This window comes from Actinoallomurus vinaceus, assembly GCF_039542055.1.
Lineage (GTDB): Bacteria > Actinomycetota > Actinomycetes > Streptosporangiales > Streptosporangiaceae > Actinoallomurus > Actinoallomurus vinaceus.
Genome location: NZ_BAABHK010000007.1, coordinates 287,301 through 490,846, shown reverse-complemented (window position 1 = coordinate 490,846; position 203,546 = coordinate 287,301). Strand labels below are relative to the sequence as shown.

The 203,546-nt window shown below is 70.2% G+C and carries 178 protein-coding genes and 5 pseudogenes (1 of these 183 only partly in view); 93 read left to right on the top strand and 90 right to left on the bottom strand.

Annotation, left to right across the window (positions count from 1 at the left end):
- Positions 1-219 precede the first annotated feature (219 nt).
- Both ABEA24_RS26480 and ABEA24_RS26475 read left to right on the top strand, forming a co-directional pair.
- A complete protein-coding gene (locus tag ABEA24_RS26480; protein ID WP_345433761.1) occupies positions 220-891 on the top strand; it encodes a GntR family transcriptional regulator in 672 nt (223 codons plus the stop codon).
- Between the two features lie 47 nt (positions 892-938).
- Positions 939-1,976, top strand: a complete 1,038-nt coding sequence (locus ABEA24_RS26475) for a hypothetical protein (protein ID WP_345433760.1) — start codon at positions 939-941, stop codon at positions 1,974-1,976.
- 7 nt (positions 1,977-1,983) lie between these two features.
- Here ABEA24_RS26475 and ABEA24_RS26470 read toward each other — a convergent pair whose 3' ends face one another.
- A complete protein-coding gene (locus ABEA24_RS26470; protein ID WP_345433759.1) occupies positions 1,984-2,814 on the bottom strand; it encodes an AraC family transcriptional regulator in 831 nt (276 codons plus the stop codon).
- A gap of 93 nt (positions 2,815-2,907) precedes the next feature.
- Between ABEA24_RS26470 and ABEA24_RS26465 the strand changes: the two genes are divergently transcribed.
- The 3 genes from ABEA24_RS26465 (at position 2,908) to ABEA24_RS26455 (ending at position 6,099) form a co-directional block, all read left to right on the top strand.
- Positions 2,908-4,323, top strand: coding sequence for a pyridoxal phosphate-dependent decarboxylase family protein (locus ABEA24_RS26465; RefSeq protein WP_345433758.1), 1,416 nt, complete (start codon positions 2,908-2,910; stop codon positions 4,321-4,323).
- Positions 4,324-4,433: 110 nt separating this feature from the next.
- Positions 4,434-5,291 carry a hypothetical protein gene (locus ABEA24_RS26460; RefSeq protein ID WP_345433757.1) on the top strand — a complete coding sequence of 286 codons (858 nt, stop codon included), beginning with the start codon at positions 4,434-4,436 and terminating at the stop codon, positions 5,289-5,291.
- A 49-nt stretch (positions 5,292-5,340) separates the two neighbouring features.
- Positions 5,341-6,099, top strand: coding sequence for a methyltransferase domain-containing protein (locus ABEA24_RS26455; RefSeq protein WP_345433756.1), 759 nt, complete (start codon positions 5,341-5,343; stop codon positions 6,097-6,099).
- A gap of 45 nt (positions 6,100-6,144) precedes the next feature.
- Here the strand turns inward: ABEA24_RS26455 and ABEA24_RS26450 are convergent.
- The 3 genes and pseudogenes from ABEA24_RS26450 to ABEA24_RS26440 form a co-directional block, all read right to left on the bottom strand.
- Positions 6,145-6,860 (bottom strand): annotated as a pseudogene (locus ABEA24_RS26450) (SAM-dependent methyltransferase).
- Positions 6,861-6,968: 108 nt separating this feature from the next.
- Positions 6,969-8,195, bottom strand: coding sequence for a site-specific integrase (locus tag ABEA24_RS26445; protein ID WP_345433755.1), 1,227 nt, complete (start codon positions 8,193-8,195; stop codon positions 6,969-6,971).
- Between the two features lie 699 nt (positions 8,196-8,894).
- A complete protein-coding gene (locus ABEA24_RS26440; protein WP_345433754.1) occupies positions 8,895-9,302 on the bottom strand; it encodes an ATP-binding protein in 408 nt (135 codons plus the stop codon).
- Positions 9,303-9,419: 117 nt separating this feature from the next.
- Here ABEA24_RS26440 and ABEA24_RS26435 point away from each other — a divergent pair, with 117 nt between their 5' ends.
- Both ABEA24_RS26435 and ABEA24_RS26430 read left to right on the top strand, forming a co-directional pair.
- Positions 9,420-10,232 (top strand): helix-turn-helix domain-containing protein, encoded by an 813-nt coding sequence (locus ABEA24_RS26435; RefSeq protein WP_345433753.1) that lies wholly within the window; start codon positions 9,420-9,422, stop codon positions 10,230-10,232.
- Positions 10,229-10,330, top strand: a complete 102-nt coding sequence (locus tag ABEA24_RS26430) for a DUF397 domain-containing protein (protein ID WP_345433752.1) — start codon at positions 10,229-10,231, stop codon at positions 10,328-10,330. Before ABEA24_RS26435 ends, ABEA24_RS26430 begins: the two co-directional genes overlap by 4 nt.
- A 410-nt stretch (positions 10,331-10,740) precedes the next feature.
- Here the strand turns inward: ABEA24_RS26430 and ABEA24_RS26425 are convergent, their stop codons facing one another.
- The 4 genes and pseudogenes from ABEA24_RS26425 to ABEA24_RS26410 all read right to left on the bottom strand — a co-directional run bounded on the left by ABEA24_RS26425 (position 10,741) and on the right by ABEA24_RS26410 (position 14,597).
- Positions 10,741-11,574, bottom strand: coding sequence for an alpha/beta hydrolase fold domain-containing protein (locus tag ABEA24_RS26425; protein ID WP_345433751.1), 834 nt, complete (start codon positions 11,572-11,574; stop codon positions 10,741-10,743).
- 744 nt (positions 11,575-12,318) lie between these two features.
- Positions 12,319-12,420 (bottom strand): annotated as a pseudogene (locus ABEA24_RS26420) (SAM-dependent methyltransferase); the annotation flags it as partial.
- Positions 12,421-12,627: 207 nt separating this feature from the next.
- Entirely contained in the window at positions 12,628-13,194 is a 567-nt protein-coding gene (locus ABEA24_RS26415) for a phospholipid scramblase-related protein (RefSeq protein ID WP_345433749.1), read from the bottom strand.
- A 131-nt stretch (positions 13,195-13,325) separates the two neighbouring features.
- The gene (locus tag ABEA24_RS26410) at positions 13,326-14,597 is read right to left on the bottom strand and encodes an ATP-grasp domain-containing protein (protein WP_345433748.1); all 1,272 of its coding nucleotides are present in this window, start codon (positions 14,595-14,597) and stop codon (positions 13,326-13,328) included.
- A 141-nt stretch (positions 14,598-14,738) separates the two neighbouring features.
- Between ABEA24_RS26410 and ABEA24_RS26405 the strand changes: the two genes are divergently transcribed.
- Both ABEA24_RS26405 and ABEA24_RS26400 read left to right on the top strand, forming a co-directional pair.
- On the top strand, positions 14,739-16,256 hold the full coding sequence (locus ABEA24_RS26405; RefSeq protein WP_345433747.1) for an amino acid adenylation domain-containing protein: 1,518 nt from the start codon (positions 14,739-14,741) through the stop codon (positions 16,254-16,256).
- A 33-nt stretch (positions 16,257-16,289) separates the two neighbouring features.
- Positions 16,290-17,369, top strand: coding sequence for a thioesterase domain-containing protein (locus tag ABEA24_RS26400; RefSeq protein ID WP_345433746.1), 1,080 nt, complete (start codon positions 16,290-16,292; stop codon positions 17,367-17,369).
- Here the strand turns inward: ABEA24_RS26400 and ABEA24_RS26395 are convergent.
- Positions 17,358-18,632 carry an MFS transporter gene (locus tag ABEA24_RS26395; RefSeq protein ID WP_345433745.1) on the bottom strand — a complete coding sequence of 425 codons (1,275 nt, stop codon included), beginning with the start codon at positions 18,630-18,632 and terminating at the stop codon, positions 17,358-17,360. The genes ABEA24_RS26400 and ABEA24_RS26395 overlap by 12 nt on opposite strands.
- Before the next feature lie 25 nt (positions 18,633-18,657).
- The gene (locus ABEA24_RS26390; RefSeq protein WP_345433744.1) at positions 18,658-21,387 is read right to left on the bottom strand and encodes an L-tyrosine/L-tryptophan isonitrile synthase family protein; all 2,730 of its coding nucleotides are present in this window, start codon (positions 21,385-21,387) and stop codon (positions 18,658-18,660) included.
- 83 nt (positions 21,388-21,470) lie between these two features.
- On the opposite strand from ABEA24_RS26390, the gene ABEA24_RS26385 reads away from it, so the two are divergent.
- The gene (locus ABEA24_RS26385; RefSeq protein ID WP_345433743.1) at positions 21,471-22,313 is read left to right on the top strand and encodes a thioesterase domain-containing protein; all 843 of its coding nucleotides are present in this window, start codon (positions 21,471-21,473) and stop codon (positions 22,311-22,313) included.
- A 52-nt stretch (positions 22,314-22,365) separates the two neighbouring features.
- Here the strand turns inward: ABEA24_RS26385 and ABEA24_RS26380 are convergent, their stop codons facing one another.
- Positions 22,366-23,166 (bottom strand): DUF72 domain-containing protein, encoded by an 801-nt coding sequence (locus ABEA24_RS26380; RefSeq protein WP_345433742.1) that lies wholly within the window; start codon positions 23,164-23,166, stop codon positions 22,366-22,368.
- Between the two features lie 192 nt (positions 23,167-23,358).
- On the opposite strand from ABEA24_RS26380, the gene ABEA24_RS26375 reads away from it, so the two are divergent.
- Positions 23,359-24,321, top strand: coding sequence for a MerR family transcriptional regulator (locus ABEA24_RS26375; protein ID WP_345433741.1), 963 nt, complete (start codon positions 23,359-23,361; stop codon positions 24,319-24,321).
- A gap of 18 nt (positions 24,322-24,339) precedes the next feature.
- Here the strand turns inward: ABEA24_RS26375 and ABEA24_RS26370 are convergent, their stop codons facing one another.
- The 3 genes from ABEA24_RS26370 to ABEA24_RS26360 form a co-directional block, all read right to left on the bottom strand.
- Entirely contained in the window at positions 24,340-25,671 is a 1,332-nt protein-coding gene (locus tag ABEA24_RS26370) for an NAD(P)/FAD-dependent oxidoreductase (protein WP_345433740.1), read from the bottom strand.
- A 100-nt stretch (positions 25,672-25,771) separates the two neighbouring features.
- The gene (locus ABEA24_RS26365) at positions 25,772-27,223 is read right to left on the bottom strand and encodes an MFS transporter (protein ID WP_345433739.1); all 1,452 of its coding nucleotides are present in this window, start codon (positions 27,221-27,223) and stop codon (positions 25,772-25,774) included.
- 63 nt (positions 27,224-27,286) lie between these two features.
- Positions 27,287-27,721 (bottom strand): hypothetical protein, encoded by a 435-nt coding sequence (locus ABEA24_RS26360; protein WP_345433738.1) that lies wholly within the window; start codon positions 27,719-27,721, stop codon positions 27,287-27,289.
- Positions 27,722-27,893: 172 nt separating this feature from the next.
- On the opposite strand from ABEA24_RS26360, the gene ABEA24_RS26355 reads away from it, so the two are divergent.
- Entirely contained in the window at positions 27,894-30,908 is a 3,015-nt protein-coding gene (locus tag ABEA24_RS26355; RefSeq protein ID WP_345433737.1) for an AfsR/SARP family transcriptional regulator, read from the top strand.
- A gap of 294 nt (positions 30,909-31,202) precedes the next feature.
- On the opposite strand, the gene ABEA24_RS26350 is transcribed toward ABEA24_RS26355, so the two are convergent.
- A complete protein-coding gene (locus ABEA24_RS26350; protein ID WP_345433736.1) occupies positions 31,203-32,459 on the bottom strand; it encodes an SGNH/GDSL hydrolase family protein in 1,257 nt (418 codons plus the stop codon).
- A 415-nt stretch (positions 32,460-32,874) separates the two neighbouring features.
- Between ABEA24_RS26350 and ABEA24_RS26345 the strand changes: the two are divergent.
- The 4 genes and pseudogenes from ABEA24_RS26345 to ABEA24_RS26330 all read left to right on the top strand — a co-directional run.
- A pseudogene (locus ABEA24_RS26345) lies at positions 32,875-33,024 on the top strand (LysR family transcriptional regulator); the annotation flags it as partial.
- 186 nt (positions 33,025-33,210) lie between these two features.
- Entirely contained in the window at positions 33,211-34,011 is an 801-nt protein-coding gene (locus ABEA24_RS26340) for a class I SAM-dependent methyltransferase (RefSeq protein ID WP_345433735.1), read from the top strand.
- A gap of 80 nt (positions 34,012-34,091) precedes the next feature.
- On the top strand, positions 34,092-34,619 hold the full coding sequence (locus tag ABEA24_RS26335) for a GNAT family N-acetyltransferase (protein ID WP_345433734.1): 528 nt from the start codon (positions 34,092-34,094) through the stop codon (positions 34,617-34,619).
- A gap of 83 nt (positions 34,620-34,702) precedes the next feature.
- Positions 34,703-35,122 (top strand): VOC family protein, encoded by a 420-nt coding sequence (locus ABEA24_RS26330; protein ID WP_345433733.1) that lies wholly within the window; start codon positions 34,703-34,705, stop codon positions 35,120-35,122.
- Between the two features lie 54 nt (positions 35,123-35,176).
- On the opposite strand, the gene ABEA24_RS26325 is transcribed toward ABEA24_RS26330, so the two are convergent.
- Complete coding sequence (locus ABEA24_RS26325; protein ID WP_345433732.1) at positions 35,177-35,779, bottom strand: TetR/AcrR family transcriptional regulator; 603 nt, start codon at positions 35,777-35,779, stop codon at positions 35,177-35,179.
- Positions 35,780-35,939: 160 nt separating this feature from the next.
- Here ABEA24_RS26325 and ABEA24_RS26320 point away from each other — a divergent pair, with 160 nt between their 5' ends.
- The 3 genes from ABEA24_RS26320 to ABEA24_RS26310 all read left to right on the top strand — a co-directional run bounded on the left by ABEA24_RS26320 (position 35,940) and on the right by ABEA24_RS26310 (position 38,034).
- Positions 35,940-36,626, top strand: a complete 687-nt coding sequence (locus ABEA24_RS26320; RefSeq protein ID WP_345433731.1) for an alpha/beta fold hydrolase — start codon at positions 35,940-35,942, stop codon at positions 36,624-36,626.
- A gap of 68 nt (positions 36,627-36,694) precedes the next feature.
- Complete coding sequence (locus ABEA24_RS26315; protein WP_345433730.1) at positions 36,695-37,489, top strand: ArsR/SmtB family transcription factor; 795 nt, start codon at positions 36,695-36,697, stop codon at positions 37,487-37,489.
- 32 nt (positions 37,490-37,521) lie between these two features.
- Entirely contained in the window at positions 37,522-38,034 is a 513-nt protein-coding gene (locus ABEA24_RS26310; protein WP_345433729.1) for a hypothetical protein, read from the top strand.
- Between the two features lie 104 nt (positions 38,035-38,138).
- Here the strand turns inward: ABEA24_RS26310 and ABEA24_RS26305 are convergent, their stop codons facing one another.
- Both ABEA24_RS26305 and ABEA24_RS26300 read right to left on the bottom strand, forming a co-directional pair.
- Entirely contained in the window at positions 38,139-38,345 is a 207-nt protein-coding gene (locus ABEA24_RS26305) for a hypothetical protein (RefSeq protein WP_345433728.1), read from the bottom strand.
- A gap of 14 nt (positions 38,346-38,359) precedes the next feature.
- Positions 38,360-38,593, bottom strand: coding sequence for a hypothetical protein (locus tag ABEA24_RS26300; RefSeq protein ID WP_345433727.1), 234 nt, complete (start codon positions 38,591-38,593; stop codon positions 38,360-38,362).
- A gap of 202 nt (positions 38,594-38,795) precedes the next feature.
- On the opposite strand from ABEA24_RS26300, the gene ABEA24_RS26295 reads away from it, so the two are divergent.
- Positions 38,796-39,596 (top strand): helix-turn-helix domain-containing protein, encoded by an 801-nt coding sequence (locus tag ABEA24_RS26295; RefSeq protein WP_345433726.1) that lies wholly within the window; start codon positions 38,796-38,798, stop codon positions 39,594-39,596.
- Positions 39,584-39,682: a DUF397 domain-containing protein gene (locus ABEA24_RS53705; RefSeq protein WP_425551234.1), complete on the top strand. Its 99-nt coding sequence runs from the start codon at positions 39,584-39,586 to the stop codon at positions 39,680-39,682. The genes ABEA24_RS26295 and ABEA24_RS53705 overlap by 13 nt, the downstream gene beginning before the upstream one ends.
- 22 nt (positions 39,683-39,704) lie before the next feature.
- Here ABEA24_RS53705 and ABEA24_RS26290 read toward each other — a convergent pair whose 3' ends face one another.
- On the bottom strand, positions 39,705-40,535 hold the full coding sequence (locus ABEA24_RS26290; RefSeq protein WP_345433725.1) for a MerR family transcriptional regulator: 831 nt from the start codon (positions 40,533-40,535) through the stop codon (positions 39,705-39,707).
- A gap of 134 nt (positions 40,536-40,669) precedes the next feature.
- Between ABEA24_RS26290 and ABEA24_RS26285 the strand changes: the two genes are divergently transcribed.
- Positions 40,670-41,068, top strand: coding sequence for a Cif family virulence factor (locus ABEA24_RS26285; RefSeq protein WP_345433724.1), 399 nt, complete (start codon positions 40,670-40,672; stop codon positions 41,066-41,068).
- 151 nt (positions 41,069-41,219) lie between these two features.
- On the opposite strand, the gene ABEA24_RS26280 is transcribed toward ABEA24_RS26285, so the two are convergent.
- Positions 41,220-41,372 carry a hypothetical protein gene (locus ABEA24_RS26280; protein WP_345433723.1) on the bottom strand — a complete coding sequence of 51 codons (153 nt, stop codon included), beginning with the start codon at positions 41,370-41,372 and terminating at the stop codon, positions 41,220-41,222.
- Positions 41,373-41,382: 10 nt separating this feature from the next.
- On the opposite strand from ABEA24_RS26280, the gene mdlC reads away from it, so the two are divergent.
- From mdlC to ABEA24_RS26265, 3 genes are all read left to right on the top strand, one after another.
- Complete coding sequence (gene mdlC / locus ABEA24_RS26275) at positions 41,383-42,966, top strand: benzoylformate decarboxylase (protein ID WP_345433722.1); 1,584 nt, start codon at positions 41,383-41,385, stop codon at positions 42,964-42,966.
- Positions 42,967-43,004: 38 nt separating this feature from the next.
- Positions 43,005-43,766: an SDR family oxidoreductase gene (locus tag ABEA24_RS26270; protein WP_345433721.1), complete on the top strand. Its 762-nt coding sequence runs from the start codon at positions 43,005-43,007 to the stop codon at positions 43,764-43,766.
- A gap of 99 nt (positions 43,767-43,865) precedes the next feature.
- Complete coding sequence (locus ABEA24_RS26265; RefSeq protein ID WP_345433720.1) at positions 43,866-44,747, top strand: alpha/beta hydrolase; 882 nt, start codon at positions 43,866-43,868, stop codon at positions 44,745-44,747.
- A 128-nt stretch (positions 44,748-44,875) separates the two neighbouring features.
- Here the strand turns inward: ABEA24_RS26265 and ABEA24_RS26260 are convergent, their stop codons facing one another.
- Positions 44,876-45,400, bottom strand: coding sequence for a hypothetical protein (locus ABEA24_RS26260; RefSeq protein ID WP_345433719.1), 525 nt, complete (start codon positions 45,398-45,400; stop codon positions 44,876-44,878).
- 158 nt (positions 45,401-45,558) lie between these two features.
- Between ABEA24_RS26260 and ABEA24_RS26255 the strand changes: the two genes are divergently transcribed.
- Together ABEA24_RS26255 and ABEA24_RS26250 are read left to right on the top strand one after the other, a co-directional pair.
- Positions 45,559-46,395: an alpha/beta fold hydrolase gene (locus ABEA24_RS26255; protein WP_345433718.1), complete on the top strand. Its 837-nt coding sequence runs from the start codon at positions 45,559-45,561 to the stop codon at positions 46,393-46,395.
- On the top strand, positions 46,383-47,639 hold the full coding sequence (locus ABEA24_RS26250) for a hypothetical protein (RefSeq protein WP_345433717.1): 1,257 nt from the start codon (positions 46,383-46,385) through the stop codon (positions 47,637-47,639). Before ABEA24_RS26255 ends, ABEA24_RS26250 begins: the two co-directional genes overlap by 13 nt.
- Here ABEA24_RS26250 and ABEA24_RS26245 read toward each other — a convergent pair.
- The gene (locus tag ABEA24_RS26245) at positions 47,617-48,198 is read right to left on the bottom strand and encodes an SACE_7040 family transcriptional regulator (RefSeq protein WP_345433716.1); all 582 of its coding nucleotides are present in this window, start codon (positions 48,196-48,198) and stop codon (positions 47,617-47,619) included. The two genes, ABEA24_RS26250 and ABEA24_RS26245, sit on opposite strands and share 23 nt — an antisense overlap.
- A gap of 73 nt (positions 48,199-48,271) precedes the next feature.
- Between ABEA24_RS26245 and ABEA24_RS26240 the strand changes: the two genes are divergently transcribed.
- From ABEA24_RS26240 to ABEA24_RS26225, 4 genes are all read left to right on the top strand, one after another.
- Positions 48,272-49,879: a carboxyl transferase domain-containing protein gene (locus tag ABEA24_RS26240; RefSeq protein ID WP_425551233.1), complete on the top strand. Its 1,608-nt coding sequence runs from the start codon at positions 48,272-48,274 to the stop codon at positions 49,877-49,879.
- A gap of 2 nt (positions 49,880-49,881) precedes the next feature.
- Positions 49,882-51,870 carry an acetyl/propionyl/methylcrotonyl-CoA carboxylase subunit alpha gene (locus ABEA24_RS26235; protein ID WP_345433779.1) on the top strand — a complete coding sequence of 663 codons (1,989 nt, stop codon included), beginning with the start codon at positions 49,882-49,884 and terminating at the stop codon, positions 51,868-51,870.
- A gap of 82 nt (positions 51,871-51,952) precedes the next feature.
- Positions 51,953-52,885 carry a hydroxymethylglutaryl-CoA lyase gene (locus tag ABEA24_RS26230; RefSeq protein ID WP_345433715.1) on the top strand — a complete coding sequence of 311 codons (933 nt, stop codon included), beginning with the start codon at positions 51,953-51,955 and terminating at the stop codon, positions 52,883-52,885.
- A complete protein-coding gene (locus ABEA24_RS26225) occupies positions 52,882-54,030 on the top strand; it encodes an acyl-CoA dehydrogenase family protein (RefSeq protein WP_345433714.1) in 1,149 nt (382 codons plus the stop codon). The genes ABEA24_RS26230 and ABEA24_RS26225 overlap by 4 nt, the downstream gene beginning before the upstream one ends.
- A gap of 87 nt (positions 54,031-54,117) precedes the next feature.
- Here the strand turns inward: ABEA24_RS26225 and ABEA24_RS26220 are convergent, their stop codons facing one another.
- The 4 genes from ABEA24_RS26220 to ABEA24_RS26205 form a co-directional block, all read right to left on the bottom strand.
- Positions 54,118-55,428: an RDD family protein gene (locus ABEA24_RS26220; protein WP_345433713.1), complete on the bottom strand. Its 1,311-nt coding sequence runs from the start codon at positions 55,426-55,428 to the stop codon at positions 54,118-54,120.
- Between the two features lie 75 nt (positions 55,429-55,503).
- Complete coding sequence (locus ABEA24_RS26215; protein WP_345433712.1) at positions 55,504-56,784, bottom strand: MFS transporter; 1,281 nt, start codon at positions 56,782-56,784, stop codon at positions 55,504-55,506.
- Positions 56,785-57,240: 456 nt separating this feature from the next.
- Positions 57,241-59,802 (bottom strand): class III lanthionine synthetase LanKC, encoded by a 2,562-nt coding sequence (gene lanKC / locus ABEA24_RS26210; RefSeq protein ID WP_345433711.1) that lies wholly within the window; start codon positions 59,800-59,802, stop codon positions 57,241-57,243.
- Positions 59,803-59,948: 146 nt separating this feature from the next.
- A complete protein-coding gene (locus tag ABEA24_RS26205) occupies positions 59,949-61,604 on the bottom strand; it encodes a LuxR C-terminal-related transcriptional regulator (protein WP_345433710.1) in 1,656 nt (551 codons plus the stop codon).
- A gap of 396 nt (positions 61,605-62,000) precedes the next feature.
- Here ABEA24_RS26205 and ABEA24_RS26200 point away from each other — a divergent pair, with 396 nt between their 5' ends.
- From ABEA24_RS26200 to ABEA24_RS26185, 4 genes are all read left to right on the top strand, one after another.
- Positions 62,001-65,336, top strand: a complete 3,336-nt coding sequence (locus tag ABEA24_RS26200; RefSeq protein ID WP_345433709.1) for an ATP-binding protein — start codon at positions 62,001-62,003, stop codon at positions 65,334-65,336.
- Positions 65,337-65,687: 351 nt separating this feature from the next.
- A complete protein-coding gene (locus ABEA24_RS26195; RefSeq protein ID WP_345433707.1) occupies positions 65,688-66,938 on the top strand; it encodes a glycosyltransferase family 4 protein in 1,251 nt (416 codons plus the stop codon).
- 359 nt (positions 66,939-67,297) lie between these two features.
- Positions 67,298-68,068: a DUF2334 domain-containing protein gene (locus ABEA24_RS26190; RefSeq protein WP_345433706.1), complete on the top strand. Its 771-nt coding sequence runs from the start codon at positions 67,298-67,300 to the stop codon at positions 68,066-68,068.
- 5 nt (positions 68,069-68,073) lie between these two features.
- Positions 68,074-69,501 carry a glycosyltransferase gene (locus ABEA24_RS26185; protein ID WP_345433778.1) on the top strand — a complete coding sequence of 476 codons (1,428 nt, stop codon included), beginning with the start codon at positions 68,074-68,076 and terminating at the stop codon, positions 69,499-69,501.
- Here the strand turns inward: ABEA24_RS26185 and ABEA24_RS26180 are convergent.
- The 3 genes from ABEA24_RS26180 to ABEA24_RS26170 are packed head-to-tail and all read right to left on the bottom strand — an operon-like array spanning position 69,487 to position 72,694.
- A complete protein-coding gene (locus ABEA24_RS26180; RefSeq protein ID WP_345433705.1) occupies positions 69,487-70,545 on the bottom strand; it encodes a DMT family transporter in 1,059 nt (352 codons plus the stop codon). The two genes, ABEA24_RS26185 and ABEA24_RS26180, sit on opposite strands and share 15 nt — an antisense overlap.
- Entirely contained in the window at positions 70,545-71,435 is an 891-nt protein-coding gene (locus tag ABEA24_RS26175; RefSeq protein ID WP_345433704.1) for an SGNH/GDSL hydrolase family protein, read from the bottom strand. Before ABEA24_RS26175 ends, ABEA24_RS26180 begins: the two co-directional genes overlap by 1 nt.
- Complete coding sequence (locus ABEA24_RS26170; protein ID WP_345433703.1) at positions 71,432-72,694, bottom strand: glycosyltransferase; 1,263 nt, start codon at positions 72,692-72,694, stop codon at positions 71,432-71,434. Before ABEA24_RS26170 ends, ABEA24_RS26175 begins: the two co-directional genes overlap by 4 nt.
- A 324-nt stretch (positions 72,695-73,018) precedes the next feature.
- Between ABEA24_RS26170 and ABEA24_RS26165 the strand changes: the two genes are divergently transcribed.
- The 3 genes from ABEA24_RS26165 to ABEA24_RS26155 are packed head-to-tail and all read left to right on the top strand — an operon-like array spanning position 73,019 to position 75,477.
- Positions 73,019-73,960: an MEDS domain-containing protein gene (locus tag ABEA24_RS26165; RefSeq protein WP_345433702.1), complete on the top strand. Its 942-nt coding sequence runs from the start codon at positions 73,019-73,021 to the stop codon at positions 73,958-73,960.
- On the top strand, positions 73,957-74,874 hold the full coding sequence (locus tag ABEA24_RS26160) for an ATP-binding protein (RefSeq protein ID WP_345433701.1): 918 nt from the start codon (positions 73,957-73,959) through the stop codon (positions 74,872-74,874). The genes ABEA24_RS26165 and ABEA24_RS26160 overlap by 4 nt, the downstream gene beginning before the upstream one ends.
- A gap of 39 nt (positions 74,875-74,913) precedes the next feature.
- Positions 74,914-75,477, top strand: coding sequence for a hypothetical protein (locus tag ABEA24_RS26155; RefSeq protein ID WP_345433700.1), 564 nt, complete (start codon positions 74,914-74,916; stop codon positions 75,475-75,477).
- 270 nt (positions 75,478-75,747) lie between these two features.
- Here ABEA24_RS26155 and ABEA24_RS26150 read toward each other — a convergent pair whose 3' ends face one another.
- The 4 genes from ABEA24_RS26150 to mtnP all read right to left on the bottom strand — a co-directional run bounded on the left by ABEA24_RS26150 (position 75,748) and on the right by mtnP (position 79,308).
- Entirely contained in the window at positions 75,748-77,004 is a 1,257-nt protein-coding gene (locus ABEA24_RS26150; protein ID WP_345433699.1) for a glycoside hydrolase family 76 protein, read from the bottom strand.
- Between the two features lie 312 nt (positions 77,005-77,316).
- Positions 77,317-78,012, bottom strand: a complete 696-nt coding sequence (locus ABEA24_RS26145) for a TetR/AcrR family transcriptional regulator (RefSeq protein ID WP_345433698.1) — start codon at positions 78,010-78,012, stop codon at positions 77,317-77,319.
- Positions 78,009-78,332, bottom strand: coding sequence for a DUF3237 family protein (locus ABEA24_RS53700; RefSeq protein WP_425551239.1), 324 nt, complete (start codon positions 78,330-78,332; stop codon positions 78,009-78,011). Before ABEA24_RS53700 ends, ABEA24_RS26145 begins: the two co-directional genes overlap by 4 nt.
- A 40-nt stretch (positions 78,333-78,372) precedes the next feature.
- Positions 78,373-79,308: an S-methyl-5'-thioadenosine phosphorylase gene (gene mtnP / locus ABEA24_RS26140; RefSeq protein ID WP_345433697.1), complete on the bottom strand. Its 936-nt coding sequence runs from the start codon at positions 79,306-79,308 to the stop codon at positions 78,373-78,375.
- 242 nt (positions 79,309-79,550) lie between these two features.
- Here mtnP and ahcY point away from each other — a divergent pair, with 242 nt between their 5' ends.
- The 3 genes from ahcY to ABEA24_RS26125 all read left to right on the top strand — a co-directional run bounded on the left by ahcY (position 79,551) and on the right by ABEA24_RS26125 (position 83,572).
- Positions 79,551-80,987: an adenosylhomocysteinase gene (gene ahcY, locus ABEA24_RS26135; RefSeq protein ID WP_345433696.1), complete on the top strand. Its 1,437-nt coding sequence runs from the start codon at positions 79,551-79,553 to the stop codon at positions 80,985-80,987.
- A gap of 302 nt (positions 80,988-81,289) precedes the next feature.
- Positions 81,290-82,153 carry an adenosyl-fluoride synthase gene (locus ABEA24_RS26130; RefSeq protein WP_345433695.1) on the top strand — a complete coding sequence of 288 codons (864 nt, stop codon included), beginning with the start codon at positions 81,290-81,292 and terminating at the stop codon, positions 82,151-82,153.
- Between the two features lie 81 nt (positions 82,154-82,234).
- On the top strand, positions 82,235-83,572 hold the full coding sequence (locus tag ABEA24_RS26125) for a cation:proton antiporter (RefSeq protein ID WP_345433694.1): 1,338 nt from the start codon (positions 82,235-82,237) through the stop codon (positions 83,570-83,572).
- 78 nt (positions 83,573-83,650) lie between these two features.
- On the opposite strand, the gene ABEA24_RS26120 is transcribed toward ABEA24_RS26125, so the two are convergent.
- The 3 genes from ABEA24_RS26120 to ABEA24_RS26110 form a co-directional block, all read right to left on the bottom strand.
- Positions 83,651-84,307, bottom strand: a complete 657-nt coding sequence (locus ABEA24_RS26120; RefSeq protein WP_345433693.1) for a LuxR C-terminal-related transcriptional regulator — start codon at positions 84,305-84,307, stop codon at positions 83,651-83,653.
- Between the two features lie 173 nt (positions 84,308-84,480).
- A complete protein-coding gene (locus tag ABEA24_RS26115; RefSeq protein ID WP_345433692.1) occupies positions 84,481-85,713 on the bottom strand; it encodes an MFS transporter in 1,233 nt (410 codons plus the stop codon).
- 36 nt (positions 85,714-85,749) lie between these two features.
- Complete coding sequence (locus ABEA24_RS26110; protein ID WP_345433691.1) at positions 85,750-86,391, bottom strand: class II aldolase/adducin family protein; 642 nt, start codon at positions 86,389-86,391, stop codon at positions 85,750-85,752.
- 217 nt (positions 86,392-86,608) lie between these two features.
- Here ABEA24_RS26110 and mtnA point away from each other — a divergent pair, with 217 nt between their 5' ends.
- Positions 86,609-87,664: an S-methyl-5-thioribose-1-phosphate isomerase gene (mtnA, locus tag ABEA24_RS26105; protein WP_345433690.1), complete on the top strand. Its 1,056-nt coding sequence runs from the start codon at positions 86,609-86,611 to the stop codon at positions 87,662-87,664.
- Between the two features lie 13 nt (positions 87,665-87,677).
- On the opposite strand, the gene ABEA24_RS26100 is transcribed toward mtnA, so the two are convergent.
- Positions 87,678-88,337 carry a LuxR C-terminal-related transcriptional regulator gene (locus ABEA24_RS26100; RefSeq protein ID WP_345433689.1) on the bottom strand — a complete coding sequence of 220 codons (660 nt, stop codon included), beginning with the start codon at positions 88,335-88,337 and terminating at the stop codon, positions 87,678-87,680.
- A 587-nt stretch (positions 88,338-88,924) separates the two neighbouring features.
- Here ABEA24_RS26100 and metK point away from each other — a divergent pair.
- On the top strand, positions 88,925-90,112 hold the full coding sequence (gene metK, locus ABEA24_RS26095) for a methionine adenosyltransferase (protein WP_345433688.1): 1,188 nt from the start codon (positions 88,925-88,927) through the stop codon (positions 90,110-90,112).
- Positions 90,109-90,660 (top strand): adenine phosphoribosyltransferase, encoded by a 552-nt coding sequence (locus ABEA24_RS26090; protein ID WP_345433687.1) that lies wholly within the window; start codon positions 90,109-90,111, stop codon positions 90,658-90,660. The genes metK and ABEA24_RS26090 overlap by 4 nt, the downstream gene beginning before the upstream one ends.
- Before the next feature lie 39 nt (positions 90,661-90,699).
- On the opposite strand, the gene ABEA24_RS26085 is transcribed toward ABEA24_RS26090, so the two are convergent.
- Positions 90,700-90,999 carry a DUF190 domain-containing protein gene (locus tag ABEA24_RS26085; RefSeq protein WP_345433776.1) on the bottom strand — a complete coding sequence of 100 codons (300 nt, stop codon included), beginning with the start codon at positions 90,997-90,999 and terminating at the stop codon, positions 90,700-90,702.
- A 115-nt stretch (positions 91,000-91,114) separates the two neighbouring features.
- On the opposite strand from ABEA24_RS26085, the gene ABEA24_RS26080 reads away from it, so the two are divergent.
- Positions 91,115-91,942 (top strand): SAM-dependent methyltransferase, encoded by an 828-nt coding sequence (locus tag ABEA24_RS26080; RefSeq protein ID WP_345433686.1) that lies wholly within the window; start codon positions 91,115-91,117, stop codon positions 91,940-91,942.
- A 77-nt stretch (positions 91,943-92,019) separates the two neighbouring features.
- On the opposite strand, the gene ABEA24_RS26075 is transcribed toward ABEA24_RS26080, so the two are convergent.
- The 3 genes from ABEA24_RS26075 to panC are packed head-to-tail and all read right to left on the bottom strand — an operon-like array spanning position 92,020 to position 95,397.
- Positions 92,020-93,042, bottom strand: a complete 1,023-nt coding sequence (locus ABEA24_RS26075; RefSeq protein ID WP_345433685.1) for a ketoacyl-ACP synthase III family protein — start codon at positions 93,040-93,042, stop codon at positions 92,020-92,022.
- A complete protein-coding gene (locus ABEA24_RS26070) occupies positions 93,039-94,472 on the bottom strand; it encodes a tetratricopeptide repeat protein (protein WP_345433684.1) in 1,434 nt (477 codons plus the stop codon). The genes ABEA24_RS26075 and ABEA24_RS26070 overlap by 4 nt, the downstream gene beginning before the upstream one ends.
- A gap of 37 nt (positions 94,473-94,509) precedes the next feature.
- Complete coding sequence (gene panC / locus ABEA24_RS26065) at positions 94,510-95,397, bottom strand: pantoate--beta-alanine ligase (RefSeq protein ID WP_345433683.1); 888 nt, start codon at positions 95,395-95,397, stop codon at positions 94,510-94,512.
- Between the two features lie 452 nt (positions 95,398-95,849).
- Between panC and ABEA24_RS26060 the strand changes: the two genes are divergently transcribed.
- Complete coding sequence (locus tag ABEA24_RS26060) at positions 95,850-96,443, top strand: LmbU family transcriptional regulator (protein ID WP_345433681.1); 594 nt, start codon at positions 95,850-95,852, stop codon at positions 96,441-96,443.
- Between the two features lie 74 nt (positions 96,444-96,517).
- Here ABEA24_RS26060 and ABEA24_RS26055 read toward each other — a convergent pair whose 3' ends face one another.
- The 6 genes from ABEA24_RS26055 to ABEA24_RS26030 all read right to left on the bottom strand — a co-directional run bounded on the left by ABEA24_RS26055 (position 96,518) and on the right by ABEA24_RS26030 (position 102,555).
- Positions 96,518-97,138: an LmbU family transcriptional regulator gene (locus ABEA24_RS26055; protein WP_345433680.1), complete on the bottom strand. Its 621-nt coding sequence runs from the start codon at positions 97,136-97,138 to the stop codon at positions 96,518-96,520.
- Positions 97,139-97,175: 37 nt separating this feature from the next.
- On the bottom strand, positions 97,176-99,314 hold the full coding sequence (locus ABEA24_RS26050) for an AfsR/SARP family transcriptional regulator (protein ID WP_345433679.1): 2,139 nt from the start codon (positions 99,312-99,314) through the stop codon (positions 97,176-97,178).
- Positions 99,315-99,445: 131 nt separating this feature from the next.
- On the bottom strand, positions 99,446-100,204 hold the full coding sequence (locus ABEA24_RS26045) for an amidohydrolase family protein (RefSeq protein WP_345433678.1): 759 nt from the start codon (positions 100,202-100,204) through the stop codon (positions 99,446-99,448).
- Entirely contained in the window at positions 100,201-100,629 is a 429-nt protein-coding gene (locus ABEA24_RS26040) for a thioesterase family protein (RefSeq protein ID WP_345433677.1), read from the bottom strand. Before ABEA24_RS26040 ends, ABEA24_RS26045 begins: the two co-directional genes overlap by 4 nt.
- Before the next feature lie 11 nt (positions 100,630-100,640).
- The gene (locus ABEA24_RS26035) at positions 100,641-101,231 is read right to left on the bottom strand and encodes a TetR/AcrR family transcriptional regulator (RefSeq protein WP_345433676.1); all 591 of its coding nucleotides are present in this window, start codon (positions 101,229-101,231) and stop codon (positions 100,641-100,643) included.
- 91 nt (positions 101,232-101,322) lie between these two features.
- Complete coding sequence (locus tag ABEA24_RS26030; RefSeq protein ID WP_345433675.1) at positions 101,323-102,555, bottom strand: ROK family transcriptional regulator; 1,233 nt, start codon at positions 102,553-102,555, stop codon at positions 101,323-101,325.
- A 243-nt stretch (positions 102,556-102,798) separates the two neighbouring features.
- Here ABEA24_RS26030 and ABEA24_RS26025 point away from each other — a divergent pair, with 243 nt between their 5' ends.
- The 5 genes and pseudogenes from ABEA24_RS26025 (at position 102,799) to ABEA24_RS26005 (ending at position 108,145) form a co-directional block, all read left to right on the top strand.
- On the top strand, positions 102,799-104,994 hold the full coding sequence (locus ABEA24_RS26025) for a discoidin domain-containing protein (RefSeq protein ID WP_345433674.1): 2,196 nt from the start codon (positions 102,799-102,801) through the stop codon (positions 104,992-104,994).
- A gap of 203 nt (positions 104,995-105,197) precedes the next feature.
- Positions 105,198-106,574 (top strand): annotated as a pseudogene (locus tag ABEA24_RS26020) (DUF3987 domain-containing protein).
- Positions 106,519-106,851 carry a helix-turn-helix domain-containing protein gene (locus tag ABEA24_RS26015; protein ID WP_345433781.1) on the top strand — a complete coding sequence of 111 codons (333 nt, stop codon included), beginning with the start codon at positions 106,519-106,521 and terminating at the stop codon, positions 106,849-106,851. Before ABEA24_RS26020 ends, ABEA24_RS26015 begins: the two are co-directional and overlap by 56 nt.
- 104 nt (positions 106,852-106,955) lie before the next feature.
- Complete coding sequence (locus tag ABEA24_RS26010; protein WP_345433673.1) at positions 106,956-107,714, top strand: hypothetical protein; 759 nt, start codon at positions 106,956-106,958, stop codon at positions 107,712-107,714.
- 47 nt (positions 107,715-107,761) lie between these two features.
- A complete protein-coding gene (locus tag ABEA24_RS26005) occupies positions 107,762-108,145 on the top strand; it encodes a hypothetical protein (protein ID WP_345433672.1) in 384 nt (127 codons plus the stop codon).
- 869 nt (positions 108,146-109,014) lie between these two features.
- Here the strand turns inward: ABEA24_RS26005 and ABEA24_RS26000 are convergent.
- Complete coding sequence (locus ABEA24_RS26000; protein ID WP_345433671.1) at positions 109,015-109,959, bottom strand: hypothetical protein; 945 nt, start codon at positions 109,957-109,959, stop codon at positions 109,015-109,017.
- Between the two features lie 499 nt (positions 109,960-110,458).
- Between ABEA24_RS26000 and ABEA24_RS53695 the strand changes: the two are divergent.
- Positions 110,459-111,029 (top strand): annotated as a pseudogene (locus ABEA24_RS53695) (transposase); the annotation flags it as partial.
- A 450-nt stretch (positions 111,030-111,479) separates the two neighbouring features.
- On the opposite strand, the gene ABEA24_RS25990 reads toward ABEA24_RS53695, so the two are convergent.
- The 3 genes from ABEA24_RS25990 to ABEA24_RS25980 form a co-directional block, all read right to left on the bottom strand.
- Positions 111,480-111,956, bottom strand: a complete 477-nt coding sequence (locus ABEA24_RS25990; protein WP_345433669.1) for a hypothetical protein — start codon at positions 111,954-111,956, stop codon at positions 111,480-111,482.
- A gap of 288 nt (positions 111,957-112,244) precedes the next feature.
- Positions 112,245-112,478 carry a hypothetical protein gene (locus tag ABEA24_RS25985; protein WP_345433668.1) on the bottom strand — a complete coding sequence of 78 codons (234 nt, stop codon included), beginning with the start codon at positions 112,476-112,478 and terminating at the stop codon, positions 112,245-112,247.
- On the bottom strand, positions 112,475-112,765 hold the full coding sequence (locus ABEA24_RS25980; RefSeq protein WP_345433667.1) for a hypothetical protein: 291 nt from the start codon (positions 112,763-112,765) through the stop codon (positions 112,475-112,477). The genes ABEA24_RS25985 and ABEA24_RS25980 overlap by 4 nt, the downstream gene beginning before the upstream one ends.
- Before the next feature lie 384 nt (positions 112,766-113,149).
- On the opposite strand from ABEA24_RS25980, the gene ABEA24_RS25975 reads away from it, so the two are divergent.
- From ABEA24_RS25975 to ABEA24_RS25960, 4 genes are all read left to right on the top strand, one after another.
- Entirely contained in the window at positions 113,150-114,340 is a 1,191-nt protein-coding gene (locus tag ABEA24_RS25975) for a helix-turn-helix domain-containing protein (RefSeq protein WP_345433666.1), read from the top strand.
- Entirely contained in the window at positions 114,337-114,885 is a 549-nt protein-coding gene (locus ABEA24_RS25970) for a flavoprotein (RefSeq protein ID WP_345433665.1), read from the top strand. Before ABEA24_RS25975 ends, ABEA24_RS25970 begins: the two co-directional genes overlap by 4 nt.
- Positions 114,886-115,043: 158 nt before the next feature.
- Positions 115,044-115,709 (top strand): class I SAM-dependent methyltransferase family protein, encoded by a 666-nt coding sequence (locus tag ABEA24_RS25965; protein WP_345433664.1) that lies wholly within the window; start codon positions 115,044-115,046, stop codon positions 115,707-115,709.
- Between the two features lie 109 nt (positions 115,710-115,818).
- A complete protein-coding gene (locus ABEA24_RS25960) occupies positions 115,819-116,460 on the top strand; it encodes a class I SAM-dependent methyltransferase (RefSeq protein WP_345433663.1) in 642 nt (213 codons plus the stop codon).
- A gap of 150 nt (positions 116,461-116,610) precedes the next feature.
- Here ABEA24_RS25960 and ABEA24_RS25955 read toward each other — a convergent pair whose 3' ends face one another.
- The 4 genes from ABEA24_RS25955 to ABEA24_RS25940 are packed head-to-tail and all read right to left on the bottom strand — an operon-like array spanning position 116,611 to position 121,163.
- A complete protein-coding gene (locus ABEA24_RS25955) occupies positions 116,611-117,957 on the bottom strand; it encodes a GH1 family beta-glucosidase (protein WP_345433662.1) in 1,347 nt (448 codons plus the stop codon).
- A 32-nt stretch (positions 117,958-117,989) separates the two neighbouring features.
- Positions 117,990-118,847 (bottom strand): carbohydrate ABC transporter permease, encoded by an 858-nt coding sequence (locus ABEA24_RS25950; RefSeq protein WP_345433661.1) that lies wholly within the window; start codon positions 118,845-118,847, stop codon positions 117,990-117,992.
- Positions 118,840-119,835 carry a carbohydrate ABC transporter permease gene (locus tag ABEA24_RS25945; RefSeq protein WP_345433660.1) on the bottom strand — a complete coding sequence of 332 codons (996 nt, stop codon included), beginning with the start codon at positions 119,833-119,835 and terminating at the stop codon, positions 118,840-118,842. The genes ABEA24_RS25950 and ABEA24_RS25945 overlap by 8 nt, the downstream gene beginning before the upstream one ends.
- A gap of 14 nt (positions 119,836-119,849) precedes the next feature.
- Entirely contained in the window at positions 119,850-121,163 is a 1,314-nt protein-coding gene (locus ABEA24_RS25940; RefSeq protein WP_345433659.1) for an ABC transporter substrate-binding protein, read from the bottom strand.
- 89 nt (positions 121,164-121,252) lie between these two features.
- Between ABEA24_RS25940 and ABEA24_RS25935 the strand changes: the two genes are divergently transcribed.
- Positions 121,253-123,355 (top strand): ATP-binding protein, encoded by a 2,103-nt coding sequence (locus tag ABEA24_RS25935; RefSeq protein WP_345433658.1) that lies wholly within the window; start codon positions 121,253-121,255, stop codon positions 123,353-123,355.
- A 304-nt stretch (positions 123,356-123,659) separates the two neighbouring features.
- Here the strand turns inward: ABEA24_RS25935 and ABEA24_RS25930 are convergent, their stop codons facing one another.
- The 12 genes from ABEA24_RS25930 to ABEA24_RS25875 form a co-directional block, all read right to left on the bottom strand.
- The gene (locus tag ABEA24_RS25930) at positions 123,660-125,246 is read right to left on the bottom strand and encodes a glycoside hydrolase family 13 protein (protein ID WP_345433657.1); all 1,587 of its coding nucleotides are present in this window, start codon (positions 125,244-125,246) and stop codon (positions 123,660-123,662) included.
- A gap of 50 nt (positions 125,247-125,296) precedes the next feature.
- Positions 125,297-126,181 carry a carbohydrate ABC transporter permease gene (locus ABEA24_RS25925; RefSeq protein WP_345433656.1) on the bottom strand — a complete coding sequence of 295 codons (885 nt, stop codon included), beginning with the start codon at positions 126,179-126,181 and terminating at the stop codon, positions 125,297-125,299.
- A 16-nt stretch (positions 126,182-126,197) separates the two neighbouring features.
- Positions 126,198-127,142 carry a carbohydrate ABC transporter permease gene (locus tag ABEA24_RS25920; RefSeq protein WP_345433655.1) on the bottom strand — a complete coding sequence of 315 codons (945 nt, stop codon included), beginning with the start codon at positions 127,140-127,142 and terminating at the stop codon, positions 126,198-126,200.
- 46 nt (positions 127,143-127,188) lie between these two features.
- Positions 127,189-128,535, bottom strand: a complete 1,347-nt coding sequence (locus ABEA24_RS25915; protein WP_345433654.1) for an ABC transporter substrate-binding protein — start codon at positions 128,533-128,535, stop codon at positions 127,189-127,191.
- 159 nt (positions 128,536-128,694) lie between these two features.
- On the bottom strand, positions 128,695-129,693 hold the full coding sequence (locus tag ABEA24_RS25910) for a LacI family DNA-binding transcriptional regulator (RefSeq protein ID WP_345433653.1): 999 nt from the start codon (positions 129,691-129,693) through the stop codon (positions 128,695-128,697).
- Between the two features lie 146 nt (positions 129,694-129,839).
- The gene (locus ABEA24_RS25905; protein ID WP_345433652.1) at positions 129,840-130,403 is read right to left on the bottom strand and encodes a dihydrofolate reductase family protein; all 564 of its coding nucleotides are present in this window, start codon (positions 130,401-130,403) and stop codon (positions 129,840-129,842) included.
- A gap of 153 nt (positions 130,404-130,556) precedes the next feature.
- Entirely contained in the window at positions 130,557-130,751 is a 195-nt protein-coding gene (locus ABEA24_RS25900) for a ferredoxin (RefSeq protein WP_345433651.1), read from the bottom strand.
- Between the two features lie 21 nt (positions 130,752-130,772).
- Positions 130,773-132,002 carry a cytochrome P450 gene (locus ABEA24_RS25895; protein ID WP_345433650.1) on the bottom strand — a complete coding sequence of 410 codons (1,230 nt, stop codon included), beginning with the start codon at positions 132,000-132,002 and terminating at the stop codon, positions 130,773-130,775.
- A gap of 33 nt (positions 132,003-132,035) precedes the next feature.
- Positions 132,036-133,229 (bottom strand): NAD(P)/FAD-dependent oxidoreductase, encoded by a 1,194-nt coding sequence (locus ABEA24_RS25890; RefSeq protein ID WP_345433649.1) that lies wholly within the window; start codon positions 133,227-133,229, stop codon positions 132,036-132,038.
- Positions 133,230-133,293: 64 nt separating this feature from the next.
- Positions 133,294-133,494 (bottom strand): ferredoxin, encoded by a 201-nt coding sequence (locus ABEA24_RS25885; protein WP_345433648.1) that lies wholly within the window; start codon positions 133,492-133,494, stop codon positions 133,294-133,296.
- Positions 133,494-134,156 (bottom strand): TetR/AcrR family transcriptional regulator, encoded by a 663-nt coding sequence (locus ABEA24_RS25880; protein WP_345433647.1) that lies wholly within the window; start codon positions 134,154-134,156, stop codon positions 133,494-133,496. The genes ABEA24_RS25885 and ABEA24_RS25880 overlap by 1 nt, the downstream gene beginning before the upstream one ends.
- 11 nt (positions 134,157-134,167) lie before the next feature.
- Positions 134,168-135,385, bottom strand: coding sequence for a cytochrome P450 (locus ABEA24_RS25875; protein ID WP_345433645.1), 1,218 nt, complete (start codon positions 135,383-135,385; stop codon positions 134,168-134,170).
- Between the two features lie 130 nt (positions 135,386-135,515).
- Here ABEA24_RS25875 and ABEA24_RS25870 point away from each other — a divergent pair, with 130 nt between their 5' ends.
- From ABEA24_RS25870 to ABEA24_RS25860, 3 genes are all read left to right on the top strand, one after another.
- Positions 135,516-136,979 (top strand): MFS transporter, encoded by a 1,464-nt coding sequence (locus ABEA24_RS25870; protein ID WP_345433644.1) that lies wholly within the window; start codon positions 135,516-135,518, stop codon positions 136,977-136,979.
- A gap of 214 nt (positions 136,980-137,193) precedes the next feature.
- Complete coding sequence (locus tag ABEA24_RS25865; protein ID WP_345433643.1) at positions 137,194-138,000, top strand: DeoR/GlpR family DNA-binding transcription regulator; 807 nt, start codon at positions 137,194-137,196, stop codon at positions 137,998-138,000.
- A 67-nt stretch (positions 138,001-138,067) separates the two neighbouring features.
- A complete protein-coding gene (locus tag ABEA24_RS25860; protein ID WP_345433642.1) occupies positions 138,068-139,591 on the top strand; it encodes a sugar ABC transporter ATP-binding protein in 1,524 nt (507 codons plus the stop codon).
- Positions 139,592-139,725: 134 nt separating this feature from the next.
- On the opposite strand, the gene ABEA24_RS25855 is transcribed toward ABEA24_RS25860, so the two are convergent.
- On the bottom strand, positions 139,726-140,169 hold the full coding sequence (locus ABEA24_RS25855) for an ATP-binding protein (protein ID WP_345433641.1): 444 nt from the start codon (positions 140,167-140,169) through the stop codon (positions 139,726-139,728).
- 137 nt (positions 140,170-140,306) lie between these two features.
- On the opposite strand from ABEA24_RS25855, the gene ABEA24_RS25850 reads away from it, so the two are divergent.
- Together ABEA24_RS25850 and ABEA24_RS53690 are read left to right on the top strand one after the other, a co-directional pair.
- On the top strand, positions 140,307-141,158 hold the full coding sequence (locus tag ABEA24_RS25850) for a helix-turn-helix domain-containing protein (protein WP_345433640.1): 852 nt from the start codon (positions 140,307-140,309) through the stop codon (positions 141,156-141,158).
- A 15-nt stretch (positions 141,159-141,173) separates the two neighbouring features.
- Positions 141,174-141,284 carry a DUF397 domain-containing protein gene (locus ABEA24_RS53690; protein ID WP_425551232.1) on the top strand — a complete coding sequence of 37 codons (111 nt, stop codon included), beginning with the start codon at positions 141,174-141,176 and terminating at the stop codon, positions 141,282-141,284.
- 81 nt (positions 141,285-141,365) lie between these two features.
- Here the strand turns inward: ABEA24_RS53690 and ABEA24_RS25845 are convergent, their stop codons facing one another.
- Positions 141,366-141,914, bottom strand: coding sequence for a nucleotidyltransferase domain-containing protein (locus tag ABEA24_RS25845; protein ID WP_345433639.1), 549 nt, complete (start codon positions 141,912-141,914; stop codon positions 141,366-141,368).
- 336 nt (positions 141,915-142,250) lie between these two features.
- Here ABEA24_RS25845 and ABEA24_RS25840 point away from each other — a divergent pair, with 336 nt between their 5' ends.
- The 3 genes from ABEA24_RS25840 (at position 142,251) to ABEA24_RS25830 (ending at position 144,860) form a co-directional block, all read left to right on the top strand.
- Positions 142,251-142,691 (top strand): hypothetical protein, encoded by a 441-nt coding sequence (locus tag ABEA24_RS25840; protein ID WP_345433638.1) that lies wholly within the window; start codon positions 142,251-142,253, stop codon positions 142,689-142,691.
- A gap of 80 nt (positions 142,692-142,771) precedes the next feature.
- A complete protein-coding gene (locus ABEA24_RS25835; RefSeq protein WP_345433637.1) occupies positions 142,772-143,041 on the top strand; it encodes a hypothetical protein in 270 nt (89 codons plus the stop codon).
- Between the two features lie 259 nt (positions 143,042-143,300).
- A complete protein-coding gene (locus ABEA24_RS25830) occupies positions 143,301-144,860 on the top strand; it encodes an IS200/IS605 family accessory protein TnpB-related protein (protein ID WP_345433636.1) in 1,560 nt (519 codons plus the stop codon).
- Here ABEA24_RS25830 and ABEA24_RS25825 read toward each other — a convergent pair.
- On the bottom strand, positions 144,850-145,815 hold the full coding sequence (locus tag ABEA24_RS25825; RefSeq protein ID WP_345433635.1) for a LysR family transcriptional regulator: 966 nt from the start codon (positions 145,813-145,815) through the stop codon (positions 144,850-144,852). The genes ABEA24_RS25830 and ABEA24_RS25825 overlap by 11 nt on opposite strands.
- Before the next feature lie 106 nt (positions 145,816-145,921).
- Here ABEA24_RS25825 and dnaE point away from each other — a divergent pair, with 106 nt between their 5' ends.
- Together dnaE and ABEA24_RS25815 are read left to right on the top strand one after the other, a co-directional pair.
- Positions 145,922-149,476, top strand: coding sequence for a DNA polymerase III subunit alpha (gene dnaE, locus ABEA24_RS25820; RefSeq protein ID WP_345433634.1), 3,555 nt, complete (start codon positions 145,922-145,924; stop codon positions 149,474-149,476).
- Positions 149,473-149,820: a DUF6300 family protein gene (locus ABEA24_RS25815; protein WP_345433633.1), complete on the top strand. Its 348-nt coding sequence runs from the start codon at positions 149,473-149,475 to the stop codon at positions 149,818-149,820. The genes dnaE and ABEA24_RS25815 overlap by 4 nt, the downstream gene beginning before the upstream one ends.
- A gap of 19 nt (positions 149,821-149,839) precedes the next feature.
- On the opposite strand, the gene ABEA24_RS25810 is transcribed toward ABEA24_RS25815, so the two are convergent.
- Positions 149,840-152,296 (bottom strand): beta-L-arabinofuranosidase domain-containing protein, encoded by a 2,457-nt coding sequence (locus tag ABEA24_RS25810; RefSeq protein WP_345433632.1) that lies wholly within the window; start codon positions 152,294-152,296, stop codon positions 149,840-149,842.
- A 57-nt stretch (positions 152,297-152,353) separates the two neighbouring features.
- Complete coding sequence (locus tag ABEA24_RS25805; protein ID WP_345433631.1) at positions 152,354-154,870, bottom strand: LamG-like jellyroll fold domain-containing protein; 2,517 nt, start codon at positions 154,868-154,870, stop codon at positions 152,354-152,356.
- Between the two features lie 232 nt (positions 154,871-155,102).
- On the opposite strand from ABEA24_RS25805, the gene ABEA24_RS25800 reads away from it, so the two are divergent.
- The 6 genes from ABEA24_RS25800 to ABEA24_RS25775 all read left to right on the top strand — a co-directional run bounded on the left by ABEA24_RS25800 (position 155,103) and on the right by ABEA24_RS25775 (position 164,005).
- The gene (locus ABEA24_RS25800) at positions 155,103-156,191 is read left to right on the top strand and encodes an ABC transporter substrate-binding protein (protein ID WP_345433630.1); all 1,089 of its coding nucleotides are present in this window, start codon (positions 155,103-155,105) and stop codon (positions 156,189-156,191) included.
- 35 nt (positions 156,192-156,226) lie between these two features.
- On the top strand, positions 156,227-157,774 hold the full coding sequence (locus ABEA24_RS25795; RefSeq protein WP_345433629.1) for a sugar ABC transporter ATP-binding protein: 1,548 nt from the start codon (positions 156,227-156,229) through the stop codon (positions 157,772-157,774).
- Positions 157,771-158,736: an ABC transporter permease gene (locus tag ABEA24_RS25790; RefSeq protein ID WP_345433628.1), complete on the top strand. Its 966-nt coding sequence runs from the start codon at positions 157,771-157,773 to the stop codon at positions 158,734-158,736. The genes ABEA24_RS25795 and ABEA24_RS25790 overlap by 4 nt, the downstream gene beginning before the upstream one ends.
- Entirely contained in the window at positions 158,733-159,743 is a 1,011-nt protein-coding gene (locus tag ABEA24_RS25785) for an ABC transporter permease (protein ID WP_345433627.1), read from the top strand. The genes ABEA24_RS25790 and ABEA24_RS25785 overlap by 4 nt, the downstream gene beginning before the upstream one ends.
- Before the next feature lie 236 nt (positions 159,744-159,979).
- Positions 159,980-163,015, top strand: a complete 3,036-nt coding sequence (locus ABEA24_RS25780; protein WP_345433626.1) for a discoidin domain-containing protein — start codon at positions 159,980-159,982, stop codon at positions 163,013-163,015.
- A gap of 69 nt (positions 163,016-163,084) precedes the next feature.
- Positions 163,085-164,005 carry an undecaprenyl-diphosphate phosphatase gene (locus ABEA24_RS25775; protein WP_345433625.1) on the top strand — a complete coding sequence of 307 codons (921 nt, stop codon included), beginning with the start codon at positions 163,085-163,087 and terminating at the stop codon, positions 164,003-164,005.
- A gap of 357 nt (positions 164,006-164,362) precedes the next feature.
- On the opposite strand, the gene ABEA24_RS25770 is transcribed toward ABEA24_RS25775, so the two are convergent.
- Positions 164,363-164,542, bottom strand: coding sequence for a hypothetical protein (locus tag ABEA24_RS25770; protein WP_345433624.1), 180 nt, complete (start codon positions 164,540-164,542; stop codon positions 164,363-164,365).
- Between the two features lie 51 nt (positions 164,543-164,593).
- Here ABEA24_RS25770 and ABEA24_RS25765 point away from each other — a divergent pair, with 51 nt between their 5' ends.
- Positions 164,594-165,391, top strand: coding sequence for a polysaccharide deacetylase family protein (locus ABEA24_RS25765; protein WP_345433623.1), 798 nt, complete (start codon positions 164,594-164,596; stop codon positions 165,389-165,391).
- Between the two features lie 38 nt (positions 165,392-165,429).
- On the opposite strand, the gene ABEA24_RS25760 is transcribed toward ABEA24_RS25765, so the two are convergent.
- The gene (locus ABEA24_RS25760) at positions 165,430-166,437 is read right to left on the bottom strand and encodes a M56 family metallopeptidase (protein ID WP_345433622.1); all 1,008 of its coding nucleotides are present in this window, start codon (positions 166,435-166,437) and stop codon (positions 165,430-165,432) included.
- Positions 166,438-166,466: 29 nt separating this feature from the next.
- Here ABEA24_RS25760 and ABEA24_RS25755 point away from each other — a divergent pair, with 29 nt between their 5' ends.
- The 4 genes from ABEA24_RS25755 (at position 166,467) to ABEA24_RS25740 (ending at position 169,594) form a co-directional block, all read left to right on the top strand.
- Entirely contained in the window at positions 166,467-166,856 is a 390-nt protein-coding gene (locus tag ABEA24_RS25755) for a BlaI/MecI/CopY family transcriptional regulator (protein WP_345433621.1), read from the top strand.
- A gap of 115 nt (positions 166,857-166,971) precedes the next feature.
- On the top strand, positions 166,972-167,808 hold the full coding sequence (locus ABEA24_RS25750; RefSeq protein WP_345433620.1) for a ZIP family metal transporter: 837 nt from the start codon (positions 166,972-166,974) through the stop codon (positions 167,806-167,808).
- 61 nt (positions 167,809-167,869) lie between these two features.
- Positions 167,870-168,757 carry an alkaline phosphatase family protein gene (locus ABEA24_RS25745; protein WP_345433619.1) on the top strand — a complete coding sequence of 296 codons (888 nt, stop codon included), beginning with the start codon at positions 167,870-167,872 and terminating at the stop codon, positions 168,755-168,757.
- A 48-nt stretch (positions 168,758-168,805) separates the two neighbouring features.
- On the top strand, positions 168,806-169,594 hold the full coding sequence (locus ABEA24_RS25740) for a M14 family zinc carboxypeptidase (RefSeq protein ID WP_345433618.1): 789 nt from the start codon (positions 168,806-168,808) through the stop codon (positions 169,592-169,594).
- 87 nt (positions 169,595-169,681) lie between these two features.
- On the opposite strand, the gene ABEA24_RS25735 is transcribed toward ABEA24_RS25740, so the two are convergent.
- The 6 genes from ABEA24_RS25735 to ABEA24_RS25710 form a co-directional block, all read right to left on the bottom strand.
- Positions 169,682-170,410 (bottom strand): COG4705 family protein, encoded by a 729-nt coding sequence (locus ABEA24_RS25735; protein WP_345433617.1) that lies wholly within the window; start codon positions 170,408-170,410, stop codon positions 169,682-169,684.
- A 205-nt stretch (positions 170,411-170,615) separates the two neighbouring features.
- Positions 170,616-171,275: a response regulator gene (locus ABEA24_RS25730; RefSeq protein WP_345433616.1), complete on the bottom strand. Its 660-nt coding sequence runs from the start codon at positions 171,273-171,275 to the stop codon at positions 170,616-170,618.
- Positions 171,272-172,501, bottom strand: a complete 1,230-nt coding sequence (locus ABEA24_RS25725) for a sensor histidine kinase (protein ID WP_345433615.1) — start codon at positions 172,499-172,501, stop codon at positions 171,272-171,274. The genes ABEA24_RS25730 and ABEA24_RS25725 overlap by 4 nt, the downstream gene beginning before the upstream one ends.
- Positions 172,502-172,507: 6 nt before the next feature.
- Positions 172,508-173,323, bottom strand: coding sequence for an ABC transporter permease (locus tag ABEA24_RS25720; RefSeq protein WP_345433614.1), 816 nt, complete (start codon positions 173,321-173,323; stop codon positions 172,508-172,510).
- Positions 173,320-174,249, bottom strand: a complete 930-nt coding sequence (locus ABEA24_RS25715; RefSeq protein ID WP_345433613.1) for an ABC transporter ATP-binding protein — start codon at positions 174,247-174,249, stop codon at positions 173,320-173,322. Before ABEA24_RS25715 ends, ABEA24_RS25720 begins: the two co-directional genes overlap by 4 nt.
- A gap of 188 nt (positions 174,250-174,437) precedes the next feature.
- On the bottom strand, positions 174,438-175,058 hold the full coding sequence (locus tag ABEA24_RS25710; protein ID WP_345433612.1) for a DedA family protein: 621 nt from the start codon (positions 175,056-175,058) through the stop codon (positions 174,438-174,440).
- Between the two features lie 132 nt (positions 175,059-175,190).
- Between ABEA24_RS25710 and ABEA24_RS25705 the strand changes: the two genes are divergently transcribed.
- The 4 genes from ABEA24_RS25705 (at position 175,191) to ABEA24_RS25690 (ending at position 181,246) form a co-directional block, all read left to right on the top strand.
- Positions 175,191-178,016, top strand: a complete 2,826-nt coding sequence (locus ABEA24_RS25705; protein ID WP_345433611.1) for a bifunctional glycosyltransferase/CDP-glycerol:glycerophosphate glycerophosphotransferase — start codon at positions 175,191-175,193, stop codon at positions 178,014-178,016.
- Positions 178,009-179,151 carry a glycosyltransferase gene (locus tag ABEA24_RS25700; RefSeq protein ID WP_345433610.1) on the top strand — a complete coding sequence of 381 codons (1,143 nt, stop codon included), beginning with the start codon at positions 178,009-178,011 and terminating at the stop codon, positions 179,149-179,151. Before ABEA24_RS25705 ends, ABEA24_RS25700 begins: the two co-directional genes overlap by 8 nt.
- Positions 179,151-180,434, top strand: coding sequence for a glycosyltransferase 87 family protein (locus tag ABEA24_RS25695; protein WP_345433609.1), 1,284 nt, complete (start codon positions 179,151-179,153; stop codon positions 180,432-180,434). The genes ABEA24_RS25700 and ABEA24_RS25695 overlap by 1 nt, the downstream gene beginning before the upstream one ends.
- Before the next feature lie 113 nt (positions 180,435-180,547).
- Positions 180,548-181,246, top strand: a complete 699-nt coding sequence (locus tag ABEA24_RS25690; protein ID WP_345433608.1) for a response regulator transcription factor — start codon at positions 180,548-180,550, stop codon at positions 181,244-181,246.
- A gap of 4 nt (positions 181,247-181,250) precedes the next feature.
- On the opposite strand, the gene ABEA24_RS25685 is transcribed toward ABEA24_RS25690, so the two are convergent.
- The 4 genes from ABEA24_RS25685 to ABEA24_RS25670 are packed head-to-tail and all read right to left on the bottom strand — an operon-like array spanning position 181,251 to position 185,957.
- Positions 181,251-183,911 (bottom strand): ABC transporter permease, encoded by a 2,661-nt coding sequence (locus ABEA24_RS25685; RefSeq protein WP_345433607.1) that lies wholly within the window; start codon positions 183,909-183,911, stop codon positions 181,251-181,253.
- A complete protein-coding gene (locus ABEA24_RS25680) occupies positions 183,908-184,651 on the bottom strand; it encodes an ABC transporter ATP-binding protein (protein ID WP_345433606.1) in 744 nt (247 codons plus the stop codon). The genes ABEA24_RS25685 and ABEA24_RS25680 overlap by 4 nt, the downstream gene beginning before the upstream one ends.
- A complete protein-coding gene (locus ABEA24_RS25675; protein WP_345433605.1) occupies positions 184,651-185,355 on the bottom strand; it encodes an ABC transporter ATP-binding protein in 705 nt (234 codons plus the stop codon). Before ABEA24_RS25675 ends, ABEA24_RS25680 begins: the two co-directional genes overlap by 1 nt.
- Complete coding sequence (locus ABEA24_RS25670) at positions 185,352-185,957, bottom strand: hypothetical protein (RefSeq protein ID WP_345433604.1); 606 nt, start codon at positions 185,955-185,957, stop codon at positions 185,352-185,354. The genes ABEA24_RS25675 and ABEA24_RS25670 overlap by 4 nt, the downstream gene beginning before the upstream one ends.
- A 201-nt stretch (positions 185,958-186,158) precedes the next feature.
- On the opposite strand from ABEA24_RS25670, the gene ABEA24_RS25665 reads away from it, so the two are divergent.
- A complete protein-coding gene (locus ABEA24_RS25665; RefSeq protein WP_345433603.1) occupies positions 186,159-187,445 on the top strand; it encodes a sensor histidine kinase in 1,287 nt (428 codons plus the stop codon).
- A gap of 34 nt (positions 187,446-187,479) precedes the next feature.
- Here ABEA24_RS25665 and ABEA24_RS25660 read toward each other — a convergent pair whose 3' ends face one another.
- Positions 187,480-188,349 carry a COG4705 family protein gene (locus tag ABEA24_RS25660; protein WP_345433602.1) on the bottom strand — a complete coding sequence of 290 codons (870 nt, stop codon included), beginning with the start codon at positions 188,347-188,349 and terminating at the stop codon, positions 187,480-187,482.
- Positions 188,350-189,059: 710 nt separating this feature from the next.
- Here ABEA24_RS25660 and ABEA24_RS25655 point away from each other — a divergent pair.
- From ABEA24_RS25655 to ABEA24_RS25640, 4 genes are all read left to right on the top strand, one after another.
- Positions 189,060-189,842: a COG4705 family protein gene (locus tag ABEA24_RS25655; RefSeq protein WP_345433601.1), complete on the top strand. Its 783-nt coding sequence runs from the start codon at positions 189,060-189,062 to the stop codon at positions 189,840-189,842.
- A 103-nt stretch (positions 189,843-189,945) separates the two neighbouring features.
- Positions 189,946-190,611: a response regulator transcription factor gene (locus ABEA24_RS25650; RefSeq protein WP_345433600.1), complete on the top strand. Its 666-nt coding sequence runs from the start codon at positions 189,946-189,948 to the stop codon at positions 190,609-190,611.
- A gap of 20 nt (positions 190,612-190,631) precedes the next feature.
- Positions 190,632-191,957: a sensor histidine kinase gene (locus tag ABEA24_RS25645; protein WP_345433599.1), complete on the top strand. Its 1,326-nt coding sequence runs from the start codon at positions 190,632-190,634 to the stop codon at positions 191,955-191,957.
- A gap of 9 nt (positions 191,958-191,966) precedes the next feature.
- Positions 191,967-192,158 carry a hypothetical protein gene (locus ABEA24_RS25640; RefSeq protein ID WP_345433598.1) on the top strand — a complete coding sequence of 64 codons (192 nt, stop codon included), beginning with the start codon at positions 191,967-191,969 and terminating at the stop codon, positions 192,156-192,158.
- 43 nt (positions 192,159-192,201) lie between these two features.
- Here ABEA24_RS25640 and ABEA24_RS25635 read toward each other — a convergent pair whose 3' ends face one another.
- On the bottom strand, positions 192,202-193,830 hold the full coding sequence (locus ABEA24_RS25635; protein WP_345433597.1) for a right-handed parallel beta-helix repeat-containing protein: 1,629 nt from the start codon (positions 193,828-193,830) through the stop codon (positions 192,202-192,204).
- Between the two features lie 17 nt (positions 193,831-193,847).
- Complete coding sequence (locus ABEA24_RS25630; protein ID WP_345433596.1) at positions 193,848-194,978, bottom strand: polysaccharide pyruvyl transferase family protein; 1,131 nt, start codon at positions 194,976-194,978, stop codon at positions 193,848-193,850.
- Positions 194,979-195,255: 277 nt separating this feature from the next.
- Here ABEA24_RS25630 and ABEA24_RS25625 point away from each other — a divergent pair, with 277 nt between their 5' ends.
- The 3 genes from ABEA24_RS25625 to ABEA24_RS25615 all read left to right on the top strand — a co-directional run bounded on the left by ABEA24_RS25625 (position 195,256) and on the right by ABEA24_RS25615 (position 198,599).
- Positions 195,256-196,050 carry an SAM-dependent methyltransferase gene (locus ABEA24_RS25625; RefSeq protein WP_345433595.1) on the top strand — a complete coding sequence of 265 codons (795 nt, stop codon included), beginning with the start codon at positions 195,256-195,258 and terminating at the stop codon, positions 196,048-196,050.
- A 60-nt stretch (positions 196,051-196,110) separates the two neighbouring features.
- Positions 196,111-196,632: a MarR family winged helix-turn-helix transcriptional regulator gene (locus tag ABEA24_RS25620; RefSeq protein WP_345433593.1), complete on the top strand. Its 522-nt coding sequence runs from the start codon at positions 196,111-196,113 to the stop codon at positions 196,630-196,632.
- 245 nt (positions 196,633-196,877) lie between these two features.
- Positions 196,878-198,599: a S8 family serine peptidase gene (locus tag ABEA24_RS25615; protein WP_345433592.1), complete on the top strand. Its 1,722-nt coding sequence runs from the start codon at positions 196,878-196,880 to the stop codon at positions 198,597-198,599.
- A gap of 9 nt (positions 198,600-198,608) precedes the next feature.
- Here ABEA24_RS25615 and ABEA24_RS25610 read toward each other — a convergent pair whose 3' ends face one another.
- Both ABEA24_RS25610 and ABEA24_RS25605 read right to left on the bottom strand, forming a co-directional pair.
- Positions 198,609-199,283, bottom strand: a complete 675-nt coding sequence (locus ABEA24_RS25610; protein ID WP_345433591.1) for a response regulator transcription factor — start codon at positions 199,281-199,283, stop codon at positions 198,609-198,611.
- Positions 199,247-199,741, bottom strand: a complete 495-nt coding sequence (locus ABEA24_RS25605) for a hypothetical protein (RefSeq protein ID WP_345433590.1) — start codon at positions 199,739-199,741, stop codon at positions 199,247-199,249. The genes ABEA24_RS25610 and ABEA24_RS25605 overlap by 37 nt, the downstream gene beginning before the upstream one ends.
- A gap of 59 nt (positions 199,742-199,800) precedes the next feature.
- On the opposite strand from ABEA24_RS25605, the gene ABEA24_RS25600 reads away from it, so the two are divergent.
- The gene (locus tag ABEA24_RS25600) at positions 199,801-201,126 is read left to right on the top strand and encodes a sensor histidine kinase (RefSeq protein ID WP_345433589.1); all 1,326 of its coding nucleotides are present in this window, start codon (positions 199,801-199,803) and stop codon (positions 201,124-201,126) included.
- A gap of 36 nt (positions 201,127-201,162) precedes the next feature.
- Here the strand turns inward: ABEA24_RS25600 and ABEA24_RS25595 are convergent, their stop codons facing one another.
- Entirely contained in the window at positions 201,163-201,996 is an 834-nt protein-coding gene (locus ABEA24_RS25595) for a phytanoyl-CoA dioxygenase family protein (RefSeq protein ID WP_345433588.1), read from the bottom strand.
- A 122-nt stretch (positions 201,997-202,118) separates the two neighbouring features.
- On the opposite strand from ABEA24_RS25595, the gene ABEA24_RS25590 reads away from it, so the two are divergent.
- Entirely contained in the window at positions 202,119-202,928 is an 810-nt protein-coding gene (locus ABEA24_RS25590) for an AraC family transcriptional regulator (RefSeq protein WP_345433587.1), read from the top strand.
- A gap of 170 nt (positions 202,929-203,098) precedes the next feature.
- Positions 203,099-203,546: the 5' end (the start) of an alginate lyase family protein gene (locus ABEA24_RS25585; protein WP_345433586.1), read on the top strand. Its footprint extends 785 nt past the window's final position; the window shows 448 of its 1,233 coding nt (coding positions 1-448); its start codon is at positions 203,099-203,101; its stop codon lies off the right edge, out of view.

Here is a 203,546-nt window from a genome sequence, read left to right as displayed (position 1 = left end):
CGTCACGTGAGCCCCTCCCCGCCCGCCGCGCCGTCGCGGCCGGCTCGCCCGAGCCGGCCGCGACGGCGCGGCGGCGATCGGATGTGGCCAGGGGCCGGCGGGCGGGTGCCGCGCGCGGAGGCATCCGTGGCGGCGCGGGTGCCGGAGGCCGTGCACCGGTACCGGCACGGGCCTGGGAGGATCGTCTCGTCGCCGGGGCCGTCGTAGGAAGGACGGGGCATGAGTGAGCTGAACCTGCCGCAGCTGGGGGCGCGGCCGAACGTCCGCGAGCAGATCGCGCAGGCGTTGCGTGCCTCGCTCGTGGCCGGGGAGATGCGGCCGGGCGTCGTGTACTCCGCGCCGGCGCTGGCCGAGCGGTTCGGCGTCTCGCCCACACCTGTCCGCGAGGCGATGCTCGACCTCGTCAAGGAGGGCCTGGTCAGCGTGGTCCGGAACAAGGGCTTCCGGGTCACCGAGCTGTCCGACCGCGACCTCGACGACATCACCGAGATCCGCGCGCTGATCGAGGTGCCGACGGTGGGCCGGGTCGCCGCGTCCCCCGCCGGGGTCGAGAAGCTGCGCCCGCTCGCCGAGGCCATCGTGGACGCCGCCGAACGCCGCGACATCCTCGCCTACATCGAGGCCGACCAGACCTTCCACCTGGAGCTGCTCGCCCTGGCGGGCAACGCGCAGCTCGTCGATGTCGTGAAGGAGCTGCGTCACCGCTCCCGGCTGTACGGCGTGCCTAAGCTGGCCGAGCGCGGCGAACTGCTGCCCTCGGCGCGGGAGCACCTCGACCTGCTCGACGTCGTGGCCCGCGGCGACGCCGAGGGCGCCGAGGCGCTGATGCGCCACCACCTGCGCCACGTCCGCGGCATCTGGGCCGGCCCCGCCAAGACGATGGGCGACTGACCGATACCGGGTCATCTGGCGACGGGCTCTCTCAAGGGGATCGGATCGTGAAGGTAGGTCAGGCACGCGCCGCCGCGGCCCGGTGGGTCGCCGAGCATGCACACGTCGAGGCCGGCTTCCGCGGCGCGTATTTCAGTGGCTCCACGGTCGGGCTGCCCGATGACGCCGAGCTTCCGCCCTCCTCCGACGTCGACATCGTCGTCGTCATCGCCCGGGACGACCCGCCCGCCAAGCTCGGGAAGTTCCGCTACGAGGGCGCCCTGCTGGAGGTCAGCCACCTGTCCTGGGCGCAGTTGTCCAGCCCCGACGACGTCCTCGCCTCCTACCACCTGGCCGGCGGCTTCCGGGCTGACACGATCATCGACGACCCCACCGGCCGGCTGCGCGCCCTGCATGCCTACGTCGCCGACAGGTTCGCGGCTGAACCCTGGGTCCGCCGCCGGTGCCAGGACGCCCGGCACCGGATCGAGCACCGCCTCGCGGCGATCGACACCTCGGCACCGTTCCACGAGCAGGTGAACGCCTGGCTGTTCTCCACCGGTGTCACCACCCACGTGCTGCTGGTCGCCGCCCTGCGCAATCCGACCATCCGCCTTCGCTACCTGGCCGCACGCCGGGTCCTGGCCCACTATGGCGAGCTCGGCGTGTACCCCGAGTTGCTGGAGCTCTTGGGCTGCCGGGACCTGCCGGCGGACCGCGTCCGGCACCACCTGAGCGAACTGGCCACGACCTTCGACGCCACCGCCCGCGTCGCGAAGACGCCGTTTCCCTTCAGCAGCGACATCGCTCCCGACGCCCGGCCGATCGTCATCGACGGAAGCCGGGACCTCATCGACTCCGGCGATCACCGCGAAGCCGTCTTCTGGATCATCGCGACGTTCGCCCGGTGTCACACCATCCTGGCCGCGGACGCGCCAGAGCTGCACCGGGAGCTGGCTCCGGCGTTCCGGGCGGCCGTCGCCGACCTCGGCATCACCTCCGCCGGCGACCTGGCCCACCGCACCGCCCAGGTCATCCGATACCTCCCCGCGCTCTGGCAGACCACCGAGGCCATCCTGGCCGCCAACCCCGACATCACCGCATAGGTGGCCGTCAGGCGGTGACGCCCTTGGCGTACCGGCCGGGAGTCAGGCCCATGATGCGCTTGAACGTCCGGGTCAGGTGCGCCTGATCGTAGAAGCCGGCCTCCAGGGCGGCCTGGGCGACCGGCATCCCGGCTCTCAGCAGCGACTTGGCGCGCCGTACGCGTACCTGCGTCTGGAACGCGTGCGGCGTCATGCCCACGGTCTCGTGGAACACGCGGCACAGATGGAACACGCTGAGACCGGCGAACCCCGACAACGCTCGGAGGGAGACGCTCTCCTCGGCGTGCTCCTCCAGATACTCCCTGCTGAGCCGAACCCCTCGAGGTTCCCGGCCGGGAGCACGGGGAGCCCGCGGCGGTGCGGCGTGGCGGCCGACGAGCAGGACGAATGCCTCGGCCAGCAGCACCTCCCGTTCGAGCAGACTGGATCCGGGTGATTCGGAGAGGCGGTGGAAGCGCCGCAGCCTGGCCGCGATGCCGTGATCACGGATGATCTCCGCGCGGAACTCGGGGACCGCAGGCCCGCGCCCGGGGAACTCCGCCGCCATCTCGCGCAGGAGCTCCGTGCGCGGGTACAGGGCCCGGTACGTCCACGAGCCTTCGTCCGGGGGACCACCGGCGTGGTTCTCCTCAGGGTTCAGCACGATCACGTCGCCCGGGGTGATGACGTGCCGGTCGCCCCGGTAGGTGGGCGTGGAGACGCCCGCCTCGGTGAGCGCGATGAAGAACTCCTCGTGCGCGTGCGGCCGGAAGGCGAACTCGCTGATGGTGGCCTTGAACAGCTCCAGGCCGCCGAGGTCCGCCGCCCACCACATCCGCGCGTCGGACGTCGTCGCCATGGAGCCATTCTGGACGAGAGCAATCCTGTACAAGAACGCGGGCCCCGCTCCCTCCTAGCGTCCGGTGACATCCACGGATTCTGGGAGGAACAGGTGGACACATCCCCTAAGACGGTGCTGGCCCGCACGGCCGAGATCGCGATCGACTGGCTGGAGACGCTGGAGCAGCGGCCGGCCGGGGCAACGGCGGACGTGGCGGAGTTGCGGGCCCGGCTCGGCGGGCTGCTGCCGCGCGACGGCGTCGACCCCGTGACGGTGGTGGAAGAGCTGGCCCGCGCGGCCGAGCCGGGGCTGGTGGCCATCCCCTCGGGCCGCTACTTCGGATTCGTGATCGGCGGTGGGCTTCCGGCGGCCGTGGCGGCCGACTGGCTCACTTCCGTCTGGGACCAGTGTCCCGCGCTGTACGCGTGCGGCCCGGCCGCGACCGTCGCCGAGGAGGTGGCGGGTGCCTGGCTCGGGCAACTGCTCGGGCTGCCGCCGCACGCCTCGTTCGCCTTCGTGTCCGGCTGCCAGATGGCGCACCTGACCTGCCTGGCGGCGGCGCGGCACCACGTTCTGCACGCGGTGGGCTGGGACGTCGAGGAACGCGGGCTGAACGGCGCACCGCCGATCCGCGTGCTGGTGGGCGAACGGCGGCACGCCAGCGTCGACCGCGGCCTCCGGTGGCTGGGCGTCGGGCAGGCGTCGCTGACGGTCGTGCCGGCCGACGGTTCCGCCCGGATGGACGTCACCCGGCTGCGCGCGGCACTGGCCGACGGTGACGGCCCGGCGATCGTCTGCGCCCAGGCAGGTGAGATCAACACCGGCGCCTTCGACGATCTCGACGCGATCGCCGACGTGACGGCCGAGGCCGGGGCGTGGCTGCACGTCGACGGGGCGTTCGGCCTGTGGGCCGCCGCCGCCCCCCGCTTTCGCCATCTGGTCCACGGCGTGCAACGGGCCGACTCGTGGGCCTTCGACGCCCACAAGTGGCTGAACGTCCCCTACGACTCCGGCATGGCGTACTGCGCCCACCCCGATTCCCACCACGCCGCGATGAGCGTCACCGCCGACTATCTGATTCAGGGCGGCCCAGGGCAGCCCCGCGAACCCATGGACTGGACACCCGCCTTCTCGCGCCGCGCCCGCGGGTTCGCCGTGTACGCGGCGCTGCGCTCCCTCGGGCGGCAAGGCGTCGCGGACATGGTGGAACGCGCCTGCGACCATGCCCGGTCGTTCGCCGAAGGCCTGGCGGCCGTCCCCGGCTGCCAGGTGCTGAACGACGTCGTGATCAACCAGGTGCTCTTCCGGTTCGAGGACGACGAGACCACCGATTCGGTCCTGCGCCGCGTGGTGGGCGGCGGCGAGGTGTGGCTGAGCGGGACGACGTTCGACGGCCACCGGGCCATTCGCCTGTCCGTCTCCAACTGGCAGACCACCGACCGTGACATCGCCCGTGCCCTCGACGCGTTCCGCGAGGCCGCGTCCCATGCGGGTGCTGGACGCGGCGGCGTACTCCCGGGGGAGTAGGCGTCCCACCGGCGGCCTACCGTCGTCGGTGCAGCCTCGCTGCCTCTTCCCGCCCGATGACCGGGCCTGAGCCGTCCGACGATGCTTCGGGGGACTAAGAGGAGGCTGACATGACGATCCCGCCGACCGCCCGGACGAGAACGGTGGCCGTACACGGTGCCGAGGAGGCGGCCCACGGCACGGCCGGTGCCCTCACGCAGGTGTTCGCCGATCGGGCACGGGGCCGCTGGGCGGGTCTTCGCGGGATCGAGCGGGCCTGCCTCCTCGTCGGGGCCGTGCTGATCGCCTCCGGCGTCTTCCACTTCGGGGTGTTCCTCGTCCGGGGCGGGCCGTGGGAGGGGCCGGTGTCCTGGCGCAAGCCGACGACGTTCGGCCTGTCGTTCGGCCTGACCCTGATCTCGATCACGTGGGTCGCGTCGTACCTGACGTTGCGCCCGCGCGTACGGGCCTGGCTTCTCGGCGTCTTCGCGGCCGACTGCGTGCTGGAGGTCGCCGGCATCACGGTGCAGGCCTGGCGGCACGTCCCGTCGCACTTCAACACCGAGACGCCGCTGAGCACGGCTATCGCGATGAGCCTCGCCTTCGGCGGAGCGGTCCTCATCGCCGTGCTCGGCACCCTGGCGGTCGTGGCGTTCCGGGGCCGGACGAGCGGCCCGGCGGATCTGCGGCTGGCGCTGCGGGCGGGCTTCGGGCTGCTGATGGCAGGCCTGGCGACCGGCGCGGCGATGATCGCCAAGGGCGAGGTCCTGATCCGGTCGGGGCACCGGCAGGAGGCGTACGAGACCGCCGGATCGCTGAAGTGGGTGCACGGCATCACCCTGCACGCGGTCCTCGTCCTGCCCGCCCTCGCGGTGCTGCTCAGCGCCCTGGGCTGGGCGCCGCGACGCCGGTCCAGGGCGGTCGCGATCGCCGCCGCCCTGTACGTGGCGGCCGCCCTCACCGCCCTGGTGATCTCTCTCGTCCGGTGACGTCGTGCCGCTTGACTTCAAGTCGGCTTGAAGCAGCAGGATGCCGCGCATGTCCACGGAACAGTCATTCGACATCGACACCCTCATCCGCCGTCTCGACACGGCCGACGCCATGCCCGGCGCGGCCGACCTGCGGGCCCGCTCGTACGAGCTCCTCCAGCCGATCACGGGCGCGCTCGTCGTCGACGTGGGGTGCGGCGCGGGCCGCGCCGTCGCGGAGCTGACCGAGCGCGGGGCGAAGGCGGTCGGCGTCGACGCCAGTGAGCGGATGGTGGCGGTGGCGCGGCGGCGGTGGCCCGGAGCCGACGTCCGCCTCGCGGACGCCTACGAGCTGCCGTTCGGCGACGGCGAACTCGCGGGGTATCGGGCGGACAAGGTCTACCACGAGCTCGACGACCCGGACCGCGCCGCCGCCGAGGCCCGGCGGGTGCTCGCGCCCGGCGGGCGCGTCGTGCTCATCGGCCAGGACTGGGACGCCTTCATCATCGAATCCGCCGACCCGGCGCTCACCCGGACCATCGCGCAGGCGCGGTCCGCCACGATCCCCGCCCCGCGCGTGGCCCGCCGCTATCGGAACCTGCTGCTGGACGCCGGATTCGCGGACGTCACCGTCGAGGTACGGGCCGCGGTGTTCACCGGCACGGCGATGCTGCCGATGCTCGAAGGGCTCGCCGAGGCGGCGAAGACGACGGGCGCGGTCGCGGGGGAGCAGGCCGACGCCTGGATCGCCGAGCAGACCGAACGCGCCCGGACGGACCGGATGCTCCTCGCGGTCCCGCTGTTCGTGGCGGCCGCCCGGAGACGCTGAGGCGTCGTTGCCCAGGCCGTCCGGAGCCCCTGAGGTGTCGCGCGATCACCGGCGTTTGCGGGCGACTCCGCAGAAGAGGTCGACCTCCTCGGGCGCGCCCCACGGCTCGGCCTCGGGCCGCCATCGCGAGCAGGACACGATGCCCGGCTCCAGCAGGTCCATCCCGTCGAAGAACCCCGCGATCTGCTCGGGCGTGCGCTGGGTGAGCTTGGGCGTGCCGAAGCGGTTCCAGTACTCCACGGCGGCGTCCATCGCCGGGCCGTACGTGGTGTGGGAGACGGCCAGGTGGCTGCCGGCCGGTACGGCGTCCACGAGCCGCCGTACGATCGCGTTCGCCTCGTCGAGGTCGCCGATGAAGTTGACGATGCCCAGCAGCATGACCGCGATCGGGCGGTCGAAGTCGAGGGTCTTGCCGGCGGCGGTCAGGATCGCGTCCGGGTCGTGCAGGTCGGCGTCGATGTAGTCGGTGGTGCCCTCGGGGGTGCTCTGAGCAGGGCCTGGGCGTGGACGAGCACGAGAGGGTCGTTGTCGGCGTACACGATCCGGGACTCGGGCGCGACCCGCTGGGCGACCTCATGGGTGTTGTCGACGGTGGGCAGTCCGGTGCCGATGTCGAGGAACTGGCGGATCCCCGCCTCCTCCGCGAGGTACCGCACGGCGCGGCCGAGGAAGGCCCGGTCGGCCAGCGCGTACGTGATGATGCCGGGATGGAGCCGCTTGATCTCGTCGCCGACCTGGCGGTCCACCGGGTAGTTGTCCATGTGTCCCGTTGACGCGGCATGACCGTGTTTCCGCAGGTAGAAGGCTTGCCCTACGTGGAGGTAGCCGGACCGCGTCATCACTTTGTCACCTCACTGCGTTTATGCAGGTCAGACGCTTGCTGGTACGCCCGCCGCGCCGTCGTCCGGTTCATCGCCGGAGAAGGCGTCATCGATGGCGGAACGGGTCCGGTCATCTTCGGTGGGCAGGAGATGCCCGTAGATGTCGGAGGTGACTTGGATGGACCCGTGCCCCATGCGCCGTTGAAGCGCGGTCAGTGACGTTCCTGCGGCGATCTGGAGGGAGGCGTAGGTGTGGCGGAGCGTGTGGAAGGTGACCGCGTCCGGCAGGCCCGCACGAGCCCGAGCGAGCTGCATGGCGCGGGACATATCACGGTGGTTGCCCGCTTTGCCGTTCGCCCGCGTGAACACCAGTTCCGCGCCGTGAACCGTTGAGCCGTCCGTGTGGGCGATATCTTGACGCCTCGGAGGGAAGTCCGCCCGACGCTTGATCAGCGCGTCAGCGACCATGTCAGGCAGGGGAACGACCCGCTTGGAACGCTTGGTTTTCGGCAGCCCGAACATGCCCCGAGGAGTGATCTGCCGGTCGACCTTGACCGTGCGCGCGTCCAGGTCGACCCGATCCCAGGTCAGCCCCAGCACTTCGGAGACCCGCAGGCCGACACCGGCCGCCAGCAGGACCGCCGCCCGGTACCGCTCCGGTATCCCGGAAGCCAGCGCCCGCACTTGAGCGACGGTCAGCACCTCCACCTCTTTGTCGGGGATCTCGGGCAGGGTGATCTCAACGCACGGGGATGCCGTGATCTTCTTGTCGAGCAGGTGAGCGGCCCGGAAGACCGCCGCCACCGTCACGTACACCGATGCGACGGTACGGGGAGCGAGACCGCCCGTGTGGATCTTGGTGACGAACGCTTGGATGTCCGCGCGGGTAACCGCCCGCAGTTGCCGCCCGCCCAGCACCGGAAGAATGTACAGCCGTAGGTGCCGTTCGTAATTGGCGTAGGTGCTATCCCGCTTGACCCGCGCCCGCGCCAGCCAGGCGGCCGCGTATTCGGCCAGGGACACCATGCCCGCTTTAGCGTCGATCAGCAGGCCCTCATCCCGCTGACGCCGGATTCTGTTCCGGAATCCCTGGGCTTCCTTGAGCGTGCCGAAGGTCTCGGATGTTTGCTTGCCGTTCGCGTCGCGATAAGGGACCTTGTAAGCGAAGACGTCTTTACCGGCCCGCTTCGATTCCCGCTTGAGGAGGACCTTACGGATTCCGTCCCGCATTTCGTCTGTCATGACACTCCGTTCCTTGTTGACGCCTGTTGACACAATTCTCTGCCGATTTCTGCAGGTCATCAATAGGAAGGGGTCTCTATTGCCATGCCAGAATCGGCCAATTTGTGGCCGTGGAATTGTTGACGGTGCGGAGGGTGGCCCGCCCACCCACCCGTAGGGCTGAGCGTGGGTGCGCCACTGCCTGCCTGGGCTTTCTTGAAGTGGTGCCGCTTCGCGGCGCGCCCTGCCTGTGCGGCCCTGTCACCGCGCCGCACGCGCCGTCGCGCTGGCCACGCAGGGTCACGCGGATCTCTGCCAGGTCGAACGTCAACGTTAAGGAGCCGTCTCGTTTGGCGACTCGGTGCGTCGAGCCCGCAGTGTCGCCAAGTAGTCCGCTCTGTCTTGAGCTATCTGTTCCGGCGAAACATCCAACACGCCGTAGCAAATTACGGGCACGCATTCGCCGAGCAATTTCCGCAAGGCATCCAGTTCTCGGGCGTAGCTATCCCTATCCAACGCCTTGCGATCCTCGCAGAAGACCATGGGAATCTCTCTCCCATGAGCCGACGTATCGGGGGTATATGGTTTCGATGCCGCGTATCTCGCTTTCGATTGCGAGCATTGACTTGACCTCGCGCCATCCGATCGGGTAGCGCCAGTTAAGAATCCAGTAGCAGCGCCTTGACGGGTCATATGCAATGATCCACTCGGCGAACTGCGATTTGAGGTGTTCTATGGTGAGAGTTTCGTCGATCACGAATATCTCTCCATCATCGCCCAGACGACCTTTCCACCCGAGACGCTTTTGAACACACCGGAACGGCGCGAGCAATACTTAACGATGGGGATCCCGCGGCCGGTTTCGTCGCCCGGTCCCACGGTTTTCTGTTTGGGTAGGTCGTCTGTGGGGTCGTAGACGTAGATGGCGATCAATTCACCTACCGGGAATAGAGAAATCTCTATCTTTTGCCCCGGGGCGGCGTTGATCGCGTTCGTCGTCAACTCGCTGACGATCAACTCGCCATTGTCGATCGAGTTGGGGCTGCAGCCGTACCGGCGAAGGGTTGCGCGCGCGAAGGCGCGAGCCTTGCTGGCCTGTTCCGGGACGGCGTTGATGGTGAGTGTGTCGGCGCCGATTGGCTCCGTGACCGTCTGACCCATGACCAGCCTCCCGGCTGTATCTTGCGAGGTTCGTAGGGCCAGACTGGACCTGCCGCGTTAATATTGCACTGTTTCGTAGAAACATCAGAAACACATCGAAACACGGAGGGTCAACGGATGAACACCAGGCCGCAACCGGACCCGCTAGCCTCGCTGTGGGCGTTAATCGCCGTTGAGCTGCGGAGACGTCGAGAACAAGCAGGACTCACGGGCACACAACTAGGCCAGAGGATCGGATGCGTCCGCTCGACTGTTTCTCGGATCGAATCGAACACTCTCAAGCTTGATCCGAAACAAGCAGCCCTTGCGGACGAAGCGCTAGAAACCGGCGGTTTGTTCACCCACCTCGTGGTTCACGCGCTCCGGGAGCCGGACGGGCAATGGAGCAAGGAGCATCGCGACATCGAGGCGACAGCCTCAACGATCCGGATCTTCGAGGCGGTGGTCATCCCCGGCTTGCTCCAGACCCCGGAGTACACACACGCCCTCGCGCTCGCCGGTGGCGCTACCGAGGAAGCAGCGCAGGCAGCCGTCGAGGAACGCATGAGCCGACAGGCCATCCTCACCAGGAAGAACCCCCCGCTGCTGTGGGTGATCATCGCCGAGACGGTCCTTGAGTGGCCGGTCGGCGGCCCCGAGGTCATGCGGGAGCAACTGGCACATCTGCTCGAACTCGCAGACAAGCCCAACGTCGGGATTCGGGTAGTCCCCAGGTCAGTCGGGGCCTATATGGGGCTAGATGGTAGTTTCAAGGTACTGTCCAATGCGACCGGCGATGTCGCCTATACAGAGTCACCCGGACAAGGAAGGCTCGTTTATTCACTCGAAGCGCGCCCGTACCTCGACCGCTACGACCGAATAGGGCTCAAAGCCCTAAACGACGACCAGTCCAAAGAGCTTATTCGTAAAAAGATGGAGCTATACCAATGATCGAGCCGTACCGAAAGAGCAGCTACAGCGGCACCCAGCAGGGCAGTGACTGCGTTGAGGTCGGCGTCATCGGCCGGAACGACACAGAAGCCGAGTGACACAGCCTTCGCCGATGCGAAGGCCAGTACCCGCCCGTATGGTCTGCCCAGACGGCGCGCGATGCGCGAGCGGCCAGCCAAGGGCTATATCCGGCGTGTGAGGATTTTCCCTACAGGGTCAAGGCGCGCCACAGGCGCGCAACCTGCGAGGACGGCGACGCCGGCAGACTTCGCTTCGCTCGCCCCTACGGGGTGGCCTACGGCCATCAACCGGCCTCACCTCCCGTAGTCAGAGAACGGCCGGGCGGGAATCGGCAGGGCCGCCGGAATCCGGGCTGCGGGCGGCGCTCCGCGCCGTCCTCGCCCGTCCCGGCGGCCTGCCACCCCGCCCTCCGTCCCAGACACGAACCGCAGCCCGACCGCCGCGCCAGCGTCCGTAGGACCGGCTCAGGCCCTGTACAAACGCTCGTTCACTCCACCCGTAGCGCTGTTGAGAGGAAGTCAACGCTGGCTTTGACCAGCGGGCGATGGTCAACACCCTCGAAAACGTGATCGGCATTATCAATAGGCGTAAATCGAGCGTTCGCACCTGCGCGGTCGTAGGCATCGGCGAGCATCCTGCTCTGATCGACCGGAACGAGCCGATCTTCGACGCCATGAATTATCAAAATCGGCGCTGCTCCGGAAGACACGTGCGTGACCGGACTGGCGATGGCGGCGCGCTCCAGCACCGTCTGCACCGGCGCACCGAGCAAGCGGGATACAACTGAGTCGGGAGCATCATAGTCATCGGTCGCCAGCGGATGCGACTGAGCCTGCATACTGGCCAAATGCGCTGGACCGTACCAGTCGACACAGGCCTGAACGGCGCTGCTCACACCCGTCACACCTAGATCGCCCTCAAGGTCCCCGCGATGCCCGGTGACAGCAAGCAGAGCAGCGAGATGCCCACCGGCCGAGTCACCCCAGGCCCCGAATCGACCAGAATCAAGTCCAAGCTCGACCGCGTGGTGACGCAGCCAGCGCACGGCAGCCTTCACGTCGTACAACTGGGCGGGAAAAATCGCCTCTGCGCTGAGTCTGTACTGGACACTGGCGACAGCGATGCCAGCGTCCAGCAGACCGTCTCGGATGAGATCCACCGGAACCGGCGTGGGGTACGGCTTATTGGTCCCACGCATCCAAGCTCCGCCATGGATCCACAAGACCACCGGGACCGGTCCGCCGCCGACGGGCGTTACCAAGTCAAGCAGTAGCGGGCGGAATCCATCCACATGCGCCACGACGGCATCCCGGTAGATCATCCGGTCACCGCGTCTGTCGGCCGACGGCGGACCGTCAAAGCGCCCAGATGCCAGACACCTAGGCCTGAGCGTTCCCGTGTCTTCGGACATTTCTTCTCCGATCAAGCAGGCCAACGGTAGTCGTTCGATCCACTCCCGTAAGCGTTCGGCATCGATCCACAGCAGGATCGATGATCAACCAATCCTTCCGGACCAACAAGATCATCCTGCGGCGGCATTCCCGAACGCTGATCAAAAGGTCAGACGCGAAGCCGACCCGGGAGCGCCGGTTGAGCAACCCGCGAGGCGTCCCAAGCTCACGGCCCAGCCGGGTGGCCCAAAGCGTCCGCCGTCGCGGCTTGCGGCGAGCCTCCTACGGGGGCGCACACTCGGTCATTGCGGGCAGCAGCAAGCCGTGCCCGTTCGCCCCGGCGAGGCTACGCGCCCCCGCCCTCACCGCAAGCCGCGCCGTCGGCCGCCCCGGTCCGCCCTCCCTTACCGTCCCGCCCACCCGCCCAGCTCCCGCGCCGCCTGAGCCGATCCGGCAGCACCCCGCCGTCACGGGTCAACACACCAGATGACGCGCGATGACCAGCCCGCCGCCCTGTCACCACCACGTCATCCGAACGGGCCGGAGCGCACCCCAGCGGACCGGAACGGACACGCACGCCAGGACCCTCAAAACGTCGACTGGCCTGGACAGACACCACCGCACCGGATTGCGCCGGAACGGCCAGGAACGCCCAGGCCAGCCGTAGGTCAGTTGTTGTCCTTGCCGCCGAGCCAGTAGTTCCAGATCCGGGCGGAATGCGGCCGGGACGTGTCGATCTTCGCAGCCGGCCGCGACGGGGAAGTGCCGTCGGTCATCGAGAATCTCCTGGCGCAGTGGTCACGGACATCGATCACACCGTAGGCCTGCACCGTCGCAAACGCGGCTATTTGCGGTAAGTTGCCACATCCGTCGAATTGTGGATCAAGATCACTGATCCGCCGCAATATAGGCTGTATGCCCGCCGTGACTTACGAATCGGAATCATTCCACGAGCGAGGCCGCCGAAAACGCGCCGCAGAACCCTATTCGTACAGTGCCAGGTCGAGCACGATCGTCGTCATGACGATCAGCGTGCGGGCCGGCTCGGGCGCGGGGCCGGAGAACGTCACCTTGTAGTTGTCGGCAGGCGTGAGCCATTCCTTGGGCCCCGCCCAGGTCTTGCTCAGGTGGGCGACCCGCGCGCCCGAGGGCCCGGTGACCCTGAAATGCTTGAGCGACAACTCCCCGACGATCTCCGCCACGACCTGCTCCTGGTCGTCGGTGAGGCTGTAATGGCGGGTGGTCCCGGTCGCGAGGATCCGGCCGACCAGGCCGCCGTCCGGCTGGTGTATCTCGGTGAGCCGCCCGTCCGGATGCCGGGTCAGGAGCAGGATCGGCTCCTCGTCGGCCGCCGTGACCGTGAGGATCCGGGCGCCCGCCGGCGGCGCGGTGGGCAGCGTCGCCTTCAGTATTTGCAGGCGCGTGCGCCTGTCGGTTTCGGTGGCCGACGCCAAGTGGTTGCGCTTGTCGTCAAAGATCTCGTATCTCGCCTGGGTGGGCAGAATTTTCCCAGGCTGCCGCACCCGTACGACCGGGGAATCGAAGAGCACGTCCACACTCATCGATTATGCCTCGTCCATTCGGCCGAGCGGGCCTGCCGCGGCGCACCATCTCGGATATCCCGAGTCGTTCCGTCGTCATAGGGGCGTTCGCGCCGCCGTGTATCCGCGAACCTCAATGTTCAGGATGTGGTGGGGATGTCGTCTCCGTGACCGCGAAGCTCGCTCGCGCGGATCCGCGTGGTGCCGGAAGCGGTCTCGAAAGAGAAGCTCAGCGTGTCACACGCGTCATCCAGGATCTTGAACATGGCCTGGTGGTCGGGAGCCGACCCGGAGATGATGTCGAGGCGTTGGGTCATCACGGTGTCCGTGACCACCTCGCCGGGCTGGATGAGGCGGCGATACGCGGCGATTCCCGGGAGCCTGCGGACTTCCGCGGCCCCATTCGCCGCGGCCAGTTTCGCGGCACGGCGGGGGGCGGGGTTGAAGTACTGGAAGAACACCTCGCCCGTCGCGGGAGCCGGGTGGCGGCCGACGTCTTCTCCGAGCGCGGTCCGTCCGGCCGTCTCCACCAGGTCCAGGCCGAGAGCGCGGAGGTACAACTCGGTGAGATGGCCGCCCACGCGGCCGTTGACCTCGATGATGTGCGGACCATCGTCGGTGAGCTTGATCTCGGTGTGCGTGACTCCCGAATCGACGCCGAGCGCTTCCAGCGCCTTGCCCACGAGATCACGAAGGGCGTCGCATTCGGCCGTCGGCAGGCTGGACGGCCAGAACGCGCCGGTCTCCCGGAACGGCGGGAGCAGCGGATACTTTCCGGTGACCGCGATATGTGACACGCGGCCATGGGAGATCACGCTCTCCACCGACACGTAATCTCCGAACGGGCCGCTCTCCCGGCCTCGCAGGTACTGCTCGAGCACCACGGGGCCGGACTGCTCCCGCATCAGGCGCAGCCCGTCCCTCTCGTCCTCGAGGAGGTAGGTGCTGCGGCTGCCCTCGCCGACCAAGGGCTTGAGGACGGCGGGCAGGCCGACGTCCCGGACGCATCGCGGCCAATCCTCCGGCCTGGTGAGAACGGCACTTCGGATGGGGTCGACGCCGGCGTCCCGGAGGCGTTCACGCTGGCGGAACTTGTCGGTGAGCAGTACGGCCGTGGTCTTCCGGTGACCGGGGAGCCCGAATCGTTCGGTGAGCGCGGCGGTCAGCCGCACTCGGCGTTCGCTGAAGGTCAGGACCGCGTCGGGATCCAGCCGCGCGACCTCTTCGATCGCGGCCGGTTCGGCGTCGGGAAGGGAGACGACCGCGCCGAGTTCACGGAGCAACGGTGCGAGACGGTCGTTGTGGGCCGAGGGCGGCAGGACGAAGGTGACGTCGCCCAGCCGGGCGAGACCGGTGCGGATCTCCATCGGGTTGGCGGACCCCTCGTCGTACACGACGACCAGGTTCGGCATGTCTCCTCCTCTGCGGGCCGCCACCGGCGACGTCGGACCGTATTTGATCACACTGGCACCGCGTGTGTTCCTCTTGATCACGAGGTGGCTTCTTGGGATGGTGATCACCATGATCCGCTCGTATTCGGCGATCGGCCGTTGATGCCCATACCTCAGGCCGCATCCCTGCCGGAACTGTTCCGAGCGATCTGCGACACCCGGCCCGCCGCCGTCGCGGTGGTCGATCAGGACACGTCGCTCACTTACGCCGAGCTCGACGCGGCGGCGGAGGCGGTCGCGTCCCGGCTCGTCACGCGCGGTGTGCGGCGCGGTGAACTCGTCGGCCTGCAGACCGACCGCTCCGCCGCCGTCGTGATCGGAATCCTGGGGATCCTCAAGGCCGGTGCGGCCTACGTTCCGCTCGATCCGGCCTATCCGGAGGCGCGCCTGACGACCATGGCCGCGGACGCCGGACTGAGATTCGCCGTCGCGGACCCCGAGCACGCGGTGAAGTGCGGGCTGAGCGAGCATCAGGCCGTGCCGACCACCGCGGACGGTGCCGCGGAATCCGTGGACAGGGTCGTGGAGCGGGACGACGCCGCGTACGTCATCTATACCTCGGGGTCGACGGGGCGGCCCAAGGGATGCGTGGTCACGCACGGCAACGTCCTGGCCCTCCTCGAGACCGCGTTGCCGTTGTTCGAGGTGGATCGCCGGGACCGCTGGGCGCTGTTCCACTCGACCAGCTTCGATTTCTCGGTCTGGGAGCTGTGGGGTGCGCTGGCGACCGGAGGCACCGTCGTCGTCGTGCCGCAGCAGGCCGCGCTCTCGCCCGAGGACTTCCTCGACCTTCTGATCCGGGAGCGCGTCACCGTTCTCAACCAGGTGCCCTCGGTCTTCCGCTATCTCGACCTGGCCTTCGATGAGGCCGATCGGCCGGCGCTGGACGTCCGATACGTCATCTTCGGCGGCGAGAGCGTGGACCTTGAGGTGCTCCGGAAGTTCGTGGCGAAGTTCCCGGAGGAACGGCGTCCGACGGTCGTCAACATGTACGGGATCACGGAGACCACCGTGCACGTGACCTTCAAACTGCTCGACGAGCAGGCCCTGACCGGACCGGCACGATCACCGATCGGCGTCCCGCTGCCGCACTTGACGGTCGAGCTGCGTGACGAGGAGGGGCGGCCGGTCCCGCCGGGCGAGCCGGGGGAGATGTGGATCTCCGGTGCGGGCGTGGCCGCCGGATATCTCAACCGGGCGGAGCTGACCGCGGAACGTTTCGTGACGCTCGAAGGCCGTCGTTTCTATCGGTCCGGTGACCTCGCGCGCCGGTCCGTCAACGGGGAACTCGAGTACGTCGGGCGCGCCGACCAGCAGGTGAAGCTGCGCGGTTTCCGCGTCGAGCTCGGCGAGATCGAATCGGTGCTGAGAGGGTGCCCGGAGGTCCGTGACGCCGCGGTGACCGTGGTGACGACCGGTGCCGGAGCCCAGCTCCTCGCCGCATGCGTCGTCCCGCACGACGGCTCCGTCACGGCGGCGGTGCGTCGTCACGCCGCGGCGATGCTGCCGCGCCACATGGTTCCCGACCGTTACGTGACCGTGGAGGCACTGCCGCTGACGCCCTCCGGGAAACTCGACCGGCGGGCCCTGGACGGACTGGTCGCGTCCGGACGGCGTTGACCTCGAAACGGCGTTGACCTGAAAGGGAGACCTATGTCCGAGTCGGTGGCCGACGCTTCATCCGCCGTTTCGCGGGATGAGGTCGAAAAGCTGTTCATCGACATCTGGCAGAACATTCTCGATGTCGAGGTCGGGCCGGACGACGACGTCTTCGACCTCGGAGGTTACTCACTCCTGGTCGTCGAGGCCGTCGCTCAGGCACGCAAGGCGGGCGTGCGGGTGAAGGTGCTGGACGTCTTCGAACATCCGACGCCCGCGAAGCTCGCGGGGTTTCTGGCCCCCGCGGACGAAGCACCGGCGCGGGATCCGGCGCCGCTCGGTGACCTGGTCGCGCGTACGTGGCGCACGAGCGCCGCGCCCTGGGACGCCGGGGCGCCTCCCGCGCTGGTCCCCCTGGTGCCCGACGGGCAGGGAGAGCCGCTCTTCTGCGTTCACGTCGGCACGGGCCACGTCCGCTTCTTCACGCCGATCGCGGAGACCCTGCGCGCCGGGCGTCCGGTGTACGGCTTCGAGATGCCGGGCATCAAGGCGGCCGTCCGCCCATTTCTTACGATCGCCGAAATCGCGGAGCAGTACCTGCGGGAGCTGCGGACGGTCCAGCCACAAGGGCCGTACCACCTGACGGGATTCTGCTCGGGGGCGCTGATCGCGTTCGAGATGGCGCAGCGGCTCCGGGCCGCCGGCCAGGATGTGCACACCCTGGTCCTGGCCGGACCTCCGGTGCCGGAACTCGACCCCGGTCTGGGGCTGAACGATCTTTTTCAGTATCTTCTCGGCACGCTGCGCAGCCGGTTCGGGCTGGGCGGGCCGGCGGACGTACCCGAGGTCGTACGCAAGCTGACGGACCTCACCTGGTTCGAAGAGGAGCTGCGACCCGAGGAGCTCTACCGGCGTACCGTCCTGTGGGCCGCCATCCTGTTCGCCCAGGAACACTACGACCCCCGGCCGTACGACGGTCCGGTCACCGTCTGCATGTACGGCAACCAGGACGTGACGGCCTACTGGCGGGATCGGGTTCCGCAGGCGGACGTGATCCGGCTAGAGGCCGTGACGACACTGGGGCTGCTGCAGGAGCAGCGGTTCGGCGAGGTTCTCCGGCTTCTACTGGCGTGACTCGACCGGCTGCGGTTCGTCGCGGGGCTCGGCGCGGGTTCGTTCCGCCCACGAGATCACCGGTCGGCCCGCGGCGAGCGCCGCGACGAAGACGGCGGCGAGGACGAGCCAGCCTCCGAAATGCCATCGGCTGGTCAGCGCGGTGACGGTGACCGGCCCCAGCACTCGTGGACCGACCTGCCCGAGCCGGAACGCCGCTCCGTACTGGCCCTGGGCGCCGGCGGGCGCGAACGCGAAACGCAGTGCCCACCGCGAGCCCTGCCCCCACATCTCACCGGCGGTGAGCGCCACGACACTCACCACGAGCAGGCCACTCGCGGGCCAGGCCGAGAAATATCCGGCCAGTCCGGCGAGCAGGCACATGACGATGAGGGCACAGAACGCCCACTGCTGGGTTCGCACGGCTCCGGTCGGCGTCTCCGCCGACCGCGCCGCACGGACCTGCAGTCCGACGACGAGCAGCGTGTTGAGCGCCACGAGCCAGGCGGCGAGCGAACGCGGCGCCGACGTTCCCGACACCAGCCACAGCGGCAGCCCGACGAAGAGGACGGTGTCGCTCAGCAGCGACACATTGCTGATCTGCGCCACGGCCAGGTAAGGCAGGTCCCTGACCGCGCGCAGCCCGCGTACCGGTGCTTCGCCGGGCGGGACACCGGGCAGTCTCGGCAGACGGAGATAGGACACGGCGGTCGTCAGCGAGGCCAGGACGCACCCCCAGAACAGCGCGAGGTAGGCCGTGCGGGTATCGGCCGTGAGCGCGAGGCCCGCGCAGAACGCCCCGGCGGTGATTCCCACGTTGAACACGCTGCGCAGATAGGCGGAGGCGCGGATGCGGGCCGAGCCGGTGATGGCGCCGGCGATGATCGCCTCGTTCGCGACGCTCCAGCCGCCGTCCGCGATGCCGAATACGGCGGCCGCCAGCAGGAACTGCCAGTACGCGTGAACCCAGGGGAAGACCGCCAGCGGCGCCGCCTTGAGTACGGACATCGCGATGGCGACCCCGCGCGGCCCGTGACGGTCTGCCAGATGTCCGATCAGGATGCCGAACACCAATCCGGCCAGGCCGGCGAGGGACAGGCCCAGGCCGACCCGGTTCTCCGCCATCCCGGCGGACCGGACGAAATAGATGGCGCTGCCGGACTGGTAGAGCCCGAAGCCGAAGCTGCCGAGCAGGGAGGTCAGGGCCAGCAGCCTGGCCGGCCCGGGATCGGGCAGTATGGCGGCCCAGAGCCTGCTGAACCGTCCGGCTGGGATGCTGGCCATCGAGACTCCTGCACGGCGAATCGGGTCACCGCCGGCGTAGCCGTACAGCGGTGCGGAACGCGGCGTCGAGTTCGTTGCCCCGGCACCGATCCACGAGGCGGGTGGAGGTTACCGGGGTCATGAACCACGGCTGTGTCGAACTCAGCAGAGGTGAGAAGACGGGGACGAACCCTTGATCGGAAAGCGAGACCGCGTAGTCGACCGACACGATCCCGCCGGCGTCGACCACGCCCACCCCATGCCAGGGCAGCACGCACGAACCGCCTAGGTAGGAGAATCCGAGGCTGCCCGGCCGCGGGTTGGGCGTCAGCCGGACTCGCCCGGGAAAGAACGCCATATCGTCGCAGCCGAACTCGCCGTCCACCTGCATCACCGCCAGGTACCGGACGGTGTCACGCCACGTCGTGGTGAGGACGGCGCGACGGCCGGCGGTGATCTGCGGACCGGCGGCGGGATCGACGACGTCGAAGATGCCGGCGTAGAGCCGCCTAGCCCAGCCCGCGCGTGTCGTGCGAGCCGGGGGAGGCGGCAGCTCCACCGAGTAGACCAGCGAGTGGAACAACGCGGAGAAGGCGAGGATCGGCGTGCCGTCGGGGCGGTCGCCGATGAGCCCGCGGCAGATCCGGCTCGCTTCCGCCAGCGCCTCGAGCGGCGCTTCCGTGACGTCAATCCCGGCCAGTGCCGTCTCGACCAGTCCGACGTACTCCTCGATCCGCCGGATGCGCCGCTGCGACCTGACCGGGCCGAGGTGGTCCGTGGCCACGTCGTTCAGATCCGTGATCTCCAGGACGTCCGAGCCGCCGACGAGACGACGGTACTCCTCGAGTTTTCCCCGGTAGTCCCGCAGCACCTCCGCCGGACGAGAGCGGTAGTGGTTGCCGTCGGTGAGGATGGTGATCCGCAGGCCCGGCGGGTAGACGTGCGTGATGGTGCGCTGAAGTTCCCGGAAGCGTACGAGGGCCGCGAGCTCCGCCAGGTCGGGCAGGATTCCTGCCGTTTTGAGGCCGTTGTAGTGCAGCTTGACAGGAAATCCGCAGGTCACGACCTGCAGTGGCGCTCCGCGTTCCACGAACGGGCGGACGGTCTCTTTGGTGAAATGGCGGCGCGGGCCCTTGAGGAACTGGTTACGGGTGAGGAGATGGTGCACGAGCGCGACCGTCGATCCGGCTCCCCGCCGCAACGCGCTTTCCGCGGTCTGTTCCGCCGCACGGTCCGCCGCCGTGGTCAGGGCGTCGACGATCTGCAGCGATTCCGGTGTCGTCAGGCGCACGGCGTGATCATCCGCGACCGGATGAGCGGACATCTCGCCGATCCGCAGCTCAGCGGGGGACCGCGTGTGGGACAGCGCCGGCCCGGCCACGAGACGACCGCGTGGAACGGTCTCGAACGTCCTGATGACCGGAGCACCGTCATCCGGTCTGCCTCCAGGCGGACGCTCGGAGACGAATCCCGCGAGCTCTACGGCGACCATCCGTGCGGACGGCAGTTCCTTGGCCATGGCCTGCCGGTTCTCGCAGAGATCGTCGAAGATCGCCAAGACCTCGAGATCGGCAAGAGCGCGCAGATTCTCGCTCTTCAGCTCGTGGACGGGCCGCACGCGGTCATCGGGCAGCATCAGCAGTCGCGGGCGCACGATGCCGGCCTGGGCCAGCGCGTACTCGGTCGGCGCGCGCACGCGATGCCGCCGGGCGGTGTTGAAGACGACGTACCCGCCCGCGTCATGGACGTCCCAGACGAAGCGTGACAGCCCGGGGGCCGGGGTGTCCCAGCGCAGCTGATCCCACGGCCGGTAGAACGCCCGGCGATATTCCGCGAGCACCTGGTCCCAGTCGACGCCCGGATACCGGCCGTGCAGGCCGGTTCCGGCGAGGAACAGGTCCCATGCCGGCCGGTGATAGGTGGGCAGGACCGGCAGCCGATCGGGTGTGGTGAACTCGCTGATCCCGTCCGGCGCGCCCGGCCGGGGCGCGGCCACCACCTGGAGTGCGTGGACCGTACGCCGGCGCGGGTCCAGAGCGCACAGGTCGACATCGAGTACCACGGCGGGCCGGCGTACCCGCGGATCGAGGCGCCGGCGCCGTGCGTGGTCGGCGACCTCCCGCAGTATCTCGGTGAGCACGTCATGCTGCTGCGGATCCACCGTGTGGAGCAGGTCGTTCTCCGCACCGCTCAACGCCGCATGGGCCTCGGGCCGCAGGAACCGCAGTTCTGCGCCGAGGCGCGCGTCGACCGCCGCACATACGACGTCGACGGGCTCGGTGACCCCATCGATGCCCGCCGTCGCGAACAGGACGCCCAGCCGTCGCAGCGTGGATCGGATCGCCGACAGCACGTCTCGGGCATCCGGTGGTTCCGCCGCGTCCGTCACGACGACACGTCCGGTCGCCCCGCGCCCGGGCGACGACTCATAGGCGAGGCCCGACGGGCCGGGCGGCCGGAATCCGTGCTCCAGACATGCCCGGAAGACCCGGGCGAGCGGACTCACGAGACGATCCAGGAAATGCTCCAGCGCCTCTTCACGAGAGTCGCGTCCGTCGACGAGTTCGCGCAAGGCGCTCCGGCCGGCGTCGTCGTCGGTCAGGGCGGTCACTCCGAGGACCACGGTGCCCACCGCCGGACCGGGATGAGCGGGTACCGGCCCGACGGTGCCGCCTGGCAACATCGCGCAGTACAACCGGAGCAGAGGAGCCGTACGGATCAACTCGGCGAGTCGGTCCCAACGGGCGACGTCGGCAGTCTTGATCGGCCCGCTCATCGAGATGTGATCAAACCGCACAAGATCGTCTTCGTCAATGCGATCGTGTGATGCCCGGCCCGGCCATCAGATGGGAGTCGCCAGTGATCGAGGGAGACCTTCCGCCGTCCGACGACATGGTGGCCCATGTCTGGCGCACCAGCGAGAGCACATGGACGGCGCCGGCCACCCTGATCCCCCTCATCCCGGAAGGGCGCCGAGAACCCCTGTTCTGCGTCCATCTCGGAAACGGGCACGTCAGGTTCTTCGGGCGCATCGCCGAGTCCCTACGTGCCGGCCGCCCCGTGCACGGCTTCGAGGCCATCGGCTACCGAACCCGGGTCCGTCCGCCCGTCTCGATCGCCGAGATCGCCGAACGCTACGTACGGGAGCTTCGGGCGGCCCAGCCACACGGCCCCTATCACCTCGCCGGGCTGTGCACCGGCGCCGTGATCGCCTACGAGATGGCGCAGCGACTCCGTGCCCAGGGCGCGGAGGTGGCGGTCCTGGCACTCGCGGACCCGCCGTCGGGCATGCCGGAGTACGACCCGAGCTGGGGGATGAACGACCTCTACGAGTTCCGGCTCGGGTGGCTGCGAACCACGTGGGGTCTGGAGGACCCGGTAGCGGATCTTCCCCGTGTCCTCGACGAGATGAAGACACGCGTCACTCTCTACGAACCAGAGGTCCGGCCGGAGGACTTCTACCGGCTGCAGGTCCTGTGGGCCGCCACCGTCTTCGCCCAGGAGCACTACGAACCTCGGCCCTACGACGGCCCGGTCCACATCTTCGCCAAGACGAGAGACGACTACCGGGTCCGGGACTACTGGCTCCCACTGCTCCGCGACCCCGCGCTGTGTCTCATCGACGCGGAGACGACACGTGAACTCCTCCACCATCCCCTCCTCGCTCGGACACTGGGCCGCGCGCTCGGTCATGAGGCGTGATGTGCATGACCGGGCATTGATGCACGGTGTCTGGGAGGTGACGGGTCGTCCGTCAGAACAGTGTCGGCGGCTCGGACGGCGCCCGCATCGGCTCGGGCAGTGGTTCGACCTCGGGCAGTCGCGCCCGTACGTCGTCGTGGAACCGGCGGGCGAGCAGCAATGCGTCGGCGTTGTCGGGCGTGTGGATGAACACGGTCGGCGAACGGCCCTCACGCAGCCACTGGGCGACCTGGTCGGCCCATCCCCGCCAGCCCTCGACCGTACGGTCGACCGAGTCCCGGCCGATGTACCGGACGATGGGGCGGTCGGTGAGGGCGACCGTACGTCGCGCCACGCGTGGCTTCTTCGTCCACGCCTCCCGTTCCATGTCGCTCGTCGGCGGGGTCTGGAAGAGGGCCGTCGTGTCGAAGGGGATCCACTCCGCGCCGACGCCGGCGAGCGCCTTTTCGAGGAGCCGCGTGGCGCTCTCGTTCTCGAAGAACGCGCGGTGACGCACCTCGACGGCGTACCGGTGCGAAGGAGGGAGCCGGCGCAGGAAGCCCGCCAGCACTCCGACGTCCGCCGGTGCGAACGCCGGCGGCAGCTGGATCCACAGCGCGTGGGCACGCGGCCCGAGCGGTTCGATCGCGTGCAGGAACGACCGCAGTTCCGCGCCGACGTCGCCGAGGCGGCGTTCGTGCGTGATCGACCTCGGCAGCTTCAGGACGAAGCGGAAATCCGGGTCGGTCTGGTCCGCCCAGGTCTCCACCGTGCCCCGCGCCGGAATGGCGTAGAAGGTGGTGTTCCCCTCGACCGCGTTGCACCAGGACGCATACGCCCTCAGCCGCTCCCCGGGAGGCAGCCGATGGGGCACGAAACGCCCCTGCCATGGCGCATGGGTCCACATCGCGCATCCCACATGAAGCCGCACGGACGCGACGCTACCCAAATTCCCGCGGTCCAGTGCTTGGGGTGTCCGGTCCGGCCACGGCTTGACCCTGCCCACGGGGGCAGGGTCTAGTTTCGTCCTCATGGACGACACGAGCGTCTTCGCAGGTGGGCCGCGGTGAGGATCGGAGAGCTCGCCCGGCGGGCCGGAGTGACCACCAAGACGGTCCGGTACTACGAATCGCTGGAGTTGATCACGCCGGCGCGGTTGCCCAACGGTTACCGGGACTACTCCGAGCACGATGTCCGGCTGGTCCGTGAGGTACGGGCGTTGAGCGAACTGGGGCTCCGGGTCGAACAGACCCGGCCGTTCCTGGAATGTCTGGCGGCCGGCCGAGAGCACGCCGACGACTGCCCGGCCGCGCTGGCCGGTTATCAGCAGGCCATCACGGATCTCAACGCGCGGATCGAGGCGCTCACCACGCGGCGGGACATCCTCGTCCACCACCTGCGCCAGGCCGCCTACCGCGGCAGCACGCTCAGCGAGCCGTTCGAGGAAAGGACCGTTGTGCACGACCCCACGAAGCTCCCCGCCGACCTGCCGGTTCCGTACGACGACGGCGCGGCCGATCACCTGCCCGGGCGGGCCGTCCCCTCCCTGCGGCTGCCGAGCACGGCGGGCGACATGATCGACCTCGCGGAGCTGGGCCGGGACGGCCGGTCGATCCTGTACTGCTACCCCCTAACGGGCAGGCCGGACGCCGATCTGCCCGAGGGCTGGGACGCCATCCCGGGGGCCCGCGGTTGTACTCCGGAGGCCTGCGGTTTCCGCGACCACCACGAAGAGCTGAGGGAGGCGGGCGTGAGCGGTGTGTTCGGGCTGTCCAGCCAGGACACCGACTACCAGCGCGAAGTCGTCGACCGGCTCAGCCTGCCCTTCGCCATGCTGTCCGACACCGGCTTCCGGCTCGCCGACGCGCTCGACCTGCCCACCTTCCACGCCGGCGGGTCCCGACTCTACAAGCGCCTGACGCTCGTCATCCGCGATGGACGGATCGAGCACGTCTTCTACCCGATCTTCCCGCCCGACCGGCACGCGCGCCAGGTGCTCGGCTGGCTGCACGACACCCTTGGTGACTGAGCGGCCCGACATGATCGTTCAGAGAGTTGTGACAGAGGCAGGGGAGTGGTCGTAGGGAAGTTCGGGATCCGCGGTGTCGAGAGGGACCGCTCCGGAGCGGACGAGGCCGAGTTGGACGCTGAGCCGGGGCAGGACGGCGTCCAGCACCCAGTCGGTGAGGATCCGGGGCCGGTTGGCGGGGATCGACCACAGATGGTAGCCGCGGGTGACGGCCTTGGCGAGGACTCCGGAAAGCGGGACGCCGAGCGGGTCGGCTGCCGCCTTCCACCCGCCGAGGTCCACGACGAAGCCGAGGTTGCGATGCCGATAAGGCCTCGCTCTCCCGTGGAGCCCCAGTGAGGCGGCGACGTTGCGGGCGACCACCTTGCCCTGCCGGGTCGCGTGCTGGCCGGTCATCGGGGTGATCTGGCCAGGGCGGGTGAGGTCGGGCACCGCGGCGACGTCTCCGGCGGCGTAGATCCCCGGATGGTCACGTACGGCCATGTACTCGTCCACGGCGACCCTGCCCCCGGCGGCGGTGGGGAGGCCGAAGCCGTCCACGACGGGATCGGGCCGTACTCCGGTGGTCCACACGACCGTTCGAGCCCCGACGAACTCACCGTCGGTGAGGGTCACCCCTTCCGAGGCCGCCCGGTTGATCGAGGTGCCGAGCCGCACCTCCACACCACGTCTGGTGAGGACGCGTTCGGCGGTGGCCCGCATGCGGGGCCGCATCTCGGGCAGCACGTGGTCGCCGAGCTGCAGGAGCAGCCAGCGGGCCCGTTCGCCGCGCAGGAGGGGGTTGCGGCGGATCAGCGCCCGGGTGAGCAGCTGCCCGGCCGCCGCTACCTCGGTTCCGGAGTAGCCGGCGCCGACCACGACGAACGTGAGCCGGGCGGCGCGTTCGGCGGGATCGTCGGCGACCGCGGCGAGCTCGACCTGCCGGATCATGTGGTCCCGCAGGTACAGCGCCTCGGGGATGCCTTTGAAGCCATGGCTGTGCCGGGTGGCGCCCTCGATCGGCAGAACCTTGGTCACGCTGCCGACGGCCACGATCAGGCGGTCGTAGCCGAGCGTGCCGGGCCTGGCTTCGGGGTCGATGTATTCGACGGTCGCGGTTTTCGGATCGAGCCCGGTGACCGTGCCGAGGACCAGGCGTACCCCTGGCAGGGTCGCGGTGATCGACACCGAGATGTGGCGCGGGTCGACGATCCCGGCTGCGACCTCGGGCAACAGCGGCAGGTAGACCGCGAAGTCGGTGGGGTTGACCAGCACCACCTCGACGGCGTCTCCGTACGTGCGGGACAGGGTACGGGCCGCCTGGAAGCCGGCGAACCCGGCTCCGAGGATCACGATGCGGGGACGCTTCATATGTGTCCTACCTTTCACGCGTGGCTCCGGCGGCAGTGCCCCTCTCGATCGGTGCCACGGGGCACTGCCGCACTTCGTGCCGACACGGTCGGCGGAGGCCTCAGCGGTGCTGGGGCTCCATCTCCGTCTGGCCGCGGCTCCCGCTCATGGTCAGGACCGCGATCACGAGTCCGGCGACGTAGAGCGCGCCGCCGGACAGGATCCCGGTGGTGTAGCCATGGGTGAGGTCCTGCGGCGACGGGGGCGAACCGTGCCCGGTGGCCTCGGTGGCGATGGCCGCCAGTACGGCCAGGCCGAGGGCGCCGCCGATCTGCAGGGTGGTGTTGACGAGCCCGGAGGCGATGCCGGTGTGGTGCGCGTCGACGCCGCGGACCCCCGCGATCGTCACCGTGACGAAGGCCAGGCCGAGGCCGAGACCGGCGACCAGCTGGGCGGGAAGCAGGACCGTCCAGGGGTTCTGGCCCGGGGTGAGCAGGCCGAACCAGGCCATGCCGACGGCGGCGACCAGCATCCCGGCGGCGGTGACGGCGCGCTCGGAGAATCGGCCCAGCAGCTGCGGTCCGATGGCGCCGGCGGCGATGCCGATGCCGACGGCGAAGGGCAGGTACGCCAGGCCGGTCTGCATGGGCTTGTAGCCCTTGACGACCTGCATGTAGAGGGTGAGGAAGTAGAAGGTGGCGAGCATGCCGCCGCCCATCAGGAAGTTGACCAGGTTCGCTCCGGCGCGGCCCCGGTCCGCCAGGATGGCGGGCGGCATCACCGGCGCGGAGGCATGGCGCTGGATGAGGATGAATGCGACCAGAAGTGCGGCCGCGACGCCGAAGAAGCCGAGGGAGACCCCGTCGGACCAGCCGTGCTGATTGGCCCGGTTGATCGCGTAGACCAGCGAGGCGAGACCCCCGGTCGCCGTGATCGCGCCGGGGAGATCGACCCTTCCGCGGTCGCGGTCGCCCTCGAGCAGAACGGTGGTTCCGGCCAGCACCGCGACGGCGATGGGGACGTTCACGAACAGGATCCACCGCCAGGACAGGTACTCCGTGAGAGCCCCACCGAGCAGCAGGCCGACCACCGACCCGAGCCCGCCCATCGCCCCGTACACGCCCAGCGCCTTGTTGCGCTCAGGACCGGCCGGGAACGTGGTCGCCAGCAACGACAACGCGGTGGGCGCGGCGATCGCGGCACCGAGGCCCTGGACGACACGGGCGGCGATCAACACCGACCCGGTGGTGGCGAAGCCTCCCGCCAGCGAGGCCAGGGTGAACACGACCAGGCCGATGCGGAAGACCCGGCGCCGCCCCAGCAGGTCACCGGCGCGCCCGCCGACCAGCAGCAATCCGCCGAATGCCAGGGCGTACGCGGTCAGCACCCAGTTCAGATCGGCCGCGGCCAGGTGCAGCGACTTCTGGATGCTGGGCAGTGCGACCGTCACGATCGTGCCGTCCAGCACCAGCATGAGTTGTGCGGCCGCGATGACGAGCAACGCCAGGCCGAGGTTGCGCCCGGAGGCCGGCGGCGAGTCGGCCGGCGCGCTGATTCGGACTTCATCCCGCAAGGACACTTGATCCCTCCAATGGTTGTGGTGTCAGGTCGAGCCGGTGTCAGGTCGAGCCGGCGGTCAGTGGAAAGGGCGCAGCCGCCGAGTGGCGCGGTCACCGTCGGCGGCGGCCGAGACGGTGCGGAAGTCGCCGCCGGCCTCGGCGACCCAGAAGGCACCGGCGATGATGATCGGCCGGACCGGCTGGACCGCGTCGGAGCGGCCGGCGAACAGCACCGCGACGTCGTCACGGCCCGGAGTGAGCTGTCCCCACGACAGCGCCCACAGGCCTTCGCCGCGTCCACTGCGTACGCCGCCGCGCAGCAGGACGGAGACGAAGGAGTGGGCCACGGCCACATCCACCAGCCGGCCCGAGGCGTCGTGAATCTGCAGGGCAGGCCTGTCCTCGGTCCCTCGTCCGATCCGTACCGTGAACCCACTGCGCGGGAGGGACGTCTCGGAGTACTGCAGGTGATCGACGACGGGCCTGGCCTCGATCCGGGGAGAGCCGGTCATGGGATGAATACTGGGCGGCCGTGTTGATCGATCCGCGATGCGTTCGCGATGAGCGCCCGATGAGCCCGTATCCAGAGTTAAGCCACAGGTTATGGATTCCTTACAGAAACTCTCGTTGATCTCCGTGATGCCGTCGAAGGAGGCTGGAACCCCATTCCCCGAGGAGCGTGAAGTGGCAGGACGCGGAGGTACCTCAACAGCGGTCCAGGCCGTGTCTCCGGTGGGGCCTGACGCCAAGGTCCGGTTCACGATCCTCGGTCCGGTGGAAGTGTCGGCCGGTGACCATGACCTGCCCAGGGCCACACCGCGCCACCGTGCGGTGCTGGCCTACCTCCTTCTGAACGCTCGGACCGTCATGAGCGCCGACCGGCTCATCGACGCCGTCTGGGGCCAGACACCTCCGGACACCGCCCGGGCGCAGGTTCACGCGGCCGTGACGGCGATCCGCCGAGTGCTCCGCGCGGCCGGGGCGGAAGAGGTGCTGGTGACCCGGGCCGCCGGCTATGTGGCCCTGCCGGCGCCCGGACAGCTCGATCTCGAGGAGTTCACCACCCTGGTCACCGCCGCCCACATACAGGCCGCCAGTGATCCACAGGCCGCCGTGCGGCAGATTCGCGCCGCGCTCCGCCTTTGGCGGGGGAATGCCTTCGCGGACGTGAACGCCGACTACGTCGCCGCGGCTCGGACATGGTTGGAGGAGCGGCGGCTGACGGCGATCGAGCGGCTGGCCGAGCTCGAACTGTCCCTGGGCCGGCATGAGGACCTCATCGATGAGCTGGCCGCCCCGGTGGCGGCTCACCCGTTGCGGGAACGGCTGTGCGGGCATTTCATGCTGGCCCTGCACCGCGCCGGTCGGCAGGTGGACGCGCTGGCGGCCGCCCGCGCCCTTCGGGCGAACCTCGCCGAGCAGCAGGGACTTGACCCGGGCCGAGCCTTCATCGCCCTCGAACGAGCCATTCTGCGCGACGATCCGGAGGTGCGGTTCCCCGGTGGCGACCCGCCCGTCGCCACACCGGTCACCGAGCAGACCGCCGTCATCGCGTCCGAGGACCCCGCGAAGAATCGGGAACGGCGGCACCGCTCCGTTCCCGGGCCATGCTTCTTGCCGTATGACACACCGGACTTCGCGGGACGTACGGCGGAACTCGACCAGCTTTCCCGCTTCTCGTCCGAAGGAGTGACGCTCGCAACGATCGACGGCATGGCCGGGATCGGCAAGACGGCACTGGCGACCCACGCCGCACACCGGCTCGCCGAGCATTACCCGGACGGCCAGCTCTTCGTCGACCTGCACGCGCATACTGCGGGCCAGGCCCCGGCCGACGCCGCCGCCGCGCTGGAGATCCTGCTGCGGCAACTCGGCGTGCCGGCCGAACGCATCCCGCCCTCGCTCACCGACCGTGCCGCGCTGTGGCGGGCCGAACTCGCGGACCGCCGGGTCCTGACCGTACTGGACAACGCCGCCGACGCCGACCACGTACGGCCACTCCTGCCCGGCATGACCGACGGCCTCATGGTGATCACCAGCCGTAGGCGACTCACCGGCCTCGACGGCGTGCGAACGCTGTCGGTGGATCTGCTGCCGGCCAGAGACGCCGTCGACCTGTTCGCCCGCATCGTGGGAGACCGGGCGGACGCCGAACCCATCGCGGTCCTGGACGTCCTGCAACTGTGCGGTCTTCTGCCACTGGCCGTACGGATCGCCGCGGCCCGCCTTCACCATCGCCCGCAATGGACGGTCGAATACCTGGCCGGCCGCCTACGTGACCAGAGCCGCCGGCTGACCGAACTGTCGACCGCCGAGCGGAGCGTCGCCTCCGCGTTCGCCCTCACCTACCAGCAGCTCAGTCCCGCCCAGCAACGCATGTTCCGGCTCCTCGGCCTGCACCCCGGGCACGACACCGACCCACACGCGGCCGCGGCGCTGGCCGGCGTCCCGGTGGAGGAGGCGGAGACGCTCCTGGAGCATCTTCTGGACGCTCATGCCCTGTTGCAGCACGAGCCCGGCCGCTACACCTTCCACGACCTGCTGCGCGAACACGCCCGGTCCACCGCCGCCGCGGAAGAGACCGCCGACGCCCGCCTCGACGCGACGACCCGGCTGCTCGACCACTACCTTTACACCGCCCACACGGCGGTCGATCTCCTCTTCCCCTACGGCAAACGGCAACGCCCGCCCATCCCCGAGCCGACGACCTCCGCCGTGACCTTCCACGACACGGCCGAGGCGACCGCGTGGCTGGACGCCGAACGCGCCAACCTCATCGCCACCACCCACTCCACCGGCTACGCCGACTCCGCCCACGCCGTACGCCTGTCGGCCATCCTGCGGCCGTATCTGGACGGGCATGCCCATCATTCGGATGCGATCACCCTGCACAATCAGGCACTCCGGGCGAGCACGCGCACCGCGGACCGGGCCGGCGAGGGCCGCGCACTGATCGAACTCGGCTGGGCGTACTGGCGGCAAGGCCGCTACGACCAGGCATACGCACTCTCCCTCCGCGGGCTGGAGGTGTGCAAGGAGATCGGAGACCGGTTCGGCGAGTCCCGGGCGTGCAACACCTTGGGCCTGCTGTGCGCAATGCAGCGTGATCACGAGCAGGCGTACCGGCACCTGCGGGACGCCCTGGAGGCATGCCGTGACATCGGCAACCACATCGGCGAGGCCCACGTCCTGAGCAGCCTCGGAATGCTCCATCACCGGCAGGGCCGGTCCGACCAGGCCCGCGACCAGCTCCGGCAGGCTCTGGACCTGCACCGCGAGCTCGGCAACCGAGGCGGTGAGGCCCATGTACTGGACTGTCTCGGGCCGGTGTACCGAGAACAGCGGCAGTACGAACAGGCCCGCGACCACCACCGGCAGGCCCGGGACCTCTACCGCGAGCTCGGCAACCGCAGTGACGAGTCCTCCACCCTCAACGGGCTGGGAGAGGTCGCCCGAGTCACCGGCGATCTCGCCCTGGCTCTCCACGAGCATGACGCCGCCCTCGCCCTCGCCGAGGAACTGGGCAACCGCCCCGAGCAGGCCCGGGCCCACGAAGGACTGGCGCGCACCCAGCGGGACCTCGGCCACACCGCCCCGGCCCGCGATCACGCCAAACAGGCCATGGACCTCTACACCGAACTCGGCGTTCCGGAGGCCGAGGAACTGCGCGGCCTGCTGGCCGAGATCGACGGATCGTGAACCACTAGAGGCGGGCCCGGGCTCACCTCACCGGGTCACGAGATCGAGCGCGGCATGGACCGGCGCACCGTGGAAGAGCTCCGGGTCGAGAGGCGTGACCGTCACGGGCCGTACGGTTTCGGCGATCCGGTCGGCGGCCGCCTTGACGTCGCCGTAGGCGGGGGGTGGGCATGAGGCGCTCCCAGCAGACCGGGCCTCAGCGGAGACGAGGGTGAGGATCAGTCCGGCGCCGAGGGGCCCGGCCGGGCCCCTCGGCCATCCGGACCTGGCCGCGGCTGGAAGACTCGGCCGCGGCTAGAGGGAGTCGAGATCGACGGCTGCGGCCATGATCCGGTAACCGGCGTCGTTCGGGTGCAGATGGTCGCCGCTGTCGAGAGCCGGGCGGATCCGATCGAGATCGGCCGGGTCGGCCAACGCCCGGTCGAAGTCCACGACGGCGTCGTACTCGCGGCTGCTCCGGATCCACTTGTTGACCGCTTCGCGAACCTCTTCGCCCCGCTCGGTGTAGCCGTATGCCCCCTTGAACGGCGGGAGTGTCGCTCCAACGATCCTGACCTTGCTCGCGTGGGCGGTACGGATCAGTTTTCGGTACCCGGCGATCAGTTCCTGCGCGGTCACCCTGGGGTTCGGCACGGTGCACGGTGAGGGCGGCGTCTCACTGTGCAGGATGTCGTTGATGCCCTCCAGGACGATGACCGTCCTCACCCGGGGCTGGTCGAGCGCGTCGCGCTGGAAGCGGGCCGTCGCCTTCTCACCCAGGCACGTCGAGTCGTTGAGCACCTTGTTACCCGCGATACCGGCGTTGAGCACCGGCCGTGCACGGCCCTGCGCCATCAGTCGTTCGGCGAGCGCGTCCGGGTAGCGGGCATCGGCGCCCGCTGTCGAGCCGTACCCATCGGTGATCGAATCGCCGAAGGCGACGACCGCCCTCTTCCGCCCGCCCGGCCGGCCGGTCACCTCCACCCCGTCCAGGTAGTACCAGGAGGCGGTCGATTCGGTGAACGCGCCCGCTCCCGGGTCGCGGAGGTGATCCCCGCCGGCCCGGTAGGACATCTCCATGGCGAGAGCGTGGAAGGTGGACGGACCGGTGGCCCCCTGGAAGTACAAGGTCACCGTCAGCCGCTCTCGGGGCCGCACCGGCAGGGCGATAGGATCACTGACCAGCTGCTCGCCGACGGGGATCGTGGCGGCCGCGGAACTCCTGAAGGTCAGCGAGCGTATCGTCCCCGGCAACACCGCAGCGCCCTCGCCCGTCCTGGCGACGCTCGCGCCGGTCAGATGAAGCGGAGCCGCACCGTACGCGTTGGACAGCCGGATCCGCAGTCGGGAGCCGCCGGCACCGATCCGGACCACCTGGCGTACGGATTGACGGTTGAAGCCTTCGTCGGCCCAGGCAGGAGACCAGTCGTTCTTGAACGGCCGCTGGACGGCCGTCGCCCATGCCCCGTCCCACCGGCTCCCACGGGGCTCCGCGGCGGCGGAGACCGACGATGCGGCAAGAGGCGCGGTCGTCAGTGCTGCGATCAGCATGACCTTCGTTACCTGCGACATATGACGTCCTTTCCTTGCGTCTTCGCTGCCTGGGATTCGTGGTCAGAACCTCCAGGTCAGGCCTGGCCCGGCGATCGGGCCAGGAAATCGAAGCTGCGAGCAGTCTGGGAAAGGGCGTTAATGGATTCGCGATGCGCAGGCGATGACTGCTCGATGTGCCCTGTCAAGCCTGCGCAGGTGTGTGCCCTGCTGGGCCCTGCTCCGTGACGGGCGATGATCGATTCCTTCCACAGGGTGAGGCCCTTTGGGGGCCGGTCGGCCGGTTCGGCTGTCACATCGAGGCGCTCGCATTCGTCAGAGCGGTGACAGGCCACCGGTATGGACGAGATCAACCATCCATCGAGGCGCCGGCCTGGATCAACGTAAACTTCGCGTACTGAGCGATAACGCAGGGGTTGTGGCCGGAGAGGATGCGGTGGAGCTACGGGATATCGAGATCTTCCTGACTCTGGCCGAGGAACTGCACTTCGGTCGGACCGCCGAGCGGCTGCACATCTCCCAGGCCCGGGTCAGCCAGGCGATCGGCCAGCAGGAACGCGGCGTCGGCGGCCGGCTGTTCGACCGCCCCGACATCACCTACCTGCCCATCCGGGATATTGACGCCCTGCCGTACGCGGCGGTCTGGCACACCGAATCGGAGAACAACCTCATCCGCGCCCTCGTCCAGACCATCCGCGACCTCGGCCCACGAACGCTCGACACCCCCTGACGTTTGACCTTGCCCACGGGGGCAAGGTCTAGGTTCCGGATCATGGATCACACCTCGAACGTCACGGGCGGCCGCAGGTCTGACGGAAGTGCCGGCGACGCGGACTACGGCACGATCGGCCTCGGCTACACCGGCTACCGCCGTCCCGATGACCGCATCGCGCGGTTCATCGCCGAAGCCGTGGGCGACGCGCAGACCGTGGTGAACGTCGGTGCGGGCGCCGGGGCGTACGAGTCCGTGGCGCCGCAGGTCACGGCGGTGGAGCCGTCCGCGTCCATGCGCGCCCAGCGCCCCGCCCACTTGTCTCCCGCCGTCGACGCCGTGGCCGAGGACCTGCCGTTCGCCGACGACGCCTTCGACGCCGCGATGACCACGTTCAGCGTCCATCAGTGGAGCGACCTGAAGGCCGGTCTGCGCGAGATGCGGCGCGTCGCGCGCGGGCCCGTCGCCATCCTGACCTGCGACCCGGACCTGGTGCGCGACTTCTGGCTGTACGAGTACGCGCCGCTCGTCCTGGACACCGAGGCGCGGCGCTATCCGGCGATCGGCGACATCGCCGACGCGCTCGGCGGTGAGGTATCGGTACGGCCGGTGCCGATCCCCGCCGACTGCACCGACGGTTTTAACGAGGCGTACTACGCGCGGCCGGAACGCCTGCTCGATCCCGGGGCGCGGCAGGCGTGCTCGGCGTGGAGCTTCGTCGAACCGGGGGTGTGCGAGCAGTACGTGGAGCGGCTCGCGAACGACCTCCGCTCCGGCGCCTGGGACGAGCGCCACGGTGCCCTGCGCCGTCAGCCGTACCTGAACGGCTCGCTGGTCCTCGTCCGCGCGGTCCCGGGATGACGCCGCCCGGTGAGGCCGGGGCTCCACCGCGGCTGTAGCTTTTCGCGTGACCGGAGAATCGATCTTTCGCGAGAGGTGAGATGTTCAGCCGAGCGCTGGGAGACGACGCCGAACTGCGTCCGCTGGAGCCGTGGCAGGCGGCGGAGTTCGCCGCATACGCCGACCGGGTGCGCGGTGCGCTCAAGCCGTGGATCCCGTGGGCGTACACCGTCGTCGACGAGGCGTCGGCCCGGGCGTACCTGCAGGGCTACGCCGACCGTCAGGCCGCCGACGGCGGGCGCGTCTTCGGCCTGTACGTCTCGGGCGTCCTGGAGGGCGGCGTCATCTTCCGCTCCTTCAACGCCGCGCAGCGCGTCTGTGAGATCGGTGTCTGGCTCGCCCCGGAGATGCGCGGCAGGGGCCTGATCAACCGCGCCTGTCGTGTGCTCATCGACTGGGCGATCGACGTACGGGGGATGGTCCGCGTCGAGTGGCTGTGCGACCCTCGTAACGAGGCCAGCATCGCCGCCGCCCGGCGCCTCGGCTTCACCCACGAGGGCACTCACCGCAAGGCCTTCCACCTCGACGGCGAACACCGCGACGTCCAGGTCTGGGCCATCGTCGCCTGAGCCCCTCGGGACCGGGTGGCTCGCACCTACGCTGCCTCGGCCGACCGGGCTCTCGTCCGGAGCCCGCAGTTTCAGGAGGAATCATGGCCTCTCGGCTGAACCCGTATCTCAGTTTCAACGGCAACGCCCGCCAGGCGATGGAGTTCTACGCGGGCGTGTTCGGCGGCGACCTCGCCTCCAACACCTTCGCCGAGTTCGGCGCCGCGGACTCACCCGACGCCGACCGGATCATGCACGCGATGCTGGAGACCGACGCCGGTTACACGATCATGGGTGCCGACGTCCCCAGCGGGATGGAGTACCGGCCCATGGCGGGCGTCTCGCTGAGTCTCAGCGGCGACGACGCCGACGTGCTGCGCGGCTACTGGGAGAAGCTGTCCGCGAGCGGGACGACCACGATGCCGCTGCAGAAGCAGGCCTGGGGCGACGAGTTCGGCATGTGCGTCGACCGGTTCGGCGTCGCGTGGATGGTCAATATCAGCCAGCCCACGGAAGCCTCGTAGTCGCGCCGGTACTCCCGCATTCGCCGCCGCGGCTCGATGGGCCGGCCGCCGGGGTCAGTCTCGGGGGTCGGTTCGGGTCGTGGCGGCGGACAGGAGGGTTTGCGCGGCCTGGCGGGCGTGCTCGCCGACGCCGGCCGCGTCGTGATGCGCGGCGACGACGGTCGCTCCTTCGACCAGCATGAGCAACTGCCGTCCCAGGGTGTGCGGGTCGGCGGCCCCGGCATGCCCGGCGATGCCGGTCAGGAGTTCGAGATAGCGGTCCAGGTGGCGCGCGGTGATCGCGCGTACGGCCTCGACGTGGTGCTGCGCTGCCGCGTTCAGCATCGCGCAGCCGCGGAAGGCCGGATCGTCGTACCACCGCTGGAGGGCGTCGAACACCGCGGCGATCTGGTCGGCGGGGTCCTGTCCGGCGGCCGCGACGGCCTCGGTCAGCCACCGGGTCACCCGCTCGCTGCGCGCCTCCAGCATGGCCTCGACGAGCCCGTCCTTGGTGCCGAAGTGCCGGTAGAGCGTCTCCTTGGAGACGCCGAGGCGGGCGCATAGCTCGGCGACACCGATGCCGTCGAGGCCGCGCTCGTACAGCACCGGGGTGGCGGCTTCCAGGATGGCGGCGCGGGTGCGCGCCGGGTCGATCGTCGAGCCTTTGGGAACGGGCATGACAGAGATGGTACCGCTCGGTTCGATCGGCTGCTATCGTCGCGGATCGTACCGACCGGTTCGATCTGTGGGCTGTCATGCCAGACCCGCTGGCCGGCTTGAGGAGGTCCACGGCACGGTCGGCGATCTCCCCGGCCGCGCCCGACAAGGAAGCAGGACGATGGCGAACTTCGTGCTCATTCCGGGGATGTGCCACGGCGGCTGGTGCTTCGAGCAACTCACCGCCGACCTTCGCGCCCACGGGCACGTCGTCCACCCGCTGACGCTGACCGGGTTGAGTGAGCGCGGCCACCTGCTCGACGGCGCGGTCAACCTCGACACCCACATCCAGGACGTGACCGGTGTGCTGGCGGCCGAGGGCATCCGGGCCGCGGTGCTGGTCGGCCACAGCTACGGAGGCATGGTGATCACCGGCGTCGCCGACCGCGCACCCGACCGCGTCGACTCCCTGGTGTACCTGGACGCCATGGTTCCCGGACACGGCGACTCCTGCTGGTCCCTGGTCACGGACCAGGAGCGGCGCTGGTACGCGGACGTGGTGGAGGCCGGCTACGGAGTACGGCCGCTGCCGTTCTTCGACGCACGCGCCACGCCGCACCCGATCGCCTCGCTGCTGCAGCCGCTCCGGCTGACCGGCGACCTCGCGCACATCCGCCGCCGGGACTACGTGTACGCGGCGGGATGGGACGGCCCGTCCCCGTTCACCGCCGTCTACGAACGGCTGCGCGAGGACCCTGCCTGGACGACGCACGCACTGCCCGGCGGCCACAACCTCATGCGCGACGTGCCACAGGACCTGGTGGAGATCCTCCTGGAGGGCGTCGCGTCCGGCGAACGGCTCCGCTGATCACCGGCGTGACCAGGCCGAAGACTCGTCGTTGACAATAGGCAGGTGAATACCTGCATAATGGCGAGGTGAGCGAAGCGACGGACTCGGTCTTCAAGGCGCTGGCCGATCCCACCCGACGACTCCTGCTCGACCGTCTGCGCGAGCACAACGGTCAGACGCTGCGTGAGCTGTGCGAGCGCCTGGACATGGCGCGCCAGTCGGCGACACAGCATCTCGACATCCTCGAGCGCGCCAACCTCGTGACCGTCGTACGGCGCGGGCGGGAGCGGCTTCACTACCTCAACCCCGCGCCGATCCACGAGATCGAGGAGCGCTGGATCTCGGAGTTCGACAAGCCCCGCCTGCGGGCGATCAGCGCCATCAAGAACCAAGCAGAGGAGTACGCCATGACCAACGCACCCGCCTCCGTGCCGACCTACGTCTACGTCACCTACATCCGCGCGAGCGCGGAGCAGGTGTGGCAGGCGCTGACGGACGCGGACCTGACGGCGCGCTACTGGGGACACGCCAACGTCTCGGACTGGCAGCCCGGCTCGACCTGGGAGCACCGCCGCGTCGACGGATCAGGTGCCGTCGACGTCGTCGGCCGAGTGCTCGAGACCGAGCCCCCGACGCGCCTGGTCATCACCTTCGACGACGTCCCCGACGCCGAGAGAGAGCCGTCGGTCGTCACCTTCCTCGTCGAACCGCACCACGACATCGTCCGCCTCACCGTGACCCACGAGAAGCTCGTCAACCTCGAGATGTACGGCGGTATCTCGCAGGGATGGCCGGCGGTCCTGGCGAATCTCAAGTCGCTGCTCGAGACCGGCGAGGTCCTCCCGCAGGCGCCATGGGAGATGTCCAGCGCGCACGCCTGAGACGGCGGTCGCCGCTACGGAAGGACGAAGACATGATGGACACCGCCCCGCTCCGGGACGCCTACCGCGGGCTGCTGGACGCCGCCGTGACGGTGGCCGACTCCGGCGATACGAGCCCCGTCCCGCCGCCCGGCGAATGGAACGCCGACCAGATCCTGGGGCATGTCACCCTGGTCAACGCCGCCACCATCGCCGCCGTCTCCGCTGTCGCCTCGGGCGCGAACACCACGTACGACAACCGCGTCGCACTCGACGCCTGGACCATCGACCGCGTCATCACTCTCGCCGGCGGCAACGCGGGACTTCGGGACCGCATCCGCCTCCAGGCGGACGCCCTCTGCGCCCTTGGCGGACCGATGCTGAGCGACGCCGAACTCGACACCCCGGTGCCCACCCGGCTCCTCTCCAATGGCGTGGTCCTGGTCGATCAGTGCGTGGCGCTGAGGGACCTCATCACGGGCCTCGCCGAAGTGGAACTGCCCGGCCACACGGAACAGCTCCTGGCCCTGCTCTCAGAAGACGCCGGGGCCGAAGCCGTAGCGTGAGTCCGGGCCTCGTGAGAGATGACTCCGCTCTTCTGCCGAGAGTTGCCGGTGCTCCAGCCACGAAGACTCTCGGCGATCAGCCGCCAAACCGGCCTGGCTCCCGCTCAAAACGGTCGGTTGCCGGGCTGGGGCCGGTTTTTCTGATCGTAAAGCTGGAGGCTTTTGCGGGCGGCTTCCGGATATTTGCGGACGAGGCGGTCGAGTTGGGTGAGTTCGCACGCCGGCGTCACGGCGGGTAGGCCGAGCCGGTCGATGGCGGCGTTGAACGCCCGCACCGACTCCAGCGCCGCCCGGGCGATCGGGTCGGTCATCTCCTGAGGCTCGGTCACGGCCGCCGCCTGATCGGGACGGCGACGACGTGGGCGATGGCGTCCACGAGATCGTCGACCTCGTCCGGAGTGAGGATGCGCGCGGAGTCGTGAGAGTCGGTGATCGGCTTGCCCCAGGACCACCACCATCGGAGGTTTCCGGCGTCGTCGGAGCGGCATTCGACTTCTTCGGTGAGGAAGTGGCAGCTTGCGATAATTCGGACCTTTGCCCCGTACTGCTCCGCGCGCATCCCAGCCTCCTGGCAGGCCTGCGTGAGCCACTTCGCGAATGCGCTTATCTCTTCGCTCGTGTGCGGCCTCATTGGCTAATCTCCTAGCGTGAGATTGGTGCTACACAGCGTGGCGGCAAGGGGTTAGGCTGTGAAGCGTTAACCCCCGGTCGCCTACGCGTGAAGTACCGACGGCCATTCACGCGAGGATGTGAACCCCCCGATGGCACCCAAACGAGAGACAGCGCTCGACGCGTGGGGCAGAGAGCTGGCCTACGCCTGCGAGGCCGCAGGCCTGACCGGCAAGCAGTTCGCAGAAAGGCTGCACGTCGCGTCCTCCACGGTGAGTCAGTGGATGAACGGCCGCCGCACCCCGCATGTGGACGACGTCAAGCGCTGCGACGAGGCCCTCGGCACCAACGGCTACCTCACCCGATACTTCGACAAGTGGGTGACTCGCGAGATTCCCGCGGTGTGGACCGACAGGTGGCTGTCCGCCGAGGCACATGCGAACATGATTCAGAACTACGACCTGGCGGTTATCCCTGGACTCCTCCAAACACCGGACTATGCACGCGCGGTGATTCGGTTCAACCGGCACTTGTCGATCGACGTTGAGGAGCTCGTACGTCGAAGAGTCGAGCGACAGGCAATACTCAACGATGAGAATCCGCCGATGTGCATCTTCGTCATCGATGAATATGCGCTTCGTCGCATGGTCGGCGACGAGAAGGTGATGTTCGACCAGTTGGTGCATGTTCGTGACTTGGCGCAGTGGTCGAACATCGTCGTAAAGGTAGTGCCTGCGGGCACCAGGTACTACGCGGGCTGCCCCTTCATGATCGCAAAGCTGGACGGGGTCGAAATTGCGAACTTGGACACCGCTCTTAGAGGGCAGGTTATCGAGAAACCGGACCAGGTCGCGGAGATCGGCCGAATCTGGGAGGATATCCGCGAACATGCCTTGTCGCCGAAGGACTCGCTTGCGTTAATAGAGACGGTGGCTAAAGAGTGGGAACCCTGACCTGGAGAAAGTCGTCGCGCAGTGGGTCCAACGCTGAGCAGTGCGTTGAGGTTGCGGTCGTGGAGAAGGGCGAGAGGCAGACCTGATAGCCGTGGCGGGCGTTCGGTGTCAGGTGTCTGAACCTGTCTGAAAGATCGGCCAGCCGATCTGGGTGCGCCATTGGGTGGTGTCCGGGGTGTCGCGCTGGCCGACGAGGTAGTACTCGCGGATGGGGCCGTCGACGGCGAGGGCGTGGCGTGTCACGTAGGTGGCGAGCTTGCCGTACGCGCGGTCGGCGTCGCTGGGTGGTCCCGAGTGGGTGATGACGGCCAGTTCGGCGGGTGGCACGACCAGGGAGGTGACCCTGCCTACCGGCCGGATCGGTGCCGTGCAGGGAACGAAGATCGTTGCTTGCCCGCGGTGGTCGGTGAAGAGTTCGTCGGCGTAGATCCCGCCGGCGTGTCCGGCCGGGGTCAGGTTCTGCGCGGTCAGGGTCGCGTACAGCTCGCCGAGGGCGCCCTGGAGCCAGGCGACGGAATCCCTGGCGTCGACGCCCTCGCTGATCGCCGCCGCGGGGGTCGCCGGCACGCTGCGCAGCTCGATACCGGCCGGGGCATCGGCCGGGGGAGGCGCCAGGAGGTCGCGCAGTGAGGTGACGGCGCGCTGGGTGCGGCCGAGCTCTTCCTCCAGGCGGGTCAGATGCGCGCTGATCCGCACGTTGCGGGTCCGCAGGTCGGGCGCGGTCAGCACGGACTGGATCTCCTCCAGCGGCATGTCCAGATCCCGGAAGCGGCGGATGACCTGGGCGGTGGGGATCTGTTCGGGGGTGTAGCGACGGTAGCCGGTGTACGGGTCCACGGCGGCGGGCTCGAGCAGTCCGACGCGGTGATAGTGGCGCAGCGTCTTGACCGTCATATGGGTGGCACGGGAGAAGTCGCCGATGGACAGGTACCTCAGCATGGGGTCCATTGTGCGGTCTCCCCTCGGGGGAGAGTTCCACCCGTGTTCCGGCTTGACCCTTCCGCTGCGGCAGCGGTGAACGTTGCCTCCACGGCCACATCGGCCGGCGGAAAGGACGGACAACCATGGTGGAAATGACCGCATCGACGACATCAACCATCGACCTCGAACAGATCGTCGGCCGCTACGTGGCCGTGTGGAGCGAACCCGACCCCGAATCACGGCGCAGCGCCATCGCCGACCTTTGGGCGCCCGACGGCGTGGAGTTCATCGAGGGCGTGCAGTTCCGTGGATACGAGGAGCTCAACGCCAGAATCACCGAGGCCTACCGGCAATTCGTGGAGAGCGGCGAATACGACGTCACGTCCGCCGATGACGTGACCGTCCACCGCGACATCGTCACCTTCACCGTCCAATTGATCCCCCAAGGCGGCGGCGAGGCCGCCTGGACCGCCCGCGTCTTCCTCATCCTCGATGAGGACGGCCTGATCCGGCAGGACTACCACCTGACCGTGAAACCCCTCGCCGTCTAGGGCCTGCCGGGAGTTCGGTGTCTTGCCGCAGCGGGTGACCGGCACCCGTTCCTCGAACGTGACGGGCTCACGTTCGAGGAACAGGTGCGCCCCGTCTAGACCGCGACTGGCAGGAAGATCTTACGGAGCGTAGGCGTCGCGATTCGGGGTATCACCCTGCGGCGGTGACGCCAGAGAGGCGTGGGAGCAGGTCGAGGGTGTAGCGAGGCAGGGCCGGCAGGTCGCGGGTGGCGACGGTGGCGAGGATGTCGCGATGCCCAGCCCCAGCACGGGAGTCGGTGGCAACGATGACTGAGCGATCCACCGTCCGTAGCGTGACCTACGATCTGCTGCGGACCCTAAAGCTCACCACCGTTTTCGGTAATCCCGGCTCCACCGAACAGCCCTTCCTGCAGGATTTCCCCGAGGACTTCACCTACATCCTGGCGTTGCAGGAGGCGTCCGTCATCGCGATGGCCGACACCTTCGCCCAGGTGACTCGCCGCCCCGCATTGGTCAACGTGCACTCCTCGGCCGGGCTGGGAAACGCCGTGGGCAACCTGGTGGCGGCCTACCACGGAAACACGCCCCTGATCATCACCTCGGGACAGCAGCATCGGGAACTGGTGATCGGGGAGCCGTATCTCGGCAACCGTGAGGCCACCACGCTGCCGAAGCCGTGGGTGAAATGGTCCTACGAGCCGGCCCGCGCCGAAGACGTACCGGATGCCTTCATGCGGGCCTACGCGGAGGCGTTGCAGCCACCGGCAGGACCGGTCTTCCTGTCGATTCCCATGGACGACTGGAAGCGGCCCCTGTCCGGTTCTGCCCGAGTGCGGACGGTGAGCGACCGTGTCGCCCCCGACACGGAGAGGCTGCGCGGCTTCGCCGATCGCATCTCCACAAGCCGTCGTCCCGCACTGGTCTTCGGGCCGGAGGTCGACCGCAGCGGCGGCTGGGATGCGGCCGTCGCACTGGCGGAGAAGCTGCGCGCTTCCGTCTACGGCGCCCCGCTGCTGGACCGCGCGTCCTTCCCCGAGAACCACCCCCACTTCGGCGGCCCGCTCGGCATGTCGGTGAAGACCATCAGCGACCGGCTGGCGGGACACGACCTGGTGGTCGTGATCGGCGCGGAGGTGTTCCGGTACTACCCCTACGTGCCCGGCGACTTCCTCCCCGAAGGCACGGAGCTCCTGCAGATCACCGGCGACCCGGGGGTCGCCGCGGCGGCGCGTGTGGGCGACAGTCTCCTGGGCGATCCCAAGACGGCGATCGAGCTGCTCCTGGACATGGTCGCCGAGGGATCGACGCGGACCGCTCCGGAACCGATGGCGCGGCCCCGTGAGCTGCCGAAGGTGCCGAACAGCCCGCTCACCCCACCGGAGGTCTATGCCACCCTGAGCAGAGTTCGGCCGCCCGACGCCGTCATCGTCAACGAATCGACCTCCACGATGGCGCAGCAGATCGAGTGGCTTCCGACGGTCGGAACCGGATCGTTCTTCGCCACGGCCAGTGGCGGGATCGGCTGGGGCACCCCTGCCGCGGTGGGCGTCGCGCTCGGCGACCGAGACCGGGGCGTCGAACGGCCCGTGGTCGGCCTGATCGGCGACGGTTCCTTCCAGTACTCCGTGCAGGCCATCTGGACGGCGGCGCAGCACAGCCTCCCGATCGTCTACGTGGTCATGCGCAACCACGAGTACTCCATCCTCAAATCGTTTGCGGTACTGGAGGAGACTCCGGGCGTTCCAGGGCTCGACCTGCCAGGACTCGACATCGCCTCCGTGGCCCGCGGCTTCGGATGCCGCGCGGTCGACGTGGCGACCACTCAGGACCTGGAACGGGAGTTCACGGCGGCCCTGACCGCCGGGACGACCACGGTCATCGTGGTGCCCACGCGGCCCCAGAAGGCGATGTTGTAGGCCGTGCGGCCCACACGATCGGAGAGGGGACAGCAGTCATGGACCTTGGCCTGAAGGACCGGGTGTACATCGTCACCGGTGGCACCCGCGGTCTGGGCAGGGCCACCGCGCACGAGCTGGTGGCGGGCGGTGCGCGGGTGGTCGTCAGCGGACGCAGCGAGAAGTCGGTGGCCGCCGTTGAGGAGGAGCTCGGCGGCCGGGGGCGGGCAGTCGGTGTCGTGGCCGACAATGCCGACGCCGGGACTCCGGACCGGCTGATCGCCGCGGCCCGCGATGCCTTCGAGCGGCTGGACGGGGTGCTCATCAGCGTCGGGGGGCCGCCGGCGGGTACGTCGGACATCATCGACGACGACCAGTGGCGCGCCGCCTTCGAGTCGGTCTTCCTCGGCGCGGTGCGGCTCTCCCGCGCCGTCGCGGCGGAGCTGGGCGAGGGAGGTGTCATCGGCTTCGTCCTCTCCAGCTCCGTGTACGAGCCGATTCCCGGCCTCGCGATCTCCAATGCCTTCCGGCCGGGCCTGGCCGGTTACGCGAAGAATCTCGCGAACGAGCTGGGCCCCCGAGACATCCGCGTCGTCGGCCTCGTGCCCGGCTACATCGAAACCGACCGGCTACGCGAACTCGACGCGCGAACCGGCGACGCCGACGTGGCCCGCGAGCGTGCGACCGCCGGCGTCCCTCTGCGCCGCTACGGAACCCCGGACGAGTTCGGCCGGAGCGCCGCCTTCCTGCTGTCGCCCGCTGCGTCCTACCTGACAGGCGTGATGCTGTCGATCGACGGGGGCGTGCTCAAAGGCTTCTAGGTCCTGTCGGGACGAATAGCGGGTCCTTGACGCTTTAGGTCTCTTTGGGTTAATCGCGCTGCCGTTCGAGGGATCACCTGCAGGAGCAAAGGGGGAGAAATGGGACGTTCATCCGGCGGGAAGATGATCACAATCACGGCGGCGCTCACCGTGGTCGCCACGTCGGTGGGGGCGTCGTCGACGGTCGACGCCCAGGCGGCCACGACGGCACGGGTGTCATCCACCTCCGCGACCCCGCCGCTGCCCTGTAGGCCGCCGGCCCGGTCCAGGCCGACGGTCGTCCTGGTCCACGGAGCCTGGGCCGACACCTCGAGTTGGAACGGTGAGGTGGACGCTTTGCGGCGAGCCGGCTATGACGCGCGGGCCATTGCGAATCCGCTCCGAAACCTGACCAGCGACGCCGCGACCGTCGCCGACTTCCTGAAGACCATCTCCGGCCCGGTCGTGCTCGTCGGACACTCCTACGGAGGCTCGGTGATCACGAACGCCGCCGCGAGCGTTCCGAACGTCAAGGCCCTCGTGTACGTCGACGCCGCGGCACCGGACATCGGAGAGACCACCGGCCGGCTCAGCGGATCCGACTCCGACCTCAGCAAGGATGCGGCCACCCTCTACGACGAGGTGTCCTACCCGGGAGCACCCCAGGGGGCGACCGACCTGTACCTCAAGCAGAACGTCTTCGTCCACTCGTTCGCCCCGGACCTGCCGCAGGACACCGCCGTACGCCTGTGGGCCTCCCAGCGAGCGGCCTCGACCAGCGCGTTCACGACGCCGTCGAAGGCCGCGGCGTGGAAGACGATCCCGTCCTGGTACTTCATCAGCACCGGCGACCGGATCATCACCCCGGCCTCAGAACGGTCCATGGCCCACCGGGCGCACTCGAAGATCACCGAGTTCCGCGGCGGCTCTCACCTGACGCTCATATCGCACCCGGACGCCGTGACGTCCGTGATCGGATCCGCGATCTGCTCCGTGCGCTAGCCGACCTCCGGCTCCGCCGTGCTGGGCTCATGCGGCCTGCTCGCCGTCGTCTGCCCCTGGTCGAGGGGCGGGAGCGAGGACGGCCCGACCGAGCCGTCGGCCGAGACGCGCCTCTTCCACGGACCGGCTCAGGCGATGGTGAGCGTCGTCGCTCCGGTCGCGTTCGTCAGGCCCGTCGTGAGGCATCGCAGTGCGCTCGGCTGCGGAAGGGTGATCACCTCGATCGCGGTCCGGCCCCGCAAGCGGCCCGCGGTGATGGGCCCGGTGATCGTTGTGACGACCTGGCCGGCCGTCGCCGTACTCCTGCCGGTGCCGTCGATCACGCTCGTGTCCCCGGTGTTCCACCGGAACGTCCGTGCGCGGTGGAACCCGTCCAGCAGATCGTTGCAGCCGACGAAGATCGTGAACCGCTCCCCATAGGATCCGCTCGTGACGGCGCCGCCGACGCAGGAGGTGAAGCGCCCGCTGGTCGTGATCTCGATGTGCCGAGGCTGAAAGGCCAGTCCGGGCCGATAAGCGGTGGTCTCGGTGCCCTGGCACTGTAGAAGCGCGGGCGGCCCCGCCCAGGCGGGACGCGTGACCGGCGTGAGCGCTCCGAGCGCCGCGACGGCCACGGTGACCAGGGCGCGTGCCGATGTTCCGCGGGCGGCCATGAGCGACTCCTTCGTTTCCGTGATGAATTACTCACTGACAGTGAGTGATCCGGCTGAGCAATCAGAGCACATCCGGCAAACCCGCGTGTGTACTTTCCGTGGGAATCCGGCGACGTTGTGCGATGATGGCGGGCATCCCGGTTCCCGGTTGGAGCGCGATGGACGCCCTGGAGATCGGCACGCTCACGGTGCCCGGCGCGAGACTGCACTATGAGGTGCGCGGCGCGGGGCCCCTGCTGTTACTCATCGCCGGAGGGGCTTCGGACGCGGCCGTTTTCGAACCGCTGGCGGCGGTCCTCGCCGCCCACCACCGCGTGGTCTCCTACGATCCGCGCGGCAACTCCCGCAGCCGCCTGCACGGGCCGCCGGCCGACCAGCGGGTCGAGGTCCACACCGATGACGCCCACCGCCTGCTCGACCACCTGTCCGCCGACGGGGAGCCGGCGCGGGTGTTCGGGGGCTGCGCGGTCGGGCTCGTCGCGCTCGAACTCGCGATCCGCCATCCGGAGCGGGTCCGTACGGTGGTCGCCCACGAGCCGCCCGTCATGGCGCTGCTGCCGGACGCGGAGGCTCACCGGGCGTTCTTCGACGACGTCCACGCGGTGTTCCGCCGTGAAGGTGTCGCCTCGGCGCTGGACGAACTCAGTGCCATCTTCGGCGGCCGCCCCGCACCGGGATTGCCCGAGGCGCACGACAACAACCCGTTCTTCCTCGCCCACGTCGTCCGGCCGTTCACCCGTCACGTCCCCGACCTCACCGCGCTCCGGGCCGTGGCCGAGCGGATCGTGATGGCGGGCGGCGAGGAGTCGCGCACGTTCACCGTCCACCGCCCGGCGGTCGCCCTCGCCGAACGGCTCGGTCACCGCCCGGTGCTCTTCCCCGGCGGCCATGTCGGCTACGCGAAAGATCCCGTCGCCTTCGCCGGGCGGCTCGCCGAGGTGTTCGCGGCCACGGCCCCGCCCGTCGGTCCGGGAGCGATGACATGCGGATCGTGATGGGGGCGCAGAACTGCGGATTCGGCCCGGTGGCCGAGTTGGTCGCGGTCTCCCGGCTGCTGGCCGGCCATGAGCGGGCGTTCGTCGGTGATGGGGTGGCGGCGCTGTTCGCTCGCCGTAACGCCGACGCCTTCGACGAGGTCCACGAGGTGCCGGGGAGCGACGCGTCGATCGACGACCTGGTCGAGGCCGGTGACCTGGTGATCTCGGTGATGGACGCCGACCTGGTCCTGCGGGCCGTCGTGGCGGGCCGTCCGGCCGTTATGGTGGACAGCCTGTTCGGCTTCTGGTTGCTCCGCCGCCCCGCGGCGGCCGTCCACGACCTGTGCGTGAGCCTGCCGCGTTCGTCCTTCGCGGCGGCCGACCGGCACCTGGCCGGTCTGTCGCCGCACGAGCGCGTCGTCGCGGCGCACCTGCTCGCCACGCACAGCGTCGTGCAGAACTTCCCCGGCGTGTCGAAGCGTGCGGCCGAGTTCGCCGCTCTCGGTACCGGCCCCGAGATCCACCTGACCGGCTCGATCATCGACCTGGAAGGGCTGCGGCACCTGCCGGTCGACGCTGATCCCGGATGCGACCTGCTGATCAACGTCGGCGGATTCCAGAACTTCCTACTGGACTTCGACGTCAACAACGACTACCTGCGGCTGCTCCACCGGTGGATTCCGGACCTGCTGCGCGACTGGCCGCGATTCGCGCGCGTCCTGGTGTGCGGCGGGCCCTTCGGCCCGGGCCGCGAGCAGACGATCTCGGTCGCGGGTCGTCGCGCCGACTTCCGTCTCCTGGGCCAGCGTGACCTGCTGCGGCGCGCGGCGGCCGTTCCGGACTACCTGCTCGCTCCGGGGCTGACGGCGCTGCACGAGGCGATGGCCCTCGGGCGGCTGCCACTGGCGCTGCCCGAACAGCACTACGCGCACATCTTCACGATCCGGCGGCTCGCCGACACGCTCTTCGGCCGGACGGCCGGCCGGTTCGCCGACGTCCTGCCGCGTCACCCGGTGCCCGAGGACGACCTCGCCGGGACCGCGGCCCTCGTCCGGATCGCCGGCCGGATCCATGACGACGACGGGCTCTACCGGCGCTTCCGGGGCACGTTCAACGAACGGATCGAGCACCATCTCTCCCTCGATCCGGAACAGCGCACGGAGGGCGTGGAGGAACTACGCGAGGCGCTCGGCGGCGACCCGCTCCCGTCGGTGATCGCGAAGCTCGTCCCCCAACCGCCTACGACCGGAAGGCGCCGGTGAGGGCGTCGGAGGCCATGGCGTGCAGGAGCCCCGCCATCGCGTCGCGACTGAGGTCGCCGGTGCTGTGCGGGGTGGAGTTGAGCAGGCCGAAGACCGCGTGGGTGGCGGAGCGGGCGCGGTCGTCGGCCGCGTCCGGGTGGATGACGCGGAGCACCTTCACCCACTCCTCGGCGTAGGCGCGCTGCAGGCGGCGGATCTCGCGGCGCTGCGGCTGGGGGACGTTGCCCAGCTCCCGTACGTGCACCGTGATGAGGGCGGGGTTGTCGAGGGCGAAGTCGATGTGCCAGCGCAGCAGCGCGTCCAGGGCCAGGGCCGGGCTCTCGGCGGCCTCGACGCGGCGCCCGCCCTCGGTGAGGAGGCGTTCGCTGATGTCGAGCAGCATCTCGGCGAGCAGGGCCTCCTTGCCGCGGAAGTGCCGGTACAGCGCCGGGCCGGTGAGGCCGACGGCCCGCCCCAGGTCGCCGATGGAGACGCCGTGGTAGCCGCGCCGGGCGAACAGCTCCGCCGCGGCGGAGAGGATCTCCAGCCGGCGGGTCGGTGGAGCGGTCGCCTCGGCCATGTCCAAGAGTCTAGACGGTGCTGTTAACGTTGATTAACATCGGACTTGTTAACGATCGTTAACAGGAGGGCCTGTGTCGGAAGCTCCGCGGCTGGGGAGCCGCGTGGACGTGCGTGGTGCGGCATTCCAGCGCAACGCCGAGGAGAACCTCGCGCTCGCCACCGAGCTGCGCGAGCGCCTGGACCGGGCGGCTCAGGGCGGTCCCGAGCGCTCCCGGCAGAGGCACGTCGCGCGGGGGAAGCTGCTGCCACGGGACCGGGTGGACGCCCTGCTCGACCCCGGCTCGCCGTTCCTGGAGCTGTCGCCGCTGGCGGCGACCGGGATGTACGACGACGAGGCCCCGGCGGCGGGCATCATCACCGGCGTCGGCCGGGTGTCCGGGCGCGAGTGCGTGGTCGTGGCCAACGACGCGACGGTCAAGGGCGGCACGTACTACCCGGTCACGGTGAAGAAGCACCTGCGCGCCCAGGAGGTGGCGCTGCACAACCGGCTGCCGTGCGTCTACCTCGTCGACTCCGGCGGAGCGTTCCTGCCCAGGCAGGACGAGGTCTTCCCCGACCGCGAGCACTTCGGCCGGATCTTCTACAACCAGGCGACGATGTCCGCGAAGGGCATCCCGCAGATCGCCGCCGTGCTCGGCTCCTGCACCGCCGGCGGCGCGTACGTCCCGGCGATGAGCGACGAGACCGTCATCGTCCGGGAACAGGGCACGATCTTCCTCGGCGGCCCGCCGCTGGTGAAGGCCGCCACCGGAGAGGTCGTCAGCGCCGAGGAGCTGGGCGGCGGGGACGTGCACTCGCGCGTCTCGGGCGTCGTCGACCACCTCGCCGACGACGACGCCCACGCCCTGCGCATCGTCCGGTCGATCGTCGCCACGCTCGAGCCGCCCGGCCCCGCGCCCTGGCCCACGGTCGACGCCGAGGAGCCCGCCGTCGACCCCGCCGACCTGCGCGGCGTCGTCCCGCCCGACCCCCGGACGCCGTACGACGTGCGCGAGGTGATCGCGCGGATCGTGGACGGCAGCCGGTTCCACGAGTTCAAGGAACGGTACGGGCCGACGCTCGTCACCGGGTTCGCGCACATCCACGGGCAGCCCGTCGGGATCGTGGCCAACAACGGCATCCTGTTCAGCGAGTCCGCGCTCAAGGGCGCGCACTTCATCGAGCTGTGCGATCGGCGGTCGATCCCGCTGTTGTTCCTGCAGAACATCACCGGGTTCATGGTCGGCCGGGAGTACGAGGCCGGCGGCATCGCCAAGCACGGGGCCAAGATGGTCACCGCCGTCGCGTGCGCGCGGGTGCCGAAGCTGACGCTCATCATCGGCGGGTCGTTCGGCGCGGGGAACTACGCGATGTGCGGCCGCGCCTATTCGCCGCGCTTCCTCTGGATGTGGCCGAACGCCCGGATCTCGGTCATGGGCGGGGAGCAGGCCGCGTCGGTGCTGGCGACCGTACGCCGTGACCAGCTCGGCGACGCGTGGCCGGCCGACGAGGAAGAGGAGTTCAAGAAGCCGATCCGGGAACAGTACGAGAGCCAGGGCAGCCCCTACTACTCCACGGCGCGGATCTGGGACGACGGCGTGATCGACCCTCTCGACACCCGCCGGGTGCTCGGCCTCGCCCTGGCGGCCTGCGCCAACGCCCCACTCGAACCCGTCGGCTACGGCATCTTCCGGATGTGACCATGTTCGACTCCGTACTGATCGCCAACCGCGGCGAGATCGCCTGCCGGATCATCCGTACGCTGCGGCGGCTGGGGATCCGGTCCGTGGTGACCTACACCGACGCCGACGCGGACGCCCGGCACGTACGGGAGGCCGACGCCGCCCTGCGGGTGAGCAGCTACCTCGACGTCGGCGACGTCGTCGGTGCGGCCGTGCGGGCGGGTGCCGAGGCGGTACACCCCGGGTACGGCTTCCTGGCCGAGAATCCCGACCTCGCCCGGGCGTGCGCCGACCACGGGATCGTCTTCGTCGGCCCCCCGCCGGACGCGATCGCCGCGATGGGCGACAAGATCCGGGCCAAGCGTACGGTCGCCGCCGCGGGCGTTCCCGTCGTGCCGGGGCGCGACGAGGCAGGGCTGAGCGACGACGAACTGGCCGCCGCCGCGATGGAGGTCGGCCTGAACGCCGGCGCGACCGTACTGCTCAAGCCCTCGGCGGGCGGCGGCGGCAAGGGCATGCGCCGCGTCCAGGACCCGGGCGGGCTGCGGGAGGCGATCGCCTCGGCCCGGCGGGAGGCGCTCGGGGCGTTCGGCGACGACACCCTGCTCGTCGAGCGCTACATCGACAACCCCCGGCACATCGAGATCCAGGTGTTCGCCGACGCGCACGGCGACGTGGTCCACCTCGGCGAGCGCGAGTGCAGCCTGCAGCGCCGGCACCAGAAGATCGTCGAGGAGGCGCCGTCGCCGCTGCTCGGCACCGGCCCGGAGGGCGAGCGGATCCGCGCCGCGATGGGCGCGAGCGCCGTCGCCGCCGCGCGGGCCGTGGGCTACGTCGGCGCGGGCACGGTCGAGTACATCGTCTCCGCCGACCGCCCCGGCGAGTACTTCTTCATGGAGATGAACACCCGGCTGCAGGTCGAGCACCCGGTGACCGAGCTGGCCGTCGCGATCGGCGGCCGGCCGGGCCTGGACCTCGTCGAGCTGCAGCTGCGGGTCGCGGCGGGGGAGCCGCTGCCGTTCGGGCAGGACGCGGTCGCGTTCGCCGGGCACGCGGTCGAGGCGCGGGTGTACGCCGAGGATCCCGCCCGGGGCTTCCTGCCCACCGGCGGGCGGGTGCTGCTGCTGGACGAGCCGGCCGGTCCGGGCGTGCGGGTCGACTCGAGCCTGGTCGAGGGAGCCGTCGTCGGCGGCTCGTACGACCCGATGCTGGCCAAGGTCATCGCCGCCGGGCCGGACCGCGCGACCGCGCTGCACCGGCTGGACCGCGCGCTCGCCTCGTACACGCTGCTGGGCGTCGGGACGAACGTCGCGTTCCTGCGCTCCCTGCTGGCCGACCCCGACGTGGTCGCCGGGCGGCTCGACACCGGCCTGGTCGAGCGCCGTCCCACCGAACCCGCCGAAGAGATCCCCGACGACGTCCTCGCCGCCGCGGCCCTGGAACGGATGCTCGCGCTGGAGGTCCCCGGCCCCGGCCCCTGGGACGTCCCCGACGGCTGGCGCGTCGGCCGGCCCGCCTGGACGACCTGGCGGATCGCCGGACGCGAGGTGCGGATCCGCGGCCGCGCCGCGGACGCGGAGGTGTCGGTCGACGGCGCCGAGCCCGTACGGGCCGCGGCCCGCCGTCACGGCGCCGACCTGACCGTCGACCACGCCGGGGACCGTACGCGCTTCGTGTGCGCCCGCGACGGGGACGTCTGCCACCTCGGCCGGGACGGCCGGGTGTGGTCGCTCAAGGAGACCGAACCGCTCGCCGCACGGGCCGCCGAGACCACCGCCGCTGCGGGAGCCGTGCGCAGCCCCATGCCCGGCACCGTCGCGGCCGTCAAGGCGGCCGACGGCGACGAGGTGGTGGCCGGTCAGCCGCTCGTGATCGTCGAGGCGATGAAGATGGAGCACACCGTGACCGCGCCGGTCGACGGCGTCGTCAGCGGGCTCACCGTGGAGCCCGGCGCGCAGGTCGCCCTCGACGAGGTCCTCGCCGTCGTCACCCCGAGGGGAGACAACTGATGCGCGTGCCGATCGACGGGCTGCCGTCCCGGGTCACGGTCTACGAGGTCCTCGTGGTCGTCACCTCGAAGGGAGATCGCTGATGCGCGTTCCGATGGACGGGCTGCCGTCCCGGGTCACCGTCTACGAGGTCGGGGCGCGGGACGGCCTGCAGAACGAATCGGCGATCGTCCCGGTCGAGGTGAAACGGGAGTTCATCACCCGCCTCGCCGACGCCGGGCTGCGGGTGATCGAGGCGACGAGCTTCGTCCACCCGAAGTGGGTGCCGCAGCTGGCCGACGCCGCCGAACTGCTCGGCGGTCTGGAGCGCGCCGAGGGCGTCCGTTATCCCGTGCTGGTGCCCAACGAGCGCGGCCTGGACCGGGCGCTCGACGCCGGCGTCACCGAGATCGCGATCTTCGGCAGCGCGACCGAGACGTTCGCCCGGCGCAACCTCAACCGGACGGTCGACGAGTCGGTGGAGATGTTCGCGCCCGTTGTCGAGCGGGCCCGCGCGGCCGGCCTGGACGTGCGCGCGTACGTGTCGATGTGCTTCGGCGACCCGTGGGAGGGGGACGTGCCGATCGAGCAGGTCGTCTCGGTCGCCACCCGCCTGCTCGACCTCGGGTGTACGGAGCTGTCCCTGGGCGACACCATCGGCGTCGCCACGCCGGGGCACGTCACCGCCCTCATCGGCGCGCTGCTGACGGCGGGCGTCGACATCGACCGGATCGGCGTGCACTTCCACGACACCTACGGGCAGGCGCTCGCGAACACCCTGGCCGCGCTGCGCTGTGGTGTCACGACCGTCGACGCCTCGGCGGGCGGCCTGGGCGGCTGCCCGTACGCCAAGAGCGCGACGGGGAACCTGGCCACCGAGGACCTCGTGTGGATGCTCGACGGGCTGGGCATCGAGACCGGCGTCGACGTGCGCCGCCTCGCCGAGACGAGCCGATGGATGGCCGAGCGCCTCGGACGACCCAGCACGTCCCGCGTCGTCCAGGCCCTGTCCAGAGAACAAGGGAGCGACCAATGATCGGATTCACCCTCGACGAGGAGTACGAGGCGCTGCGCCGCACCGTCGAGACGTTCGCCCGGGACGAGGTGGCGCCGGTCATCGGCGACTACTACGAGCGGGGCGCGTTCCCGTACGACATCATCGCGCAGATGGGGAAGATGGGCCTGTTCGGGCTGCCCTTCCCCGAGGAGTACGGCGGGATGGGCGGCGACTACTTCGCCCTGTGCATCGCGCTGGAGGAGTTGGCCCGCGTCGACTCCTCGGTGGCGATCACCCTTGAGGCGGGCGTCTCCCTGGGCGCCATGCCGATCTTCCGGTTCGGCACGGAGGAGCAGAAGCGCGAGTGGCTGCCGCGCCTGTGCTCGGGAGAGCGGCTCGCGGCGTTCGGGCTGACCGAGCCCGGCGGCGGCACCGACGTGCCCGGCGGCATGCGCACCACCGCGCGGCTCGAGGACAGGCACTGGGTGATCAACGGTTCCAAGGCGTTCATCACCAACGCGGGCACGGACATCACGGTCGCCGTCACGGTCGCGGCGCTGACGGGCGAGGGCGAGATCTCCACGATCATCGTCCCGTCGGGCACACCGGGCTTCGTCGCGGGCAAGAAGTACTCCAAGGTCGGCTGGTCCGCCTCCGACACCCGCGAGCTGTCCTTCACCGACGTCCGCGTCCCCGAGGAGAACCTCGTGGGAGAGCGCGGCCGCGGCTACGCGCAGTTCCTGCGGATCCTCGACGAGGGGCGGATCGCCATCGCCGCGCTCTCGGTCGGCCTCGCCCAGGGCTGCGTCGACGAGTGCCTGAGGTACGTGCGCGAACGCGAGGCGTTCGGCCGGGCGATCGGGGAGTACCAGGCCATCCAGTTCAAGGTCGCGGACATGGAGACGCGGGCGCACACGGCCCGGCTCGCCTACTACGCGGCGGCGGCTCGGCTCCTGGCCGGGGAGCCGTTCAAGAAGGAGGCCGCCATCGCCAAACTCGTCGCCTCCAACGCCGCGATGGACAACGCCCGCGACGCCACCCAGATCTTCGGCGGCTACGGCTTCATGAACGAGTACCCGGTCGGCCGGTTCTACCGGGACGCCAAGATCCTCGAAGTCGGGGAGGGCACCTCCGAGGTCCAGCGGATGCTCATCGCCCGCCACCTCGGCCTACCCGCCCGCTGAGCGGTCCTCACGGCCCGTCCGGACGGACCCGCTCCTCCTGCGCCGAGATCAAGGGGGCTCCTGGGCGCGCTGTCCGGTCGGAGCGGCTCAGGGAGTCATGGGCGGCTCGTGCCGGTCGGGACGGTGCTCCTGCTCGGGCGGCGTGCGCCGCGGCGGGACGTACGGGGTCTCCTGACCGTACGAGCCCTGGAGCGGGTCGAAGCGCGGTCGCGGCGGCGGCAGCGCCGGAGTGGGACCGGGATCCGGAGGCTGCGGTGCCTCCTGCCGAGCCGGAGCGATGGGGTCCGGAGGCGGCGGTGCCTCCTGCCGGGCCGGAGCGGGACTGGCGTCCGGGAGCGGCGACGCCTCCTGGGGAGAGCGGCCGGTCGCGCGTTCCCGGTACGCGTCCTTGATCCGGCCGCCCAGCCGTCGGCCCATGCCCTGGACCCGCTGGGCGCGTTCGGACTCCACGACGCGCCGCACATGGTCGGACTGTGCGATGCGGGCGGCCTGCTCGCGGGCGGCGTCCCGGGCGACCTGCCCTGCGGCCTGTGCGCCGTCCCACGCCACTTGGCTCGCGGCCTGAGCGCCGTCCCAGGCGATCTGCCCTGCCGCCTGTGCGCCGTCTCGGGCGACCTGTCCCGCCGCTTGGGCGCCGTCCCAGGCGACCTGACCTGCCGTCTGGGCGCCGCCCCAGGCCCGGTCGGCGCCCTGCCGCGCGGCGGCGACGGCGCGCTCATACGTCCGGGCGCGGACGACGGCGGTCCCGGCCAGCAGGTCGGCGAGCGTACGGCGGCGGCCGCCGAAGAGCGCGGGCAGGCTGTTGGCGGCGAAGACGCCGACGGAGAACATCCAGGTGGCCAGCGCGAGGACGAACTGGCTCTCCAGGAGGAGAATCCAGGCCAGGCAGTACAGCCCCGTCCCGCCCGTGGTGGTGACGAGGGCGCGGCGGAAGGCGCGCGCCTTGCCTGCTTTCGCGGCGTCGCCGACGGCGGCCCGGACGCGGAGGTCCATCGCCGCCTTGCCGAGCGTGCGCCCCAGCCAGGCGTGCCCGGCGAACTGGTACAGAACCTGGATCGCGATGAGCAGGACGAACGCCTGTTCGACGTCGCCGACGAACGTCGCCCACACGCCGGTGCCGAAGTCGGTCGCGGCCTTCTCCACGTCGCCACCGGATAGCAGCAGGCCGCCGGTCGCCGACAGGGCCTTTCGCGGCAGGTCGTTCACGACGTACCCGTGCAGCCGTGCCCAGGTCAGCATGGCGAGCAGGACGGCGGCGCCCCACAGCAGCCCCGTGTCGATCCCCCAGGCCGTCAGCCGCCGTACGCGCGGTGCGGCACCGGCGCCTTCCGGCGGTTGCGGCTCTGGCGGGAACGGTGTCGGGAACGAGGGCGGCGGGACTGCGGGAGGGCCGTGCACGACAGCGGAGTGTAGAGAGGCGTATACCGCTCTGTCAGCATCCGCGAGCCGCGCAGTCCAGACCCGGCCATATCCTCAGCGGGCCGGGGCAGGGGGCGTCTCGGCGGCAGCGGTGTCCGGTGCGGTCCGCTCGGCGGAGGAATCGGTCGCCGGTGCGTCGAAGAGGTGCCGTTTCGCGGTGTTGACGCCGGCGATCGCGCAGAGGAACAGCCCGAAGGACATGAACGCCACGACGGCGCCGAGCCCGCCGAGCAGGGCTCCGGCGAACATCGGGCCGAGGGGTGCCAGGGACATCGCGGTGAAGCTGACGGTGTTCTGCACCCGGCCCTGCAGGTGGTCGGGGGTCATGCGCAGCAGCGTGCTCCCGAAGACGACGTTGAGGGCCGGGGTGAGCAGGCCGCTCAGCGCGATGAGCGTCCCGAGGACGAGGGGCCGCGACGTGGTCGCCATCAGGAGCGCGAGAACGGCGTCGGCCCAGCCGACCGCCAGGACGATCTGGCGTGTGCCGAGGCGTCCGATGGCCCGCGGCGCGAAGAGGGAGCCGACCAGGGAGCCGAGCCCCGAGAGCGTGACGATGCTGCCCACGCTCAACCCGGACGAGCCGCCCTCGTAGCTCGCGGCCACCGCGACCAGGACGATGCCGCCGTAGGTGAAGTTGCTCACCGTCGCGTTGAGCACGACGTTGCGCAGGTACGCCGAGCGCATCACGAACCGGAGTCCCTCGGCGGTGTCCTTCCAGAAACCGGTGCCGCTCGCGCCGTCGGCCCGCCGCGCGGTCAAGGGCGTGCGGATGGCCAGCACGGCGGCCATCGAGAAGAGGTACGAGCCCGCGTCGGCGACGAACGGGACCACCGGGGACAGCTCGAACAGCAGCCCGCCGAGCGCGGGACCGGCCGTGTAGACGGCGGCGTTGCGGGCCTGGATCAACGCGATGGCGGAGGCGAAGCGCTCCTCGGGCACGAGGCGTCGTACGGCACCGCTCACCGCTCCGGCGAAGACGCTCGTGCAGGCGCCGTCGACCGCCGCGACGACGAGGATGAGCGGAAGCACCGTGCGGTGGACGGCCACCGAGTACGCCAGGGCCGCCATGCCGAGGGACCGTACGACGTCGCAGGTGAGCATGGTCCGCCGCCGGTCGTGCCGGTCCGAGAGCGTTCCGCCGGGGAGCAGGAAGGCGACCTCCGCCACCCCTTTGACCAGGCCGACCAGGCCGGCCTGGGCGGGGGAGTGGGTCAGGGAGAGGACGAGGAGCGGCAGGGCGAGGTACGACGCCTGCGATCCCAGCTTGGACAGTGCCTGCGCGATCCAGATGTCGCGGAACTCGCGGTTGGCGCGCAGCGGCTCGGAGGTTCTCACGGCATTCTCCCGATCGATGAGCGGCGGGTCTGCTTGTGGTGGGTCTGCTCGTGGTGCGTCGGGCGGCGGTGCCGGCGCCCCGTGATGCCGGCACCGCCGCCCGTGGCGGTGGATCAGTGCGTCTGGATGCAGCAGATGTTGCTCTGCTGGCTGGACAGCTCCGCCGCGGGAGCCTCCGTCTTGAGGTTCTGCAGGTCGAGGATCGCCTTCATGTCTTTCACCTCCGTCCGGTTCCGAGCGTCGGGATCACGGCGGTCATGAGGCGGAGGGCAGCCGGCGCCCTCCGTGTTCGGAGAGGGCCGGCCGCCCCGCCGGGAGGGCTGACGCCGATCGGGCGTCGCCCGATGGTCGATCAGGACGTCTTGATGCAGCAGATCGAGCTCTTGTTGCTGGACAGCTCCCGCGAGAGGGCCTCCATCTTGAGGTTCTGCAGGTCGAGGATCGCCTTCATGTCTTTCACCTCCGTCCGGTCTCGAGCGTCGGGATCACGGCGGTCGCCGGGTGCCCGGCGGTCAGGAATGGAAGGGGACCGCCGGGCCTCCCTTCGACCGCCATGTGCACGGCGAGCAGGATCCCCGCGGATCCCGTCGCCAGGTCTGTGGAGAGTCGGAGCATGCCGCTTCCCGGGAAGAACACCGCGCCCCGGTGCTCGACCGTGTGCCAGAACATGCGCCGTAGGTGCAGGTCGACGCCGGGGTCACGGCCGTCGCCGAGATGGCGGGCGCAGGTCATGAGCCCGGTACGGCCCGAGAACAGGCCGGGCAGCACCACGAACTCGGCGCGGCAGGTGTCGCGGATCAGGTCACGTGCCCGCGCGAACTCCGGGTCCGGGCGATGGCGGAGGTACTCGTGGAGCACGACGCCGATCCCGCCGCTGCCGTCGTCGAGGTACGGCAGGATGCGCGACGGCTCTCGCACGTACAGGCCGTCCAGCGCCTCTTTACACCCCTCCAGGTCGCGTCGCAGCGCCGCGGCGGCGACGTCGAGGTGCCGGGGATCTCCGGTGGACTCGAAGAGCCGCACGAAGAACAGCGCGACTCCGCTGAACCCGTGCATCAGCCCGGGCCGCTCGGGCGGCGCGAGGTCGGCGCCGTCCTCCTCGACGGCACGGGCGAGCCGCGCGGCGTACGCGAGCGGCTCGTCCAGCAACGCCCGGTCACCGGTCCGGCCGGCGAAGTAGAGGACGCCCAGCCCCGCTCCCGCCAGCCCGCCGAACAGGTCGGGCGTGCGGATCGTGTCACCGAGGTCCAGGGCCCGCTCGAAGACGGTCAGCGCCTCGTCCGGGTGCCCGATCCGGTCCAGGGCGAAGGCGATGCCGTGCAGCCCGTTGTAGAACCCCGCGTACGGAAGGGGCGTGCCCCGGCAGGAGCCCACCAGCCAGTCCACGTGGTCGGCGAACTCCGGGTGGTCGGCCCGTCCGATGGACGCGAGCGCGTACAGCACGCCCGCGGCGCCGTACGCGAGGTTCGCGCCGCCGTAACGGAACTGGTCGATGTCGCCGGGGAACAGCCGGTCGTTTCGCTCGGGCGTCGCGCTCGACACGATCCCGGCCACCGCCGAGTCGAAGAGGGAGTCCCAGCCGGGGTCGGCGGCGCGGCGTCTCCAGGCCACGGGCCGTTCCTCCGGGAAGAGGCCGCGGGTGACGACCGAGCCGAAGTCGGCGGGCACCGGGAACCGGTCGACGATGATGTCGAGCAGGTCCAGCGCCTTGCCCGGATCCCACTGCATCATCGAGGTGAGGGGCAGGAAGGCCGCCAGCCGAAGACACGCCAGCGCGTACTCGTCGACACCGAAACCGGTCAGCGTGTCGGGCCCGGCGTACCCCGTCGCGGCCAGCCCGGGCCGGTGGTTCTCGGTGATGTGCGAGGACGACTCGAAGTCGACCAGCGCGATGCGGTCGTCCGGGCGCACGATGACGTTGGACGAGTGCAGATCGCCGTAGACGATCCCGTCGCCGTGCATCTCGCGCAGCGCCGACTCCACCTGGGCGACGACGTGCAGCACCCATTCGGTGTACTCCGCGATCTCCCGCTCGCCGGGGCTGTGGTGGATCAGCGGATCCCGGAGCCCGCTGGCGCGGAAGAGCGTCTCGCCCTCGATGTACTCCAGGCCGAGGAAGTGGTGCTCCCAGTACCGCGCGGACTCCACCAGCGCGGGCACGAACGGACGGCCGGCCAGCAGCCGGAGGGCACGCTCCTCGCGGGCCATGCGGGCGACCGCGTCGTCGCCGTTGCGATCGAGGCCCGCGTGCGGCCTGGCCTCCTTGAGCACGATCCGTTCCCCGGTGCGCAGGTCGACCGCGCGGTAGACGCCGCCGGCGTTGGAGAAGTGGAGGGCCTCCTCGACGCGGTACGGGAACTCCGCGTCCGACCCCGAATCCGCCGCCTGCTCGGACGCGATGAAGTCCGGCACCGTCACCCAGGACGGCACGCGGAAGGACGGCTGCCGCTCGTCGGGGACCAGCCGCCCGGCCGGGTCCTCGATGGCCGGCAGCAGCTCCCCGGTGTCGGAGACGCAGTACCGCAGCGTGAACCCGCCGTACCGCACGTGGAGCGGGCCGTTGCGCCAGCGCAGGTCGTTGAGGATGTACGGTCCGGTGAATCCGGCGAGTTCACGGTCGAGCTCCTCCAATGTCGTGCGCAGCTCGTCCTCGTCGCGCGGATAAATGGTGATCAGTTTCCCGCTGGAACCGCGATGCGCGTACTTGAAATTCGACATGAGCGCCATCGGGTGGCTGCGCAGGAATTTGAAGGCGATTCCGTGGGACACGCAGTGGTCCCAGACGATGTCGATCGCCGCCACGGCCTCGTCCAGGCGAACGCCGACGTGCACCTTCCACCCCTGGTCGGGGAGGTGTACGTCCACGGGCTGGACGTACACCCACTCCCGCAGCTGCTCCAGTCTCCAGCCGTCCGGAACCGGGCGGCTCGCGGCGGCGAACCGCATCTTCTCGTCCGGCATTCTCTCCAGGCTGTCGTAGAAATCGGGGTCGGAGACCGTGTAATTCGTGTGCGACATGCTTCCCCCGGCGTGCTGCGAGGAATCGTTTTGGAAAATCCCTTGATCTGGAGATTAGGTGGGGCGTCGATTCCGGCGCATCGGCCGAATCATGTAGTCGCGATCTCCGGGGAATGGGTCGTTCTACCCATGAGATGGGGGCGGTTCTACCCACGAGGCGGGGCGGCGAGCCCGTGCTCGAAGGCGTACGCCGCCGCGGCGGTGCGCGAGGACAGGCCGAGCTTGGCGAAGATGTTCGACAGGTGTCGCGCCACCGTCTTCTCGCTCAGGCGCAGAGCGGTCGCGACCTGCCGGTTGCTGTCTCCGGCGGCGACGTTGCGCAGTACTTCGGCCTCGCGCTCGGTCAGCCCGTCGGGGAGCGGCGCCCGCCTGCCGGGTCCGTCGCGGAGCGGCGCGGTGCCCCGGTCGTGAGGCGGCGCGCCCAACCCCCGTAGCCGGTCGTGGGCGGCCTCGGACTCCAGGTGCGCGGCGTCCTCGTCACCGAGGGCCAGGTACACCTCGGCGAGCAACAGCCGGGTCCGCGCGACGGCGTACGGCGCGTCGAGCTCCTGCCACATCCGGCGGGCCGTCCTCAGCACGGCCAGCGCGTCGTCGGCCTTCCCGTCGGCGAGCAGGACCGCGCCGAGCGCCTGCGCCGCCTCGGCCCGCAGGCCCGAACTGCCGTAGGTCGCCGCCGTGGCCTCGAGCTCCGCGGCGGAGGCGCGGGCCGTGCCCGGGTCGCCCGCGGCGAGCGCGATCTCCACCTGGGCGGGGTGCAGCCGCGCCCGGGCGAGGGCGTTCCCGCTCTCGGCGACGAGCGCGGCCCGGATGGACGCCGCGGCGGCGTCCATCCGGCCCTGGTCGAGCCGGAGCAGCGCCAGACCTGGCTGCGGATCGCGGCCGAGCTGATGGGCCCGCCGGAAGAAGTCCTCGGCGGCGGTCGCGTCGCCACGGAGCCGGCGCGCCTCACCGGCCTCGTACAGCGCCTCGGCGAGCACGCAGACGCGCACGTGTGCCGGGTCCCCGGCGGCGTGCTCGGCCACGCGTCCGGCCGGCCCCCACGCCCCCCGCATCCGCAGGACCCGCGCCCGGTGGACCCGCCAGGCACCGCGGTAGGGCACGGTCGCGGGGACCACGTCGGACCAGCGGGTGGCGGTCCGCGCCCACTCGGCGGCCCGCGTCAGGTCGCCCAGTTCGTGGCAGACGTCCATCAGGTTGCAGAAGACCGCCCCGGACCATATCGGGTGCAGCCCGTCGGAGAACGCCGTGAGCATCGCCTCGTCGAGCAGCGGGAGCCCGTCGCCCGCGCGGCCCAGACCGACCAGCGCCCGTCCCTCGCCGAGCAGGCCGGCGGCGAGCAGGCACGCGTCGCCGTACCGGCGGCCGATGGTCTGCATCCTGCGGGCATGGTCGGCGGCCTCGTCGTTCGCCCCACGCGTCAGCGCGGAGGCGATGTCGAAGTAGATCGGATAACCCTGCTCGACGCAGTCCGCCTCGTCGCGCAGCAGGCGGTGCGCCCGGCTCATCCAGCCGGAGCCGATCGCGCCGTCCCCCCACTCGAGGTGGTGTACGGCCAGGAGCACCGCCGCCATCGCGGCCGGGCGCGGCCGTGCCTCCCGCTGGTACAGCCGGTACGCGTCGGTGAAAGCGGCCAGTGACTCGTCGATCTCGCCCACGCGCCATGCCGCCTGGGCGAGGGCGTCGTGGTCGTCGGCCGGCATCGGGCCGCTCTCGCGAGCCTTCCGGAATCCGCTCCACGCGTCGAGCCAGGCGCGTTGCCCGAAGGCGGACCTGGCCGCATCGAGGGCATCCGTCGTCTCCATCGCGCCGCGGCGCTCCGTCGCGCCCCTCATCTCGGTCGCGCCGCCGGGCGTCGGCCCGTTCCCGGTCCCCGTCGCGCCGCCGCGTGCCGCCGCACTCCCCGTTGTGTCGCCGGGCGTCGGCTCACTCCCCGTCGCGGCCGCGCCGCCCGATTCCCCCGTTGTTCCGGCGCATGATCCCCGTTGGCGCGCGTCCCGGACCGGCGCGTTCGACCCCGTTGTCATGAGACCCCCTTGATCCCCGGTGGTTCGTCCCTGACCCCTACGGCGTGACGTAGACGGGAAGGGGTGTGCCACGACGTGGCACATCCGCATGACGCCGGGAATTTGTCCGTTTCCGGCCACCTGTTTCGCTGCTCGCCCGCCGTCGCCCCGGACCCCGGATGACACGATGGCGGCATGCCGGGGGTTGACCGTCACCTTGTCGGCCGGGGGAGAGAGCTACGCCTGCTCGATGAGGCGCTGACCATGGCGCGCGGCGGTGAAGGCCGCCTCGTCGTGGTGGCCGGCGACGCGGGGATCGGCAAGACGCGCCTGTGCCGGGAGATCGCCTCCCGCGCCGAGGACGCCGGGTTCGCGGTCGGCTGGGGCACCTGCTGGCCCGAGGGCGGTGCTCCGCCGCTGTGGCCGTGGCAGGCCGTCCTGGCCGACCTGGGCCGTGGAGCGGCGACGGACCTGCTCGGAGCCGATCGCGGCGGGCCGGTCGTCGATCCCGAGCGGTTCGCGCGGTTCGCCGCGGTCGGCGAGGAGCTCGCCCGTGCCTGCGACGCCTCACCGGTGCTGGTCGTCATCGACGACATCCACGTGGCGGACCCGGGAGCGGTGCTGCTCGCCCGGTTCCTCGCCCGCGCCCTCGCCCGGCGGCCCCTGACGCTGGTCTTCACCCGCCGCCATGGCGCGGGCGGCCGCCCGGCGGCCGCCGGGCTGCTGGACGAACTCGAGGGTCAGGCCAGACCGCTGACGCTGCGCCCCCTCGACATCGACGAGACCGCCCTCTTCCTCCGGTCGTACGGCTACCGCGACGTCGATCCGGACCTGCGGCGCACGCTGTGGCGGCTCACCGGCGGCAACCCGCTCTTCCTGCACCGGGTGATCGCCCTGGGACCGGCCGATCCCGTGGGCGGGAGCCTGCCCCCGGAGGACGTACGGGCCGCGATCGTCCAGGCCGTCGACCGGCTGGGCGAACGGGCGCGGCAGGTCCTCAGCCGTTCGTCCGTGCTCGGCTCCTCGGTTCCCGTCGCCCACGCGGCCGCCGTCGCCGACTGCACGACGGCCGAGTTAGGCGAGGCGCTGGTCGAGGCCGAGCGGGTCGGGCTGGTCGGATCGCCCGGATCGGGCGGCTTCACGTTCACCCACGAGCTCGTCCGCGAGTCACTGCAGGAGCTCCTGACCGTCGGCGAGCGATGCGCGGCGCACGCCCGGGCGGCCGACGTCCTCACCCCGCCGCCCACCGCCATGTCACCCGCGGCCGTGTCGCCCGCCACCCCGCCTCACGACCTGCCGCCCGTCGGCTCGTCGTCCATCCCGCCTCACGGCCTGCCGTCCGTCGGCTCGTCGCCCACCCTGCCTCACGACCTGCCGCTCACCGCCTCGCCGCCTGCCGGGGCGCCCGTGTTCCCTGCCTCCCAGCAGCTCACCCGCTACGCCTACCACGCCCTGCGGGCGGCGCCGCGCTCGCCGGAGGACGGGCGCCGCGCGATCACCGCGTCCCGGGCCGCCGCCAGGGCCATGGTCGGCGGCTTCGACTACGAGCAGGCCGCCTCGATCCTGGAAGCGGCCGTGAACGTGCACGAGGAGGCGGGCCTGGCCGACCCGGTCGCGGCGTTGCTGGTCGAATGGGCGCAGACGGTGCTCATGGCGGGTCGTCTCGCCGAGGCCCGCGTGCTGTTCGGCCGGGCGGTCGACGCCGCGACCACCGAGGGGGATCGGATCGAGCTGGCCCGCGCGGCGCTCGGCCTCGGCGGGGTCTGGGTGAACGAACATCGCTCCCGGCCCGACCGTGAGCGCGTCCTCGGCCTGCAGCGCAACGCGCTGGCCGCACTGCTCCCCGACGAACACCGGCTGCGCTGCCGGCTCGCCGTCCGGCTGGCGGCCGAGGACGTGTACCAGGGCGGGCCGGTCGCCCCCGTCCTCGACGCCCTCGCGGAGGCGCGGCGGCTCGGCCACAGCGACGTGCTGGCCGAAGCGCTCTCCCTCACCCACCACGCGCTGCTCGCCCCCCGCTACGCGCGGACCCGGCTGGACCTGGCCGAGGAACTGATCGCGGTCGCGTCCCCGGCGGGCGAGGGGATGCTGGTTCTCATGGGCCTGTGCTGGCGGGCCACCGACCTGTTCCATCTCGGAGACCCCCGGGCGCCGCGGGCCCTCGCCGAGCTGCGCGACCGGGCGGACGCCCTGAACTGCCGCAGTGTCCTGTACATCGCCGAGGTCATGGAGACGATGCTCCTCATCCGTGCCGGCCGGCTGGAGGACGCGGAGGCGAAGGCCGCCGAGTGCTTCGAACTCGGCAGTGAGGTCGGCGACGCCGACGCGTTCGCCTACCTGGGCGCGCAGCTGGTCACCATCCGCTGGCTCCAGGAGCGGGACGCCGAGATGCTCCCCATGCTCGAGGAGATCGTCGCCTCGCCGACGCTCATTCCGGCCGAGTTCGGGCTCCAGGCGACCGCCGCCGTCATGGCCGCCCGCGTGGGCGAGCACGGCAAGGCCCGGCGGATCCTCGATGAGCTCACCGCCTCCGGGCTCGCCGCGCTGCCGGAGTCCAGCACGTGGCTGGGCGGGATGATGTCGATCGTGGAGACCGCGTTCCTCCTCGGTGACGCGGGCGTCGCCCGGGAGGGCTATGACCTGCTCACCCCGTACGCGGAGCTCTCGATCACGCCCTCGCTGGCGGTGACCTGCCTCGGTTCGGTCGAACGCCCCCTCGGGATGGCCGCCCTCGCCTTCGGCCGCCCCGACCGTGCCGTCGAACACCTCGAGCGCGCGGTGACCGCCGATCGTCTCCTGGGGAACCGGCCGCTGACCGCGGTCACCCTGGGGGACCTCGCCGAGGCGCTGCTCCGGCGCCACCGGCAGGGCGACCGCGAGCGAGCGGCCGACCTCCTCGAGCAGGCCCGGCGGGAGGCCGAGGCGGTCGGGCTGAAGTCGCGGGCCGACGGCTTCGCCCAGCGCGGCCGCCGGCTCGACGAAGGCCATGCCATCATCCGCCGCCAGGGACGCGTGTGGGTCCTGTCGATGGGGGGCCACGAGGCGGTCGTCCCGCACCGTCTCGGCGTCGGGTACCTCGCGCGCCTGCTGACCAGCCCGCACCGGCCCATCTCCGCCCTCGAACTGGCCGCGTCCGCCACCGGGGACCCCGCCCTCGTCGAACCGGCACGTCACCCGATCGTCGACGAGAGAGCGCGAAGCGCCTACCGGCGGCGGGCCGACGAGCTGACCCGCCGGCTCGCGCAGGCCGCCTCCTCCGACCCGGAACCGGACGAGCGGCTGCACGCCGAACGTGAGGCACTGCTGCAGGAGCTGAACCGTACGGCCGACAGAGGCGGCCGCACCCGGTCGTTCCCGGACCCGCGGGAGCGCGCCCGCACCGCCGTACGGAAAGCGATCAAGCGGGCGATCGATGACATCTTCGCCGCGGACGCCACGATCGGCGGCGTCCTGCGATCCTCGATCACGACCGGTGCGACCTGCCGCTACACCCCGGACGCCGAACGCCCGCTCACCTGGTCGCCCGAGTGACGTCCCGACACCGGGACGCTCGGCTGCCGCGGACCACGACGTACCGGTCGATGACGGTGATTCCCACGACCGCCGTCATGACCGCCATGGCCCGGCGCGGCCGGCGACGCTTCTCCCTGATTCGGCGCGAGGCCGCGAGGCGCAGCGTCTCGAGGTCCATCGCGTCGCCCGCGACGCGGGTCCACAGGCACGGGTCTGCCGCCCCCAGGAGCGGGCGGCCCGATTACGGGGCCTCCCGCTTAAAGCCCTGCTCGCCCGTACGCCGGTCGGTCGCGGAGGCCGGTGAAGCGCGGCGGTCTCACGACGGTCCGGGCCCGCAGTGCGGGACGGCCGCCGGTCGCCTGGACCCGGATGCCGAAAGGACCGTTCCACGGTCTGCGAAGCACCGCTCACAGGCCGCGATCAACGCCGTTTGTCGGATGTTTCCTCCGCCGGAACCGCGAGGCGGCCCGATGGTCGAACGGCGCAGTCAGGCTCACGGCCGTGAAGGTCGCTGTTGTGACCGAGTCGTTCCTGCCCCGCGTTAACGGGGTCACGAACTCGGTATGCCGTGTAGTGGAGCATCTAGCCGGCCGAGGTCACGAGGTCCTGGTGGTCGCACCGGGGCCCGGGCCTGACGGCCACGCGGGGCAGCCGGTACGGCTGACGCGGGGGGTCGCACTGCCGTTCTACCGTTCGTTCGTCGTCGGAATACCAACGCGCCAGGTGACGGGCGCACTCAACGAATTCGGGCCGGACGTCATCCACCTGGCCGCTCCGCTGGCACTCGGCGCATCCGGCGTCGCGGCCGCCCGGCGGCTGGACGTGCCGACGGTCGCCGTCTTCCAGACCGACGTGGTGGGCTTCGCCCGCCGGTACGGTCTGCGGGGCGCCGACCATCTCGTATGGGCCTGGCTGCGCCATATCCACGAGCAGGCCGACCGCACCCTGGCGCCGTCCAGACCAACGCTGGACGAGCTCCACCGGCGCGGCGTCCCCCGGCTGGCGCTGTGGGCGCGGGGAGTGGACGATGAGCGCTTCCACCCACGGCACCGGTCGGCCGAACTGCGCGCCGAACTCGCCCCCAACGGAGAGGTGCTGGTGGGCTACGTCGGCCGGCTGGCCGTCGAGAAACGCCCGTCCCTGCTTCGGCACCTGGCCGACATGCCGGGCGTCCGGCTCGTCGTGGTCGGCGACGGCCCGGCCGGGCGGCGGCTGCGGCGCATGTTGCCGGACGCGGTCTTCACCGGCTTCCAGACCGGCCGGGAACTGTCGGAGCTGGTCGCCTCCCTCGACGTGTTCGTGCACACCGGCGCGGACGAGACCTTCTGCCAGGCCGTTCAGGAGGGTCTGTCGGCCGGAGTTCCGGTGGTGGCGCCCGCCGCCGGAGGCCCGCTCGACCTGGTCCGCCCGGGCCACAACGGCCTGCTGTATCCCCCGGACGACCCGGCCATGCTCCGGGCGGCGGTCGCCACCCTGGTCGGCGACCCCGCGCTGCGGCGGCGGATGGCCACCCAGGCCCGGCTGTCGGTGCGCGGGCGGGACTGGACCAGCGTCTGTGATGAACTGGTCGACCACTACGAGGCCGTACGGTACGGCCGGTCCGCGCGGCAGGCGGCCTGATGCGCGGCGACGGAGACGTCCGGGCGACCGGACACCGACGGAGACGCCCGGGCACCGGTGGGCGGCCCGATGGCTCGGGCGGCGTCGCCCCGGTGACGGCGGGTCTGCCGACCGGTTCCGACGCGTGGCCGGGCGGAGCCGCCCGGATAACGGCGGGTCTGCCGGTCGTCCGGATGACGGCCGGTCGATCGACCGGCTCCGGCGCAGAGGTCCGGGTGACGGCGGGCGACGCGGCAGTGGGTCACGGAATGGTCGGGTGCGCTGAAGGTTCCCGCTACCGGGCCGTCCTCTCCGCGACCGCCACCCGGCGTATCGTCCCGCCGTCCGTTCGAATCATCTCAGGCAGGCAGGGGGACCGGATGGTCGAAGGACTCGCGGTGCGGCGCGGCGTGACGCACCTGGTGGTGAGCGTGCACGACGTCGCTCCCGTGACCGCCGAACAGACGCGGCGCTGGTGCGCGGACGCGGACTCGCTGGGCATCCCGGTGTCGCTCCTCGTGGTCCCCGGCCCGTGGCGCGGCACTTCGCTCGCCGACGAGCCGGGGTACGCGGAGGTGCTCCGGGCCCGGGCCGCGCACGGCGACGAACTGGTGATGCACGGGTGGAGCCACCAGGCCGGACCGGAAGGGTCGTTGCCGCGCCGGACGGTGGGCCGACTGGTCGCTCGCGGCGCGGCCGAGTTCGGCGCGCTCGATGAGGTGCAGGCGGCCGACCGGCTGATGTCGGGGCGGGCCGTCCTACGGGAGATGGGCCTGGTCGCCTGTGGTTTCACGCCGCCGGGGTGGCTGGCCTCGCCGGCCACCAACCGGGCGCTGCGCCAGGCCGGATTCCGGTACACCACGTCGCACTTCGGCGTACGTGACCTGCGGAGCGGGCGGCTGTGGCGCGGGTTCGCGCTGTCCCACCGGCCCGGGGGCGCCGGCGAACGGCTCGGGGCCGTCCTGGTGAAGGAGTGGGCGCGATGGCGGGCGAGACGTGGCGGTCTGGTGCGCATCGCCCTGCACCCCGGCGACCTGGACCGGCCGGGCCTGCGCGACACCACGTTGCGCGCGATCGAGGCGGTGCTCGCGGCGGGAGGCCGGGCGATGACCTACTCGGACGTGGTGGCGGACCCTGTGGGTGCGCATTGAGGATCGTGCAGGTCGCGAACTTCTACACTCCGACGTCCGGTGGCCTGCGCATCGCGCTCGACGAGCTCGGCCGCGGCTACCGGCAGGCCGGCCACGAGCGGGTGCTCATCGTGCCGGGGCCGGCCGAGTCGGTGGAGCAGACGCCGGCCGGGCAGCGCATCACGGTGCGCGGCCTCAGCCTGCCCGGCCTCGGGGACTACCGGATCCTGACCGGTCGAAGGCGGGTGCTCCGGCTGCTGGACGCCACGCCACCGGACGTGCTGGAGGTCAGCGACAAGATCAGCCTTGGCTGGCTGGCCCGGTGGAGCCGCCGGCGCGGTGTGCCGCTCGTACTGTTCTCGCACGAACGCCTGGACGCGATCCTGCTGCCGAGGGTGCCGCGCTGGTTCCCGCTGCGCGCGACGGCGAACACCGTCAACCGTCGCCTCAGCCGTCTTGTGGACCGCGTCGTCGTCACCTCCGCCTTCTCGGCCGCCGAGTTCGAGCGCATCGGCGCGCCCAACGTCCGCCGGATCCCGCTCGGCGTCGACCTCGCCACCTTCCGACCGGAGCCCGCGGTCCCGCCGCGCTCGGCGGCTGCCGCGGACCGGCTGGAGCCCGGGGTCTCGCCGTGCTCGGTGACTGCGACGGACCGGCCGGAGCCCGAGGCTCCGCCGCGCTCGGCGATCGCCACCGACCTGTACGGTGACCGGCCGGGGCCCGAGGTTCCGCCGCGCTCGGCGGCTGCCGCGGACCGGCTGGAGCCCGGGGTCTCGCCGTGCTCGGTGACTGCGACGGACCGGCCGGGGCCCGAGGTTCCGCCGTGTTCGGTGACCGCTGCGGACCGGCCGGAGTCCGGGGTTCCGCCGTGCTCGGCGGCCGCCACCGACCCGTACGGCGACCGGCCGGTGCGCCTGGTCACGGTCACTCGCCTGTCGCGGGAGAAGCGCCCGGAGGTCGCGATCGACGCCCTGGCCGCGCTGCGCGACCAGGGCGTCGACGCCGCCCTGGTCGTGGTCGGTGACGGACCGCACCGGAAGCGGCTCCGGCGTCGCGCCCGGGGCCTGCCGGTCACGTTCCTCGGGCATCTGTCCGACCGGCAGGCCGTTGCCGGGCTCGTCGCCGCGGCCGACGTCGCGCTGTTCCCCTCCCCGGCGGAGACCTTCGGGCTGGCGACGCTGGAGGCACTGGCCTGCGGCACACCGGTCGTGGTGCCTCCGGAGGGCGCGGCCCGGGAACTGCTGGACGGCCCGGGCTCCGGGGCGGTCAGCGACGGCACGTCGAGCGGCATGGCGGACGCCGTGCGCGGCCTGCTGTCGATCCCGGCGGACCGGCGCCGTGCAGCGGCCCGCGCCGCCGCCGAGCGCTACCCCTGGGCGGAGACCGTCGCCGGGCTCCTGCGCGGCTACGAGGTCATCGGTCGCGCCAGTGCGGAGGTCTCACCCTCCCGGTGACGGGTGCCGCTCGTCGTGCAGGGTCGGCGAGGTGGCGAGTACCGCGACGCCGACCGTGATGAGCACGATCGCGAGCGCGCTCCCGGAGATCACGCCCGCGTCCGCCGCCTGAGGGGCGTCGAAGACCGCCATGCCGACGACCCAGCCGGCGACCGGGTCGGTCACGGTCATCGCCGTCATGGCCGTGGTCAGCGAGCCGCCGGCGAAGGCGCTCTGCACCAGGACCGTGCCCAGCATGGTCGAGGCGGCCAGCGAGGCCGCCGGCCAGTCGAGGACGGTGGCGAGCAGGCCGTGCCGGGCCAGGTCATCGCCGGCGAACACGAGGAAGACGGCGGTCAGGCAGAAGCAGATGCCGGCCGCGACGGCGAGCGCGGCCGTGCGGGACTGCGCGTGCGACCGGAGCGACCGGGCGGCGAGGAGAAGCAGGCCGATCAGGCCCGCCGCCACCGCCACCACCGCTGCCACGGCGGATCGCTGCCCGGTGGTCTGCGGCACCGCATCGCGGACGGTCACCAGCAGGACCAGCCCGGCGCAGACCACGGCCGCCCCGGCCCAGTCCCGCCACAGCAGCCGGCGGCCACCGAACATCGCGCCGAGGGGGAGCGCGAACAGCAACTGGGTGACCAGCAGCGCCTGCACGACGACGATCGATCCGAGGTGCAGAGCCAGTGCCTGGGTGCCGAAGCCGGCGACACCGGCCGCCCAGCCCAGCAACCACAGGGGGTCGCGCGCGAGCCGGACGAGCAGCATCGATACGCGCAGCCGAGGCCGGGCCCCTTCATCGGCGGACCCGGAGTGGCCGCCCACGCCGGCCCCGGCCGGGGACGACCGTCGCGGGCCGACCCGGGCCGGGGACGACCGCCGCGCGCCGACCCGGATCGGGGACGACCGCCGTGCGCCGGTCCGGGCAGCCGGAGACGACGGTCGCGCGGCGCGGATCGGGAACGGCCGCCGCGCGGCGGTCCGGGCCGCGTGCTGCTGCAAGGCGGCGGAGACCGCGAACAGCATCGCGCCGAGCAGGGCCAGCGGGACGCTCAGCGCCATCAGGAATCCTTCAGAACATTGCCGCCGGCGGCGGGCTCGGGTGTGAGGGCGGCGAGGACGTTGTCGAGCTCCGTGCGCAGGCGTGCGTCGAGCCGTGTGGTCCGGTTCCGGACCTGGTGCCACCACTCGCTGATCCCCATGCGCATCAAGTGCGGCAGCAGGTCCAGGGACCGCCGCAGCACCCATCCCGTCCCCTTGGTCGCCAGCCAGTGGGCCTGGGCCCAGACGCTCGGGCCGGGGGCGGTGGGTCGTGGGTCGAGCCGGTCCCACAGGTGAATCCCGTGGTCGGCGAGCATGACCGCGAACAGGTGCGCCAGCAGCCGGTGCCCCCGTTCGCTCGGATGGATGCGGTCGACCCCCCACATGTGCCGGTCGTAGAGAGCCGGGTGCCGGGTCAGGTCGACATGGACCGTGCCATGACGGGCCGCGAGGTGGTCGAGCACCGTGTTGATCGCCTGGATCCGGCGGGCCAGGGGGTGACGGAGCAGGCCGGGGATCCGCAGCATGATCCCCGGATCCGGCAGGCTCGCGGTCAGCACCAGCGCACCGGCGTCCCGGAGTCGCGTGATGGCCTCATCCAGGTCGGACGCGATCGTCGCGAGGTCGAACCTCCCACGCAACGTGTCGTTGACGCCGACCACCACGGACGCCAGCGCCGGACGCCGCGCCAGCGCGTCCGGAAGCTGGTCGGTGACCACGTCCCGGGCCCGCGCGCCGCAACGGGCGAGATTGATCAGCTCCACGTGTCCCGGAGGGGCGAGCGATTCGCTCAGCAGCCCGGCCCAACCGCGCCATCCCCCGTCGGGCGCCGGGTCGCCGAGCCCGACGGTGACCGAGTCGCCCAGGGCCACGAAGCGCAGCATGTCGGTGTGTTCGAGGGCCGCCGTCATTCCGTGTCCCCGCTTCCGGTCTGGCCTCGAACATCGGGTTCTCGGCCGGCGCCGGACGTTCGAGGAGCCGCGTGGGCGCTTCCGGTCGCCTCGTCCGCCGGGGCGACCTCCGAACGCCGCGCGTCCGGGCGACCCGGTGCGCCGCCCGTCACGTCATGGGCGCTGAGGAAGCCTGCGACGGCCCCGGACCAGCCGAACCTCTCCGCCTGGGCGCGCGCCAGGCTCCTGCGCCGGGAACGCTGCCGGGCGAGGAGGTGTTCGACCGCGTCCGCGTACGCCTTCGGGTCGTCCTCGACGGCGAGTCCGGCGGGCCCGATCACCTCCGGGAGCGCGCTCGCCCGATTGGCGACGACCGGGGTCCCGCTGGCCAGCGCCTCGAGCCCCGCCAGGCCGAAGGTCTCCACCGGACCAGGTGCGATGACGACGTCGGCGGTGGCCAGCAGGGACGCGACCAGCCCTCGCGCGTTGACGTGGCCGAAGAACCGGACCGGCAGCCCGGCGGCCCGCGCTTCCAGCGCACGTCGACGAGGTCCGTCCCCGACCACGGCGAGGACGGCGGGCACCCCCCGGCGCCGCAGTTCGGCGAGTGCGGCGATCGGCCGGTCGGGACGTTTCTCGGGGGAGAGCCGGCTGCAGTGCACGAGGAGGTGTTCGCCGGGGCGCGCGAGCGAGGACCGGAGTTCCTCGTCGTACCGGGAGGGGGAGAAGGAGGCCAGGTCGACGCCCAGCGGTACGCGGACCAGGTTGGTCACGCCGAGCCGGCGGAACTCCTGCGCCGCCCAGTCCGTCGTGCAGACCACGACGTCGAATGAGGCCGCCGTGGCGCGATTCATGCGGTCGGCGAGGCGCTCGGCGGGCAGGCCCGGCGGACCCAGCATGCGCAGCAGGCCGCTGAGGTTGTCGTGGGAGACCATCATCGAGCGCACGCCGTGGGCTCTGGCCCATTCGCCGGTCCAGCGCAGGGTCGTCCGGTCGGAGACCTCGAGCCGGTCGGGTTCCAGCCGCTCCAGCAGCCGCTGCAGCGAACGCCGCGCGACGATCAGCCGATAGCCGCCGGTCGTCGGGACGACGGGCGCCGGAACAGTGATCACCCGGCCCTGACGCGTCTGTTCGTCGTGCGATCCGGACCCCGGAACGATGAGGACCGGTTCGTGCCCGGCCTTGAGATACCCCGTTCCCAGCTCGCGCAGCGCAGTTCGCAGTCCGCCGGAATGGGGCGCGACGGCGTTGGCCAGCCGTACCACCTTGACACCACCCACATCTGAAACGTCGCCTTTCGGGCACGCCGAGCGGCGACGAGGAGATGAGCTGAGGGCGAATCTTCGTCGAAGGGTGACCACTGCTGACAGCCGCGAAATGGGTGATAAGGACGTTTTTCCGGGTAGACGGGGCGGACGGAGGGAGGAAGACCCGGCCAGGGGCGTACGGAGGCGCCCGGCGTTCATGTGAGGCGTGACCGGCCTCGTCGTCTTACGGCGTGGTCCGGGGCCCGCACCACGGGAGGACCCGCGGGCCGTTACATTCGTACGATTCCAGCCGCACCAGCCGGTCGCGGCCGTCGGCGCGGTGGAAGAGGTGGCGCGGTGAGCTTGGACACGGGGGCTCAGATCACGGACCTGACGGTCAACGATCACGCGTGCCTGACCTTCGGGGAGAGCGAGGAGCTCGCCGATCTGACCGCCGCGTTCGTCCGCGACGGGCTGGCGGCGGGATCGCGGGTGGTGTGGCTCAGCGACACCCCGCAGGAGGCGGAGGTCGAGCTGAGCAGGCGTGGGCTCGGCGCCGCCGCCGTCCCGGCGGGCCCTCCGGGCGACGGGACGGCGGGTGCGGGCGCCAGGCCGATCGCGGTGGTGGACTGCCAGGAGGGTCTGATGGCCGGGCGGGCGTTCGAGGTCGAGCGGGCGGTGGGCTGGCTGCGTGAGGAGGTCGCGGTGGCCCAGCGGAAGGGGTACCGGGGCCTGCGGGTCGCTCTCGACATGGCATGGGCGCTGCGGCCGGTCGACGGCATCGAGCAGCTCCCCGTGTTCGAGCGGGAGATCGCCGCCATGGTCGGCGAGCTGGCGCAGCGAACGGCATGCGGCCCGGGCTCCAACGCGGAGGCCACCGCCGCTCTGTCGGTGCTGTGCCAGTACGACCGGGAACGGTTCGACCCCGTGACCCTCGCCTCGGTCACCCCCTTCCACGCCCATTCGGTCGCGGCGGCCACCTACCACGATGACGAGCTGCTGCGGATCTGCCGTCAGTACGCGCCGCCAGGGATCCGCATCGCCGGACAGATCGACGTACAGGCTCAGGAGGCGCTCGCGCTCGCCCTGAGCGAGGCGATCCGCGTCGACGGCGACATCACCGTCAACATGGCGGAGCTGACCTTCATCGACGTCTCCACCACCCGCATGATCCTGGACGCCGCCCGCAGCATCGCCCACCCTCGCCGCGTGATCCTCGAGTGCCATCCGGCGATCGAGTCACGGTTCGTGATCCTGGGCGCCACCGACCTGCCCAACGTCGATGTGAGCCGACGATGAGCCACGACACGCCGTACGATCCGCGCCGCCGGGACCCCGGTCGCGTAGAGGGCGAGGAAGGGGCGCGGACGGCCCGTACGACCATGCCGCCGGCCGAACCGCCACCGATCCTCGACCAGCTCTTCGACGCCGATTCCCTGTACGCCCTGCGTTCGGCGGTGGAGGCCCACGCGGTCGCGGCCGGCATGCCGCAGGGCCGCGCCGAGGACATCGTCATCTGTGTGCACGAACTGGCGACCAACGCGCTCCGGCACGGCGCCGGGTCAGGCCGGGTGCGCATCTGGCACCTGCCCGACCACCTTCGCTGTCAGGTCGACGACGACGGCGCCCCCACGGCCGTTCAGGATGATCCGGCCGCCGACGGCATCGATCCGGCCCGGCCCGCGCCCGGTGACGACGCCGCCGACCGGTGGCCCTACCGGCACGGCCATGGCCTGTGGCTCATCCGCTATGCCGCCGACACCCTCAGCCTCCGCTCCGGCCCGGACGGCACCCATGCCGTCCTCACCTTCACGCTTCCGCCGCCGGGCCCTCGCCCGCGCTTCCACCTCACCTCCCGCGCCCTGCCGGCCGAGGAGGGCCGGCGGCGCCTGGTGCTCACCGCCACCGGCCAGCTGGACCTGATGGCGGGTTCGGAACTCATCGCCACGGTCACCGACCAGCTGAAGGAGCACCCGGAGCTGATCCTCGATCTGCGCGGGCTGGCCTTCTGGGACACCGCGGGGATGGCCTCGCTGTCCACCGTCCAGCACCACGTCGACCAGGATCCGGTCGCGGGCCTGACCGTCGTGGGAACGGACGCGCTGTACCGGCGCCTCCGGAGCGCCGGCCTCGCCGAGAAGCTCGCGCTCGCCGACGGCGTCGACGCCGCCGTCCACCCGCCCGAGGACACCGGCCGCGACACGGCAGGCTGACATGTACTCTCCGTAGTCGGCATGCTACCGTCCGGTGAGGTGACGCCTCGACGTGCTGGTCTTCCTCGCCATACATGCCGGAGTCTGACGGTCATCGCCGCCGCCGCGGTCCTCGCCGGGTGCGCGCGAGGAGGGCACGGCTCCGTCGGCGGCGCCCCGACGACCCCGGCCGGGACCTCCACGACGCCGGCCGCCACCTCCTCGGCTCCGGCCGCCACCCCGGCGTCGCCGCCGCTCACCCCGCGGTCGACGGCGAACCGCAACGCGCTCAAGGCCTGCAAGAGCGGCAGGTGCGAGGTGAAGGTGACCCACGGCGCCGAAATCCCCGTGGACGCGCGCCGATTCAAGGTCGGCACCATCAGGGTCGGGTCCATCGAGGATCACCAGGTGTCCTTGACGATCGCGCTTCCCACGGCCGAGAACCGCTTCGACTGCCAGAGCGACGAGGGCTGCGACAGCAGCGTCGTCGGCGGCACGGGCGAGTCTCCCGGTACTGGATACGTGACCGCCCACGCCGGTGCGGTGATCACGGTCAACCGGCTCGTCATCCAGGTGGTGTCGGTCGCCAACGGATCTGCCGTCCTCCGCCTGAAGCAGGCCTGAGCCCGACCATCGGATGGAGCCCCGCGTCACCGTTCGACATTGTCGACACCAGGCCGTTGACGTGCCCGGATGCGCCCCCTAACGTCCCGATGGGCCACAAGGGCGACCGTCCTCCAGGGCCCGATGACGTACGAGCCGACGGCAGGTCCCGCCCGAAGAAGCGGACCGCCGCGCGTCTCCGCCGAGCGAAGCCCATGCTCGTCCCTTCCCCCGGGCTCACGGGCGGGGTGCCCCCCAGCACCCCGCCCGTAGCCGTCTTCGGCCGTGTGCTCAGGCGAGCAGCCGGTAGTCGCGCGGCCTCCAGGCCAGGAGGCCGTAGATCTGCACCATCGCCGACTGCTCCAGGAGCGTCACCTGGTCTCCGCCGGTGAAACTGAACCTGCCGCTGTCCAGGTCGGTCGGGAAGATGCCCGTCCGCTGGTTCCGGACCTTGTCCCAGACCGTGTCGGCATACCCCTGGATGACCTTCCGGTACGCCGGGTCGGGGGACTGGGCGTCGAGGATCAGCAGGTTCTTGAAGAAGATGGCGTTGAACCGGGCCGGCTGGGTGAACCACCGGTCGTCCGCGGAGTAGAAGGAGATGGCCGCGGCGGCGATCGCCCGCGCCTTGTCCAGGTACGTCCGGTCGCCCGTGGCCTGGTAGAGAAGGGTGGCCGCGCCGAGCATCACGCCCTGGTTGTACGACCACTGGGTCTTCTCGATCGTGCCCTTGAGGTCGATGTGGTCCCAGTAGAGGCCGTTGGGCGCGCGCAGGCAGCCGTCCGCCCAGGCGAACATCCGCTTCGCCCAGGTCAGGTACTCCGGCTTCCGCGTGCGCAGGTACAGCTGCAGGCCGAGCTCCGCGCCGGGACCGTTGGACACCGTGTTGCGGTCCTGGCTCCACGGGGCCTGGGTCCAGTACACCCCGCCCGGGCACGGGTGCGACGCGTCGGTGTCCCAGCCGTGCACCACGAGGCGGAAGATCTGGTCGGCCCGGGCCAGCGCGGCCTTGTCACCGGTCTGCTTGTGGTGCTGGACGAGGGCGAGCCCGATCCACTCGTTGTCGTCGTAGAACTTGTCGCCGCCCTGGCCGAGCGGCGGGCGCAGGTACGAGTCGTAGCCGGGCGGATCGGTCTCGCCGTTCCAGTACGCCTCCAGCGCCCGCAGCCGGTCGGTGACGTCGCCGGCGTAGCGGCCGCCCCCGGGCGCGCCGGCGAGCGTGAGCGTGCCGACCAGCGCCTGAGAGTACGGCCAGACGTAGGAGTAGGGGTTGTCCTGTTCCCGGCGTGGATAGGTCTCGAGGTAGAGGCCGTGGTCGGTGGCGAGGTAACGCTGGAGAGCGCGGTAGGAGGCCGTGGCACGGGCCGTCGCGGTGCCGCTCGCCGCCGCCGGGCTCGCGGTCAGCGGCACGGCCAGCATGGTGGCGACCACCGCCGCCACCGCGGACCAGATCAGCCGCATGGTCGTGCGGATCTTCTTCGGCGCCAGGTCGTGCCCGGTCCCGCTCGGCGGACGTTGGTCAGGTTGATGGTGAAGCTCGACGGTCATTCCGCTCATCCGATCGAGTAGAGGCGGGCGACGGACGGCGCGACACGACGCGCGTGGTCGCCACGCAGGGGGGCGGGAAGGGCCGGATGGCGCGCCCGAGATCCGGCCGCTCCGTATGAGCAGAGTGACAATAATGGCAAATCGGTCGTGAAGTAAAGACCGCGATCGTCGCGGCAAGCGGGGCGTCCGGAGGTCAATTGCCATCATCATCAGACAAATGACGCGCCCGAAGGACATGGGCGCATCGAGGGCCGGCGACCTGCTCACCGACCCCGGTCGCCCTCAGGAGAGGTCATCCGTTGCGGTGTCGTGTCACCTGACGTCGTCGGTGGGCGTGGGAGTGTGCGCGATGCCGTGGATCAGGGACTGGAAGGCCCAGGACAGCCGCGCCGGCCCGGTGCCGGACAGCAGCTGGGAGGCGAGCGCGGCGACGTGCGGGTGCGTCTGCCCGGACGCGCGGTGCAGGGCCTGGGAGAGGGTGTCCCACTCGTCCTGGGCGGCGGCGGATCCATCCCGGGTGGCCTGCTCGGCCGCCGTCGCGGTCGCGACCTGCAGCAGCAGGTCGACTCCCCATGCCGCCTGGGCGGGCGGGACGCCACCCTCGTCCAGCAGGGCCAGCAGCGTCTCGATCAGATTGAGGTAGTGCCGGCCGCCGGGGCGGGACACCAGTGCGGACCGGGCCAGGCTGGGATGCTCGAACAGCATCAGGGTGTACGAGGTCAGCAGCCTTTCCAGCCGCTCGCGCCAGTCTCCGCCGGCCGAGGGCGGCTCGACGGTGCCCAGGAGTTCGTCGAGCACGGCGGCGTGCAGTTCGGCGGTGTTGCGGAAGTAGACGTACAACGAGGCGGGGCCGGTGTCGAGCTCCTGTGCCAGGCGGCGCGCCGTGACCTTCTGCAGGCCCTCGGCCCGCATGATCTCCACCGCCGTGGCCACGATGCCCTCGCGGGTCAGGGCCGGCTTGGCCGGCCGTTCGCGGCGGCTGCGGGGTGGCTCGGAACGCGCTGTCATGCCCGCAGCCTAGCGAACACGCTCGTCACGAACGCGTTCGCCGGGATCGCCGCGGTAGGCCTCTCACATGACCTGGGAGACCTTGTAGGCGATCCCGCCCTCGACCAGGTACCCGACCCCACGCAGACGATGTCGTTCAGCCACGCGTACGGCTCGGCTCCGGTTTCGAACAGCGGGTTCGTCCGGAAGTAGTAGTGAGCGGGGTCGACCTGATGGCGCCTGACGGGATCGGCCATGTCGCCGCGCAGCTCGGGCGGGGTGACCCAGCGACCGCCGTACGTCATGTGCACCAGGGCGCCGTCGTGCGTGCGGAGCGTCAGCCGCCCGGTGCCCGCGCCGGTGTCATATCGGCGGTGACCGTCAGCGGGAGTTGGGCGCGATCGAGTCCTGAGCGTCGGCCACGTCCAGCGGCAGGTATCGGCCGGACACCGCGTTCGTGCGGACGCGGGTCTCCTTCGGCACGACGGAGGGCTCCGTGATGATGGCGTCGGAGAGGGCCTCCTGGCACGAGCACACCGGGTCGGCGTCGAGCGTCTCGATGAGGCGTACGAGAGTGTCCTTGGCCGCGGCGATGTTGCGTTCCATCACCTCGGCCACCAGTCCCGCGGTGACGTCCGCCTCGCCGGTTTCGGCGCGCCAGCAGTCGTAGTCCGTCACGAGAGCCAGGCCGACGTAGCACAACTCGGCCTCCCGGGCGAGCTTGACCTCGGGGATCGCCGTCATGCCGATGATGTCCATCCCCCAGCTCCGGTAGAGATTCGACTCCGCGCGGGTGGAGAACTGCGGCCCCTCCATGCAGCAGTACGTGCCCGCGTCGTGCACCTGAGCCTGCGTGGCCTGCCGTGCCGCCTTGGCGGCCAGCGGCCGCAGCCGAGAGCAGTAGGGGTCGGCGAGGGAGACGTGAGCGACGACCCCGCCGCCGAAGAAGGACGTCGTGCGGTGTCCTCTGGTCCGGTCGACGATCTGGTCGGGCACGACCAGGTCCCCCGGGGCGAAGTCCTCCCGCAGACTGCCGACCGCGCTGATGCTGATCACCTCGCGGATCCCGAGGCTCTTGAGCGCGTAGATGTTGGCGGCCACGGGAATCTCCGAAGGGGTCAGCCGGTGCCCTCGGCCGTGCCGCGCCAGGAACGCCACCCGCCGGCCCGCCAGCGTCCCGACAAGTATGTCGTCGCTCGGCACTCCGTACGGGTTCGGCAGGGCGATCTCATGGACGTCCTCGAGCGCGTCGAGCCGGTAAAGGCCGCTGCCGCCGATAATCCCGATTTCCGCCTGTTCGGTGGTCGACGGGGTCAAGTCGGTCATGATATTGCCGCCCTTCCGGATGCATTGAGTGGCGCACCGGCCGAAAACTAACACGGGAGGGCAACGCCTGAATATGTGCCGAGGGTGGCAGGGCGATTGTCACCGTCGGCATATCGGCTCCTGCGCCCAACGCCGCATTGTTTCGCCGGTGACGATCCGGCTGTTCCCAAAAATCGGATGCGCCAATAGCGTGACGTCGGTGGCCCTTTGTACGCGTAGGAGAGGGGTTCGATGTGCTGACGGAGTTCAAGGTCGCCGATCTGTCGCTGGCGGCGTTCGGCCGCAAGGAGATCCAGCTCGCCGAGCATGAGATGCCGGGTCTCATGGCGGTTCGTGAGGAGTACGCCGAGGCCCGGCCGCTGCGCGGCGCGAAGATCATGGGCTCGCTGCACATGACGATCCAGACCGCGGTGCTGATCGAGACGCTGGTCGCGCTCGGTGCCGAGGTCCGCTGGGCGAGTTGCAACATCTTCTCCACTCAGGACCACGCGGCCGCCGCGGTCGTCGTCGGCCCGAACGGCACCGCGGAGGACCCGCAGGGCGTCCCGGTGTTCGCCTGGAAGGGCGAGACGCTGGAGGAGTACTGGTGGTGCACCGAGCAGGCGCTGACCTGGCCCGGCGGTGACGCGCCGAACATGATCCTCGACGACGGCGGCGACGCGACCCTGCTCGTCCACAAGGGCGCCGAGTACGACGCCGCCGGCACGGTGCCGTCGGCCGCCGAGGACGACCCGGACGAGTGGAAGGTCATCCTCGCCGCGCTTCGCCGGAGCATCGACCGGACGCCGGGCCGGTGGCGGGAGATCGCGGCGGGTATCAGGGGAGTGACCGAGGAGACCACGACCGGCGTGCACCGTCTGTACGAGATGCACAGGAACGGCGCGCTGCTGTTCCCGGCGATCAACGTCAACGACTCGGTCACCAAGTCGAAGTTCGACAACAAGTACGGCTGCCGGCACTCGCTGGTCGATGGCATCAACCGCGCCACCGACGTGCTGATCGGCGGCAAGGTCGCCGTCGTCTGCGGCTACGGCGACGTCGGCAAGGGGTGTTCGGAGTCGCTGCGCGGCCAGGGCGCCCGCGTCATCGTCACCGAGGTCGACCCGATCTGCGCGCTGCAGGCCGCGATGGACGGCTTCCAGGTCACGACCCTGGAGGACGTCGTCGACACCGCCGACATCTTCGTCACGACGACCGGCAACACCGGCATCATCCGCGCCGACCACATGGAGCGGATGAAGCACCAGGCGATCGTCGGCAACATCGGCCACTTCGACAACGAGATCGACATGGCCGGCCTGGCGAAGATCGCGGGGATCCGGCGGATCAACGTCAAACCCCAGGTCGACGAGTGGGTCTTCCCGGACGGCCACATGATCATCGTGCTCAGCGAGGGTCGTCTGCTGAATCTCGGCAACGCGACCGGTCATCCGTCGTTCGTCATGTCGAACTCCTTCACCAACCAGGTGATCGCGCAGATCGAGCTGTTCACCAGGAGCGACGCCTATCCGCTCGGCGTTCACGTGCTGCCCAAGCACCTCGACGAGAAAGTGGCGCGGCTCCACCTCGACGCGCTCGGCGTGAAGCTGACCACGCTCACCAAGGAGCAGGCCGCCTACATCGGCGTCGACGTCGAGGGCCCGTACAAGCCGGACCACTACCGCTACTGATCGCGCGGCCGGAGGGGCCCGGGCGGAGGACATCCGCCCGGGCCCTCAGTCGTTATATGAAAAACGCGCTCCTTCTGCTAATGGCGGCGTCGTGCCTTCGCGTCGAGTAGTAGTGACAATGCGACCTTCGTCGCGGGGAATACGACCAATCGGGGGTCGCGGCTTGCGACGACCATGCAATTGCCCTGATAGTAACGGGCGGCATAGCGTTCTTCGCGGGGACATAAAAATGGACCCCAGCAAATCGGGAAGGGGAGTTCCCAATGGTGGAGAACGGAAGCCGCCGGCCGATCATCGCTTTCATGAGTGACCTGGGAACGACCGATGATTCGGTCGCCCAGTGCAAAGGTCTCATGATGAGCATCTGCCCGACCGTCACCATCGTCGACGTCTGCCACTCCATGACGCCATGGGACGTCGTGGAAGGCGCTCGGTACATCGTGGACCTGCCGCGGTTCTTCCCGGAGGGGACCGTCTTCGCCACGACGACGTACCCGGCCACCGGCACCGAGACCCGATCGGTGGCGCTGCGGATCAAGCAGGCCGCCAAGGGCGGCGCCCGCGGACAGTGGGCCGGCTCCGGCGCGGGCTTCGAGCGCGCCGAGGCGTCGTACATCTACATCGCCCCCAACAACGGCCTCCTCACCACCGTGATCGAGGAGCACGGTTACGTCGAGGCGTACGAGGTGTCCTCGACCAAGGTCATTCCGGAGCGGCCGGAACCGACGTTCTACAGCCGGGAAATGGTGGCGGTCCCCTCCGCCCACCTCGCGGCGGGCTTCCCGCTGGAAGAGGTCGGCCGTCGGCTGGAGGATCACGAGATCGTGCGCTATGAGCGGGCCAAGCCGGCCCAGGCCGCCGACGGCGGGCTGAACGGCGTCGTCACCGCGATCGACCACCCGTTCGGCAACGTGTGGACCAACGTGCACCGCAGGGACCTGGAGAAGCTCGGCGTCGGATACGGGACCCAGCTGACGATCACGCTCGACGGCGTGCTCCCGTTCATCCTTCCCCTCTCACCGACCTTCGCGGACGCGGGCGAGATCGGCGAGCCCGTCGCCTACCTCAACAGCCGCGGCTACCTGTCCCTGGCGCGCAACGCCGCCAGCCTGGCCTACCCGTACAACCTCAAGGACGGCATCAGCGTCCGGGTGCAGATCGGCTGAGCCGCTTCGCGGCGTCCACCCTTCAGCGGTCCGCCCGCGCCCGCGAGGGTGCGGGCGGATCCGTCTTCCAGGGAGAGAAAGATGTCCCTCTCAACGACCGACGTGGCCCATCTCGTGATCGCCCTGGCTCTGCTGCTCCTGGCCGCGCACACCATGGGATACCTGTTCGCCGCGCTGCACCAGCCGGCGGTGATCGGCGAGATCGCGGGCGGGCTCGTGCTCGGGCCCACCGTGCTCGGCGCCCTGGTCCACGGCTCCACCCGGCATCTCTTCACCTCCGGCGTCACGGCGAGCGTTCTGGGCGCGATCTACCAGCTCGGCCTGCTCCTGCTGATGTTCCTGGTCGGCACCGAGCTGCGGTTCCGCGCGGGGCCGGCCGAACGCCGCACGGTGCTGTCGATCACGGCGGTCGGCCTGATGGTGCCGTTCGCCGTCGGGGCGCTGATCGCGCTCATGCTGGACTACCGGAGGTTCGCGGGCCCGCACGGCACGGGGACGACGTTCGCCTTGATCTTCGGGATCGCGATCGCGGTCACCAGCATTCCGGTCATCTCCCGGATCCTGATGGACCTCGGGATCCTCGACACGGCGTTCTCCCGGGTGGTCCTCACCGTGGCCGTCCTGGAGGACATCGCGCTGTACGTCGTCCTCGCCGTGGTGCTCGGCCTCGCGCAGGCCAAGTCACAGCAGACGTACGGGCTGTGGGCCGCCATCGGATCGGACTCGGTCACCCTCACGGGCGTCTACTACGTCGCCATCAGCCTGGTCTATCTCGGCTGCACGCTCGTCTGGGGCGGCCGGCTCGTCCGGGCGCTCGTGAACAGCCGCGTCAACATCCTCGAGCAGCGCAACCCGACGGGCTTCCGGCTGCTGGTGCTGCTGGGCATGGCGCTCATCTGCATGGGGCTCGGGATCAACGCGATCTTCGGTGCGCTGATGGCCGGCATCGCCTGCGGTCACGCCGACGCGGTACCGGACGAGTCGGCCCGGCTCGCCCGCACCCAGGCGTGGGCCTCGCTCAAGCAGTTCTCCCTGGCCTTCTTCATCCCGATCTACTTCGCCATCGTCGGACTGCAGCTCGACCTGATCCGCAATATCGACGTGGTCTTCTTCTGCTGGTTCTTCGTCGTCGCGTGCATCGTCAAGGCGGCGTCCGTATGGGTCGGCGCCCGGCTCGCAGGAGAGGACAGCCGGTCATCGGTCGGCCTGGCCGTGGCCATGAACGCCCGGGGCGGGCCGGGGATCGTGCTCGCCACCGTCACGTTCGCCGCCGGACTGGTCAACGAGAAGTTCTTCACCGCGCTCGTCCTGCTGTCCATCTTCACCTCGCAGATCGCCGGCTTCTGGCTGGACCGCACGTTCGTCCGGCGGAAAGAGTCTCTGGAGAGGCCGGTTCCGGACGAAGAACTCATCCGGTGATCCGCGCGCCGGGATCGGCGCCGACGGCCAGGGCGTGTCTGACAAATCCCGTTCGAAGCTTCCGGGCAGCGGATTTGGTCAGACACGCCCTAGTCCCGAGCGGTAGGCGGCGACGATGGCCTGGGCCCGGTCTCTGAGATTCAATTTCGCCAACAATCGCGAAACATGTGACTTCACCGTGGCGGGAGAAAGCGCGAGCGCCTCCGCTATCTCATTGTTGCTCATCCCCTCCGCGATGAGGCCCAATACGTCGATCTCCCGCCCGGTGAGCCGGTCGAGCCCGGCAGGGCGAATCGCCTCGCTCGGGGTCGAGCAACGCAGCAGGTGCGGAAAGAACCGCTCGGAGACGACGGAGGAGAAGACCGTGTGCCCGGCCGCCGCGGAGCGTACCGCCGTGACGATGTCGTCGCTCGGATCGCTCTTCAGAACGAATCCACGGCCGCCGGCCCGCAGACCCGACAGCACGGAGGGGCGGTCCAGCGCCTGCGCCAGGAACACGACCTGGAGCGGCACCGGGTGAGGAGACCGGGTCACCCGGCGCGCCAGCTCCACACCGTCGATGCCGGGCAGGCGCGTGTCGGTGAGGACCACGTCAGGACGCAGTCTGGCGACGAGTTCGATCGCGTCGCATCCATTCGCGGCCTCGGCCACCACCTTGATGTCGCCCTCATTCTCGAAGATGCGGCAAAGGCCGCTGCGCACGAGGGATTGCTCATCGCATAGCAGGACATTCACGTCGGCCCTCAACAAATCGTCGCCGCGGGTCGGAGAATGACACTGTGACATTACGTCAGGGTGAAGGATGGTACAAGAAATTCCCGATGATATGTAGCGAAAGGAACATCGGGCGGCGACATTTGGCGAATTAAGGTGGTACTGTGCGCGCAGGGGTCGATGCCCCGATCCGCCTACCGCACGTCGGCCTGGTCGGTCCGGCTCTCGTACGCCCTCGGTGCCGGGTGTGCGCGCAGGGCCCGGATCGTGGGGACGACGCTCGCGGACACGATCGCCGCTCCGGTCAAGAAGCAACCGACGTACCCGATCCGTACCGCGAGGACCGCGATGAGGAAGGGAACCGCGAAGCCGAGGTAGATGAGGGCATAGAAGAGAGCCACCAGAGCCGCGAGTTCGTCCTCGTCGGCCAGCCGCTCGACCTCCCAGAGCCCCGACACCAGCAGGATGCCGTAACCCGCGCCCAGCAGTACCGCCGCAGGCAGCGCGTACCAGGGAAAGGGGACGACCGCGACGACGGCGGACAGGCCGAGACCGGCGACGGCGGCGATCAGGCCGGCCACCGGCGGAAGCGTGTGGCTGCGTACCGCGAGCCGCCGCGCGGCCGGCTGGCTGAGAATGCCCGAGAGAAGCGTCAGGCCGGTCATCGCGCCGTTGAAGGCGACCGGAACACCCCCGGTGTGCCGGGCGACCAGTGCCGGGAGCGTCGCGAAGCCGATCGTCGCCGTGCCGAAGACCCACGGCGACCACGGGGCCACCGCGCGTGTGAAGCGCGGATGCGCGGCCGAGCGGGGGAGCAGGCGCCGCCGCGCGCTTCGGCGAGCGCGGTCCAAGGACACCGTCTCCGGCGCCATCCAGACCGTGCCGATGACCAATGCCATCAGCGCGATGTGCACCACGTACGGCAGCACCCGCGGATGCGGCAGCCACTGCGCCACAAGTCCGGCGCAGAACGGGCCGCCACCGAAACCCGCGGACAGCGCCACCGCCGCCCGGCGCGCGCCCGCCCCGTCCGGCGCACCCTCCGAGAGCTCCTTGACCCACGCGCTGCCGGCGCTGAAGGCGCTACCGGACGCGACGCCCGCGAGGAACCTGCCGACGTACAGCAGCCAGGGCCGGCCGGCGCCCGCGATCAGGACGAGCGAGGCGGCCACCGACAACACCACCACCGGACGGAGCACGACACGACGGCCCCGCCGATCGGAGTACGGGCCGACGACGAGCAGGGAGGGGATCAGGCCCAGGGCGTACACGCCGTACATCGCGGTCACCGACGCTTCGGAGAGACCGTCACGGATCCGGTAGACCGTGAGCATGGGCGCGAACTGGTTGGCCCCCCATCCGACGCCGAACATCGCGAACGCCGCCCTCGCCCAGGCTCGCCCGGTGACACCGTTCGGACCGGGCATGGTTCTCCCCTCAGCCGGCGCGTCGGTGCGGATCGGTCACCGCGGTGGTTCCTGTCCGTAGCCGGACAGCTTGTCGGCCACCCGCTTGATCTCTTCGGCGTCCAGGAGCCGTGGTCGTCCGACGCTCGCCGCCCGCAGGTACAGCTCGCTCACCCATTCCAGATATTCGTTCCGCGTGCACGCGGTGCGCAGATCGGGCCCGATCGTCACGGTGCCGTGATTGCCGAGGATGCACCCGGCCGATCCGCGCAGTGCGCGGACCGCGTTGTCCGCGAGCTCCGGCGTCCCGTACGTCGCATAGGGCGTGACCGGGACCGGCCCGTCGAACAGCGCGACCATATAGTGGATGGCCGGCAGCTCGTCGACCAGCGTCGAAAGCACGGTCGCCGCCGTCGAGTGCGTGTGCACGATGGCGGACGTCGTCGTCGCCGTGTACACCGCCAGGTGCAGCGGCATCTCCGAGGTCGGCGCCAGGGGGGCCTCCACCGGGGTCCCGTCGAGCAGGTGAACGCCGACCAGGTCCGCCGTCATCCGCGCGTAGTCCAGCCCGCTCGGGGTCACAGCGACGTGGTCGCCGACGCGTACGCTCACGTTGCCGGAGGTGCCCGGCAGGAGGCCGGCGTCGGATAGACGCCGGCACACTTCCACGATCTCTTCGCGGACCTCACCGAGCAACATGACGCTCCTCTCTGGAAAGAACGCGCCACGATGGCAATGGCGCGCTCTCCCGAGTCCTACACAATTAGCCCGACTACTGTCCATAGTCCGGGATATGTCATTCCTGAGGACCACGTCGGGTGCTGGAACATGCGGACGGCGGATTGAAGACCATCATCACGGCGGATGCGCTACGCCGTGCGCCTGCGGAGAATTACGCTGCGACGACCAGGAGGCAATGGTGCACGCAGGCGACGCCGCACTCGAATGGCGGAACGACCACATCAGCTGCATTGATCAGACCGTTTTGCCGCATGAGGAGCGACAGCTGTCCATCACCACGGTGGACGAGCTGATCGACGCCATCGTGCGCCTGGCGATCCGTGGCGCCCCGATGCTCGGCGCGGCCGGAGCGCTCGGAGTCGTGCTCGCCGCGCTGCAGGCCGAACGCTCCGGCTGGAGTCCCGAGCGGCTGCGAGCGGAGATCGACCGTGTCCGGTGTGCCCGCCCGACGGCCGTCAACCTGGAATGGGGCGTGGCGGAGGTACTGCCGGTGTTGCGGCACGGCGTCGCCGCGGCGGAGACGGCCGCCGTCACGACCGTCGCGCGCATCGCCGCGGCCAACCGGGAGATCGGCGACCGCGGCGCCGCCTATCTGACGACACTCCGCGATGGACGGCTGCGCGTGCACACGCACTGCAACACCGGTGCCCTGGCCTGCGTCGAGTGGGGTACCGCGCTGGGCGTCATCCGAACCCTCCACGAGCGCGGCAGGCTGGCGAACGTGATCGTCGACGAGACACGGCCGCTGCTCCAGGGCAGTCGGCTGACCTGCTGGGAGCTGGCAAGGGCGGGGATAGCGCATCAGCTGGTGCCCGACGGCGCCGGTCCGTTCGTGCTCGCCCAAGGGCTCGCCGACGCCGTCGTCGTCGGCGCCGACCGGATCGCCGCCAACGGCGATGTCGCCAACAAGATCGGCACCTACGGCCTGGCGCTGGCGGCGCACCACGCGCGGATCCCCTTCCTCGTCGCCGCGCCGGAGTCGACGATCGACCCGGCGACGCCGACCGGTGCGTCGATCCCGGTGGAGCGGCGATCGGAGGCCGAGGTCACCCACGTCGCCGGTCGGCGTGTCGCGCCGGAGAACACCAGAGCCGTCAACTTCGCCTTCGACATCACCCCGGCGGAGCTCATCACGGCCATCGTCACGGAGCGCAGGGTCATCGCCGGCGAGCCTCCGGTGCGGGGTTCTACCGCGCCGGCCGACGTCCGGCCGGGCGCCGCCCGGCCGTGACGGTTCGGCTGGTTCACTTCAGGACGGGATCTTCCGGGAAGAGCAGGCCGATCGCCACGGCCTTGTTCACCGCGTCCATTCTGGAGGCCGCTCCTAATTTGGCATATATGTTGGTGAGGTGCCGCTTGACCGTGCCTTCGGCGATGAACAGGCGCTCGGCTATCTCCGCGTTCCGCATTCCTGAGTACACGAGTGATATCACCTCTCTCTCCCGGGGCGACAGGAGAGCGTTGTCATCCTCCTTGAGCATGTTGAGGGTGTCCTGTGACACCGAGAGGATCACCCGGTCCACCTCCCGATGAAGGGTGCGGATCACGGTTATCAGCTCCTCCGGCGTCGTGCTCTTCAACATGTACGCGCGAGCACCCGCGCTGAGCAGTGACTCCACTACGCGAGGCCGGTCGTGCATGGCGAGGACGACGACCTTCGCCGCGGGTGACGCCTGTCTCGCAACCTGGATGAGCCGAGCGGCCTCCGCGCCGGAATCGCCGCCGTCCACCAGAAGGACATCGGGCGGTTCGGCGCGCAGTGGCACGGCCACGTCGTCGCCGAGGTACGCCTCCATCATCACGTCGATATCGGGTTCTGCATTCAACATCCTTGCCAGTCCGGCGCGAAAAAGCATGGATCGATCGACGATGCCTACCTTGATGATGTTCGCGCCACTTTCCATGGGCGGCCTTCCTGTTCAGTGGAGACGGTGGTCGGCAAGGTCATGACGGTATGCCGTTGATCGGCTACCGTTTGTGGGGTCCGTTCCCGAGTTCGGGTTTCCCTTGATGCGTGTGTGCGTGCATATAGTCCATATGTTGCGCAGGGCTGACAACATCCCAGGAAGAGAAGATTTCTGCGGTGACGTGGGTCGATGCGTCCGGGATCGCCCATCCGGCAAGCAATTCGCAACGTGTGTGATCGGTGGGGTATCGAATTGCTCCCCGGCTGGATCGAACGATCCGCAAAACGATCACACGACTTATTCTTCACGGGATGATGTCCGTGTGATTCGGGCGACGGCGGTTGGTGGATGATGCCAAATCATGTTCGGCGTCAATACGCGGCATCCGCCAGGCCGGCCCGTGGCGTTGTGGTCGATGACCGAAACGCGCACTGCCGATGTGCCGTTGGTGCAATGCCGGTTGTGACATCACGGCGATGGTCGCGGGACGCTCACTCGCAATACGCTTTCGACCGGCGAGGTCCCTATTGGAAATTCGGCCGTGAGAGTTCCGGTCTGCTGTGAAATCAGAATGGAGTGATGTGATGTCCGATCGCCTTTTCACCTCGGAATCGGTCACCGAAGGTCACCCGGATAAGATCGCGGATCAGGTGAGCGACGCGATCGTCGACGCGATGATCGCGAAAGACCCCGCCAACCGCGCGGCGATCGAAACGTTGATCACCACTGGATTCGTGCACGTGGCGGGTGAGGCGACGGTGCGCCCGGCGGACCTCGAGGAGACGATCCGGCGGACGATCCTCGACATCGGCTACGACTCCTCGGCCATGGGATTCGACGGTGCGACGTGCGGCGTCGCCGTCTCGATCGGGAGTCAGTCGCCCGACATCGCCCAGGGCGTGGAGGTCTCCCAGGAGGCGCGGACGGGTGAGAACAACGAACTCGACCGGCAGGGCGCGGGCGACCAGGGCATGATGTTCGGCTACGCCTGCACGGAGACGCTCGACCTCATGCCGCTGCCGATCACCTTGGCGCATCGGCTCGCCCAGCGGCTCGCCCGGGTCCGCCGCGACGGCCTGCTGCCCTACCTCCGTCCTGACGGCAAGACGCAGGTCACCATCGCCTACGACGGCGATCACCCGGTCCGGCTGGACAGCGTGGTGGTCTCGAGCCAGCACGGACCGGAGGCGGCCGTCGACACGACCGTCGCCGGGGACATCGCCGAGCACGTCGTGCGACCGGAGATCGAGCGGCTCGAACTCAACACGTCGGACTTCCGGCTCCTCGTGAATCCGACCGGCCGCTTCGAGATCGGCGGACCGATGGGGGACGCGGGACTGACCGGCCGCAAGATCATCATCGATTCGTACGGCGGAATGGCACGTCACGGCGGCGGCGCCTTCTCCGGGAAGGACCCCTCGAAGGTCGACCGGTCCGGTGCGTACGCGATGCGATGGGTCGCCAAGAACATCGTCGCCGCGGGCCTGGCGGGCCGGTGTGAGGTGCAGGTCGCGTACGCGATCGGCACGGCCCGCCCGGTCGGACTCTTCATCGAGTGCTTCGGCACGGAGAAGGTCCCCGTGCGCCGGATCCAGGACGCCGTCCAGGAGGTGTTCGACCTTCGTCCCGCCGCCATCATCCGCGATCTCGAGCTGCTGCGGCCCATCTACGGACGGACGGCGGCGTACGGCCACTTCGGCCGTGACCTTCCGGAGTTCACCTGGGAACGGACCGACCGCGTCGACGCGCTCCGCGAGGTCGTCCAGCCATGAAATCAGACACCACGGCCTCCGACCTCAGCGCGCTCCGGCGCCGGCTCTCCGACCACCTGCGAGTGGTCCCGGACTTCCCCAGCGCGGGCATCCTGTTCCAGGATCTGTGCGGGGTGCTGGCCGTCCCGTCGCTCGTGCACGACATAGCCGAAGCCATGGTGGCCGGCTTCCGGCACGAGTTCGACAGGGTGGTCGCCGTCGAGGCGCGCGGATTCGTGCTGGGGACCGCCGTCGCCCAGATCGCCGGCCGTCCCCTCGTCCTCGCCCGGAAGAAGGGCAAGCTTCCGGGCCCGGTCCATTCCGTGGAGTACGGGCTGGAGTACGGCACGGCCGTGCTCGAGATGCAGCAGGAAGCCTTGCGTGCCGGCGAGCGCGCGCTGGTGGTGGACGACGTGCTCGCCACCGGTGGCACGCTCGAGGCGACCGCGGAGCTCATTCGCCACGACGGCGCGGACGTCACCGGTCATGCCGTCGTCCTGGACATCGGGGCTCTGGAGGGCGTGCGGCGGCTCGCCCCCGACCGCGTGCTGTCGATCCTCACCGTCTGACACGAGGCGTCCTGCCGCCGTTCGCCCTGCCGCTGCCGGTCACCGCGTGTCCGGCAGCGGGGGCACCCGGACCTCCTCCAGAAGGGCGAGTGCGTCGTCGAGCACGTCGTCGAGGTCCGTTAAGAAGCTCCGGATGCGCGGCTCCACGTCGACGATCGTGATCACGGCGGGAGCGTTGCGGCCGACGCGTAACCACGTGCGCCGGCGTTCGTCGCCGGGATGCATGAAGCCGTCGATGGCGACCGTCACGGTGGCGCCCGCCAGCCCGGCCTTCCGCGCCCGGCGGACGACCTCCGCGTAGAGCGGCCGGCCGTCGTGTTCGTCGGATCGGCGGACGATGATCGTCAGCCGGTAGATACGGGACCGCGTGCCGGAGATGACGACTCCCTGAAATCGCAGGTCATGAGAGTGCGGTGCAGCTCTCTCGCATGTCAGAGAACTCGGAGGTTGGACAGTGGACGATCCTCGGGAACGGCCCGCCGGCGATGCCGAGCCGGACCCCGGCGTCGCGAGCGTAGCCCGGATTTATGACGCGTATCTGGACGGGACCGACCACTTCCCGGTCGATGAAGAGGCGGCCGCGCGCGTCATCGCCAGGACGCCCTGGGCCAAACCGGTGGCCCGGTTCAACCGTGCCTTCATGGTGCGGGCGGTGGAGAACGCCGCACGGGCCGGGATCGGACAGATCGTTGACATCGGCTGCGGCATGCCGAACGACCCCAGCGCGTTCAGCGCCGCCTGGGGCGTCGATCCCGGCATTCTGGTGGTCGGTTTCGACAATGACCCGATGGTCGTGGCGCGCGGCCGGTCGTCGGCGCTCGCCAGCGGGCGAGGGACGCTCCTGCGGGGTGACGTCCTGGACCCGTGGGCGATCCTTGAAGATCTCGAACCGCTGGTCGACTGGTCGCGGCCTGTCGCTCTGGTCGTCACGGCCGTGCTGCAGTTCATCCCGGATGACAGGGATCCGTGGGGTCTGCTGCGCGTGCTCCGCGGCCCCATGGCCCCGGGGAGCCGGCTGGTGCTGTCCCACTCCTCCACCGACGGCACCGCACCCGAGGTCGTGGCCGGGGTCGAAGACGCCTACCAGAGCGCGACCGCGCAGATCAAATACCGGAGCGACGAGCAGATCCTCGCCTTCTTCGAAGGAACGACACTCCTGGATCCCGGGCTGGTCGCGGTCCAGGACTGGCGACCCGGGCCGGATCGGTGGGCGGGCGAGATCCCGGACGTCCCCGGGTCGGTGGTGCGGGTCGCCGGAGCCGTCGGGGTGCTCCCGGCCTGACGGCGGACACCCCCTGGCCCGGAGCCGACGAGCGACGCGGCGGACCGGGCGTTCGGCCCCGGCGGCCGCTCGCCCGGTCACTCGTCCTCGATCCGCAGGACCGCACAGGTCCAGTTGAAGCCGACGCCGACGCCGAGCAGTACCAGCGTCCGGCCCGGAAGCGCCCGGCCCTCCTGCCGCAACCGGTGCAGACCCGCGATCTGATCGCCCGCGCCCAGGTGGCCGACGGTCCGTCCCCAGTTCCACAGGGTGGACTCCACCGGCACCTTCAAGGCATCGAGATAGTAGGTGCGCAGCTCCTGAAGGCCGACATTGGGCAGGACCCAGTGGTCGATCTCCGTCCTCCGTACGCCGGCGTCGTCCAGCGCACGGGAGACGACCGTCGAGATCCCGGATGAGAATCTCGCCACCGTCTCGGCCAGGCCATGGCTCCGGAAGTACTGCTGCTTCCGCTGTCGAAAGGACGGGGTGGCGCCGGTGTCCTGCATGGGGACGTAGGCGAAGTCGCCGCGGTGGACCTCCTCGAATGAGGAGTCGGCGTGGGAGACCAGGCTGAGGATCCGGGCGAAGCCCCCTTCTCGCGACACGACACAAGCGGTGGCGCCGTCCCCGGGGATCAGGCCGTAGTCGTAGTTCCACCTTCCGCCGGGCATGTCGTCGAAGCGGTCGGCCGTGGCGATCAGCGCCGCGTCGGTGTCACGGGCGGCCAGATAGGCCGTCGCGAGATCGAGTGCGGCCATGCAGCCGTTCGATCGCTGGACCACCTCGATGGCCGGGGCGCTGTTGCCGACCGCGAACCTGTGCACGAATGCACCCGAGTGCCATCCGTGCAGGCCCTGGTTGGAGATGTAGGCGTACAGCGTCAACGCGATGTCGCGCGGCTCATGCGCCGATACCGTCAGCGCCTGCCGTGCCGCGTCGACCGCCATCTCCGCGGGAAAGCCATCGGCCGCGATCGCGACGGAGAGCATCTGTGTCTCGGCGAGATCCTCCGCCGAGTAGAGCCCGTCGTCGACGACCCGGCCGATGGGGACGGCCGGGGGGATGGAGACACCTGTGCCGTCGATGTAGAACTCGCCTGACACCATCGTCGCCGTCACCCGATCCCTTCGCCCGTGGCCGATGTGCTTCCAAGACGGGCCGCGAGATCTTCGGCGCGACGGCGGGCCCGAGCGGCACGCTCCGGATCGCCGTCCGCCAGTGCGGCCCGCGCGTGCCGCCTCCAGGTGAACGGGCTGTCCGGGCGGATCGCCAGTCGTTCACCGATCAGCACCCGCGCCGCGTCGAGATGACCGGCCCGGACCGCCGACTCGATCAATGTCTGGTGAATGACATCGCGCTGAGCGTGGCTGCCCCCGCAGCGCCGGAGATCGCGCCGGAGCGGATAGAGCAGTTCGAGGACCTCATCGTGCGCGCCGCGGCCGAAGGCGAGAAACGCTCTGGCCACCGGCAGCCCGAGCTCGGCGGTCACGGCCACGTTGTCGAGGCCGGCCGGAGTGTCCCGCACGTACGCCTCCCGGTCGGCGATCAAGGCGGCGGCGGCTCCGAGGTCGCCCGAGCCGACGTGGCACATGACGGCATGCATGTCGTTGAAAGCGCACCACGCCTCGCGGACCAGCGGTGACCACGCCCGCGCCTGGGGGAGGAACCGCTCGCCGACGTCGGCTCCTTCGAGGTGCAGGCGCCATAGCAGGGACGAGCCGTTGACGAGTTCCAGCGCGGCGTTCCTCTCGACCCCCGGGCGCAGCGTCCGGTCGTACAGGAGAAGGACGGCCTCGATATCACCCGCCTCCAGGAGGTAGAGCCCCTTGTGCCAGGAGAGGTGGCCGCGCAACCGGTTGGCCGTGTCCCAGGCCCGGCGCCGGGCGGTCAGCCATCCGGCGCCCCGATCGAATCGGGCGCGCACCTCGTGGACGTGGGCCACGGCGTGGATCGCCCACACGGCCTCGGCGTCGAGGTCGGCCGCCTCCGTCCCCAACTCTTCGGCGTAATCCCAGTGGCCGCTCTCCTCGAGGCCGAAGGCGTACATGCCGAGCAGACTCGGATATCGCGGGTCGTCCCGCGGCCAGGTGGGCAGCACCGCGCCGATGCGGTCGCGTAAGGTCACGGCGTCGCCCAGCAGGAAGTCGACCTGATGGCCGACGGCGAGGGCGAGAACGTCCTGCGGGAACCGCTGGGAGATGCCGGCCAGATCCCGGGCGGTGCCGGTGAGGTCCCCGGTCAGGAGCCGCCACGCCGCGTCGAGGTGACGCCGCTCGCGTTCGGTGAGCCGGTGGCGCGCGGCCCGCCGCCGGAACCCGGCGAACGCCCTGCGTTTCGCGGCCACCGGCCGTGCCTCGGTGCTCAACCCGGTCATGTAGGCATCGAACGCCTCCGCCAGCGGGAAGAACGCCTCGCCGTCCAGAAGCGGCCGTATCGGGTCCAGCATGTCGTCGCGGAAGTGCAACAGACCGTCCAGCGCGCGGTCGAGCCGCCCGACCGATTCCGCGCTGGGCGCCGTCAGTTCGAGGCCGTTGTCTTCTCGGTTCATGGTGTCACCGTTCTGACCGATGCGAACCGGCGCGTGGTCACTCCGGTCCGAGGACGAGGGGCAGGTTGTCGATGAGCCGCGTATCGCCGACCTTGGCCGCGACGGCCAGGATCGCCGGCCCTGTCATGCCGGGCGGAATCTCGGTCCAGGTGTCGGGCGACACCAGGGTCAGGTAGTCCAGCTCGACGGGCGGGCTCGCGGCCGCGCCGTCATCGAGCGCCTTGCGACCGGCGCGCAGGACGGCGTCCCGCCCGCCGCCGGCGGCGTCACGGCCCGCGAACAGGGCCCGTGGCAGGGCACGCGCCGAGGAGCGCTCGGCGTCGGACAGGTAGGCGTTCCGGCTCGACAGCGCGAGCCCGTCGGAGTCCCGGACGGTCGGCTCGCTCTGGATCCGGACCGGAACGTCGAGGTCGGTCACCATCTTGCGGATGAGGGCCAGCTGCTGGCCGTCCTTCTCGCCGAACACGGCGATGTCGGGGCGGACCAGGTGCAACAGCTTGAGCACAACGGTGAGCATGCCGTCGAAATGGCCCGGACGGGTGGCACCCTCCAGCACGCGTCCCATGGCCCCGGCGCACACGGTCACCTCGGGATCGGCCGGGTAGATCTCACTGCGCGAGGGCGCGAACACCAGGTCGGCGTGTTCCGCCGCGCAGGTGCGCAGATCCGCTTCCAGCCGTCGCGGGTACCGGTCGAAGTCCTCGCCAGGGAGGAACTGCAGCGGATTCACGAAGATGGTGACGACGACCGCCTCGCCCAGACGCCGGGCGGTCCTGATCAGGGCCCGATGACCGTCGTGGAGCGCGCCCATCGTCGGAACGAGCGCGACGCGGCGTCCGTCCGCCCACCAGTTCTCGCGCACTCGGGAGAGCCGGTCGATCCGGTCGATGAGGAGGGGCGACCACGGCTTCCCGGACGCACTCATACACGCTCTCCTTCGCGTATTCCCGACCGGCGTTCATCCCTGATCCGATGGCCTGTGACCGGGCGGATGCGCTGGCAGATCGCCCGGCCGGAGAAGGGATATGACCGCCGACGATGCGCGGTGTCGCGGCGATTCGATGCTAGGTCGACGAGGGGATCGGTCTCCAGAGGTCGGCCTGCGGCGGTCTGTCGGCCGGCCGATGTCCCGCCGACAGGACACGGACGGGTCCGCCGCCGGCCCCTCCACCCGTGGCTCCCGGCGGTCGCGCCACCGCGATGAGCTGGCGATTGACACCGAATTGACGTGCGGAAGATCGGCCGTGCCTAGCGTTTGCGTCGTTCATCGACCGAGCGCGGAGTCGCGGACGAGGAGAACCGATCGTGGCGTCAGCGAAGGACCGGGCGACGGCAGGCGTCCGCCGGGCCGGGAGCCGTATCTTCCTCGGCCGCCGGGTGACGGCGACGAGGACCCGACTGAATCTGCCGCCGAGACTGCCGCTGGATACCTGGCGCGAGATCGGCGAACAGCTCCTCGTCCTCTGCGACGCGTCCGCCTGGTGGCATGGCGACTGGCTCGTCTACGGACAGGGCCGGTATCCCGACCGGTATCGGCGCGCCATTGAAGACTCCGGGCTGGACTATCAGACCCTTCGGAATTACGCCTGGGTCGCCCGAAAGTTCCCGCCGCCCCGAAGACGCGCCGCACTGAGCCTTCAGCACCACGCGGAAGTCGCCGCGCTGCCGGCGGAACAGCAGGAATACTGGCTCGACCTCGCGGAGAAGGGCGGATGGCCCACCGGCCGGCTGCGTAAGCACATTCAGGACACCCGGCGACGCCGGCGCGGAGTCCCCACTCCGGAGAGCACTCTGTCGTTGAGGACCGATACCGAACGGCGGCGTCGATGGCGGGACGCCGCGGAACGGGAGGGGCGGCGGTTGCCCGAATGGATCGCCGAGGCCCTGGACGGCGCGGCGGAGACCGCGCTGCGTTCGACGCCGTTTCCCCCGGGCGATGAGGTGGAGCGTTCCGTTTCGGCGGGCGGTTGAGTGGAGCGTTCCGTTCGCCGGGCGATGAGGTGGAGCGTCGGCGGTTGAGTGGAGCGTTCCGTTTCGCGGGGCGGTCAGGTGGAGCGTTCCGCTTCGCCGGCGGCTTCGTCGAGGATGCCTCCGGCCCAGTCGTCGAGGCTCCTCCCCGACAAGGCGGCCGCTCGCCGCCAGCGGTCGACCCTGTCCTGATCGACCGTGACCCGTACCAACGCCTCCTGTGCCGCATCGCCGTCATTCCGCCGCGCCGACCTCCGGCTCGCTCGAAGATGCTGCCGTAGCCTGCTACGGGACCAGCCGAAGCGCTCCGCACGGTCGAGCCAGACGTCCCGGTCGCCAGGGCTGAGCCCGGCCACCTCCGCATGGTGCTGGATGCTGAGTCCCGGCCGGCGGGACGAGGCGTCGAACTTACGCGCGACCCAGGCGTAGTTTCGAAGTGTCTGGTAGTTGAGCCCCGTCCCCGCGACCGCCTGCCGATAGCGCTCCGGATAGCGGTTCTGACCGTAGACGAGCCAGTCGCCCAGCCACCAGGCCGAAGCGTCGGCGATCGCGACGATCTCCTGCCCGACCCGCTGCCAGCCCTCCAGCGGGAGATCGGCGGGAAGCGACAGCCTGGTACGGCGGGCCCGCGCGCGTTCACCGAGCAGCGGCGCGTCAGGGTCGCCCCCGAAGCTCGGCAGGTCGGTCAGACCGGCCATCACATCACCCGCGTTCTTCCGTCCGCGTCAGCCCCGGTCACTCGGAGCCCTGCCATCGTCCCGTCGGCTGGGCCGAGCCCACGAAAGGACACTCGCCCAGGTGCGCCGCCGCCCGGTGCTGCCGCTCCGCGCACGTGAGCCGGCAGACGGTCTGGAGATTGCCGTATTCGATCGACAACCACCGGGCCGGATCGGCCCGTACGCGCGGAGCCAGCTCGGCCGGCATGCCGAGAGGCGGACCATGCGTCTGCGGCCGGGGACCTCGCGGGTTCCGACCGCAGCCGTGGTCGGCCGCACGGACCAGTCCGGCCCAGCCCCTGACGAGCCGGTTCAGCGCGGCGACGCGTTCGGCCGCGGGAACCTCATCGAGCAGTTCGCGCGCGTAATCCGCCGTCAGCGGGTCCATGCGAAAACGGGGCTGCCCGGTGAAGTCGACTGTTTCGGACGACACCACGTGATGGTCGAGCAGGCCTTCCAGCACGCGCTGGGCGTCCTTCTCCCCGTGCAGCGCCACGATCGCCCACTCGGGCAGGTCGTGCATCGTGATCAGGCCGAGGAGCCGGAACAGGCGGCGTTCCTCCCCGCCGAGAGCGGAGTAGGTCGCCGCGAGCTCCCGCCGGACGGACAGGTGCCCGACGGTCAGCTCGTCCAGCCGCCGCCGCTCCGTCATGGCGTCGACGAGGTGCCGGATGGGCCGGCTCTCATGGTTCCGCAGTCGCGCCCCCGCGACCCTGATGGCCAGGGGAAGGTGACCGCACGCCGTGACCAGGCGCTCGGCGGCCTCCCGCTCGGCCATGACGCGCCGCGTACCGATGATGTGCTCCAGGAGCGCGAGCGACTCGCCCACGACGAGTGCGTCGAGCGACAGCGATCGTGCCCCCGGCAGGCCCGCGAGCCGTCGTCGGCTCGTCACCAGGGCGGCGGCTCCCGGCGTACCGGGGAGCAGGGGGATGACCTGCTCCGGCGCCGAGGCGTCGTCGACGACCAGCAGGATCCGCCGGTCGGCGAGGTGTGACCGCAGCAGCGCGGCCCGGCCGGCCGCCGACTCCGGAAGAATCCGCGCCGGGATGCCGAGGCTGCGCAGTACGTCACCGACCACGTCGCTCGGTGCGCGGCGGGCGCCGTGGGCGCCCTCCATCTCGACGTACACCTGGCCGTCGGTGAACCGGTCACGTAAGGCGTGCGCGACGCGCGCGGCCAGCGCCGTCTTCCCGATGCCGGCGCGTCCGCAGACGACCGCGATCGCGACCCCCGCCGGGGTGCCGGCGTCCGTGAGCTCTCTCGCCACCTCGGCGATCTTCGCCTCGCGACCCACGAAGTCGCGGGGCGCGAGCGGGGCCTGCAGGGGAGCCGCGATCGCCGCTCCCGCGCCGGCGGACGGCGACGCCGTCCTGGAGAGGCGGGGGGTCGCAGGCGGGCCGGGACTCACGGCGCCGGCTGCGGGCGGCGATGAGAGCAGCTCTCGGCGGAGGCGCATCAGGTCGGCACCCGGTTCGACGCCGAGTCCCGCCTTCAGCACCTCGCGTGCCTCGTCGAAGGCGGCGAGGGCGTCGCCCCGGTGTCCGCTGAGCTGCAGGGCGCGCATCAGTTGGTGCCAGTAGGGCTCATGGAGGGGGGACTCCGACACCAGCGCCCGCAACCGGGGGAGCAGGTGCCGATGCCTTCCCAGACGCAGCTCGGCATTGATCAAAAGCTCTTCGGCGGCACGGCGCTGGGCGTTCCATCGTTCCAGATGCGGGATCATCGACGTCGTCGCGGGGACGTCTGCGAGCGGTGGATTGCGCCAGAGGGCCAGAGCCCGCTGGAGGCGGTCGGCCGCGCCCCGGTCGTCGCCCGCGTCCAGGGAATCGCGGGCGGTCGCGACGAGCCGCTCGAAGCGCTCCAGGTCGAGCTCTTCCGGGGCGACCTCGAGGAGGTAGCCGGACGGACGGGTGCGCAGTCGGCTGCTGGGCGCCAGCAGCCGTCGCACGGCCCATACATAGGTGCGGAGAGCGCCGCTGGACGTCCGAGGCCGGTGCACACCCCAGAGGGCGTCCATGAGCGCCTCCGCGGTCATCTGCCGGTTGGCGTGCAGGAGAAGGACGGCCAGCAACGCCCGCTGCCTCGGCTGCCGAATGAGCAGGTGAGTGCCGTCGTCCGCCCGGATCTCCAGCGGCCCGAGAATTCGGAACTCCATCCCACCTACCTCGGTCACGGGTCGCCAGGGCAAGTGCACCATGACTTTGCTCGTTACCGATCGTAAAGCTCGTTCTCAAACCTCGCCATCACCCGGTCGATCGCCCGCGCGGTCGTCCGCGGCTCAGGGGCTCAGATGTGGTAGAAGGCGGCCGCGTTGTCGTGCAGCACCGCTCGGACGTGGTCCGGCCCCACCACCTCGGCCAGTAGCTGCAGGTCGTCGTCGTGGAACGGGCGCCGGGCGCGGGTGGACGGGAGGTCGGTGCCGAACATGAGGGCCTCCGGGTTGACGGCGACCACGGCCTGAACCGCCTTGGTCACGTCGAGGTCGACGCGGCCGAACCCGGTCGCCTTGACCCGGGCTCCGCGTTCGACCAGCGCGAGCAGGTGCGGCAGTCCGTCTTCGGAGAGCCCGAGATGGTCGACGCTCACCGCCGGGAGGGCGCTCAGGACGGGAGCCAGGTCCGGCAGGTCACGCGCGTCGATGTACAGCTCGGTGTGCCACCCGGCGACCTCGTGGACGCGACGGGCCAGGGCGTCCAGGTGGTCGAGGGTCTCCGAGCCGCCCCGGCGTACGTTGAACCGCACCGCGCGTACGCCCTGCGCCTCCAGCCGCGCGATCTCCTCGTCGGTCACCGAGGCGGGCAACTGGGTGACCCCCACGAAGCCCTCGCCCAGCCGCCGGAGGGCGTCCACCAGGTAGTCCTGGTCGAATCCCTGGAAGGAGCCGGAGACCACCGCCCCGCCGGTGACTCCGAGCGCGCGCGTCCGCAGCCGGTAGTCATCGACGGTGAACGCGGGCGGGAGGTAGCCGTTGTTCCGGATGAGCGTGAACCGGGGATCGATGATGTGCAGATGGGCGTCGAAGACCCGGCGGGTGTCCGCGTTCACGCCCGGCCCTCCATCGCGGCCCGGTCGGCGAGCCGTTCCTCGAAACGGCGCAGGTCGATCACCGCACGTCTGTGCGTGCCCCGGCACACGATCGCCGCGTCGTCCTTGGCCTGCACGGCGAAGGTGAGCCGGCGACCGTCGACGGCGGTCAGCTCGACGTCGATGGTGACCGCGCAGCCGGGCGGAGTGGCGGCCTCATGGCTGAGGTCGACGTGCACGCCGACGGTGCGCTCGCCCTCGTCGAGGTGACCGGCGAGAGCCCGCATGCAGGTCCATTCGACCAACCCGACGAGGTAACCGGTCGCCAGCACGGACGGCATCCCGCCGAACTCGTCCGACTCCGGCAGCAGGTGCGGGACGGTCCGGGTCTCGGGCACGCGATAGTAGAGCGTCGCGGTCAGGCCGGGGCGCAGGGACGATCTCACATGGTCCTCCGTTAGGTCGCGGGCACGGCGTCGTGGTCGTCGGAGCACCCGATGAGCCGGGCGGCGGCCGCTCTGGCCCGGTGCATGGCCGTACGGTCGCCGGCCACGACCACGCGCGCGTTGGCCCCGTCGATGAGCATGAGGAGGGCGAAGCCCAGCTCCTCGGGGTCGGGAACACCTGCCTGCCGCGCCAGCGAGGTCAGCGTCTCGCGCAGCCAGTCCTTGTAGGAGGCGATCACCGCACGCGCGGGATGGGCCGGGTCGGGCAGTTCGACGGCGGCGTTCGTGAACGGGCATCCGCGGAACCCCTCCCGGCCGTGCCCCTGGGCGAGCCAGTCGAACACGGCCAGGATCCGGTCGACGCCCCGGGCGTCGCTCTCGGCCAGGAACGAGGTCATGACCTCCTGGCGCCGCCGGCGGCGCTGGTCGAGCACGGCGGCGACGAGGTTCTCCTTGGATCCGAACTGCGCGTAGAGCGTGGGCTTGGAGACGCCGGCCCGATCCACCAGGGTGTCGACGCCCGTGGCGCGGATCCCCTCCGCGTAGAAGACCTCGGTCGCGACGTCGAGGAGTCGCCGACCGCCTGGGCTCAACCCGTCCACGGAATGCATACTTACAGGTCAGTAAAGCCCTGACAAGGCCCGCGCGAGGGTGGGTCGGACGTGCCCCGGCCTTCCCGCGCGCCGCAGGTGCTCAGCCGGCCGAGCGTCTGCGCTCGACCGGGAGAAGGGTTTCCCCGTTGAGGAAAAGCTCGATCGGGAGGGTCGCCGCGCCGAGCGCCACCGCCTCCGGCCCCAGCCGGCCCAGCTCGATCGAGGTCTCGGAGAACGCGTGCCGGAGCGCGTGCCGGCGGGCGGCGTCGCGGATCCGCGGCAGCAGCCGTTCGCCGAGGAGCAGGCCGGCCCAGCCGCCCAGGATGATCCGCTCGGGGTTGAACAGGTTGATCAGGTCGGCGAGGCCGACCCCGAGGTAGAGCGCGGTCTCCTCCAGGACGCTCTCCGCCTCACCCGCACCGCCTGCGGCCGCGTCGAGCAGGGCGGCCAGCGCGGACTCCTCGTCCTGACCCGGCAGCGCGCCCGTGTAACGGTCGAGGATGGCCTCGGCGCCGACGTACGCCTCCAGGCATCCCTGTGCCCCGCACCGGCACTCGCGGCCGCCGACCATGATGGTCGTGTGGCCCCACTCACCGGCGCTGGACGTGGAGCCCCGGTGCGTCCGGCCGTGCGCGATGACGCTCGCGCCGACACCCGAGCCGATGAGGCACACCACCGCGTGCTGGGCGCCGCGCCCCGCGCCGAACCACATCTCCGCGCGGCCCATCGTCTTGGCGCCGTTGTCGATGTGCAGGGGAAGGTCGGTGCCGGCCCGCAGCAGGCGCCCGAGGGGGACCGCGTCCCAGCCGTACGTCTGGCCGTGCACGATGACCTCGTCGCCCTGCTCGACGACGCCGGGGACGCCGATGCCCACGCCAAGGATCGCCGAGGGGCCGACGCCGGCGTCGGCCAGCACGGCGGACAGTCCCTCCAGGATCCGGTCGACGATCGTCGTCACGCCGTGCTCGCGGGGGTCCAGTGGGTAGTCGGCCCTGGCCCGCTCGGTCATCGCCAGGTCGAACAGCTCGACGCGGACCCGGGTCTCACCGACGTCCACGCCGATGACGTAGCCGTGGTCCTGGTTGATGCGCAGCAGGACACGGGGCCGGCCGCCGTCGGAGTCGACCGCGCCGGCCTCGCTCACGATGTCCTCGTCGATCAGCTCGCGGACGACGTTGCTGACCGAGGCCGGGGACAGACCGGTCGTCCGGCTCAGCTCCTGGCGTGTGGAGGGCTGGTCGAAGTAGAGCGACCAGAGCAGCACCGACCGGTTGTCGCGCCGGAGATCCCGCACCGTGCCCCGCCGTCGCTCCGGTGTGACGTGCTCCCGCATATCGACCTCCCCGAGTAGTTCAAATCTTATAACAAGCACGCGAAGAAGCTCCTCGCGGGCCTGTTACGACCTCTTGACGGCCCCTGTCAGCGGAGGTTAAATCACGTCATTAAATAAGGTCTGTATCAAGTCCGGCCGGCGTGCGTACCCGCACTTCGCGCCCGGACCCGCTCGATGCACGGGGACGTGCTCCGTGCGCGCACCGTGCTCCGATCCTCCCCCGCCCCTGACCCGGGAGATGTGATGAAACCCGTCCCCGCCCCTGACATCCGGACCCGGCCGCGGTCCCGTCGACTCCGACCGGCGTCGGCCGCCGCGGTCGTCGCGCTCCTCGCCGGTCTCCTCATCGCCCTCGTGCCCTCCGCCGGCGCCGCCTCATGCGGCACCGACGACGCGGCCAAGGGCCGGCCGGCGACCGCATCCTCCACCGAGAACGCCGGATTCGCCGCCGCGAACGCGGTCGACGGCGACACCGGCACCCGCTGGTCCAGCGCCTTCAGCGACCCGCAGTGGGTCCAGGTGGACCTCGGCTCGTCCCAGGACATCTGCCAGGTGGTGCTCCAGTGGGAGACCGCCGCCGCCAAGGCCTACCAGATCCAGACCTCGCCCGACGGATCCGCCTGGACCACCGTCTACTCCACGACGACCGGCCAGGGCGGCACCGAGACGCTGAACGTCACGGGTACCGGTCGCTACGTTCGCATGTACGGCACCGCCCGCACCACCGGCTACGGCTACTCCCTCTGGGAGTTCGCCGTCCACACCGCCTCCGGTGGCGGCGGCACACTCCCCGGTGGCGGCGACCTCGGATCGAACGTCATCGTCTTCGACCCGTCGATGTCGTCCGCCACCATCCAGAGCCGGCTCGACACCGTCTTCAAGCAGCAGGAGAGCAACCAGTTCGGCAGCGAGCGGTACGCCCTGCTCTTCAAGCCCGGCAGCTACAACGTCAACGCGAACATCGGGTTCTACACCTCCATCGCCGGGCTCGGCCTGTCGCCCGACGACGTCACCATCAACGGCGGCGTCACCGTCGACGCCGGATGGTTCAACGGGAACGCCACCCAGAACTTCTGGCGGTCCGCGGAGAACCTGGCCGTGCAGCCGTCCGGCGGATTCGACCGGTGGGCGGTGTCCCAGGCCGCGCCGTTCCGCCGCATGCACATCAAGGGCGACCTGAACCTCGCGCCGACCGGCTACGGCTGGGCCAGCGGCGGCTACATCGCCGACACCAAGGTCGACGGCCAGGTACAGCCGTACTCACAGCAGCAGTGGTTCACCCGCGACAGCCAGATCGGCGGATGGCTGAACGGCGTGTGGAACATGGTGTTCAGCGGGGTGTCAGGCGCACCCGCGCAGAGCTTCCCGAACCCGCCCTACACCACCGTGGCCAACTCGCCGGTGACGCGGGAGAAGCCGTTCCTCTACGTCGACTCCTCCGGCGCCTACCAGGTGTTCGTGCCCGCGCTGCGGAAGAACTCCCAGGGCACCACCTGGAGCGGCGGCAGCACCGCCGGCTCGTCCATCCCGCTGAGCCGGTTCTACGTCGCCAAGCCCTCCGACAGCGCGGCGACCCTCAACCAGGCGCTGGCCCAGGGCCTGAACCTGCTGTTCACCCCGGGCGTCTACAAGATCGACCAGACGCTCAATGTGACCCGTGCGGACACGGTCGTCCTCGGCCTCGGGTACGCCACGCTGGTGCCCCAGAACGGCGTCACGCCGATGTCCGTCGCCGACGTGAACGGCGTCAAGATCGCAGGCCTGCTCTTCGACGCCGGCTCGGCGAACTCGCCGAACCTGCTCCAGATCGGCCCGAGCGGATCCACCGCCGACCACTCCACCGACCCGACCTCGATCCAGGACGTCTTCTTCCGGATCGGCGGGGCCGGCGTCGGCAAGGCGACCAACAGCCTCGTCGTCAACAGCAACAACGCGATCATCGACCACATCTGGGCCTGGCGGGCCGACCACGGCTCGGGCGTCGGCTGGACGAGCAACACCGCCGACACCGGTCTCATCGTCAACGGAAACGACGTCACGGCGTACGGCCTGTTCGTCGAGCACTACCAGAAGTACGAGGTCGTCTGGAACGGCGAACGCGGCCGGACGTACTTCTTCCAGAACGAGATGCCGTACGACCCGCCGAACCAGGCCGCCTGGACGAACGGCTCGACCAACGGCTACGCCGCCTACAAGGTGGGCGCGAACGTCACGACGCACGAGGCCTGGGGCGTCGGCAGCTACTGCTACTTCAACGTCGATCCCTCGATCCACGCGGCGCACGCGTTCGAGGTGCCGAACGCCTCCGGCGTGAAGTTCCACGACCTGCTGACGGTGTCCCTCGGCGGCAACGGCACGATCGACCACGTCATCAACGACACCGGCGGTGCCGCCCAGGGCACCGCGACCACCCCGGTCAACGTGGTCAGCTACCCGTGACCGGCTGACCCCTTGCCCCTCGTGGCCCGCGCGGCACCCCGTCGCGCGGGCCCTTCCGTCCTCGAAGCCGAGTGCCCCCCGGGGCGGCGGGTCGCCCACTGTGTGGTGCGGCGACGAGGCGGGCGTAGCGCTCGGTAAAGCCGCTGGGACCTGGCCTGTCATCGGGACGAATCACCCGGCAGCGCGGGCTTTCACCGAGCATTGTGCCCGCCCCCCAGGCGCGCGCCCGCCTCAGCGGGTCATGGAACCTGTCCTGTCCGAGCTGCGAAGTCCTGGCGTCGGATCCACCAGTCACTTCGACGCCGCTATCGACATTGCAGGCCCGGCAAACCGGTCATCCAACCGTCAACGTCGACGGCAGCGTCGCCCAGCTGTGCCGCCGTCTCGGGCAAGAGGCCACCGGCGAGAGCGCGGGTAACCTCCGTGGCGCCGTCACCGCCGAAGTCGCCGGCCTGTCCTCCGCCGATGCGCGCGGATGGTCGAGCCCCGTCCTGCTGACCGCGACGGCCACTGACTTGCCCGGCTTCCCGTTGTGGACGCTGCCGGGCTGGATCGGTGAGTACGTCGCGAGCCTGGCCGAGGTCACCCAGACCCCGCCCGACCTGGCAGGCTGCCTCGCCCTGGCCGTGCTCGCCGTTGCGGTCGGCGGGAAGGTGTGGGTGCAAGCCTCCGGATGGCGTGAGCCGACGAGCCTTTTCACCGTCGTCGTGCTGCCGCCCGGCAACCGCAAGTCCGAAGTGTTCCGGTCGATGTGTGCCCCGATCCAAGAGGCGGAAAAGTCCCTGATCGCCGAGGCTGAGCCCGCGATCGCCGGAGCGGTCATCGCCCACCGAGTCGCCGAAGCCCAAGCCGACAGGGCAGCGAAAGCAGTTGAGAACGCCACCGGCCTGGACTCCATACAGAAGACGCTAGCGATCACCGAGGCCGCTGAGGCGAAGCTCGCCCTCGACGCCGCGACCGTTCCGCCAAAGCCGCGTCTGTTCTCCGATGACGCCACCGTCGAAGTCCTCACCTCGCTCCTGTGCGAACAAGACGGACGCATGGCCGTCCTGTCGCCCGAGGGCGAGATCTTCTCCATCGCCGCCGGACGCTAGTCCGGCGCCCCAAACTTCGCCGTCCTGAAGAAAGGCCACGCCGGAGAAGAGATGCGCGTCGACCGCATGGGACGTGAACCCGAGCACATCGAAGTCGCCACGGTCACCCTGGGAATCTGCACACAGCCCGGCGTCCTGGCCGAACTCGGCGCCACCCCACAATTCCGTGATCAAGGGCTACTCGGACGCCTGCTGTACGCAATCCATCCTCACCTGGGCAAGCAACACCGGCGCCACCCGCTTCGGCGCCCCCGACGTCCAACCCGCGCTACGCGCCCGATTCAAGAAGGTCACCGACCTGGACCCCGCCCTACGCGTCCTAGAGACCCACGGCTGGATCCGCCGCCTGCCGCCACCCCCCACGCACCGGACGCGGACGCCCCTCCGCCCCGCTGTACGAGGTGCATCCCACCGCGCTGGAGGCGAGCCGATGACCACCACACAGCGTCATGGCGGCCTCGACGCCGGACCGCTCCCAAGCCTTGAAGCACGTAAGCGAAAGCAGCAAAAACCATTCTGCTCATTTCCGCTTACGCGCTTACCCCTGCACGCCCGCCACCGTCCCGCCCTGGCAGACACCGACCGTGACCGGCGAACAGCCACCAAGCACGCCGCCGGCCACGTCACCCCGACCGATCACAACCCCGGAGGAACCTGCTCCGTGAAGACCGCCGAACGCACCCGCGACAAGCTCACCCTCGCTGAGGTCTGCGACGAACTCGGGATCTCTCGCTCGACCTTCTACGGCTGGCGCGCCAAGTAGAAGGCGCCCCGCTGCATCACCCTTCCCAACGGTGGCCTCCGCGTCCGCCGTACCGAACTTGACCGCTGGCTGGACGCACGAGAGGACGCCGTCTGATGCAAGACATGACCTATGACGTCCGCATCTACAAGACGGACGTCTACAAGGGCGCGAAGGTCACCACGTACTACGTCCGATGGAAGGTCGGTTCGAAGCACTGGAAGGAGCCCTACCGCGTCGAGGCGCAAGCCGCGAGCTTCGAGGCGCAGCTACGTGCGGCGGCGAGCGCTGGAGAAGCCTTCGACGTGAGGACCGGTCGACCGGTCTCATGGTGCCAGGCCACCAACCGGATGAGCTGGTATAGCTTCGCGTGCGCCTATGCGGACGTGAAGTGGAAGGACGCGTCCGCCAAGCACCGCGCCGACATTGCGAGGGTGCTCATGCTGGCCACCTTCCCGATGCTTTCCACCAACCGAGGTAAGCCGGATGACAAGGCCATCCGTCGGGCATTGACCCGCTGGGCGTTCAACACCAAGCAGAGGCCATCCGGACCGGCCGACGTCGTCGAGGTGCTTCAGTGGGTGTCGCGGAACACCCGCAACGTGGATACCCTGCGCGATGAGGAGATGCTGCGGTCGGTCCTCGACAGGATCACGACCAAGCAGGATGGCAAGCGGATGGCGGCGGTCACGACGAAGAAGTATCGCGGCATCCTTCACAACGCGCTCGAATACGCCGTGGTCAAGAAGACGCTCACCGAGAATCCGCTAACGGGTCTTAAGTGGATCAGGGTTAAGACGTCGGGGGAGGTTGACCGCCGCTCGGTCGTCAACCCCAACCAGGGGAGGGCGCTCCTTAGAGCGGTTCGAGAGCAGGACTGGTAGCCCTGTTCGGCGCGATGCTCTACTGCGGACTCCGTCCCGAGGAAGCCGTGGAGATCTTCGAGCACAACCTGACCCTCCCGGACCGTGCGTGGAACGCCGAGACGGAGCAGTTCGAAGATCTGCCGGAGGACCAGGACTGGGGAGAGTTGTACGTTGGCCCAGTTGCCCCCGAGGTAGCTCGCGACTGGACGGACGACGGCGCACGTCGGGACTCACGCGATCGTCCCAAACACCGTGCGGAGGGGGAGACCCGTGGCCCCATTCCGACACCACTCGTTCAGGTACGTCTCTTCCGCACCCACCTGGCCGAATTCGGGACGGGCAAGGACGGCCGTGTCTTCCGGGGAATCCGCGCCGACGTCGTACCGGGAGAGACGATCCGGAGGGTGTGGCGCAACGCTCGGGAGAAGGTCTTCACTGAGAAGGCGTAGGATTCTCCGTTGGCCAAACGTCCGTACGACCTGCGTCATACATGCTTGTCCATCTGGCTGAACGTTGGCATCCCACCCAAGCAGGTGGCCGAGTGGGCAGGTCACAGTCTGGACGTCCTGCTACGGACCTACGCCAAATGCATGGTCGACCAGGACCAAGCGATCCGTCACCGCATCTCCGCTGCGCTGAGGGACTAGCCAGGTCGGAGGAACGCACTCAAGCTCCCATCTTCGGCGCAGACGAGATCTGCTGTGTATGGCGGCCTGATATTCGGGTGGTGCCCGCGAGGGCATCACCCGGCTTTGGCGGCCTTCGGCCCGGACCGCCTTCCTTCGCGGACCGCGGTCAGTCGCTGAATATGGCTTGACCCGCGAGACTCTCGGACGAGAAAGAGGCTCATATCTTTGAAGGTTGCGATCGCAAATCTATCGAATATCGCACAGAATCTGCACAGTCACTCGGCTTCTTATGGGTATCGCTACATGTTGAGGTTGCCTGCACGCTATTTGTCCGCTATCTCCGGCGCGGGCGCTGATTTCATATTGGCCGTCAGGTAGCTTGAACTTAAAGCTGCCCGATGTAACCACCTCGCGCCGAACGACCCGATGCATGGAATCGGTGACTGTAACGCTCGCTTTCTTTGGGGCGATGTGTCGGTCCGGCCAGGGGCCACCGACTAGCTGTATTTTCCCAGTGATCTCCCTTTGCGTGCTAGGAGGGTTGGAGTCGCACCCTGTGACCCCGGATGCCAGAAGTGCGATAGCGCCGATAGTGCCGATCTCCCGAAGTTCCATGCCGATTCTTTCGATGTGCGTATGTGGGCTGGCGCCACCTGCGCCAGCCCACATGCTGGTTGACCCGCGTGCGACTACCGTATCCTCTGCACCATACCAAGGGAGGGGAGGTTGATCGAGCGGGAGCTTATGCCCCAATCCAATACGTTACCCGTCGCCGTTTCGAGCGTTACCGTCAGATACCTTCCTCTCGGGATTTTCTTGCCGGCCGGAAGTCTTGCCTGGTGACCCGTGAATTTCCCTACCGCCTGAACGATGGTCACGGGAACCTTATTCTGGGTACCTCCATTCCGATTCAGTTCGACGACCGACTTTGATGTCTTCACGGCTTCGACTCGCTCTGGCGTGAGGTCTCCATTTCCCCGCAAGAAGCCACTGACTGTTCTGTTGATGCCTTCGGGTGTAACTGGAGCGGCCTGTGATTCGGCGGCCCTTGGAAGTTTCGCCGGCGCGTCCGTGCACGTCTGGGCGTTCACGGCTAGGTCGGTGTACTTGGTGATCCAGCCAACAGAAAAATTACCGCGCGTGAACGAAGTCGGATGGTAGTTCGACGAGTTCCAGCCGTTATGAATTCCGCCATTCGTGTCAGTGTAATCCAGTGCTGCTATCTCAGCCTCGGCTCGGGCGTTTGGGTCGGTGGATTCCATCCCCACGTCAGCGTTCGTTGCCGGATTTCCGGGCAGCGTGGATACCCCTGACACTATTCCGTCTAGTCGAACCCTCCATTTTTTGTCGCTGTCGAGATCGATCGTAAAGTTCCTTGGGAAGTTCGTCGCGGCGTCAGGGATCTTGTACTCGTGATAGTCGCCGTCATTGCCTTCGGCCCAGAAGTGGGTTACCGACGACCCCCATGGGTGACCGACTGTGTCGCCTGCTTCGATCCATTGCTCGTCATCGGCATATCCAGCCCACATCTCACTATTAACAAAGTAGGCTGACGTATCGGTGACGGTGAAGCACTGATAGTCCGGCTTAACCCATTCGCCGATGCCGTTGATGGCTTTTACCTTCCAGTGCATGATGGCGCGACAGTGATTGCCTGCTTGCCAACTGCAGGTGTCTGCGTATGCGGGCCCAGCGCCTGTCGCGACATTGCTAATGCCGAGGATAGTGGCGGCCGCGAGCATAGATATGCCTTTAATCATGATGCGAACTCCTCGCTTTGGTCGGCTCAGGCAAGCGTGATCAACATACGGATCGGTGTGATCCTGAGTCAAGGAGAAGCTTTCTCATCGTCATATGGCCAGTTGTGGCCAGTCAATGAGGCTTTTCGGCGTGTGTCTGAGGTGCGGCCGATCGCAGCTCGATCACGAGTCCGCCGTAAGCGCTCCGGGTGGCGAATCCTTTGGCAGGTGAGTTCTTCGCCAAAGTCTCCCGCCCGGACGAGGGGCTTCTGTAGCTGTTCTGCCGTGCGCACTGCCGCAGTTACACCCGACTTGAACCACACCGTCGGCCTGATCCGCTGGCGCCTTGTGGAGATCGTCTCCAAGGTCCCGGGTGTTCCACCTTGCTCTGTAGGCCGTGCTCGTGCTGGTCCACCTGCGCAAAGATGACACCTTCGCCGAGCTGGCCCCGGCGTTTGCGGTATCGACCGTCACCGCCTGGTGCTACGTCAACGAGACCGTCGACCTGCTGGCTGGCCGCTCACCCCGGCTCGATCGGACGCTGTAGTTGGCCAGCGAGGCCACGCACGCCTTACGGCACGGCGTGGACTTGCAGGTCATCCCAACGCCAGCGGGTAGATCGTGCGGGTGTCTGGTGCGCTTCCGGTAGCGTGCATGACACTATGGCCGCCCGTATCTGACGCTGGAAAGCATCGGGTGCATCGTGCTGGCCGACAAGGGTGACCACGGCGCAGGCGACGTCTGGGCGTCGTATGGGGGAAGAACAAAGCAGGAGTCTCAGGCGATGGCCAACCGGTCCCCGCCCGGCTACGCGGGCCTGGCGAACGTGCGAACGCCGACCATGCCCTGGCGTATCCTATGAACTCCGCTGCTGCCCATATCGCGCCGGCTTTCTCGCCAAGGCGATCCATAGCCTGGAGACCGCGAGGCCTGAGAAGGCTCGTTTCCTGGCCCAAACCGCGTAAGCTTGTCACCGCTGGGCATCGGCAATTGAAGAAAGATTTCGGCACGCATTCGGCGCAGAGAGTCGCCGACGGCCGGTCACAGTCGGACATGGCCGGAGGGTGATGGGATGGCGCCCTACTTGTCCCGTGCAGGTCGGGCGCCGTCTGTCCCTGTTGCGGCGGTTGGCCAAATCGATCGCCTTGCGAGTATTGGACGGACTCTGGTTCAGTTAGTCCCCGACCTCGAAGTCGTGCTACCGCCCGTCCATGGTGCGGCGTTCGCTGAGAACGTCGGGCGGCTGCGGTCGCGGGAGTGACCGTCCTGTGCGGCCCGGGATGTCTACCCGCTGCATGAGCCCGGCACCGGCAGCGACCACCTCGATGAGTATCCCTGGACCATGACGCTCGACGCGCTGGAGGACACGGTCGTCGGACGGGGCTGATCCCGGGAGACGGATACCGGCGAGGGCCTCAGCCGTACGGGGATTCGCGGACGCGGGTGACGCGCCGCCTCAGCCTGCGCTCACGGATGCCGCGCTTGACGAAGCGGATCCCCACGACGACGAAGACGATCACCCCTGCCAGAACGATGAAGACCGGGATGCCCAGCTTCCAGTCCGCCCACTCGTCGTCGATGTGCGTGCCGATCCGCAGCCGTACCACGCGGCCATGCCAGATCTCGGCGGTGCCGACGGTGCCGGCCTCGGCGACCTTGTAGAAGCCGTGCTCCACCTCGAAGTCGTGGTACCGCCCGTCCGCGGTGCGCACGGTGATCTTGTAGTGGGTGGTCCGCAAGGCGGCGACGACCCGCAGACTCGCCACGGTCGGCAGGACCACCCGGAACGGCCCCATCGGGGGCGGCTGCGGCGGTTGCGGCGGCGGGAACTGCGGCGGATCCGGCGGGTCCGGGTCCTCGGTCGTGTACGTGGACTGCCGGATGACGGTCATCGCAAGCCGCGTTACGCACTGACTCGCATCGGCCGGCGGAGGCGTCGTGCAGTACGGGGCCCGCTCGAACGCCGTCAAGTCGGCACTGGGGCCGGCGGCCAGCGCCACGCCTACACCGATCAGCGCCGGCCCCGCCGCCAACGCCGCCCACGTTCTCAACCCGCTCCGCCACCCCACACGTCGAACCTAACCGGGGCGGGGCGAATTGTGGTGCAATTCGCTGCCATCCCGCTTGAAGCATTAAGTCAGGATCCGAGGCCGACGTCTGGCTGGCGCTGGACTCGCGGCCTATCCTCGCGGGTTCTTATTCTGACCTGGCCCGACGGTCGTTTCCCAGTCGGCGAGGATGTCGAGCAGGCAGCCGAGCGTCCGCCGGAGCTCCGCCAGATGCTCGGACTTACGTTCGGCCAGCGCAAATGCGTCATCGGGCGTTTGGTCTTCGTACTGGAACAGGCAGCTCGCCAGGCCGGTGGTGAAACGTCGGATCGTGGCATCGGAGCCGAGGTTCGTCGGGCTGGTCATCGGACCCTACCTTTCGTGATGAGGACTCCATGAGGAGCGGAGCGTGCCGGGACGGCCGTTGCTCCGACGGTCGGGTGGGTGATGCTGTGGTGCAGTTCGACCTCTCGTAGCCGGGGAAGCAGGTGCTCGATGGTCGGCGCGTCCAGGACGAGTGGTTCGACGGAGAAGCAGCAGAACGCAGTGAAGGTCCGGTGCCATAGGGACCACATGATCAGCCAGCCTCGATGCCACTGCATAGCCTGGTATGCCTCGCCGACGCGCTGGACATCGAGGTGGGTCAGCGCCATGTCACCACACCGTCCTCGCAGGCGGCCCGGCAGAGGACCGAGAACCGGCGATATGTCGGATATCCGCCGCCGTGGACCAGCGTGATGAGACAAACGAGACCCTGGCCTTCACGCATTCCTCTGAGCGTTTCGGCCAGTGCGACTATGGCGCGTGGAAGATTGATCGATATTCCGGAGCAGCCATCACCCTCGATGATCCACTCGTAGAAGACGAGCGGATCGGGGCGCGGAACTGGTGGCGCGCTGGGGTGCAATGAACGGCTTGAGTGGCTGGGCATGAAGCGAAACTATTTCCGGGCTCCGTAGAGCGGTTACACAGGACGTGTCACCTCTGTCATGCTGAAGGCGAAAGATCGATGATCGGGTGCGAAGGGAAAGCTCGCCGTGAATGATCGAGATCTCGGAAGACGCATCGCTTACTGGCGTCGCCGTCGTGGCCTCACGCAAGCGGTGTTCGCTGATCGTCTTGGTCGTTCCAAGAGTTGGGTCACCAAGGTTGAGAGCGGCATGCGGAGCGCCGGTCGGCTTTCCATGCTCGACCTTATCTGTGAGGTACTTCGGGTCGATATGTCCGCCCTGATCGGCGAAGACCCTGTCCGTCGTGCCGAATCCTGCCTCGAAGACGCGGAAGTCGCGCGGATTCAGTCGGCCCTTGAGCGGTATCCGCTGACATCCCCTGTTGGGTCTCCAGTTGATACTGCCGCTCTGCGACGTCGGGTCGAGCATGCGTGGGCGGCGTTCGAGTTCGCCGACTACGACGTCGTGAGCCTTGTCCTGCCAGGGATCATCGAGGAGGCCCAGCACGGGCATGCGGCATGGGACGACGATGGATCGGCCCTCCTGCTGATCGAGGTCTATCAGCTAGCGTCATCGACGCTCCGAAAGCTCGGTGAGCATTCTCTGGCCTGGCTGGCGGGGGATCGGGGCATGACACTGGCGAGGCAACGCGGAGATGCAATCGTGGTGGCGGCGACCGGGTTCCGCATCGCCAACGCCTTGCTGTCGATCGGGCGCGCCAGGCAGGCGCAGGCCCTGAATATTTCGCTGGCCGAGACCCTTCAGTCGGAACTGCGTGATGAGGCTGATCGGGCGCTCTACGGGCACGTCCTCCTGCAGGCCGCGATCGCCGCAGCGACCGCAGGCGATCAGGTAGGCGTAAGGGATCTTGTCGCAGAGGCGGAAGACGCAGCACGGGTCGTCTCTCCCGGCAGCAACCACCACCGGCTCGCGTTCGACTCGACGAATGTGTTGCTGCACCGGGTCGGTGCGCTACTGGCGCTCGGCGAAGGAGGAAGAGCCATCGAGATCGCGGCGACGATCGACGCGGACAGCATGCGGATGCTGCGTAAAGAGCGCCGGGCGGCACTGCTCGTGGACGTCGCGCGAGCGTACGGCCAGGTCGGTGACCGAGATCGGGCGGTACGGGCGCTGCTCGAAGCCGAGACCACGGCGTCCCGGGAGGTACGCTGCCGACCTGTGGCACAAGCGACGATCGCCGACCTGCTCCGCCGCTCGCGGAACGCACCGCCGCTCGAACTCGCCCGTCTCGCCGAGCGGTCCGGGGTTCGGGTATGACCGCTCGGGTGCTGTACGTCATCGTGTGTGCGGCGCCGCCGGCGCGTGAGGTCGCCAGGCTGGTCCGCCCGGCGCAGGAACGGGGCTGGGATGTGTGCGTGCTCACGACACCGTCGGCGCGGCGTTTCGTGGACGTGGCGGCGCTGGAGCGGATCACCGGCCATCCGGTGCGCACCGACTACAAGGAGCCGGGGACTCCGGACGTCCTGCCACCGCCGGACGCCGTCATCGTCGCGCCCGCCACGGTCAACACCATGAACAAGTGGGGCGCGGGCATCTGCGACACCCTGGCCCTCGGCATCCTGGTGGAGGGCATCGGCAAGGAGTTGCCGATCGTGGCGCTGCCGTTCACGAACCGCGCGCACGCCGCCCATCCGGCGTTCGCCGAGAACGTCGGGCGCCTGCGGTCCTGGGGAGTCACCGTCCTGTTCGGCCCGGACGTCTACCCGCTGCACGACCCCGGCGTGGGCAGCGACCACCTCGATCAGTACCCCTGGACGATGACGCTCGACGCGCTGGAGGACAGGGCAGCCGGGCGGGACTGACCCGGCTCACGACGCGGGCCCGCGAGACGGTTCACCTGCGGCCCGGGCCACTGCGTCGGCGGCGGTTGGCGTTCGGCGGTGACGCCGGGGCTGCGGCCGGGCGGAAAGCGATCGGAATAGAGTCGCTCGGCGAGCGTCATCCTCATAGTGTCGCCGTCATGGACTGGCGGACCTGGCACGATCAATACGATCACCCTGGCTCGGGGCTGGCTCGGCGGTTGCAGGTCGTTCAAGCACAGGTCCGAACAGCTTTGGACCACAGCCCTTCGGGTTCCCTGCGGGTGATCAGCCTGTGCGCCGGGCAAGGCCGTGACCTGCTGGAGGTGCTGGCCGACCACCCGCGCCGCGATGACGTCCGGGCAAGGCTGGTCGAGTTGGACGCCCGGAACACCGCGCTCGCCGAGGAAACGGCGCATGCCGCCGGGCTACATCAGGTGGACGTGGTGGCCGCTGACGCCTCGCTCACCGATCACTATCGCGGCATGGTGCCGGCGGACCTCGTACTGGTCTGCGGAGTGTTCGGCAACATTACCGACGAGGACATCGAGCGGACCATCGACATCTGCTCCCAGCTGTGCCGGACCGGTGGCACCGTCCTCTGGACCCGTCATCGCGAGAGTCCCGACCGGGTGCCGTTGATCTGTGAGTGGTTCGAGGCGCGCGGGTTCGAACTCCAGTGGCTGTCGGAACGGGATGTGGGTTTCGGTGTCGGTGTGCATCGCTTCGCCGGCGAGCCGCAGCCGCTAGTCCCGGGCATGCGCATGTTCACCTTCGTCGGATACGACGTGCTCAGGGGAACGAGAGCACAGGCGGAAGACGCCTGACAGAGTCTGCCGTTACTCCAGCCGCGCACTTAGACGTCGTTTCAGCTGGCCGGGTGGGTAGCCGCGGACGGCCCTGGTCCATGATCGGCTACACCGTTATGGTCGAAACGTGGCGATCAACGACGAAGCTCTTGTAGCCGAGCAGATCACCTACTACCGGGCCCGCGCGGGCGAATACGACCGGGTCTACGATCAGCGCGAAGACCTGCGCGAACTGCTTACCGTGGCCGGCGACCTCCCCATCACCGGAGACACGCTGGAACTGGCCTGCGGAACGGGACAGTGGACCCAGGCACTCGCCGCCCGAGCGCGAACGGTCACCGCTGTGGACGCCTCACCCGAGACGCTGACCATCGCCCGCACCCGAGCCGCATCGCCGAACGTGCGGTTCCACCAGGCCGACATCTTCTCCTGGCAGCCACCGCGCCGCTACGACACCGTCTTCTTCGCCTTCTGGCTCTCCCACGTCCCGCCCGCCCGGTTCGCCGCCTTCTGGACGACCGTCGCCGCCGCGCTCGCCCCGCATGGCAAAGCGGTCTTCGTCGACGAAGGCCCCGCCGAAGCCGCACGCGAAGAAGTCGCCGCGACGGTACGCCGACTCGAGGACGGCAGCAGCTACAACATCGTGAAGATCTTCCACGACCCCGACACCCTCACCACCGACCTCGCCGACCTGGGCTGGTCCGCCGACATCCGGCTCCGCGGGAACTTCCTCGTCGGTATCGCCGAACCACCCACCAGCCCTCGCTGAAGGATCGAGGTCTCGTTCTCGGCTGAGGCCGGTTCAGCGCAGTGGGAGCCGCCGATACCAGGTGCGTCGAACAGCGTGGCCCTCGCCGGGAGGCGATTCCGGCGAGGGCCACGGTCTGCGGTCGGGCGCGCGAGGGCCCGACGGGGGAGGTCAGGCGCCCGTCCGCTCTCGGTGGGAGCGGATCAGTTCGGCGTAGCGGAGCCCGCTGTCCTTGACGGTCCGCCGCTGCGTGGGGAAGTCGACGTGGACGAGCCCGAAGCGCGGCGCGTAGCCGGCCGCCCATTCGAAGTTGTCCATCAGCGACCAGGCGAAGTACCCGGCCAGCGGTACGCCGCGCCGTACCGCCGACGCGCACGCCGCGAGGTGCCCTTCCAGGTAGTCGGTGCGCTCCGGGTCGTGCACCCCCCCGCCGTCGACGGTGTCGGTCCACGCGGAGCCGTTCTCGGTGACGTACATCCGGGGCGGCCGGTACTCCTCGGCGACCCGGGTCAGGATGCCCTCCAGCCCGTCCGGTTCGATCACCCAGTCGATGCCGGTGAGCCGGCGGCCGGTCGGCGTGGTCTCCCGGACGTACGGCGGAGCGCCGTCGGGGTCGTCCGCGACGACGGCCGGCCGATAGTAGTTCACTCCGAGCCAGTCCAGCGGCGCCGCGATGGTCTCGAGGTCGCCGGGCTGTTCGGGAAGGTCGACCCCGTACACCTCGAGCATGTCGGCGGGGAAGCCCCGTCCGAAGACCGGGTCGAGCCACCAGCGGTTCGTGTGCCCGTCGAAGCGGGCGGCCGCCGCGGCGTCGGCGGCCGAGTCGCCGGCGGGCTCCACGGGGTTCAGCAGGTGCACGATGCCGACGCGTGCGCCGGGCGCGGCGGCCCGTACGGCCTGCGCCGCCAGCCCGTGACCGAGGAGCAGATGGTACGAGGCGGGCACGGCCGCCTTGACGTCCGCGATGCCCGGTGCGTGCCGGCCTTCGAGGTGGCCGATCCAGGCGGCGCACAGCGGTTCGTTCACGGTGGCCCAGTCGGTGACGCGGTCGCCGAGTCTCTCCGCGACGCGGGCGGAGTAGTCGGCGAAGTGCCGGGCGGTGTCACGGTTCGTCCAGCCCCCGGCGTCCTGGAGCACCTGCGGCAGGTCCCAGTGATAGAGCGTGGGGAACGGCGTGATGCCCGCGTCGAGCAGGGCGTCGACGAGCCGGTCGTAGAACGCCAGCCCGGGAGCGTTCACGGGACCGAACCCGCCGGGCATGACGCGTGGCCAGGCGATGGAGAACCGGTAGGCGGTCACGCCGAGCCGCTTCATGATCTCGATGTCCTGAGGCCAGCGGTGATAGTGGTCGCATGCCACATCGCCGTGGTCGCCGCCGTCCACCTTCCCCGGAGTGTGGCTGAAGGTGTCCCAGATGGACGGGGACCGGCCGTCCTCGTCGATCGCACCTTCGATCTGGTAGGAGGAGGTGGCCACGCCCCATGCGAAGTCCACGGGGAGCAGGCTGAGGTGATCCACGGAGTGGTGCCTTTCTGTGGTGACGGCGACCTTCACTTGACGGCTCCGGCGGTCAGACCGGCGACCAGGTAACGCTGCAGAAGCAGGAATCCGGCGACCACGGGCACGCTGACGACCAGCGAGGCGGCCATCACCTGGTTCCAGTAAACGTCGGTCTCGGTCGCGTAGGCGCGCAGGCCCACGGCGAGGGTCCGGGTGGTGTCGTTGGTCATGACCGAGGCGAACAGCACCTCGCTCCAGGCGGTCATGAATGCGTAGATGGCGACCGCGACGATGCCGGGGAGCGAGGCGGGGACGATGACGCGGAACAGCGCGCCGAGCGGGCCGCACCCGTCCACCAGCGCGGCCTCGTCGAGTCCCCGGGGGATCGCGTCGAAGTAGCCGACCAGCATCCAGATGGAGAAGGGCAGCGAGAAGGTGAGGTACGTCAGGATCAGCCCGGCGCGCGAGCCGTACAGGGCGATCCCGGTCGCGTTCCCGATGCCGACGTAGAGCAGGAACAGCGGCAGCAGGAACAGGATGCCCGGGAACATCTGGGTGGACAGCACGGTGACCGTGAAGACACGCCTGCCGCGGAAGCGGTACCGGCTCACCGCGTACGCCGCGAAGACCGCCACCACCACGGACAGCCCGGTCGCCGCGCTCGCCACGATGATCGAGTTCTCGAAGTAGCGGCCGAGCGGGATGGTGCGCCAGATGTCGGCGTACGGGCGGAAGGTGACGTGTTCGGGGATCCAGCGGAAGGCGCCGGAGACGTCCCGCAGCGGCTTGAGCGAGCTGCTCAGCATCACGTAGACCGGCAGCAGCGCGAAGACGGTCAGCAGCGTGAGGACGATCCGGCGGGTCCAGACGAAGGACGGCGGTGGCGCCGTCGGCGAGCGCTCAGCCACGGTTCCTCCTCCCTCGGGAGGTGAGCAGCAGGTAGGCGGCGGTGACCACGGACAGGAAGAGCAGCATCAGCACGGACATCGCCGAACCCGCGCCGAAGTTCCAGGTGACGAACGAGGCCGAGTAGATGTGCACGGAGATGAGGTCCCCGGCGGCCGGAGCCGACCTGCCGAACAGCACGTACGGCGTCGCGAAGTCGTTGAAGGTCCACAGGAACAGCACCAGCACGAGCACCTGGTTGATGGACCGCAGCGACGGCAGCGTGATCAGCCGGATCTGCTGCCAGATCCCGGCGCCGTCGATCGCCGAGGCCTCGTACAGCTCCCGCGGGATGTTCTGCAGTCCGGCCATCACGCACAGGAACGCGAAGGGCCAGTTGCGCCAGACGGAGACCACCAGGAGGGAGAAGAAGCTGTTGTCGCCGATCAGCCAGAACGACGGCTTGCTCGTGACGCCCAGCTGGTCGTGCAGGACGTGGTTCACGAGCCCGTTGTCGTGCTGGAACATGAACGCCCAGACGATCACGGACGCGTACAGCGGCAGCGCGTACGGCGTGAGGAAGATCGCGCGCAGCACGCCGCGGCCCCGGAAGTGGTCCTGCATCAGGACGGCCGCGGCCGTGCCGAACAGCCAGCACAGGCCCACGGCCAGCACGGTGAAGGCGCAGGTGACCAGGAAGGAGTCGAGCAGGGCCCGGCCGATGGGCGCGTTGACGTCCACGGCGACCCGGTAGTTGCCCCACCCCGTCCAGGGCGCCTGCCACCACTGGCGGATGTAGAGCTGCGTGAGCTCCTTCAGGCTCATCACCACGCCCAGCACCATCGGGATGACGTGGACGATGAGTTCGAAGATCAGCGCGGGCAGCAGGAGCAGGTACGGCAGGCCGCCCCGGCGGACCCGGTCGGGTATGCGGAACAGGCGTCTCCGGTCGTCCTCGGGACGAGGGTCCGGTCCGGCCGGAGGCGCCTGACGGTGCACGGTCGTCGTCATCGCGGGCGGCACGCCTACTGCATCTGCTGCTGGGCCTTGGCCAGCCGCGCCTGGACGGACTGCGTCGTCACCGGGCGTCCGGCCGCCGCGTCGGCGAGCAGGTCCTTCACGGCTCCGCCGACGAGCTCCTCGAACTGCGACTCCTTGGGCACCTGGGGGAGCGGCGCCGCGCTGGTCGCGATGGCGTTGCGCAGGACGGTCAGCTCGGGCGTGTTGAAGGCCGGGTCCTGCGAGGCGGTCTTGACCGGCGGGATCGACCCGTACTCGCCGTTCAGCTTCTTCTGCTCGGCGTCGCCCGTCATGAACTGCACGAACTTCAGCGCGCCGTCGAGGTTGCCGGAGTTCTTGAAGACGGCGATGTTGATGCCCGCGACCATCGTGTCGATGTTGTTGCCCGGTCCGGGTGTGCCGGACTGGACGGGGACCGGCGCCACGCCGTACTGGTCGGGCTTCATACCGTGCTTCTGCAGGTTGGCCCCGGCCGCCTGCCACAGCAGCATGGCGGCCTTGCCGTTCGCGAAGTCGGCGACCGACTCGTTCTGGGCGTACTCGGCGTTGCCCGGCGCGGCGATCTTGTCGCGCGCGATGAAGTCGACGTACTGCTTGACGCCGTCGACCGCGCCCTGCGACGTGAAAGTCGGCTTGCCGGCCGCGTCGAAGAAGTCGGCGCCGTGCTGCTTGGCGAAGACGAACGCGTGGTGGATGTTCTCCGAGACGTTGCCGCCCTCGACGGCCAGGCCGTAGTGGCCGCCGCCGGTGAGCCGCTTGCCGTCCTGGACGAGCTCGTCCCAGGTGGCCGGCGGCTTCGTGATGCCCGCGTCCGCGAACAGCTTCTTGTTGTAGTACAGGCCGTACGCCAGGGAGTACAGCGGCACTGCGGTCGGCGCCTTCCCCGGCGCCCCGGTCGAGGCGAGGGCCGAGTCCTGGAAGCGGTCCCTGCCGCCGACCTTCGCGAAGTTCTTGTCGTCGAAGGGCAGCAGCGCGCCCGTCGTCTGCAGGGAGGCCGACCAGGTGTTGCCGATGTTCAGGACGTCGGGGCCCTGGCCGGAGGACGCGGCGCCGAGGATGCGGTTGAGCAGGTCGGTCCACGGGACGACCTCGAGCTTGACCTTGATCCCGGTCTGTTTCTCGAACGCCTGTAGCTCGGGGGTGAGCTTGGCCTTGTCGTCCTCTAGGCTGGCGCCCTGGTTGCTCGCCCAGTAGGTGAGGGTCTTGGGATGGCCGTCGCCGCCACCACCGGTCGAGGTCCCGCCCCCGCAGCCGGGGAGCGCGGCAAGGAGTGTCGCGCCGAACACGGCGCCGATGGCGGTACGGACCCGCACGCTCATACTGCCACTTCCTCACGTGAGGCTAATTTTAAGTCATGATTTAAGAGTGGGATAAAGGTGTCAAGGGCGCCTGGCCTATCCTCGGCAGGGTGGATGACCTGCCGGTCGGGGGAAACCGGTTCGTCGGACGCGGGGAGGAGTTGGCCGCGGCCAAGGCCGCCCTGCGCCGGGGACGGCTGCTCACGCTCACCGGCGGCCCCGGAGTCGGCAAGACACGGCTCGCGGCGCAGCTGGCCCTGCGGTCGGGGCGCTCGTTCCCGGGCGGGGTGTGGTTCGTCGAGTTGGCGCCGCTGCGCGACGAGGAGATGGTCGCCGACGCGGTCGCCGAAGCCCTCAGGGCGGAGGAGACGACGCTCGGCTTCCAGAAGCCGCCGACGCGCAGCGTGATCGACGCCGTGGCCGATCACGTGTCCGACGCCCGGGCGTTGCTGATCCTGGACAACTGCGAGCACCTGGTGGGCGCCACGGCACGGCTCGCCTACACGCTCCTGCGGCGGTGCGACCGGCTGCGGATCCTGGCCACCAGCCGGCAGACCCTGCGGGTCGCCGGCGAGCAGGTGCTGACCGTGGGGCCGCTGCCCGCCCCGGACCCGGACGACATCCAGCCCCCGAGCGCCGCCGCACGGTCCGACGCGGTCCGCCTGTTCGCCGATCGCGCCGCGGTCGCTCTTCGGGGGTTCCGGCTGACCGACGACAACCGTCCGGTGGTCGCCCGGCTCTGCCATCGCCTGGAAGGCAACCCGCTGGCGATCGAACTGGCCGCCGTGAAGGTGCGCACGATGCCGGTCGAGCAGATCCTGCGACGACTGGACGGCTTCCTCGGACCGCTCGCCGAGGTCAGCGGCGCAGGCGCCGCACACCTGCCGAGCCCGCGCTCGGCGATCGACTGGAGCCACCGGCTGTGCGGTCCCGAGCAGCGGACGCTGTGGCGGCGGCTGGCGGTCTTCCACGGCGGGTTCGACCTCGGCGACGCCGAGGTGGTGTGCTCGGGTCGTGGCATCGGCCGCGAGGACGTCGGCCGCATCGTCGCCGATCTCGTGGACATGTCGATCGTCATCAGAGAGCCCCACGAGCACGTCTTCCTCCGCTACCGGCTCCCGGAGATGATCCGTGAGTTCGGCGCCGAAGAGCTGGTCCACTCATCCGACGACGCCTGGATGCGCCGCCGACATGGCGAGCACTTTCTGCGGATCGCCGAACGCATCGAGGGGGACCCGATGAGCCGCCACCAGGCCGGATCGCTCGCCCACCTGCATCTGGAGTGCGCCAACCTGCGGGTGGCGGCCGACCACCACCTGTCCGCTCCCGGCGGCGGCGCGTCCGGACTGCTGATCAGCGCCGTCCTCGCGCGTTACTACCTCGCCATCGGCCTGGTCAGCAAGGGCCGTTTCTGGCTGGACCGGGCCCTCGACCGGAGCTCCGCGCCCGACCCGGCGCGGGCGAGGGCGTTGTGGACCGCCGGATGGCTCACACTCCTGCAGGGGCACACCACGGAGGGCCTCGCCCGGCTCGGAGAGTGTCGTGATCTCGCGCGGGAGATCGGGGACGCGTCGGCGCTCCGGCGCGTGGCGCAGTTCACCGGCCTGGCCGAGATCTTCCAGGGCCACTACGACCGTGCGCGCCTCCTCCTCACCGAGGCGCTGACGGACCATCACGCCGCGGGCGACGAGGACGGCGAGTGGCTCACCCTCTACCAGCTGGCGCTCGTGAGCACGCACCTCGAAGCGCACGAGCAGGCCATCGCCTACGGCGAACGATCCCTGGCGATCTGCCGCGCGCACGACGCGGCCTGGGCCGAGGCACACGCCATGTGGATGACCGGGCTCGCGAACCTCTGGTGCGGCCACATCGCCCGGGCGGGCCGGCTGCTCCGCGAGGCCCTCGGCATCAAGCACGCCCTGGAAGACCGCTGGGGGATCACCCGGTGCATGGAGGCGCTCGCCTGGACCCTAGCGCCGAGCCGGCCGGAAGACGCCGCCCGCCTTCTCGGGGCCGCCCACCGGGTACGGCGGTCGATCGGCTCGCCCCCGGACCAGTTCCCGGCGCTGATGGACGCCCGCCTTCGGTGGAGGACGTACCTCGCGGACGCCCTCGGGCCGGACCGCTTCGACGAGATCTACCGGGACGGCGCCGATCGCCCGCTCGACGAACTGGTCGCCCGGGAGCTCGGCGAGCCGACGGCCGCGCGGTGACGGCGAAAGCTTACGGGTGGGGTGCGGGGGCACCCCACCCGTACAGGGGGAAGGGGCGAGCGCGGGCTCTGTTGAGCGGGGGCTCTCCGGGACGGCCGTCCTTGGGGGGAGGAGCGCCGGGCTCTATGGGGTACGAGGCCGAATGCGGGTGACGGCGCCATCGCCGTCCCGAACGACTGCACGAGACGCTATGGCGCGCATCCACGCACGTCAACGCCACCCTGCCGACATTGTCGAACAGCTACGGCGCATCGTTCACGAGGAGTCCTGACGGCGAGTCGCGACCCTCTCGGGACTCGGTGGATCACTCGAGCCAGACGGCGGTGTCCGGAGGGACCTCGCCGTGCTCCAGCGGGCCGCTGGCCAGCAGCGGCGACCGGCCCTCCGGAAGCCGTACGGGCCGGGAACCGAGGTTGACGACGCAGGTGACGCCCGAGTCCCGGTCGAAGGCCAGGACGTCCTCGCCCATCGACCGCCAGGTGAGGGCACCGTCGCCGAGCCGCTCGCGCCGCAGCCGCAGCGCCCTCCGATAGAGGGCGAGCGTCGAGGACGGGTCCGCGGCCTGGGCCTCGACGGTGAGGTCACGCCAGGACGGGGGCTGCGGCAGCCACGGTTCACCGCCGCCGAAGCCGAAGGGCGGCGCGTCGCCGGACCACGGGAGCGGGACCCGGCAGCCGTCCCGGCCACGGTCGCGGCGGCCCGAACGGAACCAGATGGGGTCCTCGAGCCGGTCCTCCGGCAGGTCCTCGACCTCCGGAAGGCCGAGCTCCTCTCCCTGGTAGACGTAGACGCAGCCGGGCAGCGCCATGGCGAGCAGGGCGGCCGCCCGGGCCCGGCGCAGACCGAGCCGCAGGTCCGTCGGCGCTCCGTGCCGGCGGTCGGCCAGGTCGAAGGACGTGTCCTCCCGGCCGAACCTCGTGACCGGGCGGGTCACGTCGTGGTTGGACAGCACCCAGGTCGGCGGCGCGCCCAGCGGAGTGTGCGTGGCCAGCGTCGTGTCGATCACCTGGCGCAGCGCCCGCGCCTCCCACGGGCAGCTCAGGAAGTCGAAGTTGAAGGCCGTGTGCAGCTCGTCCGGGGCCAGGTAGGCCGCGAAGCGGTCCTGGTCGGGTAGCCACACCTCGCCGATCAGCGCCCGGTCGCCGTAGCCGTCGGCGGTCCGCCGCCAGGCCCGGTAGATCTCGTGCACGCCATCCCGGTCGGTGTAGGGGTCCCGGCCGTCCGGCTCCGCGTCAGGATCCTTGACCAGGACCGCGGCGGAGTCGATGCGGATGCCGTCCGCGCCGCGGTCGAACCAGAACCGCAGGACGTCGAGGAACTCCTCCCGTACCTCGGGGTTGCTCCAGTTGAAGTCGGGCTGTTCCGGCGCGAACAGGTGGAGGTACCACTCGCCGTCCGGAACCCGGGTCCACGCGGGACCGCCGAAGATGGACCGCCAGTCGTTCGGCGGCCCGTCGCCCCGCCCGGGCCGGAACCAGAACCGCGCCCGGGCCGCCGAGCCCGGCCCGGACCGCAGCGCCTCCTGGAACCAGGCGTGCCGGTCGGAGCAGTGGTTGGGGACGATGTCGACGATCGCTCTGATCCCGAGCCCGTGCGCCTCCTCGATGAGCTTCTCGGCCTCGGCGAGCGAGCCGAAGACCGGGTCGATGTCGCGGAAGTCGGCAACGTCGTAGCCGCCGTCGACCATCGGCGAGGGGTACCAGGGGTTCACCCAGACCGCGTCGACTCCCAGGTCGGCGAGATGGCTGAGGCGCCCGCGCAGGCCGGCCAGGTCACCGATACCGTCGCCGTTGCCGTCCGCGAAACTGCGCAGGTAGACCTGGTAGATCGCGGCACTCCGCCACCAGCCCTCCGGCTGCGGTGACCTGCCGGGGGGAACGAGTTCGGCCATGGCGGATCATCTCCTCGAACGGTTCGGTCGGGGCGCGAGCACGCGCGCCCTCATCCCTTCAATCCTCCGGCGGTCAGGCCCGCCATGATGTGGCGCTGGAAGAGCAGGAAGACGGCGATGGCCGGGACGCTCGCGATCACGAGCGCGGCGATGAGGATGTTCTCCGGTGTCTGGTTCGACAGGGAGGAGATGGCCACGCTCACCGTCATCCGGTCGCTGTCGGGCAGCACCAGCAGCGGCCAGACGAAGTCCTTCCACACGCTGACCACCGCGAAGATGGACACGACGGCGAGGATCGGCCGCGAGATCGGCAGGACGACGGACCGCAGGATGCGCCACGACGATGCGCCGTCGATCGCCGCCGCCTCGAGCAGCTCCCGGGGGATGGAGTCGAAGAACCGCTTGAGCAGGAACACGGAGAAGGCGTTCGCCGCCGCCGGGAACCAGATCGCGAACGGCGTGTTCAACAGGTTGACGTGCAGGAGCGGCACGTCGCGCACGGTCAGGTACAGCGGGATCAGCAGGACGGTGGGCGGGATCATCAGGGTGGCCAGCATCATGCCGAGGATCGCCCGGCCGAGCACGGGCCGCAGCTTCGACAGGGCGTACGCCGCCGGTACGCACACGGCGAGCTGCAGCAGCCAGGCCCCGGCGGCGTACACGAGCGTGTTCAGGAGGTACCGCCCCAGGCTCAGCCGCTGCCAGGCCTCGCGGTAGACGCCGGGGTGCGGGTGCCGGGGGAAGATCGTCGGGGGCGTCCGGGCGAGCTCGCCGGACGACTTGAGCGCGCCGGTCGCCATCCAGTAGAGCGGGAACACGAACACCGCGGTGAACAGCACGATCACCGCGACGAGGACGGACCAGTAGATCACCCGGCCGCGCGGCGTGGTCAGCGCGCGGGCGGAGACGAGGGTTCGCGGAGCGGTTGCCTGCATCGTCGGGTTCCTCACCTCATCTCCCGTCGTCCCGGGTGAGCCGCAGGTACGCCGCGGAGAACACCATCAGGACGAGCATCAGCATCAGCCCGAGGGCGCTGCCGCCGCCGTAGCTGTTGAAGTTGAAGGCGTACTGGTACATCAGGTAGACGACGCTGACCGTGGCGTCCTGCGGCCCGCCGCCGGTGAGCAGGTACGGCTCGATGAACACCTGCATCGTGGCGATGACCTGGAGCAGGAGCATCACCAGCAGGATCAGCCTGGTCTGGGGGATGGTGACGTGCCAGACGCGCCGCAGCAGTCCCGCGCCGTCCAGCTCCGCCGCCTCGTACAGCTCGCCCTCGACGCTCTGCAGGGCGGCCAGGTAGATGAGCGTGCCGCTGCCCATGTTCATCCAGGTGGAGACGATCACCAGGGACAGCAGCGCGGTGCTCGTGGAGTCCAGCCAGTTCAGCCCCGGGAGGTGGGCCAGGTGCAGCAGCTGGTTGAACAGGCCGGGACCCGGGTCGTAGAACCACTTGAACAGCAGCACCGCGACCGCCGGCGGGAGCATGACCGGCAGGTACACGACGAACCTGAGGTAGGCGCGAGCGTGGCGCAGCTCGTTGAGCACCAGCGCGGTCACGAACGGCAGGACGTAACCGCACAGCAGCGCCAGGCCGGTGAACTCCAGGGTGTTCAGCCAGGCCTTGCCGAAGGCCGGGTCGGCGCCGACGCGGTGGAAATTGTCGAGGCCGACCCACTCCGACCGGCCGACGAAGTTCGTCCGCTGGAAGCCGAGCAGGGCCTCCCGCACGATCGGGTACCAGGAGAACAGGGCGAAGCAGATCAGCGCCCCGCAGAGGAACCCGTACGCGGACAGGCCGCGCCGGACGCCGTACCGCGCCGCCGTCCGGCGCGGCCCGGCCGGGCGCGACGGCGAGCGCCGGGACGCAGCCTTGCGCAGGGCCGTCGTGGTCACCGGTCCCTCCTTAGCGTGTCGTGGCCCGATGGGCCGTCGGACGTGCTCAGTTGGACCGGGCGAGGATGCCGTCGACCTTCTGCTGGGCGGTCGCGAGGAGCCGGCCGGGGTCGGCGTTCCGGTCGGTGAGGACGGCGGACATCACGGAGTCGAGGACGGCGTAGACCTGCTGGGCGTTCGCCGGCTCGAGCTTGCCCGGGATGCGTGCGGAGGCGTCCTCGTACGGCTTGTAGTTCGCCACCGGGACGTTGGCCGACGCCGCGCGCAGCGAGTGGTCGGTGGTCGCCGTCGACCCGGTGTAGAAGTCCGGCTGGGGGAGGCCGACCGCGCGCCCGTACCGCGCTTCGCGCTGGTAGTTCAGCTGGCCCTGCCCGGGCGTGAGGACGTAGTACTCCAGCCAGAGCAGCCCGGCCTTGATCTTGGCGGGGGAGGCCTTGACGTTGACCATGTAGCCGTCCCCGCCGATGAGCGTGGCCTTCGCCTCGGGGATCGGCGCCAGGCCGTAGTCCTTGTACGAGCCCTGGAACTGGTCGACCAGCGCGGTCACGTTGTCCGGCGCGGACAGGTACATCCCGAGCCGGCCGGCGGCCATCAGCTGCTGTACGTCGGCGAGCTGGAGCAGCTGCTTGGACCCCATCGAGTCGTCGGTCCAGCGCATCTGCTTGAGGTTCTCCAGCACGGCCAGGCCCTGCGGGCTGTTGAACGCAGCCTTCTTCCCGTCGGGGGAGACGACGTCGCCGCCCTGGCCGTACAGCTCGGTGGTGAAGTGCCAGCCGCCCTGGTTTCCGGCGCTGTAGTCGGCGTATCCGACGGTCCCCTTGCCCAGCGCGGCGATCTTCTTCGCGTCCGCGCGCAGCTCCGCCCAGGTCGCGGGCGGGGTGTCGGGGTTGAGGCCGGCCTGCTTGAACAGCTTGCGGTTGTAGAGCAGGCCCATCGAGTAGTTCTGCCGGGGCAGGCCGTAGATCTTGCCGTCGGGGCCGGTGAAGACGCTCTTGACGGAGGGCTGGAGGTCGGGGAGCTGCTTGACGCTGCCGAGGTACTTGGTGAGGTCGGCGGCCTGACCGGACTTGATCACGTTCTGGACGTCGGTGAAGTAGGTGTAGAAGACGTCCTCCATCTGGCCGCCCGCGAGCTTGGCCATGAACGTCTTCGGGTCCGCGCAGGGGAAGGCGTCCTTGCCGACGACGGTGATGTCGGGGTGCAGCTTTTGAAAGGCGGCGACGTCCTCGTTCCACTCGCGGCGTTGGGTCGGCTGGCTCTTCGCGGGCATGCAGCCGACCGTGATGGAGACCTTCCCGCCCGAGGCGTCCTTGGATCCGTCACCGCCTCCGCACGCCGTACTGGTCAGGGCGAGCCCTGCCGTCAAAAGGACCATGAGTCGTCGGGGTCTCATCATCGACTCCCTCCTGGACTGGCCTCCGGCGCCCAGAGGCCGCGGACCGAGGACCGGGATGCAGGATCCGGTGCGAGAACGATATAGAGACCAACATCACACTGCAATACTCGAACTGAAACTAGAAAAAAATCGACAGTCGATCCGCCATTCGTATCGTCAAGCCGGGCCCGTGGAACCGCGGACGACGAGCTCCGGCTCGAACAGCAGCTCTTCGGGGGCGGCCTGCGAGCCGTCGATCTGGGCGTCGAGAAGGGTCACCACCGCGCGGCCCATCGCGTCGATGGGCTGGCGCACCGTCGTCAGCGGCGGGTCGACGCAGCTCATGAACGCCGAGTCGTCGAAGCCGACCACCGAGACGTCCTCGGGAACCCGCCGCGCCTGCCGGCGGACCGCCTTGATCGCACCCAGCGCCAGCGGGTCACTGGCGCAGATCACCCCCGTGACCCCCCGGCGCAGCAGGCGGGTCGTCGCCGCCTGGCCCCCTTCCAGGGAGAACAGGGTCCGCTCGACGAACTCCTCGCCGCCGAGGCCGGCCGTCCGGGCCAGCCGCTCGAAGGTCTCCACCTTCCGGCGGGACGGCATGTGGTCCGCCGGGCCGACGACCAGGCCGATCCGCTCGTGCCCCAGCGCGCGCAGGTGCCCGTACGCCTGCTCGACGGCGACGACGTCGTCGGTCGCCACCGCCGGGAAGCCGAGGTCGGCGACGGACGCGTTCACGAGCACCACCGGCATGCCGCGCCTGCGGAGCAGGTGGTAGTGATCATGTGCGGCGTCCGCCTCCGCGAACATCCCGCCGGCGAAGATCACCCCGGAGGCCTGCTGGTCGAGCAGCAGGTTGACGTACTCCGGCTCCGAGAGGCCGCCCGCCGTGCGCGTGCACAGGACGGGCGTGAAACCGAGTTGCACCAGGGCGCCGCTGACCACCTCGGCCAGGGCGGGGAAGATCGGATTCTGCAACTCCGGCAGCACCAGGCCGACCAGCCGGGCCCGGTCGCCGCGCAGCTGCGTCGGCCGCTCGTAGCCCAGCACGTCCAGCGCGGTCAGCACGTTGTCGCGGGTCGCCGCCGAGACCCCGGGTTTGCCGTTGAGCACCCGGCTGACGGTGGCCTCGCTGACCCCGGCCTTCTTGGCGACATCCGCAAGTCGTCGTGACATGCCGCAAGAATATCGCAAATCCTGCAAATCGCTTGCAGGTATTGCGGGAAGCCCTGCCGTCCGGGTGCCCCGGCGCCATGTCCTCTTCGCCGCCGGCTTCCGGCCGGCATCCTGATCCGAGGCAGGACACCGACCGGACCGGCCGTTCACGAGCGCTTCGGCTCGAAGTGCAGCGCGGTGACCCCGCAGTCGAACGTCTGCGCGGTGACGAGGTCGAGCCGCTGGTACGCGTCGCCCTTGGGGAACACCGGCATTCCCGTGCCGATCGCGGTCGGGTTGACGAACAGGTGGAGTTCGTCGAGGAGTCCCTCGGCGATCAGACTCGAGACGAGCGTGCCGCCGCCGTACGCGATCATGTCCCCACCGGGCCGGGCCTTGAGCCGGTTGATCGTCTCGGTGAGGTCGCCGCCGGCGACGGTGGCGTTCTCCCACGGCGACTCGGTGAGGCTGCTGGAGATCACGACCTTGGGCGTGTCGTTCATCTTGTCGATGGCCTTCTGCTCCTCGCCCTCGGGTCCGGCCGCCCAGGCCGGGATGAACCCCTCGGCGAGCCGGCGGCCCAGCACGATGCAGTCGACCGGCTCCGTGAGCGCCGTGACGTACGCCTTGATGTCGTCGGTCCACGGGAACGTCATCCAGTCCATCTCGCCGTTCGGGCCGGCCATGTAGCCGTCGACGGTGGTCTGGACCTGGAGCTTGAACGTGCGCATGAGGTGCTTCCTTCCGGGTTCGGGCCGGTGGCTCGAGTGCGGCGGTCCGTCCGCCGTTCTCATGTGCCGTCAGCCTGGCCGAACCCGTTTACGGAATGTTTACGGCTTCCCTCCGCGCCCTCCGGAAGCTCCCGCGTGACCGCCCGAGGGCGATCACTCCTCGAGCTGGATGGCCAGCGCCGGGCACACCGCCGCGGCCTGCCGGACGTCGGCGGCCAGGCCGGCCGGCGGCTCCTCGGCGAGCAGGACGACGATGCCGTCCTCGTCGCGCTGGTCGAACACGTCCGGGGCACTGGTCACGCACTGTCCGGACGCGACGCACTTCTCCTGATCGACGATGATCTTCACGGGATGGCTCCTTTGCCGGGATTACCAGGTGACGGGGAGTTCGTAGACGCCGTAGACGGATCCGTCGTGCTTGAACGGGATCCGGTCCAGGTCGGTGGCGAGTCTCAGCGTGGGGATGCGCTTGTAGAGGGTGCTGTAGACGACCTGCAGCTCCAGGCGTGCCAGGGGCTGGCCCAGGCACTGGTGGACGCCGAAACCGAAGGCGACGTGGTGGCGGGCCTCGCGCCGGAGGTCCAGCCGGTCGGGGTCCTCGAAGGCGTCGGGGTCGCGGTTGCCGATGTCGTTGGGCAGGATGATGCCCTCACCGGCGCGGATGGTCTGGCCGCCGATCTCGATGTCCTCCAGAGCCACGCGACGCCGCCCGTTGTGCGTGATGTTCAGGTAGCGCAGGAGCTCCTCCACCGCCGAAGCGACGAGCTTCGGATCGTCGGTGTCGCGCAGCAGGGCGAGCTGGTCCGGGTTCTCCAGCAGGGCCAGGGTGCCCAGGGCGATCATGTTCGCGGTGGTCTCGTGCCCGGCGATCAGCAGGAGCACGCCGATCTGCGCCGCGTCCTGCCGGGTCAGCTCGCCCGCCTTGACCCGCTCGGTGAGCCCGGACAGCAGGTCGTCGCCGGGATTCTCGAGCTTCTCACCGACCAGCCGGTCCAGGTAGCCGGTCAGGTTCCCACTCGCCGCCATCCGCTGTTCGGGCGTCGCGGTCCGCCTGATGATGGTCTTGCTGTTGTCCTGGAAGAAATCGTGGTCGGAGTACGGCACGCCGAGCAGGTCGCAGATGACCAGCGAGGGCACGGGCAGCGCGAACGCCTCCACCAGGTCCACGGGCTTCGGGCCGGCCAGCATCTCGTCGATGAGCCGATCCACGATCTTCTGTATCGCCGGGCGCATGGCCGCGACCCGCTTGACGGCGAACGGAGCGGTCACCATCCGGCGCAGCCGGGCGTGCTCGGGGTCGTCCATCAGGATGAAGCCGATCTTCGACCCGCCCGGCTGGATCGGCGCCGAGCTGGGGTAGCCGGGGCGCTCGATGTCGGCGCTCACCCTGGGGTCGGCCAGCACCGCCCGCTGGTCGGCGTAGCGGGTCACCAGCCACGGGGTGCTGCCGTCCCACAGCCGGACCCTGGCCAGCGGGCCTTGGCGCTGTTCGGCCAGCAGATCCGGGGGCGGGTCGAACGGGCAGCCCGCCGCCCGGTCCATCGGGTACTCCGGGATCGCGGCCGCCTCCGGGCCGGCCGGACTCACTGTGCTGCTCATGGCGTCCTTCCTTTCAACGGGATCTCGCCTCGATCAGGGCAGGGCCGGCGTGAGGTCGGGCCGTGCGTCGACGACCTCCTGCCGGCGCAGGCGGACCTGCTTGGGCATGTTCCAGCCGAGGACGCCGATGACGCGGCCGTCCCGGTGGTAGCGGGCGACGAAGCGGCGGTCGGCCACCGCGCCGTCGACGATGGTCACCTCGGCGTCCGGGCCCGGCAGGCCATGGACCTGGATCTTGGTGTCGAACTGGTCGCTCCACATGTACGGCACCGGGGCGTACGGCCGGTCGTCGCCGAGGATCGCGGCGGCGACGGCCATGGCCTGCTCGGTGGCGTTGGTCCGGTTCTCCAGCCGGATCAGGGCGTCCAGCCCGGGGTGGTGCCAGCGGGCCACGTCGCCGACGGCGTAGATCCCGTCGGCGGCCCGGCAGTGGGCGTCGCAGACCAGCCCGTCGTCCAGCCGCAGCCCGCTCCCGGCCAGCCAGTCCGTCGCCGGCGTGCACCCGATCGCCACGACGACCACGTCGGCGGGCAGGACCTCACCCGTGTCCAGGCGTACGCCGGTGACGCGCCCGTGCCGGGCGGTCAGCCCGCCGACTCCGGCGCCGAGCCGCAGGCCGACCCCGTTCTCCAGGTGCGTCTCGGCGAGCAGCCGGGAGACCAGCGGACCGAACCGGCCGGCCAGCGGCGCCGGTCCCGGGCCGGCCATGGTGACCGCCGGGCCCAGGCGGCGGGCGGTGGCGGCGATCTCGGCGGCGAGCACCCCGTCCCCGACGACCACCACGCGCGAGGCGGTGAGCAGGTCGGCCCGCAGGGCCGCGGCGTCGTCGAGGGTGCGCAGCACGTGCACGCCGGACAGGCCGTCCTGGCCGGGCAGCGTACGGGGCCGCAGGCCGGTGGCCACGACGACGGCGTCGGCGCGCAGGGCGCGCCCGGACCCGGTCCGTACCGTCCGGGTCGCGGGGTCGAGGCCGACGGCGGGATCGCCGAGGATGAACGCGGCGTCCAGGGCGGACAGGTGGGCGGACGGGCGAAGCTCGGCCCGCTCGGGCTCCCACGCTCCCGCGAGGACCTGCTTGGACAGCGGAGGCCGGTCGTACGGCGCGTGCTGTTCGGCCCCCAGCACGGTCAGCTCGCCCTGGTACCCCTTGCGGCGCAGGGCCTCCGCGGTCGCGAGCCCGGCCGCGGACGCGCCGACCACCAGGACCCTGGCCGGAACCCCCGTCACCGCCGCACTCCGAGCGCCGTCTTGGCCGGCGATGAGGTATGGGGCTCCGCGCCGACGCGCGCGGTCATGAGGTCTCGCTCAGGCGGATGGCGCCGGCGGGGCAGACGTCGGAGGCCTCGCGGACCGCGGCGTGCAGCCGCTCGGCAGGTCGCTCGTCGAGCAGGACGACGATCGCGTCGTCCTCCCGCTGGTCGAACACCTCCGGGGCGAGCAGGACGCAGTTGCCGGCGCCGCAGCACTTGTCCTGGTCGACGGTCACTCTCATCACTGGAACTCCTTGGAATCCTCATGGGCCGGGGTGACCGGAGCCAGCAGCAGCCCGACGATCGCGTCGATCAGCCCGGTGGCGGCGTCATGCCAGCTGGACCGGGCGGTGGGCGTGCCCTCGGCGAGCGCGCGTTCGCGTTCGGCGGTCATGTGCATCACCAGCTGGCGGACCATCTCGCCGCGCTCCATGCGGACCTCGACCGGCAGTTCGGGAAGGCACCGGTTCATCCCGTCCACGGCTTCGCGCAGCGACGGCTCGCCGAGCGACTCGTCGACCATGATCGTGCGCAGCTCGGGGTCGGTCATCACCTGCGCGCTGAACCGGGCGAACCAGCTGGGGCGCGGCAGCGAGGCCAGATGCTCGATGTTCGGGCGCAGCAGGCACGCGATCCAGTCCCGCAGTTCCGTCGAGCCGGTGACCTCGGCCACCATCTGCGTGCGGATGCGGTCGATGTCCTCGGTGTGCCTGCGGATGATCGCGCGGACGAGGTCGGTCTTGGTGCCGAAGTGGTAGCCGACCGCGGCGGTGTTGCCCTGTCCCGCGGCCTCGCTGATCTGGCGGTTCGATACGGCGAACACCCCGTGCTCGGCGAACAACCGCTCCGCCGCGGCCAGGATCGACTCTCGCGTCGCCTGCACCCGTTCCGCCCGTACCGCCATGATCATCTCCCTCACCATCGCACCGGCAGGCTGTGCAGCCCGCCGACGACCAGTCCCTTGACGCGCTCTAGATTCTCAGCCGGGACGGCGAGTTCGAGGGACGGCAGGCGGTCGAGCAGCACGCCGAGGACGGTCTGCAGCTCGGTGCGGGCCAGCGACTGCCCGAGGCAGGAGTGCGCTCCGGTGCCGAAGGTCAGATGCGGGTTCGGGCTGCGGGTGAGGTCCATCTCGTCGGCCCGGTCGAAGGCGGTCTCGTCCCGGTTGGCCGCGGCCATGTCGCACAGCACGGTGGTGCCGCTGGAGACCGGCGTGTCGCCGACCTCGACGTCCTGGTCGATGTAGCGGACCATGCCGAGCCCGAGGTTGGTGTCGAACCGCAGTGCCTCCTCGACGGCGGTCCGGATCAGCGACCGGTCGGCCAGCAGCCGCTCCCAGCGCCGCCGGTCGGCCAGCAGCATGGCGACCATCTTGGCGATCATGTTCGCGGTGGTCTCGTGCCCGGCGACCAGCAGGCCCTGCCCGGTGGCGACCAGTTCCGCCTCGGACAGGCCCCGGCCCTCGGCGTCGGTGGCGACGATCAGCTCGCTGAGCAGGTCGTCGCCCGGCTCGCCCCGGCGGTCGGCGATGTGGCCCGCCATGTACGCGTTGAACTCGGTCTGCGCGGTCTGCATCTGCTGCTCGGTGTAGCGGGTCAGGTTGAGCATGCAGTCCGACCAGTGGGCGAACCGGTCCCGGTCGGAGTCGGGGACACCGAGCAGGTCGCAGATCACCCACACCGGCAGCGGGAACGCCAGGCCGGTCTTGAGGTCCGCGGGCCCGCCGCCCTCCACCATCGTGTCGATGAGCCCGCCGGCCATGGCCTCGATCCGCGGTCGCAGCGCCGCCATCCGCCGGGCGGTGAACCACTTGCCTACGAGCCGCCGCCAGCGCAGGTGCTCCTCACCGCTCTGGGGGAGCACGGTGGCCATCTCGTTGTTGAACACCCCGCCGGACTCGGTGTCGGTGATCCGCGCCGCGTCGGGGGCGCTCAGCCGGCGGCCGAACCGCGGGTCGGACAGCACCTGCTTGACGTCGGCATAGCGGGTGACGAGCGACATCTCGTCTCCGCTCGGCATCGTGATCCGCGCGACCGGGCACTCGCGCCGCAGCGTCGCCCATTCGGCCGGGGGCTCCAGCGCCGCCGGGCGGGGGAGCGGGTAGTCCAGGCCCTGCTCGTCGACCTGACTCACGGGGTGTCCTCCTGTCGACTCGATGTCGTCGCTGTTGTCAGTGAACCCGCTCGACTGGACTAAGTCAATCGATTGATTTAAATTTTGCCGAGGCGGATGCACCGCCGCCGGTTCCGATGGAGGTTCTCCCATGTCCCACCCCCCGACGGCCGCCGGAGCGTCCGGCCCGCCACGAGCGAACGCCGGTCCGATCGTCGCGGTGCTGGCGCTGGGCGGGATCGTGGTCTCGCTCATGCAGACCCTGGTGATCCCGCTGCTGCCCCAGCTGCCCCACCTGCTCGGCTCTTCCGCCTCGGACACGACCTGGGCGGTCACCGCCACGCTGCTGGCCGCAGCGGTGGCCACTCCGGTGGTCGGGCGGCTGGGCGACATGTACGGCAAGCGGCGGATGCTGCTCGTGAGCCTGGTGCTGCTGATCGTCGGCTCCGCCGTCGCGGGCCTGTCCAGCTCCCTGCCGCCCATGGTCGTCGGCCGCGCCCTGCAAGGCCTGGCGTCCGGCGTGATCCCGCTGGGCATCAGCATCATGCGCGACGAACTGCCCGTCGAGCGGCTCGGCGCGGCGACCGCGCTCATGAGCGCCTCACTCGGGGTGGGCGGCGCGCTGGGCCTGCCCGCCGCCGCGTTCCTGGCCGAACGCGCCGACTGGCACATGCTGTTCTGGACCTCGGCCGGCATGGGCGTGCTGGCCACCGTGCTGGTGCTGCTGATCGTGCCGGAGTCGCCCGTCCGCAACCCAGGGCGTTTCGACGTGCTCGGCGCGGCCGGGCTGTCCGCCGGCCTGGTCTGCCTGCTGCTGGCCATCTCCAAGGGCGCCGACTGGGGCTGGACCAGCGGACTGACCCTCGGGCTGTTCGCCGTGGCGGTCGTCGTGCTGGCGGCGTGGGGCTGGTGGGAGCTGCGCACCCGGGAACCGCTCGTGGACCTGCGCACGACCGCCCGCCGTCAGGTGCTGCTCACGAACATCGCCTCTGTCGTGTTCGGCGTCGCGATGTTCGCGATGTCCCTCGTGCTGCCGCAGCTGCTGCAACTGCCCAAGGCGACCGGGTACGGCCTCGGCCGGAGCATGCTGACGGCGGGCCTGGTGATGGCGCCGACCGGGCTGGTGATGATGGCCGCGGCCCCGTTCTCCGCCCGCATCTCCGCGGCCCGGGGCCCGAAGGTGACCCTGATGGCCGGTGCGGTCGTGGTCGCCGCCGGGTACGGGATCGGCATCGCCCTGATGTCGGCGATCTGGCAGCTGGTGCTCGTCTCCTGCGTGATCGGCGCCGGTATCGGCCTGGCCTACGGCGCGATGCCCGCACTGATCATGGGGGCCGTGCCGGTGTCGGAGACCGCCGCCGCCAACAGCCTGAACACCCTGATGCGCTCGATCGGCACCTCGGTGTGCAGCGCGGTCGCGGGCGTGGTGCTGGCCCACATGACCGTCACGCTCGGCCCGGCGAGCGTGCCCTCGCAGAACGCCTTCCGGGTGGTCATGGTGATCTCCGCGGCCGGGGCCGTCATCGCCCTCGTGGTCGCGGCCTTCCTTCCCGGTCGGCGCGCGGCCACCCCTGACCCGTCGCCCGTGGCCACGGAACCGGCCAAGACGCACTGAGCCGGACCGGCGGACCGCCTCGGCCTCCACCGCGCCGGCCGGAGTCACCCTCGTGCCTCCGGCCGGCGCGGTCGGCCGTCAGGGAACCCCCCGGCCGCCTTCGATCCACGTGATCCGGCCCCCGCTCCGTACGGAACTCCCGCACCGGATGCGCCGATCGGCGCATCCGGTGGCTACGATCGGGTCATCCGATGCTTTTCCTTCAGGGGGGACCGTGAGCGACGTCCCAGGGCCGTCGGACGGTCGCAAGCCGGTCTTCGCCGCCGAGCGCCGTAAGCGCATCCTCGAACTCCTCCGCGCGAACGGCACGCTGTCGCTGCGCCAGCTGGCGGAGGCCGTCCAGTCGTCGGAGGTCACGGTGCGCCGTGACGTCCGCGCGCTCGAGGCCGACGGGCTGCTGGACCGCCACCACGGGGGAGCGTCGCTGCCCGGCGAGCTCTCCCAGGAGCCGACGTACCTGCAGAAGGTCCACGTCGGGAGCGAGGAGAAGGCCGCGATCGCGGACCTCGCGACCGCGCTGGTCGACGACGGCGACGCGATCGCCATCGGCCCCGGCACCACGACGTACGCGCTGGCGCAGCGCCTGACCGGTCACACCGACCTGACGGTGGTCACCAACTCGCTCCTGGTCGCGCAGGCGCTGGCGGCCTGCCCGCGCATCGAGGTCGTGGTGACCGGCGGCACGCTGCGCGGTCCGGTCCAGGCACTGATCGGCAGCGCTGCGGAGCGGTCGCTGGCCGGCCTGCGGATGCGGCGGGTGTTCATCTCCGGCAACGGCCTCACCGCCGAGCGAGGCCTGTCCACGCCGAACATGCAGGTCGCCGGTACCGACCGGGCGCTGGCCGAGGCCGCCGAGGAGGTCGTGGTGCTCGTCGACCACAGCAAGATCGGCGTGAACACCATGGTGCAGACCGTGCCCCCCGAGCGCATCGACCACCTCGTCACCGGCGAGGACGCGCCGCCGGACGAGCTGCACGAGCTGAGCGCGCGCGGCGTACGGATCCACATCGCCCGTCTGTGATCTGGCAGGCGACGGCCCTGCCGTGGTATCACGAGCGATGAACCGGCGCGGTACCGGGAGGTGCGTCGTGACGGACAGAGCCCTGGAGGCTGCCGGGATCCTCAAGACGTTCCCGGACACGGTCGCCCTCGACCACGTCTCACTCACGCTCGCGCGCGGTGAGGTCCACGCGCTGACCGGGGAGAACGGCGCGGGCAAGTCCACGCTCGTCAAGGTCCTGACAGGTGTCCATCGCCCGGACGCCGGACGGCTGCGCCGGGACGGCGAGCAGCTACGGCTCGGCGGCCCGCTGGACGCCCGCCGCGCGGGCATCATGGCGGTCCACCAGGACGACGCGCTCATCCCGTCGATGAGCATCGCCCGCAACCTGTTCGCCGGTGCGGAGCCGAGGACTCGGCTCGGCCTGATCGACACCGCGCGGATGTACGAACGCGCCACCGGCATCCTGGCCCGCTACGGCCTGCGCGTGGACGCGCGCCGCCCACTGGCGACCCTGGACCCGGGCGCGCGCACCCTGGTCGCGCTGGCCCGCGTCGTCACGGCCGGCACCGAAGTGATCATCCTCGACGAGCCGACCGCGGAGATGGATCCGCCGCAGATCGAGACGCTGTTCCGTGTCGTGGCCGAGCAGCGCGAGCAGGGCCGCGCGGTGCTGTACGTGAGCCACCGGCTCGACGAGCTGTACCGGCTCGGCGACCGCCTGACCGTGCTGCGCGCCGGCCGCGTCGTGCACAGCGGCCCGTTCGCGGCACTGGACCGCCGCACACTGGTGTCCATCATGCTGGGGCGACGGCTCCGGCCCGGGCCGCCCGCCGCGTCCGAGGCGGCCGCCGGCGCCCCTGCGGAACCGCCCTATCTGCGAGCCACCGGGCTGACCCGCCGGCACGCGCTGGCCGACGTCTCGCTGGAGCTCCGCGAGGGCGAGGTGCTGGGGCTGGGCGGCCTCCTGGGGGCGGGACGCTCCGAGACGGCCAAGGCGATCGCGGGGGCGCTGACCCTGGACTCCGGTCAGGTCACGGTGGCCGGCGCGCCGCTGCCCCGGCGTTCCATCGCCGGCGCGATCCGCGCGGGCGTGGGCCTCCTGCCGGAGAACCGCGCCACCGAGGGGATCATCCCGTCGCTGTCCGTCCGCGACAACATCGCGCTGGCCGCGCTGCCGCGCCTGTCCCGCTTCGGCATCGTGTCCGGCGCACGGATCGACCGGGTCGTGGAGACCTTCATGCGCCGCCTGCACATCAAGGCGACGTCACCGCTGCAGAAGGTCGCCGAGCTCTCCAGCGGCAACCAGCAGAAGGTCCTGCTGGCCCGCTGGCTGGCGATGCAGCCGAAGGTGCTGCTACTGGACGAGCCCACACGCGGCATCGACGTGGGCGCCAAGGCCCAGCTGCGCGACCTGCTGGACGAGCTGGCCGTGGCCGGCCTGGCCATCCTGCTGATCTCCTCCGACCTCGAGGAACTGGTCTCCGGCTGCGACCGCGTCGTGGTCCTGCGCGACGGCACCGTCGCCGCCGAACTGACCGGCCCCGAGGTCACCGAGGACCGCATCATCGCGGCGATGGCCTCCGCCGACGCCGAGCGACCAGATCACTGACCGCAACCAGGCAGGACAACGTCCCGGTGACACGGCGGTCGCGGCCGCCGAGTGTGTCACCAGGGGTGTCGCCCAGGCGTCAGGCTGTTGCCAGGGATCCGCCCGTCGGGCCGTCGTGGCCCAGGAGCCTTCGCTCATAGCGCGAACCTCTGCTCGGCCCAGACGAGCTTGCCGCCCTCGCGGCAGCGTGCCGCCGACCAGTTGACGCACAGGCACTCGATGATCCCGAGGCCCCGACCGCCCGTGTCGAGAGCACCGGCCTGGCGCTTCATTGGCAGCACCGGGTTGATGTCCCACACCTCCGTGAAGAGGCTGGGGCGGTTCAGCCGGAGCCGCAGCTTGACCCGGCCGACCTCCCTCGTGCCGGTTGCTTGATGAAAGGCCTCAGTGGCCTTGATGGCGTTGGTGACGAGCTCGCTCGTGATGAGGACCGTCCCCTCGACCAACTCGTCCGGGAGGCGCCAGTGCCGGGCGACCTCTGCCACGAGCCGCCGGGCGAGAGAGACCGCGTTGGGGACAGCCGCCAGCGTCACGGCCTCGTGCCGACGGATGGGGAAGCACGCCTGGTGCGGGGTCATGGCATCACCTCGTTCAACCGCAGAGCGCATCCGATCTGTGACACGCTGTTGTCGTGCACAAGGATGAACCTGCCTACTAGATCAATGCAAGGTTGTGCATTCGATAAGTTATGCATCCTTGTTCGAGGAGGAAGTCGATGCCCGTCCGTCCCCGTCCCACCGTCCGTCTGCGCAGACTGGCTGGAGCTCTGCGTCGGCTCCGCGCGACCAAGTCTCTGAGCAGGGAAGATGTCTCCGAAGCCACCGGCATCAACACGGCCACGCTCTACCGCATCGAGACGGCACGCGTCCGTCCGCAAGCTCGGACGCTCGCCGCGCTGCTGACGCTCTATGGAGTGGAGGAGCCCGAGCGAACCCAGCTCATGCAGCTCCTCAAGGAATCCGGCCAAGCGGGATGGTTGCGGGCGTACACCGACGAACTGCCGGAGGAGTACTCCGCCTACATCGAGTTCGAGCAGGAAGCGCTGTCCGTCTGGAACTACGAGAGCCTCTACGTCCCTGGACTCCTACAGACCGAGGCGTACATGCGGGCGGCCATCCCCGGTGGCATGCCCTCACTCACACGCGAAGAGGTCGAGCGGCGCGTCCAGGTCCGAATGGAACGCCAAGCGGTCCTCGATCGTGACCAGCCGCTCAAGTTCTGGGCCATCTGTGACGAGGCAGCGCTTCATCGCCTTGTCGGCGGAGCGGGCGTCATGCGTGAGCAGCTTGAGCACCTGGTCGATGTGGCTGAGCTTCCCAACGTGACACTGCAAGTCATCCCTTTCGATGTCGGCGCCCACCCGGGGATGCCGGGCAGCTTCATCGTCCTCAACTTCGCCGACAACCCCACCGTGGTGTATGTCGATTCCATGGCCGGTGATCTCTTCATCGAGGAGGAGGCCGATATCCGTCGGTACACTGCCTTCTATGAGCACCTTCGGGCCGTAGCCGCACACCCGACGGCGTCCACACGGCTGATTAGGAAGCTCAGCGAGCGTTTGACGTGAGAGGAGGTGCGGGAGATGCCCCATACTTCCCGCGCCCAGTGGCGCAAGAGCACCCGCAGTAGCAACGGTGCCAGCTGCGTCGAGGTTGCTGTCATCCAAGGTGACGACGACACTGAAGAAGACTAACTACCCCCACTAAGAAGCCCTGACCTCGCGGACGGTCAGGGCTTCCTCTTATGATTCAACGGACTCGGCTGACTTTATCCGCTAATTCTCATGCAAGGCGGCCTGGAGCCGAGTGATGTCCTCGAGATCCTTGGCCCTGCGGGGACTGCCGGGAACCCAGACCGGCATCATCTGCTTGATCTCGATCTGAGCTCTCGGATTGATGATCGGGCATTGCAGATCGCCGATACGACCCATATGCGTTTCCAGCATGTGTTCAGGCCACGGCGAGCCGGCCCACGGGCCGCCACCGACCACGACGCGGCCTGACGTATCCGTTCGGAGCAGATTGAAGCTCAGGTCTTCATCGTCTTTAAGCACGTCGAGCTGCTGATCGGGCGGCAGACCAGGCATTGGCTGATAGCCACGCTGGGCGAGCTTGGCGCCGAGAACAGATGCGTCGTCGGTCCAGGCGAACCAGTCGATGTCACGGTGATCGCGCGTGATCTCGCCCAGGAAGAAATCCATGGCCCACCCACCCCGAAGCCAAACCTGGATACCACACTCAGATGCCATGGCCACGACCTCAGCTATGAGCCGCAACTGCCGGGCGGCACGAATCTCATCCACAGCCACGGACGCTAACGGCATCGGTCGGCCGCAACAACTCGATAAACAACCAATGAGTACGGCGGCTTACGGGACCGGATCGAGGCGACGTCAATGGTGCCCTAGTAGATGAGCTTCCTCTTGCCGTACCTCGCCGCTACCGCCCGGAAGCCCTCATCCTGCGGTTGCCGCTCCGCAACCTGGTCCGATTCGTCGCCGCGGTCAAACACTGTCGCGACGCGATCGACGAGGACCCACGCGGTCGTCCGAGTCCGCGTCGACCAGGAGCATGGTCTCACCGGTGAGGCGATCATTCCAGGCGGCTTTGTCGAAGCCCACGATCAAGTCCTCCAGCAGTGGCTTGTACCACCAGGCCGAGTGGACGCGCTCGCCCACGACGAGCACGGCAGCCCTTGGTGGTTGTCGGCCGATTGGCTTCGCACTCACGAGCGTGAGCCGGTCGGCCACCGCCTGCTTCGACGGCTGATCGATCACTCTGAAACCGTTCCGGGCCCACTCACCTCCGAGGAGAACGGGGCCGACTTCTACGCTTACATCCTCGCGGCCCGGCCCAGCGGGCTCACGACCGCCGCACTTGGAAACCCTGCCTGGCGCATCGGCGCGACCGGCCCGGAAAGCGTCGCGCTCATCCTCGCAGGAGACGGCCGGGACACGATCCACGCCGGTGGCCCCGAGGCGCTGGACGCGCTGGGCCTCTGGGTCGAGACGTGGCGCTCCGCAGGGCGCCCCGGCTACCGACGGCTCAGGCCAGAACTCCACCGAAGCGAAGACGGATGGATCGTCCGCGCGGCACTGTGAGGGGGAAGGCGTCATGGAGACAACGGCGGCGAGCAGCTGCTCAGTCCGGGAGCAAGGTCCTGCTGGCCCGCTGGCTGGCGATGCAGCCGAAGGTGCTGCTGCTGGACGAGTCGACCCGCGGCATCGACGTGGGCGCCAAGGCCCAGCTGCGCGACCTGCTGGACGAGCTCGCCGTGGCCGGCCTGGCCATCCTGCTGATCTCCTCCGACCTCGAGGAACTGGTCTCCGGCTGCGACCGCGTGGCGGTACTGCGCGACGGCACCGTCGCCGCCGAACTGACCGGCCCCGAGGTCACCGAAGACCGCATCATCGCCGCAATGGCCACCGTCGCCGAGCGACCGGATCACTGACCGGCCCCGCATGCCGCCGTCGACGGCATTCCGTAGCTGGCCCATGAGGGCGTCCTTCCGGTGTCGGCCGGGGGGACCGCGCGCGGTTTGCAACACTCCTACTAACCCATCGGATTCAAATGATTACCTTGAGTTGACGTTATGGTCAGGGTGTCGCTAACGTTCGAACGTGCGTTCAGCGTCGCGTCCTGTTTCCCGTTCGGCCGGTGGCCCTGCCCGTGGGTTCGCCGCGCCGTTCGTTGCGCTGGGGTCGTCGGGTGTGGCGATTCGTGACCGGCTCAAGGGTCTGATCCCGCAGGATGTGACGGTGTTGCGGCTGGTGGGTGACCATCTGGGGTCGCTGGCCTCCTGCGATCTGAAGGGGCGGTGTGCGGCTGGGCTGGATCATGACACCGGCCAGTGGGCGGAGCGCAAACGGGCTTTGACCGCCGAGTCGTCGTCGCGGTGGGTGGGTTCGATCACGAAGGCCACGCATGATCAGTGGGCGCTGGCACGGCGCGGCCGGCTCGCTCACATTCAAAGCTTGGAGGCCGGGATCGCCACGATCACGCATCGGCTGTCGCTGCCGGTGGGTGAGAAGGGCACGAAGCGGTCACCGGGTGGTTACCGCGACGCAGAGGAGTGGTTCGCCAAGACCCGCCGCTTGGGCGTGTTGCAGGACCGGCTGGCCGCCGCTCGGGCGGACTGGCAGGCCGGGCGCGTTCGTGTCGTGCGGGGAGGCAAGCGGCTGCTGCGCACCCGGCACAACCTGGATGCCGCCGAGCTCACCAAGGCCGAATGGCGCGAGCGCTGGGAGGCTGCGCGCCGGTTCCTGGCCGCTGATGGCGAATCCGGGAAGCGGTACGGGAATGAGACGATCCGCGTCACGCCTGAGGGTGAGGTCAGTATCAAGCTCCCGGCGCCGTTGGCGTACCTGGCCAACGCCGCACACGGCCGGTACGTTCTCACCGCGAGGGTGTCATTCCCGCACCGGGGCGACCAGTGGCGTGACCGAGTGAGCGCCAACCGGGCGGTGGCCTACCGCATCTGCGAGGACGTTCAGCGCGGGCGCTGGTACCTGACCGCTTCCTGGACCATCCCGCCGGTCAAGACCGTCCCGCTGCAAACCGTCCGGGCGGGTGGTGTGATCGGGGTGGACACCAACGCCGACCACCTGGCCGCCTGGCGGCTGGACACCCACGGCAACCCGCTCGGCGAGCCGCGCCGGTTCGAGTTCGACCTGTCCGGTAGCGCCTCCCACCGCGACGCCCAGGTCCGGCACGCCCTCACCCGCCTGCTGCACTGGGCGAAACAGCACGGCCTTGCCATCGCGATCGAAGACCTGGACTTCACCGCGGACACGACACGCGAGAAACATGGGCGGCGTAAGCGGTTCCGGAAACTGATCTCCGGCATGCCCGTGGCCAGGCTGCGCGCCAGGTTGGTGGCGATGACGGCCGAGCTCGGCATCACGATCGTCGCCGTCGACCCCGCTTATACCAGCAAGTGGGGAGCCCAGCACTGGCAAAAACCGCTTACCAGCAAGAACAGGAACGCCACCCGCCACGATGCGGCGGCGGTGGCGATCGGACGACGCGCCCTCGGGCACCCGATCCGGCGACGGACGACACCGCCCCCTGCTCACCAGAGCGATGAGCAGGGGCATCGGACCGTCCAGGCCCGACCGGACGCCCCAGGGCGTGAGGAACCCCGCCCCCGCATCCCCGGACCACCGACACGATCGGATGGGACCGGATGCGGAGCGAACGCGGGCAACCAGGACGCCCAACACCGTTCGGAGCGTCCGGCTGAGTACGCACAACTTGCGCTCAGTCTTTAGGAACGGTGGTGAAGTGGGGGCGGTCGGGGGTTGGGATCCATTGGCGTTGCGGGTCGTACGGCCGATAGCGCCCGCTGATGTGGGAGATCAGCAGGCCTAGCGCCGGATGAGGATTCCGGCCGTGCCACAGGAGTGACCATGGGTACGCGGGAGTGGGCGCGGTGACCGGGATCTGGACCACGTCGGGGCGCCAGGGGAGCCGTGTCCTCTCGCCGTTGAAGGTGACCAGGCCGTCCGCTCCGACGCGTTCCACCAGATGCTCGTGGCCGAAGAGGGGGAGGCCGGACGTGTCGTACCTGATGGCGAATTCGTCGCCGAGAAAGCGGTAGAACTCCGCCCACTCGGTGTCCGGCCGGGCGATCCCCGGCATCCAGATCGTCGTGCCCGCCAGTTCGGACATCTCCACCTCGCGCCGGCCGGCGAGCGGGTGCCGGCGGCCGACCAGGAGGTGGAGCGGTTCGAGGTACGCGGGTGTGCACTCGATGTCCTCGCCGAGTGCCCCGGTGGCCCGGCCGAGGAAGGCGTCGATCGATCCGCGGGCCAGTTCGGGCAGTGCCTCGGTGAGGCCCCTCGAGGTCACGATCTCCAGGTCGACCTCGCCGACGGCGTCATGGAAGCCCCGGACGATGTCGATCGACGCCAGCCAGGTGGCGAGCACGTCGATGCGCAGGGCCCGGCGCCGGCCGCGCAGCATCGCGACGGCCTGATCGGCGAGGGCGATGAGCGCACGCGCGTGCGTGAGGAAGGACACCCCGTCCTCCGTCAACTCCGTTCCCGTGTGCAGGCGGTGGAAGAGCACGACGCCGAGATCGGCCTCGAGCCGTGCGACGCGCTTGGAGATCGCCTGCTGGCTCAGGCCGAGGCGGGCGGCCGCCTCGCTGAAGGAACAGTCCTCGGCGACGGTGACGAAGGCGCGGACGGCGGCGAGATGCAGGTCCGGCCCATCTCGCTGCACAACCGGAGGTTGTCGCAGGTGGGTGTGTCCGTTGTTAGACAACCCCTTCTTCCTTTCGGTCGAATGTCGGACGCCGATGAGACCGTACAACCAAAGGGAGTGACCGGTGGGTTCGTTCGTCCACTTGCACGTCCATACCGAGTACTCGATGCTCGACGGCGCCGCGAAGACCGGGCGCCTCATGGAGGAGGTGGATCGGCTGGGGATGCCCGCCGTCGCGATGAGCGACCACGGCAACGTGCACGGCGCGTACGAGTTCTACCATTCGGCGAAGAAGACAGGCGTCAAGCCGATCATCGGGATCGAGGCGTACGTCGCCCCGGCGTCGCGGTTCCACAAGCAGTCGGTGTTCTGGTCCGACAATCTCGCGCTGCGTAAGTCGAACGATGACACCGGCGAGGGCGGCGACGTCTCCGGGCGTGGCCTCTACACCCACATGACCATGTGGGCCGCCGACGCCGAGGGCCTGCGGAACCTCTTCCGGCTCCAGTCACGTGCCTGGCTCGAAGGCCACGTGCAGAAGTACCCGCGCATGGACGACGAACTGCTCGCCGAGCACGGCACGGGCATCATCGCCACGACCGGCTGTCCGTCGGGCGCGGTACAGACCCGCATCCGTCTCGGCCAGTACGACAAGGCGCTCGAGACCGCCGCGACGTACCGGGACGTCTTCGGCAAGGACAACTACTTCCTGGAGCTGATGGACCACGGTCTCGCGATCGAGCGGCGAGTCCGCGACGACCTGCTGAGGCTCGGCAGGGAGCTCGGCCTGCCGCCGCTGGCCACCAATGACTCCCACTACGTGACCGAGGATCAGGCGGAGGCGCACGACGCCCTCCTGTGCGTCGGAACCGGCAAGCGGCTCGCCGACCAGAACCGTTTCCGGTTCTCCGGCAGCGGCTACTACGTCAAGACCGCCGAGGAGATGCGGTCCCTGTGGGACGGCGAGGTCCCGGGCGCCTGCGACAACACCCTCCTCATCGCCGAACGCGTCGCCGACTACGGCGAGGTCTTCGCCCACCGGGACCTGATGCCGAACTTCCCGGTCCCCGAGGGGGAGACCGAATCGTCGTGGCTGCGGAAGGAGACCCTGGCCGGCGCGCGGCTCCGTTACAAGGGCGACCCGCCGCAGGAGGCATTGGACCGTATCGACTACGAGCTGTCCGTCATCGACGACATGGGCTTCCCCGGCTACTTCCTCGTCGTCGCCGACATCTGCCGGTACGCCCGCGAGAACGGCATCGGCCTCGGTCCCGGCCGAGGCTCGGCCACCGGATCGCTGGTGGCGTACTGCACGGGCATCACGGAGCTCGACCCGATCGAACACAAGCTGATCTTCGAGCGGTTCCTCAATCCCGAGCGCGTCACCATGCCCGACGTCGACCTGGACTTCGACGACCGCCGTCGCGACGAGATGATCGACTACGTCACCCGCAAGTACGGTGACGACCGCGTCTGCCAGATCGTCACCTTCGGCACCATCAAGGCCAAGGCGGCGGTCAAGGACTCCTGCCGGGTGCTTGGCCTCCCGTACGCGCTCGGGGACCGCATCACCAAGGCGTTCCCCGCCGCCGTCGGTGGCAAGGAGATCCCGCTGTCGGCGATCCACGACGAGAACCACCCCCGCCACGGCGAGGCCGCGGAGCTGCGGAGACTGTACGAGGAGGAGCCCGACGTCAAGCGGGTCGTCGACACCGCCGTGGGCGTCGAGGGACTGACGCGCGGCACCGGCATCCACGCCGCCGGCGTGATCCTGTCGTCCGAGCCGCTGATCGACGTGCTCCCGCTCGTGAAGCCGAAGGCCGACGGGCCGACCATCACCGGGTTCCCGTTCACGCAGGCCGAGGACATGGGCCTGCTGAAGATGGACTTCCTCGGCCTGCGCAACCTCACCGTCATCAACGACGCGATCGCCAACATCAGGGCCAACAAGGGCGTCGAGATCGACATCCGCGAAGTCCCCCTGGACGACGGGAGGACCTACGAGCTGCTGGCGCGCGGCGACACGCTCGGGGTGTTCCAGCTCGACAGCGGCGGGATGCGGGTCCTGCTGCGGCTGATGCAGCCGTCGACGTTCACCGACATCGCCGCCGTCAACGCCCTGTACCGGCCGGGGCCGATGGAGATGAACGCCCACACCAACTACGCGCTGCGCAAGACCGGCAAGCAGCAGGTCGAGCCGATCCACCCGGAGCTGGAGGAGGCGCTGGAACCGATCCTGGGCGACACCTACCACCTGGTCGTCTTCCAGGAGCAGGTCATGGCGATCGCCCGGGAGCTGGCCGGGTACTCCCTCGGCGGCGCCGACCTGCTGCGCCGCGCGATGGGCAAGAAGAAAAAGGAGGTCCTGGACCAGCAGTGGGAGACGTTCTCGGCCGGCATGGCCGGCAACGGGTTCTCCGCCGAGGCGACCAAGGCCGTCTGGGACGTCCTCGTCCCCTTCTCCGGGTACGGGTTCAACAAGTCCCACACCGCCGGGTACGGCGTCGTCTCCTACTGGACCGCCTACCTGAAGGCGAACCACCCGGCCGAGTATCTGGCCGCGCTGCTCACCTCGGTCGGTGACGACAAGGACAAGATGGCGGTCTACCTGTCGGACTGCCGACGCCTCGGCATCAAGGTCCTGCCCCCCGACGTCAACGAGTCCGAGCTGAACTTCGCCGCCGTCGGGCAGGACATCCGCTTCGGGCTCGGCGCGATCCGTAACGTGGGCGCGGCCGTCGTCGACGCGATCGTGAACACGCGGAAGGGGAAAGGCGCCTACACCGACTTCAACGACTTCCTCACCAAGGTCCCCGCGAGCGTCTGCAACAAGCGCGTCATCGAGTCCCTCGCCAAGGCCGGCGCGTTCGACGGCCTCGGGCACCACCGCAAGGCCCTCGTCATGGTCCACGAGCAGGCCATCGACTCGGTCATCGACGTGAAACGCAACGAGGCCCGCGGTCAGGACTCCCTCTTCGGGGCCTCCGACGAACCCGAGGACACCCCGTTCTCCGTCGCGCTCCCCGAGGACGAGTGGGACAAGAGCACCCTGCTCGCGTTCGAACGCGAGATGCTCGGCCTGTACGTCTCCTCGCACCCCCTCGACGGCGCCGAGCGGGTCCTGGAGGCGGCCCGCGACACCACGATCGCCGAGCTGCTCGCCTCGGGCCGTACGGACGGGTTCGTGCGGATCGCCGGGATCATCGCCGGCCTGCAGCGCAAGGTCACCAAGAAGGGCGACCCGTGGGCGATCGTCGCCCTCGAAGACCACGACGCGTCCGTGGAGTGCCTGATCTTCCCCAAGAGCCACACCCTCTACGGCGAGGCGCTGGCCGAGGACCGGGTGGTCACGATCCGCGGCCGGATCAACGTGCGGGACGAGACCCTGAGCGTCTACGGGGAGGAGGTCACCGTCCTGGACGTCTCCCAGGTGAGCGACGGTGAGCCGCCCGTGGTGATCCGTCTTCCCGAGGCCCGGGTGTCCGCTGACGTCGTCCGCGAGCTGAAACGCATCCTGGAATCCCACCCCGGCCGCGCTCCCGTGCACCTGAGGCTGCAGGCGCGACGACCCGACGGGAAGGGACTGCTGATCGACCTCGACCGATTCCGCGTCCAGCCGGAACCGTCGTTCTTCGGGGACATCAAGTCGCTGCTCGGCGCGAACGCGGTCGGCGCATGACCGCCGAGCCCACGCACCACCGGGCGCGCTCAACGTGGCGAGCATGCCCGCGGTGTGCCGGTGAGATCCTCGCCGTACTGCGGATGCCCCACGGCTGGCCGACCGAACAGGGCACCGAGGTCAACGGCACCGCGGAGATCCTGCTGTGTGCCCACTGCGACGGCGATGATCCGGTCACCGGGCCGATCGCCGCCTTCTTCGCCGTCCACGGGATCGCGACCGACCGGACCATCGGCGTTCTCGCCCGGCTCATCCGGCGGTGGATCGAGAACGCCAGGCCGCCCCACCTCGACCAGGCGGCCCTCGACGCCGAGGTCGACGCCTGGTATCGAGGTGAGCTGTGATCCCGGCGACGGCCGTCCCTCAGCGCTGCTCCATGCTCCATTCGAGGATGCCGCCCGACACACCGTCGCCGAGGTGTGCCTCCAGCCGGAAGGCGGCGGACCGTACGGGGGTGAACGTCGTGCGGTTGTAGGCGTCGCGCGCGGTGCCGTACGCGGACGGATTCTCAACGGGTCGCCACGTGTCGCCGTCGCGGTACAGCAGCCGCCACGACGCCGGGACGCGGCACTGCCCGTGTCCGGTGTCGTCGAACCAGTACACGGCCGTGGCGGCGGCCGTGATGGGCTCGGGGTAGTCGTACTGGACCCACTCGACGCCCCCGCGGTGGTCCCACCAGGTGAAGCGCGGGATCGACTCGTCGGCGGAGTTCGCCGGCTCGATCCCGTCGCAGAGCGCCTCGGTCGTGTCGCCCTGCCACAGGTGGGAGGCCGTGGCGACCGGCACGACCGTCCAGTCCCGGGCGTCCGGGCCGTGGCCGATGGCGGGGAACGCGGTGATGCGCAGGCGTGCGGCGCCCATCGGGATGAGCGTGACGGTCTCCGCGGGCTCGGCCGACCTGACGGGGCCGTCCTGCAACCGCTGGATGACGTTCTCGTCGTCGGCCCGCCAGGCCGGGATCCGGCGGGCCCGCGCGCGGATCTCCAGGGGCGCGCCCCGCCGGGTGAACGGGTTTCCGCGCGCCGGCCGCCGCCGTACGGTGAAGGAGCGGCCGTCGAGGCCGTAGTTCCACGGCGAGCCGGCGGTGACCTCGTACTCCGGCCAGGCCGTGGTTCCGGCGAACCGCCGCCAGTTCTCCTCGATGGCCAGGGAGAAGGTGAGCGGGCCGTGCTCCACGGAGACGGCTCCGTGGTTCTTCTCCCAGGTACGGGTGGTCGTGCGCATGGGGAGGCGGAGCTCGATCCGGTCCCCGTTCCGCCAGGTGCGGGTGACGACGACGTAGCAGGGTGGTGCCGCCCGTACAGGCACGGGTGAACCGTTCACGCGCAGCGCGGGCTTCTCGCACCACTGCGGAACGCGCAGGTAGAGCGGGAAGTCGACGGGGCGCGGCGCGGAGATCCGCAGCGTCACGGTCTCCTCGAACGGATACCCGGTCTCCTCGGTCACGGTGACGACGGTGCCGTCGGCTCCGACCTTCGCCGTCACCTCGGACGCGGCGTACATCGAGGCGCACAGCCCGGAGTCGTACGTCGCGAGCCAGAGTTCCTCGGCGAAGTACGGCCAGCCCATGCCGTAGTTGTGCGGGCAGCAGCGGTAGTTGTGCACGCCCGGCATGTACGCCTGCATGGCGAAGTCGTTGTCGAACTGGCCGTGCGACTTGGCGACGTTGTCGAGCTGGACGCAGTTGGCGCTGGTGACGTAGTGCGTGCCGCGTTGCGCGGGGTCGAAGGCGGCGGGCAGCGAGTTGACGGCGATGTCCTCGCACCGGTCGGCCCAGACCGGGTCCCCGGTGATCCGGGTCAGCAGCTCGAAGCTGTGCATGAGCTCGACGAACCCGCAGGTCTCGAAGCCCTGCCGGGGATCGGTGAAGTACGGGCGGCAGTTCTCGTCGCCGGCGAACCCGCCGCCGGGGAACTGGCCGTACGTGCCCATCACCGTGTCGAAGTTCTGGTAGGTCGCCGTGCGCAGCGCCGGGTCGCCGGCCAGCACGCCGTACTGGATCGGCTCGCGGAACCCCTGGGCGAGGTTGACGTTGTGCCAGGTCGGCAGGCCGGTGACGTAGTCGGCGGAGCCGGCGTGGATCTTGCGTACGAGGTCGAGGAGCCAGGCCTCCCCGGTCCGGTTGTAGGCCCAGTAGACGCTGTCGATGGTGTCGCCCCAGCGGTACGCGCCCCAGCCGCGTCGGAACACCTCGGCGGGCTGACGGTTCTGGAAACCGAAGTACCGCATCAGGAACGGCGTGATCCGCTCGTCGCCGGTCGCCTCGGCGTACGAGCGGAGCGCGTCGAGGACGGGCATGTGCGGCCAGAAGTCGGGGCCGCCGTCGAGGAAGGTGCGATGGGCGGCCGGCCCGAACCAGCCGTCGGCCTGCTGGGCGGCCAGGATGCCGTCCACCCACCGGCGCGTCAGGCCCCGTACGCGCTCGTCGCCGGTGACGATGCCGAGGTCGGTGAACCCGCGCAGCCAGTACGGAAGCTCCTCCCAGCCTCCCTTCGAGGGATCGACCCACCCGTTGGTGTCGTAGTTCAGATAGTCCGATACTTCGGGCATGCGGCCGTTGAGGCCTTCGACCTGCAGGTCGAGCTGCCGCCGCAGCCATCCCTTCGGCCGTACGCTTCCCGGCGGCAGCTTGAGGAACGGCGCCGGTCGCAGCGGCGCGCGGTTCGGCGTGTAGTGCCCGCCCGCCGAGGCGGCCTCGACAGTGCGCAGGACCCGTACGCCGCCAGGGAAGCGATCCGCGCGGGCGGGGCTCCCGACGCCGGCGGCCGCGACGCCCCCGGTCACAGCGAGGCCGCGGGTGAGGAACGTCCGTCGTTCCATCGGCTCTCTCCTTTCCACGGGAGGCGGGAGGGACCGGGTGGTCCCTCCCGCGCTGGGTCACTTGCCGGATCGGTAGAGGGCCGCGACGTCGTCGGCGGACAGGGCCCGGTCGAAGACGTGCACCTGGTCGAGGGCGCCGGGCCAGAAGTCGACCTGGTTGCCGCCGTACTTGCCCCGGCCGATCACGGTGTGGCCGGTGGAGGGGTCACCGAGGCACGCCGACGCCGTCCCGGCCTTCTCCCCGTTGACGTAGAGGGTCAGGGTTCCGGTGGCGGCGTCGCGGACGCCGGTGAGGTGGTACCACTGCCCGGTCTGCGGCGCGGCCGGGGCGAGCGCCCGGACGCCGGCGAAGCTGAACGCGAACCGGTCGTCGGCGCCGGAGTACTGCAGGTAGAACGCGCTGTTGGTGTCGCCGTCCTGGCTGACCGCCGTGGCGAACGAGCCGCGCCGGTCGAGTTTCACCCAGGCGGACACGCTGTAGTTCCCGGTCGTGTCCAGGATGGCCGCGCCGGTGTCGGCGAACTGGTTCGAGCCGTTGAACTGCAGCGCGGACCCGGAGTGCCCGGTCGTCCAGGCCGGCCCGTTCACGAGCGTGGCGTCGCGGGAGCCCGCGGTGTCCTTGGCCACGGTGCCGGTCCCCTCGTCGAGGGGGTAGAAGGCGACGCCGTCGAGGCCCGGGGTGCCCGGCGGGAAGCTTCCGCCGCCGCCTTGGCCGACCGAACCGGACGCCTTGATGAGGGCCAGGTTGGCCTTGCGCACCTCGTCGGCGCCGGGCTTGAGGACCTTGCGGTCGTAGGTGTAGATGCCGTTGAGCTCGTTCTCCACGTCGGTGATCTGGGTGTAGACGGAGGCGGAGAGGCCGCAGCCCTTCTCGACCTGGAGCAGGCGGTTCTGCAACTCGGTGTAGCGCCGGGTCAGCGTGGCCGCGTCGGGTTCCATCTCGTAGGCGAAGCCGTGGGCCGGGTCGTACATGTGGCCGTCGACCTTGAGGCCCAGGCCGCCGTACTCGCCGTCCACCGAGGCGCGAACGCCCTGCTGGATCGGCGTGCCGGGGCCGACGTAGGTGTGGTCATCGCGGATGTCGCCCTCACCGTTGTCGGGAAGGGAGTCGCAGCAGTTGACACCGCTGTCGGCGTTGACGAGGCGGCTGGGGTCCCACGACTTGATCGCGGCGCTGATGCGGCCGGGCTCGTACTCGCCCCAGCCCTCGTTGAACGGCACCCAGACGACGATGGACGGGTGGCTGCGGTGCTGGTCGACCAGCGCGTGCAGCTCCGTCTCGAACTGCGTCTTGGTCGCGGCGGACGGCGAGTGCCCGGCGTACGTCGCGGGCATGTCCTGCCAGACGAGCAGGCCGAGCCTGTCCGCCCAGTAGTACCAGCGGTCGGGTTCGACCTTCACGTGCTTGCGGACCATGTTGAAGCCGAGGCGCTTGTGCGCCTGGAGGTCGAACCGCAGAGCCGCGTCGGTCGGGGCGGTGTAGATGCCGTCCGGCCAGAAGCCCTGGTCCAGAGTCCCGACCTGCATCGTGAAGGTGCCGTTGAGCAGCATGCGGACCTTGCCGTCCGGACCCTTGCCGAGCGAGATCGAGCGCATCCCGAAGTAGGAGCCGACCTCGTCGGCGGGCCCGTGACCGTTCCGCAGCCGTACCTTCAGCGTGTACAGGTACGGGTCGTCGGGCGTCCACAGGTGCGGCTTGGCGATGTGCAGCCGCAGCTCGGTCCCGGCCGCTCCGGTGACCCGGCCGACCTTCCGGCGCCCGGCGTACGCCGTCGCCTCCACGGTCCCGGCCTGCGCGCCGGCCGCGTGGACGGTGAGCCGCAGGTCCTTGGCGGCCAGGCCCGGGGTCGTGTCGACGCGCTCGACGTGGGCGGCCGTTACCGGCTCCATCCAGACGGTCTGCCAGATGCCCGAGGAGGGCGTGTAGAAGATGCCGTCTCCGGGGGCGCGCTGCTTGCCGAGCGCCTGGGTCCCGATGTCGGTCGGGTCGTCGACCCCGACCACGAGCTCCTGCGGCCTGGTGCCCCGGACCGCGTCGGTGACGTCCGCGGTGAAGGCGTCGTATCCGCCGGTGTGGGTGGCGACCCGCACGCCGTTGACGTAGACGGTGGTGTGGTAGTCGACGGCCTGGAAGTGCAGCAGGAGCCGGTCGCCGTGCCAGGAGGGCGGCACGGCGAAGGTCCGGCGGTACCACATGTGGTCGACGTGCCGTTTGATGCCCGACAGCGCCGACTCGATGGGATAGGGGACGAGGACGCGTTCGGCGAGGTTCTGGCCGACGGGCGGGGCCTGGCCGGCGGTAGCCTCGGCGAACTGCCACGAGCCGTTGAGGTTCTGCCACCGGTCCCGTGTGAGCTGGGGCCGGGGGTACTCCGGGAGGGCGTTGCGGGCCGAGACCTGGCTCGTCCACGGGGTGGTCAGGGGCGGGTCGGCGGCGGCAGGCGCCGCGCCGGCGGGGTTCGCCGCGGCGTGCGTCGCGGGGGACAGGAGGGCGGCGATCAGCGTGCCGGCGAGGAGGGCGGCGGCTGCGGGGCCGCGGGGCCGGGCGCGGCGCACCGGGCGGAAGAGGGACACGGACGGTCTCCCGTCTGTCGGAGGGAACCGGCGGAGGCGACACGCGGTGGGAGGCGGCGATACGGCGGCCGCGAAACGCCCACCACGGGACATCACGGCTCAGCATGAGCGAGGCTGATCGGATTTGCAATATTCAGATCGATGCAACGCTGTCTTTCTGATCGGTATTGACAGAACCCGATCAGTGGTGACTCAATACGGGCACCTCCTGACCCGCACGAAGGGACCGGCCATGACCGTGCCTGCGACCCCCCGACGGACGTCCTCACCCGCGTGGGTGCTCACCGTGGCCCTCGCCCTGGTCACCGCCGCCGGCTGCGCCAAGTCGGAGAAAGACCAGTCGGCCGGCGCGCAGTCCGGCCAGCAGCCCCAGCAGGTGGTGCAGACGCCGTCCGGGAACGCGCCGTCCTGCACCATCGGCCGGTTCGGCGGTACGAAGTTCGACCTCAAGACCTCGGTCGTGGGCTTCTCCCAGTCCGAGAAGGAGGCCAACCCCTTCCGCATCGCGGAGACGCAGTCGATCAAGGCGGAGGCGAAGCAGCAGGGCATCACCGGGCTGCGCGCCACCAACGGCCAGTCGCAGTTCAGCAAGCAGATCAGCGACGTGCAGCAACTCATCGCCCAGGGGGCCAAGGCCCTCGTCATCGCGCCCCTGAACTCGGACGGCTGGGAGCCGGTGCTGCAGCAGGCGTCCGCCAAGCACATCCCGATCATCACGGTGGACCGGAAGATCAACGCCACCGCCTGCAAGGACTACGTGACCTTCATCGGGTCCGACTTCTACCAGCAGGGCAAGCGGGCCGCCGATCAAATGATCAAGGCCTTGAACGGCAAGGGGAAGGTCGCGATCCTCCTCGGCTCGTCCGGCAACAACGTGACCACCGACCGCACCAACGGCTTCAAGGACGAGATCGCCAAGCAGGCGCCCGGCATCCAGATCACCTTCCAGCAGACCGGTGACTTCGCGCGCGAGAAGGGCCAGCAGGTCACCGAGCAGATGATCCAGAGCCACCCGGACGTCAACGCCATCTACGCCGAGAACGACGAGATGGCGCTGGGAGCGGTGACCGCCCTGAAAGGCGCGGGCAAGAAGGCCGGCGACATCAAGATCGTCTCGGTGGACGGCACCCGGAACGCCGTGGCCCAGATCGTCAGTGGCTGGATCTACGCGGTCGTGGAGTCCAACCCCCGCTTCGGCCCGCTGGCGTTCCAGACGCTGAGCAAGTTCGTCAACGGCGAGCCCATCCCCGACAAGGTGATCATTTCCGATCGGGAGTACGACTCCTCCAACGCCAGGCAGTCCCTGGCGACCGCGTACTGACCGATGCTCCGACACCATCGGGGGTGCCCGTGACCGTGACCAAGCCCGAGGACCGGCGCCCGCCGCACGATGACGCGCCGGTCCTGGAGGCCCGCGACATCGTCAAGCGCTTCACCGGGGTGCTCGCCCTCGACCACGTGTCCCTCAGCCTGCGCCCCGGTGAGGTCCACGCGCTCGTCGGCGAGAACGGCGCGGGCAAGTCCACCCTCATCAAGGTGATCACCGGCGTCCACCGGCCCGACGAGGGCTCGGTGCTGCTGGCCGGGCGGCCCGCCGGCTTCGCCGGGCCCCTGGACGCGCAACGGGCCGGGGTCCAGGCGGTGCACCAGGAGATCGGCCTCGTGCCGGACCTCAGCATCGCCCGCAACCTGCTGCTCGGCCGCGAGCCGCGCCGCGCCCTCGGGCTGATCGACTCGCGCCGCATGCACGAGACGGCCGCCCGGACGCTGACGTCGTACGGCGTGCGGGTGGACGTCCGGCTGCCGCTGCGATCCCTCGGCGTGGGCGCGCAGCAGATGGTCGCGCTGGCGCGGGCGGTCTCGGTCGACGCCCGCGTGGTCATCATGGACGAGCCGACGTCCTCCCTCGAACCCCGCGAGGTCGACACGCTCTTCGGCGTCATCGACCGGCTGCGCGACCAGGGCATCGCCGTCCTGTACGTCAGCCATCGCCTGGACGAGCTCTACCGGATCTGCGACGGTGTCACCGTGCTGCGCGACGGCCGAGTCGTCCACCAGGGGGCGCTCGCGGACCTCGACCGGCTCCGCCTCGTGTCGCTGATGCTCGGCCGGGACGTCGCGAAGGTCCGCGCGGAAGGCGTCACCCGGTTCTCGGGGGCCCACGAGGTCTCCGGAGAGCCGGTCCTGGAGGCCCACGGGCTGTCCAGCCGGTACCTCCTCGACGACGTCTCGCTCACCGTCCGGTCCGGTGAGGTGGTCGGGCTGGGCGGCCTGCTCGGCGCGGGCCGCACCGAGACGGCCAAGGCCATCGCCGGGGCGCTGCCGCTCGACGCGGGACGCGTCACCGTGGCCGGGCTGTCCGTGCGCCGGGGGTCGGCCGGCGCCGCCGTGCGCGCGGGCATCGCGCTGCTGCCGGAGGACCGCAAGGCCGAGGGCATCGTGCCGACCCTGTCGGTCCGCGACAACATCGCGCTGGCCGCCCTTCCCCGGCTGGCCCGCGCCGGGGTCGTCTCCGACGCGCGCATCGACCGGATCGTCGACACGTTCATGAAGCGGCTGCGGATCAAGGCGACCGGGCCGCACCAGCCGGTGGCCGAGCTGTCGGGCGGCAACCAGCAGAAGGTGCTGCTGGCCCGCTGGCTGGCCACCGAGCCGAAGGTGCTGCTGCTGGACGAGCCCACGCGCGGCATCGACGTCGGCGCGAAGGCGGAGGTCCAGGCGCTGGTCGACGAACTCGCCGAGACGGGTCTCGGCGTCCTTCTGATCTCCTCCGACCTGGAGGAGCTGGTCGAGGGCTCCGACCGCGTCGTCGTCCTGAAGGACGGCGCCGTGGTCGGCGAACTGACCGGAGACGAACTCACCGAGGAGGGCGTGATGACCACGATCGCGCAGGGGGTCTCATGAGCGAGGCCGCCGTCGCGCTGCCCCGGCCGGCCGGCGCGCGGGTGCTGACCTGGCTGCAGAACTACGGGGTGTACGCGGCGATCGGCGTCCTGATCGTCGTGAACATCGGGATCACCCCGCACTTCCTCAGCATGGAGAACCTCCGCACCCAGCTGGTCCAGGTCGCACCGATCGTCATCGTCTCCCTCGGCATGGCCCTGGTGATCGGCACGGAGGGCGTCGACCTGTCCGTGGGCTCGGTCATGGCCCTCGCCACCGCGCTGCTGCCCCTCTACCTCGGGTACGGGGTCGGGCCGGCGATCCTCGTCGCGCTGCTGGGCGGTGTCGCCGTCGGGCTGGTCAACGGCTCGCTCGTGGCGTTCGTACGGGTCCAGCCGATCGTCGCCACGCTCGCGCTGTTCGTCGGCGGCCGGGGGCTCGCCCTCGTGCTGGCCGGCGGTCAGCTCAAGGACGTCCACAACGCGGCGCTGCTGGACCTCGGCTCGTCGAGCGTCGTCGGCGTTCCCCTGCCGGTCGTGGTCGCGGGCGCGCTGACCCTTCTGGTGGCGGGCGTCGTCCGGCGCACGACGTTCGGCCGGCAGCTCGTCGCGATCGGCGGCAACCGCACGGCGAGCGTCCTGTCCGGCCTGCCGGTCCGGCGGGTCCTGCTGCTGGTGTACGTGCTGTCGGGCCTGCTGGCCGCGGTCGCGGGCGTGCTCGCCACCGCCCGGCTGCAGGCCAGCGACCCGTCGTCGCTCGGCCTGCTGATGGAGCTGTCGGCCATCACCGCCGTGGTGGTCGGCGGCACGCCGCTCACCGGCGGCCGGGTGCGCGTCCTGGGCACCGTCGCCGGCGCGCTGCTGATCCAGCTCGTCCGCGCCACGCTGATCAAACACGACCTGCCCGACTCGGTCGCCCAGATGGTGCAGGCAGTGATCATCCTCGCGGCGGTCTACGCCGCCAGGGGAGGGGCCGGACGATGACCACCGAGCAAGCGGCCGCCGACGCGCCCGTCATCCACGACACCTACCGGCCGAGCGGGCGCGACCGCGCCTTCGGCCTGATCCAGCGGCACGGCGCCACGGCGGTGCTCGCGCTCCTGCTCGCCGTCGGCTCGCTCGCCTTCGACCGCTTCCCGACCGGTGAGAACCTCGGGGACATCGCCATCACCTCGACGTTCCCCGCGATGGTGGCGCTGGGCATGACCTTCGTCATCATCACCGGCGGCATCGACCTGTCGGTCGGCTCGGTCTTCGCGCTCGGCGGGGTGCTGGCCGCGTACGCGGTGCGGTGGGGCACCCCGGCCGCGCTCCTGGTGCCCCTGGTCGTGTGCGGCACGATCGGCCTGGTGCAGGGCCTGCTGATCGCGCGGGTCCGGCTGGCGCCGTTCATCGTCACCCTGGCGGGCCTGCTCGGCGCGCGCGGCCTGCTGCTGTCGATCTCGCACGAGGGCGCGACGACGTACCTGATCCCGCACGGGTCGGCGCTCGCCCGGCTCGGCCAGGGACGTCTGCTCGGGCTGGGCTACCCGGTCTACCTCACGCTCGCCCTGTTCGTCGTCGGCGCCGTGCTGCTGCAGCGCACCGGGTTCGGCCAGGCGGTGTACGCCATCGGCGGCGCGGAGGACGCCGCCGCGCTGATGGGCGTGCGGGTCACCCGCACGAAGATCATCGTGTACGCGCTGTCCGGCACGCTGGCCGGGCTCTCCGGGGCGCTGAACGCCGCCCGCCTGTCATCGGGCGTGACGATCCTCGGGACCGGAATGGAACTCGACGTCATCGCCGCGGTCGTCATCGGCGGCACGCTGCTCACCGGCGGCGCGGGCTCCGTCAGCGGCACGATCGCCGGCGTTCTCCTGCTCGGTGTGATCCAGAACCTGATCAACCAGATCGGCGACCTGTCCTCCTCCTACCAGCAGGTGGTGAGCGGCGCGTTCCTGGCCGTCGTCGTGGTGGCGCAGACCTACCTGAGCCGCGCGCGCCGGATGTGACATCAGGCTTAATATAAGCCCCGAAAAAAGTTCGCCCAGACTTATTGACACCGCCTCTGACCGCGGTCAGTCTCTCGGGAGAGCGCGCTCCTTCTTCACCTCCCGGCGCCATTTCAGCGCCGGGAGTCCTTCGGCCGTCCAGCCGTGCGGGCGGCGGTCCTCCGCCGCCCCGCCGTGCCCGTGAAGAGGAGCCCGCCCCGATGAAGCCCCGCATCCGGGCAGCGGAACGTCCCGCTGTGACCTCTGTAGTGATCACGATCCTGACCCTGCTCCTGGCCTGCGCAGGTGCCCTCCCGTCGCCTCCGGCGAGCGCGGCCCCCGCGCTGCTCTCGCAGGGGAAGCCGGCCACCGCCTCCTCGGTGGAGAACGCCGGCACACCCGCCTCGGCCGCCGTGGACGGCGACGCCGGGACCCGGTGGTCCAGCGCCTTCAGCGACCCGCAGTGGCTGCAGGTCGACCTGGGCGGTCCCGCCACCCTCAGCCAGGTCGTCCTCACCTGGGAGACGGCCTACGCGACGGCCTTCCAGATCCAGGTCTCCGACGACGCCGCCACCTGGAGCACCGTGTACAGCACGACCGGCGGCACCGGCGGCACGCAGACCCTGAACGTCTCCGGCGCCGGGCGGTACGTCCGGATGTACGGGACGGCGAGAGCCACCGGCTACGGCTACTCGCTCTGGGAGTTCCAGGTGTACGGCACGAGCGGATCGTCGTCGGACGCCACACCGATCTCCGCTTTCAAGCAGGTGCGCGCCTCTTCGACGGAGGGCGACAACGCCCCCGGCGCGGCGGTGGACGGACGGACGAACACCCGCTGGTCCAGCCAGTTCACCGACAACGAGTGGCTGGAGGTCGATCTGGGCGGACCCGCCACCATCACCGGCGCCACGCTCGTCTGGGAGAACGCCTACGCCACCGGATACCGGATCGAGGTGTCCGACAACGAGACGAACTGGACCCCGATCTACACCACGACGACGGGCAAGGGCGGCACCGAGAACCTCAACATCTCCGGTACGGGCCGCTATGTGCGCTTCTACGGCACGGCGCGCGCCACGGGATACGGCTACTCGCTGTGGGAGTTCCAGATCTTCGGCTCGGTCGACACGTCGGTGAGCACGCCGCCGCTGCTCTCGCCGCCGACCAAGGCCCCGGCGACGACCGACCAGTTCGCGCTGACGTCGCCGGCCGACCACGCCATGGTCACCGACACCCGCCGCCCGGTGCTGTCCTGGTCCGCCGTGTCGGGCACCGCGCACTACGAGGTGTGGATCAACGTCAGCCGCACCGACTACGACTTCACCGCGTCCGGCCGGCTGCTCGACCTCTACACCAAGGTCGCCGAGCCCGCGGCAACGACCGGCTACACGCCGACCTGGGACCTTGGCGACCGCTGGACCTACAAGTGGTTCGTGGTCGCGGTGAGCGGTTCCGGCGCCCGGACGACGTCGAACATCCGCACGTTCAGCGTCTACCTGCCTGCCATCAAGGCGGCCGGTGACGGCGTGAACATCGTGAACGGCGCCCGGGACCTCAACAAGGACGGGACGATCCAGCCGTACGAGGACTGGCGGCAGCCGGTCGAGACGCGGGTCGCCGACCTGCTCGGCAGGATGACGCCTGAGGAGAAGGCGTACCAGATGTTCTACAACGCCCAGACGTACGCGCAGTCGGGGTGGCACTTCGGCCCGGCGCAGCCGAAGGACCTCGACGCGGTGCTGCGGGCCGCCGCCGGCACCCGCCTCGGCATCCCGCCGGTCTCCGCAGGCGACACCATCTCCGGCTACGAGACCACCTATCCGCTGCAGAGCGCGCTGGCCGCCGGCAAGGACTACCCACTGGACTACAAGCTCGGCGACATGCAGCGCCGCGAGGAACTCGAGGTCGGCACGCGCGGTGTGCTCGGGCCGCTCGCCGAGGTCGGCACGAAGGTGCTCTACCCCCGCATCCAGGAGGGCGGCGGCGAGAACGCCGACGTCGCGGCCGCTCAGGTACGGGCGCTGGTGACCGGTCTGCAGGGCGGGCCGGAGCTGAACCCGGAGTCCGTCCTCGCCACCGTCAAGCACTGGCCCGGTGAGGGGGCCGGCGGCGAGGCGGGCATCGTCTACGACGCGGTGACGATCAAGTACCACATGATCCCGTGGCGGGCCGCGCTCGACGCCGGAGCGGTGAACATCATGCCCGGCTACGCCGGCAGCTCGTACCTCGACCCGGGCGGTCCCGGCGCGGGCAACAGCAAGCCCATCCTCGACTACCTGCGGGGCAACCTGGGCTACACCGGCCTCATCACGACCGACTGGCTGCCGTCGAGCGCGTGGATCAGCGCGGCGAACGCCGGCTCCGACGTGATGGGCGGGGCCGACCCGGGCGCGGCCGGGTTCACCATCGCGAGCTTCCTGTCGAGCGTGCCGATGTCCCGGATCAACGACGCCGTCACCCGGATCCTGCGGCTCAAGTTCGAGCTCGGGATCTTCGACCGCCCGTACGGTGATCCGGTCAACGGCCCGTACCGCTTCCACCAGCCGTCGTACGCCGCGCTGGCGAACCAGGCCGCGCGCGAGTCCATCACCCTGCTGAAGAACAACGGCGTCCTCCCGCTCAAGCTCAAGGCGGGCGACAACATCGTCGTGGCTGGGCCGCGCGCGACCGACGGCGCCTCGTGCTGCATCTGGACGAGCTACTTCCACCAGAACTACGGCTCGCTGGACATCCTGGACGCGATCAAGGCCCGGGCGGCCAAGGACGGCGTCAACGTCTACTCCGACAGCGGACCGTCGCCCAAGCTGGCCGTGGCGGTCGGCGAACCCAGTTACACGCACGCCACCGCGTGGGTGAAGGAGCAGCCGTACCTGCCGGCGGACCAGCTGGCCATCATCCAGAACTTCCACAACCAGGGCATCCCGGTGGTCGTGGTGATGGACCTGCCGAGGCCGACGGTGATCTCCGACTGGAACGGCATCGCCGACGCCATCGTGATGACCTACCGCGGCGGCGAGGAGGTCGGCCCGGCGACGGCGTCGCTGCTGTTCGGCGACTACACGCCCCACGGGTCACTGCCGTGGCAGCTCCCGCGCAGTGTCGACCAGGTCCTGAAGCCGGGCGGCACGGACACGCCGGCCGACGCCGTCGAGGACTGGAGCCTGCCGTACGACCTGGGCGCGACCGCCGCCGAGCGCGCCGACCTCCGCGCGAAGATCGACGCCGGTCAGTCACCGCCCACCACGTACGGGAACCCTCTTTACCCCTATGGTTTCGGGCTTCACGCCTGGTAGGGGAGCGGCCTGCACTACTATCCGGATAGTAATAACTATCCGGATAGTAGTTCTCTGTAAGGGGTGCGGGTGTCTCATCTGACGTACACCGAGGCCGTCGTGGTCGGGTTGCTGCAGGGCGTTGCGGAGCTGTTCCCGGTCTCCAGCCTCGGCCACAGCGTCCTGCTCCCGGCCCTGGTCGGTGGCCGGTGGGCGCGCGACCTGAACGTCTCGGCCCCGGAGTCGCCGTATCTGGCGTTCATCGTCGGCCTGCACGTGGCGACGGCGATCGCCCTGCTGGCCTTCTTCTGGCGGGACTGGGTCCGCATCATCGGCGGCTTCCTGACCTCGGTGCGCGATCGCCGCATCGAGACCCCCGACCAGCGCCTGGCCTGGCTGATCATCTTCGCCACCATCCCGGTCGGGATCACCGGGCTGCTGGTGGAGCACACGTTCCGGACCGTGCTCGGCAAGCCGGTCCCCGCGGCGATCTTCCTCGCCCTCAACGGCGGAGTGCTGTACGCGGGGGAGCGCCTGCGCCGCCGGGAGTCGCGGGCGGCGGACCGGGCGGTCGCGGCCTCGGTCGGGAGCACGGCGACCGACCTGGCGCTGGCGTCGGATCGGCGCCTGGCCGGGCTGAGCCTCGCCCGGGGGACCGGCATCGGCGCGGCGCAGATCCTCGCGCTGCTGCCCGGCATCAGCCGTTCGGGCGTGACGATGGTCGCGGGCCTGCTGCGCGGGCTGTCCCACGAGGACGCCGCCCGGTTCTCCTTCCTGCTGGCCACCCCGGTGATCCTGGCGGCGGGGGTGCTGAAGATCCCCGACCTGACCGGTCCGCTCGGTGACGGCATCCACGGTCAGGTGCTGGTCGGCAGTGTGCTGTCGGGCGTCGGCGCCTACGTGTCCGTGCGGTTCCTCACCCGGTACTTCGAGACGCGGACGCTGACGCCGTTCGCCGTGTACTGCGTGGTCGCCGGGCTGGGCAGCCTGATCTGGCTCGGAGTCCGCTGACCCGGTGGCCGGGTCGTCGCGCCCACCGGGCGGTGGGCGCGACGACGACCACCGACGCTAGCCTCAAGCTCTTACCGAATTTTCGGCATTTACTCGATGGCCGGGTCGACCCTCACTAGCATTTAGTCTTGCATTTCCCTTTGCCTCGGTGGTAGCCGTATTTGGCGCACCGATGGGTCTTGGGGTTCATCTTGAGGCAGCATCGGGTACACGGCGGAGGTTTGGCGGTGACGCGCGCCACCGATGCCGGGACGGCACTCGTCCCGGCGTTCGCCGCACCACTGGGCGTCATGGCGGCCCCGAGCGCCAGCATGGCGACGGTCCCGGCCGCCGCCGCCAACCGTGTGATCTTCCGAGTCATGAGATCCCCTCTTTCTGGTATTTCGGCACCACTTCAACAGGTTTGCAGTTTTTACCGTTTTCCGGGAGGGGTGGAAGCGGCGGTGCGGGCGACACCTGAACAACATTTATACGCTGCTTGAAATCCACTTTGTCAAGTGTCAGGCTGCCGATGGTCGTCGTGATGAAACGGGGCATGAAACGCCCGGTTGGGTAGGTAGTTGAGCAGGAGCGACGATCGGGGGCGGCATGCGTAGACCGGACAGGCGTCACGTGCTGATGGCCATGGCAGCGGCGGGAGCCGGGCTTCTGGCCGGCGGAGTGCCCGAGCTGACGCGGACGCCGGGGCCGGACGCGCCGCCGAAGAGGCCGTCCAGGCGCGCGCTGAAGGCGGCCCGTCAACCTCTCCGCGACCCTGGATACGCGCACGGGCCGCTGCACCCGCTGCGCCGACCGGTGCACAGCCTGCACGACCTGACGCCGGCCGCTCCCCCGAACGCCGTCGCGCTGACCATCGATGACGGTCCGCACCCCCGGTGGACGCCGATGATGCTGGATCTACTCGCCGAGTTCCGGGTGCCGGCGACGTTCTCCCTCATCGGGGAGCAGGTCGTTCAGTTCCCGAAGCTGGTCGAGCGGATCGTGGCCTCAGGGCACCAGATCTGCGATCACACCGTCACCCACCCGCTGAACCTGCCGCGGCTCTCCGCCGACCAGATACGGGACGAGATCGGCGGCGCCCACGACCGCATCGCCCAGACCGCCCGGGTCGCCCCGCGGTACTTCCGCTCGCCCGGCGGCGCCTGGTCCGCCCAGATCATGGACACGGCCACCGCCCACGGGATGATCTGCATCGACTGGGAGATCGACCCCCGGGACTGGGCGCGCCCCGGGAGGATCGCCATCACCGACCGGATGCTCCGCGCTCGGGCCGGCGACATCATCCTGTGCCACGACGGCGGCGGCGACCGTTCCGAGACGATCCAGGCACTGCGCACCGTGATCCCCGCTCTCCAAGGGCGCGGCCTCACCTTCGTGGCGCTGTGAGCAGACGGCCGACCTCCCCGGTCCGGGCGCGGGCGAGGTCAGGCCCTCCCTGCTTCGGGACGGTGATGGTGGTGGATCTCCATGGTCTCCAGGCTGCCGTGCAGATCGGTGGCGGCGTCCAGCGCTCCGGCCCCGGACATCGCCAGGCAGGCCGCCAGGGCGGCCGCCATGCCGGGCAGCAACCGCGAGCGTCTCGGTGCCGGAGCGGCCAGGAGCGCCGCGACCCGGCGGGGGACGGGACCGGCCGTGGCGGAGAAGACGGGACCGGGTGTGGAGACAGGTGAGCCCGCCCGGCTCCGCGCCAGCGCGGCCCGCGCGATGGCGCGGGCCACGAGGCGCCGGTCCCCGACGGCGTCCGCCGCCGACTCGTCGGCCCAGCGCTCGAGGTGGTAGCGCAGGGGGCCGCGAAGCGCGGCCAGCGCCGGATGCAGGACGGTCGCCACGTCCATCGCCAGGGTGAACCAGTGGTGGCGGCCGGAAAGATGAGCGCGCTCGTGGGCGAGCAGGACGTCGCGTTCGCGGGCGTCCAGGGACCGCAGCATGCCGGTCGTGACCACGATGGTGCCGGGACGCCCGGGAACGGCGTAGGCGTCCGGCAGGTCGTCCCGCACCACGGCCAGGCCGCCCCGCCGTGGCCGGACGGCGTTCCGGGCCAGCGTGAGCATGGCCAGCCGCCGATGGAGGGTCCATACCGCGAGGGCGAGCGTCGCGACGAGGGCCGTACCGGCCGCGCACGCGAGCGGTACGGGGACCGGCGACATTCGCCGCAGCAGGAGGGGGGAGACGTCCTCGGCGGCCGCCACGAACGGGATCCGGAGGAGCCCGGCGCCGGTCAGCAGCATGAGGGCGAGCGTGGTGCAGCCGGACAGGAGGACGCCGGTGGCGGCCAGCAGCCACGAGGCCGACCGTGGCGACAGCCGATCCCCCAGGAGGCGGACGAGCGGCACCGCGAGCAGGGGGACCAGCAGCGGTATCCATACGGCGACGACCATGCCCTTCATTATGGGCGCACGCGTGGTGGCCGCCCGCACGACCGTCTCGTCCACGTGATCTACTATCGATGTAATACACACGCATGGAGATCGACGTGACCAAGGAGCGCGAGCAGGGGCGACGGCCCGCCGGCATGCTCGAGGACGCCGTGCTGGCCGCCCTGTGGCAAGGCGGCCGGCCGATGAGCCCCGCCGACGTGCAGGCCGTGCTTCCCGACACCCCGGCGTACACCACGGTGATGACCACCCTCGCGCGGCTGCATCGCAAAGGCCTGGCCACCCGCACCCGGGCGGGACGCGGGTACGTCTACTCGCCCAACGTCGACGAGGCGGCGCACACGGCGACCGCGATGCACGACCTGCTCCGGCGGCGTCATGACCGCGCGGCCGTACTGGCCCGCTTCGTGTCCGATCTGGCCCCCGAGGACGAACGCCTGCTGCAGCAGCTGCTGCGCCACGACGACGCCGACTGAGGCAAGGCTTGCCTAAAACTACTATCCCAGTAGTATTAGGCAAGCCTTGCCTGTCTAACGTGCACGAACGGTGCGGCAGAGGCATGCATCACATCTCGACCCTCGGAGTGTCCTCATGGGATCCGCACAGATCGCCGTGCTCGGAGCCATAGCCGGCTTCACCATCTACCTCGGCCTGCCGATCGGCCGGCTGCGCTCGCCTCTACCGAAGGTTCGAGCCCTACTGAACGCGACCGCCACCGGCATCCTGATCTTTCTTCTGTGGGACGTGCTCGCGCACGCATGGGAGCCGGTCGACACCGCGCTCGGCCATCACGGGTACGGCGCGGCGATCGGCAACGGCGCGGTGTTCGCGGTGTGCTTCGGTATCGGCCTGCTGGGCCTCGTTCATTTCGACCGCGCGATCGCGCGCCGCGCCAGGCCGGCGGCTCCGGGGCGGTCCGGCCCCGGCGCGGCGTCGGCGGCCGAGTTCCGGGCCGAGACCACCGGTCTGGCGCGCCTGGGCGATCTGCCGATGATGATCGCGATCGGTATCGGGCTGCACAACTTCGCCGAGGGTCTGGCGATCGGTAACTCCGCCGCCCACGGCGAGTTGCAGCTCGCCGTCCTGCTCATCATCGGGTTCGGCCTGCACAACGCGACCGAGGGATTCGGGATCGTCGCCCCCATGGCCGCCGAAAGCCGCCGCCCGTCATGGGGCTACCTGGCGCTACTCGGCCTCATCGGCGGCGGCCCGACGTTCCTGGGCACTCTCATCGGCCAGCGTGTCGTAAATGACACGGTGTCCATCGGATTCCTCACCCTGGCCGCCGGATCCATCCTGTACGTGGTGATCGAACTGCTGGCGGTGGCCCGCAAACTGGGCCTGAAGACGCTGACCACCTGGGGCATCCTGCTGGGCGTGCTGGCCGGTTTCGCCACCGACGCCATCGTGACCGCCGCGGGAGCCTGAGCCCTGGCCGGGATCTATGTACTATCCGGGTAGTAGTCGCACCCCTTCCCGGAGGCCGGTCGTGAAAGAACGGCGTGTCCGTCGCGCTCTGCTCCTCACGGTGATGGCCCTCGCCGGGTGCCTGACGGCGGCGTGCGGCAAGGGCGGGTCCGCCCCTGCCGCCGGCCCGCGCCCGACGGCCCTATCGGTGCCGCGGTTCGGGCACGTGGTCGTGGTCGTGCTGGAGAACAAGTCCGACGCTCAGGTGATCGGCGCCCGTGACGCGCCGTACCTGACGTCGCTGGCCCGGAGCGGCGCGCTGTTCACGAACTCCTACGCGATCCGGCACCCCAGCGAGCCGAACTACCTGGCGCTGTTCTCCGGATCGACGCAAGGGCTCACCGACGACTCCTGCCCGCACTCCTACACCGCCCCGAACCTCGCCTCGGAGCTCTCCGCCGCCGGGCTGACCTTCGCGGGATTCGCCGAGGGTCTCCCCGCGTTCGACCGGGCCTCTTGCGGCAGCGGGCGCTATGCCCGCAAGCACGTCCCCTGGGCGAACTTCCCCGACCTGCCGGACGCGGTGAGCCGATCCTTTGCCGACTTCCCGTCCGACTACGCCGCGCTGCCCGCGGTGTCGTTCGTCATCCCGGACATGTGCGACGACATGCACAACTGTCCGGTGAAGACCGGAGACACCTGGGTCCGGGACAACCTGGACGGCTATGTGCGGTGGGCGAGTACCCACGACAGCCTGCTCATCGTCACCTTCGACGAGAACGACGGCTCTCCCGGCAACAAGATCGCCACCATCTTCGCCGGAGCGTCCGTCAAGCCCGGCGCCTATCCCGAGAAGATCGACCATTACAGCGTGCTGCGGACCGTCGAGGACGCCTACGGCCTGGCCCACGCCGGGGCGAGCGCCTCGCGTACCGCCATCATCGACGTGTGGACGACCGGCCGAGGGTGACCCGGTAGGAGTTCCCGGGTAGGCAAGGGGTCAGGTGGTGAGGGGACCGTGCGGACGAGCGGGAGACCGGCCCGGCCGGCGTGGCGCGGCCGGCGCCTGATCGCGGGCATCCTCACGCTGCTGTCCCCGTGCGCCTGCACGGCCGGCGGCACCGCCACGACGCGTCACCTCGTCATCGGCGGGACGCCTTCGTCCGCGACGGTTCACCGCACCGTACGGCTGGGCGGCTCCGTCCGTGGCCGTCCCATCGTCGCGGTCGAGTCGGGCGATCCGGCGAGCCCGCGGAAGGTGCTGGTCGTCGGCTGCGTCCACGGGAACGAGCCGGCGGGCATCGCGGTCGCCCGGGCGCTCGTCGCCGGGCCGGCCCCCGCCCACGCCGATCTGTGGGTGATCCCGGTGCTCAACCCCGATGGAGTCGCCGCCGGGACGCGCGGCAACGCCCACGGAGTCGATCTCAACCGGAACTTCCCGGCGGGCTGGCGTTCACTCGAGCCACCGGGCTCGGAGTTCTTCGCCGGCGCCGGCCCTCTGTCGGAACCGGAGTCCAGGTCCGCCGCCGCCCTGATCCGCCGGATCAGGCCGACCGTGGGGATCTGGTTCCACCAGCACATGGCCGTGGTCGACACCTCAGAGGGGCCGAAGGCCGTCGAGCAGCGCTTCGCCCGCCAGGTGGGCCTCCCCGCGCGGCCCCTGACCGACTATCCGGGCAGCGCCGTCGGCTGGGAGAACACCGTGGTCCCCGACAGCGCGTTCGTGGTCGAGCTGCCCGCCGGCGCCCTGTCCGCACCGGCGGTGCGCCGCTACGTCGCGGCCGTCCGGACGATCACGGGACCGTGATCGCGACGTGCCGGGACACGACCCTACCGAGGGGCCAACCTCGGATCCGTCATCAGGCCGGTCGCCGGTCGGCCCAGGTGATCCTGATCAGCGTGCCGCATCCTTGCGGGTCACGGTCAGGTAGCCGACGAAGCCGACGATGATGACGGCCAGGAACAGGCTGACCGGACCGGTGCCCAGCGCGAGGCCGCCTCGAGCGCGCGGTACCCCCATCCAGTCGGCGAATGACGCGCCGAGCGGCCGGGTGAGGACATAGGCGAACCAGAAGGTGAGGACGGCGTTCATCCGCAGCCAAAGGTAGGCCAGGGCCGGGAGTGCGATCAGGACGGCGAACATGACGCCCGAGGCCAGGTATCCGAGGTGGACGGTGACCGCGGTCATGTCGCCCGTGGCGGTGCCGAGTGCGAACGTCGTCATGACGGTGGCCCAGTAGAACAGCTCCCGGCGCCTCGTCACGATGCTGTGAATGGACAGCGTCTTCTCGCTCGCGTACCAGATCGCGAAGATCGCGGCCAGGGCGACCAAGAAGAATGCGGTCGAAATGACGTACGGAATGCCGAGGGCGACGTGCAGCACGTCGGCGGCCATCGTGCCGAACACGCTGACCATGGTGATGGATGTCCAGTATATCCAGGCGACATAGCGTCGGACGCCGAACTGGACCGCGAGCGAGGCCGCGAGGAGGATTCCCGCCAGGGCGACCGCGACGATCGGGTTGAGACGATGGGCCAGGTAGTCGGAGGTCGTTTCGCCCATGCCGGTGGTCAAGACCTTGACGATCCAGAAGTAGGCCGTCACTTCCGGGACTTTGCTCATCGCCCGCCGAGTAACGGTTATTTGGCTGTTGTGAAGTTGACTCGTCGCCATGCCGACAAGGATGACATATCGCCGCCCTTTGGTGGTGCAATCCGGCATGTCAATGCACTACTTCTAGCGGCCCCATCGCACATATTCACAAACCTGGTACTAGGTTAGTGAAAGGTCAACGGTCGTTCTTTCTGCGTTATCCTCGTGAGGCGGTTTACGGCGGTCGCAGTAGTCCGGTCTGGTAGGCCAGTACGACGGCCTGGACGCGGTCGCGGAGGCCGAGTTTGGGGAGGATTCGGCTGACGTGCGTCTTCACCGTCGCCTCGGACAGCCCGAGCTCGGTGGCGATCTCGGCGTTGGAAAGCCCCTTGGCCATCTCGATCAGCACCTCGCGCTCCCGGTCGGTGAGCCGGTCGAGACGCGGGTCGTCGGCCGAGCCTGTTCGTGCGCGGTTCAGGCGGGTGAAGGTCTCGATCAGCACCCGGGTGAGCCGGGGCGCGACGACGCCGTCGCCCGCGGCGACCGTACGGATGCCCGCGATCATTTCGGCGGGCTGGACGTTCTTGAGCAGGAACCCGGCGGCGCCCGCGTGGAGGGCCGCGAACGCGTACTCGTCCAGGTCGAACGTCGTCAGGATGAGGACGCGCGAGCCGGCGTGGTCGCGGGTGATCCGCTCGGTGGCCTCGAGGCCGTCCATGCCCGGCATCCGTACGTCCATCAGCACCACGTCGGGGGCCAGTGCGGCCACCTGGGCGACGGCCTCGGCGCCGTCGCCGGCCTCACCGACGACGGCGATGTCGGGTTGTGTCTCCAGCACCAGCCGGAAGCCCATGCGCAGCAACGGCTGGTCGTCGACGAGCAGAACGTTGATCATCGGGTGCTCTCCAGTTGGGACGGCTCGAAGCGCGCGTGGACCCGCCAGCCGCCGTCGGGCAGCGGACCGGCCTGCATCAGGCCGCCGTAGACGGCGACGCGTTCGCGCATCCCGGCGATGCCGTGCCCGCCGCGCCGCCGCCCCGCCGGAACGCCGGCGGCCGGCCGCCCATTGTCGGTGATCTCGACCTCCACGTGCGTCACGGCGTATTCGAGCCGTACCCGGGCACTGGTCCCCGGCGGGGTGTGCTTCCGGACGTTGGTCAGCGCCTCCTGAACGAGACGGTAGATGGTGAGTTCGGCCCCAGAGGCCATGGCGGGCGGCTGCCCGGTGACCACGAACTCCACCGGAAGCCCCGCGGCGCGGACCTCGGTGAGCAACACGTCGAGCTGGCCCAGTCCCGGCTGTGGTCGTCTCAGCCCGGCGGGCGGCGGCGCGTCCTGCCGGAGGACGTCCAGGACGCGCTGCATCTCCGCGATGGCCTCGCGTCCGATCTCCGACGCCTTGGACACGGCGTCGGCGGCCCGTTCCGGTGAGAGCGGAAGGGTGTAGGCGGCGCCGTCGGTGAGCGCGACCATGACCGACAGGCTGTGGGTGACGATGTCGTGAACGTCGCGGGCGATCCTCGCGCGTTCCTCGGCGGCGACGATCTGGGCCTGCTGGTCGCGCTCCTTCTCGAGGCGGGCGGCGCGGTCCTCCAGCGACGCCAGGTAGGCGCGGCGGGTACGCATGTTCAGCCCGATGACCGCGGCGGCCGTCGTCATCCCGGACAACAGGACGAAGACCTTCGGCAGGTGGCCGCGCGGCGCCCACTGGACGGTGGCCATCGCGACGCCGACTTCCACGATGCCCGCCGCGACGAGCAGTCGGCGCAGCGTCGAGTGGGCCGCGACCGAGTACAGCGCGATGAGCACGGCGACGTCGCCGGTCGACAGGAGCACGCCGCCGAGCCACTGCACGAACGCCAGCGCCGCGACCACGCTGAAGGCGGTGAACGGTGCGCGTCGCCGCCAGATCAGCGGCACGAGGAGCGCGATCTGCAGTCCCCAGCCGAGAAGAGGCTGCTTCGGTGGCTCCCTGAGCAGGTGGGGCACCCCGACGAGAAGCAGGACGAGCGCGAACGCGCCGTCGACGACGGCGGGATGCCGTCCCGTGAGCGCGCGCGTGTGAGGGCCCCAGCGCGCGACGAGCGCGCCGGGGCCGAACTCGGGCGAGGAACCGATCATCGAGCGTCAGGCGTCCCTGCGCTTGAGCAGGTACGCGGCCACCGCCATCGCGATGACGGTGTAGAGGACGAAGACCCCGAAGCCCGTCCACGGGCCGAGGGATCCGGGGTCGGGGGCGTTGGTGAGCAGGTCGCCGCCGGCGTTGCTCGGCAGGTACGGCGTGATGTGCTTGCCCCAGGACGTGAGGTTGAGGACCTCGCCCAGGACCGGGAGCACCAGCAGGATTCCGAACAGCGCGGCGATGGCCCCGGCGGTGCTGCGGATGATGGCGCCGAGCGCGGTGCCGAGGAGGCCGACGACCGTGAGGTAGAGCCCGACCCCGGTGACGATCCGCAGGGCCTGCGGCGAGGAGAGCGTTGCCTGGATGTGCTGGGAGGACAGGATCGCCTCGCCGCCGAAGAAGGTCGCGAAGGACACGATCTCCATGAGGACCAGGACGACCACGCTGAACACCGCGGCCTTGGCCCACAGCACGGGGAGCCGGCGGGGGACCGCGGACAGGGTGGCACGGATCATTCCGGTGGAGTACTCGCCGGTGATCACCATGACGCCGAGCACGCCCACCGCGAGCTGGGCGATGACGTACGGCCGCAGCGGCACGGTCACCGCCATCGTCGCGGCGTCGTGAATGGGACGCGCGTGGTCCCCGACACGGGTGGCGAAGCCCCAGCTGAAGAGCATGCCGAGGCCGATCGTCGCGACGATCGCGGCGAACAGCGACCAGAAGGTCGAACGGAGGGTCCTGAGCTTGATCCACTCCGAGTTCAGGACGCGCAGCTGGCTGACCCTGCCGGGCCGGACGGTCGTGGTGGCGGTGGTCATGCCGCGGACCTCTCTGCGGTACGGGCGGGGGCCCGGTATTCGACGGACTCGCCGGTCAGCTCCATGAACGCCTCTTCCAGCGAGGCCTGCTGCGGCGCCAGCTCGAACAGCGTGACGCCGTTGTCGGAGGCGGTCTGGCCGATCTGATCGCTGGTCAGCCCGCTGATGAGCAGAGTGCCCTCCTCGGTGTCCGCGACGGTGACGTCCGGGCCCACCAGCAGGTCGCGCAGCCGGGCCGCCTGGGGAGAGCGGACCTTGACCCGGCCGGTGGAGGCGCGCTCGATGAACTCGGCGACGGAGGTGTCGGCGATCAACTTGCCCCGGCCGATGACGATGAGGTGCTCGGCGGTCAGGGCCATCTCGCTCATCAGGTGGGAGGAGACGAAGACGGCGCGTCCTTCGGCGGCCAGGTCCTTGAGCAGGTTGCGGATCCACAGGATGCCCTCGGGGTCCAGGCCGTTGACTGGCTCGTCGAGGATCAGCGTCTTGGGATCGCCCAGCAGCGCCGACGCGATCCCGAGGCGCTGGCCCATGCCGAGGGAGAAGCCGCCGGCGCGCTTGCGGGCGACGTCGCGCAGGCCGACCAGGTCGATCACCTCATCGACCCGGCTCTGCGGAATACCGGTGGTCGCGGCCAGCGCCAGCAGGTGGTTGTAGGCGGTGCGGCCCGTGTGGATGGCCTTGGCCTCCAGGAGCGCGCCGACCTCGTGCAGCGGCGCCGCGTGGTCGGCGTACGGCCGGCCGTTCACGGTCACCGAACCGGAGGTCGGCCGGTCCAGGCCGAGGATCATGCGCATCGTCGTGGACTTGCCGGCCCCGTTCGGGCCCAGGAACCCGGTGACGACCCCGGGTTTGACGGTGAACGACAGGTCGTTCACCGCGGTCTTGTCGCCGTAGCGTTTGGTCAGGCCCTTGGCCTCGATCATCGTCGTTCCCTCGGGAGATTCAGCGGCGTACTCAGGGAGAACGCTAGGACGTCGCCCCGGGCTCGTTCGTCGCCCGCCCGGAGGATTCCGGCAGGTCGCGAAGGTCCACCGGCCGATGTACGGCTACATCGCGGGATGGACAGGCCGCGCCGGGAGCGGAGCTCAGCGCCCTTCGGCGGCACGCCGTCTCAGATCGAGCGACCGGTGGCCTGGCCGGTACGGCGTCGCCGGCGGACGAAGACGACGACGCCGACGACCGCGGCCATTCCCACGATGGCGGCGATGGCGTAGCTGGGGCCGTGGAAGGCGTCGGCGACGCGCTGCCAGTTGCGGCCGACGGCGTACCCGACGACGCCGAGCGCCGCCGTCCACGGGATGCAGCCGGCCAGCGTGTAGAGGCCGAACCGGCCCGGCGGCATGACGGCGAAGCCGGCCGGCAGGGAGATGAAGGTGCGCACGACGGGCAGCAGCCGGCCGAAGAAGACCGCCTTGCCGCCGTACCGGTCGAACCAGCGGGCCGCCCGGTCGATGTCCTCCTCCTTCAGCCAGACGTACCGGCCCCATCGGCGCAGCGCCGCCTGGCCGCCGTACCGCCCGACGGCCCAGGCGACGTAGCTTCCCGAGACGTTCCCCAGCGTGCCGCTCACGATCATCAGGGTGAGGTCCGGGCTGCTCCCCGGGACGGCGCCGGCCGCCAGCGCTCCGGCGAACAGCATGATCAGCTCGGATGGCACGGGGATGCAGGCGGACTCGGCGGCCATCAGGAGGAAGACGGCGACGTACCCGAAGTTAGCGATGAAGTGCTGCATTGCCCTCGTTTCACCTGCCGATCCCTTCGGACCGGCATCTTACGTTGCAATTACTATCGAGATCGTACTATCGCGATAGTAGTTGCGCTCGAGGGCGAAGGTGGGTGGAACCGTTTGCTTCCGGAACCCGATGTGACCGTTGTCGTGATCGTCTACAACGACGCAGCCCGGCTCGCCCGCGCGGTCCGCTCGGTGCTGGAGCAGTCGCTGCCCGGTGTCGAGGCGGTCATCGTCGACGACGCGAGCACGGACGCGACACCGGAGGTGACCGCCCGGCTGGCCGCCACCCATCCGGATCGGGTTCGGGCCTTCACGCTCCAGACGAACTCCGGCGGGTGCGGGCGGCCACGCAACGTGGGGATCGACGCCGCGCGCGGGCGGTACGTGATGTTCCTCGACAGCGACGACACCCTCGACCGCCATGCCTGCCGGAACCTCGTGACGACCGCGGACGAGACCGGCGCCGACCTGGTCTCGGGCCGCTGCGTCCGCGTCTTCCCCGACCGGGAACAGAACTGGTACCCGTGGCTCTACCGCGAGCGCCGGGTGTACGAAAGCGTCCTGGACGACCCTGATCTGCTGTACGACACCCTGTCGACCAACAAGTGCTATCGGCGCGACTTCCTCGATCGCCAGGGCCTGTGGTTCGTGGACCGGCTGCACTACGAGGACCTGCTGTTCAGCGCGCAGGCGTATGTCGCCGCGCGGAGGATCGTGACCATCCCGCACCGGGTCTACAACTGGTTCGTGGTCCCGCGGGACGACACCTTGTCGATCACCAATCGCCGCGCGGAGCTGCGCAACTTCGCCGACCGCTTGGAGATCCACCGGCGGATCGACGCGGTGTTCCACGCCCACGACGCCGATCGGCTCGCACGGCTGAAGAACGTGAAGTTCGTCAACCACGACCTGCTGCTCTACCTGCGGGAGCTGCGCAGCCGGGATCCGGAGTACCGCCGGGCGTTCCTCGAACTGGCCCGGTCCTATCTCGCCGAGCTGGATCCCGGGGTGTTCGCGGAGTGCAACCCGCTGCCCGCCATTGGCGCGTACCTGGTCCGGCACGGCGACATCGAGGGCGCCGTGGCGGCGGCCGACTACGCCGCGAAGAGGGGCCGCAAACCGGTCCTTTCCGTCGAACCGGTCGAGCGCGAGGGGCGGATCCACTGGTCCGGCGACCAGCTCCAGACCGCGCTGGGCCGCCGGATCCTGGACGTCACCGACCTGGGACTCCACTCCGCTCCGCTGGACGCCTTCAACCTGGGCGGCGAAGTCACCGCGATGCACCGATCCGGGGCAGAGCTTCGCCTCGCCGGGACGGTCGTCAACCCGCTGGGCCGCATCGGCGCCGACCTGGAACCGGCCGGCACGCTGGAGATCCGCGACCGCCGCCGGAAGAACCGCGCCTTTCACGTCCCGGTGACCGTACGGCACGAGGCGGACCGCATCCGCTGGGAGACCGCGTTCGCCCCGGCCCGCCGGATCCGCCCGGTCGGGCTGGTCGACCAGACCTGGGGCCTCTGGCTGCGCCTCAAGACCGGCGACGACACGGTCACCGTGCGGCTCACCTCGGACGGAACCGCGCACGACGGCGTGCGGGTGCCGGTACGGCCACGGCTGACCCGCGTGGCGGGCGACCACCTGGAGGCCTATGTCGCCGAGTCCGGCGAGTTCGCGCTGCGCATCGTGGGCTACCGGTGGCCCGCGCGAATGACACTGCCCGCTCTGCGTCGCATCGCCCGGACCGCTCTGGGGCGGCGCTGGTGGCAGCGGTTCGGCCGCGTCGAGCGAGCGCTGATCCGTCTGCTCACCGGGCGCGACACGAAGATCGCCGTGTTCAACCGGCTCCTCGTCCGGCTGCCGGTCAAGAAGGGCACGATCGTCTTCGAGAGCCACCTCGGCGTCCAGTACTCCGACAACCCCAAGTACATCCACCGCGCGCTCCGGGAGCGCGGCGGGCCGTACCGGGCGATCTGGTCCTACAGCGGGAGCCGCCGGGGCTTTCCCGCCGACGCCACGCTGGTCAGGCGCGGCTCGTGGACGTACTACCGGGCCCTGGCCCGCGCCGAGTACTGGATCGACAACCAGGGCTTCCCCGTCGGGCTGGTCAAACGTCCCGAGACGACCTACATCCAGACCTGGCACGGTTCGGCGTTCAAGCGGATGGGCTTCGACGAGCCGACGGTCAAACAAGGCACCCGGTCCGAGCACGACAGGCTGCGCACGATGATCGGCCGGTTCGACCACTTCGTCGTCCGCTCCGACCACGACGTCCGTACCCTCGTCAAGGGCTTGGGGGTGACGGCCGAACCCTTGCGGGTCGGGTACCCGCGCAACGACGCGCTGGTCACCGGAGGCGATCCCGAGGAGCAGGCGGCACTGCGCCGACGGCTCGGGCTGGAAGACGACGAGCGCACCGTCGTGCTCTACGCGCCGACGTTCCGGACCGATGAGAACGGCAGGCCCGCCGCGCGTTTCGAGATCCCGTTCGACCTCGACCGCTTCGCCCGCGAGTTCGGCGAGTCCCACGTCCTGCTCATCCGCGCCCACTACCTCAGCCGGGCGGTGGTGCCACCAGGCCTGCGCGGCACCGTGATCGACGTCAGCGCGGAGCACGACGTGACCGCGCTGATGCTGTTGGCCGACGCGCTGATCACGGACTACTCCTCGATCATGTTCGACTTCGCGCTGCTGGAGCGACCGATGATCTTCTACACGCCCGACGCCGAGGACTATGTCAGCCGGCAGCGCGGAGCCTACTTCGACCTCACCGAGCACGCGCCGGGCCCGGTGGTCGGCGACGAGGCCGCGCTGTTCGCCGCCCTTCGGGATCTGGACAACGCCCGCCGCGACCACGCCGACCGGCGGCGGCGCTTCGTCGAACACTTCGGTGAGTACGACACCGGAACCGCCGCCAAGGCCATCGTCGAGCGCTTCTTCACCGGAGGTGACCGTGGCTGAGGCCCGCGACGTCTTCATCGTCTGCAACAACGTGGAAGAGCTCGGCGGCCTGCAGCGCTGGGCGCACGACATCGGCCGGATGTTCGCCGATCGAGGCCACCGCGTGCACCTGGTCGGCATCACGCACGCCGACCGCTCCCACGACTACGGCCACGACCTGCCGTACACCGTCACCGTGCTGCACGACCGCGACCTGCCGCAGGCGCGCGGACCGATCGGCACGCGCCTGCGGGAACTGCGTCATCGCCTGACGGTCTGGCGCGGCGCAGCACGCCTCAGCGCGCTGTTCCGCACCGCCCGCCCTGGCGGGGTCGTCATCGCGGCGCAGGTCTGGGCGATGGAATGGGTGGCGCAGGCCGACACGGCGGGGATGCCGGTGATCGGCATGAGCCACGAGTCGTACGAGGCCACCCGCCGGTCCTCGCGCTACGAGCGGGTGAAACGCCACTTCGCCGATGCCGACCTGCTGCTCGCGCTCACCGACGCCGACGCGGACGCCTGGGCCTTCGACGACATGTCCAACGCCGGCGCGATGCCCAACCCCCTGCACGTCACCCCGCATTCCGTGTCGCCGCGGACCGAACCGGTCGTCGTCCGGCACGGACGCCTGGCCTTTGAGAAAGGCCAGGACATGCTGCTGGAGTCCTGGGCCGAGATCGCATCGCACCACCCGTCCTGGCGGCTGCGCCTGTACGGCTCCGGCCCCGACGAGGACGCGCTGCGCCGCCAGGCGGCCGAGCTCGGTGTCTCGGACAGCGTGGAGTTTGCGGGCCCGACCTCCGACATCGAGAAGGCGCTGACCGGCGCGTCGATCTTCGCGCTGTCCTCACGCGAAGAGGGCTTCCCCATGTCGATCATCGAGGCGATGGCGTACGGACTGCCCACCGTCGCCTTCGACTGCGCACCGGGCGTCCGTGAACTGCTCACCGACGGCCGCGACGGACTGATCGTCGCGCCGGGCAACACGACGGAGTTCGCCGCCGCCCTCGACCGGCTGATCCGCGACGCCGGCCTGCGCGACTCCCTCGCCGAGGCGGCCCGCGAGTCGGTCCGGCGGTACGAGCCCGACGCCGTCCTCGACCGCTGGGAGCGGCAGTTCGCCCTCGTCGCCGGCGAGCGGGCACCTCGCGCGTGATGACCCGGAGCGGCCTCCTACTGCTGGCCGGTGGCCTGCTCGCGTTCGGTGCCGCGGCCGCCGCCTACGCGATGACCGTGCTCGCCCATCCCCACGACCTGTGGGCGATGTCCGACCTGAAGGTCTACCGCTGGGGCGGCCTGCTCGCCCGGCACTCCGACGGCCTGTACGACCGGACGATCGGCGGCTTCGCGTTCACCTATGCGCCGATCGCGGCCGTGATCTTCGCGGGCCTGTCGGTGTTCCCGATGGCCGCGCTGCGCTGGATCATGACGCTGGCGAGCCTGTCCGCACTGGTGACGGCCGTCTGGATCACGTGGCGGACGCTCGGCCACCGCCGCAGCCCCGCGTTGCTCGGAGCGACGCTGCTGGTGACCGCGGCCGCGCTGTGGACCGAGCCGGTGCAGAAGACGCTGTGGTTCGGCCAGATCAACCTGATCCTGATGACGCTGATCATCGCCGACCTCCGGCAGGGCGACGGCCGTCGCTGGAAGGGCGCCGGGATCGGCATCGCCGCGGGCATCAAGTTCACGCCCGGCATCTTCATCGCCTATCTGCTCCTCACCCGTCGGTTCCGCGCGGCCGCCGTCGCGATCGCCGTGTTCGCGCTGACGATCGCCGTGGGCTTCGTGGCCCTTCCGCACGAGTCCCGGCGGTTCTGGGGGGACCGGCTGTTCATGGCACCGAGCCGGGTGGGCCCGGTGGACTGGGTGGGGAACCAGTCGCTGTACGGCATGCTCGTCCGGTTTCTCGGCGGCGAGAACGCCGCCCGGCCGTACTGGCTGGGCGTCGCAACGGTGGTCGGAGCCGTTGGGCTCTGGCTTGCGGCTCGGCAGAGCCGCGGTGGCCACGAGCCGGCCGCCGTCGTGACCTGCGCGACGACCGGTCTGCTGATCTCGCCGATCTCCTGGTCGCACCACTGGGTGTGGATCGCGCCGGCGCTCGTGCTCGCCGCCGACCGGACGGCCGGGCGGCTACGGCACGCGTGGGCCTGGGCTGTCGCAGGGGTGGGGCTCGAGGCACTCTTCGGGGCATGGATCTTCGCGGTCCCCGGCCTGCCGGCACTGCCGCAGGGCCTGATCCGCACCGTTCCGTTCGGGAGGCACCGGGAAGACCACTGGCACGGCTTCGAGCTCGTACGCGGAAACCTCTACGGCTTGATCGCCCTGGCGGCGATCACGGCGCTCGTGATCCTCGCGGTGCGTCGCCGGCATCCCGCGTCGCGGGGTCCTCGGCGTCGGCTCGGCCGATCAGCAGCGGCGCGAGTTGAAGGTGCCAGATGAACACCAGGCCGGCGCTGCCGAACAGGAGGTTGACCAGCATCGTTTCCCATTCATCCCAGAAGATTTCTACTATCACAATAGTAGTAGGCCTCGGGATTTTCTAGAATGGTCCAGTGGCACGTCTGCTCATCGTCGAGGACGACGAGACGATCGGGAGTCATCTGGAGTCCCGGCTTCGCCTGCACGATCACGAGGTGGTCTGGCGGCGTTCGGGGCGCGGGGCGATCCGCGAGGCGACGCTGACGCCGTTCGACCTCGTGCTGCTGGACCTGGGTCTGCCGGACCTGGACGGGATCGAGGTCTGCGGCCGGATCCGATCCGTCCAGCCGGGGTGCGTGCTGGTCATCGTGACCGCGCGGGACACGGAGATGGACGTCGTCGTGGGGCTGGAGGCCGGCGCGGACGACTACGTGAGCAAGCCGTTCGGGTTCGCGGAGCTGCTCGCCCGGATCCGGGCGCACCTGCGGCGCGGTGCGCCGTCGGCCGCGCGGCCGTCGCGGTTCGCGGTCGGCGATCTCGTGGTGGACACGGCGGCTCGCCGGTGCTTCGCCGCGGATCGCGAGGTGGCCTTGCGGGCCAAGGAGTTCGACCTGCTGGCCAGGCTCGCGGGTGAGGCCGGGGTGGCGGTCAGCCGGGAGGACCTGATGGCCGACGTGTGGGACGAGAACTGGTTCGGATCGACGAAGACGCTCGACGTGCACGTCGCGGCGCTGCGCCGCAAGCTGGCGGAGGCGTCCGACGAGACCACCGTCATCCCGCGCATCGTCACCCTGCGCGGCCACGGCTACCGGCTGGACGCCTCCTCCGGTTGACCCCTCACAGCTCCCGCAGGACCTGCACGGCGGGACGGCGCGCCAGCCGCACGGCTGCGGCGGCCACCGCGGCCAGCGTCGCGACGGTGATCGACCCGAGGGCCGTGAGATAGGGCCAGGGCACCGTCGGCGTCGACGGCGGCGGGTCGAAGACGCCGGTCAAAACCTTGACCAGCATCTGCGACACCAACGCGCCGATCACCGCGCCGGCGACCAGCCCGCCGACCGCCAGGGCCGCGGCCTCCCCGGACACGAAGCCGCGCAGCTGCCGCCGGCTCGCACCGAGCGCGGTCGCGATCGCGAAGGTGCGGCGCCGTTCGGCCAGGCCGAGCGCGAGCACCAGCCCGCCCGAGGCCGCGGCGAGCAGCAGCGCGAACGTGAGCTCGACGCGGGTCAGCCCGGCCAGGTCGACGGCGGTCAGGCTCGAGCCGACCACCCGGCGGGTGGTGGCGAGATCCGTCACCGTGGCGGTGGGGCCGAGCAGGGTGCGGATCCGGTGGGCGACCGAGGCGATGTGCTGCCCGCCCGTGTCGACCAGGAACGCGCCGATCGTGGCGCTGCCGGTCTTCTGCGCCACGTACGAGGCGTTGGCGACGAAGAAGCTGTCCTTCGGCGCGGTGGGGAACTCATTCACGACGCCGACATAGTGGAACGGCACGGTGGTGAACTGCTTGGTCCGCCCGTTCTGCAGACGGAGATTGAGCAGGTCGCCGGGGCGCAACTGGAAGTCCTTCACCGTCTCGGCCGACACGAGGATCGAGTCCGGCCTGACCGCCAGGGTGTGGGTCAGCTGCTCGGCCGTGCCGCCGGTGAAGTAGGCGTCCTGGAGCGCCGTCGCCCGCCTGATGGTGCCGGGCCGCACGCCGTACAGGTCCTGCAGGTCCGAGCCGACGTAGGCGAAGCGGTGCTGCAGCGGCTCGACGCTCTTGACCCCGGGCACCGCGGCCAGTCTCCGGGCCTGGTCGGGGCCGACGGACGCGCCGGGCGATTCGGTCACGGTTACGTCGGCGCCGTTGGTCAGCCAGGCGTCGACCTCGGCCTGCCGGCGGTAGGTGGAGTTGAACGTCGCGGTCGAGGCGGCGAAGGCCACCGCCAGGGCGAGCAGCACGATGGATCGGGCCAGTAGGCGGCGCTGGCGCGCCATGCCGGCGGCGACCGTGCCCGACAGCCCGCCGGCCAGCGGACGCAGCCCGGCGCCGACGAGCCGCCGCCCGGGGCCGAGCAGCAGGTCGTACAGCCGCCAGGCGAGCAGCCCGGTGCCGAGCCACAGCAGCGCGGGCCCGGCGAACGCCCAGTACGACACCGAGATGGTCGGCTGCCCTTCCGGTGCCAGGACGAGCTGGTAGCCGTTGCGGCCGGTCACGGCGAACACCGCGCCGGCGGCGGCCAGCAGCACGAAGTCCAGTCCGTAGCGGCTCCAGCCGGGTGCCCGGGTACGGCCGACGGTGAGGCGCCCGGCGCTCACGGTCGTCGCCCGGGCGTCGCGGTGCGCGGGCACCAGGACGGTGAGCGCGGCGATCACGAGACCGGCCACGGCGGCGCCCGCGGTCCAGGCGACGGCGGTCGCGGTCGTGGCGCCGAAGCGCGCCGAGCCGAACGCCACCCTGCCGACCAGGGCCGCGCCGGCGAGACCCACGACGCTGCCGGCGATGCCCACGACGGCGGCCTCGACGGCGGCCAGCCGCGTCACCTGGCGGACGGAGGCTCCACGGGTGCGCAGCAGCGCCTGTTCGCGACGCCGCCGCGTTGCCCCGGCGCCCGCGATCGCGGCGGTCAGCAGCCCGGCCAGGACCGCTCCGGGCAGGCCGAGGAACAGGAACAGGATCTGCGCGTACGCCGCGTCCTGGCGCGCGGAGTCCAGAGCCGCCCCCAGGTTGTTCCCGACCACGGCCCCGCCCGCGGTCCGGGCCTCGAGATTCCGGGCGGCCGCCGTGATGGCCGTGTAGGCCGCAGCCGGGTCCGACGGCAGCGCGTGGGAGCGCCTGATGTGGATCTGCGTGGTGACCAGATCCGGGCGGGTCCTGGCCTGCGGGTCGAACAGCTGGTGCCACAGCGCCTGGGGCAGCAGGAGTACGTTGTCCGGCGGCGCCGACGGCTGGGAGCCCGGCGGAGCGCCGACCTTCTGGAACAGCGAGTCGGCCTGCGGCAGGTCCACCACTCCGTCGACGCGCACGCGTGCCGGAGCCATCCCCGCGCGGCCGACGCTGATCGTGTCGCCGGGTCCGGCGTGCAGATTGGCGGCGGTCTGCTGGGCCAGCAGCACGCCGGTCCCGGATCCGGTGAGCGTACGAATCTCGCCGGGGAAGGCCCGGGAGTAGGCGTCCGGCAGGCCCAGCACGGCACCGGATCCGGTGGTCTGGGTGGTCTGCCCGGTGTAGGTGAGGCCGGTGGTCTGCGCGAAGCCGACCAGGAGGGCCTGCCGGGTCGCCGGATCGGCCCGTACGGCGCCGAGGACCGGGCTCGGATCGGTGCCCCCGGTGACCTGGACCTGCCAGTCGACCGCCATGCCGGAAGCGGCCCGTGCGGTCATGGTCGCCTTGGAGGCGGCGAGGAACGCGCCGAGGCAGGCGAGCAACGCCACGGCGACCGCGACTCCGGCCGCTGCGGCGGCCATCCGGGGAGTGCGCCTGTGGATCAGGCCGTGGAGCCAGATCCAGATCATCATGGCCTCCTGTCGTCGCCGGGGCCGGCGCCCCGCGTGGCGAGGCCGCCGTCGCGCATGGTCCACCGATGGGGCAGCCGGGCGGCGATCTGGGCGTCGTGCGTGGTGACGATCAGCGCGGCCCCGAGTTCCTCGGCCGCTGTGAGGAGCACGGAGATGACGTGGCCGCCGGTTTCGTGGTCGAGCTGGCCCGTGGGCTCGTCGGCCAGGATGAGTCTCGGTCGGCCGGCGATCACGCGGGCGACGGCGGCGCGCTGGGCCTGTCCACCGGACAGCTCTTCGGGGAGCTTCGGCCCCAGGTCGGCGATCCCGACGCGGTCCAGGGCCGCCGACGCGCGCGCGGCCGCGTCCTGGGCGGGTATACCGGCGAACAGCAGCGGGAGGGCGACGTTCTCGGTGACGTCCAGTGTCGGGATGAGGCTGGGCCCCTGGAAGATCACGCCGATTGGGCCGGGTCTGCCGTTCGGGCCGGCGCCGAGACCCGGCCAGGCGATCGTCCCGCCGGTCGGGGCGTCCAGGCCCGCGATCAGGTGCAACAGGGTGGACTTGCCCGATCCGGACGGCCCCATCAGCGCCACGCGCGCCCCGGACGGCACCGTGCAGGACACGTCGTGCACGGCGACGACGGCCGTCGGACCGGTGCCGAAGGTGCGCGCCACGTTCACGCACCGCACCAGTGCGCCGTCGGCGGGCGTGGCCGGCGCGCCGTCCGCCCGCGCGGCGGCGCCGTCACGCAGGCTCATCAAGCCACCTGTCCGTCACGGAGCCGAATGACGCGGTCGGCGGCCGCGGCCACGGCCGGACTGTGACCGGCCACCAGCACCGCCACCCCGGAGCGCGCGCGCTCGGCCAGGAGATCGAGGATCTGCCGCTCGGTGGCCGAGTCGAGCTCACCGGTCGGTTCGTCCGCCAGCACCACGGCGGGATCGCCCGCCAGGGCGACCGCCAGGCCGGCGCGCGTCGCCTCACCGCCGGACAGCCGGCTCGGGTACGCCTCGCCGCGTGCCGCCAGCCCCACCAGCTCCAGCAGCGCGGCGGCGTTGTCGCGCCGACCGCGGGCGGCGAGCCGCTGGGCCAGCCGGACGTTCTGCCGGACGGTCAGGTGCTCGAGGAGGTTCCCGGATTGGAACACCAGCCCGATCATGCGGGCGCGCAGCCGGGTCCGTACGGTCTCGGGCTGATGGCTGATGCGCCGCCCGCCGACCACGACCGTGCCGCCGTCGGGCTCGTCCAGTCCGGCCAGGCACGCCAGCAGAGTCGACTTGCCCGACCCGGAGGGGCCTACGACCGCCACCAGCTCCCCGGCGTGCAGCGACAGGGACACGCCGCGCAGCGCCAGTGTCTCCTCCTCCCCGGCGCGGAAGAAGCGGTAGAGCGTACGGGCCGACAGCGCGACGCCCTCGTCAAGGACCTCGCCGGTCGTGGAAACGCCGGCGCCCGGGCTCATCGCCGCCACCGCAGGGAGTCGGTGACGAGCCGCCACGGGTCGACGTTGTCGGCGCCCACCGGGCCCGAAAGGGTGAGGATCGCCTCGGTGCCGGCCTTCCAGAACTCATAGCGTTCGACCTCGTCCTGGATGGTCTTGCCGGTCACCGGGTTGGCGGGAGACTGGGCCTGGTAGGTGATCCGCACGGCGGGGCCCGCCTTCCGCTGCACCACGGTGACATCGCCCGGCCTGAACCCAGGGGTGGAGGACCGGATCTGCGCCAGTTCCGTCGCCCGCGCCGAGGCCACGGTCGGCGCACTGGCCGCCGGGTGCGCCTCGACACGGACGATGTTCAACTTGTCGGTGAACACCGTCGCGGACCCGTTCCGACTCCGCGCCCAGCCTTCGGGGACCTTGACGGTGAACAGGCCGCCCGCCGCGGTGAACGGCACGAAGACCTGGTTGTCGGGGATGTCGCCAGGAGGGTTGGACTCCTTCGGCGTGGGCGGCGGCGGGGGCGCGCCGGCGGCGGTCTGGCCCGATGCGGCGACCGATCGGCCGTTCCCACCGCCGCATGCGGTCAGCGCGGCGATGAGTACGAGTGCGCCTCCAGCGTGGATCATGCTTCGACGAGTTCTCATGAGCGGCCCCCGATCTCCGGAGAAATCCATCCGTCGCACCCGACGCTAGGAACCCCCCGGTTAGCCGACCCGGCCCCGACGGCTAGACGACGGCAAAATCGGTGGTCGAAGCGGTCGGATCGGCGACCGCGGCGGCAGACTGGCAGCAGGCCCGTAATCGGCAGTCGCTCGAGGGGGACGGGCGTGCGCAGACGCATCGTGACCTTGGCGGTGCTGGCCGCCGTCCTGGCGATCAGCCTGTTCGGCGTGCCGTTCGCCATCGGCCTGGCGCGCTCCTACACGGCCGACGAGCGAGCCGAGCTGTCCCGGTTCGCCACCGGGGCCACCGTCGCGGTCGCACCCGCGCAGCTGACCGGAGGCGACCCCATCGAACTGCCGCGGACCGAACCCGACATGACACTCGGCGTCTACGACGCCGCCGGGCGCAGGATCACCGGTCGCGGGCCGGTCCATGCCGACGGAGCGGTCCGTGCGGCGCTGCGCGGTAGCGCGGCCGACGAATCCACGGGGCCCGACATCGTCGTCGCCGTGCCGATCGCGGACAACGAACGCGTCACCGGTGCGATCCGCGCCGCCACCGGGAAGCAGGTCGTCTACCGGCGCATCGCGCGGACCTGGCTCGTCATGCTGGGGGTCGCCCTGCTGGCGATCGGCCTCACCGCGATCCTCGCCCGGCGTCAGGCCCGGCGCCTGGCCCGGCCGCTCGAGGAGATGTCGGCCAACGCCCAGCGGCTCAGCGACGGCGACCTGAGCGTACGGACCCGGCCCAGCGGAATCCCCGAGATCGACGCGGTCGCCGCGAGCCTCAACGCCACCGCCGAACGCCTCGGCACCCTGCTCGCCCGCGAACGCGCCTTCTCCGCCGATGCCTCTCACCAGCTGCGCACCCCGCTGACCGGCCTGCGGCTCACCCTGGAGGCCATGAGGGACACCCCCGCAGGGGCCTCCGAGGAGGCGATCACGACGGCCATCGCCGCGACGAACCGCCTCCAGACGATCATTGACGACCTGCTCGCCCTGGCGCGCGACGTCCCCGATCGCAGCGGGACCCTCGACGCCAAGGTCCTCATCGACGAGATCCGCCAGAACTGGCACGCCGGCCTGGCCGCCCGCGGCCGCCCGCTGCGTCTGACCATCGAACCGGACCTGCCGCCGGCCCACGCCTCGACCGCCGCGGTCCGCCAGATCCTCGACGTCCTGCTCGACAACGCCGTACGACACGGCACGGGCCCGGTCACGGTCCGCGTCCGCGACGCCGGGGACGCCCTCGCCATCGACGTCGCCGACGAGGGCCCCGGCATCACGCAGCCGCCGGACGCGCTCTTCCGCCGCCGCGCGGCGGGCACCGCCGGACACGGCATCGGCCTGGCCATGGCCCGCAGCCTCGCCGAGGCCGAAGGCGGTCGCCTGCTCCTGACTCGCCCCGCGCCCGCGAAGTTCACCCTTCTGCTCCCCGTGGCCCGGGACTGAGCAGGGCACGGCCGGGACGAGCCTTCGCCATGGGTCAGGAGATGCGTGTGGTCGCCGTGGCCGGCTGACGGCTGTTCCTCATGTGGGCCCAGCCCATCAGGCCGAACAGGACCGCGAGAAGAACGGCGGACGAGCCGGCGGTCCCCAGGTCGAGGCCGCCTTTCACGGTCGGCTTGGTAAGGAGGTCGCCAGCCGTGGCGCCGAACGGGCGGGTCAGGACGAAGGCGAGCCAGAACAGCAGCACGTTCGGCACGGCGGGCGCGTATCTGAGCGCGAGGAGTGCGGCGAGCAGTCCGGTGATCAGCAGGACGCCGCCGCTGTATCCGAGGCCGGAGCTGTCGGACAGGAAGTCGCCCATGGAGGTTCCGAGCGTGTTGGAGACGAGGATCGCCGACCAGAACAGGGCCTCGCCGCGGAAGGTGTCGATGTCGCGGATCGCGAAGGTCAGCCCGGTGAATTTCCAGACGACGAAGATGCCGATCAGGATCGAGATCAGGATCGCGGCGCCGGCCGGGTAGCCCAGGCCGATGCCTTGGGGCCCCCAGCCGAGGGATTTGACCCCCTCGGGGAGGTATTTGGCGTTTGCTGCGCGGTTCATGAAGTCCGACATCGTGGTGCCGGCCATGCTCGTGGACAGGATGACCGTCCAGTAAAAGAACGGGTTGTACTGCTTTGAAACGAGCTGGATCACCAACGTGACGAGGAAGGCCAGGAACAGCGCGATCGTCGTGAGGAAGTAGCCCAGCCTCAGCGTCTGGGCGAACAGGTCGCCCGCCGTCTCGCCGAGCGTCGTCGCGGCGATCTTCATTATCCAGAAGGCCAGAGTGACCTCCGGCAACTTCTTCACCGCGTATCTGCCGGCACCGGCGATGCCGACTTCGGCCAAGGCTTCCGGCCTCGTCATCTATCCTCCAAGGTCGGTGACAGGGCGGCAGGCGCGTACGACTTCGCCGGACAACGTCTGTCGACCGGTGGCTATGTGGTTGATTTGAGCCGGATTAGGCCCCAATGACCGGCTCCGAATGCAAGAGGCGGCGAACACTGCCGTGTCCCGGTTCGAGCTAGCGGGTCAGCGGGCGCGCCGACGCGCCGGCGCCCGTGCCCTTCCGCATCGCCTGCCTACTCTAAGGCAAAGCTACTACACGGATAGTAAAAAGCCCGGAGGGCGGTTGGGCATGTTGTCTGACCGGAGCGGCACTCGAGCTCGTCGCGGCGGGACGATCAGGACCACCGTCCCCGTACCCGCGGGCCGATGCGACGCCTCGGCCCGGGCCTGCAGACGGTCCGGGATTTTGCCATCGTCTAGCAATCGGGATCGGTTCCGCTAACCGCGGGTTTTCTAGCGTGATGTCCCATCGGTGCATACTCATGACGGATCACCGAACATGCTCCGGGTCGCGTTGGTGGCGGGAATGGTGATATGAGCGGGGTCGAAGGCCATGGCCCGCGACCAGGCACCCGCAGACCCGGTCACATGTGAGAATTACGGCATTCCGGCTGGCCGCGGCCCGGGATCAGGAAATCAAGGTCAATGCTTTAACGCTATTGGCCCGTAACCTCTCGAGTCCGAATTCAGCGATCGGCCTCCTCATGAGCGGCGGAGGTGGGAACCTCGTGACTAACACTGCTGTAAGCAAGTTGCCGGTGGTCGGTGCGTTGTTCTGGACGATCAAGATTGTGGCGACCACGCTGGGTGAGTCGGCGTCCAACTACGTGGCGATAACGCCGCTGAGGCTCGGCTACGCCACCGGCGCGGTCATCTTCTTCGTGGCGTTGGTCCTCACCCTGGCGATGCAGCTGAAGACCGATCGGTTCCGTCCGGTCATATTCTGGTCGGTGATCTTGACAACCAGCATCGTGGGCACTGCGATGTCGGATTTCATGAACCGCACCGCCGGGCTGGGCTACACCGGAGGCGCGGCAGTACTGACCACCCTCCTGGTGCTCGTGCTGGTCACCTGGCGAGCGACGGGGGAGACCATGGACGTCGAGCGGATCGCCACCAGGAAGGGCGAGATCCTCTACTGGTCCGCCACAACGGTGTCAAACACGCTGGGGACCTCCAGCGGTGACTTCCTGTCCAACAGCCTTGGCCTGGGCTTCCGAGCCAGTGCGCTGGTACTGTCCGGAATAATGCTGCTGATCCTCGCCGCACATTATCTGACCAGCCTCTCGGGAACTGTGCTGTTCTGGAGCGCCTACGTGCTCACTCGCCCACTCGGGGCAGTCGCGGAGAACGCAGTGGAAAAGCCCGTTGCGACGGGCGGGGCCGGAGTGGGAACCACTGTCACCTCCACCGCCCTGATCGCCGTACTGGTGGTGCTGGTCGGCTACCAGACGTTCACCCATCGCCAGCAGACCCGCACCCTGGACACCGCCTCCTCGACGGGCAGTTAGCCGCTGTTGAGCAGCCGCGCCATGCCTGCAGCCGTAGGGCGGAGCCGGATATGGCAAGGTCGGGCGGCATCGAGCACACGTGGCGAGCGGACATACTGACCGGGTGACGGCTCATCGAGTTCTCGTCGTGGAGGACGACCACGGCGTACGGGACGTGCTCGCGCGCGGGCTCCGGGAGGAGGGCTTCCGCGTCACCACGGCCGTGGACGGCGCGTCCGCGCTTCGTACGATCGAGGGCGGGGCCGACGCGGTCGTGCTGGACGTCGGACTGCCCGACTCCGACGGCCGCGACGTCTGCCAGGCGATGCGCGCCCGTGGTCTCGATGTGCCCGTGCTGTTCCTGACCGCCTATGACGGCGTGACGAACCGGCTCTCCGGCTTTTCGGCGGGCGGTGACGACTACCTCGTCAAGCCGTTCCACATCGCCGAGCTCGTGGCCCGATTGCGGGCGGTGCTGCGCCGGGCCGGCGGCGACACGAGCCTGCGGACGGCCGACCTGCGACTGGACCCGGCGACCCACGATCTGTCGCTGGCCGGCCGATCAATCGCGCTGTCACCCACCGAGTTCCGCATCCTGGGATGCCTGATGGCCGCGGCCGGCGCGGTGGTCCCGCGGCGGGCGCTGCTGCGGGCGGGCTGGCCCGAAGGCGCCATCGTCACGCCGAACACACTCGACCAGTACGTCGCCAAGCTCCGCCGCAAGCTCCGTGAACTCGGCAGCGAACGCCGTATCGGCACGGTTCGCGGTGTCGGCTACCGACTCCAGTGACCGATCGCATCGTCAGGCTCTTGCGGCCCGCGAGCCTGCGGGCCCGCCTCACGCTACTGGCCCTCCTCACGACGGCGTGCTGGATGATCCTGCTCGCCGTGGGATTCAACCTCTTCCTCGGGGCGCGGCTGCGCGCCGAGGCCGATGATCTGCTGCGTACGCGGGCCGAAGCGGTCGCGGCCACGGTGCAGACCAGCCCCGGCGGGACGCTGACGGTGCGGGAATCCCGCGATGATCAGGTTCTCGACACCGACACCTGGATCTACCACGGCGACCACGCCGTAGAGCGGCCACAGGCAGCCGCCGTCGTCCAGGAGCACGCGGACGCTCTGGCCGGCACGGGCGAGCGGTTCAGCCAGCTGGCCGAGCCGCTCGCGATCCGCTTCTACGCCCTTCCCATCCTCGATCGCGGGCACCCGGTCGGCACCACCGTCGTGGCCGTGGCCCTCGATCCCTACCAGCGGATGGCCAGGCTCGCGCTGGTCGGCTCGGTCGGGCTCACGCTCTTCATCCTCCTCGGCATCTCGATCGTGACCGGCGCCGTGATCCGCCGGGCGCTGGAGCCCGTCACCCGGATGAGCACCCAGGCCGCCGAGTGGAGCGAGCACGAGATCGGCCAGCGTTTCGGCACCGCCGAGCGCCCAACCGAACTCGCCGCTCTGGCCGCTAACCTGGACGCGCTTCTCGACCGGCTGGCCGCCGTCGTCCGGCACGAGCGGCAACTGTCGGGCGAGCTGTCCCACGAACTGCGCACGCCCCTGGCACAGATCGGCGCCGAGACCGAGCTCCTGCTGGCCAGGCCGCGCAGCGCCACCGAACAGCGGGCGGCGCACACCGCGATCGCCGCCGGTGTGGCGCGGATGCGCGAGATCATCGAGACCCTGCTGACCACGGCACGGATGGACATCGCCGAGGTGCCCGGCCGTTGCGACATCGCCGCACTCCTCGCACGCCTCGCCGGCGCGGCCTCGCCCGAAGGACCGACCATCCGCGTGCGCAGCCCCGCGCGATGCGTCGCCGGAGTACCGAAAGAGATCGTCGAGCGCATCCTCACGCCGATCCTGGACAACGCCCGCCGCTACGCGGCCACCCAGATCACCATCGCCGCCGAGAACCACGACCGCGCGGTACGGATCGCGGTCGGCGATGACGGCCCCGGAGTCCCGGCGGATCTGACGGCGACGCTCTTCGAACCCGGCCGCCGGGGCGACCCGCACGACGGGCACGACGGCGCCGGCCTCGGGCTGGCGCTCGCCCGGCGCCTGGCCCATGCCGCGGGCGGTGACGTGGTCCTTGCCGAGACCACCGCGGGCGCCACTTTCGAGGTGCTCCTGCCGTACGGCTGACCCCGGTCCGTGGCCAGGGACTACCTCTCCCAGTCCCGCGGCGACGGCGGCCTCGGCCTCGGCACGGTCGTGACCAGCGCGCTCTTCCTCGTGACGATTCTGGGCCTCGTCATCTACCTCGCCGTCTCGCGTAAGGACGAGAGCGCTCCCGCAGTGGTCGACGGCGGGCGTGCCACAGGTGGCCGCCACACCCGGGTGTGACCGCCCTCCGGAGCGATCGACCGCCGCCGTGAGCGGAGACGGGTCAGGGGCGCCGGCCGGGGCAGTCGTCGAGGCCGTGGTTGTGGTACCAGCAGCCTCCGGAGGGTTCGGTGTCGAAACGGGTCGCGGCGACGGCGTTGCCGGTCAGGGCGTTGTCGTGGACCCAGGCCGCGCCACAGGTGCCGGCCCCCGTGACGACGAGCCCGTGGGTCTGGGTCTTGCGGTCCTGGCCGTCCCAGACCCGGTTGTCGCGGATCGTCGGGCTGTGAACGGCGGCGGCGAGAGTGAGGCCGGCTCTGACGTCGGGGGCGTCGGGCAGCCGGTACGGGGATCCGGGGGAAGGGGTGCCCTCCGGCCACGCGGTCGTGGCGCCGGGACGGACGGGCGCGAGGGCGAGTTCGGTGGCGCCGTTGCCCATCACGACGGCCTGTTGCGCGCCCGCCGTGACCCATTTGCCGATGTGCCCGTTCGGCCGCCAGTCGGCCGCGGTGTCGATCAACGACCGTGCCGTGTAGGAGACCGTGTCGCCCTCGCCTTCGGTCGCGGGTTCGCACTGGCGGCCGTTGCCGCGGATGCGGTTCCCGGCGATGTCGGGATCCGCGAGGGCCGAGTCGACGAAGATGCCGTCCAGGCCGTTGTCCCAGAACTCGTTGGCATCGATGATCATGTTGCCGGCCGCCTCCTGGGGGCCGCCGGCCAGGTTGTGCTGCCAGTACCCGTAACGGCCGTTCCGGCTGATGCGGTTGCCCGCCAAGGTGTACGGGCCGGGCGTGTTGCCGATCGCGACACCGTCCCAGACGTTGTCCTCGATGATGCAGCCGGTCACGATCCCCCCGCGCCCGGCGACGGCGGACGTGCCCAGCGCCGAGACGTCGTAGCCGGCCTGGTGGTTGCCGATCAGCGTGCATCCGGAGACGACCAGGCCGTCGGCGCCCCAGTCGGAGATGCCGAACCGGTTGCCCTCCGAGTGACAGCCGAGCACCCGGATGCCGCGGGTCGCGGGCCACCGCCGGTCCTGCAGCTCGAAGAAGATGCCGTTGGTGCCGTTCCGCACCGTCGTGCACGAGGACACGGTGCAGCGCTCGGTGGAGCCCCAGCCGCCGGTGCCGATGCCGATGCCGGCGCCTCCCAGCCACTCGCCATCTCGTTCGAGCCGCCCGCAGTGCACGACCAGCAGGCCGTCCACGAAGGTGTCCTGCAGGAAGTCGCAGCCGAACCCGGTGGCGGGCGTGTCGTGAATGTAGAGGTCGTGGAAGCGCCCGCGCAGGACGTACTGCAGGCCGAGCCCCTTGGACAGCACGTCGTACTGGGAGAGGATCACGCCGGAGCCGTCGATCTCGAACCGCGCGAAGGTGCAGTCGGCGATGGGGTTCCCACGGCCCGCGCCGTGCTGCAGAGCCGTGAAGTAGGCCAGCGGGGTCGCGGCGGCCGGGTCGCCGGGGTTGGCGAGGGCGAAGCGCGTGGCCGCCGGGCCGGCACCGATCAGGGACACCCCGCTCCGCCAGACCGTGCCCCGGTCCCGGATCGAGTACAGCCCCGACGGGCAGAAGATGGTGCGCGGCCGGCCGTCCGCCGCGTACGCCGCCCCGAGCTCGTCGACCAGGGCCTGCAGGGCGGGCTGGTCGTTGGTGTGCCCGTCCCCGGTCAGCCCGTGATCACGCGCGTTGCGCACGAACCGGTCCGGTGTCATCAGACCGGGGCCAGCCGGTCGATGAGCGCACGGCACCGCGCCTGGTTCTCCCGCGCGCGCTCGCGCAGGACCTGGAATCGCTCCCGCAGCATCGTGGAACACGCGCCCCGTTCGTCCCACAGCCGATCGAGCTGGGCCAGGAGCGGGCCGGCCTGCCGTCGCTCGATGCCCGTCAAGGCAGGGGCGCCGATCGTCTGCGCGAAGTCGAAGACCTTTCCGGCGTACGGCAGCGGCAGTATCGGTACGCCGGCGCGGGCGGCGAAGATCAGGAAGTGGAGCCGCATCCCGACCGCGAAGTCCAGGTGACGCATGAGCCCGGCGATCTGGCCGGGACTGTACGTGCGGTTGAGCACGCGGGCGTTCTCCGGGGCGCTCATCGCCGACAGGACCGCGTGAGAGTGGGCGATGTCCCCGCGCTCCATCGGGATGAACACGGCCTGGGCGTCGTATCTGAACGTCATGAAGTCCGCGACCTCGGCGAGCAGACCGTGATAGCTGCTCTCGTCGAGGTTGTCGGCCGCCCGGCCCGGTTCGCGCACCGAGAGCCCCACCAGGCGGGTCTGGCCGTCGATGCCCTCCCGGAGCAGCATCTCCTCGGTGAACTCCTCCGGCTCCAGCAGCACCGCCGCGTCGGCGGTCGCCGAGATCTCCCGGGTGACCCCCATCCCTTCGAGGACGAGTATCGACTCGTGGTCCCGGACCGTTAGGTCGGTCATCTGCTCGACGGTGTCCCGTACGACGTCGATCTCCTCGTGACCGGTCAACGGCCCGGCGCCGATCGCGTAGCCGAAGGTGGGCACGCCCAGCCGGTGGGCCAGGCGCACCGGCCGCATCACCGAGGCGGCCAGGCCGTCGTGGAGGATGCCGCCCCCGCCGAGGATGAGCAGGTCGAGCCCGGCCTCCATCTCGGCGAGCTGCCCCAGCGAGACCTCGGTGTAGCCCACCGCCGGGGTGCCGAAACAGGCGCGGGTGTGCTCGGGATGCCGGCTGAACACGACCTGTTGCGCCGCGGGCCGTATCTGCCGCAGGCTGTCGAGGACACAGGCGAGGATCGCCTCGTCGCCGAGGTTCAGCCCGCCGTACGAGCCGAGCACCCCGATGCGGAGTTCGTGACACCGGCCGTTGGCCATCCGGTCCACCTCCCCCTGTCCCGTGGCGAGCCGGGATGACGACGGCGGCCACCACGAGCACCGGCCGCGTGCGCCGGGGCCGGCGGACGCCGGGCCCCGCCGGGCCGACGCGGCCGGCCTGGCGACACGCCGCGTATACCCATGGTGACGGCGGTCCGGGTCCGCCACATCCTCACATCGTGTAGTCGCGCGATGCCCACGATCGCCGGGCGGACCGGTACTACGATCTTCGAGTGATCGTTCGCATCGGGGGAGGCCGCGGCCGGTGAACGGCTGGATGAGTGAACGCGCCAGGGTGGGGCCGGCCGGTCTCGACCTGGATCCCACCACGCCGAGCGTCGCGCGGATGTACGACTACTTCCTCGGCGGGAAGGACCACTTCGCCGCCGATCGGGCGGCCGCCGAGAAGGTCACCGAGGCCCTGCCCGACGTCGGCGCGGTCGCCCGGGCGAACCGGGAGTTCCTCCAGCGCGCCGTGCGGCACGTCGCGGACTGCGGCGTCGACCAGTTCATCGACCTCGGCTCGGGCCTGCCGACGCAGGGCAACGTGCACGAGATCGCGCAGTCCGTCCACCCGCACGCCCGGGTGGTCTACGTGGACAACGACCCGGTGGTGATCTCCCACGCGCGGGCGTTGCTGGCCTCCGACGAGCGCACCACCGTCGTCCGCGCCGACCTGCGCGATCCGGCCGCCGTCCTGGAGGACCCGGAGACCCGGCGATTGATCGACTTCAGCCGTCCGGTCGGGCTGTTGTTCGTGGCCGTCCTCCACTTCGTCGCCGACGAGGAGGATCCGGCCGGTCTCGTCCGGGAGTACCGGGACGTGCTCGCGCCCGGCAGCCACGTCATCCTCTCCCACGCTGCGGTGGAGGAACGCCGCAACGTGAATGTGGCGTCCGCCTACCGGGGCGCCAACGCCCCCTTCATCGCGCGGACCCGCGACGAGGTCACCGGCTACCTCGAGGGGCTGGACATCGTCGAGCCCGGCGTGGTCAACCTGTGCGAGTGGCGGCCCACCCGCATCGCGAAGCCGCTGCGGGCCGGCTGGACGGCGGTCGCGCGCCGGCGCTGAGCCGGGCGACCGCCACCATTGCACCGTGCGGGCGGCCGGGGTACCGGGTAGAACACCCCCATGGCCGACCCCGCGATCGAACCGGTGCGCCCGGAGCCGGCATCGATGGAGGACGTCGATGCGGTGACATCCGCGGTGTCGACCGCCTCGCGGCTGCTGGTGGCGATCTCGGCGCGGTCGCTCGCGTCGGTGGGGGAGCGAGTGACGCTTCCGCAGTTCCGCCTGCTGGTGGTGCTGGCCACCCATGAGGAGACCAAGCTGGTGACCCTCGCCGAGGATCTCGCGGTCAATCCCTCCACCGCGATGCGGATGGTCGAACGTCTGGTGGCCGCGGGCCTGGTGAGCCGGCGGACCAACCCGGCCAGCCGCCGGGAGGTCCTGTTGCGGCCGACCGAGTCCGGGCGGCGGCTCGTGGAAGAGGTGACGGCCCGGCGGCGGGAGGAGATCGCGGCGATCGTCGCCGCGATGCCCGCCGATCATCGGGCCGGCCTGGTGGACGCGCTGCGGGCGTTCACCGACGCCGGTGACGAGCCCGCCGTGGGTGGTCCCGTCCGCGACGCCGTGCCCCTGGGATGGGACTGAGCCCGCCGCGCGGACGGTAGGCCTGGGGCCGCGTACGCCCTGTCCCCGGCCCGCAACGGCTCCTGATCATCGGTGGCGACGCGATCGGGGCCCTCCTCGGTGCCGGTGGGTTAATCGAATCGGCAAGGTTCGGCATCACCGGCATGCCGGTTTCCGTCTCCCCGGCCAAGTGCGTCGACGGTGGTCGTCGTGATCGTTCGCGGTCGCGCAGATGCTTCGTCGACACCCGGCTGAGGAGAAGCGCCATGTCGGACATTGAGCAGTCGCGGATGAGGCGTGCCGGTCTTACGGTGCTCGCCGCGGTCGTCCTGGCCGTCGGATTCGTGGCCTCTCCCGCCGCGGCGCGTACCGCCGACCCGGGCCCGCGGAACCACTCCGCCGCGGCGGCGGCGTTCCCCGCCGGCAAGGTGCTGATCAGGCGGGCGTGCGCGCCGCCGACGCACCGGAACGAGGTGGCGTGCCTCGCGTTGATCCGTACCGACGTCAAGCCGTCGCGCGGCATTCAGCATCTGCTCGCGCCTTCCGGCCTCGGGCCGGCCGACCTGCGGAGCGCCTACGCGTTGCCGTCCTCGGGCGGCGCCGGGCAGACGATCGCGATCATCGACGCGTACGACGATCCGAACGCCGAGGCCGACCTCGCGGTCTACCGGTCCCAGTACGGGCTCCCGCCGTGCACGACCGCGAACGGCTGCTTCCGGAAGGTCGACCAGAACGGCGGTAACGCCCTGCCCACACCGGACGCCGGCTGGGCGGCGGAGGAGTCGCTGGACCTGGACATGGCGTCCGCCATCTGCCCGAGCTGCAAACTCCTGCTGGTCGAGGCCACAGCGCCGTTCCTCACCGACCTCGGCACGGCGGTCAACACCGCCGTTCGCATGGGCGCCAAGTACGTCTCCAACAGTTACGGCGGAGCGGAGCTCTCCAACGCTCCGAGCCTCGACGCCACCTACTTCGACCATCCGGGAGTGGCGATCACCGCCTCCTCCGGTGACGACGGATACCACGTTGAATATCCGGCTGCGTCCCGCTTCGTGACCGCAGTCGGCGGCACCAGCCTGTCCAGAGCGTCCGGCGCGCGCGGCTGGAGCGAGGCGGCGTGGAGCGGCTCGGGGTCCGGATGCACCGCGTACATCGCCAAGCCGGCGTGGCAGAGCGACGGAGGATGCGCCAAACGTACGGTCGCCGACGTCTCCGCGGTCGCCGACCCCGCCACCGGTGTGGCGGTCTACGACACGTACCAGTCCGGCGGCTGGCAGGTCTACGGAGGCACCAGCGCCTCCGCTCCGATCGTCGCCGGCGTGTACGCGCTGGCCGGGCCCCCGCCGGCCCAGAACTACCCCGCGTCCTTCCCGTACCAGCACCCGGCGGCGTTGTTCGACGTCGCGTCCGGCCGCAACGGCACCTGTACCCCGGCCTACCTGTGCACCGCCGGGGCCGGTTACGACGGGCCGACCGGTCTGGGTACGCCGAACGGCCTCACCGCCTTCCGGCCCGGCGGCGGCACCGGCCCGTGCGTCTCACCCGGAAACAAGATCGTCAATGGCGGATTCGAGAACGGCGCGTCGCCCTGGACCAGCACTCCCAATGTGATCCTGGCCAACGGCGGCGGCGAGACCGCCCACTCGGGCACCCACTTCGCCTGGCTGGACGGTTACGGAACCACCCACACCGACACCCTCGCGCAGACGGTGACGATCCCCGCGGGCTGCCGGGCGGTTCTCAACCTCTGGCTGCACATCGACACCGCCGAGACGGACGCCGTCGCCTACGACACCCTGACCGTCAAGGTCGGCACCCGGACCGTCGCGACGTACACCAACCTCAACGCCGCTCCGGGCTACCGGGCCGTCGCGCTCGACCTGTCGTCCTTCGCCGGCCAGACGGTGTCGCTGTCCTTCACCGGCACGGAGGACGCCTCCCTGCGGACCAGTTTTGTCGTCGACGACGTCGCGCTCAACGCCTCGTAGGCGACGCGGTCAGGCGCCGGACTCGATCCGGTAACCGACGCCGCGAACGGTCTGGATGGTGTCGCGGGCGAAGGGACGGTCGATCTTGTCCCGCAGCGACCGGATGTAGACGTCGACGACGTTCGATCCGCCCGTGTAGGCGAAGTCCCAGACATGGTCGATCAGATGGCTGCGGCTCAGCACCTCGTCGGGCCGGCGCATGAGTTCGCGCAGCACTTCGAACTCCTTGGGCGACAGCCGGATGTCGACGTCGCCCCGCCGCACCGAGCGGGTGCGCGGGTCCAGCCGCAGGTCGGCGACCTGGAGCACGGCCGGGCGGTCGAGCGGCTCGCGGCGGACCAGCGCGCGCAGCCGCGCGTACAACTCCTCGAGCGCGAACGGTTTGGTCAGGTAGTCGTCCGCGCCCGCGTCCAAGCCGCGGACCCGGTCGCGGACCGCGTCGCGTGCGGTGAGGATGAGGACCGGCATCCACCGGCCCCGCTCGCGCATGCGGCGGCACACCTCGAACCCGTCCGGGGCCGGGATCATCGCGTCGAGGACGACCACGTCGTAGTCGATCTCCAGAACGCTCCACATCGCGTCCTCGCCGTACGCGACGGCGTCGACGGAGTAGCCCGCACGCCGCAGGGCGCGGACCAGCATGGCGCTCATTCCGGGGTCGTCCTCGACGAGGAGCAACCGCATGTCGAACAGCCTAGTCTCGCCTCTTCGGCCGCCATCGTGCGCCGGGTGGTCTCGATCCGGGCGGCCAGCCGGGCGAGCCCAGAGTTGATCTGGTCCAGTTCGCCGAGGATCTCGCCGCCGGCCGCCTCGATCCGCCGCGCTGCCGCGAGGTGGCTCCGCGCCCGCTCGTCGGCGGCGCGGACGGCGTGGCGGATGGCCATCAGGACCAGGGACGCGGTGGCCAGGGTGAGACCGGGCATGATGAGGTCGAGGGTCGTGACCGCGTTCGTGTCCCGGACGTGCAGGTCCGTCAGCGTCGCCGCGACCGTTACGAGGACCAGCACCGCGCCCAGGAAGGTCCACGATCCCAGCAGGTCGCTCGCCAGGTCGCGGGCGCGCTCGGCCCGGCCGGGCACGTGCCCCCGGTGGAGTGTGATCTTCGGGTCCGGCGGGTGGATGAAGTACGTCGTCTCTCTCATGGGTCCAGATTGGGCCGGTCGCCATGAGAGCAGCATGAAGATCTGGGAGGTGGGACCCCGTGCGGCTGGTGCCGGGCTCGCTGCGCGCCCGGCTGCTCCTGGCGTTCACGCTGGGCGCGTCGGCGGCGCTCATGCTCTGCCTCGTCCTCCTCTACGTCCTGCTCGTCCGGCAGCTGAACGCCGCGCTCGACGAGGATCTGACCCAGCGGAGCCACGACCTGGCGACCGCGGCGACTCAGGGGGATCTCGGCGCGGTCGGCCGCGACCCGCTGGCCCAGCTGTACGCGGGCGACGGCACGCAGATCAGCGGTTCACCCGCGCTGGCCGGCGTACGACTTCTCAGCGTCTCCGAGGTGCGCTCCTTCACCGGCCGACGCCTGGTCCACCGCTCACTGCCGGGCGGCGCGCCGGCGCGGATGCTGGCCCGCCGGATCCGCCACGGCCGCGTGCTGGCCGTGGCGGTGTCGACCCATCCCGCCGAGGCCGCCCGCCACCGTCTCACGTGGGTGCTCTTCCTGGCCGCGCCGGGACTCGTCGCCGTCCTGACGGTGGCCGGCTGGTGCGTGCTGCGCGCCGCGCTGCGGCCGGTCCGCGCGCTGACCCGGGAGGCGTCCGCGATCTCCTCGCTCGACACGGGCCGGCGGTTGCCGTCCGTCCCCGGTGACGACGAGATCGCGGAACTGGCCCGCACGCTGGACGCGATGCTCGCCCGCCTGCGTGTCTCCTTCGAGCGGGAACGCGCGTTCGTCGACGACGCCGGTCATGAGCTCCGCAGCCCGATCGCCGTCCTACGGGGGCAGCTCGAACTCGCGCTCGCCGCGACCGGCCACCGCGAGGAGATCGAAAGATCATTGCAGGCGTCCCTCGCCGAGACCGACCGGCTCACCCGGCTCGCCGAGGACCTCCTCCTGCTGGCCCGGGAACGCGCCGGAACGCTGCTGCTCCGCCGTGAACCCCTCGACCTGCTCGACCTGGCCGCCGCGGAGGCACGCCGCCTCGAACCGATCCTCGGCCTGCGGACCGACGTCACGGGCGACCCGGTGGTCGTGGACGCCGACGGTGACCGGCTCCGCCAGGTGCTCACCAACCTCGCCGCCAACAGCGCCGCCGCGGGGGCGCGAGCCCTGCGGCTGACGATCAGCCGTGAGCCGGACGAGGTGACGATCGAGGCCGCCGACGACGGCCCCGGATTCGCGCCCGGCCTCCTGGACTCGGCATTCGAACGCTTCGCCCGAGGAGACACGGCCCGTACGCGAGGCACGCCGGGCGCGGGGCTGGGCCTGTCGATCGTCCGCAGCGTGGTCGCGGCCCACGGTGGCATGGTCGACGCGAAGAACGGTCCGCCGCTCGGCGGCGCGGTGATCACCATCCGGCTGCCCGCCTGAGGGCCGGTGGCTCGAGTCCGGGCGGCCGGTCCGCGCTCATTCGTGCTTGCGGGAGATGGTGTGCCGGCCCGTCATGGCGATGGCGGGGGCGCCGTCGGCGTCGGTCCACTCGCCGCACGGACCGCCGCCTTCGCTGACGCCCAGCTCGAGCGGCGTGCCGTCCATGCGCAGCGCCGGATGGAAGTACTCGGCGACCTGCCGGGCCTCGGCCTGGATGTAGTGGCCGATCAGCGCCCGCCGGAACCGGTCGGCGCTCGTGTTGGGCATGCTGCCGTGCACCAGGGAGCCGTTGAAGAACAGCACGTCGCCGGGGTCCATCCGCACGGGCCGGGCCCGGTGATCGTCGGGTAGGGGGACCGTGACGTCGGTGAAGCTGACCCGGGTGTCGGCCTTGGTGGTGCACAGGATCGGCCAGCGCTGGCTGCCGGGCACCACCATCATGCAGCCGTTCTCCTCGTCGGTCGGATCCAGCGCCATCCAGGCCGCGACGCAGGTGCCGGGCTCGACGCGCAGGTAGAAGTTGTCCTGGTGCACGGCCTGACCGCGGGAGCCGGGCGGCTTGAAGTACAGCATCGACTGGACGGCGTAGGGCTCCGCGCCCAGCAGGGCGGTGAGACGCTCCCGGAGCCGGGAGTCGAGGAGCCACCGCAGCGTGGTGTCGTCCCAGCGGTGCATCTGCGCCATCCGCGGATACCGCCGCAGCGGGTCCCGTCCGGGGACCCGAACGCCCGCCAGGTCGTCCGGGTGCGGACCGCGCCGGCGCAGGTCCATGAAATGGTCCCTCAGCCGGTCCACATCCTCGGCGCGGAACGCCCCGCGCGCCACCAGATAGCCTTCCCGCTCGAACACGTCTTTGTCGGAATCACTCATGGACTCTCCCTTCCGCGTTCGGACGGCGTCGGCCGTCCGATGACGAACATCCAGCTCCTGGGAAGATCATGCGTGGATCCTGCCGCTTCGACCAGGAACGATCGACGCGAGGAGTTGACCGTTTGACGCATCTGCTACCCACCCCGTACGGCGCGGAGATCCGGGTGCGGCCGGTCACGGCGCCCACCTACTGGCGCTGCGAACCAGGCTGGTCCTGGCACGCCCGCCCGCTGCCGAACCACCTCCTGTGGTACGTCCTGGACGGTGTCGGGCACCTGACGCTGGACGGACGGCGGCACGCGCTGGCGGCGGGCAGCTGCGTGCTGTTCGCGCCCGGCGACGAGCCGGTCGCCGGGCACGACCCCCGCCGGCGGCTCCTGGTCTTCGGCCTGCACCTGACGCTGAGCACCGCCGACGACGCACCGGCCGCCCCGGCCGCCGTCATCCCGGCGGAGCGCTGCTGCCGACTGCGCGACCCGGCGCTGGCCGCCGCACTGGCGAGTCGCTGCGACGCCGCCCACCGGCGCGGCGACCGCTTCGGCGCCGGGCAGAGCCTGCTGTGCCTGGAACAGCTGCTCTGCCTGTTCTGGGACGACGCGACCCGGCCCGCGCCGGAACGCGTCGACGCCGCCCTGGAACAGATCACGCAGGAGATCCGGCAGGACCCGAGCCGGCGCTGGACCGTGGCCGAGCTGGCCTCCCGCGCGGCGCTGTCGCGCGCCCAGTTCACCCGGCGGTTCACCGCGTACACCGGCATGCCTCCGGCCCGCTATCTCATCCGCGCACGCGTCGACCGGGCCCGTCAGCTGCTGACCGAGACGAACATGTCCGTCGGCCAGGTCGCCGCGACGCTCGGCTACACCGACCTGCCGTACTTCAGCCGGCAGTACAAGCAGTGCACCGGGCACTCGCCGGGCCGCCGCCCGGCCTGAGCGAGGGCTCCGACCGGCGCACGCGGTGCCGTTCCCCAACGCCCTTCCTTAACACCGCCCTAAGTGACCGGCCTACTTCCTTAAGGGCGGCATAAACGCGTATTCCGCGGCCGGTCGGCTGTCTAGGGTCATGACTGCTTTCGTAAACCTCCTTAACTGCGGAGCAGTGCATGACTCGAATTCCCGGCAACCGCCGTGTCCGGTCCATCGCCGGTCTCGCTCTCGCCGCCGCCCTGGCGGCGAGCGGCTGTGCGCAGGCCACCGGCGCCACGAGAACCGCCGGTGCGGTGAACCTCGGTGCGAAGGCCGCCCCGGCCGCCTTCACCCATCCGGGCGTTCTGGTCAGCAGGTCCCAGCTGGACTTCGTACGCGGGAAGGTGAACGCGGGCGCCCAGCCGTGGAAGTCCGCCTACGGCCAGATGATGGCCAGCCGATACGCCTCCCTGTCGCGTACGCCGAAGCCGCGCGCGGTCGTCGAGTGCGGCCCCGTCAGCAACCCGAACCACGGCTGCACCGACGAGCGGGAGGACGCGCTGGCGGCGTACACCGACGCGCTCGCCTGGTACATCACCCGGGACGGCCGGTACGCCGAGAAGGCCGTCCAGCTCATGAACGCCT

Bases quoted from the DNA above. Each gene is read 5' to 3' on its own strand.
- ABEA24_RS26480 (WP_345433761.1), top strand. From the start codon at position 220: ATGAGTGAGCTGAACCTGCCGCAGCTGGGGGCGCGGCCGAACGTCCGC.
- ABEA24_RS26470 (WP_345433759.1), bottom strand. From the start codon at position 2,814: ATGGCGACGACGTCCGACGCGCGGATGTGGTGGGCGGCGGACCTCGGC.
- ABEA24_RS26460 (WP_345433757.1), top strand. From the start codon at position 4,434: ATGACGATCCCGCCGACCGCCCGGACGAGAACGGTGGCCGTACACGGT.
- ABEA24_RS26455 (WP_345433756.1), top strand. From the start codon at position 5,341: ATGTCCACGGAACAGTCATTCGACATCGACACCCTCATCCGCCGTCTC.
- ABEA24_RS26440 (WP_345433754.1), bottom strand. From the start codon at position 9,302: ATGGGTCAGACGGTCACGGAGCCAATCGGCGCCGACACACTCACCATC.
- ABEA24_RS26435 (WP_345433753.1), top strand. From the start codon at position 9,420: ATGAACACCAGGCCGCAACCGGACCCGCTAGCCTCGCTGTGGGCGTTA.
- ABEA24_RS26430 (WP_345433752.1), top strand. From the start codon at position 10,229: ATGATCGAGCCGTACCGAAAGAGCAGCTACAGCGGCACCCAGCAGGGC.
- ABEA24_RS26425 (WP_345433751.1), bottom strand. From the start codon at position 11,574: ATGATCTACCGGGATGCCGTCGTGGCGCATGTGGATGGATTCCGCCCG.
- ABEA24_RS26410 (WP_345433748.1), bottom strand. From the start codon at position 14,597: ATGCCGAACCTGGTCGTCGTGTACGACGAGGGGTCCGCCAACCCGATG.
- ABEA24_RS26405 (WP_345433747.1), top strand. From the start codon at position 14,739: ATGCCCATACCTCAGGCCGCATCCCTGCCGGAACTGTTCCGAGCGATC.
- ABEA24_RS26400 (WP_345433746.1), top strand. From the start codon at position 16,290: ATGTCCGAGTCGGTGGCCGACGCTTCATCCGCCGTTTCGCGGGATGAG.
- ABEA24_RS26395 (WP_345433745.1), bottom strand. From the start codon at position 18,632: ATGGCCAGCATCCCAGCCGGACGGTTCAGCAGGCTCTGGGCCGCCATA.
- ABEA24_RS26390 (WP_345433744.1), bottom strand. From the start codon at position 21,387: ATGAGCGGGCCGATCAAGACTGCCGACGTCGCCCGTTGGGACCGACTC.
- ABEA24_RS26370 (WP_345433740.1), bottom strand. From the start codon at position 25,671: ATGAAGCGTCCCCGCATCGTGATCCTCGGAGCCGGGTTCGCCGGCTTC.
- ABEA24_RS26360 (WP_345433738.1), bottom strand. From the start codon at position 27,721: ATGACCGGCTCTCCCCGGATCGAGGCCAGGCCCGTCGTCGATCACCTG.
- ABEA24_RS26350 (WP_345433736.1), bottom strand. From the start codon at position 32,459: ATGTCGCAGGTAACGAAGGTCATGCTGATCGCAGCACTGACGACCGCG.
- ABEA24_RS26340 (WP_345433735.1), top strand. From the start codon at position 33,211: ATGGATCACACCTCGAACGTCACGGGCGGCCGCAGGTCTGACGGAAGT.
- ABEA24_RS26335 (WP_345433734.1), top strand. From the start codon at position 34,092: ATGTTCAGCCGAGCGCTGGGAGACGACGCCGAACTGCGTCCGCTGGAG.
- ABEA24_RS26330 (WP_345433733.1), top strand. From the start codon at position 34,703: ATGGCCTCTCGGCTGAACCCGTATCTCAGTTTCAACGGCAACGCCCGC.
- ABEA24_RS26325 (WP_345433732.1), bottom strand. From the start codon at position 35,779: ATGCCCGTTCCCAAAGGCTCGACGATCGACCCGGCGCGCACCCGCGCC.
- ABEA24_RS26320 (WP_345433731.1), top strand. From the start codon at position 35,940: ATGGCGAACTTCGTGCTCATTCCGGGGATGTGCCACGGCGGCTGGTGC.
- ABEA24_RS26310 (WP_345433729.1), top strand. From the start codon at position 37,522: ATGATGGACACCGCCCCGCTCCGGGACGCCTACCGCGGGCTGCTGGAC.
- ABEA24_RS26305 (WP_345433728.1), bottom strand. From the start codon at position 38,345: ATGACCGACCCGATCGCCCGGGCGGCGCTGGAGTCGGTGCGGGCGTTC.
- ABEA24_RS26300 (WP_345433727.1), bottom strand. From the start codon at position 38,593: ATGCGCGCGGAGCAGTACGGGGCAAAGGTCCGAATTATCGCAAGCTGC.
- ABEA24_RS26295 (WP_345433726.1), top strand. From the start codon at position 38,796: ATGGCACCCAAACGAGAGACAGCGCTCGACGCGTGGGGCAGAGAGCTG.
- ABEA24_RS26290 (WP_345433725.1), bottom strand. From the start codon at position 40,535: ATGCTGAGGTACCTGTCCATCGGCGACTTCTCCCGTGCCACCCATATG.
- ABEA24_RS26285 (WP_345433724.1), top strand. From the start codon at position 40,670: ATGACCGCATCGACGACATCAACCATCGACCTCGAACAGATCGTCGGC.
- ABEA24_RS26270 (WP_345433721.1), top strand. From the start codon at position 43,005: ATGGACCTTGGCCTGAAGGACCGGGTGTACATCGTCACCGGTGGCACC.
- ABEA24_RS26265 (WP_345433720.1), top strand. From the start codon at position 43,866: ATGGGACGTTCATCCGGCGGGAAGATGATCACAATCACGGCGGCGCTC.
- ABEA24_RS26260 (WP_345433719.1), bottom strand. From the start codon at position 45,400: ATGGCCGCCCGCGGAACATCGGCACGCGCCCTGGTCACCGTGGCCGTC.
- ABEA24_RS26255 (WP_345433718.1), top strand. From the start codon at position 45,559: ATGGACGCCCTGGAGATCGGCACGCTCACGGTGCCCGGCGCGAGACTG.
- ABEA24_RS26250 (WP_345433717.1), top strand. From the start codon at position 46,383: ATGCGGATCGTGATGGGGGCGCAGAACTGCGGATTCGGCCCGGTGGCC.
- ABEA24_RS26245 (WP_345433716.1), bottom strand. From the start codon at position 48,198: ATGGCCGAGGCGACCGCTCCACCGACCCGCCGGCTGGAGATCCTCTCC.
- ABEA24_RS26235 (WP_345433779.1), top strand. From the start codon at position 49,882: ATGTTCGACTCCGTACTGATCGCCAACCGCGGCGAGATCGCCTGCCGG.
- ABEA24_RS26230 (WP_345433715.1), top strand. From the start codon at position 51,953: ATGCGCGTTCCGATGGACGGGCTGCCGTCCCGGGTCACCGTCTACGAG.
- ABEA24_RS26225 (WP_345433714.1), top strand. From the start codon at position 52,882: ATGATCGGATTCACCCTCGACGAGGAGTACGAGGCGCTGCGCCGCACC.
- lanKC (WP_345433711.1), bottom strand. From the start codon at position 59,802: ATGTCGCACACGAATTACACGGTCTCCGACCCCGATTTCTACGACAGC.
- ABEA24_RS26205 (WP_345433710.1), bottom strand. From the start codon at position 61,604: ATGGAGACGACGGATGCCCTCGATGCGGCCAGGTCCGCCTTCGGGCAA.
- ABEA24_RS26200 (WP_345433709.1), top strand. From the start codon at position 62,001: ATGCCGGGGGTTGACCGTCACCTTGTCGGCCGGGGGAGAGAGCTACGC.
- ABEA24_RS26195 (WP_345433707.1), top strand. From the start codon at position 65,688: ATGCCGAAAGGACCGTTCCACGGTCTGCGAAGCACCGCTCACAGGCCG.
- ABEA24_RS26190 (WP_345433706.1), top strand. From the start codon at position 67,298: ATGGTCGAAGGACTCGCGGTGCGGCGCGGCGTGACGCACCTGGTGGTG.
- ABEA24_RS26180 (WP_345433705.1), bottom strand. From the start codon at position 70,545: ATGGCGCTGAGCGTCCCGCTGGCCCTGCTCGGCGCGATGCTGTTCGCG.
- ABEA24_RS26175 (WP_345433704.1), bottom strand. From the start codon at position 71,435: ATGACGGCGGCCCTCGAACACACCGACATGCTGCGCTTCGTGGCCCTG.
- ABEA24_RS26160 (WP_345433701.1), top strand. From the start codon at position 73,957: ATGAGCCACGACACGCCGTACGATCCGCGCCGCCGGGACCCCGGTCGC.
- ABEA24_RS26150 (WP_345433699.1), bottom strand. From the start codon at position 77,004: ATGACCGTCGAGCTTCACCATCAACCTGACCAACGTCCGCCGAGCGGG.
- ABEA24_RS26145 (WP_345433698.1), bottom strand. From the start codon at position 78,012: ATGACAGCGCGTTCCGAGCCACCCCGCAGCCGCCGCGAACGGCCGGCC.
- ABEA24_RS26130 (WP_345433695.1), top strand. From the start codon at position 81,290: ATGAGTGACCTGGGAACGACCGATGATTCGGTCGCCCAGTGCAAAGGT.
- ABEA24_RS26125 (WP_345433694.1), top strand. From the start codon at position 82,235: ATGTCCCTCTCAACGACCGACGTGGCCCATCTCGTGATCGCCCTGGCT.
- ABEA24_RS26115 (WP_345433692.1), bottom strand. From the start codon at position 85,713: ATGCCCGGTCCGAACGGTGTCACCGGGCGAGCCTGGGCGAGGGCGGCG.
- ABEA24_RS26110 (WP_345433691.1), bottom strand. From the start codon at position 86,391: ATGTTGCTCGGTGAGGTCCGCGAAGAGATCGTGGAAGTGTGCCGGCGT.
- mtnA (WP_345433690.1), top strand. From the start codon at position 86,609: ATGGTGCACGCAGGCGACGCCGCACTCGAATGGCGGAACGACCACATC.
- ABEA24_RS26100 (WP_345433689.1), bottom strand. From the start codon at position 88,337: ATGGAAAGTGGCGCGAACATCATCAAGGTAGGCATCGTCGATCGATCC.
- metK (WP_345433688.1), top strand. From the start codon at position 88,925: ATGTCCGATCGCCTTTTCACCTCGGAATCGGTCACCGAAGGTCACCCG.
- ABEA24_RS26090 (WP_345433687.1), top strand. From the start codon at position 90,109: ATGAAATCAGACACCACGGCCTCCGACCTCAGCGCGCTCCGGCGCCGG.
- ABEA24_RS26070 (WP_345433684.1), bottom strand. From the start codon at position 94,472: ATGAACCGAGAAGACAACGGCCTCGAACTGACGGCGCCCAGCGCGGAA.
- panC (WP_345433683.1), bottom strand. From the start codon at position 95,397: ATGAGTGCGTCCGGGAAGCCGTGGTCGCCCCTCCTCATCGACCGGATC.
- ABEA24_RS26055 (WP_345433680.1), bottom strand. From the start codon at position 97,138: ATGGCCGGTCTGACCGACCTGCCGAGCTTCGGGGGCGACCCTGACGCG.
- ABEA24_RS26050 (WP_345433679.1), bottom strand. From the start codon at position 99,314: ATGGAGTTCCGAATTCTCGGGCCGCTGGAGATCCGGGCGGACGACGGC.
- ABEA24_RS26030 (WP_345433675.1), bottom strand. From the start codon at position 102,555: ATGCGGGAGCACGTCACACCGGAGCGACGGCGGGGCACGGTGCGGGAT.
- ABEA24_RS26025 (WP_345433674.1), top strand. From the start codon at position 102,799: ATGAAACCCGTCCCCGCCCCTGACATCCGGACCCGGCCGCGGTCCCGT.
- ABEA24_RS26015 (WP_345433781.1), top strand. From the start codon at position 106,519: ATGACCACCACACAGCGTCATGGCGGCCTCGACGCCGGACCGCTCCCA.
- ABEA24_RS26010 (WP_345433673.1), top strand. From the start codon at position 106,956: ATGACCTATGACGTCCGCATCTACAAGACGGACGTCTACAAGGGCGCG.
- ABEA24_RS26000 (WP_345433671.1), bottom strand. From the start codon at position 109,959: ATGCACTGGAAGGTAAAAGCCATCAACGGCATCGGCGAATGGGTTAAG.
- ABEA24_RS25990 (WP_345433669.1), bottom strand. From the start codon at position 111,956: ATGACCGTCATCCGGCAGTCCACGTACACGACCGAGGACCCGGACCCG.
- ABEA24_RS25985 (WP_345433668.1), bottom strand. From the start codon at position 112,478: ATGACCAGCCCGACGAACCTCGGCTCCGATGCCACGATCCGACGTTTC.
- ABEA24_RS25980 (WP_345433667.1), bottom strand. From the start codon at position 112,765: ATGGCGCTGACCCACCTCGATGTCCAGCGCGTCGGCGAGGCATACCAG.
- ABEA24_RS25970 (WP_345433665.1), top strand. From the start codon at position 114,337: ATGACCGCTCGGGTGCTGTACGTCATCGTGTGTGCGGCGCCGCCGGCG.
- ABEA24_RS25965 (WP_345433664.1), top strand. From the start codon at position 115,044: ATGGACTGGCGGACCTGGCACGATCAATACGATCACCCTGGCTCGGGG.
- ABEA24_RS25945 (WP_345433660.1), bottom strand. From the start codon at position 119,835: ATGACGACGACCGTGCACCGTCAGGCGCCTCCGGCCGGACCGGACCCT.
- ABEA24_RS25940 (WP_345433659.1), bottom strand. From the start codon at position 121,163: ATGAGCGTGCGGGTCCGTACCGCCATCGGCGCCGTGTTCGGCGCGACA.
- ABEA24_RS25930 (WP_345433657.1), bottom strand. From the start codon at position 125,246: ATGGCCGAACTCGTTCCCCCCGGCAGGTCACCGCAGCCGGAGGGCTGG.
- ABEA24_RS25925 (WP_345433656.1), bottom strand. From the start codon at position 126,181: ATGCAGGCAACCGCTCCGCGAACCCTCGTCTCCGCCCGCGCGCTGACC.
- ABEA24_RS25915 (WP_345433654.1), bottom strand. From the start codon at position 128,535: ATGAGACCCCGACGACTCATGGTCCTTTTGACGGCAGGGCTCGCCCTG.
- ABEA24_RS25910 (WP_345433653.1), bottom strand. From the start codon at position 129,693: ATGTCACGACGACTTGCGGATGTCGCCAAGAAGGCCGGGGTCAGCGAG.
- ABEA24_RS25905 (WP_345433652.1), bottom strand. From the start codon at position 130,403: ATGCGCACGTTCAAGCTCCAGGTCCAGACCACCGTCGACGGCTACATG.
- ABEA24_RS25895 (WP_345433650.1), bottom strand. From the start codon at position 132,002: ATGAGCAGCACAGTGAGTCCGGCCGGCCCGGAGGCGGCCGCGATCCCG.
- ABEA24_RS25885 (WP_345433648.1), bottom strand. From the start codon at position 133,494: ATGAGAGTGACCGTCGACCAGGACAAGTGCTGCGGCGCCGGCAACTGC.
- ABEA24_RS25880 (WP_345433647.1), bottom strand. From the start codon at position 134,156: ATGGCGGTACGGGCGGAACGGGTGCAGGCGACGCGAGAGTCGATCCTG.
- ABEA24_RS25870 (WP_345433644.1), top strand. From the start codon at position 135,516: ATGTCCCACCCCCCGACGGCCGCCGGAGCGTCCGGCCCGCCACGAGCG.
- ABEA24_RS25855 (WP_345433641.1), bottom strand. From the start codon at position 140,169: ATGACCCCGCACCAGGCGTGCTTCCCCATCCGTCGGCACGAGGCCGTG.
- ABEA24_RS25850 (WP_345433640.1), top strand. From the start codon at position 140,307: ATGCCCGTCCGTCCCCGTCCCACCGTCCGTCTGCGCAGACTGGCTGGA.
- ABEA24_RS53690 (WP_425551232.1), top strand. From the start codon at position 141,174: ATGCCCCATACTTCCCGCGCCCAGTGGCGCAAGAGCACCCGCAGTAGC.
- ABEA24_RS25845 (WP_345433639.1), bottom strand. From the start codon at position 141,914: ATGCCGTTAGCGTCCGTGGCTGTGGATGAGATTCGTGCCGCCCGGCAG.
- ABEA24_RS25835 (WP_345433637.1), top strand. From the start codon at position 142,772: ATGCAGCCGAAGGTGCTGCTGCTGGACGAGTCGACCCGCGGCATCGAC.
- ABEA24_RS25815 (WP_345433633.1), top strand. From the start codon at position 149,473: ATGACCGCCGAGCCCACGCACCACCGGGCGCGCTCAACGTGGCGAGCA.
- ABEA24_RS25810 (WP_345433632.1), bottom strand. From the start codon at position 152,296: ATGGAACGACGGACGTTCCTCACCCGCGGCCTCGCTGTGACCGGGGGC.
- ABEA24_RS25800 (WP_345433630.1), top strand. From the start codon at position 155,103: ATGACCGTGCCTGCGACCCCCCGACGGACGTCCTCACCCGCGTGGGTG.
- ABEA24_RS25790 (WP_345433628.1), top strand. From the start codon at position 157,771: ATGAGCGAGGCCGCCGTCGCGCTGCCCCGGCCGGCCGGCGCGCGGGTG.
- ABEA24_RS25785 (WP_345433627.1), top strand. From the start codon at position 158,733: ATGACCACCGAGCAAGCGGCCGCCGACGCGCCCGTCATCCACGACACC.
- ABEA24_RS25770 (WP_345433624.1), bottom strand. From the start codon at position 164,542: ATGCCCCGTTTCATCACGACGACCATCGGCAGCCTGACACTTGACAAA.
- ABEA24_RS25765 (WP_345433623.1), top strand. From the start codon at position 164,594: ATGCGTAGACCGGACAGGCGTCACGTGCTGATGGCCATGGCAGCGGCG.
- ABEA24_RS25755 (WP_345433621.1), top strand. From the start codon at position 166,467: ATGGAGATCGACGTGACCAAGGAGCGCGAGCAGGGGCGACGGCCCGCC.
- ABEA24_RS25750 (WP_345433620.1), top strand. From the start codon at position 166,972: ATGGGATCCGCACAGATCGCCGTGCTCGGAGCCATAGCCGGCTTCACC.
- ABEA24_RS25735 (WP_345433617.1), bottom strand. From the start codon at position 170,410: ATGAGCAAAGTCCCGGAAGTGACGGCCTACTTCTGGATCGTCAAGGTC.
- ABEA24_RS25730 (WP_345433616.1), bottom strand. From the start codon at position 171,275: ATGATCAACGTTCTGCTCGTCGACGACCAGCCGTTGCTGCGCATGGGC.
- ABEA24_RS25725 (WP_345433615.1), bottom strand. From the start codon at position 172,501: ATGATCGGTTCCTCGCCCGAGTTCGGCCCCGGCGCGCTCGTCGCGCGC.
- ABEA24_RS25720 (WP_345433614.1), bottom strand. From the start codon at position 173,323: ATGACCACCGCCACCACGACCGTCCGGCCCGGCAGGGTCAGCCAGCTG.
- ABEA24_RS25715 (WP_345433613.1), bottom strand. From the start codon at position 174,249: ATGATCGAGGCCAAGGGCCTGACCAAACGCTACGGCGACAAGACCGCG.
- ABEA24_RS25710 (WP_345433612.1), bottom strand. From the start codon at position 175,058: ATGCAGCACTTCATCGCTAACTTCGGGTACGTCGCCGTCTTCCTCCTG.
- ABEA24_RS25695 (WP_345433609.1), top strand. From the start codon at position 179,151: ATGACCCGGAGCGGCCTCCTACTGCTGGCCGGTGGCCTGCTCGCGTTC.
- ABEA24_RS25685 (WP_345433607.1), bottom strand. From the start codon at position 183,911: ATGATGATCTGGATCTGGCTCCACGGCCTGATCCACAGGCGCACTCCC.
- ABEA24_RS25680 (WP_345433606.1), bottom strand. From the start codon at position 184,651: ATGAGCCTGCGTGACGGCGCCGCCGCGCGGGCGGACGGCGCGCCGGCC.
- ABEA24_RS25675 (WP_345433605.1), bottom strand. From the start codon at position 185,355: ATGAGCCCGGGCGCCGGCGTTTCCACGACCGGCGAGGTCCTTGACGAG.
- ABEA24_RS25670 (WP_345433604.1), bottom strand. From the start codon at position 185,957: ATGATCCACGCTGGAGGCGCACTCGTACTCATCGCCGCGCTGACCGCA.
- ABEA24_RS25660 (WP_345433602.1), bottom strand. From the start codon at position 188,349: ATGACGAGGCCGGAAGCCTTGGCCGAAGTCGGCATCGCCGGTGCCGGC.
- ABEA24_RS25630 (WP_345433596.1), bottom strand. From the start codon at position 194,978: ATGGCCAACGGCCGGTGTCACGAACTCCGCATCGGGGTGCTCGGCTCG.
- ABEA24_RS25625 (WP_345433595.1), top strand. From the start codon at position 195,256: ATGAGTGAACGCGCCAGGGTGGGGCCGGCCGGTCTCGACCTGGATCCC.
- ABEA24_RS25620 (WP_345433593.1), top strand. From the start codon at position 196,111: ATGGCCGACCCCGCGATCGAACCGGTGCGCCCGGAGCCGGCATCGATG.
- ABEA24_RS25615 (WP_345433592.1), top strand. From the start codon at position 196,878: ATGTCGGACATTGAGCAGTCGCGGATGAGGCGTGCCGGTCTTACGGTG.
- ABEA24_RS25610 (WP_345433591.1), bottom strand. From the start codon at position 199,283: ATGCGGTTGCTCCTCGTCGAGGACGACCCCGGAATGAGCGCCATGCTG.
- ABEA24_RS25605 (WP_345433590.1), bottom strand. From the start codon at position 199,741: ATGAGAGAGACGACGTACTTCATCCACCCGCCGGACCCGAAGATCACA.
- ABEA24_RS25595 (WP_345433588.1), bottom strand. From the start codon at position 201,996: ATGAGTGATTCCGACAAAGACGTGTTCGAGCGGGAAGGCTATCTGGTG.